At 68.5% G+C, this 230,686-nt stretch carries 192 protein-coding genes and 2 pseudogenes (2 of these 194 only partly in view); 105 read left to right on the top strand and 89 right to left on the bottom strand.

Annotated elements, in window-relative coordinates; all coding sequences use genetic code 11:
* The 16 genes from AVL48_RS11230 to AVL48_RS11155 form a co-directional block, all read left to right on the top strand.
* Positions 1–338, top strand: the 3' end of a protein-coding gene (locus tag AVL48_RS11230) for a carbohydrate ABC transporter permease (RefSeq protein WP_061982543.1). Its footprint begins 502 nt before the window's first position; 338 of the gene's 840 nt are visible here — the last part of the coding sequence; its start codon lies beyond the left edge, outside the window; it ends in the stop codon at positions 336–338.
* A 29-nt stretch (positions 339–367) separates the two neighbouring features.
* A complete protein-coding gene (locus AVL48_RS11225; RefSeq protein WP_061982544.1) occupies positions 368–1,705 on the top strand; it encodes a GH1 family beta-glucosidase in 1,338 nt (445 codons plus the stop codon).
* Between the two features lie 123 nt (positions 1,706–1,828).
* The gene (locus tag AVL48_RS11220) at positions 1,829–3,304 is read left to right on the top strand and encodes an amidohydrolase family protein (RefSeq protein WP_061982545.1); all 1,476 of its coding nucleotides are present in this window, start codon (positions 1,829–1,831) and stop codon (positions 3,302–3,304) included.
* The gene (locus AVL48_RS11215) at positions 3,301–4,443 is read left to right on the top strand and encodes a M20 family metallopeptidase (protein WP_061982546.1); all 1,143 of its coding nucleotides are present in this window, start codon (positions 3,301–3,303) and stop codon (positions 4,441–4,443) included. The genes AVL48_RS11220 and AVL48_RS11215 overlap by 4 nt, the downstream gene beginning before the upstream one ends.
* A gap of 31 nt (positions 4,444–4,474) precedes the next feature.
* Entirely contained in the window at positions 4,475–5,359 is an 885-nt protein-coding gene (locus tag AVL48_RS11210) for a hypothetical protein (protein ID WP_061982547.1), read from the top strand.
* Entirely contained in the window at positions 5,356–6,462 is a 1,107-nt protein-coding gene (menC, locus tag AVL48_RS11205) for an o-succinylbenzoate synthase (protein ID WP_061982548.1), read from the top strand. The genes AVL48_RS11210 and menC overlap by 4 nt, the downstream gene beginning before the upstream one ends.
* Before the next feature lie 76 nt (positions 6,463–6,538).
* Positions 6,539–8,212, top strand: a complete 1,674-nt coding sequence (locus AVL48_RS11200; protein WP_061982549.1) for a PucR family transcriptional regulator — start codon at positions 6,539–6,541, stop codon at positions 8,210–8,212.
* A gap of 178 nt (positions 8,213–8,390) precedes the next feature.
* Positions 8,391–9,650 carry an MFS transporter gene (locus AVL48_RS11195; protein WP_061982550.1) on the top strand — a complete coding sequence of 420 codons (1,260 nt, stop codon included), beginning with the start codon at positions 8,391–8,393 and terminating at the stop codon, positions 9,648–9,650.
* A gap of 210 nt (positions 9,651–9,860) precedes the next feature.
* On the top strand, positions 9,861–10,772 hold the full coding sequence (locus tag AVL48_RS11190) for a serine hydrolase (RefSeq protein ID WP_061982551.1): 912 nt from the start codon (positions 9,861–9,863) through the stop codon (positions 10,770–10,772).
* Positions 10,773–10,893: 121 nt separating this feature from the next.
* Entirely contained in the window at positions 10,894–12,282 is a 1,389-nt protein-coding gene (locus AVL48_RS11185) for a serine hydrolase domain-containing protein (protein ID WP_061982552.1), read from the top strand.
* Positions 12,279–13,181, top strand: coding sequence for a serine hydrolase (locus AVL48_RS11180; RefSeq protein WP_061982553.1), 903 nt, complete (start codon positions 12,279–12,281; stop codon positions 13,179–13,181). Before AVL48_RS11185 ends, AVL48_RS11180 begins: the two co-directional genes overlap by 4 nt.
* Positions 13,182–13,190: 9 nt before the next feature.
* Entirely contained in the window at positions 13,191–14,789 is a 1,599-nt protein-coding gene (locus tag AVL48_RS11175; RefSeq protein ID WP_061982554.1) for an ABC transporter substrate-binding protein, read from the top strand.
* The gene (locus AVL48_RS11170; protein ID WP_061982555.1) at positions 14,789–15,769 is read left to right on the top strand and encodes an ABC transporter permease; all 981 of its coding nucleotides are present in this window, start codon (positions 14,789–14,791) and stop codon (positions 15,767–15,769) included. Before AVL48_RS11175 ends, AVL48_RS11170 begins: the two co-directional genes overlap by 1 nt.
* 1 nt (position 15,770) lies before the next feature.
* The gene (locus AVL48_RS11165; RefSeq protein ID WP_061982556.1) at positions 15,771–17,678 is read left to right on the top strand and encodes a dipeptide/oligopeptide/nickel ABC transporter permease/ATP-binding protein; all 1,908 of its coding nucleotides are present in this window, start codon (positions 15,771–15,773) and stop codon (positions 17,676–17,678) included.
* Positions 17,675–18,667: an ABC transporter ATP-binding protein gene (locus AVL48_RS11160; RefSeq protein WP_061982557.1), complete on the top strand. Its 993-nt coding sequence runs from the start codon at positions 17,675–17,677 to the stop codon at positions 18,665–18,667. Before AVL48_RS11165 ends, AVL48_RS11160 begins: the two co-directional genes overlap by 4 nt.
* Positions 18,664–21,984: a serine hydrolase gene (locus AVL48_RS11155; RefSeq protein ID WP_061982558.1), complete on the top strand. Its 3,321-nt coding sequence runs from the start codon at positions 18,664–18,666 to the stop codon at positions 21,982–21,984. The genes AVL48_RS11160 and AVL48_RS11155 overlap by 4 nt, the downstream gene beginning before the upstream one ends.
* On the opposite strand, the gene AVL48_RS11150 is transcribed toward AVL48_RS11155, so the two are convergent.
* From AVL48_RS11150 to AVL48_RS11130, 5 genes are all read right to left on the bottom strand, one after another.
* On the bottom strand, positions 21,985–22,179 hold the full coding sequence (locus tag AVL48_RS11150; RefSeq protein WP_061982559.1) for a hypothetical protein: 195 nt from the start codon (positions 22,177–22,179) through the stop codon (positions 21,985–21,987). It lies immediately after the preceding gene.
* Between the two features lie 115 nt (positions 22,180–22,294).
* Positions 22,295–22,942 (bottom strand): response regulator, encoded by a 648-nt coding sequence (locus AVL48_RS11145; protein ID WP_061982560.1) that lies wholly within the window; start codon positions 22,940–22,942, stop codon positions 22,295–22,297.
* The gene (locus tag AVL48_RS11140; protein ID WP_061982561.1) at positions 22,930–24,129 is read right to left on the bottom strand and encodes a sensor histidine kinase; all 1,200 of its coding nucleotides are present in this window, start codon (positions 24,127–24,129) and stop codon (positions 22,930–22,932) included. Before AVL48_RS11140 ends, AVL48_RS11145 begins: the two co-directional genes overlap by 13 nt.
* Before the next feature lie 109 nt (positions 24,130–24,238).
* On the bottom strand, positions 24,239–24,982 hold the full coding sequence (locus tag AVL48_RS11135; RefSeq protein ID WP_061982562.1) for a DJ-1/PfpI family protein: 744 nt from the start codon (positions 24,980–24,982) through the stop codon (positions 24,239–24,241).
* A 19-nt stretch (positions 24,983–25,001) separates the two neighbouring features.
* Complete coding sequence (locus AVL48_RS11130) at positions 25,002–25,964, bottom strand: GlxA family transcriptional regulator (protein WP_061982669.1); 963 nt, start codon at positions 25,962–25,964, stop codon at positions 25,002–25,004.
* 174 nt (positions 25,965–26,138) lie between these two features.
* On the opposite strand from AVL48_RS11130, the gene AVL48_RS11125 reads away from it, so the two are divergent.
* Positions 26,139–26,879 carry an ABC transporter ATP-binding protein gene (locus AVL48_RS11125; protein WP_061982563.1) on the top strand — a complete coding sequence of 247 codons (741 nt, stop codon included), beginning with the start codon at positions 26,139–26,141 and terminating at the stop codon, positions 26,877–26,879.
* 4 nt (positions 26,880–26,883) lie between these two features.
* Positions 26,884–29,454: an ABC transporter permease gene (locus AVL48_RS11120; protein ID WP_082857612.1), complete on the top strand. Its 2,571-nt coding sequence runs from the start codon at positions 26,884–26,886 to the stop codon at positions 29,452–29,454.
* 19 nt (positions 29,455–29,473) lie between these two features.
* On the opposite strand, the gene AVL48_RS11115 is transcribed toward AVL48_RS11120, so the two are convergent.
* On the bottom strand, positions 29,474–30,823 hold the full coding sequence (locus AVL48_RS11115) for a DUF2252 domain-containing protein (protein WP_061982564.1): 1,350 nt from the start codon (positions 30,821–30,823) through the stop codon (positions 29,474–29,476).
* A gap of 50 nt (positions 30,824–30,873) precedes the next feature.
* Positions 30,874–31,641 (bottom strand): DUF1206 domain-containing protein, encoded by a 768-nt coding sequence (locus AVL48_RS11110; protein WP_177242315.1) that lies wholly within the window; start codon positions 31,639–31,641, stop codon positions 30,874–30,876.
* A 164-nt stretch (positions 31,642–31,805) separates the two neighbouring features.
* Here AVL48_RS11110 and AVL48_RS11105 point away from each other — a divergent pair, with 164 nt between their 5' ends.
* Positions 31,806–32,165, top strand: a complete 360-nt coding sequence (locus AVL48_RS11105; RefSeq protein ID WP_061982565.1) for an antibiotic biosynthesis monooxygenase — start codon at positions 31,806–31,808, stop codon at positions 32,163–32,165.
* Here AVL48_RS11105 and AVL48_RS11100 read toward each other — a convergent pair.
* From AVL48_RS11100 to AVL48_RS11080, 5 genes are all read right to left on the bottom strand, one after another.
* On the bottom strand, positions 32,117–33,493 hold the full coding sequence (locus tag AVL48_RS11100; RefSeq protein ID WP_061982566.1) for a DJ-1/PfpI family protein: 1,377 nt from the start codon (positions 33,491–33,493) through the stop codon (positions 32,117–32,119). The two genes, AVL48_RS11105 and AVL48_RS11100, sit on opposite strands and share 49 nt — an antisense overlap.
* Positions 33,494–33,495: 2 nt before the next feature.
* A complete protein-coding gene (locus AVL48_RS11095) occupies positions 33,496–33,894 on the bottom strand; it encodes a hypothetical protein (protein WP_061982567.1) in 399 nt (132 codons plus the stop codon).
* 227 nt (positions 33,895–34,121) lie between these two features.
* On the bottom strand, positions 34,122–34,766 hold the full coding sequence (locus AVL48_RS11090; RefSeq protein WP_061982568.1) for a response regulator: 645 nt from the start codon (positions 34,764–34,766) through the stop codon (positions 34,122–34,124).
* Positions 34,763–35,866, bottom strand: coding sequence for a sensor histidine kinase (locus AVL48_RS11085; RefSeq protein ID WP_177242314.1), 1,104 nt, complete (start codon positions 35,864–35,866; stop codon positions 34,763–34,765). Before AVL48_RS11085 ends, AVL48_RS11090 begins: the two co-directional genes overlap by 4 nt.
* 113 nt (positions 35,867–35,979) lie before the next feature.
* Complete coding sequence (locus AVL48_RS11080; RefSeq protein WP_061982570.1) at positions 35,980–36,978, bottom strand: LacI family DNA-binding transcriptional regulator; 999 nt, start codon at positions 36,976–36,978, stop codon at positions 35,980–35,982.
* A gap of 163 nt (positions 36,979–37,141) precedes the next feature.
* On the opposite strand from AVL48_RS11080, the gene AVL48_RS11075 reads away from it, so the two are divergent.
* The 6 genes from AVL48_RS11075 (at position 37,142) to AVL48_RS11050 (ending at position 45,337) form a co-directional block, all read left to right on the top strand.
* The gene (locus AVL48_RS11075; RefSeq protein ID WP_061982571.1) at positions 37,142–38,209 is read left to right on the top strand and encodes an ABC transporter substrate-binding protein; all 1,068 of its coding nucleotides are present in this window, start codon (positions 37,142–37,144) and stop codon (positions 38,207–38,209) included.
* 2 nt (positions 38,210–38,211) lie between these two features.
* The gene (locus AVL48_RS11070; RefSeq protein ID WP_061982572.1) at positions 38,212–39,687 is read left to right on the top strand and encodes a sugar ABC transporter ATP-binding protein; all 1,476 of its coding nucleotides are present in this window, start codon (positions 38,212–38,214) and stop codon (positions 39,685–39,687) included.
* A gap of 34 nt (positions 39,688–39,721) precedes the next feature.
* Positions 39,722–40,678, top strand: a complete 957-nt coding sequence (locus AVL48_RS11065; RefSeq protein WP_061982573.1) for an ABC transporter permease — start codon at positions 39,722–39,724, stop codon at positions 40,676–40,678.
* Positions 40,675–41,667: an ABC transporter permease gene (locus AVL48_RS11060; protein WP_061982574.1), complete on the top strand. Its 993-nt coding sequence runs from the start codon at positions 40,675–40,677 to the stop codon at positions 41,665–41,667. The genes AVL48_RS11065 and AVL48_RS11060 overlap by 4 nt, the downstream gene beginning before the upstream one ends.
* 9 nt (positions 41,668–41,676) lie before the next feature.
* Positions 41,677–44,400 carry an AbfB domain-containing protein gene (locus AVL48_RS11055; protein ID WP_061982575.1) on the top strand — a complete coding sequence of 908 codons (2,724 nt, stop codon included), beginning with the start codon at positions 41,677–41,679 and terminating at the stop codon, positions 44,398–44,400.
* A gap of 187 nt (positions 44,401–44,587) precedes the next feature.
* Complete coding sequence (locus tag AVL48_RS11050) at positions 44,588–45,337, top strand: LysR family substrate-binding domain-containing protein (RefSeq protein WP_061982576.1); 750 nt, start codon at positions 44,588–44,590, stop codon at positions 45,335–45,337.
* Here the strand turns inward: AVL48_RS11050 and AVL48_RS11045 are convergent.
* Together AVL48_RS11045 and AVL48_RS11040 are read right to left on the bottom strand one after the other, a co-directional pair.
* Complete coding sequence (locus AVL48_RS11045) at positions 45,334–45,684, bottom strand: DUF5997 family protein (RefSeq protein ID WP_208616268.1); 351 nt, start codon at positions 45,682–45,684, stop codon at positions 45,334–45,336. The genes AVL48_RS11050 and AVL48_RS11045 overlap by 4 nt on opposite strands.
* A gap of 88 nt (positions 45,685–45,772) precedes the next feature.
* Entirely contained in the window at positions 45,773–46,267 is a 495-nt protein-coding gene (locus tag AVL48_RS11040) for a hypothetical protein (RefSeq protein WP_061982578.1), read from the bottom strand.
* 230 nt (positions 46,268–46,497) lie between these two features.
* Here AVL48_RS11040 and AVL48_RS11035 point away from each other — a divergent pair, with 230 nt between their 5' ends.
* Entirely contained in the window at positions 46,498–47,646 is a 1,149-nt protein-coding gene (locus AVL48_RS11035) for a serine hydrolase domain-containing protein (RefSeq protein ID WP_061982579.1), read from the top strand.
* A gap of 61 nt (positions 47,647–47,707) precedes the next feature.
* On the opposite strand, the gene AVL48_RS11030 is transcribed toward AVL48_RS11035, so the two are convergent.
* From AVL48_RS11030 to pdhA, 9 genes are all read right to left on the bottom strand, one after another.
* Positions 47,708–48,457: an isocitrate lyase/PEP mutase family protein gene (locus AVL48_RS11030; RefSeq protein WP_061982580.1), complete on the bottom strand. Its 750-nt coding sequence runs from the start codon at positions 48,455–48,457 to the stop codon at positions 47,708–47,710.
* Positions 48,454–49,869 carry an MFS transporter gene (locus AVL48_RS11025; RefSeq protein WP_061982581.1) on the bottom strand — a complete coding sequence of 472 codons (1,416 nt, stop codon included), beginning with the start codon at positions 49,867–49,869 and terminating at the stop codon, positions 48,454–48,456. The genes AVL48_RS11030 and AVL48_RS11025 overlap by 4 nt, the downstream gene beginning before the upstream one ends.
* A gap of 71 nt (positions 49,870–49,940) precedes the next feature.
* Positions 49,941–50,960 (bottom strand): sigma-70 family RNA polymerase sigma factor, encoded by a 1,020-nt coding sequence (locus AVL48_RS11020; protein ID WP_061982582.1) that lies wholly within the window; start codon positions 50,958–50,960, stop codon positions 49,941–49,943.
* 563 nt (positions 50,961–51,523) lie between these two features.
* Complete coding sequence (locus AVL48_RS11015) at positions 51,524–52,291, bottom strand: PE-PPE domain-containing protein (protein ID WP_061982583.1); 768 nt, start codon at positions 52,289–52,291, stop codon at positions 51,524–51,526.
* A 75-nt stretch (positions 52,292–52,366) separates the two neighbouring features.
* Positions 52,367–52,717, bottom strand: a complete 351-nt coding sequence (locus AVL48_RS39515; RefSeq protein ID WP_061982584.1) for a VOC family protein — start codon at positions 52,715–52,717, stop codon at positions 52,367–52,369.
* Positions 52,650–53,939: an MFS transporter gene (locus tag AVL48_RS11005; protein WP_082857611.1), complete on the bottom strand. Its 1,290-nt coding sequence runs from the start codon at positions 53,937–53,939 to the stop codon at positions 52,650–52,652. Before AVL48_RS11005 ends, AVL48_RS39515 begins: the two co-directional genes overlap by 68 nt.
* A gap of 80 nt (positions 53,940–54,019) precedes the next feature.
* Positions 54,020–55,207: a dihydrolipoamide acetyltransferase family protein gene (locus AVL48_RS11000; RefSeq protein WP_061982585.1), complete on the bottom strand. Its 1,188-nt coding sequence runs from the start codon at positions 55,205–55,207 to the stop codon at positions 54,020–54,022.
* The gene (locus tag AVL48_RS10995; RefSeq protein WP_061982586.1) at positions 55,200–56,198 is read right to left on the bottom strand and encodes an alpha-ketoacid dehydrogenase subunit beta; all 999 of its coding nucleotides are present in this window, start codon (positions 56,196–56,198) and stop codon (positions 55,200–55,202) included. Before AVL48_RS10995 ends, AVL48_RS11000 begins: the two co-directional genes overlap by 8 nt.
* Positions 56,198–57,295 (bottom strand): pyruvate dehydrogenase (acetyl-transferring) E1 component subunit alpha, encoded by a 1,098-nt coding sequence (pdhA, locus tag AVL48_RS10990; RefSeq protein ID WP_061982587.1) that lies wholly within the window; start codon positions 57,293–57,295, stop codon positions 56,198–56,200. The genes AVL48_RS10995 and pdhA overlap by 1 nt, the downstream gene beginning before the upstream one ends.
* A 135-nt stretch (positions 57,296–57,430) precedes the next feature.
* On the opposite strand from pdhA, the gene AVL48_RS10985 reads away from it, so the two are divergent.
* On the top strand, positions 57,431–57,910 hold the full coding sequence (locus AVL48_RS10985; RefSeq protein ID WP_061982588.1) for an Lrp/AsnC family transcriptional regulator: 480 nt from the start codon (positions 57,431–57,433) through the stop codon (positions 57,908–57,910).
* Positions 57,911–58,049: 139 nt separating this feature from the next.
* Positions 58,050–58,508: a hypothetical protein gene (locus tag AVL48_RS10980; protein WP_061982589.1), complete on the top strand. Its 459-nt coding sequence runs from the start codon at positions 58,050–58,052 to the stop codon at positions 58,506–58,508.
* On the opposite strand, the gene AVL48_RS10975 is transcribed toward AVL48_RS10980, so the two are convergent.
* Entirely contained in the window at positions 58,465–59,646 is a 1,182-nt protein-coding gene (locus tag AVL48_RS10975; RefSeq protein WP_061982590.1) for an ROK family transcriptional regulator, read from the bottom strand. The genes AVL48_RS10980 and AVL48_RS10975 overlap by 44 nt on opposite strands.
* Before the next feature lie 96 nt (positions 59,647–59,742).
* Here AVL48_RS10975 and xylA point away from each other — a divergent pair, with 96 nt between their 5' ends.
* Positions 59,743–60,912: a xylose isomerase gene (gene xylA, locus AVL48_RS10970; protein ID WP_061982591.1), complete on the top strand. Its 1,170-nt coding sequence runs from the start codon at positions 59,743–59,745 to the stop codon at positions 60,910–60,912.
* A gap of 84 nt (positions 60,913–60,996) precedes the next feature.
* Here xylA and AVL48_RS10965 read toward each other — a convergent pair whose 3' ends face one another.
* Complete coding sequence (locus AVL48_RS10965) at positions 60,997–61,752, bottom strand: thioesterase II family protein (RefSeq protein ID WP_061982592.1); 756 nt, start codon at positions 61,750–61,752, stop codon at positions 60,997–60,999.
* A 167-nt stretch (positions 61,753–61,919) separates the two neighbouring features.
* Here AVL48_RS10965 and AVL48_RS10960 point away from each other — a divergent pair, with 167 nt between their 5' ends.
* Positions 61,920–62,309 carry a hypothetical protein gene (locus AVL48_RS10960; protein ID WP_061982593.1) on the top strand — a complete coding sequence of 130 codons (390 nt, stop codon included), beginning with the start codon at positions 61,920–61,922 and terminating at the stop codon, positions 62,307–62,309.
* A gap of 5 nt (positions 62,310–62,314) precedes the next feature.
* Here AVL48_RS10960 and AVL48_RS10955 read toward each other — a convergent pair whose 3' ends face one another.
* On the bottom strand, positions 62,315–63,181 hold the full coding sequence (locus tag AVL48_RS10955; protein WP_061982594.1) for an alpha/beta fold hydrolase: 867 nt from the start codon (positions 63,179–63,181) through the stop codon (positions 62,315–62,317).
* A 58-nt stretch (positions 63,182–63,239) separates the two neighbouring features.
* Between AVL48_RS10955 and AVL48_RS10950 the strand changes: the two genes are divergently transcribed.
* Positions 63,240–64,079 (top strand): helix-turn-helix domain-containing protein, encoded by an 840-nt coding sequence (locus tag AVL48_RS10950; RefSeq protein ID WP_061982595.1) that lies wholly within the window; start codon positions 63,240–63,242, stop codon positions 64,077–64,079.
* Positions 64,076–64,933 (top strand): fructosamine kinase family protein, encoded by an 858-nt coding sequence (locus AVL48_RS10945; RefSeq protein WP_061982596.1) that lies wholly within the window; start codon positions 64,076–64,078, stop codon positions 64,931–64,933. Before AVL48_RS10950 ends, AVL48_RS10945 begins: the two co-directional genes overlap by 4 nt.
* A 1-nt stretch (position 64,934) precedes the next feature.
* Here the strand turns inward: AVL48_RS10945 and AVL48_RS10940 are convergent, their stop codons facing one another.
* On the bottom strand, positions 64,935–65,612 hold the full coding sequence (locus AVL48_RS10940) for a TetR/AcrR family transcriptional regulator (protein WP_061982597.1): 678 nt from the start codon (positions 65,610–65,612) through the stop codon (positions 64,935–64,937).
* Between the two features lie 92 nt (positions 65,613–65,704).
* On the opposite strand from AVL48_RS10940, the gene AVL48_RS10935 reads away from it, so the two are divergent.
* Complete coding sequence (locus tag AVL48_RS10935; RefSeq protein ID WP_061982598.1) at positions 65,705–66,430, top strand: SDR family oxidoreductase; 726 nt, start codon at positions 65,705–65,707, stop codon at positions 66,428–66,430.
* A 2-nt stretch (positions 66,431–66,432) separates the two neighbouring features.
* Here AVL48_RS10935 and AVL48_RS10930 read toward each other — a convergent pair whose 3' ends face one another.
* Positions 66,433–67,170: an RDD family protein gene (locus AVL48_RS10930; protein ID WP_061982599.1), complete on the bottom strand. Its 738-nt coding sequence runs from the start codon at positions 67,168–67,170 to the stop codon at positions 66,433–66,435.
* On the opposite strand from AVL48_RS10930, the gene AVL48_RS10925 reads away from it, so the two are divergent.
* Entirely contained in the window at positions 67,164–67,697 is a 534-nt protein-coding gene (locus AVL48_RS10925; protein ID WP_244162561.1) for a hypothetical protein, read from the top strand. The two genes, AVL48_RS10930 and AVL48_RS10925, sit on opposite strands and share 7 nt — an antisense overlap.
* A gap of 51 nt (positions 67,698–67,748) precedes the next feature.
* Here AVL48_RS10925 and AVL48_RS10920 read toward each other — a convergent pair whose 3' ends face one another.
* Positions 67,749–68,006, bottom strand: a complete 258-nt coding sequence (locus tag AVL48_RS10920) for an amphi-Trp domain-containing protein (protein ID WP_061982600.1) — start codon at positions 68,004–68,006, stop codon at positions 67,749–67,751.
* 81 nt (positions 68,007–68,087) lie between these two features.
* Positions 68,088–68,699: a formylglycine-generating enzyme family protein gene (locus AVL48_RS10915; RefSeq protein WP_061982672.1), complete on the bottom strand. Its 612-nt coding sequence runs from the start codon at positions 68,697–68,699 to the stop codon at positions 68,088–68,090.
* A 53-nt stretch (positions 68,700–68,752) separates the two neighbouring features.
* Here AVL48_RS10915 and AVL48_RS10910 point away from each other — a divergent pair, with 53 nt between their 5' ends.
* Complete coding sequence (locus tag AVL48_RS10910; RefSeq protein WP_061982601.1) at positions 68,753–69,334, top strand: GNAT family N-acetyltransferase; 582 nt, start codon at positions 68,753–68,755, stop codon at positions 69,332–69,334.
* A gap of 276 nt (positions 69,335–69,610) precedes the next feature.
* Complete coding sequence (locus tag AVL48_RS10905) at positions 69,611–70,099, top strand: DUF1062 domain-containing protein (protein ID WP_244162560.1); 489 nt, start codon at positions 69,611–69,613, stop codon at positions 70,097–70,099.
* 44 nt (positions 70,100–70,143) lie between these two features.
* On the opposite strand, the gene AVL48_RS10900 is transcribed toward AVL48_RS10905, so the two are convergent.
* A complete protein-coding gene (locus tag AVL48_RS10900) occupies positions 70,144–71,292 on the bottom strand; it encodes a Cmx/CmrA family chloramphenicol efflux MFS transporter (protein ID WP_061982602.1) in 1,149 nt (382 codons plus the stop codon).
* 351 nt (positions 71,293–71,643) lie between these two features.
* Between AVL48_RS10900 and AVL48_RS10895 the strand changes: the two genes are divergently transcribed.
* Together AVL48_RS10895 and AVL48_RS10890 are read left to right on the top strand one after the other, a co-directional pair.
* Entirely contained in the window at positions 71,644–72,723 is a 1,080-nt protein-coding gene (locus AVL48_RS10895; protein WP_061982674.1) for an NAD(P)H-dependent amine dehydrogenase family protein, read from the top strand.
* Positions 72,720–73,199 (top strand): carboxymuconolactone decarboxylase family protein, encoded by a 480-nt coding sequence (locus AVL48_RS10890; RefSeq protein WP_061982603.1) that lies wholly within the window; start codon positions 72,720–72,722, stop codon positions 73,197–73,199. The genes AVL48_RS10895 and AVL48_RS10890 overlap by 4 nt, the downstream gene beginning before the upstream one ends.
* A 56-nt stretch (positions 73,200–73,255) precedes the next feature.
* On the opposite strand, the gene AVL48_RS10885 is transcribed toward AVL48_RS10890, so the two are convergent.
* Positions 73,256–74,821, bottom strand: coding sequence for a GMC oxidoreductase (locus AVL48_RS10885; RefSeq protein ID WP_061982604.1), 1,566 nt, complete (start codon positions 74,819–74,821; stop codon positions 73,256–73,258).
* A gap of 219 nt (positions 74,822–75,040) precedes the next feature.
* On the opposite strand from AVL48_RS10885, the gene AVL48_RS10880 reads away from it, so the two are divergent.
* The 3 genes from AVL48_RS10880 (at position 75,041) to AVL48_RS10870 (ending at position 79,347) form a co-directional block, all read left to right on the top strand.
* Positions 75,041–75,406 carry an RNA-binding S4 domain-containing protein gene (locus AVL48_RS10880; protein ID WP_061982605.1) on the top strand — a complete coding sequence of 122 codons (366 nt, stop codon included), beginning with the start codon at positions 75,041–75,043 and terminating at the stop codon, positions 75,404–75,406.
* Between the two features lie 135 nt (positions 75,407–75,541).
* Positions 75,542–77,887 carry a cellulose binding domain-containing protein gene (locus AVL48_RS10875; protein ID WP_244162559.1) on the top strand — a complete coding sequence of 782 codons (2,346 nt, stop codon included), beginning with the start codon at positions 75,542–75,544 and terminating at the stop codon, positions 77,885–77,887.
* Positions 77,884–79,347 (top strand): cellulose binding domain-containing protein, encoded by a 1,464-nt coding sequence (locus tag AVL48_RS10870; RefSeq protein ID WP_082857610.1) that lies wholly within the window; start codon positions 77,884–77,886, stop codon positions 79,345–79,347. Before AVL48_RS10875 ends, AVL48_RS10870 begins: the two co-directional genes overlap by 4 nt.
* A 43-nt stretch (positions 79,348–79,390) precedes the next feature.
* On the opposite strand, the gene AVL48_RS10865 is transcribed toward AVL48_RS10870, so the two are convergent.
* Positions 79,391–80,194: a class I SAM-dependent methyltransferase gene (locus tag AVL48_RS10865; protein ID WP_074038251.1), complete on the bottom strand. Its 804-nt coding sequence runs from the start codon at positions 80,192–80,194 to the stop codon at positions 79,391–79,393.
* Positions 80,195–80,244: 50 nt separating this feature from the next.
* Between AVL48_RS10865 and AVL48_RS10860 the strand changes: the two genes are divergently transcribed.
* Positions 80,245–80,829: a TetR/AcrR family transcriptional regulator gene (locus AVL48_RS10860; RefSeq protein WP_061982608.1), complete on the top strand. Its 585-nt coding sequence runs from the start codon at positions 80,245–80,247 to the stop codon at positions 80,827–80,829.
* A 46-nt stretch (positions 80,830–80,875) separates the two neighbouring features.
* Here the strand turns inward: AVL48_RS10860 and AVL48_RS10855 are convergent, their stop codons facing one another.
* The 4 genes from AVL48_RS10855 to AVL48_RS10840 form a co-directional block, all read right to left on the bottom strand.
* Positions 80,876–81,709 carry a bifunctional 5,10-methylenetetrahydrofolate dehydrogenase/5,10-methenyltetrahydrofolate cyclohydrolase gene (locus AVL48_RS10855; protein ID WP_061982609.1) on the bottom strand — a complete coding sequence of 278 codons (834 nt, stop codon included), beginning with the start codon at positions 81,707–81,709 and terminating at the stop codon, positions 80,876–80,878.
* Complete coding sequence (locus AVL48_RS10850) at positions 81,706–82,329, bottom strand: cyclodeaminase/cyclohydrolase family protein (protein ID WP_061982610.1); 624 nt, start codon at positions 82,327–82,329, stop codon at positions 81,706–81,708. Before AVL48_RS10850 ends, AVL48_RS10855 begins: the two co-directional genes overlap by 4 nt.
* A gap of 123 nt (positions 82,330–82,452) precedes the next feature.
* Entirely contained in the window at positions 82,453–83,283 is an 831-nt protein-coding gene (locus tag AVL48_RS10845) for a peptidoglycan-binding domain-containing protein (RefSeq protein WP_061982611.1), read from the bottom strand.
* Positions 83,284–83,363: 80 nt separating this feature from the next.
* The gene (locus AVL48_RS10840) at positions 83,364–84,338 is read right to left on the bottom strand and encodes a tetratricopeptide repeat protein (RefSeq protein WP_143104805.1); all 975 of its coding nucleotides are present in this window, start codon (positions 84,336–84,338) and stop codon (positions 83,364–83,366) included.
* A gap of 279 nt (positions 84,339–84,617) precedes the next feature.
* Here AVL48_RS10840 and AVL48_RS10835 point away from each other — a divergent pair, with 279 nt between their 5' ends.
* The 4 genes from AVL48_RS10835 (at position 84,618) to AVL48_RS10820 (ending at position 91,058) form a co-directional block, all read left to right on the top strand.
* On the top strand, positions 84,618–85,004 hold the full coding sequence (locus AVL48_RS10835; protein WP_244162558.1) for a hypothetical protein: 387 nt from the start codon (positions 84,618–84,620) through the stop codon (positions 85,002–85,004).
* Between the two features lie 629 nt (positions 85,005–85,633).
* On the top strand, positions 85,634–87,982 hold the full coding sequence (locus AVL48_RS10830; protein ID WP_061982614.1) for an ATP-binding protein: 2,349 nt from the start codon (positions 85,634–85,636) through the stop codon (positions 87,980–87,982).
* Between the two features lie 139 nt (positions 87,983–88,121).
* Positions 88,122–90,458 carry a chitobiase/beta-hexosaminidase C-terminal domain-containing protein gene (locus AVL48_RS10825; protein WP_061982615.1) on the top strand — a complete coding sequence of 779 codons (2,337 nt, stop codon included), beginning with the start codon at positions 88,122–88,124 and terminating at the stop codon, positions 90,456–90,458.
* Between the two features lie 159 nt (positions 90,459–90,617).
* Positions 90,618–91,058, top strand: coding sequence for a DUF4383 domain-containing protein (locus AVL48_RS10820; protein ID WP_061982616.1), 441 nt, complete (start codon positions 90,618–90,620; stop codon positions 91,056–91,058).
* A 9-nt stretch (positions 91,059–91,067) separates the two neighbouring features.
* Here AVL48_RS10820 and AVL48_RS10815 read toward each other — a convergent pair whose 3' ends face one another.
* The 6 genes from AVL48_RS10815 to AVL48_RS10790 all read right to left on the bottom strand — a co-directional run bounded on the left by AVL48_RS10815 (position 91,068) and on the right by AVL48_RS10790 (position 98,701).
* Positions 91,068–92,087, bottom strand: a complete 1,020-nt coding sequence (locus AVL48_RS10815; RefSeq protein ID WP_061982617.1) for a YihY/virulence factor BrkB family protein — start codon at positions 92,085–92,087, stop codon at positions 91,068–91,070.
* Between the two features lie 107 nt (positions 92,088–92,194).
* Positions 92,195–92,398: a putative acetyltransferase gene (locus tag AVL48_RS10810; protein ID WP_061982618.1), complete on the bottom strand. Its 204-nt coding sequence runs from the start codon at positions 92,396–92,398 to the stop codon at positions 92,195–92,197.
* On the bottom strand, positions 92,395–92,634 hold the full coding sequence (locus AVL48_RS10805; RefSeq protein ID WP_061982619.1) for a glutaredoxin family protein: 240 nt from the start codon (positions 92,632–92,634) through the stop codon (positions 92,395–92,397). The genes AVL48_RS10810 and AVL48_RS10805 overlap by 4 nt, the downstream gene beginning before the upstream one ends.
* Positions 92,635–92,637: 3 nt before the next feature.
* Positions 92,638–95,526, bottom strand: coding sequence for a helix-turn-helix transcriptional regulator (locus AVL48_RS10800; protein WP_061982620.1), 2,889 nt, complete (start codon positions 95,524–95,526; stop codon positions 92,638–92,640).
* Between the two features lie 88 nt (positions 95,527–95,614).
* Entirely contained in the window at positions 95,615–95,809 is a 195-nt protein-coding gene (locus tag AVL48_RS10795; protein WP_061982621.1) for a hypothetical protein, read from the bottom strand.
* 12 nt (positions 95,810–95,821) lie between these two features.
* The gene (locus AVL48_RS10790; RefSeq protein WP_244162557.1) at positions 95,822–98,701 is read right to left on the bottom strand and encodes a type 2 lanthipeptide synthetase LanM family protein; all 2,880 of its coding nucleotides are present in this window, start codon (positions 98,699–98,701) and stop codon (positions 95,822–95,824) included.
* A gap of 97 nt (positions 98,702–98,798) precedes the next feature.
* On the opposite strand from AVL48_RS10790, the gene AVL48_RS10785 reads away from it, so the two are divergent.
* From AVL48_RS10785 to AVL48_RS10770, 4 genes are all read left to right on the top strand, one after another.
* The gene (locus tag AVL48_RS10785; RefSeq protein WP_061982622.1) at positions 98,799–100,817 is read left to right on the top strand and encodes a pentapeptide repeat-containing protein; all 2,019 of its coding nucleotides are present in this window, start codon (positions 98,799–98,801) and stop codon (positions 100,815–100,817) included.
* A 452-nt stretch (positions 100,818–101,269) separates the two neighbouring features.
* The gene (locus AVL48_RS10780) at positions 101,270–102,661 is read left to right on the top strand and encodes an NAD(P)/FAD-dependent oxidoreductase (protein WP_063816531.1); all 1,392 of its coding nucleotides are present in this window, start codon (positions 101,270–101,272) and stop codon (positions 102,659–102,661) included.
* A gap of 27 nt (positions 102,662–102,688) precedes the next feature.
* On the top strand, positions 102,689–103,555 hold the full coding sequence (locus tag AVL48_RS10775) for an alpha/beta fold hydrolase (protein WP_061982624.1): 867 nt from the start codon (positions 102,689–102,691) through the stop codon (positions 103,553–103,555).
* Between the two features lie 40 nt (positions 103,556–103,595).
* Entirely contained in the window at positions 103,596–104,162 is a 567-nt protein-coding gene (locus AVL48_RS10770; RefSeq protein ID WP_061982625.1) for a PadR family transcriptional regulator, read from the top strand.
* Positions 104,163–104,348: 186 nt separating this feature from the next.
* On the opposite strand, the gene AVL48_RS10765 is transcribed toward AVL48_RS10770, so the two are convergent.
* Complete coding sequence (locus tag AVL48_RS10765) at positions 104,349–104,807, bottom strand: ricin-type beta-trefoil lectin domain protein (protein WP_061982626.1); 459 nt, start codon at positions 104,805–104,807, stop codon at positions 104,349–104,351.
* A gap of 434 nt (positions 104,808–105,241) precedes the next feature.
* Between AVL48_RS10765 and AVL48_RS10760 the strand changes: the two genes are divergently transcribed.
* Positions 105,242–106,276 (top strand): LacI family DNA-binding transcriptional regulator, encoded by a 1,035-nt coding sequence (locus AVL48_RS10760; RefSeq protein WP_061982627.1) that lies wholly within the window; start codon positions 105,242–105,244, stop codon positions 106,274–106,276.
* Between the two features lie 39 nt (positions 106,277–106,315).
* Here the strand turns inward: AVL48_RS10760 and AVL48_RS10755 are convergent, their stop codons facing one another.
* Positions 106,316–106,780 (bottom strand): hypothetical protein, encoded by a 465-nt coding sequence (locus AVL48_RS10755; RefSeq protein ID WP_061982628.1) that lies wholly within the window; start codon positions 106,778–106,780, stop codon positions 106,316–106,318.
* 189 nt (positions 106,781–106,969) lie between these two features.
* On the opposite strand from AVL48_RS10755, the gene AVL48_RS10750 reads away from it, so the two are divergent.
* The 6 genes from AVL48_RS10750 to AVL48_RS10725 all read left to right on the top strand — a co-directional run bounded on the left by AVL48_RS10750 (position 106,970) and on the right by AVL48_RS10725 (position 113,455).
* A complete protein-coding gene (locus AVL48_RS10750) occupies positions 106,970–108,514 on the top strand; it encodes an ABC transporter substrate-binding protein (RefSeq protein WP_061982629.1) in 1,545 nt (514 codons plus the stop codon).
* A gap of 16 nt (positions 108,515–108,530) precedes the next feature.
* Positions 108,531–109,511: an ABC transporter permease gene (locus AVL48_RS10745; protein ID WP_061982630.1), complete on the top strand. Its 981-nt coding sequence runs from the start codon at positions 108,531–108,533 to the stop codon at positions 109,509–109,511.
* Positions 109,508–110,350 carry an ABC transporter permease gene (locus AVL48_RS10740; RefSeq protein WP_061982631.1) on the top strand — a complete coding sequence of 281 codons (843 nt, stop codon included), beginning with the start codon at positions 109,508–109,510 and terminating at the stop codon, positions 110,348–110,350. Before AVL48_RS10745 ends, AVL48_RS10740 begins: the two co-directional genes overlap by 4 nt.
* A 1-nt stretch (position 110,351) precedes the next feature.
* A complete protein-coding gene (locus AVL48_RS10735) occupies positions 110,352–112,109 on the top strand; it encodes an ABC transporter ATP-binding protein (protein WP_061982632.1) in 1,758 nt (585 codons plus the stop codon).
* Positions 112,110–112,168: 59 nt separating this feature from the next.
* Complete coding sequence (locus AVL48_RS10730; RefSeq protein ID WP_208616261.1) at positions 112,169–112,345, top strand: hypothetical protein; 177 nt, start codon at positions 112,169–112,171, stop codon at positions 112,343–112,345.
* A gap of 285 nt (positions 112,346–112,630) precedes the next feature.
* Positions 112,631–113,455 carry an SAM-dependent methyltransferase gene (locus tag AVL48_RS10725; RefSeq protein ID WP_061982677.1) on the top strand — a complete coding sequence of 275 codons (825 nt, stop codon included), beginning with the start codon at positions 112,631–112,633 and terminating at the stop codon, positions 113,453–113,455.
* A 91-nt stretch (positions 113,456–113,546) separates the two neighbouring features.
* Here AVL48_RS10725 and AVL48_RS10720 read toward each other — a convergent pair whose 3' ends face one another.
* On the bottom strand, positions 113,547–120,134 hold the full coding sequence (locus AVL48_RS10720; RefSeq protein ID WP_061982633.1) for a LamG domain-containing protein: 6,588 nt from the start codon (positions 120,132–120,134) through the stop codon (positions 113,547–113,549).
* 1,374 nt (positions 120,135–121,508) lie between these two features.
* Here AVL48_RS10720 and AVL48_RS10715 point away from each other — a divergent pair.
* The 5 genes from AVL48_RS10715 to AVL48_RS10695 all read left to right on the top strand — a co-directional run bounded on the left by AVL48_RS10715 (position 121,509) and on the right by AVL48_RS10695 (position 126,112).
* Positions 121,509–122,294 carry a hypothetical protein gene (locus tag AVL48_RS10715; RefSeq protein WP_061982635.1) on the top strand — a complete coding sequence of 262 codons (786 nt, stop codon included), beginning with the start codon at positions 121,509–121,511 and terminating at the stop codon, positions 122,292–122,294.
* A gap of 72 nt (positions 122,295–122,366) precedes the next feature.
* Positions 122,367–123,161, top strand: coding sequence for a hypothetical protein (locus tag AVL48_RS10710; RefSeq protein WP_061982636.1), 795 nt, complete (start codon positions 122,367–122,369; stop codon positions 123,159–123,161).
* 77 nt (positions 123,162–123,238) lie between these two features.
* Entirely contained in the window at positions 123,239–124,963 is a 1,725-nt protein-coding gene (locus AVL48_RS10705; RefSeq protein ID WP_061982637.1) for a fatty acyl-AMP ligase, read from the top strand.
* Between the two features lie 32 nt (positions 124,964–124,995).
* Entirely contained in the window at positions 124,996–125,280 is a 285-nt protein-coding gene (locus AVL48_RS10700) for an acyl carrier protein (protein WP_061982638.1), read from the top strand.
* 16 nt (positions 125,281–125,296) lie between these two features.
* A complete protein-coding gene (locus AVL48_RS10695) occupies positions 125,297–126,112 on the top strand; it encodes a hypothetical protein (protein ID WP_061982639.1) in 816 nt (271 codons plus the stop codon).
* Between the two features lie 388 nt (positions 126,113–126,500).
* On the opposite strand, the gene AVL48_RS40520 is transcribed toward AVL48_RS10695, so the two are convergent.
* The 4 genes from AVL48_RS40520 to AVL48_RS10680 all read right to left on the bottom strand — a co-directional run bounded on the left by AVL48_RS40520 (position 126,501) and on the right by AVL48_RS10680 (position 129,669).
* Entirely contained in the window at positions 126,501–126,632 is a 132-nt protein-coding gene (locus AVL48_RS40520; RefSeq protein WP_279626654.1) for a hypothetical protein, read from the bottom strand.
* 386 nt (positions 126,633–127,018) lie between these two features.
* Positions 127,019–128,173 carry a pentapeptide repeat-containing protein gene (locus AVL48_RS10690; protein WP_143104803.1) on the bottom strand — a complete coding sequence of 385 codons (1,155 nt, stop codon included), beginning with the start codon at positions 128,171–128,173 and terminating at the stop codon, positions 127,019–127,021.
* 622 nt (positions 128,174–128,795) lie between these two features.
* Positions 128,796–129,209, bottom strand: a complete 414-nt coding sequence (locus AVL48_RS10685; RefSeq protein ID WP_143104802.1) for a hypothetical protein — start codon at positions 129,207–129,209, stop codon at positions 128,796–128,798.
* A gap of 148 nt (positions 129,210–129,357) precedes the next feature.
* The gene (locus AVL48_RS10680; protein WP_061982678.1) at positions 129,358–129,669 is read right to left on the bottom strand and encodes a hypothetical protein; all 312 of its coding nucleotides are present in this window, start codon (positions 129,667–129,669) and stop codon (positions 129,358–129,360) included.
* A gap of 324 nt (positions 129,670–129,993) precedes the next feature.
* On the opposite strand from AVL48_RS10680, the gene AVL48_RS10675 reads away from it, so the two are divergent.
* Together AVL48_RS10675 and AVL48_RS10670 are read left to right on the top strand one after the other, a co-directional pair.
* Positions 129,994–130,608 (top strand): hypothetical protein, encoded by a 615-nt coding sequence (locus tag AVL48_RS10675; RefSeq protein WP_143104801.1) that lies wholly within the window; start codon positions 129,994–129,996, stop codon positions 130,606–130,608.
* A gap of 526 nt (positions 130,609–131,134) precedes the next feature.
* Positions 131,135–132,634: a SulP family inorganic anion transporter gene (locus AVL48_RS10670; protein ID WP_061982643.1), complete on the top strand. Its 1,500-nt coding sequence runs from the start codon at positions 131,135–131,137 to the stop codon at positions 132,632–132,634.
* A 23-nt stretch (positions 132,635–132,657) separates the two neighbouring features.
* Here AVL48_RS10670 and AVL48_RS10665 read toward each other — a convergent pair whose 3' ends face one another.
* Complete coding sequence (locus AVL48_RS10665; RefSeq protein ID WP_061982644.1) at positions 132,658–133,056, bottom strand: TetR/AcrR family transcriptional regulator; 399 nt, start codon at positions 133,054–133,056, stop codon at positions 132,658–132,660.
* Between the two features lie 42 nt (positions 133,057–133,098).
* Between AVL48_RS10665 and AVL48_RS38205 the strand changes: the two are divergent.
* Positions 133,099–133,292 (top strand): annotated as a pseudogene (locus tag AVL48_RS38205) (MFS transporter); the annotation flags it as partial.
* Positions 133,293–133,776: 484 nt separating this feature from the next.
* Here AVL48_RS38205 and AVL48_RS10655 read toward each other — a convergent pair.
* Positions 133,777–136,389, bottom strand: a complete 2,613-nt coding sequence (locus AVL48_RS10655) for an ATP-binding protein (RefSeq protein WP_061982646.1) — start codon at positions 136,387–136,389, stop codon at positions 133,777–133,779.
* A gap of 84 nt (positions 136,390–136,473) precedes the next feature.
* Here AVL48_RS10655 and AVL48_RS10650 point away from each other — a divergent pair, with 84 nt between their 5' ends.
* A complete protein-coding gene (locus AVL48_RS10650) occupies positions 136,474–137,601 on the top strand; it encodes an MFS transporter (RefSeq protein WP_061982647.1) in 1,128 nt (375 codons plus the stop codon).
* The gene (locus AVL48_RS10645; protein WP_061982648.1) at positions 137,598–138,008 is read left to right on the top strand and encodes a Dabb family protein; all 411 of its coding nucleotides are present in this window, start codon (positions 137,598–137,600) and stop codon (positions 138,006–138,008) included. Before AVL48_RS10650 ends, AVL48_RS10645 begins: the two co-directional genes overlap by 4 nt.
* A gap of 290 nt (positions 138,009–138,298) precedes the next feature.
* Here the strand turns inward: AVL48_RS10645 and AVL48_RS10640 are convergent, their stop codons facing one another.
* From AVL48_RS10640 to AVL48_RS10620, 5 genes are all read right to left on the bottom strand, one after another.
* Positions 138,299–139,669 (bottom strand): hypothetical protein, encoded by a 1,371-nt coding sequence (locus AVL48_RS10640; RefSeq protein WP_061982649.1) that lies wholly within the window; start codon positions 139,667–139,669, stop codon positions 138,299–138,301.
* A 92-nt stretch (positions 139,670–139,761) separates the two neighbouring features.
* A complete protein-coding gene (locus AVL48_RS37985) occupies positions 139,762–140,334 on the bottom strand; it encodes a TFIIB-type zinc ribbon-containing protein (RefSeq protein WP_244162556.1) in 573 nt (190 codons plus the stop codon).
* A 355-nt stretch (positions 140,335–140,689) separates the two neighbouring features.
* Positions 140,690–142,039, bottom strand: coding sequence for a glycoside hydrolase family 10 protein (locus tag AVL48_RS10630; RefSeq protein ID WP_061982650.1), 1,350 nt, complete (start codon positions 142,037–142,039; stop codon positions 140,690–140,692).
* A gap of 953 nt (positions 142,040–142,992) precedes the next feature.
* Complete coding sequence (locus AVL48_RS10625) at positions 142,993–144,753, bottom strand: alpha/beta fold hydrolase (RefSeq protein WP_158070226.1); 1,761 nt, start codon at positions 144,751–144,753, stop codon at positions 142,993–142,995.
* A 20-nt stretch (positions 144,754–144,773) separates the two neighbouring features.
* The gene (locus tag AVL48_RS10620) at positions 144,774–145,316 is read right to left on the bottom strand and encodes a DUF2867 domain-containing protein (RefSeq protein ID WP_061982651.1); all 543 of its coding nucleotides are present in this window, start codon (positions 145,314–145,316) and stop codon (positions 144,774–144,776) included.
* Positions 145,317–145,447: 131 nt separating this feature from the next.
* Here AVL48_RS10620 and AVL48_RS40810 point away from each other — a divergent pair, with 131 nt between their 5' ends.
* Entirely contained in the window at positions 145,448–145,573 is a 126-nt protein-coding gene (locus tag AVL48_RS40810; protein ID WP_425266127.1) for a DUF3037 domain-containing protein, read from the top strand.
* 109 nt (positions 145,574–145,682) lie between these two features.
* Here AVL48_RS40810 and AVL48_RS40715 read toward each other — a convergent pair whose 3' ends face one another.
* From AVL48_RS40715 to AVL48_RS10610, 3 genes are read right to left on the bottom strand one after another with little or no spacing between them, the layout of a single operon-like run.
* Entirely contained in the window at positions 145,683–145,751 is a 69-nt protein-coding gene (locus tag AVL48_RS40715) for a hypothetical protein (protein ID WP_341865679.1), read from the bottom strand.
* Positions 145,748–147,151, bottom strand: coding sequence for a trypsin-like serine protease (locus AVL48_RS10615; protein WP_244162555.1), 1,404 nt, complete (start codon positions 147,149–147,151; stop codon positions 145,748–145,750). The genes AVL48_RS40715 and AVL48_RS10615 overlap by 4 nt, the downstream gene beginning before the upstream one ends.
* Before the next feature lie 44 nt (positions 147,152–147,195).
* Positions 147,196–148,746 (bottom strand): S8 family peptidase, encoded by a 1,551-nt coding sequence (locus AVL48_RS10610; protein ID WP_061987556.1) that lies wholly within the window; start codon positions 148,744–148,746, stop codon positions 147,196–147,198.
* A gap of 347 nt (positions 148,747–149,093) precedes the next feature.
* On the opposite strand from AVL48_RS10610, the gene AVL48_RS10605 reads away from it, so the two are divergent.
* A complete protein-coding gene (locus AVL48_RS10605) occupies positions 149,094–151,823 on the top strand; it encodes an ATP-binding protein (RefSeq protein WP_244162554.1) in 2,730 nt (909 codons plus the stop codon).
* Between the two features lie 400 nt (positions 151,824–152,223).
* Here the strand turns inward: AVL48_RS10605 and AVL48_RS10600 are convergent, their stop codons facing one another.
* Positions 152,224–152,637, bottom strand: a complete 414-nt coding sequence (locus tag AVL48_RS10600; protein WP_061987394.1) for a hypothetical protein — start codon at positions 152,635–152,637, stop codon at positions 152,224–152,226.
* A 436-nt stretch (positions 152,638–153,073) separates the two neighbouring features.
* On the opposite strand from AVL48_RS10600, the gene AVL48_RS10595 reads away from it, so the two are divergent.
* Entirely contained in the window at positions 153,074–153,793 is a 720-nt protein-coding gene (locus AVL48_RS10595; RefSeq protein ID WP_143104800.1) for a DUF8017 domain-containing protein, read from the top strand.
* A 152-nt stretch (positions 153,794–153,945) separates the two neighbouring features.
* Here AVL48_RS10595 and AVL48_RS38195 read toward each other — a convergent pair whose 3' ends face one another.
* The 3 genes from AVL48_RS38195 to AVL48_RS10585 all read right to left on the bottom strand — a co-directional run bounded on the left by AVL48_RS38195 (position 153,946) and on the right by AVL48_RS10585 (position 155,608).
* Positions 153,946–154,356 carry a CHC2 zinc finger domain-containing protein gene (locus tag AVL48_RS38195; RefSeq protein WP_074038248.1) on the bottom strand — a complete coding sequence of 137 codons (411 nt, stop codon included), beginning with the start codon at positions 154,354–154,356 and terminating at the stop codon, positions 153,946–153,948.
* Positions 154,357–154,636: 280 nt separating this feature from the next.
* Positions 154,637–155,155: an HAD domain-containing protein gene (locus tag AVL48_RS10590; protein WP_061987398.1), complete on the bottom strand. Its 519-nt coding sequence runs from the start codon at positions 155,153–155,155 to the stop codon at positions 154,637–154,639.
* Between the two features lie 60 nt (positions 155,156–155,215).
* Positions 155,216–155,608: a hypothetical protein gene (locus AVL48_RS10585; RefSeq protein WP_061987400.1), complete on the bottom strand. Its 393-nt coding sequence runs from the start codon at positions 155,606–155,608 to the stop codon at positions 155,216–155,218.
* A 318-nt stretch (positions 155,609–155,926) separates the two neighbouring features.
* Here AVL48_RS10585 and AVL48_RS10580 point away from each other — a divergent pair, with 318 nt between their 5' ends.
* On the top strand, positions 155,927–156,340 hold the full coding sequence (locus AVL48_RS10580; RefSeq protein WP_061987402.1) for a hypothetical protein: 414 nt from the start codon (positions 155,927–155,929) through the stop codon (positions 156,338–156,340).
* A gap of 189 nt (positions 156,341–156,529) precedes the next feature.
* Here the strand turns inward: AVL48_RS10580 and AVL48_RS39765 are convergent, their stop codons facing one another.
* From AVL48_RS39765 to AVL48_RS10560, 4 genes are all read right to left on the bottom strand, one after another.
* On the bottom strand, positions 156,530–156,793 hold the full coding sequence (locus AVL48_RS39765; protein ID WP_208616259.1) for a hypothetical protein: 264 nt from the start codon (positions 156,791–156,793) through the stop codon (positions 156,530–156,532).
* Positions 156,794–157,507: 714 nt separating this feature from the next.
* The gene (locus AVL48_RS10570) at positions 157,508–158,296 is read right to left on the bottom strand and encodes an SDR family oxidoreductase (protein ID WP_061987404.1); all 789 of its coding nucleotides are present in this window, start codon (positions 158,294–158,296) and stop codon (positions 157,508–157,510) included.
* Positions 158,293–159,852: a PHA/PHB synthase family protein gene (locus AVL48_RS10565; protein ID WP_244162576.1), complete on the bottom strand. Its 1,560-nt coding sequence runs from the start codon at positions 159,850–159,852 to the stop codon at positions 158,293–158,295. The genes AVL48_RS10570 and AVL48_RS10565 overlap by 4 nt, the downstream gene beginning before the upstream one ends.
* Positions 159,853–160,587: 735 nt before the next feature.
* Positions 160,588–160,944 (bottom strand): transposase, encoded by a 357-nt coding sequence (locus AVL48_RS10560; RefSeq protein WP_061987557.1) that lies wholly within the window; start codon positions 160,942–160,944, stop codon positions 160,588–160,590.
* 161 nt (positions 160,945–161,105) lie between these two features.
* On the opposite strand from AVL48_RS10560, the gene AVL48_RS10555 reads away from it, so the two are divergent.
* A complete protein-coding gene (locus tag AVL48_RS10555; protein WP_063816575.1) occupies positions 161,106–162,860 on the top strand; it encodes an alpha-keto acid decarboxylase family protein in 1,755 nt (584 codons plus the stop codon).
* Positions 162,861–162,925: 65 nt separating this feature from the next.
* Here AVL48_RS10555 and AVL48_RS10550 read toward each other — a convergent pair whose 3' ends face one another.
* The gene (locus tag AVL48_RS10550; RefSeq protein ID WP_482746684.1) at positions 162,926–164,287 is read right to left on the bottom strand and encodes an NsdA family TPR-like regulatory protein; all 1,362 of its coding nucleotides are present in this window, start codon (positions 164,285–164,287) and stop codon (positions 162,926–162,928) included.
* A 1,250-nt stretch (positions 164,288–165,537) separates the two neighbouring features.
* On the opposite strand from AVL48_RS10550, the gene AVL48_RS10545 reads away from it, so the two are divergent.
* From AVL48_RS10545 to leuD, 9 genes are all read left to right on the top strand, one after another.
* Positions 165,538–166,437, top strand: coding sequence for an alpha/beta fold hydrolase (locus tag AVL48_RS10545; RefSeq protein ID WP_158070225.1), 900 nt, complete (start codon positions 165,538–165,540; stop codon positions 166,435–166,437).
* Positions 166,434–168,095 carry an FAD-binding dehydrogenase gene (locus tag AVL48_RS10540; RefSeq protein WP_061987415.1) on the top strand — a complete coding sequence of 554 codons (1,662 nt, stop codon included), beginning with the start codon at positions 166,434–166,436 and terminating at the stop codon, positions 168,093–168,095. Before AVL48_RS10545 ends, AVL48_RS10540 begins: the two co-directional genes overlap by 4 nt.
* An 80-nt stretch (positions 168,096–168,175) precedes the next feature.
* Entirely contained in the window at positions 168,176–168,784 is a 609-nt protein-coding gene (locus tag AVL48_RS10535; RefSeq protein WP_061987417.1) for a DUF6230 family protein, read from the top strand.
* A 27-nt stretch (positions 168,785–168,811) separates the two neighbouring features.
* On the top strand, positions 168,812–169,753 hold the full coding sequence (locus AVL48_RS10530; protein ID WP_061987419.1) for a DUF6114 domain-containing protein: 942 nt from the start codon (positions 168,812–168,814) through the stop codon (positions 169,751–169,753).
* 751 nt (positions 169,754–170,504) lie between these two features.
* On the top strand, positions 170,505–172,211 hold the full coding sequence (locus tag AVL48_RS10525; protein WP_061987423.1) for a long-chain fatty acid--CoA ligase: 1,707 nt from the start codon (positions 170,505–170,507) through the stop codon (positions 172,209–172,211).
* Between the two features lie 179 nt (positions 172,212–172,390).
* Entirely contained in the window at positions 172,391–174,115 is a 1,725-nt protein-coding gene (locus AVL48_RS10520; RefSeq protein ID WP_208616258.1) for a 2-isopropylmalate synthase, read from the top strand.
* A 128-nt stretch (positions 174,116–174,243) separates the two neighbouring features.
* Positions 174,244–175,263: a 3-isopropylmalate dehydrogenase gene (locus tag AVL48_RS10515; RefSeq protein ID WP_208616265.1), complete on the top strand. Its 1,020-nt coding sequence runs from the start codon at positions 174,244–174,246 to the stop codon at positions 175,261–175,263.
* Positions 175,264–175,376: 113 nt separating this feature from the next.
* Positions 175,377–176,798 (top strand): 3-isopropylmalate dehydratase large subunit, encoded by a 1,422-nt coding sequence (leuC, locus tag AVL48_RS10510; protein WP_061987427.1) that lies wholly within the window; start codon positions 175,377–175,379, stop codon positions 176,796–176,798.
* Positions 176,799–176,803: 5 nt separating this feature from the next.
* Complete coding sequence (gene leuD / locus AVL48_RS10505; RefSeq protein WP_061987429.1) at positions 176,804–177,397, top strand: 3-isopropylmalate dehydratase small subunit; 594 nt, start codon at positions 176,804–176,806, stop codon at positions 177,395–177,397.
* Positions 177,398–177,821: 424 nt separating this feature from the next.
* Here the strand turns inward: leuD and AVL48_RS10500 are convergent, their stop codons facing one another.
* A complete protein-coding gene (locus AVL48_RS10500; RefSeq protein WP_061987432.1) occupies positions 177,822–178,064 on the bottom strand; it encodes a hypothetical protein in 243 nt (80 codons plus the stop codon).
* A 377-nt stretch (positions 178,065–178,441) separates the two neighbouring features.
* On the opposite strand from AVL48_RS10500, the gene AVL48_RS10495 reads away from it, so the two are divergent.
* Positions 178,442–178,969: a GNAT family N-acetyltransferase gene (locus AVL48_RS10495; RefSeq protein WP_061987434.1), complete on the top strand. Its 528-nt coding sequence runs from the start codon at positions 178,442–178,444 to the stop codon at positions 178,967–178,969.
* Between the two features lie 179 nt (positions 178,970–179,148).
* Here the strand turns inward: AVL48_RS10495 and AVL48_RS40515 are convergent, their stop codons facing one another.
* Positions 179,149–179,658 (bottom strand): TetR/AcrR family transcriptional regulator C-terminal domain-containing protein, encoded by a 510-nt coding sequence (locus tag AVL48_RS40515; protein WP_279626653.1) that lies wholly within the window; start codon positions 179,656–179,658, stop codon positions 179,149–179,151.
* 60 nt (positions 179,659–179,718) lie between these two features.
* On the opposite strand from AVL48_RS40515, the gene AVL48_RS10485 reads away from it, so the two are divergent.
* The 4 genes from AVL48_RS10485 to AVL48_RS10470 are packed head-to-tail and all read left to right on the top strand — an operon-like array spanning position 179,719 to position 183,300.
* Positions 179,719–181,041, top strand: a complete 1,323-nt coding sequence (locus AVL48_RS10485; RefSeq protein WP_061987436.1) for a M20/M25/M40 family metallo-hydrolase — start codon at positions 179,719–179,721, stop codon at positions 181,039–181,041.
* Positions 181,041–181,919, top strand: coding sequence for an alpha/beta fold hydrolase (locus tag AVL48_RS10480; protein ID WP_061987438.1), 879 nt, complete (start codon positions 181,041–181,043; stop codon positions 181,917–181,919). The genes AVL48_RS10485 and AVL48_RS10480 overlap by 1 nt, the downstream gene beginning before the upstream one ends.
* Before the next feature lie 40 nt (positions 181,920–181,959).
* Positions 181,960–182,556 carry a winged helix-turn-helix domain-containing protein gene (locus tag AVL48_RS10475; protein ID WP_061987439.1) on the top strand — a complete coding sequence of 199 codons (597 nt, stop codon included), beginning with the start codon at positions 181,960–181,962 and terminating at the stop codon, positions 182,554–182,556.
* Positions 182,557–183,300, top strand: coding sequence for an SRPBCC family protein (locus AVL48_RS10470; RefSeq protein ID WP_061987441.1), 744 nt, complete (start codon positions 182,557–182,559; stop codon positions 183,298–183,300).
* Here the strand turns inward: AVL48_RS10470 and AVL48_RS10465 are convergent.
* From AVL48_RS10465 to AVL48_RS10455, 3 genes are all read right to left on the bottom strand, one after another.
* Positions 183,293–183,514: a DUF5703 family protein gene (locus tag AVL48_RS10465; RefSeq protein ID WP_037311913.1), complete on the bottom strand. Its 222-nt coding sequence runs from the start codon at positions 183,512–183,514 to the stop codon at positions 183,293–183,295. The two genes, AVL48_RS10470 and AVL48_RS10465, sit on opposite strands and share 8 nt — an antisense overlap.
* Positions 183,511–184,524 (bottom strand): YncE family protein, encoded by a 1,014-nt coding sequence (locus AVL48_RS10460; RefSeq protein WP_061987443.1) that lies wholly within the window; start codon positions 184,522–184,524, stop codon positions 183,511–183,513. Before AVL48_RS10460 ends, AVL48_RS10465 begins: the two co-directional genes overlap by 4 nt.
* A gap of 113 nt (positions 184,525–184,637) precedes the next feature.
* Positions 184,638–185,603: an aldo/keto reductase gene (locus AVL48_RS10455; protein ID WP_061987445.1), complete on the bottom strand. Its 966-nt coding sequence runs from the start codon at positions 185,601–185,603 to the stop codon at positions 184,638–184,640.
* A gap of 136 nt (positions 185,604–185,739) precedes the next feature.
* Here AVL48_RS10455 and AVL48_RS10450 point away from each other — a divergent pair, with 136 nt between their 5' ends.
* The 4 genes from AVL48_RS10450 to AVL48_RS10435 all read left to right on the top strand — a co-directional run bounded on the left by AVL48_RS10450 (position 185,740) and on the right by AVL48_RS10435 (position 190,582).
* On the top strand, positions 185,740–186,786 hold the full coding sequence (locus tag AVL48_RS10450) for an LLM class F420-dependent oxidoreductase (protein WP_061987447.1): 1,047 nt from the start codon (positions 185,740–185,742) through the stop codon (positions 186,784–186,786).
* On the top strand, positions 186,786–187,625 hold the full coding sequence (locus tag AVL48_RS10445) for an undecaprenyl-diphosphate phosphatase (RefSeq protein WP_061987449.1): 840 nt from the start codon (positions 186,786–186,788) through the stop codon (positions 187,623–187,625). Before AVL48_RS10450 ends, AVL48_RS10445 begins: the two co-directional genes overlap by 1 nt.
* Positions 187,626–187,725: 100 nt before the next feature.
* Entirely contained in the window at positions 187,726–188,436 is a 711-nt protein-coding gene (locus AVL48_RS10440; protein ID WP_061987452.1) for a histidine phosphatase family protein, read from the top strand.
* Between the two features lie 103 nt (positions 188,437–188,539).
* The gene (locus AVL48_RS10435) at positions 188,540–190,582 is read left to right on the top strand and encodes a M3 family metallopeptidase (RefSeq protein WP_061987453.1); all 2,043 of its coding nucleotides are present in this window, start codon (positions 188,540–188,542) and stop codon (positions 190,580–190,582) included.
* Between the two features lie 56 nt (positions 190,583–190,638).
* Here AVL48_RS10435 and AVL48_RS10430 read toward each other — a convergent pair whose 3' ends face one another.
* The gene (locus AVL48_RS10430; RefSeq protein WP_061987455.1) at positions 190,639–191,871 is read right to left on the bottom strand and encodes an aminotransferase class V-fold PLP-dependent enzyme; all 1,233 of its coding nucleotides are present in this window, start codon (positions 191,869–191,871) and stop codon (positions 190,639–190,641) included.
* Between AVL48_RS10430 and AVL48_RS10425 the strand changes: the two genes are divergently transcribed.
* Positions 191,870–193,261, top strand: a complete 1,392-nt coding sequence (locus tag AVL48_RS10425; RefSeq protein ID WP_061987457.1) for an aminotransferase-like domain-containing protein — start codon at positions 191,870–191,872, stop codon at positions 193,259–193,261. The two genes, AVL48_RS10430 and AVL48_RS10425, sit on opposite strands and share 2 nt — an antisense overlap.
* A 74-nt stretch (positions 193,262–193,335) precedes the next feature.
* Here the strand turns inward: AVL48_RS10425 and AVL48_RS10420 are convergent, their stop codons facing one another.
* A complete protein-coding gene (locus AVL48_RS10420; protein ID WP_061987459.1) occupies positions 193,336–195,123 on the bottom strand; it encodes a right-handed parallel beta-helix repeat-containing protein in 1,788 nt (595 codons plus the stop codon).
* A gap of 66 nt (positions 195,124–195,189) precedes the next feature.
* Between AVL48_RS10420 and AVL48_RS10415 the strand changes: the two genes are divergently transcribed.
* Positions 195,190–196,080 carry a TetR/AcrR family transcriptional regulator gene (locus tag AVL48_RS10415; RefSeq protein WP_244162553.1) on the top strand — a complete coding sequence of 297 codons (891 nt, stop codon included), beginning with the start codon at positions 195,190–195,192 and terminating at the stop codon, positions 196,078–196,080.
* 203 nt (positions 196,081–196,283) lie between these two features.
* Here AVL48_RS10415 and AVL48_RS10410 read toward each other — a convergent pair whose 3' ends face one another.
* A complete protein-coding gene (locus AVL48_RS10410) occupies positions 196,284–197,120 on the bottom strand; it encodes an NAD(P)-dependent oxidoreductase (RefSeq protein ID WP_082857602.1) in 837 nt (278 codons plus the stop codon).
* Between the two features lie 52 nt (positions 197,121–197,172).
* Between AVL48_RS10410 and AVL48_RS10405 the strand changes: the two genes are divergently transcribed.
* Entirely contained in the window at positions 197,173–197,520 is a 348-nt protein-coding gene (locus tag AVL48_RS10405; protein WP_061987463.1) for a MerR family transcriptional regulator, read from the top strand.
* A 64-nt stretch (positions 197,521–197,584) separates the two neighbouring features.
* Here the strand turns inward: AVL48_RS10405 and AVL48_RS10400 are convergent, their stop codons facing one another.
* Positions 197,585–198,574, bottom strand: coding sequence for a malate dehydrogenase (locus tag AVL48_RS10400; RefSeq protein WP_061987465.1), 990 nt, complete (start codon positions 198,572–198,574; stop codon positions 197,585–197,587).
* Positions 198,575–199,080: 506 nt separating this feature from the next.
* On the opposite strand from AVL48_RS10400, the gene AVL48_RS10395 reads away from it, so the two are divergent.
* Both AVL48_RS10395 and AVL48_RS10390 read left to right on the top strand, forming a co-directional pair.
* Positions 199,081–199,722 (top strand): DUF4360 domain-containing protein, encoded by a 642-nt coding sequence (locus tag AVL48_RS10395; RefSeq protein WP_061987467.1) that lies wholly within the window; start codon positions 199,081–199,083, stop codon positions 199,720–199,722.
* A 138-nt stretch (positions 199,723–199,860) separates the two neighbouring features.
* Positions 199,861–200,505: a DUF4360 domain-containing protein gene (locus AVL48_RS10390; RefSeq protein ID WP_061987469.1), complete on the top strand. Its 645-nt coding sequence runs from the start codon at positions 199,861–199,863 to the stop codon at positions 200,503–200,505.
* A 45-nt stretch (positions 200,506–200,550) separates the two neighbouring features.
* Here AVL48_RS10390 and AVL48_RS10385 read toward each other — a convergent pair whose 3' ends face one another.
* Together AVL48_RS10385 and AVL48_RS10380 are read right to left on the bottom strand one after the other, a co-directional pair.
* Positions 200,551–202,638: an FUSC family protein gene (locus AVL48_RS10385; protein ID WP_143104797.1), complete on the bottom strand. Its 2,088-nt coding sequence runs from the start codon at positions 202,636–202,638 to the stop codon at positions 200,551–200,553.
* On the bottom strand, positions 202,635–205,724 hold the full coding sequence (locus tag AVL48_RS10380; protein ID WP_061987471.1) for a GH92 family glycosyl hydrolase: 3,090 nt from the start codon (positions 205,722–205,724) through the stop codon (positions 202,635–202,637). The genes AVL48_RS10385 and AVL48_RS10380 overlap by 4 nt, the downstream gene beginning before the upstream one ends.
* 116 nt (positions 205,725–205,840) lie before the next feature.
* On the opposite strand from AVL48_RS10380, the pseudogene AVL48_RS10375 reads away from it, so the two are divergent.
* Together AVL48_RS10375 and AVL48_RS10370 are read left to right on the top strand one after the other, a co-directional pair.
* Positions 205,841–206,353: pseudogene (locus AVL48_RS10375) on the top strand (NAD(P)H-dependent oxidoreductase); the annotation flags it as partial.
* A 91-nt stretch (positions 206,354–206,444) separates the two neighbouring features.
* Complete coding sequence (locus AVL48_RS10370; protein ID WP_061987475.1) at positions 206,445–207,722, top strand: MFS transporter; 1,278 nt, start codon at positions 206,445–206,447, stop codon at positions 207,720–207,722.
* 205 nt (positions 207,723–207,927) lie between these two features.
* On the opposite strand, the gene AVL48_RS10365 is transcribed toward AVL48_RS10370, so the two are convergent.
* Positions 207,928–212,220, bottom strand: a complete 4,293-nt coding sequence (locus AVL48_RS10365) for a GH92 family glycosyl hydrolase (RefSeq protein WP_061987477.1) — start codon at positions 212,218–212,220, stop codon at positions 207,928–207,930.
* Between the two features lie 228 nt (positions 212,221–212,448).
* Between AVL48_RS10365 and AVL48_RS10360 the strand changes: the two genes are divergently transcribed.
* Positions 212,449–214,092 (top strand): tannase/feruloyl esterase family alpha/beta hydrolase, encoded by a 1,644-nt coding sequence (locus AVL48_RS10360; RefSeq protein ID WP_061987479.1) that lies wholly within the window; start codon positions 212,449–212,451, stop codon positions 214,090–214,092.
* An 87-nt stretch (positions 214,093–214,179) separates the two neighbouring features.
* On the opposite strand, the gene AVL48_RS10355 is transcribed toward AVL48_RS10360, so the two are convergent.
* The 4 genes from AVL48_RS10355 to AVL48_RS10340 all read right to left on the bottom strand — a co-directional run bounded on the left by AVL48_RS10355 (position 214,180) and on the right by AVL48_RS10340 (position 221,437).
* The gene (locus AVL48_RS10355) at positions 214,180–214,845 is read right to left on the bottom strand and encodes an ABC transporter ATP-binding protein (RefSeq protein WP_167386373.1); all 666 of its coding nucleotides are present in this window, start codon (positions 214,843–214,845) and stop codon (positions 214,180–214,182) included.
* Entirely contained in the window at positions 214,842–215,534 is a 693-nt protein-coding gene (locus AVL48_RS10350) for an ABC transporter ATP-binding protein (protein ID WP_061987481.1), read from the bottom strand. Before AVL48_RS10350 ends, AVL48_RS10355 begins: the two co-directional genes overlap by 4 nt.
* Positions 215,527–218,100, bottom strand: a complete 2,574-nt coding sequence (locus tag AVL48_RS10345; RefSeq protein WP_082857600.1) for an FtsX-like permease family protein — start codon at positions 218,098–218,100, stop codon at positions 215,527–215,529. Before AVL48_RS10345 ends, AVL48_RS10350 begins: the two co-directional genes overlap by 8 nt.
* Positions 218,101–218,248: 148 nt before the next feature.
* The gene (locus AVL48_RS10340; protein ID WP_061987564.1) at positions 218,249–221,437 is read right to left on the bottom strand and encodes an ATP-binding protein; all 3,189 of its coding nucleotides are present in this window, start codon (positions 221,435–221,437) and stop codon (positions 218,249–218,251) included.
* Positions 221,438–221,531: 94 nt separating this feature from the next.
* Here AVL48_RS10340 and AVL48_RS10335 point away from each other — a divergent pair, with 94 nt between their 5' ends.
* Both AVL48_RS10335 and AVL48_RS10330 read left to right on the top strand, forming a co-directional pair.
* Positions 221,532–222,407, top strand: coding sequence for an NAD(P)-dependent oxidoreductase (locus AVL48_RS10335; RefSeq protein WP_061987485.1), 876 nt, complete (start codon positions 221,532–221,534; stop codon positions 222,405–222,407).
* A gap of 11 nt (positions 222,408–222,418) precedes the next feature.
* A complete protein-coding gene (locus tag AVL48_RS10330) occupies positions 222,419–223,273 on the top strand; it encodes an NAD(P)-dependent oxidoreductase (RefSeq protein WP_061987487.1) in 855 nt (284 codons plus the stop codon).
* A 126-nt stretch (positions 223,274–223,399) separates the two neighbouring features.
* Here the strand turns inward: AVL48_RS10330 and AVL48_RS10325 are convergent, their stop codons facing one another.
* The gene (locus AVL48_RS10325) at positions 223,400–224,284 is read right to left on the bottom strand and encodes a LysR family transcriptional regulator (protein ID WP_061987489.1); all 885 of its coding nucleotides are present in this window, start codon (positions 224,282–224,284) and stop codon (positions 223,400–223,402) included.
* Between the two features lie 79 nt (positions 224,285–224,363).
* On the opposite strand from AVL48_RS10325, the gene AVL48_RS10320 reads away from it, so the two are divergent.
* From AVL48_RS10320 to AVL48_RS10310, 3 genes are all read left to right on the top strand, one after another.
* Positions 224,364–225,266 (top strand): EamA family transporter, encoded by a 903-nt coding sequence (locus AVL48_RS10320; RefSeq protein WP_177242313.1) that lies wholly within the window; start codon positions 224,364–224,366, stop codon positions 225,264–225,266.
* A complete protein-coding gene (locus AVL48_RS10315; protein ID WP_061987491.1) occupies positions 225,263–225,907 on the top strand; it encodes an NAD(P)-dependent oxidoreductase in 645 nt (214 codons plus the stop codon). The genes AVL48_RS10320 and AVL48_RS10315 overlap by 4 nt, the downstream gene beginning before the upstream one ends.
* Before the next feature lie 96 nt (positions 225,908–226,003).
* Positions 226,004–226,540, top strand: coding sequence for a hypothetical protein (locus AVL48_RS10310; protein WP_061987493.1), 537 nt, complete (start codon positions 226,004–226,006; stop codon positions 226,538–226,540).
* Position 226,541: 1 nt separating this feature from the next.
* Here the strand turns inward: AVL48_RS10310 and AVL48_RS10305 are convergent, their stop codons facing one another.
* Positions 226,542–226,790, bottom strand: a complete 249-nt coding sequence (locus AVL48_RS10305; protein WP_244162552.1) for a hypothetical protein — start codon at positions 226,788–226,790, stop codon at positions 226,542–226,544.
* Between the two features lie 61 nt (positions 226,791–226,851).
* Here AVL48_RS10305 and AVL48_RS10300 point away from each other — a divergent pair, with 61 nt between their 5' ends.
* Together AVL48_RS10300 and rraA are read left to right on the top strand one after the other, a co-directional pair.
* A complete protein-coding gene (locus tag AVL48_RS10300; RefSeq protein WP_061987495.1) occupies positions 226,852–227,457 on the top strand; it encodes a TetR/AcrR family transcriptional regulator in 606 nt (201 codons plus the stop codon).
* Positions 227,454–227,939, top strand: a complete 486-nt coding sequence (rraA, locus tag AVL48_RS10295; protein WP_061987497.1) for a ribonuclease E activity regulator RraA — start codon at positions 227,454–227,456, stop codon at positions 227,937–227,939. Before AVL48_RS10300 ends, rraA begins: the two co-directional genes overlap by 4 nt.
* Here the strand turns inward: rraA and AVL48_RS40805 are convergent.
* On the bottom strand, positions 227,929–228,561 hold the full coding sequence (locus AVL48_RS40805) for a GDSL-type esterase/lipase family protein (RefSeq protein ID WP_074038247.1): 633 nt from the start codon (positions 228,559–228,561) through the stop codon (positions 227,929–227,931). The two genes, rraA and AVL48_RS40805, sit on opposite strands and share 11 nt — an antisense overlap.
* Positions 228,558–230,686, bottom strand: the 3' portion of a protein-coding gene (locus AVL48_RS10280; RefSeq protein WP_061987503.1) for a beta-xylosidase/alpha-l-arabinosidase. It continues 166 nt past the right edge of the window; 2,129 of the gene's 2,295 nt are visible here — the last part of the coding sequence; its start codon lies off the right edge, out of view — the gene reads right to left on this strand; its stop codon occupies positions 228,558–228,560. The genes AVL48_RS40805 and AVL48_RS10280 overlap by 4 nt, the downstream gene beginning before the upstream one ends.

Genomic DNA, 230,686 nt, shown 5'->3' with positions numbered 1-230,686 from the left:
CGATCCCCAAGGAACTCGACGAGGCGGCGATGGTCGACGGCACCGGGCCGCTCGGCGCGCTGATCCGGGTGGTCATCCCGGCCGCCATGCCGGGCATCGTCGCGGTGGGGATCTACTCGTTCATGACGGCCTGGGGCGAGGTCCTGTTCGCGTCGGTGATGACCGACTCCGGCACGCGAACCCTCGCTGTCGGCCTCCAGGAGTACTCCACCCAGGTCCAGGTCTACTGGAACCAGGTGATGGCCGCCTCGCTCATCGTCTCCGTCCCGGTCGTCGCCGGATTCCTTCTGCTCCAGCGCTATCTCGTCGCCGGGCTCACCGCGGGCGCCGTCAAATGACGCGCCGTTCCCGTACAGAGAGGTCTGCCTTGAACCTGCACCTTCCCGCCGATTTCCTGTGGGGTGCGGCCACCGCCGCGTACCAGGTCGAAGGCGCCGTCGACGTCGACGGCCGCCTCCCGTCCATCTGGGACGACTTCGTCCGGGTCCCGGGTGCCGTCCTGAACGGTGACACCGCCGACGTGGCGTGCGACCACTACCGGCGCTGGCCGGAGGATCTCGAGATCATGAAGCGGCTCGGGCTGGACGCCTACCGGTTCTCGGTCGCGTGGCCGCGGGTGATCCCCACCGGTCGCGGCGAGGTCAACGCGCTCGGCCTCGACCACTACGACCGGCTCGTCGACGCGCTGCTCGAAGCGGAGATCCGGCCGTTCGCCACGCTGTTCCACTGGGACCTGCCCTCGGCGCTGCAGGCGAACGGCGGCTGGCCCGAGCGCGACACCGCCAACGCCTATGCCGAGTACGCGGCCGTCGTCGCGGCTCGGCTGGGTGACCGGGTGAAAGACTGGAACACCGTGAACGAGCCGCTGTGCTCGGCCTGGCTCGGCTACCTCGAAGGCCGGTTCGCCCCCGGGATCAAGAATCTCAAGCAGGCGATCCACGCGTCGCACCATCTCCTGCTCGCGCACGGTCTCGGCGTACAGGCGATCACCGCGAACGCGGCCGAGCCGGCCAACGTCGGTCTGGTGCTCAACCTCAGCGGAATCGAACCCGCGTCCGACTCCCCCGAAGACGTCGAGGCGGCCGCCCGGATGGACGGCCACGTCAACCGCTGGTGGCTCGACCCGGCGAACGGGCGCGGCTACCCGGCGGACATGATCGAGGCGTACGGGGTCGAGCCGCCCGTGGTCGGCGACGACCTCGAGGTGATCTCGACCCCGGTCGGCTACCACGGGTTGAACTACTACTTCCGGCAGATCGTCGAGGACGACCCGCACGGCCCCGCGCCGCGTGCCCGGCAGGTGCCGGTCGAGGGGGCCGCCACCACCGCGATGGGCTGGGAGATCCACGGGCAGGGCCTCGCGGACCTGATCCACCGCCTCGCCAACGAGTACGGCGCGCGCGCCATCTACGTCACCGAGAGCGGAGCCGCCTTCGACGACAAGGTCGCCGAGGACGGTTCGATCCACGACGCCGACCGCATCGCCTACCTGGAAGAACACCTGGGAGCGGTGGCGGGAGCGGCCGAGGCGGGTGCGCCGGTCAAAGGCTATTTCGCCTGGTCGCTGCTCGACAACTTCGAATGGGACAGCGGGCTGAGCAAACGGTTCGGGCTCGTGCGGGTCGACTACGACACCCAGGTCCGCACGGTGAAGGCGAGCGGTTACCGCTACGCGGAGATCATCGCCGAGCACCGGGCTCGCTGAACGTCGAGCGGGGTTCGTGCGGGCGGATGGATCCGGTGTCCCGGATTCGTCGCCCGCTACGAACGGACGTCCTCCGAAACCTCCTAGGGTCGCCTTCAACGAGGCGATCCTAGGAGGCGAAGCATGCGGACACTCTTGCGTGGCGGTCGTGTCATCGACCCGGCGACGGGGTTCGACGGCACGGCCGACGTGCTGGTGACGGACGGGGTGGTCACCGCCGTGGGGGAGGGTCTGCCGTCGGAAGCGGGGGACACGGAGATCGACGTCTCCGGCCTCGTCGTCGGCCCCGGTTTCATCGACCTGCACAGTCACGTGCACACCATCGCGGGCCAGCGGCTGCAGGCGATGGACGGGGTCACGACCGCGCTCGACCTCGAAGCCGGGCTTATGCCGATCGAGCGAGCCTACGCCGAGGCCGCCGCGGCGGGACGTCCGCTGCACTACGGTTTCTCCGCGTCGTGGGGCTCCGCGAGGGCCCAGGTGCTGGCCGGGATCGAGCCCGACGCCAACATCGACAGCGGGCTCGCGGTGCTCGGGAACCCGTCCTGGCAAAGGTCTTCCTCGCCGAAGGAGCTGGCGGCCTGGCTGTCCCTCGTGGAGGGTGAGCTGGCCGCGGGCGCGCTCGGTGTCGGCGTGTTGCTCGGCTACGCGCCCCTGACGGACCCGGGTGAGTTCCTGGCGCTCGCCCGGCTCGCCAAGGAGGCCGGGGCGCCGACCTACACCCACGTCCGCGAACTGGTCGAAGTGGACCCGGCGACCCCTGTCGACGGCTCGGAGGAGATCGCGATCGTCGCGGCCGAGACCGGCGCGGCCATGCATCACTGCCATGTCAACAGCACGTCCGGCCATCAGATCGACCGCGTGCTCACCGCGCTGGAGGCGAGCCGTTCGGCCGGGTCACGGGTGACCGTCGAGGCGTATCCGTACGGCGCGGGCAGCACGGGGATCGGCGCGGCCTTCCTGTCGCCGGAGCGGCTGAAGATGAAGGGGCTCTCGCCGTCCAGTGTGATCATGCTGGAGTCGGGGGAGCGGATCGCCGACGAGGGCCGTCTGCTGCAGGTCCGCGAGGAGGAGCCGGGAGCGCCGTGCATCCTGGAGTTCCTCGACGAAAGCAATCCCCGCGACCTCGAACTGCTGCGCCAGGCGCTCGTCTTCCCGGACGCCATCGTCGCCAGCGACGCGCTGCCGGTGTACTGGAAGAACGGCACCAGCGAAAGTACCGAATGGCCGTTGCCGCCCGGTGGTGCGACACATCCGCGGACAGCCGGGACGTATGCCAAGACCTTGCGGCTGATGGTGCGCGAGAGCAAGGCGTGGACCTGGCTCGAGGCGTTCCGGCGCTGCTCCTATCTGCCGGCGCGCGTCCTCGACGAGGTCGCCCCCGCCGCGCGGGCCAAGGGCAGGCTCGACGTCGGAGCGGACGCCGACATCGTCGTCCTCGACCCGAACACCATCACCGACGCGGCCACCTACTTCGATTCGACGAGGCCTTCGGTCGGTGTCCGTCATTTGTTCGTTTCGGGCGTTCCTGTCGTCACCGACGGCAACCTGCGCACCGACGCGTTCCCCGGCAAGCCGCTGCGCGGTGAACCGCGATGAGCGAATTGCTCGCCGACATCGAGACGCTCGTCCGCTGCGAGTCCCCGTCGTCGGATCACGACGCCGTGGCCCGCAGTGCCGAAGTCGTCGCGGGGCTGGGCCGGAGGGTGCTGGGAGCCGACCCGGAACGGATCGTCATCGACGGGGTCACCCATCTGCGATGGCGCTTCGGTGACGGGCCGACGCGCGTGCTGCTCCTCGGTCACCACGACACGGTGTGGCCGCACGGTTCACTGGAGACCCATCCGTTTTCCGTGCGGGACGGCGTGTTGCGCGGTCCCGGCTGCTTCGACATGAAGGCCGGGGTGGTGATGGCGCTGCACGCCGCCGCGGTCGTCCCCGATCGCGCCGGACTGTCCATTTTGGTCACCGGAGACGAGGAGCTCGGCTCGCCGTCGTCGCGCGCCCTGATCGAGGAAACGGCGGCGGGCTGTGACGCGGCGTTCGTACTGGAGGCTTCGGCCGACGGCGGTGCGCTGAAATGCCGTCGCAAAGGCGTTTCGCACTACCAGGTCGAGGTGACCGGTCGCGCGGCGCACGCCGGGCTCGAACCGGAGAAGGGGGTCAACGCGGGGATCGAGATAGCGCACCAGATCCTCGCGGTGGCCGCGCTCGCCGACCCGGAAAGCGGGACCAGCGTGACCCCCACCGTCGTCTCGGCGGGAACGACGGTCAACACCGTCCCCGCCGCCGCGAAGGTCGAGGTCGACGTCCGCGTCTGGAACGAGGCCGAGCAACTCCGGGTCGACCGGGCGATGCGAGACCTCCGCCCGGTTCTGGAGGACGCCGTCGTCCGGGTCACCGGCGGGATCAACCGGCCGCCGCTGGAAGAAGGCTCCTCGTCGGAGTTGTTCGCGCTGGCCCGGCAACTGTCGGACGAACTCGGTCTCGGTGAACTGACCGCCGCGTCCGTCGGCGGCGCCTCGGACGGCAATTACACCGCGGGGATGGGGGTGCCCACCCTCGACGGTCTCGGCGCCGTCGGCGGCGGAGCTCACGCGGATCACGAACACGTCGTCGTCGCGGAGCTGCCGCGGCGCACCGCCTTGCTGGCCGCACTCGTGGAAAACGTCCTCGCGAAGCGGGGTCCGTCCGGCGCGACGAATCCCGCGGGCGAATCTGGTACGGCACGACGGTGACTCGGCCACCGGGCCGGGAAAGGATTGTCCCGTGACGAATCTTGCGACGAATACGGAAAGCCTGGCCTCGGCCGAGGTGCGCGACGAAGCCGTCGCCGCCGCTCGGGCCGCGGCCGTGGCTTCGGGCGTCGAAATCCGCGAACTCACCGAAATCGCCGATCTGGCCGCCGTCGTGGACCTGTTCGAATCGATCTGGAAGTCCGCGCCCGGTGCCCGCCCGGTGAGCACGGAGCTGCTCCGGGCGATGTCCACGGCCGGGAACTACGTCGCGGGCGCGTTCGAACACGGCGAACTCCTGGGCGCCTGCTTCGGTTTCTTCGGAAACCCAGGGAAAGCGAGCCTGCACAGTCACATCGCCGGGGTCGCCAAAGCGGGCGTGGGCCGGGGGATCGGCCACGCCCTCAAGCTGCACCAGCGCGGTTGGGCACTGCTTCAGGACGTCTCGGTGATCACCTGGACCTTCGATCCGCTGGTGCGGCGCAACGCCTATTTCAACCTGGGGAAGCTCGGCGCGCGCCCCATCGGCTACCTGCCCGACTTCTACGGTCCGATGGAGGACAGCATCAACGGTTCGGGCGACACCGACCGGCTGATGGTCGGCTGGGACCTGGCGAGTCCGGAGGTCCGCGCCGCCGCCCTCGGTGAACCCGTCCTGATCGACGCGGGCGCACTGGGCGCGGCCAAGGCGCTCTCGATCGACGCCGACGGCGGTCCGCTCGTCGGTCCCACCGACACACCGACCGTGCTCGTCGCCGTCCCGTCCGACGTCGAACGGTTACGCCGCACCGATCCCGGTCGCGGCAACGCGTGGCGTGTCGCCCTGCGCGAAGTCCTCGGCGGACTGATGGCGGACAACGCCAAGGTCGCCGGTTTCGATCGTGCCGGCTGGTACGTGATCTCGAAGGAGCAGTCGTGAAACTCAGCGGTGTGGAACTGCGCCGGGTCCGGATGCCGCTCGTGGCCCCGTTCCGGACGTCGTTCGGGACGCAGGCCGAGCGGGAGCTGCTGCTCGTCCGCGCGGTGACCCCGGCAGGCGAGGGCTGGGGCGAATGCGTGGCGATGGAGGCGCCGCTCTACTCGTCGGAGTACAACGACGCCGCCGAACACGTGCTGCGGAACCATCTGATCCCGGCATTGCTGGCCGCCGATGACCTCACCGCGCACAAGGTGACGCCGCTGCTGGCGAAGTTCAAGGGGCACCGGATGGCGAAGGCCGCGCTGGAGATGGCGGTGCTCGACGCCGAACTCCGGGCGCACGACCGGTCCTTCGCCGCCGAGCTGGGCTCCACTCGCGACTTCGTCGCCTGCGGGGTGTCGGTCGGCATCATGGACTCCCTTCCGCAGCTGCTCGACGTCGTCGGCGGATACCTCGACGAGGGCTACGTGCGCATCAAGCTGAAGATCGAACCCGGCTGGGACGTCGAGCCCGTCCGCCAGGTGCGGGAGCGCTTCGGTGACGACGTGTTGCTGCAGGTGGACGCGAACACCGCGTACACCCTCGGTGACGCGCCACTGCTGGCCAGGCTGGACCCGTTCGACCTCCTCTTGATCGAGCAGCCGCTCGAGGAGGAGGACGTCCTCGGGCACGCCGAACTGGCCAAGCGCATCCGGACGCCGATCTGCCTCGACGAGTCGATCGTTTCGGCGAGGGCCGCCGCCGACGCGATCACGCTGGGCGCTTGCCAGATCGTCAACATCAAACCGGGCCGGGTCGGCGGCTACCTGGAAGCCCGCCGGGTGCACGACGTCTGCGCGGCGCACGGGGTCGCGGTCTGGTGCGGCGGGATGATCGAGACCGGCCTCGGGCGGGCGGCCAACGTCGCACTCGCCTCACTGCCGGGCTTCACGCTCCCCGGCGACACCTCGGCGTCCGGCCGGTTCTACCGCACGGACATCACCGAGCCGTTCGTGCTCGAATCCGGTCACCTGCCGGTGCCGACCGGCCCGGGCCTCGGGGTGACTCCGATTCCAGACCTGCTGGATGAGGTCACGAGAACGAAAACGTGGATAGATTCGTAGCGTGCTACGAATTCCGGGGCTAGATTTGGTCGGATCGAACCAGTCGGTTCGGGGAGGCCGGGTTTAACTTCGGGGGGTGCTGACACCGGTGCCCAGTAAGCCGCATACGAGTTTGGGACGCGTCCTCGAAGACCTCGGGGACGTGCTCCTGGAGCCGGTCGCGGTCGGCAGGACCACCCGCAAGCAGCTCGGCGGGGTGGTCATCCACGATCCGCACGACGAGTCGGAATTTCCCGCCTCCGCCGTCGTGCTCGGCGTCGGGGTGCGGGAGCACGACGAGGTCGTCCGCCTTCTGCACGACGTGGGTGCGAGGGGTGCGGCGGCGCTCGTCGTCCGGTCTCCCGTCACCCCGACGCCGGAACTCCGGCGCGTCGCTGACTCGACCGGGGTCGCCCTGCTCGGCCTCGCCAGCGGCGCTTCGTGGGCCCAGCTCGCCGCGATGCTGAGGACCTTGCTCGCGGAGGGCGACGTCGGCGAGGTCTCACCACAGACGCTCGGCGGAATGCCCTCGGGTGATCTTTTCGCCCTCGCCAACGCCATCGCCGCGCTGCTCGACGCGCCGGTGACCATCGAGGACCGCAACTCACGGGTCCTCGCCTTCTCCGGGCGCCAGGACGAAGCGGACCCATCGCGGGTCGAGACCATCCTCGGCAGGCAGGTACCGGAGCGGTTCACCCGCAACCTCGAACGGGACGGCATCTTCGAGAAGCTGTACCGCGAGCACACGCCCGTGTACGTCGACCCGCAACGCTACGACGCGCACGAGATCGTGATCCCGCGCGTGGCGCTCGCCGTCCGCGCCGGCGACGAGGTCCTGGGGTCGATCTGGGCGGCGATCCGGGAACCGCTCAGCGAGGAACGGACCCAGGCACTGATCGACGCCGCCAAACTCGTCGCGTTGCACATGCTCCGGCTGCGTGCGGGCGCCGACGTCGAACGACGGCTGCGCGCGGACCTGGTGAGCACCGCGCTCGAAGGCGGTGCCGCCGCACCGGAGGCCATCGCCCGGCTCGGTCTGCTCGGCCAGCCGTCGATCGTGCTCGCGATGGGCCTGCTCGGGGCGCCGAGCCCGGACGACGATCTCCGGCTGGTCGCGGACCGCCAGCGGGTCGCCGACGCGCTCGCCATGCACCTCAGCGCCGTCCAGCCACGCTCCGCCGTCGCCCTCGTCGGCGACGTCGCCTACGGCATCGTCCCGATGCCGGGCAGCCAAGCCGACTGTCAGGAGCGCTCGATCCGGGTCGCGTCGACCTTCCTGGAGCGCACCGGACGCCGGGCGGCGGCCGCGATCGGCATCGGACCGCTCGCGCTCGACGGCTCCGGCCTGCGTGCCTCGCGGGACGGCGCCGACCGCGCGTTGCGGGTGCTGCTCACCAACGGCGGCGCCAAACGCGTCGCGACCGTGGAGGACGTCCACGTCGACGCGCTCATGCTGGAGCTGGCCGACCTGGCCGCGGCGAGGGGAGACGTCGCGACCGGGCCCGTCGCGCGGCTGCTCGCCTACGACGCCCAGCATCAGTCGCAGCTGGTGCACACCCTCAGGTGCTGGCTGGACGCGTTCGGGGACATCGGTGCCGCGTCGGCCGCGGCCTACGTCCACCCCAACACTTTCCGCTACCGGTTGCGACGGCTGGCCGAGGTCGGCGAGATCGACCTCGACGACGCGGGGGAGCGGTTCGCCGCCATGCTGCAACTGCGGCTGCTGCCTCGCGACGCGCGGACGGGGCCGCCCGCCATCGAAGGGTCTTGACCTCCGGCCGAGGTTGGTCATCCCGGCCGGAAAGCCCGCCGGATGTTCGTGGGATCGAACCAACTCTCCCGCTCACCCGCTGTTCAAAATAAGTGATCGGCGCGACACCGGAGACGGCATCCGGTCCCGACAGCGTGCGTCGTTCTCCTTCTCTCCCAACGGTTTCGGCGGAGGCGTGATGGCGACAGTGGTCAACGAGGACACCTGGACGGCGCGGCGGATCAACCGGACGGCGGTCATCACCATGGTGGTGATGGTGTTCGCCTGGTCGGTCGACTACATCGATCGGTTCTCCATCGGGATGGCGCTGCCGATGATCGGCGCCGAGTTCGACCTCAGCAAGACCCAGCAGGGCTGGCTCGTGACCGTGTTCGCCCTGGTCTACATGATCTGCCAGATCCCGGCCGGCTTCCTCGCCGACCGCTACGGCTCCCGTGGTCCGATGCTGGTCACGTTGCTGCTCTGGTCGGTGTTCACCGCGATGACCGGGATGGCGGGCACCTTCGGGATGCTGCTCGTGGTCCGCGGGCTTTTCGGGGTGTGCCAAGGACTTTTCCCGGCAGCGTCGTTCAAGGCGATCGCGGAGCGGACGACTCCCGCCAACCGGGCGACCGTCACCGGCGTGATGCTTTCAGCGGGCGGCATCGGCGCGGGGCTGGCGCCGTTGATCGTCGGGCCGTTGCTGATGGCCATCGGCTGGCGGCACACCTTCTTCTGGATGGCGGGGATCGGCGCGCTGATCGGCGTCGTGGTCTGGGCGATCCTGCCCAAGGCTCTGCCGAAGTCGCTCAGCAGTCTCCCCCTCGACGAGGCGAAGACGCCTGAGGTGTCCCGCAAGCAGGTGCTGAAATCCCCGGTGATCTGGAAGTTCACCCTGCTGTTCTGCGTCACCAACATGCTCAACTACGGGATGATCACCTGGGTGCCCAGCTACCTGCTGGAGTCGCGGGGGCTGTCGTTGAGCCAGACCGGGGTACTCGCCGCGATCCCGATGCTGGTGAGCATCGGCACGACCATCCTCGGCGGCTGGCTGTTCGACCGATACTTCCACGACCACGGCCGCTGGTACCTCGGGTCCATCGCGATGGTGACCGTGGTGCTGCTGACGCTCATGGTGAACGCGGACAGCACAGCCGAATTCACCCTCTACGAGACGCTCGCCCTCGCGGTCTTCGGCATGGCGACGATGGCCGTCTTCGGCCTTCCGCTGCGGGTGCTTCCCACGGCGGTCACCGGGATCGGCATGGGGGTGATGAACTTCGGCGGCCAGGTGGCCGGCGCGGTCGCCCCGGTCGCGATGGGCTGGCTCGCGGACACCTTCTCCTACACCGCCGCGTTCGGTTTCCTCATCGGCACCACCCTGATCACCGCCGTGATGGCGTTCTGGGTACCGCAGACGCCCGAGCAGTTCACCTTCTCCACGGAAAGTCCTAAGTAGACGGACCTTCGGTACAGGTGGCCGTGAGTGGCGATTCGGGTGAGACCGCCGCCCGTTTCACACCTTGATCAAGCTCGTGCCGACCGGCAACCCGCACCCGCCCCCACACCAGTGGGTAACCAACCCTTGGTTAGCACCCGAATCGCCACTCACGACCAACCCAGCCCGTCCGTCACCTGCGCCCTCCCCCCACCCTCAGACAGGAGCGCCATGCCCACCGCGTCCGAAGTCGTCGAAACGATCAACGACCGTGCCGAGGAGGTGGGGGTTCGCGTCCGGTTGCACGCGGCCGAGATCGACGGCACGCGGCGGATCGGCATCGACGCGGACACCCCGGTCGTCACGGCGTCGGTGTTCAAGGTGCCGGTCGCGCTGGAGCTGGCCAGGCAGGCCGCCGAAGGCGAACTCGACCTCGGCGAGCGGATCACTGTCGTCCCGGGGCATCCCACGCCGAGCCCGTACGGACTGGCGACGTTCCGGCACGAGGTGACGATGTCCTGGCACGATCTCGCGATCCTGATGATCGGGATCAGTGACAACGTCGCCACGGATCTGATTCTCGACCGCGTCGGGCCGGAAGCGACCGGGGAAACCTTGCGGCGACTCGGTTTCGAGCACACCATCGTGTCGCAGGACTGCGGTGAGATCCTCGGCGGCATCGGCGAGGACCTCGGGATTTCCTACGAAGACGACGAAAGGTTGCTGGCGGAGCTTCCGATGGAGAAGCTCACCGCGTTGCGCGCGCTGCAACCGGCGCACACCTGCGCCACGACCGCCGAGGAGATCACCCGGCTGCTCACGCTGATCTGGCGTGACGAGGCGGCGTCGCCCGCCGCGTGCGCGGACGTCCGGCGCTGGCTGGAACTCCAGGTGTGGCCGCACCGGCTGCGATCCGGGTTCCCGGACGACGGGATCCGCGTGAGCGGCAAGACCGGGACGCTGCCGTCGGTGCGTAACGAAGTCGGTGTTGTCGAGTACCCGGATGGGGGCCGTTACGCGGTAGGGATTTTCACCGACGCCGTCGACGGGCGGTCGCGAGTGCCGGAGCGGGACGCGTTCATCGGTTTCGCCGCGGCGCGGGCGGTCGAATGGCTCAGGCTTCCGGGGACCGGAAGCGAATGATTCGTCGGCGCGGATGAATTTTCCCGCCGCTCTCGTCGTCCCGCACGAACCGGTGACGCCCGTCACCGTCCTAGCATTCCGGGAACCGCCGGACCACACCTTTCCACGGACGAGGACGCCCATGTCGAAACTTTCCGAAATCGATGTCTGGCTCGAACAGAACCTTCCGGCCCTGCTGGCCGAACACCAGGTACCCGGTGCGGCGATCGCGGTCTTCGCCAACGGTGAGGTCGTCGACCACGCGGCCGGCGTGCTGAACAAGAGCACCGGCGTCGAGTCCACTGTGGACTCCGTCTTCCAGATCGGCTCGATCACCAAGGTGTGGACGACCACCCTCGCGATGCAGCTCGTCGACGAGGGGCGACTGGACCTCGACGAGCCGGTGCGCTCCTACCTTCCCGAGTTCGTCCTCTCCGACGAAGACGCCGCGTCGCGGATCACTGTGCGGCAGCTGACCTGTCACACCTCCGGCTTCGAAGGGGACATCTTCACCGACACCGGTCAGGGAGACGACTGCGTCGCGAAGCTCGTGGCTACGTTGTCCGACGTTCCCCAGCTGTTCGGCCCCGGAGAGATGTTCTCCTACAACAACGCCGGATACTGCGTGCTCGGCAGGATCATCGAGGTCCTGCGCGGCAAGTCCTACGACGAGTGCCTGCGTGACCACCTGTTCACCCCGCTGGGCCTGACTCACGCGGCGGCCGGGCCCTATGACGCGATCCGCTACCGCGCCGCGATCGGCCACCTCCAGGCGACGCCGGACGACGAGCCGGTCGCGGCGCCCGTCTGGGCGCTCACCCGGTCGAACAGCCCCGCCGGCTCGCACCTCGCGATGCGCCCGCGCGACCTGCTGACCTTCGCGCGGATGCACCTGAACGAGGGCCGGGCCGACGACGGCACCCAGGTGCTGGAGCCCGAGACCGTCCGCGCCATGTGGGCACGCCAGGTCGAACTGCCCTATCTCGGCCTGATGGGCGGGGCGTGGGGACTCGGCTGGATGATCTTCGACTGGGCGGGCGGCCCGGTGATCGGCCACGACGGTGGCACCATCGGCCAGTCGGCGTTCCTGCGGGTGGTGCCGGGCAGCAACGTCGCGGTGGCCCTGCTGACCAACGGCGGTAAACCACTGCACCTCTATCTGGACATCTTCCGGAAGGTGCTGGGCGAGCTGGCCGGCGTCGAGGTCCCGTCGCTGCCCGAACCGAACGCCGCCGAGACCCCGGCCGACCCGTCGCGGTTCGTCGGCGAGTACTCCTCGCAGGTCTCGGACATCGTCGTGAGCCAGGACGAAGACGGCGACCTGTGGCTGGAACGCACGCCGAAGGGGGCGTTCGCCGACCTCGGCGGCGCGCCGGAGAAGAGCAGGCTCCACGGCTACAAGGGCGACACCCTGGTGGCCGAACACGACGGGCTGGGCCTGCACCTGCCACACGCGTTCGTCGGCGACGACGGCAGCGGGCGGGCGCTGTTCGTCCACACGGGACGCGCCGACCGGCGGGTGAGCCGATGACCGGAATCGGCGGCGAGATCGAGGCTGTCTTCGCGAACGCGGGTGCCCGCGGTTTCGTGCACGCGCGGGAGGTCGGCGTCGCGGGCGGGCCCGAAGTCGCCGTCGGCGCGGACGATCCGGTCGTGCTGGCCTCGGTGTTCAAGATCCCGGTGGCGGTCGCCTTCGCGCGCGAGGTGGCCGCGGGCAGGCTCGACGAGACCGAGCGGACCCGCGTCACCGCGCGGTACCGGATCGGCGGGGTCGGCACCGCCGGTTGCGCCGACGACGTCGAGATGAGCTGGCGCGACCTGGCGCATTTCATGCTGACGATGAGCGACAACGCCGCGACCGACCTGATCTATCACCGGATCGGGCAGGCCGCGATCGATCAGGTGCTCACCGACCTGGACCTCACCAGGACGCGGTTGATCGGCTGCTGCGAGGACCTGTTCGCCTCGGTGATCGCCGACCTCGGCGCGAAGCCGGACGACGATCTGGAAGCCCTCTTCGCCGCGGCCACCGAGGAACAGCAGTGGAAGCTCGCGGTGGTCGACCCGGAACGCACGACGTCGTCGACCCCGCGCGAAATCACCACGTTGCTCGACGCCATCTGGACCGACCGAGCGGGTGACCCGGCCGCCTGCGAACGGGTGCGGACGATCATGGCCCAGCAGATCTGGCCGCACCGGATCTCGTCCGGCTTCCCCGCGGAAGTCGCGATCGCGGCGAAGACCGGCACGCTGCCCTCGGTCCGTAACGAAGCGGGGGTGGTGACCCATGTGGACGGTCGCCGCTTCGCCGTCGCGGTGTTCACCCGTGCCGATTCCCTCGACGACCGCTTGCCCGCGGTCGATTCCGCCATCGGAGAGGCCGCCCGCCTCGCCGTCGAACACCTTCGCGCGCAGTCCGTGACCCAGTAGGAGAACCCCATGAAGAATGCCCGGCTCACCGCCGCGATCGCGACCGTGGTGGCCATGACCGTGAGCGCGTGCGGGGGGACGTCGCAATCCGGACAGGACCGGACCGCGAACCAGAAACCGGTGGAAGGCAAGACCTTCATCATGGGGATACCCACCGATCCCGGAGCGCTGGACCCGGCGATGACCGTGCTGGCGACCGCGCTGGAAATCGGCCGCTACCTCTACGACAGCCTGATCAACCTCGACGAGACCGGCAAACCGATCGCGGGGCTCGCCGAAAAGTGGGAGGCCACCACGACCACGGCGTCCTTCACCTTGCGGAACGGGATCACCTGCGACGACGGTACGCCGCTGACCGCGAGCGACGTGGCGGCGAACATCGGGTTCATCGGCGATCCCGCGAACAAGTCGCCGATGGCCGGGCTCGCGATCGCGCCGGGTACCAAGGCGACCGCGGACGACGCGGCCAGGAAGGTCACCATCGCCAGCGGGGCGCCGGACGCGTTCCTGTTGCGCAACGCGGGCGGCCTGCCGATCGTCTGCGGCAAGGGTGTCACCGACCGGCAGGCGCTGGCCAAGGGGAAGTACGGCACCGGCATGTACACCATGACCGAGATCGTGCCGAACGACCACTACACGCTCACCCGCCGGAAGGACTACGCGTGGGGACCGGGGGAGTGGCAGCGTGAGCAGCCCGGACTGCCGGAGAAGGTGGTCTTCCGGGTCATCCAGAACACCACGACCGCCGCGAACCTGCTGCTGTCCGGTGAACTGAACGGCGCCAGGATCACGGGTCAGGACCAGCAGCGCCTGCGCGCCCAGAAGCTGTACCACGGCGAACAGGTCGTGCCGATGGGCGAAATGTTCTTCAACCAGGCGCCCGGTCGCGCCGGCGCCGATCAGGCCGTCCGCCGCGCGCTGGTGCAGGCACTCGACCTGGCCCAGATCGGCAAGGTGCTCACCGGTGGCGCCGGGGCGCCCAGCCAGGGAATGATCACCACCGAACCCAGGGCGTGCACCGGTGACGCGGTGGGCGGAAAACTTCCCGCGTTCGACGTCGCCGCCGCCAAGGCGGGTTTCGACGCGGCGGGCTGGAAACCGGGAGCGGACGGTGTCCGGGTCAAGGACGGAAAGCGGCTCGCGCTGACTGCCGTCTACGGCACCCAGGTGGGGCCGACGATGGCGCCCGCCGCCGAGCTGATGCAGCAGTCCTGGAAGGCCGCCGGCGCGGAGGTCACGCTCAAGGGCCTCGACAGTCCGGGCATCAGCCAGGTGCTCTTCAACACCGGGGAGTGGGACATCTCGCTCGCGCCGGTGACGCTGTTGCTGCCGAGCCAGGCCGTTCCGTTCGTCTCGGGGCCGAAACCGCCCGCCGGCACGAACTTCGCGCATATCGAGAACGAGCGGTACACGGCGCAGGCCGCGCAGGCGGCGCAGATGCCGGGTGACACCGGCTGCGCGACGTGGCTCGCGGCGGAAACGGCGCTCATCGAGCGGCTGGACGTCGTGCCCTACGTCAACTCGGTCATCCCGACCTTCGGCAGCAACGCGCGGTTCAAGGTCAGTTTCGGTTCGGTCGAGCCGTCGTCGATCCGGATGTACGGCTGATGGCGGTCGCGGTCGCCCCGGCGGGATTGCGCGGCAATCCCTGGCTCTCGTTCGCGGTCCGCCGCCTCGGCAGGTTCGCTGTCTCGCTGTGGGTCCTGGTCACCACGGCGTTCCTGATGCTCCAGCTGGTCCCCGGCGACCCGGTGCGGGCGGCGCTCGGCCTGACCGCTCCGGTGGAGCTGGTGAACGCGCGGCGGGAGGCCCTGGGCCTGAACGATCCGCTGTGGCTGCAATACGTCCACTACGTCGGCGGGTTGTTCTCCGGTGATTTCGGGACGTCGATGACGAGTGGGCAGCCGGTCTCCGAGGTGATCGGGGACCGGCTGCCCGCCACCCTTCAGCTGGCACTGCCCGCGTTCGCGGTGGTCATCGGCGTGGCGATCCCGCTCGGTGTGCTGTTCGCCGTGCTGACCCGCGGCGGCAGGCGGCGTGGTGGTGAACTGGCCTTCACCACCACGACCGTCCTGCTCGCGGCCGTTCCGGAGTTCCTGCTCGCGGTCGCGCTGGTCGCGTTCTTCGCGGTTCAGCTCGGCTGGTTCCCGGTGGCGGGGAGCGAGGGCGCGGGTTCGCTCGTGCTCCCGGTGATCGCGCTGGCGCTCGGCCCGGCGTCGGTGCTCTCCCGCATCGTACGAGTGGAGACCCTTTCGGTGCTGGGCAACGACTTCATCCGCACCGCGCGGGCGAAACGATTGCCTGCCCGGCTGGTCTACCTCCGGCACGCGCTGCCGAACGCGCTGACCGCGACGCTGACCATGGGCGGGCTGATGCTGACCGGGATGGTCGCCGGGACGGTGCTGGTGGAGAACGTGTTCGCCTGGCCCGGCCTCGGTTCGACCATCGCGCAGTCGATCCTGCAGAAGGACTACCCATTGGTGCAGGGAATCGTGCTGGTCTACGGCATCGGTGTCCTGCTGGTGAATCTGACGGTGGACGTGCTGCTGGCCGTCCTCGACCCGCGTTCGACGATCCGGGAGAGCTGAAATGGTGAATCGGCGCGCGAAATGGGTCGCGGCCCTGCGTACCCCGGTCGGCGCGTTCGCGGCGGCCCTGCTGGTCCTGGTGGTCGCGCTCGCGGTGCTGGCCCCGATCCTGTGGCACGACAACGCCTTCGAGATCGACACCGAAGCGATCGGCCAAGGACCGTCGGCGGCGCACTGGCTGGGGACCGACGACCTCGGTCGCGACATCCTGTTCCGGGCGCTGGTGGCCACCCGGCTGTCGGTGCTGCTGGCGGTACTCGCGACCGTGATCGGGGTGGTGTCGGGGATCGTCCTCGGCACGCTGCCGTCACTGCTGCCGCGTCCGGCCGCGCGGCTGGTCACCTCCGCGGTGAACATCGCGGTCGCGTTCCCCGGACTGCTGCTGGTGTTGTTCTTCTCCGTCATCTTCGGGGTCGGGACCCATGGTGCGGTGCTGGCCGTCGGCTTCGCGCTGGCGCCGTCGTTCGCCCGGCTGGCCCAGACACTGTCGGCTTCCGTGGCGGGCCAGGACTTCGTGTCCGCCGCGCGGATCTCCGGCGTCGGCCGGATCCGCCTGCTGGTGCGGCACATCCTGCCCAACATCGGCGAACCGCTGGTGGTGAACGCGACCATCGGCGCCGGTTCCGCACTGCTGGCGTTCTCGGGGCTGTCGTTCCTCGGCATCGGTGTACAGGCGCCGGATTACGACTGGGGACGGCTGCTCGGCGAAGGGCTCAACGGGATCTACATCAATCCGGCGGCCGCGCTCGCGCCGGGGGTCGCGGTGGTCCTGGCCGGCCTCGCCTTCAACCTGGTGGGGGAGACGGTCGCCGGGGTGATCGGCGTCCGCACCGGACTGCGGAAGCTCGCGCCGCGGCCGGTTCCCCCGGCGCGGGAGGACCTCGTGCGGGAAGGCGACGACGACGCCGTGCTGGTGGTGGAGAACCTCCAGGTCGCCTTCCCCCGCCCCGCGGGCTGGACCGTCCCGGTGCGCGGGGTGAGTTTCACCGTCCGCGCCGGCGAGGCGATCGGTGTCGTCGGCGAGTCGGGCTCGGGGAAGAGCCTGACCGGGCTCGCGGTGTCACGGCTGGTCGAAGCGCCGGCCGTGGTCACCGCGGACCGGCTCGAATTCGCCGGGAAGCCGGTGCTGACGACGCCGGAGCGGGAACTGCGCGGTCTGCTCGGCACCTCGCTGGCGATGGTGTTCCAGGACCCGATGACGTCGTTCAACCCGACCAAGCGGATCGGGCGGCAGCTGGCGGAGGTGTCCGAACAACACCAGGGCCTGCCGCGCGCCAAGGCGTTCGCCCGGGCCGTGGACCGGCTGCGCGCGGTGCGGATCCCGGCCGCCGAACGGCGTGCCCGGCAGTATCCGCACGAGTTCTCCGGCGGGATGCGGCAGCGCGCGATGATCGGTATGGGTCTGATGGGCGATCCCCGGCTGATCATCGCCGACGAACCGACCACGGCGCTCGACGTCACCGTGCAGCGGCAGCTGCTGCGGCTGCTGGCGCGGACCAGGGCCGAGCGGAACACGGCGATCATCCTGATCAGCCACGACATCGCGGTCGTTTCGCAGACGTGTGAGCGGATGCTGGTCATGTACGCGGGCCGGGTGGTGGAGGACCTGCCGTCGGCAGGCACGCCAAGGCATCCGTACACGCGGGCCCTGCTGGCGGCGACACTCGACCTCGAGACCGATCGAGACGCGCCGCTGGCGGTGATCCCCGGCCGTCCGCCGGAACCGGATCGCGTCCCCACCGGATGCGCCTTCGCCGACCGATGTCCCGCGGTGACCGATCGGTGCCGCCTCGAAGACCCGGTACTGGAGCCGATGACACCCGAGCACCGCGTCGCCTGCTGGAATCCGCACGAGACGTCGCTTTCCCAGCCCGCCAAGGAAACCGTGACCGCCGGAGGTGCGGAATGAGCGACCTCGTCTTCGACGCGGTGAGCGTCCGGTACGGCGGGAGACGCGGTCTCACCGCGGTCGACCACGTCGGACTGACCGTCCCTTCCGGACAGGTCGTCGGGCTCGTTGGCGAATCGGGTTCGGGGAAGTCGACACTGGCCCGTGCCGCCGTCGGACTCTCACCGATCAGCTCCGGACGGGTCCTGCTCGGCGGAATCGACGTCCGGAAACTGCCCCGGCGCCGCCCGCTGCAGATGGTGTTCCAGGACCCGTATTCCTCTTTGGACCCTCGGATGAGCATCGGGGAGTCCATTACCGAAGCGATTCCGCCCGGCGTTCTTTCCGGCCGCGCCGCCCGCCGGGACGAGGTCGCGCGGCTGCTGGAACTGGTCAACCTCGACCCGGATCGCGCCGCCCACCTGCCGGGGCAGCTCTCCGGCGGCCAACGGCAACGAGTGGCGCTCGCCCGCGCGCTGGCCGGGCGGCCGGAGGTGCTGATCGCGGACGAGATCACCTCCGCGCTCGACGTCTCGGTGCAGGGCGCGGTGCTCAACCTCGTCCGGGACGTGCAACGACGGCTCGGCCTGTCGATGCTGTTCATCTCCCACAACCTCGCCGTCGTGCGCTATCTCAGCGACATCGTCGCCGTGATGTACCTCGGCCGGATCGTCGAAGCAGGCCCGGCGGAACAGGTGCTCGGCGATCCGCGGCATCCCTACACCCGCGACCTGCTCGCGGCGGCGCCTTCCGCCCACACCTCGCTGTTCGACACCGGCACGGACGAGGCGACCGCCGACGTCGAACCGGCCGACCCGCACCACCCGCCGAGCGGCTGCCGCTACCACACGCGCTGTCCGGTCGGGCCGCTCGTGCGCGCCGACCGCGACCTCTGCCTGCAGCGGGATCCCACCGACGACGCGGCACACCGACGTCACTCGGCGGCCTGCCACTTCAGTGAAACCGAGAGCCACCAGCCCGCGATCTCCCGAGGAGCCAGCGCATCATGACCCGACGTCTCGAACTCGACGACCTGTACGAAATCGCCGTCCCGAGCCAACCTTCGCTGTCCCCGGACGGCGATCGGATCGTGTACGTCGTACGCACCGCGGACCGCGACGAGGACCGGAACGTGGACACGCTCTGGGAGGTCGGCGCCACCACCGGGGAAGCCCGGCAGCTCACGCGCGGAACCACCGACGTCGCGCCGGCCTGGGCGCCGGACGGCTCGCGGATCGCGTTCCTGCGGGCACAGGACGGTCCGCCGCAGGTGTGGTTCCTGCCGTCGTCGGGCGGGGAGGCCGAGCGGATCACCGAACTCCCGCTCGGCGCAGGCGCTCCGGTGTGGAGCCCGGACGGCGGCAAGATCGCGTTCTCGGCCGCGGTCGACCTCGCGGGCGAGGAAGCCGCGTCGAACGCCCCGGTGGTGGCGGAGCGGCTGGACTTCAAGGCCGACGGCGCCGGGCTGATCAAGACCGTCCGCAAACATCTGCACCTCCTCGACGTCGCCACGAAGGAAGTCCGGCAGGTCACCTTCGGCGATTGGCACGCCGGTGATCCGACCTGGTCGCCCGATGGCACCCACCTGGCGTTCTCCGCCGGACGCGACTCCGACGCCGACTTGACCTTCCGATCCGGCGCCTACGTCCTCGACGTCACCCTGAAGTCTTCCGAACCGCGGTTGATCGGCTCCGGTGACGGCATGGCCGGTCCGGTCAGCTGGGTCGCCGACGGCAGCGCGCTCCTGGTGGTCGGCAGGCGGGACACCGAGGTCGGCCACCTCGGCCTGCTGCGGATCCCGCTCGACGGCGGGGACACGGTCGAGTTGACGGCGTCCCTCGACCGCAACGTGATGGCCGGCGGCGCCGGCTATCCGGGCGCGCTCCCGAAGCTGGCCGCGGACGGCGGTTCGGTGCTGTTCGGGCTCCGCGATCGCGGTTGCACCCACCTGTACAAAGTGGACACCGGCGGTGGAGATCCGCAAGCCGTCCTCGCGGGCGCCGATCGTGTCGTGTCCGGAATGGACAGTGCGGGTGGCCGGGTGGTGGTCGTCCTCGCCACGAACACCTCGTTCGGCGAGATCGCGGTCGTCGACCCGGCCACCGGTGCCGTCGACGTGCGCACCCGGCACGGCGCCTCGGTCGACGACGTCGAGTTCTTCCGCCACGAGGAACGGGAATTCACCATCGGCGACGGCACCGTCGTCCACGGCTGGCTGCTGCGCGATCCGGCGAGGACCGGCGCCGCACCGTTGCTGCTCGACATCCACGGCGGACCGCACAACGCCTGGAACGGCGCGGCCGACGCGATCCACCTCTACCATCAGGCACTCGCCGCCCGAGGCTGGGCGGTGCTGCTGCTCAACCCGCGAGGCAGCGACGGCTACGGCGAGGACTTCTACACGGGCGCCGTCGGGGAGTGGGGTCTCGCCGACGCACGTGATTTCCTCGAACCGCTGGATCAGCTGGTCGCCGAGGGGATCGCCGACGCGGACCGGCTGGCCGTGGCGGGTTACAGCTACGGCGGGTTCATGACCTGCTACCTGACCAGCCGCGACCATCGCTTCGTCGCCGCCGTCGCCGGTGGCGTGGTCAGCGACCTGACCAGCATGGAGGGAACGTCCGACGCCGGGCACTATCTGGCCGTCCGTGAGCTCGGTGGCCGCTCCCCGGAAAAGAACTACGCACAGCTCTCGCCTTTCGCGCAGGTCACGGCGGTCCGGACGCCGACGCTGCTCATCCAGGGCGCGGAGGACGAGCGGTGCCCGGTCGGTCAGGCCGAGCAGTGGTTCAGCGCCCTGCGTGCGCGCGGTGTCCCGTCCCGGCTGGTGCTGTACCCGGGTGGCTCGCACCTGTTCATCCTCGACGGTCCGCCCTCGCACCGCCTCGACTTCAACCGCCGTGTCTTCGAGTGGGTCGAGCAGTACGCGGCGCCGGCGGACGGGGTGTCGCGGGTACCGATCGACGCGGCGCACTGGCGTCGGCGTCTTGCCGAACTGGCGCGCAAGTACCGCGTCCCAGGTGCGGCGCTGGGCATCACGCGGATCGGCGATGACGCGGAGGCACACGTCACCTACGGTGTGCTGAGCACGGCGACCGGGGTCGAGGTCACCGAGGAGTCGGTGTTCCAGATCGGCTCGGTGTCGAAGGTGTGGACCTCGACCGTGGTGATGCAACTGGTCGACGACGGGCTCCTCGACCTGGACTCGCCGATCTCCGACGTCGTTCCCGAACTGCGGCTGGCCGATCCGGACGTCGCGAAGCAGGTGACCATGCGGCATCTGCTGACGCACACCAGCGGGATCGACGGCGACGTCTTCACCGACACCGGCCGCGGGGACGACTGCCTCGAACGCTACGTCGAAATCCTCGACCAGGCCGGGCAGAACCACCCGCTCGGAGCGACCTTTTCCTATTGCAACTCGGGTTTCGTGCTCATGGGCAGGGTGATCGAGAAACTCACCGGGCTGACCTGGGACGCGGCGATGCGAGAAAAGCTGTTCGCGCCACTCGGCCTCACCCACACCGTGACCCTGCCCGAGGAAGCACTGATGTTCCGCGCGGCCGTCGGTCACGTCACCGAGGGCGACGAAGAGCCCAAGCCCGCACCCATCTGGGGCCTGCCCCGGAACATGGGCCCCGCCGGGCTGATCACCGCAACGACCAAGGACGTGCTCCGGTTCGCCCGGTTGCACCTGACCGGCGGTCTCACCCCGTCGGGGGAGCGCATCCTGACGACGGCGTCCGCCACCGCCATGGCCGAGAAGCAGACCGATATCCCCGACAAGCACTCACTCGGGGACTCCTGGGGCCTCGGCTGGATCCGGGACGAATGGAGCGGACGGCGGGTCATCGGCCACGACGGCAACACGATCGGGCAGTCGGCGTTCCTGCGGCTGCTGCCCGATCAAGGACTCGCCGTCACCCTGCTCACCAATGGCGGCAACACCCGCGACCTGTATGTGGAGCTGTACCGGGAGATCTTCGCCGAGCTGGCGGACGTGGCGATGCCGAAGCCGATCGAGCCGCCCGCGACCCCGGTCACGGTCGACGCTTCGAGGCACGTCGGTGTCTACGAGCGGGCCGGGGTGCTGATGGAGGTTTTGGCCGAGGAAGACGGAATCCGGTTGCGACAGACCGCCACGGGACCGCTGGCCGAACTCCTGCCGGAGAAGACGATGGAGTTCGACCTGGTCCCGGTGACGGACTCGCTCTTCGTCTGCCGCGAGCCGGGGGCACGGACGTGGATGCCGGTCACCTTCTACACGTTGCCGACCGGTGAGCCGTACCTGCACTTCGGGGTACGCGCGACGCCGAAAATTTCTTAGTCACGCCTTGCGGCGCGAGACGGCGCGGCCGATCAAGAGCACGATACAGATGATCGCGACGGCGCCCGCGATCATCCGGAGGGTGTAATCCATCCCCGCGAACTGGCCGATCCCGTTCGCGGCCGCACTGACGAGGAGGACTAGCCAGAGGGAGGTGGTGACCAGTACGCCGCTTGCCTTTTTGGTGTCGTTCATGGGAAAGACGTTAGAGATCGGCGTGGTGGCAGGACAGGGGAGTGACCCCCGTCCGCGGGGTGGTGCTGGCGCTACCTCCGCCAGCAACAAACCGCATTCAGAGGACTGAACGCGATCAGTTCTTCCCGCTCAAGTAGGCCAGTACAGCCAGAACCCGCCGATGCCCGCTGTCCTCCGGCAACCCGAGCTTCGCGAAGATGTTCCGGATGTGCTTGTGCACCGCCCCATCGCTCACCACGAGAAGCTCGGCGATGGTCGTGTTGTTGTACCCCTCGGCCATCAGTCCGAGCACCTCGCGCTCCCGCGCGGTCAGCGCTTCGAGCGGGTCGGTCGCCCGGCGGTGCGCCATCAGCTGGGTGATCACCTCGGGGTCCATGGCCGTGCCGCCCTTGACGACCCGGTCCAGCGCGTCGAGGAACTTCTCGACCTTCCCGACCCGCTCCTTCAGCAGGTACCCGACGGCGCCCTTGCCGTCGGCGAGAAGTTCGGCCGCGTAACCGGTTTCGACGTGGGCGGACAGCACCAGCACGGGCAGCCCCGGGTGCATCTTCCGCGCCTTGACGGCGGCACGGAGGCCTTCGTCGGTATGCGTCGGTGGTAGCCGGACATCGGTGATCACCGCATCGGGCCGGTCCTTGGTGACCAGTTCGAGGAATTCGTCCACATCGTCCACCGCGGCGACGACGTCGATGCCCGAGGTGTTCAGCAGCAGCACCAGGCCTTCGCGCAGCAGCGCGTCGTCCTCGACGATCACGACCCGCATGGCAACTCCACTTTCACTACGGTCGGCCCACCGGCCGGGCTGGACAACTTCACGGTGCCGTCGAAGGCTTCGGCGCGTTTGCGGATCCCGGACAGGCCGCTGCCGCCGTCTTCGTCGGCGCCGCCGTGGCCGTCGTCGCGGATCTCGATGAGCAAGGTGTCGGCCGTACCGGCGAGTGTGATCCAGGCGTGCTCGGCGCCGGAATGCTTGGTGATGTTGGTCAGCATTTCGGCGACGACGAAGTAGGCGGCGGCCTCGACGGCGGCGGGACGACGGCCGGCGCCGCGGACGTCCACAGTGCACGGAACGGGGCAGCGGTCGGCGAGCGCGGTGACGGCGCCGTCGAGCCCTCGGTCGGTCAGCAGGGGCGGATAGATGCTCCGCACGACGGTCCGTAGTTCGGCCAGCGCGCCGGTCGCCGTGTCCTGCGCCTTGCCCAGCAGCTCCCGGGCCTTTTCCGGGTTCTTCTCGAAGATCGACTCGGCGATCCCCAGTTGCAGCACCACCGCGGCGATCCTCGCCTGCGTCCCGTCGTGCAGGTCGCGCTCGAGACGGCGGAGTTCGGCACCGTGCGCCTCCAGCGCGGCGGCACGGGACGCGGCCAGTTCGACGACGCGGTCGGTCAGCACGACCCCGGGCGCGGGCGCGAGCAGCTTCCGAGCGATGACGGCTTGCCACCGCGCCAGCCTGGGGTACAGGAAGATCAGCGCGATCATGCCGACGCCGGTCACCGCGCTGAGCGCGGCCATCGGCCAGGACGTCACCATGAAGCCGAGCGAGCTTTCCACCCCACCGGGCACGGTCGGCCAGATGAACGCCGTGATGACCTGCCGGAGCCCGCCGAGCGGGAAAGCGATGGCGAAGATCCCGATGATGAAACCGGTGGCGGCGTGGAAGACGAGCCACGTCAGGTCCCGCCGCGACGCCGGATCGGTCACCGGGTTCCCGGAGCGGTACGGCTCCGGGATCGGCTCGTCCAGCAGGCGGGCGGCGCGACGGCGTTCGAAGTTGACCGGATACCTGATCAGCTTGAGCGCGTGCGGTACCGCCGGGATCCCGACCCCGAACGGGCACATCAGCAGCACGAACAGCATGCCGACGAGGACGAACCAGGAGACCATCGAGGTGGCCGCGCCGATGGCCAGGAACCGGATCGCGGACCAACAGGACCGCAGCCGGGTGATCACCCCATGAGTGTCCCATCCGGACTCCCGCTGCCCCCATGGTGGTGCCCTGACGACCGGCTCTTCCGCCGTCCGACCCGGTTCGTGCCTGAATCCCTGCTGCGACCGAGTCCTACTTCTGTGAATCGGCGAGCAGTTTCAGCGCGAGCGCCTTGAGTTCCGGACTGGCCGTCGCGGCATCGCCGGAGTCGAAGGGCGGCCGCGGGTCGTATTCGACGGCGAGCTGGATACCGCGGGCGGTCTCCTCGCCCGCGAGCAGGGACGCGAGGTAAAGCGCGAGGTCGATGCCCGCGGAGACGCCTGCGGCGGTGACGACCTTGCCGACCTGAACGTACCGTTCGGGCACGTAGCGCACGCCGAAGGCCTTCTCAAGATAGGCCGCCGAGGCCCAGTACGTGGTGGCCCGATCGCGGAGCAGCCCGGCCGCGCCGAGGATCAGAGACCCGGTGCATACCGACGTGGTCCAGGTCGTGTGCCGGTGAACACGGCGGATCCAGTCGAGCAGCACCTGGTTCTCCATGGCGGCGCCCGTGCCGCGGTTCCCGGCGCCGGGAACCAGCAGCACGTCCAGGCGGTTCACTTCGGCCACCGAACGCTCCGCCAGCACCGCGACGTCCCGGGTGTCCGTGCGCACCGGGCCGCGGTGCTCGGCGATCATCGTCACCGTCGCGCCGGGCAGCCGGGACAGCACCTCGGCCGGACCGGTCGGATCCAGCAGGCTGAAGCCGTCGTAGAGCAGGATGCCGATCTTCGGGCCGTTGGTCTCCGCCTGAGCCGTCCCGGTGGCGAAGCCGAACGCGGCGGCCGCCGCGACGCCGGTCAGTACTGTCCTGCGGGTGGTCTTCGCACTGTTCATGCCACGGATTCTGGGGCGCTCACGCGCCGATCGGGCGTGGCATGTCCGTCATCTTGCGAAGCGTGTCCCCGGTGAGCCCGTAATGCCGGAGGAAAGCCGTTCGCAGGGTTTCCGCCGAGGCGAACCCGCATCGCCGCGCGACCGCCGAGAGCGGTAACGCGGTGGACCGCGCCAGATGGGCGGCGGCTTCGGTCCTCGCCGTCCGCACGGTACGAGCCGGTGTGCTGCCCAGGTGCGCGGTGAACAACCGGTTGAGGTGCCGGGTGGTGACCCCGGCCCGCATCGCCAGTGCCGACGGGCTCAGGTCTTCGGCGAGGTGCGCGGCGATGTACCCCAGCAGATCCCGCACGACGCGGTTGCCGGGCGGCGGGGCGGCCAGGAACGTACTGATCTGGGCCTGGTCACCCGGACGGTGCAGATACGTCACCAGCTCACGGGCGACCTCGCGGGCCAGCGTCGGACCGTGGTCGTCCTCGATCAGCGCGAGCGTGAGATCCAGCGCGCTGATCACCCCGGCCGAGGTGAAGACGTTGCCGTCACGAAGGTAGAGCGGGGCTGGATCCACTGTCACCGCGGGAAAAGACACGGCGAGCAGCTCGCTGTAACCCCAATGTGTGGTGACCCGCCGGTCGTCGAGCAGACCGGCGGCCGCCAGCACGAACGCACCCGTGCACACCGAGGCGACCCGCCTGCTGCGTTCGGCCAGCCGCCGCACCTGTGTCAGCAACCGTTCGTCCGTCGCGGCCGCCTCCGTTCCCGCGCCGCCGACGACGAGCACCGTGTCCATTCGCCCGGACACCTCGGCCAGCCGCCGGGCACCGGCGAGCATGATCCCCGACGAACTCCGCGTCGTCCGCCCGTCGATCGTGGCCAGCTCGACGACATAGGGCGGGGCGGCGCCGTGCGAGTTCGCGATCTCCAACGCCCCGCTGGGACAGGCCACATCGAGGATCTGCGCGTCGTCGAACGCGACGATCACCATCCGGCGGACCGGTTTCACTCCAGCTACCACAAGGAAAACCTACCCACCGGGGCGCACCCGAGCGGTCATGGTGGTGCCAGCGCTACCACGAGTCCTCCCTCACGCGGGATCGATCGGGACCCTCCGCGACCGTAGGTTCTGTGGAGAGAGATCACCACCGCTTAAGGGGAAACGATGAATGCAGGGGGCGCGTGCGCCTTGGAACTGGAATCCGTGAGCAAGGTCTACGGTTCCGGTGACGGCGCGGTCACGGCTTTGCACGGAGTGACCGTCGGGGTGCGCAGAGGTACCTTCACCGCGGTGATGGGCCCGTCGGGATCGGGCAAGAGCACCTTCCTGCACTGCGCGGCCGGACTGGACCGGCCGACTTCGGGACGGGTGCTGCTGGGGGACACGGAACTGAGCAAGCTGCGGGAGAAAGCGCTCACCGAGCTGCGGAGGACCCGGATCGGGTTCATCTTCCAGGCCTACAACCTGTTGCCGTCGTTGAACGTGCTGCAGAACATCACGCTTCCGATGCGGCTGGCCGGGCGGAAGCCCGACCCGCAGTGGCTGCGACAGATCGTGGAGAGTGTCGGAATCGCGAAGCGGCTCGAACACCGCCCGTCGGAACTGTCCGGTGGCCAGCAGCAGCGGGTCGCGATCGCCCGCGCACTGATCACCCGGCCGGAGGTCGTCCTCGCCGACGAACCGACCGGGGCGCTGGACACCCGCACCGCGCGCCAGGTCCTCGACCTGCTTCGCTCCATTGTGGACGGCATGGGACAGACCGTGCTGATGGTCACACACGACCCGGTGGCCGCGTCGGCCGCGCACGGCGTGCTCTTCCTGGCGGACGGGAAGCTCGCGGGTCACCTCCAGCAGCCCACGCCGGAGCGCGTCGCCGAGCGCATGACCCACCTCGGGGAGTGGTGACGTCGTGTGGGATTTGGCATGGCAGACGATGAAAACCCGGTTGAGCGGTTTCGTCGGCGCGTTCGTCGCGATCCTCTGCGGGACCGCGCTGGTCGCCGGATGCGGCATCCTGATGGAATCCGGCCTGCGGGCGGGTGTCCCGACGCAGCGCTACGCCGACGCGGCGGTCGTCGTCGGCGGTCAGCAGACGGTCGACCCACCGGGCGTGGGTGCGCTCGAAACCCAGCAGGTCGCCGAGCAGGCTTCGGTGCCGGTCTCGCTGGCCGGGGCGATCACCGGGGTGCCCGGGGTCCGCGGCGTGGTCACGGAGCAGAGCTTCCCGGCCAACGTCGTCACGGCCGACGGCCGGGCGCTGACCGGGCCGGAAGGCGGCCAGTCACTGGGACACAACTGGGAAGCCGCCGCGCTGGCGCCGTTCTCGCTGCGTGACGGCAAGGCGCCCGCCGGTCCCGACGAGGTCGTCCTCGACGCGGACCTGGCGTCCCGGGGCGGGGTGGCCGTCGGTCAGCGGGTGAAGATCGCGGTCCGCTCGGCTCCGGCGGAATTCCGGGTCTCCGGAATCGCCGCCCCGAAATCGGGGAACGGACTCACCCGGCAGTCCGCGCTGTTCTTCTCGCCGGAGAAAGCCGCCGAACTCGCCGATACCCCCGGCCAAGCGCACGCGATCGGCGTGCTCGCGGATCCGGGTGTCTCGCCGGGCGACCTCGCCGACCGGATCCGCGACGCGGTGGGCACCGACAAGGTGGCGGTGACGACCGGGGTCGAACGCAGCACGGTCGAATTCCTCGACGTCAGCCAGACCCGGATGCTGCTGATGGCGCTGGCGGGCTCGTTCGGTGGCTTCGCGCTCCTCATCGCGGTGTTCGTCGTCGCCAGCACGCTGGCACTGGTCATCAACCAGCGCCGCCGGGAATTCGCGCTGCTGCGGGCGATCGCGGCGACCCCGCAGCAGATCCGCAAGCTCATCGGCGCCGAGACGATGCTGGTCGCGGTGATCGCGGGAGTGCTGGGCAGCGCTCTGGGCGTCGCGGTGGGTTACGGACTGCGGAACGCCTTCGGTGCCATCGGGGTGATCCCGCCGGACTTCGAACTGGCGATCAGCCCGCTCCCGCTCATCGCCGCGCTGGCGCTCGGGCTGGGCACGGCGCGGCTGGCCGCGTGGTCGGCGTCGCGGCGCCCCTCGTCGATCCGCCCGGTGGAGGCCCTCGGCGAGGCGGCGGTGGAGCGGCGTGAACTCGGTCGCGTCCGCGTCATCATCGGCGTCGCGCTGGTGGTGGCCGGCCTCGCCGGTTCCCTGATCCCGATCTTCCTGCGTGGTGAAGCGGGTCTCGCGGCTTCCTCGTCGTCGGCGCTGATCATCGTGATCGGCCTGGCCGTGGTCAGCCCGAAGGTGGTCGCGGCCATCACGAGACTGATCGCCCCGGTACTGGTGCGGACGTCCCGGATCAGCGGCTACCTGGCCGCCGCCAACAACCAGGCCAACTCACGGCGGCTGGCCGCCGCGGTGACCCCGGTGATGCTGGCGGTCTCGTTCGCGCTGACGATGTTCTACAGCCAGACCACCGCCGCGGCCGCCCGGCAGGAGCAGACGGTGGAGTCGACCACCGCCGACCACGTCCTCTCCAGCGGCACCGGCGGCCTCTCCCCGGAGGTCGCCGAAGCGGTGCGACGGATTCCCGGCGTCGCCGCGGCGACCCCGGTCGTGCGGACCGAGGTGCTGAACACCGTCCAGGAGCAGGACAGCCTGCGCGTCGAGCGGTACGCGGCACAGGGACTGGACGGCGGCCAGGTGCGGGGCAACCTCGACCCGGGCCTCGTGGCGGGGAAGCTCACCGACCTCACGGGGAACACCGTCGCGATGAGCGAGTCGGAGGCCGACTGGTACGAGAAGAAGATCGGCGACGAGGTCGAGTTCTACTTCGGTGACGGCTCTCCGGCGAAGCTGCGGCTGGTCGCCACCTACACCCGTGACCAGGCGTTCGGCCGCTACCTGCTGCCCGCCGACCTGGCCAGGGCCCACACCGGTGACCGCATGGACGACTCGGTACTGGTGCGGGACGAACCCGGCGCCGACCCCGCGACGGTCGCCACCGCCCTGCGCGACCTCGCCGTCCGCTATCCGGGGCTGGCCGTGGCGCCGGGATCGGCGGTCGCCGCGCCCGGCGGGGGCCAGGAGCAGGCCCAGTTCTACGTGAACCTGGTCGCGGTCGGCGTGATCCTCGGCTACGTCGTGATCTCGGTGGCCAACACGCTGGTGATGAGCACGGCACAGCGCTCACGGGAGTTCGCGCTGTTGCGGCTCATCGGTACCACGAAGCGCCAGGTGGTGCGGATGATGCGCTTCGAAGCGCTGGCGACGGTCGGTGTCGCCGCCGCGCTCGGCACGGTGGTGGCGGGGGTGCCCCTCGTCGTGCTGAACCTCGGCCTGCGCGGGACCCCGTTGCCGTCCGGACCGATCGCCGTCTTCGGCGGGGTCATCGCCGGGGCGATCCTGCTCGGCCTGGTCTCGCTCGGCCTGTCCACCCGGGTGGCGCTGCGGTCCAAACCGATCGAGGCGATCGGGCTCCGCGAGTAGCGCTTTCCCCGTCGTCCGGTCAGCCCTTCGCGGCGGGCCGGACGGCGGGGATCTCGCCGCCACGGAAGGCGTCCACGAACAACCGGTGGTCCTCCCGGGACTGCTCGGCGTAGGCCATCCCGAACTCGGTCAGTTCGCGGACGAACTCGTCCTCGCGATCTCCGATCACCTCGGCGATGGCCGCTTCGCTTTGGAAATCGACCAGGGTCTGCTCGGAGTCCGAGTCGGACACACAGTGCATCTTCGCCGTGGCCCGGCCGAGGTAGTCGAGCACCGGCCGCATTTCGGCGGGTTCGGTCAGCTCCGACCAGTCGAGGTCGTCGACGTACGGCGACAGCTCCGAGACGACGAACCCGGTCCCGTCGATCTCCGTGTGCCCGAGCCACGGATCCGCGTGCGCTTGCAGGGCACGCTGCGAGACGGCGGTGCGATGCCCTTCGTCGGTGAAGTAGTCACGGATGCGCTGCTCGGGCACGATCCGGCTCGGCGCGGCGACGTTGCCCTGCTTCATCGACAGGACGACGTCGTTCTCCAGCGCCTGTGTCCGTCCCTCGACGAGGATGTTGTAAGCGGGAAGCCCGGCCGAGCCGATGCCGAACCCGGTCCGGCCGACGATGTCCTTGACCCGGTAGGTGATGCTACCGAACCGCTTGCTCTGCGGAATGGTGTCCAAATAGGACTCGAAGGCGCTGACCGCGGTCTCGCGTTCGGCGTCTTCGAGCACCCGGACTCCCGGACCGTGCCGGAACCGGCGGTCGTAATCCTCCACAACGGTCAGTTCGTCCAGCAGGTCGATCCGGGTCTTCAGCCGGGCCCGCAGCAGCACGTCGTGCAGGATGCCCTCGGTGCTGTCCAGCTGGAGCCGGACGAGTTCGTCACCGGGGCGCTCGGCGTACTGGCGTACCTGTTTCACATAGGCGCGCAGGTAGGTGCCGATCAGGGTCGCGATGTCGTCGTCGGAGATCGCCTTGCTCCAGGCCAGCAACGCGACGCTGGCGGCCAGCCGTTTGAGATCCCAGGTGAAACAGCCGAGGTACGCCTCGTCGAAGTCGTTGACGTCGAACACGAGCGTCCCGGACGAATCCATGTAGCTGCCGAAGTTTTCGGCGTGGAGGTCACCCTGGATCCAGACCCGGCTGGTCTCGTCGTTCGCCCACGGGTCGTCCTCGTCCGCCATGTCCGCGTAGAACAGGCACGCGGAGCCGCGGTAGAAGGCGAACGGTGCGGCGGCCATCTTGCGGAACTTCCGGCGGAACGCGTCCGCGTCGGCGCGCATGAGATCGTCGAAAGCCTCCACCAGCACCTCGACGATGCGCGCGCGTCGGCCGTTCCCTCCCTGCTCGCGGATCCGTTCGACCACACCTGCCATCACGACCTCCTGAGGAGTTCACCGTGCCACAGGTCGTCAGGCCGGGCAGATCAGATCTTGCGGAACCGCGCGTCCAGCAGCGCGAACGCGCCGAACGCGGCGATACCGGCCGCGAGCGCGAGGAGCAGGGGAGCGCCGTAGGGCTGGACGACCAACGTCTTCAACGCGACGTCGAGACCGCTGGCCTTCGCGGGGTCGAAGGTGACCGCGGAGACGACCGTCAGGACGCCGATGGTTCCGTACGCGGCGGAGAGGGCGATCCAGCCGACCTGGCCGAGCCGGATCGTCGTGGTCCGTGTCGTCGCGGGAGCGTCACCGAAATCGAGTTCCCGGACGAAGGTCTTCCGGAGCCCGCGCTGCGCGAGGAACACCGCCACCGCGACAACGACGATCCCGACGCCGGTCACCAGCGCCGGGCCGTAGGGCTCCGCCAGGATCCGGGCGACGAGCGACGCCTGCCCGTCGTCGGCCCCCGCGATGGCGACCTTCACCGCACTGTAGGAAACCAAGCCGTACAGCACGACCTCGATCCCGCTGACGATCCGGCGTACGGTGCGCCGCCGTGCCTTCACGTGCCGGTGGCCCGTGATCGCTTCGCTCAACTGCCACAGCGCCAGTACGGCGAGGCCCACCGCGATCACCCAGAGCAGCCACGCGCCGCCGTTCGCGACCACCACCTGCAACGCGCCCGCCTTGTCGGCCTTGGCCCGGTCGCCGAGCGCGACCTGCGCCGCGAGCCAGGCGACGAGCAGATGCACGACGGAGTAACAGACAAGCCCGCCACGGGCGATCAGGTCGAACAACTTGCCTTCGCGCATCGGGTGATCCTTGTCGACGCGGCACCGGCCCACCAGGGCCAGTGGGAGCAATTTGTCCGTTCGGCGAAGTTCGGTGTGCACCGGCATGAGGCGGATCACTCTTGATCTCCACCGTGGTGGAGGGTGAATCCTGAACTCCTGAACAGTCGCTTTCAGGAGTGCACATGAACGAGGACAAGGGCTTCTACTCGATCATCGAGTACGCCGTCGACGGACCCGAGACCCAGGCGGCGCTGGTCGACGCCTTCGCCGAGATACAAGAACGCTGGGTGCGGTTCTACCCGGGTTACGTTTCGGCGCGTTTCCACGCGAGTATCGACGGAACCCGGGTTTTCAACCTCGTGAGCTGGGCCAGTGAGGTCGACTACCGGCATTTCGAGGAGACCTCGGACCTCGCCGGCCGCCTCGAGGCCATCCAGGCGGCGCTCGACGGCCTGCCCGGCGAGGTGGAGTCACGGGTGAGCGCGAACCCGCGTTACCGCGTCGTCCGGGAGATCGGCCCGGGCCCGCGAGCGGAGGACTGACCACGGCGCCGGACGAGCGCGCGGATCCCGAAGGCCGCGAGCAGGCCGAGGGCCGCGAGCCCGAACGGCCGGAGGGAGATCGCCCACGGCCAGGCCGGACCGCTGAGCGTCAGATGACCGGTCGGATACTCAAGTATCCTCGCCGTCCAGCGTGTCGTCGCGGTGTCCGTGACGCGCACGAGGTCGTCGAGTACCGCGTCGAACGGGAAGCCCGGTTTTCCGTGCAGGTACACCGGGGAGAGTGCGGAGTACCGATCGGCGACGTGCCCGGCGGCGGCGTCGGCACCGGGCACGATCAGCCGATCGAGATCGTCCGCGACCGTGGCGGGCGTGCCCCGCGGAGCGAAAGTCAGCCCATGCCGTGACTGGATCGGCGCGCCGTCCAGCCCGACGGCCATCGTGCGCACGGCCAGCGACTCCCCGTAGGTGTCGAACACCGCGGCCAGTTCCAGCTCACGGGTCCCGGCGGTCAGCAGGACGCCCAGAACCGGTTTGTCCCAGCGGAACGCGGTGTTGAACCCGACGACGGTGTCCGCCGCCTCGAAGGTGTTCTGCGTCATCGGGGCGGCGGCGCCGGGGGAGTAGTGGGCCCAGCCCGCCTCGTCGGCGGTCCGGCGGGCGACGTCGATGCCTGCGATCCGCTCCGTGACATGGAGTGCGCCGTCGATCCCCGACAGGATTCCGGCCGTGGTCACGATGCTGCCGTCGTCGACGTACCGTGTGCCGCGGATCCAGTCCACAGCGGGGAATTCGTCATCGAAGCCGTCGATGCCGGTCCAATGCGCGGTGGCACGGCGGCCGTCGAGCAACCCGGCCGAGGCGAGGACGCCCGAACCGTTGCAGACGCTCATCAGCAGCACACCCTTCGAGGACTGCCGCCGCAGCCATTCGGTCACCGGCCGGGTGGTCGGCTCGCCGAGATCGGGCAGCGCCGGCACGACGACGACGTCCGGGGCGGCGGAGGAGAGCAGCCGGTCGAGATCGGCGAAACTCAGGTCCGGGACGAGGTCCAGCCCGCCGGTGAGGGTCACCGGCCGGGCTTCCGGAGCGACCGCGTAGACGTTGAACGCACCGCTCGTCGCCAGGACCTCGTACGGGGCGAGCACGTCCGAGACGACGGCGCCCTCGTTCCCCACGACGACGACCGCGGTGGGTTTGGCGGGATCGTGCGCCCGGCGGAGCGGTCGTGGCGAGTTCCCGTCGGTCCTGGGGGTGTAGTGGTCTTCGAAACTGGCGCTCAGCGTGACACCGCCGAGAGTGAGCGGCAGGGCCGACGCGGCGAGAACGAACGCGAGCACGGTCAGCGTGCCGCGGAGGAAGACGCGCATGGTCAGGCTCCGTACTCGGCGCGACGGCGGAGCATGGCCAGCAGCATCGCGGGCACCATCAGCACGTGCCCGGCCGTCATCAGGGTCGATCCGGAAACCAGACCGGTCCAGAAGAACGGCAGGAAAATCACGTAGGGCACATACATCGCGGCCGACATCTCCGCGATCGATGCCCAGCCATGGCGCCGGACCCGCATCCACAGCGACATGCCGAGCGACATGTTCGTCGCCATCACCAACGCGCTCGCGGTCACGTTCTTCGCGAGATCGGGCCAGGCGAACGACCAGACGGGTTCGAGGACGATCATTCCGGCGATCATCGCCACGAGCATTTCGACGGCGTGCCGGACGAAGTGCAGGACGGCTCGGTTACGGGTCTTCGGTTCTGTCGTGTGGTTCATCGTGGACTCCCTCGCGGTTCGGTGCGACGGGAGCAATGTTCGGTGGGCCGGGGGCACTTCGGCAGGTGCCGGAAGTCATGTGCGAGGTCATGTGACTCGGGAGAGCCGGGTTGAGGCGTTGCTCGTCACGGGCGAGGGGCTGAGCCGCTTGGACGTGCTCGCTGTGAAGGCCTGCTTCCCTGCGGTGAGGGCTAGGCCCGGCGAAGTCGAACGCCACCCGCCGCCGTTCAGAACAGGCCGAGTTCCCTCGCCCGCAAGGCGGCCTGCGTCCGATCCCGCACCTGAAGCTTGGACAGCACGCTCGTCACCAGGTTCTTCACCGTTCCCTCGGCGAGGAACAGCTTCTTCGCGATTTCCCGGTTGCTGTGGCCGTCCGCGAGCAGCCGGGCCACTTCCAGTTCCCGCTCGGAAAGCGGGGTGACCAGCGGCTGAGGACGCGGTTCGGCGGGCAGCCGCGCGACCCTGGCCACGAGTTTGGCCGCCACCGACGGCTGCAGCACCGACTCGCCGCGTCGGGCCGCGACAAGGGCTTCGACCAGCCGCGTCGACGAGACGTCCTTGAGCAGATAGCCGACGGCGCCCGCCCGGAGCGCGGCGAAGACGTCTTCGTCGTCGTCGAACGTGGTCAGCGCGAGTACCTGGACGTCCGGGTGCTCGGCGCGCAACCGGGTGGTCGCCGCGATGCCGTCCAGTACCGGCATCCGCAGGTCCATCAGCGCGACGTCGGGGCGGAGTTCGGCGCAGAGCCGGATGGCCTGTTCCCCGTCGGCCGCCTCGCCGACGACCTCGATCTCGGGCTGGACCTCCAGCAGAGTCGCCAGAGCTTCGCGGAAGAGGGCCTGATCGTCCACGATCAGCACGCGAACGCTCATCCCGGCACCTCCACGGTCAGCGTCAGGCCGTGGCCTTCGGCGGAGTCCACCGCGACCCGCCCGCCGAGCCCGGCCACGCGTTCCCGGAGACCGACGAGGCCGAAACCGTTGCCGTTCAGGGGATTCCCGGCCAGACCGAGGCCGTCGTCGCGGACTTCGAGCCGGACCAGATCCGTGGCGGCGTAGTCGAGCACCACGGTCGCGGTCTTGGCGCGCGCGTGCTTGCGCACGTTGGTCAATCCTTCCTGGGCCGCCCGGAACAGCGACTCCTCCACCTCGGCACGGGCGTCCCGTGCCGTGCCGTTGACCTCGAACCCGGTCGGCACTCCGGCCGCGGACGCCTCGTCGGCCAAGGCCCGCAACACGTCCGTGAGCGGCTCGGAGCGCGGTTCCCGCAACGCCGACACCGAACGGCGGACCTCTGCCAGGGCCTCCCGGGCTTGGTCCTGTGCCTTGGCGAGCATCGTGTCGACGCGGTGGGTGTCCGCGGTGCCGATCACCGCCCGGGCGGCCTGCAGCATCATCTGCACGACGGTCAGATGGTGACCGAGCCCGTCGTGGATGTCGCGGGCGAGCCGGTTGCGCTCCTGGGTGGTGGCCAGCTGTTCGGCCTGCGCCGCGTAGTCGCGCAGCCGTTCGTGCGCTGCGGCCAATTCCTCTCGCGCCCGCTTCTCCCGCTGGACCAACTCGGTCACCACGGCGGCGAAGACCATGACCGCCAGCGTCCCCAACCCTTCCCGTAGTCCGTCCATCGGCTCCATGCCCAGATGGATCAGCGGGATCACCACCGCGACCCCGAACGCCACAGGCAGGGGCAACAGGAGGACGGTCTGGGAGATCAGGACGACGAGCAGCAGGATCGCGCCGACGGCGGCGCCCGAAAGCGAGAACAGCGTGAAGCCGAGCGGCAACTGCACGCAGACGTAGGTGATGGCGAACGCGCGGCCGCGTTTCTGGACCCAGGGGAAGCCGGCGATCGCGATCCCGGCGTAGACGAGCCCGACGAGGAGTGTGGGGAGCACGAGCGTCTCGTACTTGGCCGAGCCGAGGGGCAACGTCACGTACGCGACGACGGTCAGCACGGCCAGGGCCCGGTTCACGGACACACAATGCTCGACCCCGAGACCCCCGCGCAAGCGACCCCCGCGCCAACAACTCCGCGTTTGGTCCTCTGGATGCGGTCCTTGCACGCGCAACTACCGCATCCAGAGGACTAAACGCGGGTGCTGTTCCGGATCTCCAGCGAGAACGGCGTCTGGACGTCCTCGGGCGCGAGGTCGCTCCCGCCCGCGATGCGGCGGCGCAGGAGATCGACCGCGGCCCGCGCGATCGCCGCCTTGTCCGGGGCGATCGTCGTCAGCGAGGGAAGGCTGTAGGCGCTCTCCTCGTTGTTGTCGAAACCCACGATCGCCATGTCCGACGGCACCTGGACACCGCGCTCGGCCGCGGCGCGAAGGGCGCCGATGGCGAGGAGGTCGTTGAAGCAGAACACCGCGTCGGGCGGCTCCGGCAGCGCGAGCAGATGCGCCATCGCCTCGGCACCGTTGGCGCGGTGGTAGCGCAACGCGGGCAGGACCAGTTCCGGAACGGGCGCCAGCCCGGCCTCTTCGAGCGCGAAGTGGTAACCCTCCAGCCGTTGCGCGGCGGTGTGCCGCTGCGGGTGGGCTCCGATCGCGGCGATCCGGCGGCGTCCCAAGGAGATCAGGTGCCGGACCGCGATCCGGGCGGCCTGGACGTTGTCGATCCCGACGTGGTCGATCGGGACGTCGACGACGTGCTCGCCGAGCATCACCAGCGGGACACCTGGCGCCAGATTCTCGAAATCGTCGGTGTGCAGCGCTTCCGGGCTGATGATCGCGCCGTCGATGAGATGCGGTCCCAGCGTGGACAGCGCGTCGCGCTCCCGCTCACGGGTGCCGAGGGTCTGTTCGATGAGGACGTTCCACTCGTGCTCCTGCGCCGCCTGGAGCACCAGGCCCGCGAGCTCACCGAAGTACGGGATGCTCAGTTCGGGCAGCATCAGCCCGAGGAACCCGGTACGGCCGCGGCGGAGGTTGCGGGCACCGAGATTGGGCCGGTAGCCCGTCGACGCCAGCGCCTCCTCGACGCGGCGGCGGTTCTCCGGTTTCACGAAGTCGTAGCCGTTGACCACGTTCGACACGGTTTTGACCGAGACGCCCGCAAGCCTGGCGACGTCCTTGAGCGTGGCCACCCTCGCTCCCCTCTCCACGGATCCCTGGCACAGATCCGGCACAGCCTAGCCGCGCGAACGGCGGATTTACAACGTTGTACCAACGATGTAAATCTGGCATCGTCCTCATGAGTGACATGGGTCACCGCAGACCCGTGAGCTCGACTTCCCCGAGGAGCGATCGATGTCCCTGCCCATCCACCGCACCCTGCTCCTGGTGACCGGCCTCGCGCTCGCGCTGACGGCCTGCACCAGCCGCGAGAACCAGCAAACCGCCCCGTCGGGGGCGGGGCCGGCCGCTTCGGCGGCGCCGGGTCAGGCCGCAGGGCCGGGCTGCGCCCGCGACAAGATCGGCTATCCGCAGGTGGACGTGAAGAACGCGGTCATCGGCTTCTCCCAGTCGGAGAAGGAGGCGAACCCGTTCCGGATCGCCGAAACGCAGTCCATCAGGGACGAAGCGGCGAAACTCGGTGTCCCGGCGGACAAACTCCTGGTCACCAACGCGCAGAGTGATCTCAACAAGCAGGTCAGCGACATCAAGTCGTTGCTGGACCGGGGCGCGCAGCTGCTCATCGTGGCGCCGCTGAACTCCGACGGCCTGCAGCCCGCCCTCGACGCGGCGAAGGCCAAGAAGGTCCCGGTCATCACGATCGACCGCAAGGTGACCTCGCAGCCGTGCTCCGACTACCTGACCTTCATCGGCTCGAACTTCGTCGAACAGGGCAAGCGCGCGGCGCAGGAGATGGTGAAGGCGACCGGTGGCACCGGCAAGGTCGCGATCCTGCTCGGCGCCTCCGGCAACAACGTGACCACCGACCGCACCAAGGGGTTCAAGGACGAGATCGCCTCGACACCGGGAATCTCGATCGTCGCCGAGCAGACCGGTGAATTCGACCGCTCCAAGGGCCAAGCGGTCATGGAGCAGCTCATCCAGAGCAACCCGGAGATCACCGCCGTCTACGCCGAGAACGACGAGATGGGCATCGGCGCGGTCACCGCGCTCAAGGCCGCGGGCAAGACGCCGGGCAAGGACGTCAAGATCGTTTCGATCGACGGCACCCGCAACGCCGTCCAGCTGATCGCCGACGGCAGCTACAACGCGGTGATCGAGTCCAACCCGCGCTTCGGCCCGCTCGCCTTCTCCACGCTGCAGGACTTCGCCGCGGGCAAGGAGATCCCGCCGACCGTGGTGATCTCCGACGACCAGTACGACTCGGCGAACGCGGCCCAGAAGCTCGGGAACGCGTACTGACGATGGAACCGGTTCTCGAGGTCGAAGGCGTGACGAAGACGTTCGCCGGGGTGCGCGCGCTCGACGACGTGTCGTTCGCGCTCCGGCCGGGCGAGGTGCACGCGCTGGTGGGGGAGAACGGCGCCGGCAAGTCGACGCTGATCAAGGTGCTCACCGGCGTGCACCGGCCGGACTCCGGCACGATCCACGCGCGTGGATCGATCTCCACGATCTACCAGGAGGTCAACCTCATCCCGCTGATGAGCGTGGCGAGCAACGTGTACCTCGGCCGCGAGACGAGGAAGCGGTTCGGACTGGTGGACTGGACACGGATGAACGCCGACGCGGCCGCCCTGCTGAAGGACTACGGCATCGACACCGACGTCCGCCGTCCACTCGGGACACTCGGGGTGGGCGCGCAGCAGATGGTCGCGCTGGCGCGCGCGGTGTCGGTCGACGCCGACGTCGTGATCATGGACGAGCCGACGTCTTCCTTGGAGCCGCGTGAGGTCGAGACGCTGTTCGAGGTCATCGGCAGGCTGCACGAGCGCGGGATCGCGATCGTGTACGTCAGTCACCGGATGGACGAGCTGTACCGGATCTGCGACCGCGTCACGGTGCTGCGGGACGGCAAGCGGGTCCACACCGGGCCACTCGCGGAGCTGCCGCGGCTGGAACTGGTGTCGATGATGCTCGGCCGCAGTGTCGGCGACATCCGCTCGCACGGCGCGACGGCCTTCGAGGGCGACCACGAGGCGGGCCGGGAGCCGGTGCTACGCGCGGAGAACCTCACCAGCGGCAACCGGCTGGCGGACGTTTCGGTGTCGATCAGGCCCGGCGAGATAGTCGGGCTGGCCGGATTGCTCGGCTCCGGCCGGACCGAGACCGCGCGGGCCATCGTCGGCGACCTTCCGTTGTCCGGCGGCACCGTCCTCGTCGGCGGAAAACCGGTGGCGCGAGGGAATGTGGCGGCGGCGATGCGGGCGGGCGTGAGCATGCTCGCCGAAGACCGCAAGACCGAAGGCATCATCCCGCATCTTTCGGTGCGGGAGAACATCGTCCTCGCCGCGTTGCCGAAGCTGTCCCGCTTCGGCGTGGTCAGCCGGGCGAGGCAGGACCGGATCGTGGACACGTTCGTGGAACGCCTGCGGATCAAGGTGTCCAGTCCGGACCAGAAGGTCGCGGAGCTTTCCGGCGGCAATCAGCAGAAGGTGCTGCTGGCCAGGTGGCTGTGCACCGAACCCAAGGTGCTGCTGCTCGACGAGCCGACGCGGGGTATCGACGTCGGCGCCAAGGCGGAGGTGCAGGCGCTGATCGACGAACTGGCCCGCGAGGGACTGGCCGTCCTGCTGATCTCCTCGGAGATGGAGGAACTCCTCGACGGCGCCGACCGCCTGATCGTGCTGAAAGACGGCGCGGTGGTCGGGGAACTCGCGGGAGAACAGCTGACCCAGGACCACGTGCTGGCCGCGATCGCTTCGGGAGGCGCGGATGACTAGCACCCAGCGAAGAACAGAGGAGCCGAAAATCGCCATGACGGACACGGGGAAGGCGGTGGACCGGACCCGGGTGGCGCGCTGGCTGCAGGAATACGGCGTGTACGTCGCCGTCGTCGCGCTGGTGCTGTTCAACATCGCGTTCACGGCGAACTTCCTGACCGTCGGCAATTTCCGCACCCAGCTCGTCCAGGCCGCGCCGGTGCTGGTGGTCGCGCTCGGGATGGCGCTGGTTATCGGCACCGAGGGCGTCGACCTGTCGGTGGGCGCGGTGATGGCGCTCTCAGCCGCGCTCGTCCCGCTCTACCTCGGGTACGGGACGCTGCCCGCGGTCGCGATCGCGCTCGCGGCGGGGTTGGCGGCGGGAGCGTTCAACGGTGTTCTCGTGGCCAAAGTCGGCATCCAGCCGATCGTGGCGACCCTCGCCTTACTGGTCGGTGGGCGCGGTCTCGCGCTCGTGCTCGCGGATGGTCAGCTCATCCAGTTGCACGACGAGGCATTCCTCGCGCTCGGCACCGGCGAGGTGCTCAGGATCCCGGTCAGCGTGCTGATCGCGGCGGTCCTCGCCGTGCTCGTGGCGGCGCTGGTCGGCAAAACGGCGTTCGGCAGGCGGCTGGTCGCGATCGGCGGCAACCGGCGGGCCAGTGTGCTCGCCGGACTGCCGGTGAACCGCGTCCTCATCGGCGTCTACGCGATCTGCGGCCTGCTCGCCGCACTGGCCGGGGTGCTCTCGACCGCCCGGCTCGGCGCCGGCGATCCCGCGGACGCCGGACTGCTGATGGAACTGTCCGCGATCACCGCGGTCGTCGTCGGCGGCACCCCGCTGACCGGCGGCCGCGTCCGCATCCTCGGGACGGTGATGGGCGTACTGCTCATGCAGCTCGTCCGCGCCACGCTCATCAAGCACAACCTGCCGGATTCGACCGCGCAGATGGTCCAGGCCGCGATCATCGTCGGCGCGGTCTACGTCGCACGGGAACGGAGCAGCCGATGACCGCGGCGCCCACGATGGCCGCTCAGGACTCCACCCGGCGCGAGTTGATGGCCGGAGTGCTGCAGAAACAAGGCGCGGCGATCGCGCTGGTGCTCATGGTCGCCGTCGCGTGGCTGCTGTTCCCGCGGTTCGGCAGCCTCGACAATTTGCGTGACATCGCGTTGCAGAGCTCGTTCCTGGCGATCATCGCGCTCGGGATGACGTTCGTGATCATCACCGGTGGGATCGACCTGTCGGTGGGCTCGGTCTACGCGCTCGGCGGGGTCCTCGCCGCCTATGGATCACAATGGGGCTTCCTCGTGGCGCTGCTGCTGCCGTTGGCGGTGTGCGGGCTCATCGGGTTGATCAACGGCCTGCTGGTGGCGAAGACCGGGATGGCGCCGTTCATCGTCACGCTCGCGTCCCTGCTGTTCGCCCGGGGACTACTGCTCGCGATCACCAGCGAGGGCGCGACGACCTACAAGATCCCGGAGGGCGAAGCGTTCGTCGAACTCGGCCGCGGCACGCTCTTCGGCTTCGGCTACCCGGTGTTCATCGCGGCGGCACTCTGCCTGGTCGGCGGCCTGGTGCTGCGGCGGACGCGGTTCGGTCAGTCGGTGTTCGCCACCGGCGGCTCCGAGCAGTCCGCGAAGCTGATGGGGCTGCCGGTGGCGCGCACCAAGGTCACCGTCTACGTGATGAGTGGTGTCCTTTCCGGGCTCGCGGGCGCGCTCACCGCGGCCTACCTGCAATCCGGCGTCACGGTGATCGGGGTCGGCCTCGAACTGGACGCCATCTCCGTCGTCGTCATCGGGGGCACCCTGCTGACCGGCGGGATGGGCACGATTCTCGGCACGGTCATCGGCGTGGGCATCCGAACGGTCATCCAGAACGTCATCAACCAGATAGGAACTCTCGACAGCAACTACCAATCGGTGGTCAGCGGTGCGTTCCTGCTGGTGGTCGTGGTCCTGCAGCGGTCGCTGGCGCGCACGACCGCCCGGAGATAGGGAGATCGCATGCACCGAAGAACGGCGCGCGTCCTGAGTGTCGTGGCCGGCCTGCTCGCCGCCGCCACGACACTCGTTCCCGTCGCCCAAGCCGCTCCCGTCCCGCTCCCCACCCCGTGGACGGATCAGGTCTCGCCGTCGAACGCGCTGCCGGAGTACCCGCGCCCGCAGCTGGTGCGTTCGGAATGGCTCAACCTCAACGGAACCTGGGGGTTCACCGGAGCGCCGGACCTGAACTCGCCGCCGATCGGCAGACCGCTGAGCGAGAACGTCCTCGTGCCCTACCCCATCGAGTCGATGCTGTCGGGGATCAAACGGCATGAGGACAACATGTTCTACCGCCGTACCTTCACCATTCCGTCCACATGGGACGGACGCCGGGTGAAGCTCAACTTCGGCGCGGTCACCTGGGAGACCAGGGTCTGGGTCAACGGGACGTCGATCGGGAGCCACACCGGCGGCTTCGACGCCTTCTCGTTCGACATCACCCCGGCGCTGAAGGCGGGGGAGAACGAGATCGTCGTCGGCGTCGCGTCGCCGGTCGACGGCAGCCGGTACCCGGTCGGGAAGCAGCGGAAGACCCCCGAAAGCATCTTCTACACGGCGGCGTCGGGGATCTGGCAGACCGTCTGGCTGGAACCGGTCCGCGTCGAGCACGTCACCCGGCTCGACACCACACCCGACGTCCCCGGTGGCGCGCTCGACCTCGTCGTCCAGGGCACTCCCGGGCAGCAGGCGACCGCGGAAGTCCTTTCGGGTGGTCAATTGGTCGGCACCGCGAGCGGGGCGGTGGGCTCGCACATCCGGGTCCCCGTACCGAACGCGCGGCTGTGGTCGCCGGACGACCCGTTCCTCTACGACCTGCGGGTACGGCTGCCGGGCGGCGACGTCGTCACGGGTTACTTCGGGATGCGGTCGCTGGGCAAGGCGATGGTGGGCGGCGTGATGCGCCCGCTGCTCAACGGCAAGTTCGTCTTCCAGCTGGGCACGTTGGACCAGGGCTACTGGCCGGACGGCATCTACACCGCGCCGACCGACGAGGCGCTGCGGTTCGACCTCGAACGGCAGAAGGCACTGGGCTTCAACATGGTCCGCAAGCACATCAAAGTGGAGCCCGCGCGGTGGTTCTACCACGCCGATCGGCTCGGGCTGATGGTCTGGCAGGACATGCCCGCACTGAACTCGGTCGACGAAGTCCCGAACGGACACGCGAACTACGAAGCCGAACTGCGGCGGATGATCGAACAGCACAAGGGCATCACGTCGATCGTGCAGTGGGTGCCGTTCAACGAAGGCTGGGGAGAATACGACGCCGGGCGCATCGTGGACCTGGTCCGCTCGATCGACGACACGCGGCTGATCAACCACAATTCCGGATCGAACTGCTGCGTGTCCGATCCGGATCCGGGCAACGGTGACGTGATCGACGACCACGCCTACCAGGTCTCCACCGGGACGAGACCGCCGGACGCGCGGCGGATCGCGGTACTGGGCGAGTACGGCGGCCTCGGCAGACGCGTGACCGGACACGAATGGGAGCCCGGCAAGGGCTTCGCGTACGGCGCGCTGTACCCGGACGAGACGTCGCTGACGAACCGGTACGTGGAGATCACCGCACAGGTCGGGCGGTTCGTGCACGGGCGCGGGCTTTCCGCATCGGTCTACACCGAGCCCTACGACGTCGAGAACGAGGTCAACGGTTTCTACACCTACGACCGCCGCGTACTGAAGATGACCGAGGCGCGGGTGCGCGAGATCAACCAGAGGGTGCTCGCCATCGCCAAGGGCACGGAGGTGGGCCGGGGCGAACTCGTGTCGCTGCGGGTCACCACCGCCGGGTACACCGACCGCTACCTGCGGCACCGGGACGACTTCGTCAGGACCGATGTTCTGAGTGAGGGCAGCGCGGACGTCGGCAAGAAGGACGCGACGTTCTGGGCCCGGCCGGGTCTCGCGGACGCGTCGTGCCTGTCGTTCGAATCGCGGAACTATCCCGGGCACTTCCTGCGGCACGCGTCGTCACGGATCCGCAAGGACCCGAACGACGGTTCGGCCTTGTTCGCCGCGGACGCCACGTTCTGCGCGCGGGAGGGTGTGGGCGGTACGGCGCTGGAGTCGTTCAACCAGCGCGGCGCGTACATCCGTCACTACGCCGAGACCGTTTATCTCGCGCGCAGCGGCGGGGCGAACCCATGGGACACCCCGGTGAGCTTCGCGACGGACACGACGTGGGCGGCCTCGGTCCCGCAGTGGCGCAGCGGCGCCGACCTGCCGCTGGACCAGGCGCGCTCGTTCCGGGTGACCACGCCGGGCTTCACCGACCGCTACCTGCGGCACCGTGACGGCCTCGCGCGGACGGACGTGGTGAACGCGTCGAGCGCGGCGCTGCTGAAGGCGGACGCTACCTTCGTCGTGCGGCGCGGCCTCGCGGATCCGTCGTGCTACTCGCTGGAGGCGCGGAACTATCCGGGCCAGTTCCTGCGGCACGCGGACTTCCGGGTCCGTCTCGGCGGGAACGACAACACCGACCTGTTCCGGAAGGACGCGACATTCTGCGCCCAGCCGGGGGCCGGTGGAGTGCGGCTGGCGTCGGTCAACGAACTGGGCACGAACATGCGGCACTACGCCGAGGAGGTCTTCGTCGCGACCAGCGGCGGTGGCCACCCGTTCGACAACCCGGTGTCGTACGACCAGGACGTGACCTGGGCGGTCTCGGCGGCCTGGGCTCCGTAACTCCGCTCGTGAGGGGTAATGGCGGTTAGCAAGCAAAGCCGCAGGTCCCGTGAAGGCCTCCTTGCCTACCCTGAAGGTAGGGAAGGGGCCCTTCACCACCGGCCGCTGGCCGCCAGACCCGATTGCCGCTAAGACCGTCACCACCGGCCCCGGAGGGCTCCTTCGATACTCCCGGTAACCTTGCCCCATGACCGGCCCGGACGTACCTCTCTCCTTCAAGCTCGCGTACGTCCCCGGCGTGACGCCCTCGAAGTGGGTCCGGATCTGGAACGAGCGGTCGCCCGGCGTCCCGCTCGACCTCGTCCAGACGACCACCGCCGAAGCCGCCGCGCTGGTCCGCGACCGCGAGGTGGACGCCGTCCTGCTGCGGCTCCCGATCGATCGCACCGGCCTGCACGCGATCCCGCTCTACACCGAGACCACGGTCGTCGTCGTCCCCAAGGATCATCTGGTCGCGGCCGCGGACGAGGTCTCCGTCGACGACATCTGCGACGAGGTCGTGCTGCACCCGCTCGACGACACCCTGGACTGGGAGCGGCCGCCGGGGAAACCCGCGCTGGACCGCCCGGCGACGACGGCGGACGCCATCGAGCTGGTCGCCGCCGGGGTCGGCCTCCTCGTCGTCCCGCAGTCCCTCGCGCGGCTGCATCACCGCCGCGACCTGACCTATCGCCCGATTTCCGGCACGCCCGAATCCGGCGTCGCGTTGTCGTGGCCGGAGGACGGGACCACCGATCTGATGGAACAGTTCATCGGGATCGTCCGGGGCCGGACGGTCAACAGCACCCGGGGGCGGCAGCAGACCCCGGAAAAGCAGTCGCAGGAGAAGCAGAAGCAGGCCCCGGCGAAGAGCAAGCGCCCCCAGACCGCCGGCCGGAAGCCGCAGCCTGGGAAGCGCGGAGCTCCCAAAGGCGGGAAGCGTCGCCGGCGCGGCTAGCTCTCGCTACGAGCGGCCTTGACGCGTGCCTCTTCCTTGCGGACCTCGGCGTGGGTCTCGCGCTCCCGCTTCAGCCAATCCGGGGCGGCGGTCTTGATCTCTTCGATCTGCTCGGTGGTGAGGGCCTCGGTGATCCCGCCTCGCGCCAGGCCACTGATGGAAATGCCCAGCTTCGCCGCGATGACCGGACGCGGATGCGGCCCGTTGCGGCGCAGCTCGCGCAGCCACTCGGGCGGCTCGGCCTGCAACGCGTTCAGTTCGTCGCGGGAGACGACACCCTCCTGGAACTCCGCCGGGGTGGCCTCCAGGTAAACACCCAGCTTCTTCGCCGCTGTCGCGGGCTTCATCGTTTGGGGGGTCTTGTGCGACGTCATTGCCTCAGGGTAACGCCCTGTGATCAGGCGCCCTTCGCGGGCAGCGTGACGACGCCGGCGCTTAGAGGTAGTCGAAGAACCGATCCCACCACGACGGTGGCCGGTCCGGGGGATAGAGAGTGTCGAAACCACTGATCCCGGTGTACTTGGTCCAGAGCGGATGCTCGGAGACGGGCAGGTAGCCGAGTGCTTCCAGCTCCTCTTCGATCCGTATTCGGTCCACCGCGGGGAAGAACTGTCGTTCTTCGTCCTCGTCGTAACTGCCCGGATTTCCCAGCGTCACCGCGACGAGGCCGCCGAAGTTGCTGACCGTGACGGTCAGATGGTCCGGTGCCGAGGTCGCGCTCGTCGGGATCACGATCCTGCCGAGGTGACTGGCGTCCTGAACGTGGCGGTCGACGTCGCAGACGCAGTCGAAACGTCTACCGAGCCGTTCGGCGAGTTGCTCGAACCGGGCCCGTTCGGCGGGTCGGTCGAAGTCGTGCGGCACCTCCCAATGGCCGGGTTCGTCGAGCTCGCGCAGCATCGCCCAGGTCTGCTGCTCGTCGAGGGGCATCGTCGCCTCCCGGCCTCAGGTGGTCTAGTCCACTTACCGAACTGAACCTTAACCAGCCGGATCCCGCGCGGACAATGGTGGGACGAATTCTGGACCGAAAAAGTTTTCCCGGGACCCGTGAAGGAGGGGTAGCGCCAGCGCTACCCGGAATCCGGTAGCCCGCACTCCTGATCTTCGCGCCTGAATCGACCATCGTCGTTCGTGTTGATCCGGTCGAGGAAGGAGCGCGAATGACGGGCAAGACCAAGGTAGGCAAGGGCGTTGTCGTCCTGACGGTGGCGGGGCTGCTGGGTACGGCGTGGACCACCGCGGCGGAGGCGGCCCCGCCCCGGGGATCCGAGCTGCGGAAGAGTCTCGACGCATTGGTGAGCAAGGAGAAGTTCCCCGCGGCGCTGGCGTCGGTGACCGATCGGGGCCGTACGACGTCGCTGGTCGCGGGGTCCTCGCGGATCGACCGTCAGGTCCCCGTCCCGCGCGACGGTTCGGTCCGGGCGGGCAGCAACACCAAGACGTTCACCGCGGTCGCCGTCCTGCAGCTGGTGGCGGAGGGCAAGGTGGAACTGGACGCGCCGATCGAGAAATACCTGCCGGGACTCGTGCGCGGCGAGGGCATCGACGCCACCAAGATCACCGTCCGGCAGCTGCTGCAGCACACCAGCGGGCTCCCGGACTACACCGAGCACCTCGGGGTCGAGGAGTTCGAGAAGATCCGGCACAGGTTCTTCCAGCCACACGATCTGCTCGCCGCGGCACTGGCCCATCCGGCGAAATTCGCCCCCGGCACCAAATGGGCGTACAGCAACACGGGATATCTGCTGGCGGGCATGGTGATCGAGAAGGTGACCGGACGGCCCGTGCAGGAACAGATCACCGAACGCGTCATCAGGAAGGCGGGCCTGGAACACACCTATTGGCCGCAGGTCGGCGACCAGACCATCCAAGGGCGGCACCCGCAGGGCTACGCGATCGGCAGTGCCATCACCGGCAAGGTGGTCGACGCGACCGAACTCGACCCATCCTGGGGCGGTGCCGCCGGGCAGCTGATCTCGACGCCGAGCGACCTCGCCGAGTTCTTCCGCATCCTGCTCGACGGCAAGTTGCTCGCACCCCGGCAGCTGGCCGAGATGCGGAAGACGGTGGACGCCCCGCTGTTCCCGGGGTCGCGCTACGGTCTCGGCCTGATGAGCAATCCGTTGAGCTGCGGCGGCGTGTACTGGGGCCACGGCGGGGACATCCACGGGTTCGAGACGCGCGGCGGGGCCACCGAGGACGGCCGGACAGTAGGACTCGCGGTGACCGCGATGCCGGGAACCTTCGGTGACGCCGAGCGTGGCTCCGCGGCCGTGATGGCCACGGTGGACACCGCGTTCTGCAAGTGACCGTCAGGGTCGTGGGTGCCAATGAGCGTGCTGACCCTCATCGGCACTCACGACCACTCACTCAGCCCTCCAGCTTCTCGATGGCTGCCTTGAACCCCGCCAGAGCCGCGCGATAGAAGCGTGGGCCGTAGGAAACCCGTGCCACGCCGACTTCCCGAAGCGCGACCAGGTTCAGTTCTTCGCCGACATTGCCGTTGACCGGACACGCGAGTTCGGTGACCAGCGCCGCGATATCGTCCCGACGTCGCACGCCGATCGGGTACACGCAGTCGGCACCGGCCTCGCGGTAGAGCCTGCCCCGACGGACGGCCTCGGCGAGCCTGTCCGGCTCCGGGACCCCTCGGTCACCCAGGAACACGTCGACCCGGGCGTTGACGACGATCGGGACGCCCGCGTCGGTCGCCGCGGCGCGGATGTCCGCGAGCCGCTGGGCGTGCTCGTCCGCGTCGGCCAATCCGCCCGACCGGTGATCGGTGTCCTCGAGGTTGCAGCCGACGGCACCGGTCTCCAGCAACCGGTCCACGAATTCCCTCGGTGCCAGGCCGTAACCCGCCTCCGCGTCCACGGTGACCGGCAGGGAGACCGCGGCGGCGACCCGGCCCGCCGCCGCGAACATCTCCCGCCACGGCGCGCCTTCGCCGTCGGGGTAGCCGAGCATCGCCGAGACGGCGGCACTGGCGGTGGCGATCGCGGGGAAGCCCGCCTCCGCCACGACCTCGGCGCTCGCCGCGTCCCAGACGTTGGGCAGCACGAGCATTTCCCCGCTGTGCAAGGCGCGGAGCGTTTCGGCTCGGGCGTTCAGGTCGGTCATCGGTTTCCTCCTCGATCGGTACCGGACAGGGCGGGTGCCCGCGGTGCTTCGGCCGGTCGCCTGCCCGGTATGCCCAGGGCGACCAGCATGCCGGTGAAGGCGAAGGCGACGACAGTGCCCATCGCCGCGGTGAAACCGCCACCGAATTCCTCTGGTGACACGTGGCTCCCGGCGCCGGTGAAGACGGCGACCGCCACCGCCACGCCGAACACCCCGCCGAAGATCCGCAACATCATGAACGCGCCGGACGCCTGCCCGATTTCGGGCGGCCGCACGGCACCGACGACCGAGCGCTGCGCGGCGGGCATGGCCGAGGTGATGCCGACACCGCTGACGATCAGCCCGGGCAGCAGGGTCGCGTAGCTCGTGCCCGGTCCGGCGACCAGGACGATCCAGCCCATGCCGATGGTCTGAAGCAGCAGCCCGGCGGCCACGAACGTGCGCGCGCTGTACTTGTCGGCCAGTTTGCCCGCGATGGGAGCACAGATCATCAGGGTCGCGGTCCACGGCATGAGCCGCAGCCCCGCCTCGAACGGCCCGAACCCCTGCGCGGTCTGGAAGTACTGCGGCAGGAAGAACAACGTGCCGTACAGCGAAGCGAAGACACAGAAGTTCGCCGCGTTGGCCGTGGAAAAGGCCCTCAGCCGGAAGAACCGCATCGGCAGCATCGGCGCTTCGCTGTGGCGTTCCCAGAACACGAAGGCGATCACCAGTACGACGCCGAGCGTCAGTGCGCCGAGGACCTCGGCACTGCCCCAGCCGGCGAGGTTCCCCCGGACCAGACCCCACACGATGCCGAGCGAGCCCAGCGTCATCAGGACGACGCCGCCCTGGTCCAACCGGCTGTTCGGGCCGGCGCTCTCGTCGACGCGCCGAAGCGTCAGCAGGACGGCGGCCACGCCGATCGGCAGATTGAGCCAGAAGATCCACTGCCAGGCCAATCCCTCGGCGATCACCCCGCCGATGAACGGACCGCTGAACGTCGCCAGCCCAGTGAGCCCCAGGTAGAGCCCCATCGCCTTGCCTCGCCGTTCGGGCGGGAAGATCGCGCTGATCAGGGTGAGTGACAACGGAAGCACCATCGCCGCGCCGACGCCCTGCACCGTGCGCGCGACGATGAGGGTGCCGATGTCCGTCGACATCGCGCAACCCACCGAGGCGAGCGTGAACACCGTGAGGCCGGTGACGAACATGCGACGGCGGCCGAACCGGTCACCGAGTGCCGCCCCGGTCAACAGCAGGACCGCGAAACTCAGGTTGTAGGCGTTGACGGTCCATTCGAGTTGTTCGATCGAGGCCGAGAGATCCCGGCGGATCGTGGGCAGCGCCGTCGTCACGACCTGGCTGTCCAGCGCCATCATGAACGACGCCAGTGAGGCGAGCGCCAGCACCCACGCCTGTTTGGGGGTCAAGATTTCTCCTTGGTTTTCGGGCATGACGAGGTACACGCCCGTCGGGGCGTGGCCATGGCGGGTGGGAAAAGTCAGTCGCGCAGCGAGCGGGGAAGCCCGAAGACCGCGAGCAGCGAGTTGTCGAGGAACCGGGTCACCGCGGTGATCCGGTCGCCCGCGAGTTCCAGCACGAGCACGCCGTGCGCGTGGCAGATCGGCGTCCTCGGATCGCGGACGTAGCAGCCGAAGGCGGGCTGGCCATTCGCGCGGGTCGGGATCAGCGAGTACCGGCGATCGTCGCGAAGCGCGACGGTCGCCAGGAAGTGCCCGACCGCCTCCGGGCCTTGGTATTCCAGGGGGAGCGGCGGCATGGTCAGCCAGGCGTCGTCGGTCAGCAGCGCCACGATGGCCTCGACGTCGCCGGTCTCGAAGGCGCGGGCGAACTCGTCGACGATCCGGCGTTCCCGGGGTGAATCCGGCAGGGGAGCGGTCTCCCGCCCGCCGCCCGGTATCTCTTTGGCCAGCGCCGTCCGCGCCCGGTTCAACGCACTGGTCACGGCGTTCTCGGTGGTGTCGAGCATCCTCGCCACCTCGGCGGCGCGGAACCCGAGGACATCCCGCAACACGAGGACGGCCCGCTGTTTGTGCGGCAATTGCTGGAGCGCCGCCAGGAACGCGAGTGAGATCGACTCCCTGGTCTCATAGCGTGCCTCCGGGCCGGGCAGCTGATCGGCGATCTCGTCGAGCAAGAGGTCGGGGTAGGGCTCCAACCAGCTCGGCTCCGGGCGGCGGCGCGACGGCTCTGGCAACGGGACCTCCGGCCGGTAAGCCGCGTGGTCGTGCGGGCGGCGGCCGCCCGCACGCAGCGCGTTGAGGCAGCGGTTGGTCGCGATCCGGTACAGCCAGGTGCGCACGGACGCGCGCTCTTCGTACGCGTCGATCCCGCGCCACGCGGCCAGTAGCGTCTCCTGCAGCAGATCCTCGGCGTCCTGTACGGAGCCCAGGATGCGATAGCAGTGCACCTGCAGCTCACGGCGGTACGGCGCGACGAGGTCGCGGAACGCCGCGCCGTCACCGGTCTTCGCCAGGGTCAGCAGTTCGTCCGCCCGCATGCCCGGCTCCTTCCTCCTGATGGTGTCTCTCGAAGAAGGTGGACACCGCCGCCGCCGGAAACTGGTCGGTCCTCGCCCAGTTTCCTCCGGATCCGCGCAAAACCCGGATGTGCTCCACCTCGCGGTGGCTACATTCGCCACGAATCATCCCGGCGAGGAAGGACAGGACAGCGCGTGCTCCCAACGCCGTCGTCGTCCCCTCGGCTCGGTACGAGGTGTCCTCGTGTCTCCGCGCATCCGGTGCCTGCCGCGCGGCTAGCACCGGCCCTTCCGGCGTTCGCCTGAATCGCGCCGTCGGAGTTTCCGGAGTTCGTCCCGCAAGGCCTGGCTCGGCGGACATCCGGTGACCGGCGTCCGGGGCACGCCGACCGACGGGCCACCCACTCGAACGACTCGTTGGAGACGGCGTTCCGGACGGCCGGACGGTTCGCGCTCCGTGACGCGTTGCGTGCCGGTGCGATGACCGGATCGACACCGGCCCGCCCACGACATTGTGAGCGGGCCGGCGCCCGAACCGCTGTCACCCGGTGATCGGGCACCGGGTGACAGCCGTCTTCACCCGATCACACCGAAGGCCACGGGGGACGGCAGTTCTGCCGCGGCAACGCGTGCGAACCGTTGGTGTACACGCCGTCCGCGATCGTGTCCGCCATGATCGAGCGGTGATCGGTGGGACGGGCCCACTGGTAACACTGGTGCTGGGCGAAATATCCGCCCGGCGCTTCGATGGTGTCGAAGTGGCAGACACCGTCGGTCTCGATGCAGTAGCGGATGAACGGGATACCGCCGAAATCGGTGCGTCCCGGCCCGAACGACACGTAGCCGCCGAACGGTGACGGCGCCCCTGTCCCCGGCGGGAGTACCGCGCTGATCCCGCGCCCCGGCGGACCGACGGGCTGCATCGGGTCGGCGAAGATCTTCGCGCTGAACCGCGACTTGTCCACGCCCAGTTTCCCGTCGGCGATGTCGTTCAGCACCAGGTTCGCGACCAGCGCGCCCTGCGAGTAGCCGACGACGGTGAACTCCGCACCCGGGTTCTCGCCGAAGGAGCTCTGGACCACACGACGGGCTTCTTCATGCCCCCGTGCGACGCTCTGGTCCATCGGCGTCTGGTCGCAGTTGGGCGCGCCGGCGGCCCCGGCCGGGTAGTGGACCACCTTCCGGATCCCGCCCCGCAACCAGGCGTCGTTGTACACGGTAGCGGCGCCGTCGCAGGTGCCGCCGATGAGGATGTAGTAATGCGCCTGGTCGGCCTGGGCCGGCGGCGCGGTGACGCCGATCAGCCCGGCGGCCAGCGCGGCCGCCGCCAGGACCCCCCTGAGTTTCTTCATTCATCATCCCTTTCGTTCGATTACGGTGCGTGTTCGAACGCTAGGGAAGCGTCGTGAAATTCTGATGAAACGGGCTCAGCGATGGGCCAGCACATTGATCACGTGCCCCTCGGGGTCACGCATGAAGAATCGCCGCACCCCCCATGGTTCGTCGGTCAGTTCGTGCACGATCTCGGCGCCTGCCGCCTTCGCTTCCTCGTACGCCGCATCGACGTCGTCGACCTGGATCGACGCGGCCGGGACGACGGGCGCCGTCTCGTCGTGGGTCATCAGGCTCAGCTGGACGTCGGGCCGGTCCGGATCGGCCAGCGTCACGATCCACCCGTGATCCATCACCACTTCGAAGCCGAGCACTCGCTCATAGAACGTTTTCGTCTGTTCGAGCGACTTCGTTTCGAGGTCGGTGACCACTCTCTTGATCGTCATGCGCCGATACTGGCACACCCCTCCGACGGTTTCGGGGGAGCAGGAGCGGCGTCGCGAGCATGAGCGCCCCGGCGATCCCGACCGCGGCGCGCGGGCCGGTGAACGCGGCGAGCAGTCCCCACAGCGCGGTCAACCCCGCGGTGGTGAGCTTGCCGGCGATCGACCAGGCCGACAGTGTGCGCGCCGCGCGGTCGAGGGGCACCTGTTCGAGCCTGGTGGTGGCGAGCACCGGGTTGAACACACCGATACAGGTGATCAGACAGAGTTCGACGACGATGACAAGGATCATCCCCGGCACACCGGGCTGGATGAGGACCAGTCCGACCGGCCAGCAGACCCGCAGCCAACCGGCGACGAAGAGGACACGGCTCCGGCCGTACCGGGCGACCACGCTCCGAGAGAGTCGTGCCCCGATCAACCCGCCGAGACAGGGCACGGCGAAGGCGACCGCGTACTCCCACGGCGCGAAGCCGAGTTGCCCGAGCATCAGGACGGCCATCAGCGGAGCGGTCGCCATGATGAGGCCGTTGACCACGATCGTGTTGACGAACAAGGGCCGTAGCAACGGATGGGTGAGGATGAACCGCCACCCTTCCCGCAGATCGCGACCGGTCAACCGGTGGCCTTCCGGCCGCGCGGGTGGCGGTTCCGAGCCGCCGACCGCACGGATCCCGAGCGCCGAGAGCAGGTAGCTGACCGCGTCGGCGGCGATCGTGATCACCGGCCCGAACAGGCCGACGGCGAACCCGCCGAGCGGCGGGCCGAGCACGGTCGCCGTCCAGGTCGTCGATTCGAACCGGGCGTTCGCGACCAGCAGATCCTCGGGCGCCAGCAGCGTTTTCAGGAAAGCGCCGCCGGCGGCCAGGAACGTGATGTCGGCCGCCGCGACGACGACCGAAACGGCGAGAAGCTGGCCGAAGCCGAGCAGCCCCAGCGTGTACGCCGCCGGGACGGTCAGCAGCGCCACGCAGCGGAGGAGGTCCATCGCGATCATGACCGGCCGTTTGCGACGGAACTCGACCCAGGGGCCGAGCGGCAGCGCGACCAAGGCGCCCACGACGAGACCGGCTGCCGCCAGCAGCGAGACCTCGGTGGTGCCCGCGCCCAGTGCCACGATGGCGATCAGGCTGAACGCGTCGAACGCGAACCTGGTGCCGAAAGCGCTCGCCGCGTACGCCGCCCAAAGCCATCCGAATCGTCGCCCCAGCGACCTGCCGCCCATTCGCGTGATCAAAGCAAGCCGCGGCCCGGAAGTCGAACAACGACTCGTGGGTGGCCCACAACCGGGAGTTGTGAAAGTCGCTACAGATCTCCGAGGGCGGTGACCGGTGACTCGACGCAGTCGGCGACGAACCGCAGGAAGCCGCCGGCCGTGCCGCCATCGCACACCCGATGATCGAACGCCAGTGTCAGTTCGCAGATCTTCCTGGGAACGAGTGCGCCGTCGACCACCCAGGCGCGGTCGATGATCCGGCCGATGCCGAGGATCGCCGCCTCCGGGTGATTGATGATCGCGGCGGAGCCGTCCACCCCGAACACGCCGTAGTTGTTGACCGTGAACGTGCCGCCCGCCGGGCTGGGTTTGCCTTCCCGTGCCTGGGTGGTCCGTTCGCGGATCGCCGCCGAAAGCTCCCTTGTGGACAGCGAACCGGCATCGCGCACGACCGGCACGACGAGACCGCGCTCGGTTTGCGCCGCGAAACCGAGGTTGATTTCGCGTAACTGCACGATTTCGTCGCCCTCGACGCGCGAGTTCAGCTCGGGGTACTTCCGCAGCCCCGCGACGGCGAACCGGGCGATGAGGCCGAGAAGACTCACGGGACGATCCGGCGCCGAGGCGTTGAGCGACTTCCGTGCCGCGACGAGTCCGGTCGCGTCGACGTCGACCCAGACCGTTGCCTCGGGGATCTGCCGCCGCGAGGCCGTCAGCTTGTCGGCGACCGCCTTGCGGACCCCGGTCAGCGGGATCCGTTTCTCGCCGTCCCTCTGCTCGGGGACGGCGGTGAGCGCGGCCTCGACGTCGGCGCGCCGGATGATGCCACCCGGCCCGCTGCCGGTCAGCTTCGTCAGGTCGATTTTGTGGTCCGCGGCCATCTTGCGGACGAACGGCGAGATCACACCCGGCGTCTTCGACGGCTTCTCGGGAGTGGCGCCGACGGTGCGCGTCCGGCGGCGTCTCGTCGTCGTGGTCGTGCCGTAGCCGATGAGGACGTTGCCGCTGCCTTCGCTCGCGGTCGTGACGCCGGGTTCGGTGAAGCCAGGGCCGATGCTGAGCAGGGGAGCGCCGACCGGCAGCGATTGGCCCGGTTCGCCGTGGAGACGGGTGACCACGCCGGCGAACGGTACCGGCACCTCGACGGCGGCCTTCGCGGTCTCGACCTCGACGACGGGCTGGTCGACGCCGACGGTGTCGCCCTCCGCGACCAGCCAGTTCACGATCGACGCCTCGGTCAGCCCTTCGCCGAGGTCCGGGAGCAGGAAGTCAGGCACCGGCCACCACCGGTTCGTCGTGCCATTGCAGCCGGGCGATGGTGTCCAGGATCCGGTCGACGTCCGGAAGCTGATGACGTTCCAGTTTCGGTGGCGGATAGGGGATGTCGAGCCCGGTGACGCGCAGGACGGGCGCGTGCAACCGGTGGAAGCACTGTTCGGTGACGCGGGCGACCACCTCGGCGCCGTAGCCGCCGAACCCGGCGGCCTCGTGGACCACGACCGCGCGCCCGGTGCGGCGCACCGAAGCGCTGACGGTCTCGTCGTCGAACGGGTTCAGGGACCTGAGATCGACCACCTCGACGTCCCAGCCCTCGGCGGTCGCCGCCTCCGCGGTCTCCAGCGCGGTGGCGACCATCGGGCCGTACGCGAGCAGCGTGACGTCTTTGCCGGCACGGCGGACGACCGCGCGGTCCATCGGGGCCTTGCCGCGGGTGAAGGACACGGCTTCCTTCGCCCAGTAGCGGCATTTGGGTTCGAGGAAGATCACCGGGTCCGGTGAGTCGATCGCGTCGCGAAGGAGGTCGTAGGCGTCCTGCGGCGTGCCCGGCGTGACGACCCGCAGGCCGGGCGTGTGGGTGTAGTAGGCCTCGCTCGAATCGCAGTGGTGCTCGACGCCGCCAATCCCGCCCGCGTAGGGGATCCGGATGACCATCGGCAGGGAAAGCGCGCCGCGAGTACGGTTCCGCAGCTTCGCCACATGTGAGGTGATCTGCTCGAAAGCGGGGTAGGCGAAGGCGTCGAACTGCATTTCGACGACCGGGCGGAAGCCGCCCATCGCCATCCCGACCGCGAAGCCGACGATGCCGGCTTCGGCCAGGGGCGTGTCGAAGCAGCGTTCCTCGCCGAAGTCGGCGGTGATGCCGTCGGTCACGCGGAAGACGCCGCCGAGCGGGCCGACGTCCTCACCGAAGATGAGCACGCGGTCGTCGTCTTTGACGGCGTCGCGCAGGGCGGCGTTGAGCGCCTGGGCCATCGAGATCTCGTTCATCAGGCCTCCACTGCTTCGAGTTCGGCGGCGACCTGGGCGCGCTGGGCGATCAGGTGGCGGGTCGGCTCGGCGTAAACGTGCTCGAACAACGAAAGCGGGTCCGGTTCGACGTCGGCGTTGAGCGTGTCGCGCACTCCCGCGGCGAAGGTCTCGGCTTCGGCGCGGAACCGGTCGATGTCCTCTTCGGACAGCAGGTTCTCGTTCGTCAGGTAGGTCTCCAGGCGGCGGACCGGGTCGGCGGCGCGCCACTTCTCGACCTCGGCCGCGTCGCGGTAGCGGGTGGCGTCGTCGGCGTTGGTGTGCGCGTCGATCCGATAGGTGTGCGCCTCGACCAGGACCGGCCCACGACCGGAACGCGCGTGCGCGACGGCGTCGTCCAGCACCGACAGCACCGCGAGGGCGTCGTTGCCGTCGACCTGTTCGGACCGGACGCCGTAGCCGACGCCCTTGTAGGCCAGCGCGGGCGCGGCGCTCTGCTTCTCGAACGGCACCGAGATCGCGAAGCCGTTGTTCTGCACGAAGAAGACGACCGGGGCCTTGAACACGGCCGCGAAGTTGAGTGCCTCGTGGAAGTCACCCTCGCTCGTGGCGCCGTCGCCGATCAGCGCGAACGCGACGGCGTCCTCACCACGGCGCCGCATGGCGTGCGCGAGCCCGGCCGCGTGCAGGGTCTGGGTGGCCAATGGCGTGCACTGCGGCGCGACCCGGGTCGCGGTGGGGTCGTAGCCGCAGTGCGCGTCACCGCGAAGCAGCGTCAGGACCTCGCCCGGGTCGAGCCCGCGGGCGACCAACGCGACCGAATCGCGGTAGGTGGGGAAGAGCCAGTCGGCGTCGGAGAGGGCGAGCGCGCTCGCGACCTGGCAGGCCTCCTGACCGGCGCTGGACGGGTAGACCGCGAGACGGCCCTGCTTGGTCAGCGCGGTCGCCTGTACGTCGAACCGGCGCCCGAGCACCATCAGCCGATAGGCCTCGACAAGCCGATCGGCGGGCGGCTCCGAGTAGCCACTGTGCTCGTCGACGCGTGTGCCGTCCTCGGCGAGGAAACGTACCGGGACTTCGGACGGCAGCAACGCGGGGGCAGGGGCCTCCCGCGACATGGCGCAACACCACCTTTCACAGACATATGATGCTGAGATCGTGGTTTCTGGTGTCCCCGTGTTCAAGAGGCAGGCGAAATGAGCGACAAACTGTCCACAGGATCGGTTCAGTCGAGCCAAGCGTCCACGAGTGGCGTGGCTCACGGGCCGGATCCGGGACGAACGGTCCTTGCCCTCGATGACATCGACCGCGCCATCCTCGCCGTACTGTCCGCCGACGGCAGGCTCGCCGTCCGCGCCCTGGCGGAACGGCTGCACATCTCGCGCACCAACGCCTACGCGAGACTCGAGCGGCTGATGTCCGAAGGCGTGATCACCGGCTTCGGCGCGAAGATCGACCCGCGGCGGGCCGGGCTCGGGACGAGCGCGTACATCCTGATCACCGTCGAGCAGACGTCGTGGCGCACGATGTCGGCGGAGTTGCGGGAGATCCCGTACGTCGAGCACGTGTCGCTGGTCGGAGGCGACTTCGACATCCTGCTGCTGGTGCGGACGCCGGACAACGCGTCACTGCGGGACGTCGTCCTGGAACGGCTTCAGGCACTGGACGGCGTCCGGTCCACCCGAACCTGGCTGATCTTCGAAGAGCAGCCCGGCTTGGCGCCGCGCATTTAGTCCTCTAAATGCGTTCTGCGGGGCACCGGCGCTCGCCGCTTCGGGCCCATTCGGGTGATAACGGTTCGGCATTCGATGTATCCGGCGCCAACCCCATTGACACCTCCCTACGATCGCGGCGACCGGGTGGAGGGATGCGATGACGGTGGAGAGCGCGGGGCAGGACTACCTGACGCGGCAGGTCGGGGCGTTGCTCCAGGCGATTCGCGAGGAGGGGCCCGTCGGCGAGGGCAGACGCAGTTTCCGGCTCGCCGGACATCTCGCCGCGGAGGGCGGGTTCCACCTCGGCGACATCCTCGCGGCGACGGCGCAGCTGCTGGCGGTCCACGCGTGGAACAACGGCTACCTCGCCGCGGCGGAACTGCTGACGCGCCGGATGCGGGACTTCGGTGAGTCTGCCGAGCTGGTGCAGCACCTCGTGCGACTGGAAACGGGCTGCGAGCAAGGCTGGCTTCCGCGCGAGGACCGCGAAGCCCTCATCGCCTACGCGCGTCGAGCTGAGCGTCCCGACATCGAGCAGCGGGCGCGGGCGATCGAGCCGTTGCTGCCCGGGCTCACCGGGCCCGAGCGTCCTGATCAGATGGCCAATGAGTCGTGAGATAGTGCTCGGGATCCGCGAGGATGCCGCGGATGACCGAGCCGGCCGCGCCGCGTACGGCGGCTCCCGTGCCGAGCGCCGAACGGATGACGCGCACCGGCGACCAAGCCGTGCTGGGCACGCGGCGTTTCAATTCGGCGAGGAGTGGCTCACGCAGCCAAGGCTCGAGTCGCGCGTAGGTTCCGCCTAGCACCACCGCCGGGACGTCCATCAGGTTGACCACGGTGGACAGTCCGATGCCGAGATGTCCCGCGGCGGTGGTGACGGCGGCGCCGGCCGCGTCGTCTCCGGACTCCAGCGCGGAGATCAGGTCGTCGACCGTCTCCGCGCCCGCGAGCCGCAGGATCTCCTCCTGTCCGGCCATCCGTTCCAGGCAACCGTTCGCGCCGCAGGAGCACGGCGGACCGTCGGGAGCCACCGGGAGATGGCCGATCTCGCCACCCGCGCCGCGCACCCCCTCGAACAGGGCACGATCGAGCACGATGCCCGCGCCGATCCCGATCTCGCCGGACACGTGGACGAAATCCGGCAACGCCGTGCCGTGCCAGAGTTCGGCGAGTGCGGCGAAGTTGGCTTCGTTGGCGACGGTGAAGGTCTCGCCGAGCCGATCCGCGAGGTCGACGTCGCGCCAGCCCAGGTTGGGGGCGAGACGCACGAGCCCGCCGGCGGACTCGACCACTCCCGGCACCGCGATGCCGACGCCTCCGACAGGTACGCCGAGCACCTCCGCCTGCTCGCGTGCCTTACGCAGAAACGCCGACACACGTTGGAAAACCCGCGGAGTCCGGTTGTCGGCGTACCGGACCTCCTCCGCCCGGACGGTGCCGGTCAAGTCGACCAGGCAGGACGCCAGGTAGTCGACGCCGATCTCGATTCCGAGCCCGTGCGGCCCGGTGGGGGACAGGGAGACGACGGTGCCGCGCCGCCCTGGGCCGACGCGTCGCTCCGGTTCGCCTTCGGCCACGAGATCCGCGGCGATCAGGCGGTCGACCACGCTCGACACCGTGGCCTTCGTGAGTCCGGTGGTGGCGGAGAGGCCCGCCCGTGAGGCCCCCGGGCCGTCGGCGATCGCGCCGAGGACGAGGGCGGCGTTGTGCTGCCGCACAGTGTGCTGTCCCGCGGGGCGCGTGCCGATCATCGCGCGATTGTATTCGTTCGATGCCTGAACGAAAGCCTTGACCCGCCGGGGTGCGCGTCGATAAGTTCAGGCATCAAACTAATTGGTGGAGGCGAGATGACCCAGGCTCCGACGCGTGAGGACAAGTTCAGCTTCGGGCTGTGGACCGTGGGCTGGCAGGCGAACGACATGTTCGGTTCGGCCACGCGCGGCCCACTCGACCCGGTCGAGGCCGTGCACCGGCTGTCCGACCTGGGTGCCTGGGGGATCACTTTCCACGACGACGACCTCATCCCGTTCGGCTCGGGCGACGCGGAGCGCTCCCGGCACCTGAAGCGGTTCCAGGCCGCGCTCGCCGAAACCGGCCTCGTCGTCCCGATGGTGACCACGAACCTGTTCAGCCACCCCGTCTTCAAGGACGGCGGCCTGACCAGCAACGATCGTGACGTCCGCCGCTACGCCCTGCGGAAGGTGCTGCGGAACCTCGACCTCGCCGCCGAACTCGGCGCGTCGACGTTCGTGCTCTGGGGCGGTCGCGAAGGCAGCGAGACCGACGCCGCGAAGGACGTCCGCGCGGCGATGGACCGCTACCGCGAAGGCATCGACTTCCTCGCGCAGTACGTCATCGACCAGGGTTACGGGCTCAGGCTCGCGCTGGAGCCGAAGCCGAACGAGCCGCGCGGCGACATCCTGCTGCCGACCGTCGGCCACGCGCTGGCGTTCATCTCGACACTGCAGAATCACGAGATCGTCGGCGTGAATCCGGAGGTCGGGCACGAGCAGATGGCCGGGCTCAACATTGTCCACGGCATCGGCCAGGCGCTGTGGCAGGGCAAACTGTTCCACATCGACCTCAACGGCCAGCGCGGCCCGCGGTTCGATCAGGACCTCGTCTTCGGCCACGGTGACGTCCTGTCGTCGTTCTTCCTCGTCGACCTGCTGGAGCACGGCGGCTACGACGGGCCGCGTCACTTCGACTACAAGCCGCTGCGCACGGAGAACATGGACGGGGTCTGGGCGAGCGCCGAGGCCAACATGGCCAGCTATCTGCTGTTCGCCGAACGCGCCCGCGCCTTCCGCGCCGACCCCGAGGTGCAGGCCGCGCTGGCGGACGCCCTCGTCCCGGAACTGGCGACGCCGACGCTCAACGAGGGCGAAACGGCCGCGGACCTGCTGGCCGACCGGTCGGCGTTCGAGGACTTCGATCCGGACAAGGCCGCGGAACGCGGTTACGGCTTCGTCCGCCTGTCCCAGCTGGCGCTCGAACACCTCACCGGGGCGCGCTGAGACGCGGCGGGTGACAAGTCCGTGAAGGCCTCCTTTCCTACCGTCAGAGTAGGAAAGGAGGCCTTCACGGCGTGGTGGACCGGATCAGGCGACTTCCGGCTCGACGTCGAGGAAGGCCGCTTCCAGTCGATGGATCCGAGCCCAGAACTCGGCCTCCCTGCCGGTTTCGAGCACCCCGAGATGCCCGCCGGGGACGACGCGGCCCACGAACGGACCGGACGTCCACACCCGCCAGCCGCCCGTGGCGTCGTCACCCGAAGCGAACGCGGGATCGTCGATGCCTCGCATCGCCGCGATCGGGCACGAAAGCCGGGTCCGCGCCGGCCCGCGGTAGGCGTTGAGCAACTGGAGGTCGCCGAGCAGCAGGTCCAGCGCGTATTCCCAGCGTTCCGGCGCATCGCGGTAGCCCGCGACCGGGGTGAGCCCGGTGCGGCCGAACACCCGCCCCATGGCCGAAGCGGCCGTCTTGGCGTGCATGTCCGGCGAGCGACGTTGCGGGGCACACGCGTCCGCGACGATGAACGCGCCGGGGGCGACGCCGAGACGCTGAGCCGTTTCCAAGGCGACGAAGGCGCCCATTCCGAAACCGATCACGACGGTGCGGGAGAACCAGTCGCGCGTCACCTCCTGCGCCAACTGCGCGCCGAGGTCTTCGAGGGACGTTGCGGGAGCCTCTGCGAGTTGATCCCCATGCCCGGGATATTCCACGCCCCAAACATCCGCCCGGGCCTGCCCGGCGAGCGGGCCGAACGCGCGGAGCGTGCCGCCCGCGGGCGGGAGCAGCAGGTAGCGCGCGCCGCGACTGTCTGCTGTGGACAGTGGGATGAGTGCGGTCGGCATGATCCGAAAGATACGCGTCATTCCCGGACGGGGTAACAGTTTGCGGTCGACCAAGATCAATTCACCCGGCCGGGGGAGGTATACGCGTCTTCGAGAACGGTCGCCCGGCCGTGTCGTATCTGGCGCCCCTCGTTCGACGTCTTGATAAGAGCCGGAAGGAGAAAGCGATGAACACCACGACACTGGCCTTGAACCCGCGGCCGAACCCGGTGAGCCGCGCCCTGCCGGTTCTGCTGGCGATGGAGGACGACGCGGAAGACGTCGGCCGCCTGGCTCCGGACGATCGCCTGACCTGCCACGTGCACGGCCGCTGGATCCACCAGTGCGTCGCCTCCCCACTGCACGTCAACCCGGTCACCCGGCACCGCTGGTGCCGCTCCTGCGCGACCGCGCTGACCGTTTCCGTCGACGAGCTGTCCGGTGCGGTCACGATGTCCTGCCCCCGCTGTGGCCGGGGCGAGAGCGCCGCGTCGACCCGGCTGATCGCCGCTTGCCGGGCCAGCCTGGCGGCGGCGCGCGGGCGCTCGGTGACCGCTTCGCGTCAAAGCGCGGCCTGAAGAAGCTACTCGGGGGCCGACCGGAGGATTCGTTCGACGATCAGGGCACGATCCTCCGGCCGTAGATAGAGGTAGTGCCCGGCGTCGGGCAGGACCTCGACGTCGGCGTGGGGGACCAGGTCCTTGAGTCGTCCGGCCGCCACGATGGAGTCGTGCACGACGCTGCGTGCGCCGAACAAGGCGAACACCGGCAGCTTGACCGACCGGAGTGCCTCCTCGGCCGGGCAGGTTTGAAAGGGCACTCGCGCCCGGTAGGACCTGATCCCGGCGAGGACGAGCTGAGCCGCGGGTTGATCGAGGACGTCCGCCCCCGCCGACCACTTCAGGAAGCCGCGCCACAGCCGATCGTTGTCGAGGATCGCGGCGACCGCGCCGTACCAGAACACCTTCCGGGTGAAGGGGGCCGAGACAGTGGTCGCGTCGAGCAGCCCGAGGGACGCGAGCCGTCCGGGGGCGTGGATCGCCTGGTTCACCGCGTGCCAGCCACCGGTCGAACCGCCGACGAGGTGCACCGAGGTCAGCCCCAGGCTTGCGAAGACGTCGTCGAGAGCGATCGCGCGGTCCCGGATGTCCTTGAACGGCCGGACCTGCACGCTTCGGCCCGCCTCGCCGAGCGTGTCGATCGCGTAGATCCGATGCCGTTCGGCCAGCGAGGGAATCAACGCCGCATAGCAGGCCGACGTCGCCATGAGACCAGGCAGGAGGGCGATCGGCGGGCCGTCACCGCCGTAGCGATAGACCCGGGTGGTGCCGTGCGGCGTCTCGACGTCGAGCACCGCGTCCGGTTCCGGGCACTCGGCGATGGCCCGGTCATAGGCGGCGTAATAGCGTTTTTCGACGGCCGGATTTCTGAATCCCCCGATTTTCGTCATGAGAAGAACGCTAGGTGGGAGCCCCGTTGCCGGTCTTGAACGAAAGTAAGATGGCGTGATGGGTGGCTGGAGCCTCGTGGTGCCGCGGCGGGAGATCCATCGCGCGCCGGGGGAGCGCCTTCTCCACCTGCCTCACCCCGCCATCGCCGCCCATGTCTCCAGTTATGTCGCGCACGACCTACCCGGCACTGGGCCGAATTCCTGGCAGGTCACCCCGTTGTCCGTGCTCACCTGGGTGATCGACTTCGAAGCCCCCGTCCGCCGTTCGGAGGCGGGCGGCGAGATCCCGGATTCGCCCGTGCTGGGATTGCGGGACCGGCCGCTGGTCGTGGAGCAGGCCGGGGTCTCGCGTGGCATCTCCGTCGCGCTGAGCCCGCTCGGCGCGGCCGCGTTGTTCGGGATTCCGTTGCGGGAGTTGACGAATTCGGTGGTCGCCGCGGCCGAGGTGATGCCGCCCGGATCGCTGACCGAACGGCTCGCGGAGACGGCGGACTGGCCGGAGCGGTTCCGGCTGCTGGACGAGTACCTGGTGGCGAGGCTGGCTCGTGGCCCGGCGTTGTCCGCGCCCGTCCGGTACGCCTGGGAGCGGCTGTCGGCGGGGCAGGTGCGCGTCGACGCGCTCGCGGACGAGATCGGCTGGAGCCGCCAGCACCTCAACGCCCGGTTCCGCGAGCAGATCGGGCTGAATCCCAAGACGGTCGGGCGGATCGCCCGGCTCAACCGGACGATGGCGCTGCTGAACCGGGAGCCGTCCCTGTCGTGGGCGGAGATCGCGTACCTGGGCGGCTACAGCGATCAAGCGCATCTGACCCGGGAGTTCCGGGCGTTGAGCGGATGCACGCCGACCGAGATCGGGAAACCGACCGGGTTGTTCGTCGCCGGTAGATTGCGGGCATGACCCGGGTTTCGACACCTGCCCAGGCGGCGACAAGAATCACCGGACGAGCCGTTGCCGAGCAGCACCGACTGGCGGGCGCGGTGACCGCGGTCGTACTGGACAGTGGTGACACCGTCGTCGTCAAACGTGGCCATGCCCCCGGCGCGGCGCTCGCGGAGGCCGCGGGACTGCGGTGGCTGGGTGAGGCGGGCGCGGTCCGGGTGCCCGAGGTCCGCGGCCACGACGACGAATGGCTGGTGACCGAACTGGTCGGTGGAGGACGTCCGACGCATCGCGCGGCGGAGCGGCTGGGGCGGGGACTGGCGGCGTTGCACGCGTCCGGCGCTCCCCGGTTCGGTTCGCCGCCGCCTGGTGGGCCGGTCGACGCGTGGATCGGACTGGCCAGGATGGAGAACGCGCCGGGGGAGGACTGGCCGCGGTGGTACGCCGAGTACCGGGTCCTGCCGTATGTCCGCCGAGCGGTCGACGAGGGCACGTTGGACGGCGACGAGGCCGCGGTGATCGAGCGGGCTTGTGCGCGGCTTCCGGCGGTGGCCGGACCGGCGGAACCGCCCGCCCGCCTGCACGGCGATCTGTGGAACGGCAATGTGCTGTGGGGCGCCGTCGAGGCTTCGCTCATCGACCCCGCCGCGCACGGCGGTCATCGCGAGACCGATCTGGCCATGCTGCGGCTGTTCGGGTGCCCGCTGCTGGACCGCGTGCTCGCCGCCTATCAGGAGATCGCGCCGCTCGCCGATGGCTGGACCGAGCGGACCGAGGCCCACCAGCTGTTCCCGCTGCTCGTGCACACCGTCCTCTTCGGACGGTCCTATGCCGGGCAGGCGGTCGCGGCCGCGAGGACGGTCGGCCGGTAGTTCACCGCGCGACGCGGTCGAGCCATTCGGCGAGCAACGCGCGCTCGGCCGGGGTCAGCGCGTCGCCGGGGTCCTTTTCCAGCGCGGCCTTGAGCGCGATCGCGCGGGAGGGGACGTCGGAATCGTCAGCGGCGGCGGTGTCGGTGGTGATGGTCGCGATGACGTGTTCTCGGGCGGCGGTGATCAGCCCGAGGTCGCGTCGCTCGGCCGGGCTCGCGATGAGCGAGAGGATCACCCCCATCCCGGTCGCGTGCACCAGTTGGGCGGCCCGCTCGACCGGCACGCGTAAGCGGCCGGCCTCGGCGATGCGTCCGACGATGCGGCGAAGGATCGCGTCCGCTTCCTTGCGTGCTTCACGGACCCGGGGCTCGCCGTACATGAGTAGGTAGAACGCGGGCTGGGAGAGGCCGAACTCGACGTGCAGGTCCCAGCCGCGCCGCAGGTCATCGATCGGATCCTCGGTCTCACCGAGGGCGTGCTTCCCGGCGAGGTAGCTCTCGAAGCCGTACGTGGCGACCGCGTCGAGCAGCCCGTCCTTGTCACCGAAGAGCCGGTAGAGCGTCGGGGCCTGCACTCCGGCGGCGGCGCTGACGGCGCGCGTCGACAGCGCGTCGCGCCCGCCTTCCAGCAGAAGCTCGGCCGCCGCGCGGACCAAGCGGTCTCTCGTCGTCAAAGTCACGAATCAACGATAACACCTGCATGGTAGCACTGGTTCGATATCAGTGATACTGTGAAAGTGTTATCAAAGGAAATAGCTGATAGGAGCACCACATGGCACGCGTAGCGATCGTCACCGGCGGGTCGCGGGGCATCGGCCGGGAGGCCGCCGAGCGGCTCGCGTCCGATGGATTCGCGGTCGTCGTCGGCTACGGCGGCAACAAGTACGAGGCGGGAGCGGCGGTCGCCGCGATCACCGCCGAAGGCGGCCAGGCGATCGCGGCGCAGGCCGACGTCGCCGACGAGAACGCCGTCGCGGCGATGTTCGACGCCGCGGAGAAGACCTTCGGCGGCATCGACGTCGTGGTCCACGCGGCCGGAGCCATGTACCTCGCGCCGGTGGCCGAACTGGACCTCGACCGGTTGGACCGGCTGCACCGCACCAACATCCGAGGCACTTTCGTGGTCGACCAGCAGGCCGCCCGCCGCGTCCGCGACGGCGGCGCGATCATCAACTTCTCCACTTCGGTACTCGGCCTGGCCCTGCCGGGATATGCCGCCTACGCGGCCACCAAGGGTGCGGTCGAGGCGATCACCCTGGTCCTCGCCCGTGAACTGCGTGGCCGCGACATCACCGTGAACGCGGTCGCCCCCGGCCCGACGGCCACGGCGCTCTTCCTCGACGGCAAGGACGAGGAGACCATCGCGCGCATGGCTGCCCAGCCGCCGCTCGAACGCCTCGGCGAGCCGTCCGACATCGCCGAGGTCGTCTCGTTCCTCGCCGGCCCGGCCCGCTGGGTGAACGGTCAGGTCCTCCGGGCCAACGGCGGCATCGTCTGACCTCACGGCCCCCGGTTCTGCTCGTCGTCGCGCCGTATCGCCTGGCGTCCGCGCTCGCGCATCTGCTGGAAGGTCGCCTGAGCCTGCTGGGAGAGCTGCTGGACCTGTGGTGCCTCCCAGGCTTGCCGGGCGAAGGTCATCCCGCCGTCCAAGGCCCGCTGCTGGAACTCCCGCGCCTGTCGTAGTTGTTCCGTCCAGGTCTTGGACACCACGACCGAACCGGTCTTCCGGTCGTGCCAACTGGTCTTGCCGTCCGGTGACATCCGCAGGAGACCGCATTCCACGGCCGAGAAGATCAGGAGCGCCGTCCCGGCGAGTCCGAGCAGCACACTGAACTGGAGGATAGCGGCGATCAGCAGTACCCAGCCGATTCCCGGCACGAGGACGGTGAGCGCGGAGCGGGCGCAGATCTGGCCGAGCGTGAGCCGTCCGCCGTCGGCGCGGCGCACCGTCAGCGTGAAGGCCGCCTTGCCCAGCGTGCGTCCCCAGGCGCGCACGAGGAGCACTTCGTACACCAGGATCAGCAGGACCTGAACGGTCAAGGTCAGGGCGATCAGCAGGACGACGTCGCTCCAGAGATCGGCGGCCTCGTCACCGGCGGCGTCCCCGAGGCCGCCCCATTCGCCGAACACGGCCTTGAAGAGTCCCTTGCCCGCCAAGGTGAAGCCGTGCTTGGTCGCCTCGGTCTGGATCTGTTGGGCCGTCAGGAACCACAGTGGCGAGGTGACCAGCCATGGCACCAGCCAGTCGATCCACCGCGCGCCCCAGCGGCGGGCCGATGTCGGCGACGGAACTCGCTTTCGGTGATCCCGTCCGGGAGCCCACGGCGGTGTCGCGTCGTTCGGCCTTCGGGCACCGGATTCTCCTGCTCCTGATCGGCGCGGTCACGGGTGTGCTGGTCGCGACCGCCGTCGCCGGAGTGTGGCCGTGGACGATCCTCACCTACGAGCCCGACCTGCGGGTCAACGTCGGACGGCCGAACCCCGCCGACGCGCTCGGGCCCTGCCCGCAGCGCAGCACCGACGTCCGTGACCACCGCGACGACACCGCCGGGTCGATCTGGTACCGCGAATGCGGCGACTACCTGGAGATCTGGGTGACCGACCATATGAAGGACGGCCGGTGCGTATGGGCGATCGTGCACTGGAGCAACGGCGTCGTCGACACATCGGAACGGGCCTGCCCCGCCGGCAAGATGGAGTTCTCGAAGATCGCCAAGTACGCGCCCGACTTCTGGATGGAACTCGTCGCCGTGAACACCGACTAGCCTTCACGGCCCTCCACCCACGAGTAGCAGCGATGCCCCCTCAGACCTCGCTCACACGACGGTACCTTCAGCGTCCTCGTCACCTTCGGCGTCTTCGATCTTCCACTTCAGCTGAAACTCGACCTCTTCCTCGCCGTCGCCACGCTCGTGCTCGACCGAGAACTGGGCGCGGGCGGGGACGCGGAACCGTTCGCCGGCGATCTGGATGCGGAACGAGGTCTCGGACTCCAGCGCGTCGGCGAGCCGGCGCAGTTTGGCGACGACGTCGGCGGTGGAATAGACACGTTCGACGTCTCGGGGTGCGGTCACGGCTGCCTCCAGGGTCCGACACCCCGGCCGGGTGTCCGTGGCGTCATTCAATCGTGTGATCGCCGTGTGTCGCCGCCGGGGTCACCGTGTCCGGGCGAGGCGGAAACCGACGTCGTCGACGCGGAATGTCGGGTGGCTGCGGCGCCGCACCGACGCGCGGCAGCTCCATTGTTCGTCGAACCAGCCGCCGCCCCGGAGAACCCGGTACTCGCCGTACACCTCGGCGTCGTAGATGTCCCAGCACCATTCCCAGACGTTGCCGAGCATGTCGTACAGGCCCCACGCGTTGGGCGCCTTCCCGCCGACGTCGTGCATCGACTCCGCCGAGTTCCCGCGATACCAGGCGATTTCGTCGAGCGGGCCGTAGCGCGCCCCGGTCGTGCCGGCGCGGCAGGCGTGCTCCCATTCCGCCTCCGACGGCAGCCGATAACCGTCCGCGGACGGGTCCCAGGACAGGGAATCCAGGTCGTACGCCGGGGTGAGGCCCTCGCGTTCGGACAGGTTGTTGCAGAACCGGACGGCGTCCAGCCACGAGACACCGGTGGCGGGGAGTTTGCCTGCCTCGCCCGTGTACGACTCCTGGGTGACCGGTACCGGCGCGAGCCGGAAGGACGCGACGTCGACCGTCCACTTGCGCTGCGTCCGCCGGTCCGAAAGGGTCACTTCGCCGGCCGGAACGATGATCATCTCCATGGTCCGGCCGATGGTACTCAGGCGGACGGGCACCGGTGCGCGATGATGGTCGCGTGCCTCTGCTCATCGAGCCCGTCCTGCCGGCCGGTACCTTCCGGACCGCCAAGCAGCCGTGTCTGATCGTCGACGACAGGTTCGTGCTGCGACCCTGGTGCGTTGACGACGCGGAGGCCGTCGAAGCCGCCTTCGCCTGCCCCGCCATCCAGCGCTGGCATGTCCGCCGTGTCGATGGAGCGGACGAGGCGCGCACCTGGATCGCGGGCTGGGCACAGCGCTGGGCAGAGGAGACGGATGCGAGCTGGGCGGTGGTCGACGCCCGCGAAGACCGGGCAGTCGGGCAAGTCGGCCTCCGCACTGTCTCGCTCTTCGAGGCCTCGGCGCAGTTGTCCTATTGGGTTCTCCCGTCGGCACGCGGCGCCGGGATCGCGGGCGGCGCGGTCGCGGCGTTGACAGGGTGGGCGTTCGGAACCGTTCGCCTGAACCGGTTGTTCCTCCTGCATTCCACCGAGAACCTCGCCTCGTGCCGCGTCGCGGGCAAGGCCGGATACGGCCTCGAAGGGACTTTGCGCTCCTCGATGTTGCACGCCGACGGCTGGCACGATGTCCATCTGCACGCGCGGCTCCGGAGCGACTAGACCGGCCCGCACGCTCGAAAATCGCTGGAGCGGCGAGGCTGTGCGCCGTTACTGTCCGCGCAACCAAGTCGTCCAGGCGAAGGACGTGCCGTTGTACACCCTGTGAGACCTCCCGAGCGCTGGTTCGTCGCGCGTCGCGTCTCCGCGCCGCGCTCCTTTTCGCTGCGGACTTCTCACTGAAACCGGGTGTACTTGCCATGCTCGAAAACTGGGCTGTCGTGCCCACCTGCCTTCCTCTCGTCCACCGCCGTTCCTCTCGTCCACCGCCGTTGCCACGTGTGCGCCTCCGAGCGTTTCCGGGCGAGCGGCAAATTCCGGGTCAACGCGAATCGCAAGCTCATCGACGTCTGGCTTCTGGTGCTCTGCACCGCTTGCGGGGACACCGCGAAGCTCACGGTCCTGGAGCGGGCGAACGTGCGCACCGTACGACCTGAGCTGCTGGACCGCCTGCATGACAACGACGCCGGCCTGACGGCGGAACTGCTTCAGGATCCGGTCGTGCGGCGGCGCAACCGCATCGCCCTAGATTGGGACAACGCCTGGCGTCTCGACACCGGCGGATCGAATCACCTGGACCGCGAGGTGATCGACGTGTCGGTGCGCTTCGGGGCGCGGATCCCGGTCCGGCCGGTGCGGTTGATCGCCGAAGGGTGCGCTCTTTCGCGAGCGGAGGTCGAGAGGCTGATCGTCGAAGGGAACCTTGTTTCGTCGGCCCGGTTGAGCGGCAGACTCTCCGGCGACTTCACCTTCACACTCAAGCGCTGAACGAAGGGCCTGTCCGACGCCGGCCGCCGGACAGGCCCTTGGCGCTAGTCAGGCAGCTTCACCCGCCGAGCCGACAGAGCCGGAACGATCGCCACGGTGGCGATCGCCGCACTGATCCAGATGGCGTGGCGGTACTCCTCTGTCGCTTCGGTGACGAAACCGGCGAGCACCGGTCCCAGGAACGCGCCCACGTTGAGCGCGACCGTGGCGAAGGAGCCGCCGAGGGTCGGTGCGCCGGGTGCCACGTGCATGACCCTGGCCACGAGTGCCGACCCGCAGCCGAACGACAGTCCACCTTGGACGGTCGTCAGCACGAACAGGACGACCGGGTGGGCACTGGTCACCGCCAGCACCGCCCACCCGACCGGCAATCCGCACAACGCCCACAGCAGACCGCGCCGCAGCTCACCGTCACCCGTGCGGCCCGCCACGGAGACCCCGATGAACGCGCCGACACCGAACGCGGCCAGCAACCCGGAAACCGCTCCGGCGGGCAGGTGCGCGACGTCCGTCGCGATCACCGCGAGGAACGCGAACGTCGCAAAGGTCGCGCCGTTGACCAAGGCCGCGAGCGTCATCGCCCGCCGCACCGGCCGTGCTTTCAGCTCGCGTGCTTCGCGCCTGATCGAGATCTCGGGGGGACCAGCCGCGTCGGCGGGCGCCGAACGGAACACCAGCACCAGCGCGGGCAGGCACAACCCGGCGACCGCCCAGAACGCCGAGCGCCAGCCCGCGAGCTCACCCAGCACGGATCCGGCAGGCACACCGGCGACACACGACAGGGTCACACCCGCGAGCAGGACCGCGGTCGCCCGCGCTTGCTTTCCCTTCGGTGCCAAGGCGGCCGCGACGGGCATGGCGACGGCGAGAAATCCGGCGTTGACGACGGCCGCGACGACCCTGGTGCCGAACAGCACCGGAAAACTTGTCGTGAGCGCGCCGACGACGTGCACCACCACGAAGGCGGTCAGGAAACCGGCCAGCGCCCGCCGTCGAGGCCAGCGTGCGCTGAGTACGGCCATGGCGGGCGCGCCGACGATCATTCCGACGGCGTAAGCCGACGTCAGGGCGGCGGCCGCGCCCACCGGGACCGACAGGTCACCGGCGATCCCCGGAACGAGACCGGAAACCATGAATTCGGAGGTGCCTTGCGCGAAGACGGCAAGGCCGAGGACATAGACGAACAGGGGCAACGGACCACTCCCGAGACGAAGGTGAGCAGGAGAAGCCGTGCGCGGGACAGGAAAACCAGGCCGGGCGCACGGAACAGCGCTCCGGTCACCGGGAAGCGAGGAGCCGGCGCCTAACGGCCGGACACGACGACTCGCCGCCGGATGACCGGCGGCGAGGTTCTGTCCGACTCGGGGCTCGTCACGAGAGCGCACACTACACATCGCCGCCGACGGCCCTCAACCCGATTGTCGCCCGGCGAGCGGGCAAACGGCCGAACGCCCATCCCGATGACCGAAGGAAACGACGTCCGTTCCGCGTACCGGAACGCTTTCGTTGCCCTGGGGAATGAGGCCGAGGCTAACCTCGACCTCATGATTCCCACGGTTGTCTGGGGTACAGGCAACATCGGCCGCGCCGCCATCCGGGCCGTCGACGCGCATCCGGCGTTGGAACTCGCGGGGGTGCTCGTGCACGATCCCGCGAAGGTCGGCCGCGACGCGGCCGCGCTCGCCGGTGTCGACGGTGACCTGGGTGTGGCGGCGACCGATGACGTCGAAGCGATTTTGGCGGCGGGCCCGCGAGCGGTGGTGTACGCGGCGTCCGGTGACATCCGGCCCGCCGACGCGCTCGCCGACATCGTCCGCGCTGTCCGCGTGGGGGCCGTGGTGGTGACGCCCGCGCTCTACGCGTTGTACGACCACCGCAACGCACCCGAAGAACTGCGTGAACCCGTGCTCGCGGCGATCGCGGACGGCGGTGGTTCGCTGTTCGTCTCCGGCGTCGATCCCGGCTGGGGCAACGACATCCTGCCGCTGCTGATCAGCGGGCTCGGCACCACCGTGGACGCCGTCCGCTGCCAGGAGATCTTCGACTACTCCACCTACGACCAGCCGGATTCGGTCCGCTACCTGGTCGGCATGGGGCAGCCGATGGACTACCAGCCGCCGATGCTGGCGCCGTCGGTCCCGACGATGGTGTGGGGTGGGCAGGTGCGGCTGATCGCCCGCGGACTCGGCGTCGACCTCGACGAGATCCGCGAGACGCTGGACCGGCGTCCGCTCGAGGAGACCGTGACCACGCGGGCGATGGGCGAGTTCGAGGCGGGCACGCAGGGCGCGGTCCGGTTCGAGGTACAGGGCATCGTGGACGGCGAGCCTCGGATCGTCATCGAGCACGTGACCCGGATCCACGCGTCATGCGCGCCGGACTGGCCGAAGCCGCCCAGCGGCGACGGGGCGCACCGGGTGATCATCGAAGGCCGCCCGAGGATCGAGGTCTCGGTCGAGGCCACCGACGAGGGGGAGAACCGGTCCGCCGGCGGCAACGCGACCGCGGTCGGCAGGCTGGTCGGCGCCATCGACTGGCTCGTGGACGCCGAACCGGGGCTCTACGACGCCCTCGACGTCCCATTGCGACCGGCCATCGGCAAGCTCGGAAGGAGCGCGCGTTGAACATCGACATTCCCGAGGGCAAGGACCCGATCGGCTACGTCTGGGGTGAGCTGGTGCCCGGTATCGGTGCCGCGGCGTCGAACTTCTCGCTCGCGGTCTATGCGCACACCACGCTGGGGCTCAGGGAGTTCGAGGCCGCCCGGCTGCGGATCGCGCAGATCAACGGCTGTGTCTTCTGCCTGGACTGGCGGACTGAACGGGACGGGGTGAAGGTCGAGGAGGAGTTCGCCGACGCGGTCACCGAGTGGCGCACCACCGAGGCGTTCGACGAGCGCACCCGGCTGGCCGCCGAGTACGCCGAACGGTACGCGCTCGACCACCACGGCATCGACGACGAGTTCTGGCAGCGGATGGGCGAGCATTACAGCCAGCGGGAAATCGTGGAACTGAGTATGAGCATCGGTTCCTGGCTGGCGTTCGGGCGGCTGAACCACGTTCTGGGGATCGACACCGTCTGCGTGCTGCCGAAGATCTGAAGAACGGGCCGGGGTGGCGGCCCCGGCTCATTCTCGGAAATCTTGTTCGATCGTCGTCACAAGTCGGTGGCGACGATCTTTTCGATGTTCCGTTCCGCCAGTGCGGTAATGGTGACGAACGGGTTGACGGTGGTATTACCTGGAATCAGCGCGCCGTCGATCACGTAAAGCCCCGGATACCCGTGCAGCCTGCCGTAATTGTCGGTCGCCCTGCCCAGCACCGCGCCGCCGAGCGGGTGATAGGTGAGGTGATCGCCCCAGATCTTGTACGTGCCGAACAGATCGGTCCGGTAGATCGTCCCCTCCTTGGAATTGATCTTGTCGAAGATCGTCTTGGCCATGGAGATCGAGGGCTGTTTCCAAGCGGTCTGCCAGTCGAGGTCGACCTTGTTCGCGCCCGCGTTCCAGGAGAACGTCGCCCGGTGGGGGTTCTTGGTGATGGACAGGTAGAACGACGCGTAGGTCTCGATACCGGTCGGCAGCGGCGCGACCTCGGCGAACGCCCCGCCCGCCGCCCAGTTGTCGATGCCCGCGGTCGGGATCGACGACTGCAGCGCGCCCGTGGCGTCCCACATGTGGTTGGCCCGGCCGCACATGACGTTCCCGTTGTCACCCCAGCCCTTCCCGACCTCGGGGCTGAGGTTCGGCAGCGCGCCGGTCGCCTTGAGCCTGACCAGCAGCTTGCTCGTGCCGACACTGCCCGCGGCGAAGAAGACCTTGCCCGCTGTCACGGATTTCGTCGCGGTCACCGCGCCGGTGGTGTCGAGTTGTTCCATCACCACGGTGTATCCGCCGCCGGCCGCGGGGGATACCGAGGTGACGCGGTGCAGCGAGGAGATCGTCACCCGGCCGGTCGCCTTGATCCGCGGAAGATAGGTCTGCCGCAACGATTTCTTGCCCGCGTTGTTGCCGTAGAGGATCTCCCCGGCCAGCGCGGATCTCGGCACCGTGCCCGCCTGCTCCTTCTTCATGTAGTCCCAGTCGTACACGTCCGGGACGAACAGGAAGGGGAAACCCGAGCGCTGGGCGTGCTTCCGCCCGACTCGCGCGTACTGGTAGCACTCGGCGGTCTCGAACCAGTTCTGGTCGATCGTGGCGACGCCGAGGCCCGCGTTGGCGCGTGGGTAGTAGACGCCGTACATCTCGTCGGCGTTCACCGTCGGCAGGACCGAGCCGAAGTTCTCCCGTTTCGGAGTGACGGCCATCCCGCCGTTGACCAGTGAGCCGCCGCCGACGCCGCGGCCCTGATAGACGGTGATGCCGCTGAACTCCTCGGCGTCGAGGATCCCGGTGTGGCGCGGGACGTCCTTGTCCAGCGGGAAACCGAGGAAGTTGCTCAACGGCTGCTTGGTCCTCGTCCGCAGCCAGAAGGAGCGGTAGTCCGGGGTGGTGGTGTTGGCGAAGATCTTGCCGTCCGTGCCCGGGGTGTCCCACGCCTTGCCGAGTTCGACGAGATGGACGTCGACGCCCGCTTCGGCGAGCCGGAGCGCGGCGACGCAGCCGCCGTATCCGGAACCGATGACGAGTGCCGGGATGTGCGCGGCGTCGGTGATCGAGCTTTGCGTCGCCGGTCTGTTCCAGGAAGAGGCGAAAGCGGTCCCGCTGAAGGCCGCGGCCCCCACGATAGAACCAGTTCCTGTAATGAATACGCGGCGGGATAACTGGCCAGAAGCGCTACTCCACATGGATTCGTCGCTCACGTGATCTTCCTCACCGTTGAGGTATTTAGAACAAGTTATACCTTTGGCTCAGTCGGGTGGCAATAATGGTTCGGGTTCTTTTCGCCTGCCAGGGCCGGGCGGGCGGGCATCGCGGCGGCGGATGGGCCACTATGTACGGCTGTGGAGTCCACTCGAGTTGATCGCTGGCTGTGGGCCGTCCGGCTGACCAAGACGCGTCCGGACGCCGCCGCCGCGTGCCGTGGCGGCCATGTCCGCGTGAACGGCAAACCCGCCAAGCCCGCCACCACGGTCGTCGCGGGTGACGAGGTGCGCGCCCGGGTCAACGACACCACGCGGATCTTGGAAGTGACGCGCGTGATCCAGAAACGCGTCGGTGCCGCCGACGCGGCGACCTGCTTCATCGATCGGACGCCTTCGCCGCCACCCGAGTCCGCCGTGCCCGTGGCGCGGCGAGAGCGAGGTGCGGGCCGTCCGACGAAACGGGAGCGCCGGGTGCTCGACCGCTTCCGGTCGGGCGAGGGCTGAGGGTCCTGCCAGCACTGTTCACATACGTGGATGATGTTCACATCCGTTGACGGGCGACAGGGACGTGAACTATAAAGGCGAGGTCCGGGTGTACACGCCGCAACACCTTCCGTCAGTCCGTCACGGAGGTTTCGGGTGTCCCGAAAAAGTCGTCTTCGCCGTGCCGTTCTACCGGCGGTCGCCGCCGTGGTCGCCACCGCCGCACTCCTGCAGGTTCCGCCCGAGGTGGCCGACGCGGCACCCGGCCCCGGTGCGCTGACCGGTCTCGACGTCGGCGCGGCCAATCGCCGCGCACCGGTCGCGGGGCTCTACGACTGGTCCAAAGCGGGATACCGGGGCGGCGCCGCGCTGCCCGGCTCCGCCGAGGTGAATCCGAACGCCACCTGCCAGGTCACCGCGGCGGAGCTGGCGAGCCAGTACAACGTGAAGCCCAACGACGGCGCCGATGACACGAACGGCATCCAGGCGGCGATCGACGGGATCAAGAGCGCGTGCTCGCCGTCCGGGAGCTACACCAAGCTGAGCACGATCACCTTCCCCGCCGGGCGGTTCGACGTGACGCACGAGATCCACGTCGACGCCGACTACCTGATCCTGCGCGGGGCGGGCAAGGACGCGACGAAGTTCGTGTACCGGCCCGACGCGAACACGCTGTACGACACCCTCACCCCGGACGGTTCGGACTGGGACGAGGACGGGATGACCTCGGGCGCGGGCAAGGGCGGCTGGCTGTGGCCCGGCCGCGGGCTGTTCCGTGTCCAGTCCAGGGGCGTGCACACGGCCTACGCGAGTGACTACGCCTCGGCACCCGCCGACCGCAAGGACATCTTCGAGGGCACGGTCAACGTCCATTGGAAGGCCGGGGTGAAGCTGCGCGGCAAGGCCGGTGACACCGCGTTCGCCGCACGGATGGGGGACCGGGTCGTCCACTTGGCGAGCAGTGGTGCCTTGACCTCGCTCGCCGCCGGGAACCTGGTCAACATCCGGGCGGCCAACTCGCGGAAGTTCTACGAACAACAGCAGGCGACGCCGACCACGTTCCCCCTGCTGAACATGCACATGCGCCAGCAGATCTTCACGATCACGGCGCTCGACACCACCGCGCGCACCATCACTCTCGACAAACCGCTCGAGTACGACGTGCCGGTGAACTCCACTTCGGACGGTTCGGTCCCGATCGACGGCGCCACGTACGACTCGAAGGCGGCTCCGCTGGTCGACCCGGTGCTCGGCGTCGGCTTCGAGAACCTCGGGTTCACGCAGGACATGCCGGGCCTGAACCCCGCGGAGGCGAACAACAACTACGGGAACATGGCGCCCGCGGCGGAGATGCACGGGATCGTGTTCAAGTGGGCGGCGAACTCCTGGGTGCGGGGAATCCGCGCCGACCTGACCGGTTCGCATCCGATCGTCACCGAGGAGGCGAAGAACCTCCAGATCGTCGACAACGAACTCAACGGCTCCTGGAACAAAGGCAAGGGCGGAAACGGGTACTTCCGCGGTTCGCGGGTGTGGGACTCGCTCTATGCCGGAAACACCTCGACCCTGTTGCGGCACTTCACCTTCCAGTGGTCCGCCTCGGGCAACGTCGTGATCGGCAACTCGTTCGACTCCGACCTGAACCTGCACGGCGGCTGGGAACGCAACAACCTCTTCGAACTCAACACCGTCAAGGTCCCCTACGCGCACCGCTCAGGCAACTGCCGGGCCAACTGCGGTGAGGAGGGCGGCGGCGGGCCCGACGACTCGAACTGGTTCCCGATCTGGTGGGGTGCCGGCAAGAAGGCCGTCAAATGGTCGGGCGGTTCCGGCTACCGCAACGTCTTCTTCAACAACGCCATGACCAAACAACTCGCGGACGGCGGCCCGTATAACGACTTCTACGGCGACCGGCATCGTGTCTACGTCTTCGGCTGGGACGGCACCGCGTACAAGCACCTCGACGTCGGCGGTACCCCGATCGCGGACTGGGCGAAGAACGAGCAGCGGGACTACACCGGCGGGCACGGAGTCGACGCGACCAAGACCGACGCCGCCACGTCGCTGTTCCTGAAGTCCGTCGACGGGACACCACAGTCGTCGTCGACGGGCCAGACCTCCACGCCGACCTCCACCACGACCACATCGACCAGCACGCCGACGACCAGCACCACGCCCGGCCCCGGCGCGTGCCTGACGGCGGCGTTCGCCCGTAAATCGGTGTGGGACAGCGGTTACGGCGGCGGCTTCACCATCAGCAACGGCTGTCCGGCGGCGGTGGGCTCCTGGACGGTCGAATTCGACCTGCCCGCCGGGACCACCGTGAGCAGTTCGTGGAGTTCGGTGCTGACCAAGTCCGGTCAGCACTACCGGTTCGGGAACGCTGCCCACAACGGCAACGTCAAACCCGGCGGCACGGCGACGTTCGGGTTCAACGCCGCAGGCCAGGGGCTCCCGGTCGCGTGCACGATCGCCGGAACGAAATGCGGAGGCACCGAATGACGAGGAAACGACTGCTCGCCGCGCTCGCGGCCACGGTGTCGGCGGCCGGTCTGTTCGGCGCCGTCGTCACTGCGGAGGCGGCCGCGCCCAGTCTGTCCGCCACGTTCACCCAGAGTTCGGTCTGGGACAGCGGTTACGGCGGCAAGTACACGCTGACCAACTCCGGTGACGCACCCAGTACACAGTGGACGGTCGAGTTCGACCTGCCGGCCGGGACGACCGTCACCTCCTCGTGGAGTTCGGTGCTCACCAGGAGCGGACGGCACTACAAGGTCACCAACGCCGACTTCAACGCCACGATCAAACCGGGCGGTACGGCGAACTTCGGCTTCACCACCAGTGGCCTCGGCCTGCCGACCGGCTGCACGGTCAACGGCAGCCCGTGCGGGGGAGGCGCGCCGACCTCGACGCCCGGCACGACCACAGCGCCGACCAGCACGAGCACGACGAGCGAACCGCCCACCACGACGACCAGCGTCCCGGCGGGAGACGTCGTCGATGTCGCGACCGCGGTGGAACTCCAGGCGGCGCTGGCGGCCGCGAGCCCCGGACAGACCATCCGGCTGGCCGCCGGGACCTACCGCGGTTCCTTCGTGGCCATGAGGCAGGGAACGGCGGGCGCGCCCATCACGATGACCGGACCCGCCACGGCCGTCCTGATCAACGACGGCCCGTCGGGGGAGGCGCCCTCATGTCCGGTGCCGACGGCGGGCTGGGACTCCGGATACGGGTTCTGGCTGTACGGGGCACCTTATTGGCACCTCAAGGGCTTCACCGTGCAGGAGTCGAAGAAGGGCATCGTCGCCGACAACTCCCACCACACGGTGATCGACGGCGTCCGGGTGCACCGGATCGACGAGGAAGGCGTCCACTTCCGCCGTTCCTCGGCCGACAGCGTCCTCCGCGACTCGATGATCAGCCACACCGGTCTCGCGCAGCCCGGTTACGGTGAGGGCGTCTACCTCGGTTCGGCGAACTCGAACTGGGCATGCCACGGGAACTCCGGCGGGGTCGACCGCGGCGACCGGATCCAGGTGCTGAACAACCACATCGGACCGTACGTCGCCGCGGAATCCATCGACGTCAAGGAAGGGACCGCCGACGGCGTCATCCGGGGCAACACCTTCGACGGACAAGGGATCTCCGGACAGAACTCGGCCGATTCGTGGATCGACGTCAAGGGAACCGGTTACGTCATCGAGGACAACACCGGCACGTTCGCTTCGCCGGGGACGTTCGCGAACGGCTACGAGACGCACAACCCCGCGACCACTCCGTCGTTCCCGAACGGTTGCGGGAACGTGTGGCGGGGTAACAAGTCCGATCTCGGCGGCATCGGCCAGTACGCCATCAAGATCACGTCGACGTCGAAATGCCCGGAACGGCCCAACGTCGTCTACGCGTCCAACACCGTGTCGAGGGCGGTGACCGGCCTGACCAACATCCCGGTCACTCCCTGATCGACGCCGGTGGCGGGAGCGGCGCGGCTCCCGCCACCGGCGGTCACGTCCGTACGGCGATGATCGCCATCGTGGTGTAGCGCGTGGTGAACCGGCCGCCCATCCCGTCGATCACCGCACCGACCTCCGCGAGGATCTCGTTCCGCGGCGCGGGTTCGACCCAGGTGAGTGAGCCGAAGGTCGGAAGTTGGTCCAGCCATTCGTCCCGGGTGTACTCCTTTTCCCAGTCGTACCGCCGTTGCTCCGGCTCGCCGAACGCGCCCGCCTCGCGCAGGCCGTCGGTGATCTTGGTGATGAGCCGCCCGTACACCTCGGACGACTGTTTCGGTACGTTCTTGAGCGCGTCGGGAGCGTCGGGGACGTGCCGCCGGTACGCGTCCATCAAGGCGTCCCCGACCTGCGACGGCGGTTCGGGAACGTGCCAGAACACGGCCCAAAGGCCACCGGGCCGCAGGACTTCCGCGGCCTTCACCGCGCCCGCGACCGGATCCACCCAATGCCAGGCCTGCCCCGAGACGAGCAGGTCGAAGCGACGTCCTGCAGGCTCCCAAGCCTCGAAGGTGCCCACTTCGACGTCGATCCCGCTCAGTCGCGCGAACTCGGCCATGCGCGGATCCGGTTCGACGCCCAGCACCCGGCAGCCGGCGGCCTGGAACTGACGTGCGTCGATCCCGGTGCCGATACCGATGTCGAGGGTTTCGCGGCCCGGGGCCGCCGCGACGAGGTGGTCGATGAGTTCCGGGGGATAGGCGGGCCGGGTCCGGTCGTAGCGTTCGACATCGACGCCGAAGGATTCGGCGGCCTGTCGATGGCGGTGAGGCTGGCGTTCCGACGGTAGAGTGGGCATGCGCCCACCATAAGTGGGCAGTTGCCCACTCGTCAACGCAAGGGAGCCGTATGCCGACCGGAGTAGCCCTCCGCGCCGTGCGCGCGCAACTGTTCGACGCCGCCGAGCGGGTCCTTCTCCGTGACGGGCCGAGCGGGCTCACCAGCCGCGCGGTGACCACGGAGGCGGACTGCGCCAAAGGCGTGCTGCACCGGCATTTCGACGACTTCGACGCGTTCCTCGCCGAGTTCGTGCTGGACAGGGTGGAAAAGCTCGACGAGAAGACGATCGCGCTGAAGGACATCGCCGGGACCGGCACCGTCGTCGAGAACCTGACCGAAGCGCTGACAGCCGTGTTCGAATCGGTCGCGGTGGCGATCGTCCCGCTGGTGATCTTCCGGGACGAGCTGCGTGCGCGGTTGCGCCGCGAATGGCCGGCCGGGGTGCCGGTGCTGACGCAGGCGGCGGTGATGATCGCCGCCTACCTCGAAACGGAACGCGGGCTGGGCAGGCTGGCCGCGGACGCCGACGTCGACACGCTCGCGGCCACCCTGATCGGCGCCACCCACCTGCTGTTCGCCGACCGTACGGGTGCCGCGCCCGAGCCGGACGCGGTGCGGAAGACGGTGACGGCCGTCGTCGGCTCCGGGACATGAAAAAGGCGGCGAGCCCCGGGTGGGGGACTCGCCGCCTCTCGGTGGATCAGGACTGTGCGGCGGTGACGGTGTGCCGCAGCAGCAGCGAGGTCGTGACCGGTCCGACGCCGCCGGGGACCGGCGTGATCGAGCCCGCGAGCTCCTCGACCGCGGCCTGGTCGACATCGCCGACGAGTCCGCCTTCGGGCGTCGGGTTGGTGCCGACGTCGATCACCACGGCGCCGGGCTTGACGTGGTCCGCGCCGATGAAGTGCGCGCGGCCGACCGCGACGACGAGGACGTCCGCGGTCTTGGTGACCGCGGCGAGGTCCTTGGTACGCGAGTGGCAGACGGTCACCGTCGCGTTCTCGCCGAGCAGCAGCAGCGCGGCGGGCTTGCCGACCACGGTCGAGCGGCCCACGACGGCGACCTGGGCGCCGGACAGGGCGACCTGCTCGCGCTTCAGGATCTCCAGCACCGCGGCGGCGGTGGCGGGGGCGTAGGTCGGCAGGCCGGCGGTGAGGCGGCCGAGGCTGACCGGGTTGGCGCCGTCCACGTCCTTGCGCGGGTCGATATGCGCGCCCACGTCGTCGAGCGTGACACCTTCCGGCAACGGGGTCTGGCAGATGATGCCGTGCACCGACGGGTCCGCGGACAGTTCGTCGAGTTCGCGGGTGACGTCCTCGCCGGTCGGCTTCTCCAGCTGGACCACGCGGCAGTCCACGCCGACCTTCTTCGCGGCACGTTCGATCGAGCGCACGTACCAGGCGGTGGCGTCGTCGTCGGTCGGCACGAGCACGGCCAGCGTCGGCGCGGTGCCCGACTCGCGCAGCTTGGCGGCGGTCTCGGTGACCTCGGCGGTGATGGCGGCGGCGATCGCGCGCCCGTCGATCAGCGTCATCGGGCGATCCTCTCGCGGACCTCGGCGACGAGCGCGTCGGCGCGCCCGGCGGCGGAGGTGTACTCGCCGAGGCGGGCCTCGGTCTCCTTGCGCAGCTGCTCGTCGGACATCGACGCGAGGTTGACCTCGACGTTGACCACGGCCGACTCGAGCGCGGACTTGGCGGAGGAGGCCGCGACCGCGATGTCGGAGATGACGTTGGTGTTGGCGCCTTCGAGGATGGAGGCGGCGAGGTCGATGACCTCGGCGGCGAGCGCGGCCGTCCGCAGGGGGACGTCGGCCGCGCCGACCAGGGCGGCCTGGATCGCTGCGCTGCGGGCCTGCTTCTCCTCGTCGGTGGCCTTCGGGAGCTTGTACGCGGAGACGACCGCGTCGAACGCGGCGGCGTCGTCGGCGGCGAGGCCGAGCGCGCGGCCGCGGAGGTCTTCGGCCTTGCCGAGAGCCTCGGTCATGCTCTGCTCGAACTGGGCGTATTTCGGCTTGCCGATGGTCAGGTTGCACACCATGGAGACCAGGGCGGCACCCACCGCGGCGTTCATCGCGGCCCCCGCGCCGCCGCCGGGTGTCGAGGCCTTCGAAGCCAGCTCGTCGAGCCACTGACCGACCGGTTGAGCCTCCACGCGATGTTCCCTTCCCGCTGGTTTTGCCGTCGCGCCGAAGCCTACCCGGGGGTTGTCGGACAGCCCGAAGGCCACCTTTCACCGTTGATCGACTTCGGGGAAAGGTGGCCTTCGGGAACCAGCTCACGCGCGCTGGTACTCCTCCCAGGTGAGCTTCGGCGTGACGGCGGGGCCGTCGTCGGAACCTCGGCCGGCGAGGCCGTTGTAGCCGAGGTAGTAGTCACCGGCCTGGTGCTGCGCGCCGGACGACAGGTCCGGATCGGACAGCGCGATGGCGTGGATGTGGTAGGCGAAGCCCTGGTCCGGTGTCCGGACCCACGCCGCGAAGCCGACCTGACGCAGCTTCCGCGCGACGTCGGTCCGCGTGGCCGAGGACATCCCCTCGACGCCGATGTCGAGCGCGCCGCCACCGTCGTGCGTACCGGCCGAAGCGCCGACGCCCCCGGGGTTGTACGAGCCCTGCGTGATGGTGAGCTGCCTGCCGAGCAGACCCTCGGCTTTCACCAGCATCTCCTTGGTGCGGGTGTTCATCGTCTTGCCGTGGTAGGTCAGGCGGCTACCCGCCGAAACCACCGCGGTGACGGTGTACCGGCCTTCGCCCAGCTTCTCGAGCGAGGTTTTGCCCGGCAGGCCGGAGGCGTCGAGACCGGTGTAGCCCAGCGACTTCTGGTAGCTGGAGTACGCGGTGATCGTCGACGTGCCGAAGTGGCCGTCGACGTACTGCTGGTCGAGCAGTCCCTTGGCCGACAGCGCCTGCTCGACGAGCAGCACGCTGTCCTTGGCACCCGGCGTCAAGGCGCTGTCCGCCCGGCGCGGGTCGATCTGGGCGGCCTTGAGCACCGCTTCCATGTTGGCCGCGGGCAACAGATCCGCGGTCACTTCGGCGCTGGCCGGGGCGGCCACGCCGAAGGAGAACGCGGCCGCTGTCGCGAGCACGGCTACCTTGGTCAACAATTCCTGCCTCCTGAACTAACCGAAGTTTGTCCGGGCAGCATGATCAGCGTGAATACAAGGTCCGTACAAACGAACTGTTCTCAGGTCTGGTCCCGGCCGGTGACGAAGAGAGTCACCGCTTCGGACAAGGCCCGGCAATCGGCGTCGTCGGGGTGTTTGGCCGCCTCCTGTTCGAGCGGGCGCAGCCGATCTCTGGTGCGCACCGATTTCAGCGTCTCGGCGCTTTCGATCGCCTGGATGCCGACGGACAGCGCCTCGTCGCCGTCCCCGCCGAGAACGTGGTCCGTGGCCAGCATACTGAGGCACAGTGACCGGCTGCGTGCCATTTCCGGACCGTAGCCGCGGACGGCGTCGGCGAGTGCGGAGATGGCCATTCCGATATGACGGCCGCCCTTGCGCAAGGCCAGATCGGTATGGACCGAGCCCGCCATCGCGGATACGTCGATTTCGGTGAAGAACCTCGCCCAGTCGGGTGGTTCCCTGTCGTCCTTTTCGGCGAATTCCTCGCCCGCTCGCTCCATCAACCCGACGGCGAGGTTCGCGTCGCCCTTCTTGGCGTACGCCCAGCCTTGGTTCGCGCTCAGGATGCTCGCGGCGAGCTTGGAACCGGCACGTCGTGCGGCGAGCCTGCCCAGCTCGAACTGGGTGAGGGCTTCGTCCGTCGCCCCGTAATGGAGATGGATCCGGCCTCGCCGGTAATGGATGTTCGCGGCCAATTCGGCGTCTCCGGCGTCGGCGGCGAGCTCCAGCGCGACGTCGAGATGGTGGTGCGCGGCGCCGACTTGACCGCTGTCGAAACAGGTCCATCCGGCGAGGTTGTGCAGATCCGCGACGGCCGAGAAAAGCCTGGCCCGCACCGGTTCGGAGATCGACATCGCGAGCATCCGATGTCCACGATGGATCCGCACCACGACGGCGTCGCGGCACATCCCGCCCCCGCATTGGTAGTCGACGGCACGGAGCGCCTTCGTCTGTGTTTCCAGCGCTTCGACATCATGTTTCCCCACCTGGTCCGGAGCGAGGTGGCGGCGAGCGGTGGCTTCAGGATCTGTCATGGTCATTAACCCCTGACGTAACCCCAGCGCGACATTCGTGGTCTCAAAGCGTAACCCGGGCCGAGTGTCGCCGCGAGCTTTGCGCCCTCTCCATCAACGTGCGCTGAGGTATGAAGACAGGTAGTTGTACGGGTGTCATCCAGGCGGAAACAGGTGCAACCTGATATGACTTCCAGTGGATGCCGAAAGGTCGAGACCCACATGGTGCTAGGTGCTTCACCGCCTTCGCGAGCCCGTCTCCGGCTGGTTTCCCGAGAGGATGCGAGTGCGACTCCCCGGGTGGGCGGCCGTCTGGATCGGTACGGTGAGCTCGCCGACCGTCGGCTGGCGGCCATCCTCGCCGCCGAAGACGTGGCGGAGGAACACGGGCTGAGCGCGCACGTGCGCACCACCTGTTACGTACACCGATGCTGGGTGCACCAGTGCATCTCCGATCCGTTGCACGTACTCGTGGTCACCGGCCACCGCTGGTGCCGCCGCTGCGACCGCACGATCGACGTCGAGGTCGACGAGAGCTTCCCGGGATCGGTCGAACTCTATTGCGACGGCTGTGGTGTCCCGCCGGACACGGTCGCGAACCGCGAAGTGCTCTTCGCCTGCCGGACCAGCCTCGTCGCCATGCACGGGGGCGACGCGTCGACGTTGTACGTGGTGCCGGACAGCTGAACGCCCGGGGATTTCGGTCACCGCATTTAGTCGACTAATTGCGGTGGTACTTGAAAAGTGGTCGGCTGGCGACGGGTCCCTTGGCATGCCCACAGACCGCCAGCGGATGCTCAGGGGTCGTGAGTGGCGCTTCGGATCATCGAGGGGCGGGCGCCGCGTGACCGTGTTGCTTCGATTGCATTAGATAAAGCAGTATCCGCACAGTCTTAGGTCGCCGGGACCAGATCACGGTCGAGGTGACCGAACGGGATCGGTGTGTGGTAATAGGGACACCCAACGTCTCTATTCCCACACACCTCCACCGGCGCACCTCAAGTGGCTCCTATGACTCGCCCGTGCAGCCAGGCGATACGAGACAAGCCGCCTTCGCCTTACCTCTCGATAAACTTGAATGGTGCCTCCGCGCCCGCTCGCGGGTGGATGGGAATCCTAGAGGTGCCTACCCGTTGGTGCGAGGACCAGACCTGAGGGTCGCAAAGCGCCCACGCTTGAGACGGTGACCGGTTCCGGCGAGGCGCGGAGGCCATCAAGCGCCACTCACCGATACCTCGGCAGCCGATTGGGCTGACCGAGCGAACAAGCCCCCGTCTTCGTTGACCCCCGGGCGAACGCGTCCGTACGGTTCACGGGTGGGCACCTCGGCCTCGGCAAGCCGGCCGGGCAACATCCCCGCCGGGACCACGAGTTTCGTGGGCCGGAAGAACGACGTCGCCGAAGTCAAAAGACTTCTGTCCAAAGCCAGGCTGGTGACCCTGACCGGGGTCGGCGGAGTGGGCAAGACGAGGCTGGCCCTCCATACCGCCACCGAATTGCGCCGGGCTTTCCCCGACGGCGCCTGGCTCGTCGAACTCGCGGATCTGTCCGACCCGGCCCTGCTGGTTCACACCGTGCTGGAGGCGCTGGGCGTCCGCGACGACACGGGTCGCGACCAGGTGGACGTGCTCGCGGATCATCTGCGGGAGCGCCGGATCCTGGTGATCCTGGACAACTGTGAGCACCTGATCGAAGCCTGCGCCGCCGCGGTGGATCGGCTGCTGCGGGCGGCGCCGGGGCTCCGCGTCCTCGCCACCAGCAGGGAACGGCTCGGGATCCCGGGCGAGCATCTGTGGCAGGTCGCGCCGTTGCCGCTGCCCGATCCGCCGCGCCCGCTTCCCCCGGGTGGTTGGCATGGCTACGCGGCGATGGCGTTGCTCGCCGAACGGGCTGCCGCTGTCGAGCCGGGTTTCGCCGTCACCGACGAGAACCAGGATCTGATCGCGAGGATGTGCCGGATGCTCGCGGGCATACCACTGGCGATCGAACTTGCCGCGGTCCGTGTCCGGGCGCTGTCGCTCGACGAGTTGACGACACGGCTGGAGGACAGTTTTCACTTGCTGGCCAAGGGAGAACGCGGCGGGCTGCCTCGGCATCAAACCTTGCTGGCGGCGGTCGAATGGAGTCACGACCTGTGCGGATCGGCCGAGCGGCTCCTCTGGGCGCGGGCGTCGGTGTTCGGTGGTGGCTTCAGCCTGTCCGCGGCCGAAGTCGTTTGCGCGGGGGATGGGCTGCCCGCCGGATCGGTGCTCGGGCACCTGACCGGGCTGGTGGACAAGTCGGTCCTGCTCGTCGAACGTGACGGCGATCGGACGCGGTATCGGCTGCTGGAGCCGCTTCGTCAGTTCGGCAGGTCGAGGCTCCACTCGATGGGTGACGAGGACGTCGTCCTGCGCCGTCATCGGGATTACTATTTGGCGCAGGCGGAGCAGTGCGAGCGGGAATGGTTCGGGCCGAAGCAGGCGGAGATCTTCGTGCGGACCAAACTCGAACACGCGAATCTGCGCGCCGCGCTCGAGTATTGCCTTGCCACGCCGTCCGAGTTGAGGACCGGTCTGAAGCTTGCGGCCACGTTGTGGTTCTACTGGGCGGGTTGCGGTGTGCTGGGGGAGGGGCGGCACTGGCTCGACCGCGCGCTCGAAGCGGTCCCCGACGGCGGCGAAGATCGCTTGAAAGCGCTGTGGGTCAACGGATACGTCTCGACGCTGCAGGGTGACGTCGCACGTGCGGTGACGTTGCTGGGGGAGTGCCGGACGGAAGCGGGCCGGGCGGGGGACGAGGCGGCGCTCGCCTACGCGATCCACCGCCTGGGGTGCAACGCGCTGGTCGGCGATGACGTCGGTTATGCGAAGGACCTCTTCGAAGACGCCCGGATCCGTTATCGGCGGCTTGGTGAGTTGAACGGCAATGTGATGCTGGCCGGGATCGAGATGGCGATCGCGTCGATCTTCCTCGGTGAATTGGAGGAGGCCGCGGCGCTGTGCGAAGAGGCTCGCGCGATCGGCGCGGCGCACGGCGAGGAATGGGCCTACGCCTACGCGATCTACGTACTGGCGCTCGTGGCGCTGAACCGGGGCGAGTTCGACCTGGCGGCCGGCTACGCGCGCAACTGCCTGCGGCTCAAGCGCACGTTCAACGACCTGCTCGGCATGGTGCTGTCGTTCGAGGTGCTCGCGTGGATCGAGGCCTCGCTCCGTCACTGGGAGCGAGCGGCGACTCTCCTTGGCTGCGCACGGAGGATCTGGCAGTCCGTCGGTTACCCGATGTTCGGCTCGAAGTACTTCGGCGCCCCGCACGGCGATTGCGAAGCGCGGACGCGTGAGGCGCTCGGTGACCGCCGGTACGCGGTGCTGTCGCAGCACGGCAGCGAGTTCACCTTGGAAGAGGCTGTCGCCTTCGCGCTCGACGAGGTCGAGAAGGCGGAGAGCGGTCCCGTCGCCGAGGTCGAGACGGTCCTCACCGAACGGGAGCACGAGGTCGCGGTCCTGATCACCGAGGGCCTGTCCAACCGGGAGATCGCCGATCGGCTGGTGATCTCGCGCCGGACCGCCGAGGGACACGTCCAGCGCATCTTGCGGAAGCTCGACTTCGATTCCCGGGCCCAGATCGCGGCCTGGGTGACCCAGACGGCGGTGCGTGGCGAGCGGAACGGCGGCGCCGGATAGGTCCGTCCGGAGCAGTCCGCGATTTGGACCATCGCTGTTACCGAAGCGTGATCTGGGCAGATCGCCCGGCCAGCTACTTTGTTGTGGCGCGCAACGAATTGCTTCGCCCGTGGATTTCCAACGCCGGAGGTGTCACGACGTGAATCGGATCCTTGTGCAGCCCCAACGCCGGAAAAGGGTACGTGGCCCGCTCGCCCTCGCCCTTTCCGCACTCCTGATCACCGCCGGTCTCGGCGGCGCCACCGCCTCCGCGGCCGAGGACTACAGCCAGAGCGCGGCGTCCGTGAACGCGACGCAGGCGCAGATCTCCTTCACCCCGGCGACGCCCGCGCGCTACGTCGACATCCACTACACCGGCGTGCCCGGAGTGGGCCAGCAGAACGTCCGCATGACCGACAACGGCGGAACCTGGCGGCACATCGTCGGCTCGCTCAGCGCCGGTACGGTGCTCGACTACTGGTTCACCTACGAAAAGAACGGGCCACAGTACGACACCCCGCACTTCGGCTACACCCACGGTGGCAGCGGCACGACGGTCGCCGCGCCCACGTTCGATCCACCCGGCGGGAGCTACCCGAGCGCTCGCACGGTGACGCTGTCGACCGCGACCGCCGGTGCGACCATCCGCTACACAGTGGACGGATCCACGCCGACCGCGTCGTCCACTGTGTACTCCGGACCGATCACCGTCTCGGCGTCCTCCACGGTTTCCGCGATCGCGCTGAAGTCCGGCTCGGCGAACTCGCCGGTCTCCTCCGCGAGCTACAACATCGGGTCCACGCAGGCGACCTGCCCGGTCCAATCCGAGGTCCCGGACTTCGGGCCCAACGTGCGGATCTTCGACCCCGGTATGTCGGCGCAGTCGATCCAGACCCGGTTGGACGCGGATTTCAACGCCCAGAAGGACACCCTGACCGCGCAGTTCACCGAACGGCGGTACGCGCACCTGTTCAAGCCCGGTGTGTACAGCGGGATTCACGACGACGTGGGCTACTACACCTCCGTCGCCGGTCTGGGGCAGAACCCGGGCGACGTGGTGATCAACGGCGACGTGACCGTCGACGCGTTCAACGAGTCGGACAAGGGTGTGGCGCTGCAGAACTTCTGGCGCTCGGCGGAGAACCTCGCCGTCGTCCCGAGCAGCGGTGCGACCCGCTGGGCCGTCGCACAGGCGGCGCCGTTCCGCCGGATGGACATCCGCGGCGGGCTGAACCTCTTCCCGGCCAGCTACGGCTTCGCGAGCGGCGGCTACACGGCCGACACCAAGGTCTCCGGTAAGACCGCGTCGATCTCGCAGCAGCAGTGGTACACCCGCGACAGCAGTTACGGCAGCTGGGAAGGCGGCGTCTGGAACATGGTCTTCTCCGGGACGAACGGTGCCCCGGCGAACACGTTCCCGAACCCGCCGGAGACGACGCTCGGCACCACGCCGGTGTCACGCGACGTGCCGTACCTGTACCTCGACGGCTCCGGCAAGTACCGGGTGTTCCTGCCTTCGCTGCGCACCAACGCTTCCGGGCCCAGCTGGGCCAACGGCGGCACCCCGGGCAGTTCGCTGCCGATGAGCCGGTTCTACGTCGTGAAGGCGGGGGACACGGCGTCGTCGATCAACAACGCGCTCTCCCAAGGTTGCAACCTGTTCTTCACCCCCGGCGTCTACCACCTCAACCAGACGCTGAACGTGAGCAAGGCCGGGACGGTCGTCCTCGGCATCGGCTACCCGACGCTGGTGCCGGACAACGGCGTCGAGGCGATGCGGGTCGCGGACGTGGACGGCGTCCGGCTCAAGGGCCTGCTGTTCGACGCCGGCACGACCAACTCGCAGTCGTTGCTCACGGTCGGCCCGGCCGGTTCGACGGCGAACCACTCGGCCGACCCGACGACGCTGCAGGACGTGTTCTTCCGGATCGGCGGTCAGATCGCGGGGAAGGCGACGAACAGCCTGATCGTCAACAGCCGTGACACGATCATCGACCACATCTGGGCGTGGCGGGCCGATCACGGCAACGCGGGCACCTACGGCTGGAGGGTCAACACCGGGGACACCGGGTTGGTGGTCAACGGGGACAACGTGCTGGCGACCGGCCTGTTCGTCGAGCACTACCAGAAATACCAGGTGATCTGGAACGGTCAGAACGGCAGGACGGTCTTCTTCCAGAACGAGATCCCCTACGACGTCCCGGATCAGGCGGGCTGGAAGAGCCCGAACGGGCTCAACGGGTACGCCGCCTACAAGGTGGGGGACAACGTGACCACGCACGAGGCGTGGGGCCTTGGCAGCTACTGCTTCTTCAATGACAACCCGTCGGTGAACCTGTATCACGCGTTCGAGGTACCGAACCGTTCCGGCGTCCGGTTCCACAACATGGTGACGGTATCGCTGAACTACAAGGGGACCATCACCCACGTGATCAACGACGCCGGCGCGGTGACGCCGCCGGGAACGACGCCCAGCAACCTGGTCGGCTACCCGTAAGCCGACCGGCCGTGAGTGGCGATTCGGGTGGCGGCCCGAGTCGCCACTCGCCGGGCAGTTTCAACCACGTGAAAACAGCACAGAACCACGGTGTGACAGGCGGGCGCCTGGGTACCCGAGGACGGTTCACCGTCCCAACGGATACTCGGAGGCAACACCATGACGGCATCACCGACCAGGGTCGCGCGTTCGCCGCGGCAACTCTTCGCGGCGGCGGTAGGCGTGGTCTTCCTGCTCGTGGGCGTGCTCGGGTTCATCCCCGGCGTCACCACGAACTACGACCAGCTGGGCGGCGCGGGCCACGATTCGGGCGCGCTGCTGCTCAACCTCTTCCAGGTTTCGATCCTCCACAACCTCGTCCATCTGGCGTTCGGGATCGCGGGCATCCTGATGGCCAGGACGGCGGGGGCGGCGCGGTCGTTCCTCATCGGCGGCGGCGTGATCTACCTGGTCCTTTGGCTGTACGGCCTGCTCATCGACCACGGTTCGGCGGCCAACTTCGTGCCGGTGAACGGTGCTGACAACTGGCTGCATCTCGTGCTCGGCATCGGCATGATCATCCTGGGTGTCGTTCCCGTCGCGAGCGCCCGGACGCGCTAGAAACCGGGCTCAGTCGTTCTGCCGCGTACGAGCCTCGGTGACCTCTTCCGTCTCTTCGTCGTCCATCGCCCGGGTGTCGCGAGGAGGAAGGAAGGGCTCGTCCGCAGCGGGACGGCCATCCGCGAGTTCCTTCCCTCGGGTGAGTTCGGCGTCGAGTTCGGCGCCGAACAGGACGGCGATGTTCGAGATCCACAGCCAGATCAGGAACACGATCACCCCGGCCAGCGAGCCGTAGATCTTGTTGTACGAGCCGAAGTTGCTCACATAGAAGGCGAATCCGGCCGTCGCCGCCGCCCAGAGCAGTACCGCGACGAAGCCGCCCGGGGTCATCCAGCGGAATCGCGGCTGCCTGACGTTGGGACTCGCCCAGTAGAGCACCGCGAACGCCAGACCGGCCAGCAACGCGATCACCGGCCATTTCGCGATGTCCCAGACGAGGACGCCGGTCGAGCCCAGTCCCACCAGATCGCCGAGGTACCGGGCCACGTCGCCGGTCGTGACGATCCCGATGGCGCAGAGCGCGAGGATGACCAACAGCGCGATGGTGAGGCCGAGCCGCAACGGCCAGAGTTTCCAGATGGGACGGCCCTCGGGCATCGAATAGATGACGTTGGAAGCCCGGATGAACGCGCCGAGGTAGCCGGACGCCGACCAGAGCGCGCCCAGCACACCCATGATCGCTGCCGGACCGGCCAGCCCGCTCGACCCGGACAGCTCCCGGGTCGCGCCGAGCAACAGGTCACGGCCCAGGCCGGGGGTGATCTGTCCCGCGCTGTCGATCAGGGTCTGCGTGGCGGAAGGTCCCAGCAGCCCCAGAAGCGCGGTCAGCACGAGCAGGCCGGGAAAGAGCGAGAGCACGCCGTAGTAGGTCAGTGCTGCCGCGTAGTCCAAGAGCTCGTCACGGTTGAACTGGACGACCGTTCGCTTGAGCACACCCCACCACGATCGCTTCGGCAGATCGGTGGGGCCTTCCGGTCCTTTGTTCTTCTTGCTTGCCAAGGGGACCTCCTGGTGGGGACCCCTTGGCATACCCGGGTTCCCGAAGGTGAAACGACCTCAGGTGGCGTAGTCGCGGTACGACGTCCAGGCGCGGTTCTCCGCCCAGCACTCGTATCCGTCGGCGTCCCACGCTCCGTTCAGGGAGACCGCGTCGGTGGTGGCGGGACGGTCTTCGCCAGGACGATGTCCGCCAGCCGGATCGTCGCGAGACCGCGTTTGGTCTCCACTGTGCATTCGGCGTCGTCACGCGACCGCAGATAGCCGAGGGCGTCGGTGAAGCCGCCTTCGATCCGGTACCGCACGACCACCCTCGTGCCGACCGGGACGTCCGGGAGGGTCATCGGTTCAGGTGCGCGGTGAGCTCGTCGTCGCTGGGTTCGACCAGATGGGTTCCGTCCGGCCAGACGATGGTCGGGATCCGCCGCTCGCCGTTCTGCAGCGCCCGCACGGTCTCCTCGGCACCGGCGTCCGCTTCGACGTCGACGTAGTCGTACTCGACACCCTTGGCGTCCAGCAGGGCACGGCTGCGTTTGACGTCGGGGCACCAGCCGGCGCCGTACACGGTGAGGTCGCTCATGGCTCACAGCATGCCAGGTCGCCGTCCGGCGGCTTGTTCGGCAAGGGCGGAACGGTCGGCGAGCCCGGTCTTGGCGAGCAGGCTCGCGACGTGTTTCTCGACCGTCCTGGGCGAGATGTGCAGGCGAGCGCCGATGTCCTTGTTGCCCATCCGCTCGGCGAGCAGGACCAGCACCTCGTACTCGCGCACGGTGACACCGGCCGCGCGCAGGTCGCCGGGGACGCGGTCGACACCGGCGCGACGCTGCCGGACGGGTGCGCCGATCTTGCGGAGCAGGCTCCGGCAGGCGCCCGCGACCGCCTGAATGCCTCTGCCGTGGAAATACTCTTCGGCCTCCTTGAGCCAGCCGGCCGGATCGCCCCAGCCGTCGGCGGCCGCCGGTTCGGCGATCAGGCGGAGTCCGAGGTGCCGGGCCAGGGGATAGGGCGCCGAAGTCTCCTTCGCGGCGGCCACCGCACGGGCCGCTTCCGCCGCGTCACCTCGCCTGCCGTGCTCGACGGCCTGCGCGAGTTCCACGAACTGCCGGTTCCAGCGCATCCCGCTCACCGCGGAGCCTGTCTCGGGACAGGCAGCACCGCCCAGGGTGTCGATGAGGGTCCTGAGCCCGTGCTGGCCCGCCAGGTGGAACCGGCTCGGCCGCCGTTCCTCCAGCTCGATCACCTGCCCGAGTTCCCGGCGCGCCCGGTCGAGGTCCTCCTCGAGCAGTGAACAGAAGACGCGTGCCAGGCCGATGCTCAGCACCATCTCCTGCGCGTTCTCGCCGCCGCTTTCCCGGAAGTCTTCGAGTGCCCGTTCCATCTCCGGGCGGTCCGCCCGGTGCCCGGCCGACATCGCCCTGGTCATATGCGCGTACTGCAGCAACGCCGTCAGGCGGAGCCTGCCGAGGACGGCCAGGTTCTCCTCAAGCAAAGCGTGCGCGGTCTCGAACTCGCACCGCAGGATCGCGTGCATCGTGCGCACGGAGTCGACCGCGCAGTGCAGGGTGATCGCGCCGGTCCGCTGGGCGTCGGCGCGGGCGAGCGACAAGGTCTGCTCGTCGCCGTTCATCAGCACGCGATGGCCGCCGAGCCGGACGAGCGCCTGGGTCCGGAGGTGGTGCAGCTGGTTGTCCTCGGCGGTGCGCCGCGCGAGCTGCATGTAGTGCTCGGACTCGGTGAGGTCTCTCGAAAGCGCCAGCATCCCGAGCACCTGCAGCGCTTGGCAGACGACGAAGGGCTGCTCGGTCTCCTCGGCCACTTTCCACGCCTGGCGCGCGAGCCGCTCCGCCGTACCGCTCCGGCCGGGGACGTCGAGCCAGAGATTCGCCTCGACGGCGTCGAGCGCGGCCTGCTGCGCCGGTGAGATCGCCGAACCGAGTGGAGCGCGGGCGCGTTCGATCTGGCCAAGACACTCGTCGTGCCGTCCGGCGATGTAGGCGGCCCAAGCCAGCTGGGTGTGCAGTTTGGCCGCGCGTTCGAGGGTGCCGATCTCGCCGAACCCGGCGGAGAGCTCGACGGCGCGGTCGAACTGACCGGTCTGCCCAAGCGCGTACAGCAGGGTCTCCAGTACCTCGGCCCGATCACCCGGGTCGGCCCCGGCGAGCAGATCGACGGCTTTGGTGAGCATGGTGACCGCCGAGTCCGCGGCTCCGGCGGCGAGGGCACGGCGACCGGTTTCGGCGAACTGCCGTCCCGCCGCCCGCTCGTCGTGCGCGGTCAGCCGGAGGGACGCCACGAGCGCGCAGAGGTCACCAGGAAGGTCGGGATAGAGCTTTTCGACCGCGTCGGCGGCTTGGCGCGCGAGTGCCGCCTTCCGTGCCGGGGACTGGCGCTCCAGCAACGCTTCGCCGGTCAGCGGATGGCGGAAGGCGTACCAACCGGGCGTCGTGTCGTCGGTGGTGACCAGGTTCGCCGAGACGGCGGCGCTCAGATGGTTGTGCAAGGTCCGGTCGTTCATCCCGGTGACCGTCTGCACCACCGCCAGCGGGAAGCGGCGGCCGATGACGGCGGCGACCGACAGCAGTTCACCCGCCTGCGCGCCGAGTTGCTCCATTCGGACGCCGATACTCGTGATCAGCGCGGCGGGTACGCGGGCGCGGAGTTCGCCGATCACGCGCCAGCCGTCGCGGTTCTCGACCAGCAAGCCGTCGTTCACCATGCCGTGGAGCAGTTCCTCGACGATGAACGGCAGGCCGGCGCTGTTGCGCCACAACAACTCCGCCGCGGCCGACGGCAGGTGGTCCGGTGCGGTCTCCAGGCAGGCGGCGGCGAGCGCGTGGGTGTCGTGGAGGCCGAGCCTGCCGAGTTCGAGGACGGTGCAGCTCATCCGCTGCGCTCCGGAGGTCGCGAGACGGAGCGCGTCGGAGGGCTCGTTGCGGAGCGTGCCGACGAACAGGGTCTTCGCCGCGGACAGGTTGTCGACGAGGTATTCGAGGATGAACAGCGTTTCGGCGTCGGCGTCCTGGAGATCGTCGAGGACCAGGAGCGCGCCTCGATCCCGGCTGGTGACCGCCAGCAGCCGGTACACCGCTTCGGCGAGCACCATCAGGGAACCCGACTCCCGCGGGCGGTCGCCTTGACTCCAGTCGGGGACGAGCTGGGCGAGCACGGGGACGAACGGGTCGAGTTCGGCCGCTTCGGGCGGGCCACCGCCGCGGAAGTGTGACAACAGCGCCTGGGACAGCGGCCGGAACGGGACGAGCGGACCGATCGAACTCGCCCTGCCCTGCAGGACCGGGATGTCCGCGGCGACCGCTCGTGACGCGGCTTCGATGGCGAGCCGGGACTTCCCGACTCCGCCTTCACCGACGAGAAAGATCGCGCCGCCGCGACCGGCGATGGCGCGATCGAGAGCTCCGGAGAGCTCGGCCAGTTCGGCGTCACGGCCGATCACCCGCGACGAACGGATCCCCACCGCCGTGACTATAGCGAGCCGATTCCCCTGCTACGGCGAAGAGTCGATCACGAAGGCGGGCGTCGAAGCCCGCCTTCGTGAACCTGTCTCAGATCCAGCCGCCCGCGAAGACGCTGACGACGGACGGCGAACCGGGGTCGCCGGACAGGGTGGCGAGCGGGTTGGCGCTCAACCGCGGCTTGCTGCCCGCCAGCGCGTGATTGCGCGAGCCGACCTCGAGCGCGCGCGGCAGGTTGACAGCGCCGAGGGCGTCTTCGGTGGCGGGCAGATCTCTTTCGTACATCGGTACTTCTCCTCATACTCGGGTTACCGGCGGGACGATGGTGGCCGCCGGATGCGGCCGGTCGGGGCGGAGCAGCAGCGCGGACGGGACCCGGTCGCCGAATCCCAGCCGCAGCAGGCCGTAGCCGATACCCGCCAGGCCGCTCAGCAGCCCGGGCGAGGGGACCGCGCCAGGGGTCCCGCAGCGCGCACCGCGCTGGTCGATGGCGGCGAGCAGATGACCGGTCCGGCGACGTACCGCGGCGGCGGCGCCAGTGTGCCCGTTCTCCGCCAGCACGCACAACACCTCGGTCACCCCGGTTTCGCCGTGGCACAGGCTGAGATCCTTCAACGGTGCCCCGTCGGACAGGCGTTTGACGGCCCGATCCAGTTCCAGGGCGTTCGCGGGGTCGGGCAGGTGGGCGGCCAGGCCGAGGGCGGCGCCGGCGAGGCCGTCGCACCAGCCGCCGGTGCCTTCCGCCCGATCGTCGTCCCGTTCGGGCGATTCTTCGCCGGTCCGGTCGTGCGCCCGCAGCACCCAGTCGACCCCGGCGGAACCGTGCGCGAAACCCGTCCCTTGTGGACGGTCACGGTCGAGCAGCTGTCCGGTGTAGCGGTCGGCCCGGGTCAGCGCCGCTTCCAGTCCTGTTTGGACATACACCGAGCGCATCGACGCGACCCCGCCCGCGAGTCCTGTCGTGAACCCGGACGGTGTCTCGGGGGTGCCCTCGGGCATCAGGTCGACGGCCTGCTCGATGAGATCCCCGGCGGGAAGCCCGACCAGGGTGCTGAGCCGGGCGATCGTGTACGCGACGCCGCCGAGCCCGAGCAGTCCGCCGCAGCCGGCGGTGGCGGCCAGGTCAGGGTCGGCCCGGAGGGTGGCGAAAAGACCTGGAAGCGGGGCGATCGCGTACGCGGCCAGGTCACGGTAGCGCGCGATCCCGGTGAGTTCGGCGAGCTGGGCGAGGAACAGCGCCACACCGCAGTAGCCCTCGCCGAGGCCCGCGCCCATCGGGAGCACGGTCCAGTAGCGGTCGTCGACGAGTTCGATCCCGAGCCAGTTGGAGCGGCGCTCGTCGGAGAAGGCGTTGGCGACGATGTGATCGGCGATCCCGCAGGCGGTGACCAGCAACCGTTCCGCGTCGGGCGCCTGGTTCGGCACCGCGGTCTCCGCGGTCTCGACACCGCCGTGATGGCCGGCGGCCGCCGTGCTGATGGCGAGGGTGGCCGAGATCAGCCATTCCTGGTCGCGCTGGTCGAGCGGATCCATTTCCGCGACCTTCGCGAGCACGGTGTCCAGCGACGGCCGTTCCACCACGCCTTCGACGCTGTCGCCGCGCGAGTCCAGCAGCGACGTCGAACCGGGGCTCGAGGTGAACATCGGGACGTCGCCCGCCCACAGATCCGCCCGCTCGTGCGGCACGAGCCGGAGCAGCTTCTCCTCCCCGGCCGAGTCCTCTTCGAGCAGGTCGAACGCGCGGTCGCGGTCGGCGGCGTCGCGCAGGAGGTCCGGATGGGTGGTCTCGTCCAGCAGGCGGAAGTAGAAATTCGTCGGCCGGATGAGGACCCGGATGGGGTCCTCGGCGCAGCGCTTGAGGTGTTCGGCGAGTTCGTCCCGTGCGGTGGAGACGGCGTCGTAGCCGAGCCGGAAACCGGCGAGCAGTGCCGCGCTGTGCTCGGCGGGGGCGACGTCGCGGCCGTCGAGCCGCGGGAGATTGTTCCCGCCCGCGAGTTCGCCGGGTACGCGGACGAGCCGCATCCGGTCGGTGCCGGGATCGGCCCACTCGACCCGGTCGGTGGGCAGCCTGCCGCCGCGCCCGGCGAGCCCGGAGATGTCGACGGCGCCGTGTTCCCCGGCGAAGAGCTGGGGGAGCAGTAGCGTGCGCTGGACGGATCGCGCCAGCATCGCGGCCGCGGGGTCGCCGTCGGGCGGATCGGCAGGCGACGGCTGGAACAGCGTCTCGATGTCGATCAGCACCGGCTGGTCGCCGCTGGCGATGATGTTCTCGTAGTGGACGTCGGTGGCGTCGAGCGCGTGCAGCAGCGCCAGCAGGATGCCCTGGCGGCGGTAGAAGCGGTCGACGTCGGCGATGTCGGCGCAGGGCCGGTGCTCGACGAACCGGAGCCAGCCGTACCCGTCGCGCGGCACCGCGTCGGCCGTCCGCAGTTCGAGGCCGGGCAGCCGCTTGTTGAGCCGCTCGACAAGCTCGGTAAAGCGTTCGTGCAGGATCAGCGGGCGGGGTTTGTAGATCACCTTGGTACCGCTGGAGAACCGGAGCAGCTTGACCGAACGCCCCCGAGCGTGCGAGTCGCCGACCCCACCGGCCACCGCCACCAGCGTGCCGAGTTCGCCGTCCGCGACCGAGCCTGGCAGAGCGTCGGCGTCAGCGGAGAAGCGGTTCAGCATTTCGGCGTGGGCCTCGGCGGCGTGCCGGCAGGCTTGGGCGAGAAGCCGGGCCAGTACCGGATATTCGCTGAACAACCGGACGAGGCCGGCCGGGGTGGACTGCTGCCGCACGAAGTCCGCGAAGCGCTCTTCAGGCGTCTCGCCCTGAAGAGTTCCGGCCTTGCGGGCTCGATGGAGTTCGAGGACCAGCGTGCGGACCGACAGCTTGAGCAGATGCTGGTCGAGTTGAGTGGCGAAGTCGGCACGGAGTTCGTCGACGTCCGCGTCGGCGAGGTCGCCGGGGACCGCTTCACGGCACGCGGCGTCGACGAAGGACCTGAAGACCCCGGCGAAGGCGACACGCCAGTCACCGACTGGGGGGCGCCTCGGCAGTGGCGCGGTGACAGCGTGTTCGGCGAAGTCGGCCCAAGCGGGCTTGTCCGTTTTCCGTTCGCGCGGGGTCTGGCCGTGCACCCACCACCGTGGCGGCAGGGACGTCGCCGTTGGCTGGGGCGTCACGTCGTCCATGCTTTCAGCCGGGCCGGGTACGCACATGGGGGCGCAACCCCCACATTCAGCGCACGCACGAAGATGCCCGGAGAGTGACGACCTGCATGATGGGCGGGTGACCACGCCGCCCGCCCCGGACCCGCTCGATCCGGCCCTTCCGTCGACCTCGCCGCCGATGTCGGTGCTGGTGTACCGGAAGCCGGTGGAGCCGCCGGCCGAACTACCGGTGCTGTCGAACCGGACGATCGTCTGGGCGGCCGTCACCTTGATCGTGCTCGGTGTCGGAGTCGCTGCCGGGCTGCTGGTGGCCTTCGGCGACGGCGGGCACGCCGGTCGGCTGGACGCGATCAAGACGGCGGGCACGATCGTGCTCGGTACCGGCGGAGCGGCCGCGTTGTGGCTGACCGCGCGCAGGCAACGTACCTCGGAGCTGAGCCTGAACCAGGCGCGTGCGGCGCACGCCGCGACCGTCGCGGACGCCGAAGCCCGTCGGATCACCGACTTGTACGGCAAGGCGGCTGACCAGCTGGGGGCGGCACAGGCACCGGTCCGGCTGGCCGGTCTCTACGCGCTCGAACGGCTCGCCCAGGACAACCCGGCGCAGCGGCAGACGATCGTCGATCTGCTGTGCGCGTACCTGCGGATGCCTTACGAGCCACCATCCGGCGGACCTGCGCGGCGACCGGCGGCGCGGCCTTCCGGGGTGCCGCGCCCGCTGTTGGGCAGTTCGGCCCGGCGGCGGGCCTCGGTGCGGTTGGCGCCGCCTTCACCGCCCGCCGACGTCGCGACAGGCGGGTCGACGGAAGCGGAGCAGGAGCGTCAGGTGCGGCGGACCGCGCAGACGATCCTGTTCCGCCATCTCAAGATCGGTGCCGAGGAGAATCCGGTCCACACGTTCTGGTCCTCCATCAGCCTGGACCTCACCGGCGCCCTGCTCGGTCCGGCGAACCTCCTCGGGTGCCGGGTGGCCGCGGCCGACTTCACCGGCGCCACCTTCACCGGCGACGTGTGGTTCGGTAGCGCGCACTTCGGGTTGAACGCCGTGTTCACCGGGGTGCGGTTCGCCGGCGAAGTCAGCTTCAGCGACGCGCGGTTCGACTACGACGCCCGGTTCGACGGGGCGACGTTCGACAGGTTCGCCCGCTTCGGCGGCGTCGAGTTCAGGGGAAGCACGACCTTCGCGCGGGCGCGTTTCCGCTCGCCCACGGTCTTCACCGGCACGAAGTTCGACAGTGACGCCTATTTCGCCTCGGCGCGTTTCGATGACCGGGCGGAGTTCGGCAAAACGCGGTTCGCCGCTCGAGGAGTGTTCGCCGACGCGAGCTTTGCCGGCAACACCTACTTCCACGACGCCGAGTTCACTTTTGAAGCCGGCTTCAGTGGTGCGCGATTCGAAGGAGCGTTCACCCAGTTCGGTGGCTCGACGCTTGCCGAGGCCGGTTTTCACTCGACCCGATTCGGCGGGGAGACCGGCTTCACCGCCACCCGGTTCACCGGTGAAGCCACGTTCGGCATGGCGAAGTTCGGCAGAAGTGTGGAGTTCACCCGCGCCTGGTTCGACGGCCAGGTCAACTTCGGCGGCACATGGTTCACGAGGTCGGTCGTGTTCGACGAGGCGATGTTCGCCGGTGACACCCGATTCCACGAATGCCACTTCGAGCGGACGGCCGAGTTTCACCGGACCAGATTCGCCGCGGACGTGTGGTTCGACAGTACGGAGTTCGTCGAAGGAGCAGGTTTCGCCGAAGCGGTGTTCTGTGGGCGAGCACTGCTGGTCGGGGCGAGGTTCGGTGGCGTCTCCGGTTTCCGCCGCGCACGCTTCGAACGGGACGTCATCTTCAAGTACATACGCTTCGGCGACCGGGTTTCGTTCACCGACACGCACTTCGCGCACCCGCCGCAGATCAGGACGGTGTGGGTCAGAGTGGACGGGCGGAAGCCCGGCATGGACAGCACCTGGCCGCCCGGAACCGAAGTCCGGGACGCCTACGAGCGACCCTATGTCGCCTCGGAGGGCCAGTGGGGGGTACTTGTTCCGGTGCCGTCCGACGATGCGGCGGGATCACCGGATCGGCCGGCGGGTGAAGAACGTCGCCCGGACGGCGGCGAACACCGACGGACCGGCGACGTGTGACTGCCTCCCGATGAGCCGACGCTCGGCGTTGGGCAGAGCCGCAGCGATGGCATCCGCCCGGTTATCACCACTCCTGGCCGTTGGACGTGGGCCGGGCCGGGCCGCGCTCATTGGTACGTGGCGGTCCAAGGCACCCGGCTGGGTCAAGCGGGTCCCGGGGTCGCCGGAGCGACCCCATCCGTGCCCTATCTGTCGGTCCGCCAGTAGCGGACGCACCGCTCTCCACTCGAGGCCCGGGTTGCCGGCAGGAGCTGCGATCGTCCGGCTTCGGGTGATACACGGTCGGCGTCGGTACGCGTGGTTCCCCCGTTGCCCCGGAGTTCGGACTCGGCTTGTCGCGGTGCCCGACCCAGCAGGGTGATGCGAGCCGCTCGACGGTTTTGGCCCACATTTCGTGATCGAGTCGACGGTCGGCAATTGACTCTCCTTATTCAACAAGTTATATATGAACGATGTCGCATTGGCGCTTTGACCGAGCAGCGGTGCTCGGCGCGGGGATCGCCGGTCTCGTGACCGCAAGGGTCCTGTCCGAGCACTACGACGAGGTGGTCGTGGCCGAGCGTGATGTGCTCCCGGACCGGCCGGGGCATCGGCGCTTCGTCCCTCAGTCGCATCACGCGCACGGCCTGCTGAGCTCCGGCCGCCGGGTGCTGCTCGGGCTGTTCCCCGGCCTGTCCGCGGAGTTGGCCGCCGCCGGTGCGCTCACCCCGGGTTCCGGCGACCCCGCGATGGGAGATCGGTCGCTGTTCCTGGTCCGCGGTGAGACGACCATCCGGATACCCGCCTGGTGGAGCGGGGGCTTCGGGGCGAGCCGGATCCTGATCGAGCACGTGATCCGCGCCCGCGTGCGGGCGCTGCCGAACGTCACGGTCCTGGAGAGGACGCCCGTCACCGGGCTACTGACCGACCGGTCCCGCCGCCGGATCACCGGTGTCCGGGCAGCCGGCGAGGACCTGGGCGCCGATCTGGTAGTCGACGCGTCAGGCCGAAACTCACCACTGCCGGAGTGGCTCGAGCGGATCGGGTACCGGCCGCCACCACAATCGGTCGTCCACTCCGACGTCCGCTACGTCAGCGTGGTCACCGAGCCCGATTCGTCCTTCGATCCCGAGTGGCTGGCCATCCTCGGCGGCCAGGCCGAATCCGGCTCCTCCGTCGGCGGCGTCGTGCTACGCGTCGAGCACGGCCTGCTGCACATCTCGTTCGGCTCAATCGCCCGGAGCGAACCGGTTCCGGCAGACCTGGCCGGGTTGCGCGACTTCGCCGATCGGCTGACGGCACCGGTGGTGGCCGAGGCCCTCCGGCGATCGACGCCGACCGGCCCCATCCGGACTTTCCGCGTCCGCAGCAACACCCGGCGCCATTACGACCGGGCTCGCGAGATGCCCGATGGCATCCTCGCGCTCGGAGACGCCGCCAGCGCGGCCAATCCCATCTACGGCCAGGGAATGAGTGTGGCCGCGTTGTCCGCGGCCGCGCTCGGCCGGGTACTCGCCGTCGGCGACGACGCGGGGTTCGGACGCCGGGCGGCACGCGCCATCGCCGCCACCTCCGCCGAGGCCTGGCGCCTCGCGCTCGGCGAGGACCTCCGCTACCGATGCCGCACCGAAGGAGTCCGGTCGCCGTGGACGACCAGGTTCGGCGAGGACTACCGCAACCGTCTGGAACGAGCGGCCGCGCTGGATCCCGAGGTGGCAGCCGCCTTCAACGACGTGCTCAATCTCCACCGACCGCTGTCATCACTCGCTTCCCCGCGGATCATACGGCGGGTGCTGCGGCCGTTGCGCGACCGCGATCCCGGTCCTTTGTCCGCGACCGTCGCCGCCGTGCTCGGCGCTACCTGAACCCCGTCCGAGCGAGCGAGGAGCCCCATGTTCCAGCCACAATTCGTCGACGTCGACGATGTCCTGCTTCACGTCGAGACCGACGGCCCCGAGGACGGTCCGCCCGCGCTGTTCCTCCACGGCTGGCCCGATCTCTGGTTCACGTTCGAGCCGCAGATGACCGCGCTCGCCGAGCGGGGCTACCGGATACTCGCGCCGGATCAGCGCGGCTACGGCCTGTCTTCCAAACCGGCCACCGTCGCCGACTACGAGATGCCCCGGCTGGTCAACGACATGGTGCTGCTCATCGAGCGGCAGAACGCGGCGCCGGTGCACCTGGTCGGGCACGACTGGGGCGGGGCTGTCGCCTGGGCGGTGACGATCGAACGGCCCGATCTGGTGCGATCACTGACCATCGTCAACTGCCCGCATCCGAATGTCTTCGCCGAAGCGCTGACCCGCAAACCCACCCAGCTTCTGCGGAGCTGGTACATGATGGCGTTCCAAATCCCCGGCCTCGCCGAGACGATCCTCGGCGCACGCGGCGGCGCGGTCCTCGCGACGATGCTCGAACACGGTGCCCGCCTGAGTGAGGCCGACCTCGACCGGCACCGCGCCGTCTGGCGTCATCCCGGCACGATCCAACGGCCACTTTTCTGGTACCGCGCGCTGTTCCGCACGATGCTGCGATCATCCCGCGCCACCCCCGACCCGACGGTGCGCGTGCCGACCCAGATCATCTGGGGACGCCGCGACGGCGCGCTCGGCAAGCATCTCGCCAAGCCGAGCGCCGCCCTGTGCGATCGGTCCGAGCTGCACTGGCTCGACACACGACACTGGCCGCACCGTGAACAACCCAAGCACGTCACCGAACTCCTCGCCGCCTGGTTCGCACAGCACGCGGATCGGACCTGATCGATTGCTATCCTCCGGGTTTCCCGTCGGAAGGAGCCCGATGCTCAGATTCGCCCTGCTGGGTTTCCTGCTCCGGCAGCCGATGACGGGTTACGACCTGGCCATTGCGATCCGCTCCAGCATCCACTTCGTCTGGCCTGCCCAGCTCAGCCAGATCTACCGCACGTTGAGCCAACTCGAGGACAACGGTCTGGTGATGTCCGAAGTGGAGCCACAGCAGAGCAGGCCGGACCGCCGCGTTTACACGGTCACCGACGCCGGACGAGCGGCTTTCGGGTCCTGGATAGGCGAACTGGTCACCGAACTCGACCCGGTCCGGGTGCCCTTCATGGTCCGCTTCTTCTTCGCTGGATCCCGTCCGCTGGAAGACACTGTGACCCAGCTGCGGGTCATGCGCGAACTCCACGTCAAGGACCATGACCGGCTCGCCGTCGAACTGCCCGAACAGATCGCCGCCGCCACGGCTCTCACCGACGGCAACGAACTCGACTCCCTCATCTGGGACTCGGTCCGCCGAGCCGGCGAAATGATGGCGCAAACCTGGGTCGACTGGATCGACGAAACCATCGAACGACTCCAGCACGCCGCACGCACCGACCACGATTAACGCGGCCGCACTGTCCAATCGGGGGCGGGGCTCGTGCGGCTGGCGGGTGAGCCGAATGGCTTCGGTGGTGAGTTCCACGACCGCCGGGCCGTGGCCGGGGCGCTGACCATGCAGCGCCCCGGCCGCCCTGAAAGTGTCAACCCGGACTGTTCGATGATGGAGTTGAGAACGAAGGCCTCAAGCTGCTCAGATGTTGAGGTACCAACGCTGGTTGAGACGGCCGCCGTCGCAGGTGTGCAGGCTCAACTGGTCGTCACGGCCCTCATAGGTCGCGCAGAGGCCGGTTTCGTCGTTCCGAAGCTGTTTCTGGTTGTGCTCTCCGAGGACGCGCCACCGCTGCCCTGGGTCGTCGCCGTTGCAGTCCGCGCCGATGATCCGGCCGTAGTGAGCATTGGCGCACAGGTCGGTTCCCGTGTTCTGGATCGTCCGGTTGTCCCAGAAAATCCAGTGCTGGTTGTCGCTGCCACGGAAATCGCTGGTGATGGTGGGCTCGCCGTCCCACCACGTCTGCTGCCACACTCGCTCCGTACCGTTCGCCGACTCGATCACGTAATCGGGCGGTTCGTCCGCGGCGGCGGATGGCACGATCAGTGCTCCGGCAGCGGCGGCGGCCAGCAGGGCGGTGAACGCGGTACGCACCAACATGAGCTCTCCTTGTTCTCGAGGTTTTCGGCGCATGCCAGTACAACTCGCCCGGCTTCATCCCGGCGCGCGATCAACACCATCGAGAAGCCGAACCACCCACCGTTTGAGCGAATCCCGGGCGCGAGCACTCTCCGTAACCCATGCCTTGGCCGGTGACGGCGGATTCGGGCCACGACGGCAGGATGATCGATTGTCCCAGCGCCGGCATCGAAACCTTGAGCTGATGAGGGGGTGGCCACCCGCACCGGCGAGAGCGGGGGCCAACGATCACCTACTCCTCGGCTTCGTGCGCACGCGAGTTCGAGCCGGTCCGACGCTCGCTTACACTTCCGGGGCCGAATCGCGGGCATGCCGGCGGCGAACGCCACCCGCCCACGTGTTCTAGGCTGGCGGTGACAACCGGGTTTCCCGGCGTGACACCAGGGAGCAGGAGCGTGGGAGGAAAAAGAACGCGCAAGCCGACCCTGCTGGATGTCAGCCGCCTCGCGGGGACTTCGACGGCGGTCGTGAGCTACGTGCTCAACGGTGGGCCTCGTCCGGTCGCGGAGAAGACTCGGATCAAGGTCGAAGAGGCCATGCGGATGCTCGGCTACCGGCGCAACCCGCTCGCCGGGGCGTTGAGCGGTGGCCGGTCCAATCTCGTCGGCCTGTTGGTGCCCGACACCGCGAACGCGTTCTTCGGCGAGCTTTCGCGGTGCGTCGAGGCGGAAGGGCGTCGCCGTGGCCTGCTCACGTTGCTGGGCAACACCGGCTATCACCCATCCCGCGCGGACGAATACGGCGTGGCGTTCTCGGAGCTGCGACCTCGCGGGATCTTCGTGACGACCGGCGAGGAACCACAGCAGGACGACGAAACGCCCTGGGTGTACGTGCAATGGGCTGCCCCTGGGGCCGCTTCGCCGAGCGTGGTCTTCAACGACTTCGATGGTGCCAAGCTCGTCGTCGAGCACCTGCTCTGGCACGGCCACCGGGACATCGTCTGCGTCGCGGGCGAGATCGCCGTGGGCCCGGCGCACGGCCGTGAGGGCGGTTGGCGCAAGGCCATGGACGACGCGGGCCTGCCCACCGAGGGCAGGCTCATCCGGACTTCCTTCGACCGGGTCGAAGTGGGCCGGACGGTGCGACAGGTGCTTCAGAGCGACAACCGGCCCGAAGCGATCTACGCCACGACCGACGAGCAGGCGCTCGTGGCGATCCGCACGGCGACGAGCCTGGGACTGCGGGTACCGGGGGATCTGGCGGTCGTGGGCTTCGACGGGATCCGCGAGGCCCGGCTCGGGAGTTTTCCGCTCACCACGGTCAGTCTCCCGCTCGAAGAACTCGCGGCCCGCGCGTTCGACGCGCTGGACGAACCGGATTCAGGGGCGTTCGTGGTCTTGGACGGCGCGCTCAGCATCGGCGTGACCTGCGGATGCGAGCCCGGCGTGGCCGCCGGCACTTCGCAGGTGGACGCGGCTTCGGGCGTGTGACCACGCCGGTCCCGCCGCGGTGACGGCGGGACCGGCCACTCACCGCGCGGGCTCGTGCTCGTCCGACGCGTAGTTCGGGCTCAACGACAGCGCGCTGAACCGGAACGGGCGGTCGACGCGGTTGAAGCCGAGCGGGCAGTGGCGGATGCCCGCCGGGAGGTAGACCGAACCGCTCGTGGTGATCGTGTGCCGGACGCCTTCGATGTCGAGGTAGATCTCCGCACCGAGGTCGTCGACGTCGTTCGGGTCGTTGCCGTGCCAGATCAGGACTTCGTCGTAGTCGTGCTCGTGCTCCTTGACCCAGTGCACGGGAGTGTCGCACTCGGTGATCCACGTGTAGGTCAGGTGGATCTTGCTCTCCGGGACCTGCTCCGAGCGCATCAGCGCGAGCGCCGGGCCAACGTTGTCCGGTTCGACGACACCGGCGGCGGCACCTTCGTTCACGAGGTCGTCGATGCAGCTCTGCATCTTCCTCACGAACAGGCGCTCGTACGGACTTTTCATGGGTGTGCCTCCCTGTGGTTTCCCCGACGGTCGCCAGCGAGGCTAACAACTATCTAATCGCTTAGATAGACCTCTTCCCCTTGCTCGATACACGTCGTACGCTGTGCGGAACTTGGCCGAAACCCGGCCGGTGATGGAGATGTCTAATCGCTTAGAAAAGTCCGTTCGCCCCGGAACTGGAGTTGCCCAGTGTCGCGCAGTCCTCTTCACTCCGAGCCCGCTGCCGGGCCGAGACGTCGCTCGCTCGCTCTGCCGGCCGCCGTGCTCCTCGCCGCGGCCCTCGCGAGCTGTGCTCCGCCACCGCAGGCCGCGGACGGAACGGGCGGGACGCTGCGCATCGCCGCCGCGACGGACCCGGGCGAGACCCTCAACCCGTATGCGAGCAAGCAGAGTCCCACCCAGGAGCTGCGGAGCGCTCTCCTCTACGAGGGCCTCACCCACCTCGACCCCGCGGGCAAGGTGGAATGGCGGCTGGCCACGGACATGACCCCGAACGCCGATCGCACCGAGTGGACGATCAAGCTCCGGCCCGGGGTCAAGTTCACCGACGGGAGCGAGTTCACCTCGGCCGACGTCGTGGCCAGCATCAAGTACCTGCGCGACCCGGCGCACGCCGCACAGGGGCTGGCGTTCATCGAACGGGTCGACCCGGACGCCGTCACGGCGGTCGACAAGACGACTGTCCGGGTAGGACTGAGCAAACCCTTCGCACCGTTCAAGGACATCTGGGCGAACGTCCTGCTCCCGATGACCAAGGCGGGCTCGGCACCGGCGAAACCGATCGGGACCGGGCCGTTCGCCGTCAAGTCCTTCACCGCCGGCCGACAGTCCACACTGGAGCGATTCGGCGCATATTGGGGTGAGAGGCCCAAGCTCGACGTCGTGGACATCATCGAGTTCCCGAGCCAGCAGGCACAGGCGAACGCGCTGCTGTCCGACCAGGTCGACGTGGCATCGGGCGCGACCCCGGCTATCGCGAAGTCTCTCGCGGGCAAGAACGACATCCAGGTGCTCGAAAGCAAGGGCGATTTCACGCTGCGGATCGGCTTCAACACCAAGGTCGCACCGTTCGACGACGTCCGAGTACGCCAGGCGCTGCGCTTGCTGATCGACCGCGACCAGGTCGTGTCCAACGCGCTGGGCGGGTACGGCCGCGTGGCCAACGACCACGAAGGCGGCACTCCCCAGTGCGGTGACCCGGGTATCGCGCAACGCAAGCAGGACATCGAACAGGCCAAGAAGCTGCTCGCCGACGCGGGCAGGCCGAATCTGTCGTTCGCCATCACGACCGACGGTCTGCTGCCCGGCATGCAGGAATTGGCTCAGGTGTTCGCCGAGAACGCGGCCAAGGCCGGGGTGAAGGTCACCGTCGACGTCCCGACGGTGCCGGAGTTCCTGTCCAAATGGACTGACTGGCCGGTGTTCATCGACTTCAACCCGATTCCCTACCTGCCGACCGTGATCGGGTCACTGCTGCCGGGGCGCGTCGGGAACGCCACGCACTGGGACGACGGCGAGTTCATCCGGCTGGCCGACGAGCTCTTCGTGGCGCCCGAACAGCAACAGTGTTCGATCATGAACCGGATGCACAGGATCGAGCACGAACAGGGCGCGATGATCACCCCCGCGTTCGTCAACGTGCTCCTGCCGCACCGCGGCACCGTCCGCGGGCTGGTGCCGGACGTCAACGGCCGCTCGCTCACCTTCCTGACGAACGTGACCGTCGCAGGCTGACCCGGAGGGGGATGGCATGTCTCATCTGACAACACGGTCGTCGACCGATTCGAACACCGCGACGGTCGCGTGGCTGGTGCGCAGAGTCCTCCTCGGGATGCTGATTCTCGTGCTGGTCTCGGTGCTGCTTTTCCTCGTGACGCAAGCGCTGCCAGGAGACGTGGCGCGGATCGTCCTCGGCAAGGACGCGACGGCCGGGCAGGTGGCGGAACTCCGCCTCCGGCTCGGCCTCGATCAGCCACTCGTCACCCAGTACTGGGACTGGCTCACCGGCGTGCTCACCGGCGAAATGGGCACCTCCCTGCAGAACGGTGAGCCCGTCGCGGGCATCATCGGCCCGAGGGTGCTCAACTCGTTCACCCTCGGTCTCCTCTCGATGGTGCTGATCCTCCCGCTCGCGGTGGTCATCGGTGTCTTCAGCGCGCACAAGCGGGACAGTCCGCTGGACAGGGTTTTCGTAGCGGCGTCCTCGCTGTTCACGGCACTGCCCGCGTTCGTCGTGGGAATGCTGCTGATCGCGTTCTTCGCCACCTCGGTGCTGGGCGTGCTCCCAGGGGTATCCGACATCCCGCCAGGAGACATGCCGTGGTGGTATCCGGCACGGCTGGTACTTCCGGTCGCCACGCTCACGCTCATGGGTGTGATGTACCTCGGCCGCCTGGTCCGGGCTTCGTTCATCGACGCGATGAACAGCGAGTACGTCCAGATGGCGGTCCTCAAGGGACTCAGCGACCGCCGGATCCTGTTCCGCCACGCGCTTCCCAACGCGATCGCGGCGAGCCTCCCCGCTGCCAGCCTCGTCACCGCGGTGACGATCACGGGCGTCGTCGTGGTCGAGTACGTCTATTCGTACCCCGGCCTCGGCACAGCGGTGGTCAGCGCCGTCAATTCCCATGACCTGCCGGTGATGCAGGCGGGCACCCTCATCCTCGCGGCCGCGTACTACGTCTTCAACCTGCTCGCGGACCTCCTCGCGGTGATGGGGAGGCAGCGATGAGAACCCGGGAAGTCACGGTGCTCGGGCGCGCTCTGCGCACCGGGCAGGCCCGGCTCGGCCTCACGCTTCTCGCGATGGTCGCGCTCGTGGTCGCGTTCGGACCCTTCTTCGCCCCCTACGCCCCGGACGCCATCGTCGGGCCGCCGTTGGAGACGCCGAGCACGAGGTTGTTGCTGGGCACCGACATTCTCGGTCGTGACGTCTTGAGCCGCCTGTTGAACGGGGGATTCGCCCTTTCCTGGATGGCGGTTCTCGCCGCGGCACTCGGCGTCGTCCTCGGTTGCGTCGTCGGCCTCACCGCCGCCTACCGCGGTGGGGGTGTGGACGCGGTGCTCATGCGGTCCATGGACGTTCTGCTCAGTTTTCCGGAGATCATCTTCGTCCTGCTGTTCGTGTCCATGCTCGGTCGGAGCACCCTGTTGACCGCCGTGCTCGTCGGCGTGGCGTTCGTGCCCGGTGTGTCCCGGGTGATGCGCGGCGCGGCGCTCCCGGTGGTCGGCAGTGAATACGTGCTCTGGGCGAAAGCCAACGGGTTGCCACTGCGGCGGCTTCTGCTCCGGGAGGTGCTTCCCGGCGTGACCTCGCCGCTCATGGTGGAGACCGGGATGAGGCTGGTCTGGGCGGTGTCGGCGATCGCGTCGCTGAGCTATCTCGGGTTCGGTATCGCGCCACCCGCGGCCGACTGGGGCCGGATGGTCGGGGAGAACCAGGACGGCCTGCCGGTCGCTCCGCTGGCGGTCCTGGCGCCGATCGCGCTGATCCTCATGATGGCGCTGGGCGGCAACCTTGTCGCCGAGTCCGTGGCCAGAGCGGTCGGCCGTACGGAGGGAAAGGTCTGAAATGCGCAAAGAAGTGGTCATCTCCGGCGTCACGGTCTCCCTGGACGCCACTGGCGACGACATCGTCAGAGATATCGGCTTCGAACTGGGCCGCGGTGAGGTCATGGGCGTGGTCGGGGAGTCGGGCTCCGGCAAGAGCACGCTCGCGCTGGCTCTGCTCGGGTTCGCCAGGAATGGCGCGACGATCACCGGCGGACGGGTGATCATCGACGGCGTCGACCTGCTCACGCTGCCGGAAAAGGTGCTGCGCCGCACGCGGGGAGCCAAGGTCGCCTACGTCCCGCAAGATCCGGCGACGGCGCTGAACCCGAGTCTGAGCCTCGCGACCCAGCTGACCGAAGGACTGCGTTTACCCAAGCGTGAGGCGCTCTCGCGCGTCCGCGGGTTGCTCGACACCGTTCGATTGCCCAGTGACGACGCGTTCCTCGGTCGCCGTCCTCGCCAGCTCTCCGGTGGACAGCAGCAGCGCGCGGCCATCGCCATGGCGGTCGCGGCCGGACCGCGGCTGATCGTGTTGGACGAGCCGACCACCGGCCTCGACGTCTCCACTCAGGCGCGCGTACTCGAACTGGTCCGGGATCTCTGCCGTGACAACGACATGGCGGCGATCTACGTGTCACACGACCTCGCCGTGGTGGCCGATGTCGCCGACCAGGTGACCGTCATGTACGGCGGCGAGGTCGTCGAAAGCGGTGGCACCCGCGACGTGCTCACGCGTGCCACCCATCCGTACACCCGCGCCCTCCTTGCCGCCGTGCCGTCCGCGAGCCGCCGTCACCACCTCGTCCCGATCCCCGGACGCGCCCCCAGCCCCGGCGAAAGCCGGCCCGGCTGCGTCTTCGCGCCTCGATGCGGCCACGCCGCGGCGGAATGCACGTCTACCCGTCCTCATCTCGAGCCCGCGCCATCGGGCACGCTGGTGCGTTGCCTGCGGACGCACGAGGCGGTGCGGGCACCCCGGAACCCGCCGCGAGCGGCCGGGCCGCGTGCGGTTTCCGACCATGCCGTGTTCTCGGCAGCCGGGCTGAACGCGGGCTACGGCGGCAGGCAGGTTCTCTTCGACGCGTCCTTCAGTCTGGCGCGGGGCGAATGCCTGGCCGTCGTCGGCGAGTCGGGCAGCGGCAAGACCACGATGTCGCGTTGCCTGGTCGGCCTGCACGAGGAGCAACGCGGCACGCTGACGTTCGAAGGGCGCCCGATCCCTCCTACGGCGGGCGAACGAACGAAGGAAACCCGCCGCGAGGTCCAGTACGTCTTCCAGAACCCCTATGGCTCGCTCAACCCCCGTCGCAGCGTGGAAAACAGCCTTGCCGTGCCGCTCCGGCACTATTTCGGCGCGACCAAGCGCGAGGCGGGACAGCGGGTGCGTGAAGCGCTCGAACGAGTCGAGATACCGGCGCGGTTCGCCGGGCACTCTCCGGCCGAACTGTCCGGAGGGCAACGCCAGCGTGTCGCGATCGCGCGTGCCCTGGTATGCGAGCCGAAACTGCTCATCTGCGACGAGGTGACATCGGCACTCGACGTGTCGGTACAGGCATCCGTCGTGGAACTGCTGCGCTCCCTGCTGAGCGACGGCCTGTCCGTGATTTTCGTGACCCACGACCTGGCGGTGGTCCGAAGCATCACCGACCAGGTCGTGGTGCTCAGCCAGGGCCGGGTCGTGGAGTCTGGCACGACCGAGTCCGTACTCACGGAACCCGCGCATCCCTACACCCGGAGCCTGATGGCAGCCACCCTCGAAGTCCCCCTCATGACGTGATCCGGCCCGGATGTGCAAGCGAGGCCCGGTCACCCCGGGAACGATGCGGTTCGCGCGGCATGGAAGCCGTGATCACCACGAAAGGTCTCACCGCACTCGAGCAAGCTGCGCCCAGTCACGCCCAGGAGGTCCGGCGCCTCGTCGTCGACCGCCTCACGCCTGAAGAACTCGACCAGTTCGCCGGCACCGCCACCACGATCCTCGAGAATCTGCAAGCAGACCAGCCGCCCGGCTAGCGGCGGCCAGGGCTCAACTCGGTCGCACTGCCGGACGAACGTTGCCGCTACTCCGGCGGTGTGCGACGCCTGCGGGGTCGGACCGCCTTTCCCGGTGGAGGCGGCCCGGTCGAAGACTGCGTGATCTCAGTGCTCGGCGCCAGTGCGCAGCGCGGCGCGGCGGACCCGCCAGGTAGCTCCAGCAGTCCTCGCGGCGGCGATTCGGACATCAAGCCGGTGCCGGACCGGTAGTGTGCCGGTACTCGATGCTCCACCTGCGAAAAGATATTGGGGTACCCGATGAGCATGGATGAGGCCGCGCGTGTGGCTGCGTCAGTGGACAAGGTCTCGGTGGGGCGAGTGTATGACTATCTGCTCGGCGGGACGCACAATTACGCCGTCGACCAGGCCTTCGCCGAGAAGCAGCTCGCTGTGCTGCCGGAGATCCGGGACTTCGCCCGCGCGAACCGGGCGTTCCTCGGCCGTGCCGTGCGGTACATGGTCGGACAGGGGATCCGGCAGTTCGTGGACATCGGCTCCGGTCTGCCGACACAGGGCAACGTTCACGAGGTCGCCGACGAGGTGGCCCCGGGTGAATGCCGGGTGGTGTACATCGACAACGAGCCGATCGCCCGGGCGCACGCGCAGATCTTGCTCGAGGAGACCGCGGACCCGAACCGGCATGCCGCGCTGGACGCTGACTTCTTCGACCAGGGTGCGCTGTGGGAACGCGTGATGGATACCGGGTTGATCGACCGGAGACAGCCGATCGGGTTGCTGCTGGTGGCTCTGTTGCATTTCATGCCCGACGAGCAGAACCCGCACGCCGCGCTCGGTTTCCACCGCGCCATGCTTCCTCCCGGGAGTTTCCTGGCCGTGTCCCACATTCACGTCGCGCCCGAGGACGTGGAGACGCAGAACGCGGGCAAACGGGTGGCGCAGGAGTACGGCCGGCGGACCAACCACACCGCGATCATGCGCTCACGCGAGCAGATCGCCGGGTTCTTCGGCGACCTCGAACTTGTGGAGCCGGGTCTGGTGTGGCTGCCCCAATGGCGACCCGATACCGCAAGCGCTGGCAAAGACGCCGCACGGTCGCGCGGCTTGGCCGGTGTGGCAAGCACCTCCTGAACGCGGATTCGAGTACCCGGATGGCCCGCTCTCGTAGTCACGATGAAGGACCAGCGGACGGCCACGCAACCGCGCGGCTTCGCGGGCGTTGTCAGGCTTTGACAGGCACAGATGTGCTCTGACTCTCCGAAGTCCGTGGCGCCGGCACGAGATGCCCGCCGCGCGCGGTTTCCGGCCGCGGCAGCAAACCGGAGGCGTATCCGGCTTGGAAGTACGCCACCGTGTCGGTCAGGATACGGTTCAACAGCGCGACTTTCGCAGGGTCCGGCTTCGCGAGGCGGGTCGCGGAGAGGAACGCCGCCCACCACGGCACGAGATCGCCGAGTTTCGATGCCGTGTGGCCGTCCAGCGGTGCCAGAACGTTCGCCACCCCGTTCCCGATGTCGGCGGGGGAGGGATGCGCGGCGGGTAGCTCGTCCTCGACCAGTTCGATCAGCAGCGGGTTGTCGGCCAGGTCGATCACCTGCGCGGGCTCGTGGGCGACCGTCTGGTCCGGGTTGGTGTCGAACCGCGGCGGTACCCGGCTGACGTAGGTGACCCGGTGCAGCAGCCGCCACGCGCCCTGCCCGGTCAGCTGGACGTTGCGCAGGGCCACCGCGTCCGGGTCGCTACTCGAGGTCAGCCATTCCTTGTCGATCACCTGATTGTGGAACGTCTCGCCATTGTCCGCCGAAGGCGGCAAGTAGATCGACATGAACCGGTAGGCGTCGACCTTGCCGGGGCAGTAATCCGGGGTGTAGCCGGTCTCCGCGTGGTAGCCCTGCAGCATCGGATCGCCAGGGCAGGTCACCGCCAGTGACAAGTCTCGCGACTCGTTCTCCGACTTGCCGACCTGGACTTTGACGTGTCCGCCGAACAACGCGTCGATCGCGCCGTACAGACCGTATTGGGCGGTGAAGGTGACCTCTCCGGTGAGGCCGGTCAGGTGCGTGTAGTCGCTGAATCCGGTGTAGACGCGTTCGTGGGCGGCGGAGAACTGCTCGGTTTCGGTGTGCAGGCCGCCGGACGCCGTCCAGACGTACCGGTTGGCGATACCGCGGGTCGGGACATTCCTGCCGAAGTCGTAGAACTGCTTGTCCTTGATCCCGTCCAGGTCGGCGCTGCCCTTCTCGCCGAGGCTCGCCGCCTTGAACTGGTTGTACCTGCTTCGCATGGCCGCGTCGGACTTCGCTATCTTCGCGGCCAGCCGGTAGGCCTCGTCCGGTTTGAAGTAGCTGCCTCTGGCGACGTCGGCGCGCGGGTAGTCGGGGTCGTTGACCAGGCCGACCTTCCCGTCCAGCGTCCCGTTCTTCACGTACCGCGGGTCGATCTGGAAGGTGATGATGTTGCGGTCGGGCGGGATGTCCGGATCGGGCAGCACCATCTTGCCGACCATCGCCCCGGTGGAGTGCAGCCGCATCGCGTACAGGTCGGCCGTCATCGACTCGACGAGGGCGTACCCGAAGTTCAGCGGCTGGTAGCGGCGGCCGACCACCGGGTTGAGGTAATCCGACCGGTCCGGCCGCGCCTGTTCCCACATCCCCCGCAGTCCCAAGGTGTCCGTCGTGGTGCGGGTCCACGCGGAGAGGTACGTTTCGTCCCGCTGGCGGGCGATTTCCAGGTTCGACTTGTGCCGGGCGCCGATCTTCCCGGTACCGGCGGTGAGCAGATGGGTCCACGCCAGCACGGACGCGCTGTCCGCCCATTTCGCGGCGACCCCGGCTTTCGTGTCGATCTCCATTTCCACCGCGGTTTTGTAGTCCGACGACGTGAACTTGACCGACGTGCTCTCCTCGGACCGGACGGTGATCGTGGACGCGTCCTGATAGGAGTTGTAGCCGAACGGGCTGTCGTAGAGCGGGCGGGACAGGTTCTCGCTGGGCACCGGCGGCGCGCCCTCGATGTACCCGATCAGCGTGGGCCGGGTCTGGATCTGGCCCAGGTACACCAGATCCGTCTCGCCCATGCCGTAGCCGGTGGACAACGTGAGCGCGGTGTCTTCGAAGAAATAGGCACGACGCATCACCGCGTAGGGCGTGCCGTCCCCGTGGGTCTCCATCTCCGGGTATTCGACGACCGCGGCCTTGCCGGAAAGCGGGCGCTGGAACCGGGTCCGCGGACCTTGGTAGACGTTGGTGAGCTGAGGACCCTCGTTCGCGACAGGAGCGGTGGAGGCGACATAGCCGGGCGAGCCGACGAGACGCCCGTTCGCGCCCCGGCCGGTCAGGTCCGCGCTGGTGTCGTCCAGGGACCAGTAGCCTGCCAGGTCGGTCTCGTCGCCCTTCAGGTTCCGGAACAGGGTGGACGTGATCTGGGAGCGGGTGCGCACGGAGCGCCAGATCCGTACCTCGGCCAGCGATCCGGTGAGGGTGTCCTGGAACTGTCCCGTGCTCTGTCGGTAGGCGCCGAAGGTGCACTGGTGGTACCCGAGATAGCCGTCGACTTCGCCGGCGGGCAGCACCGCCCCGATCGGCAGGCCGTCGTGGTAGCACCGGTACCGGCCGACGTTCTGCAGCACACCCCACAGATCCGTGTCGGTGAGCAGGAAGTCGTTGTCGTTCACCGAATCCGCGGCGACATTGCCGGAACCTTCGGTGAACCACCACGCCGAAACCACGCCGTGGTCGGTGTCGGCGGCTTGATTGCGCCGCAGTACCGATCGCACCTGGGCCGCGGACAGGCCTACCGACCAGAATCGCAGCCCGCCCAAGGCGCCGGTGAAGCGCGCTTGCGCTTCCCAGGCCACCGGGCCCGCCTTCGACGGCGGAGTGCCGATGCCAAGGGTCAGTGGTGCCGAGGAATCGACGGACGTCACGGTTTTCGCGCCACTCAGTGTCGTCTGTGCCGTTCCGTTCTCGAAACCGTTGACGTAGATCGTGAGCGTGCACCGCAGGCCCGCCTTGACTTGAGCCGAAGTCAGCGTCACGGCGATGTGGACGGCTGGGCCGGTCAGGACGGATGCGCTGCTCCGCACGGTCAGGCGGGTCCGGTCACCACTCGCCGGGTCGGCGAATCCAGCCGTGCAGAACGGATTCCCGTCGGCGTCCAGCGCGAGCCGGAACGACTGGTCCTTCCCGGATCTTCCCCACTGCGCGAGGATCGTCTGCTGCAGACCGGTGGAGCCCGCCCCCTGCACCCAGCAGTCGATGCTGAACTGGCCGTCGAACGTGAGGTCGCCCGGTTCGGGGCAGACGCCGTAGGCCGGCGGAGCCGCGCCCGCGCCCGCGAGGTTGAGTCTCAGGGCACCGGCCGCCTGATAGCTGACAGCCACATGGTTCCACTCGCCGGGACGCAGGCGCGCGCGGGCTCGCACTGGCGCCGTCCCGCCGACGCCGGCGACGATGCCGAGGAACGGGTCGTCGTCGCTGGAGCCGACCGCTTGGGATTTGGCGAGCTTCAGTTGGGCGTCGAGCGCGGACCCGGTCGCGGTCGCGTGGTTGGCGAAGACCGACTTGGCGGTGGTGTGCCCCTCGGCCAAGGACCAGGCGCCCTCCAGTCCCGGTTCGCTTCCGGTCAGCGCGGCGGTGTTCGTCTGGCGCAGTTCCGCGGCCGTCCTGGCGAAGGACCAGAGCCGCACATCCGACAGCGCGCCGAACATGCTGACATGCGGGCCGATCGCCGCGCCGATCGCCAGCGACGGCGAGGTCGACCTCGACGGTGGTTGCAGCTTGACGTTCCGCACGGTGTTGACCAGCACGGCGCCGACGTAGATCTTCAGCGTCCAGGTCCCGTTCTGCCATGCGCCCGTCGCCGCGACATGCGACCAGACACCGGCGGGCAGGGGATTCCCCGCGGTGAGGTAACTCGACTTCGGCTCGTGGCTTTGCGGCCGGTAGCCCAGCGAGAGGTGGCGCCCGACGTCGAGACCGAGATTGAGCAGCGGGGTGCTTTTGCTCTTCGCGTCGCAGACCTGCAGGACGCTGCCGAGCCGGTTCGCCTTGGGACACGGCTTCGAGTCCGGTTTGATCCACGCCTCCCAGGTGAAGCCGGTGGGGCCGGGCGTGAACGCGGGGTTCGACGGCACCGCGAGGTAGGAGCTTGGGGTGTTCTTCTTCTGGGTGAAGGCGTCGAAGCGCACTGTGGGCAGGCCGGCGACGCCGAGATAGTAGGTCGGCGTAAGTTCGCCCAGCCCCTTCGCCGGCCCGTTGTCGTAGGTGATCACCGTGGCCGGGTCGCTGCCTTCCGGCCGGATCCAGGACTCCATGGTCCAAGCCGGTCGCGGCGCCAGCTGGGTGTTGGTGAGTGCGACGCTCATCGCCTGGCGGCCGTTCAGCGTGAGCGCTTTCGCCTGATGCGCGGCCAGCCACTTGCCGTTGTCGCCGGTCACCGTCCGGGTACTCGTGCCGTCCACCGCCCGCGGTGCCCGGCCGAACAGGGGACTTTCCGGCGGGAGCGCGGTCATCGCGATCATCGCCCGGCCGACGGTGCCGTCCGGCGGTGCCGGGGTCAGCGACCGTCCCTGCCAGCTCGCCGCGTCGACCTGCCCGGCGGCGAGATCTCCCACGTCGGCCGGTTGGAGCACGTCGAACAGCACCGAGCCACCGCGCAGATCCAGGGGAGTGGTGAAGGTCTGGTCGGCGACAGGCCCGGGTTTCGGATCGGCTGAGATGTGGCCGAACACCGCGTCGGCCGCGCTCCAGGCACGCAACCGGGCGACGAAACCCGCCTGCTCACGGGGTACGTTCTCGAGTTTCACGGCGGGCCGTCCGCCAGTGACGAGGGAAACGGTGCAGTGCGCCGGATCGCCGTCCGCCGGTGAGACCGTCAGCGACGGGTTCCCGGTCGTCTTGCCGAAGAGCAAGATGCTGCCACCGCCGGTGCTCAACGCGTAGACGGGTGTGTCGGCGTCGGCCTGGTGATAGGGGTAGGTCGCCGGATCCGCGTCACCGTTGAGGACCGGCACCGCGTTGACGGTGCCTGCCGGCACCGCTCGCCAGGTCTGCACCGCGGTGACACCGGTGTCGGAGGTGTAGCGCATGATCAGATCCACCGTCCCGTTCGCCGCGGCGGTGACCTCGACCCGCGAGAGCGGCATGTCGGGACGGTGGGAGATCAGCACGAGCCTGCCGGCCGATGCCAGGGGCAACCGTACCGACGGCTGGTGGCCCAGGAAGTCGTAGTACGGCCGGGTGCCGGACAGGACCGCTTTGTCGGCGGGGTCGTCGGAGAACGCACCGTTGAGGACCGAGACCATGGTCCGGACGTCTCGCGGGACACCGCCCCAGTTCTCGTGCGGCAGGCCGGCGGCGGTGCCGTAGTCGATCGTCACGTCGCAGAGGTCGGACGCGGTGACGCCGTCACGGACGCAGGGCGCCACGGTCGCCGCGACGTCGTCGAACGTGCTGCCACTGCGCCGGGCGATCAACGTGAACGTGCCGGTCTGGTCGTCGGCGTTCCAGGGCATCGTGAGCCGGGTCCTGGTCACCGTGGGGTCGTACTGGGCGACCGCGAAAGCTTCGGTCCCCGCCGGGCTGGACGGCTGGGGGAAGTAGCAGTGCACCAGCCCGTCGGCACTGTCGAGGACGGCGGGTGCGGCGGCCGGTCTCGGTGTGCCCAGCAGGACCGCGCTCACCGTGCCGGCACCGGCCGAGCGCACCGCCTTGGCGGGGACGGGGTGGTCGCCGGTGCCCGGGGTGAAACCGCCGCCGTTCAGCGTGCCGTCGATCAGCACACAGCCGATCCCCGCCGGGAACATCGGGATGGTCCCGTCCGGCAGCACGCCGAAATCGTAGACCGCCAGTGCTCCTGGCAGCCTGGCCCCGGCGTTGGCGACCGGGACGGTGACGCACAGGCGGACGGCCCTGCGCAGGCTAGACGGCAGACTCGGCTCCGCGCCCGTCCTTTCCAGCTCGGCGTACAGGCTCGCGCCGACACCGGCGGCCGGGGTCAACGGGGTGCTCTTTCCCGAATTCCAGAGCGTCGGGGTGATCGTGAAAGTACGTGCCAGCGCCGGATCGACCTCGATGCCGCCCGTGCCGTCCTGCGGATACGAGACGAAGGTGAGGATTTCGCCGGTGACGGCGATGATGTGCCAGCGGCGGACATCGGCGTCCGAAGTGGGCGCGAGGACGACGTCGAACCGGCCGCCGGTGATACCGGACAGCGCCGACAGTTCGATGGTGGGCTCCGGGAACGGCTCGTCGATCATGTTGCGGAAGCCGAGTTCGTCGCCAGGGCCCGCCGGCGCGTCGCGGCGCTCACTGCGCCGGTACCGCACCTCCCACACCCGCTCCATCCGCCATTCGCCTTGGATCTCACCGTCACGCGAGCCGCTGGTCTGCTGTGGCGGAGTCCGCACGAGCGCGAAGCGATCCACGTAGAGAGTGCCGGAGGCGGACTGGCGGAAGCACGAGATGTACCTGCCGTCGGTGACCGCCCGGAAAGGCGCATCCGCGGGCTTCGGAGCAGCGGCGGCCGAATCGACGGTGATCAGGTCCATGCCGGCGATCCGCAACAGTGGACGGTCATCCGCCGACCCGGCGGTTTTCCCGGTGAGCCGCAGCTCGTTCCAGCCCGCCCATTCCTGGGGAACGCCAGGATCCGCCCCGGAGACACGCACGTTGTAGTACAGCGAATCGACCGCCGTGCCGGCTTTCCGGGCGAGTAGCACCACTGTTCCGGCGAGGGTGAGACCGACGGGATCGACCAGCGTAATACCGTTGCAGTCGGTCGAGGGCCAGTTTTGTTCCGAGATCGTCATAGCTGTCCCTCACTCGGGGAAACGTTGGCGACCTTTCATGTTATTGAGGCAGGAGCATTCGGGCATCCCCCTGGAATAGTGAAAGAAGGTGACGCACCGTTTTTCCGGACGGCGGTTGGTGAGCCTGTTCGGGACGATGGCTTTCCGACAGTGTGTTCCTCCGGAATTCAGCGCGGAGGTCGGTTCTCCTGAAGCCGGTAGACCGTGCCGCCGTGAACGACCAGGACGGCGCCGATGGTCGAGCCGGGTTCGGCGTGGCTGCGCTTGGCCGGCGTGGCACGCATCCAGTGACCGGATGCCGTGGGCCGGTTGGGCCGCCGGTGAGGTTGGGGTGCTGCTCTTTACCGGGGGAGAGCAGTCGTGTCGGTGATTCTGGTCGCGTTGTGCCGGTCATGCAGGAGGCGGCGGCCGATTTCACTTCGTTGGCGAGCAGGGGCGCGCTCCGTGCACGGGGCGGTTCGGCGCCGAAGACAAGTCTGGTCGGTCCGGTCGACCAGGCCGTGGTCGCACTGGCTTGCGCTTGGAACCGGTTGCACCCACGCCTGGCCCGGAAACTCCTCATCATCGAGGGAACCGTGAGCCGCCCCGAGAGGTTGATCGGCCGCCATCCGGAGCCATCCCGCACGGGTCTGGCTCTGTCATTCAGGTATCAATCTCGATACAGCTGAGTCAGACCTTCTCTGCCAAGCGTTCCTGCGACGATTCGACGTCGAGTACACCTTCCGCTGGTTCGGCGCGCTCGTTGATGACCGGAAAGCGGATTCCCACCCGGACCCGTGCCACGAGTGCGTACTTCCACGGCAAGTATCCGCGCCTGTGCCGCGTCAAAGGTCTCGATTCCGGCTTCGCGTTGCGGCGTTGGTGCGACGGCGACCAATACCAGGTGAGTGAGGTCACCACGTAATGGACAGAGGGTGATCTCCGACCCCTCGGTTGTGGCCTTGACGGTCACCCCGGCCGATTCGGGACAGTAGAGGCAGCACGCACGACACACGAAGCGGACGGAGACTTTTGTGCTGTACAACCCCTTGACGGCGAGGCCCAGAGCAAGAAAGCGGCAGTCGCCCGGAATCACCGTTGACGCTGCCGGGCGGAACCGGTGCAGCGAATACGGCTTCTCTGCCGGGGAACGGCTTCGACCCAGTGAACGTGTCACAGTTCCGGTGTGATTCCGCCGTCCCAGGGTCCGGACAATTCGATGCGCGAAGCTCTCGACGCCAAAATCTACGACGATCGTATGCGCGCTGACGGGCTGTCACGGTCTTTGCCTTCATCGAAGTCGCGACAGCTCATCGGCTCGTGCGATGACCTGATCGGGCAGTGACTTCGTCTCAGCTCGCGGTATGGCACCTCACCTGAATGCAAGGAGTAGTCATGTCCGGCATCAGCCAGCCCCAATCGCACCGAGAGGTCGTGGAAATCGCGTTGTGGCAGACGCTTTTTTCGGAACCGGACACCGCCGCGATGTCCATGCTCTCGCAGTTGAACTCCCAGAGTCAGGAGCAGGTGGTCGGCAACGTTGCCCTGCAACACGGCAGCGAACTGCCCGACCTGGGACCGCTGTCGAGCTTCGGCTCGTGGGAGAACGTGGCCAGCACGCTGCTGTTCAAGACGGCGGTCATGAGCGGCTTCGACCCGGGGAGCCTGACCTTCGACCCGGTCGCCTGGGACAACTACCTCAAAAAGGCGGCCACGATTCCGTTCTTTCTGTCGTACACGTACGACAACCGCAATGTTTCCCTTTCCGCACCTTCCCTTGACATCATCATCGACGCGGTGTCGGACCTGGTGCAGAATTTCCTGAATCCGCAGAACTTCGATGACGTCAAGACGACCATCCAGAAGATGGCCGCGACGACGGTCCGGAACAAAACCGAGCCGGAGAAAGTCAGCAATCAGCAGCTCGGCATCCTGTCGCGCCATGACGGCGGGCTCTACCTCGGATTCGTCCGGACCGCCTCGGTGATGCAGTACAACCAGGACAAAGGAGGATACGATCCGCCGCCGCAGACCCTCACCATCTACCGCGGCTACGGCGCGCTCGACTTCGAAAGATGCCTTCGTAACGCCAACACGCTGCTCACGTGGGGCACCCACGTGAATGCCTGGGTCAGGGACACGAGCAGCTACGCCGTGAAACCCGACGGCAGTCCGGCTTGACCAGCCGGGTCTTCTCGCCACACCTCGTTCTCTTTCCCTGTGCAGCATTTCACCCGTAGACAAGGAGTATTCATGTCCGCCATCAGTCAGTCCCAGGTTGACCGCGAAGCCCTGGAAGTCGCGCTGTGGCAAACACCTTTTCCTGAGTTGGAGGCCGTCGCGGCGGACGTGCGCTCACGGTTCGACTCCGACAGCAACGACCAGGCGGTGGGCAACAAGGCAGGAGGAGACGGCAGCTCTCTGCCGGATCTCGGGCCCCTGTCGAAATTCGGGTCGTGGGAGTCCGTCGCCAGCACCATCGTGCACAAGTCCGTGACTCTCAGCAAGTTCAACCCGGGAAGCGCGAACTTCGATCCGGTCGCTTGGAACAACTTCCTCTACAAGTTCTCCACGATTCCGTTCTTTCTGACCTACACCTATGACAACCGCAATGCGTCGATCAGCAAGATATCCCTGGAGAAGGGGGTCAACGCGGTGTCGGACCTGGTCGAGAACATCATGACGCCGGAAAACTTCCAAGGCATCGTGACGACCATCAAAAAGATCGCCACGCTGGCGCTCGAGAACGAAGGGCAGAAGCAGAAGAACTCCAACCAGCAGGTCGGGGTCCTGTCGCGCCACAACCAGAATCTCTACCTCGGAGCCGTCCGGACCGAGGTGGAGATGGAGTACAAGTCCGGCAAGGGATACGAGCAGCTCCAGCAGACTCTCAAGGTCTACCGGGGTTACGGCGTACTCGACTTCGAAAAGTGCAAGCGCAACGCCGAGACGCTGCTCAAGTGGGATGGCAAGGACGTGGAAGAGTGGGAGAACGAGACGGCGAGCGCCCCGAAGCCGCCGAACCAAAGTCCCGCCTGGAACAACTGAGGCGGTTCGGCGTCTTTTCCCATTCACCTGGCTCCCGGGGGCGGTGGCCCCCGGGACCCCCTACTCCGGCAGGTCTCATGTTCTCCGAAGAATTGCTGTCCGCCAAGGGAGCGACGGGCTTGACCTTCACCCAGGTCCTTACCGAAAACCTCCGTCACTCGGACAGCGGCTACACGTTCATAAACCAGGACGGGCGAGAGCACTTCGTGAGCTGGGCGGAGTTGTCACGCGAGGCGCTGCACCGGGGACGTCGGCTGCTCGGAAGCGGCTTGCGCAAGGGAGAGCGCATCGCGCTCATCATCCCCGAGGAGCGGGAGTTCGTTTTCACCTTCCTGGGCGCGGTCTCGGTGGGCGTCGTCCCGGTACCTCTGTACCCGCCCTTGGGCTTCGGCAAGTTCGAGGCGTACTGCGAGGACGCCGCCCACATCCTCCGCGCGGCGGGAGCCCGCGCGGTCTTGGCGCCCTCCAGCCTGGCGGACCTGCTCGCCCCAGTCCTCCAGTCGGTCGAGGGTCTGCGGCTCCTCGTCCCGGAGGAGTTCTTCGCCGAGCCCCTCGTGGGGAGTGTGCCCCGGCCCGAGGCGATCCTCGCGGAGGATGTGATGTTCTTGCAGTTCACCTCGGGGAGCACCGCGGCCCCCAAGGGAGTACGGGTCACGCACGCCGGCGTGCTCGCCAACTGCGCGGCCATCATCAGCGCCCTGCGCCTCGATCGCGCGCGAGACCGGGGTGTGAGCTGGTTGCCCCTGTATCACGACATGGGGCTGGTCGGTTTCGTGCTGGCGCCGCTGATCGCGCGCTGCCCGGTGACCTTCCTCCCGACGCTGCGTTTCGCACTTTCACCGAGGACCTGGCTGGAAACGGTGAGCCGCCACCGTGCGACCGTGACCTTCGCGCCCAACTTCGGCTTGGCGCTGGCCGTCAAGCACACCCCGGTGGAGGAGCTCCAGCGGCTGGACCTGTCCTGCTTGCGGATCGTGGGCTGCGGTGCCGAGCCCAACCATCCGGAGACATTGCGTTCCTTCGGGGCACACTTCGCGAGGGCGGGGCTGCGGCCAGGAGCGGTGTCGCCGTGTTACGGCATGGCGGAGGCGACGCTCGCGATCTCGCTGGGGGAGAGCGGAGTTCCGTTCGCCCTGGATGTGATCCAGAAAGAGCCCTACCACGCGAGCGGTCTCGCTTGGCCCGCTTCGAAGGCGGAGGCCCCCGGGTCCCAGGTGGCGTTTGTTTCCTGCGGACGCCCCATCGCGGGGCACCGAATCCTCATCGTGGATGAGGAGGGGAACCCGCTCCCGGATCGGCACATCGGCGAGGTGGTCTTCCAGGGGCCGAGCGTAGCCGCGGGCTACCACGGTGACGTGGAGGCGACCCGGCGGAGCTTCACCGCGCAGGGCCTGCGCACGGGGGACTGCGGATACCTGGCGGAAGGCCTCCTCTACGTGACGAGCCGCAAGAAGGATGTGCTGATCATCAATGGGCGCAAGCACGATCCTCAGACGGTGGAGTGGGCGGCGGCCGAGGTCCCCGGCCTGCGCAAGGGCAACGTCGTGGCCTTCACCCGGCCAGGCCCGGCCACCGAAGAGGTGGTGATCGTCGCCGAGTTCCGGGAAGGGGACGCCGCCGCGGTGGCGCGGCAGGTCCGCGGTCACATCCAGGCGAAGCTGTCGCTGTCCGTGGCGGAGATCCTCCTGCTGATGCCGGGAGAGCTGCCCAAGACCTCCAGCGGCAAGGTGAAGCGGCACAAGACACGGCAGCAGTACCTCGACGGAACTCTCCACGATGGGGCGTTCCCTCAGGCGAGCTGAACACCATCCCTACAGGGCAACGAGGAGTAGCCATGAACACCTGTCTGACCGGCCGAGAACGAGCGCGGCTGCACTCGCTGATCCGCGAGACGCTGGACCTCGGCGGCGCGGAGTGTCCCGAGGAGATCGAAGACACCACCATGGTGAGAGAGCTGCCGGGGGTCGACTCCCTGAAGCTCCTCCGCCTGTTGGGCCAGGTCGAGCTGGGCTTCCGGGTCAATCTGGGCTTCGAGGCGATCCCTCAGGTGCAGACGGTGCGGGACATCGAGCGATTGATCTGCGCTTCGCGCGAGCAGTACGCCGCGAGTACGTCCTGAGTACCGGAGGGCGACCGTGAAGACCCTGCTTCAAGAGCAGTCGCGGCGGGAAGCCGTGGAGATCGCCATGTGGGCGGAGGGCAGGCAGGCGCCCCCGCGGGAAGTGCTGGCGCAGTTCGAGCTGTTGGGCACCGACGGCCGCGAACGCGGCGACAGCGACCAGGAGACAGAGGTCGGCAATACCTGCAAGGGGGACGGCAGTGAGCTGCCCGGCCTGGGTCCGTTGGTGTCCTTCGGCTCATGGCAGTCCGTGGCCGCCACCATCCTGCGCAAGACCGAAGAGTCGGCCGCCTTCGATCAGTCGTCCACGTTGTTCGGCCTCATCTCGTGGATCCTCTTCGAAAACCAGTTCAAGACGATGCCGTTCCTCGCCAATGTCATCAGCGACAGCCGCAGTGTGTCCATCTCGTCGCTTTCCCTGTCGCCTGCCATCTCGGCGGTGACCGACCTGGTCGGAGGGCTGGTGACGACGGACGCGCTCACGGGCATCATCAACTCCCTCAAGAAGATCGGCCAGCTCGCGGTCGAGAACAAGGGACGGGAGGAGAAGAACAGCAACGTGCAGCAGGGAGTCCTCACCGTGGTGAACGGGGATCTGCGACTCGGGCTGCTCCGGACCACGGTGCGGATGAAGTACGAGACAGGCAAGGGGTACCAGCAGCTCAATCAGCAGATCACCGTCAGCCGCCTTTTCGGGAGCCTCGACTACGCCAAGTGTGTCCGTAACGCCGGGACACTGCTGGAATGGGACGGTCAGGACGTGAACGACTGGGTGCACAGGGCATCCAGCTCAGCCTACCCACCCAACACCAGTCCAGCCTGGGGTAGCTGAATCGCTCTGCTGCCGGGTGACGCGAAGAGCTGGTGTGTCCTCGGTGGTGGACGTGCCAGTCAGCGCCATGGCGGAGACAGCCGGAGCTCATCGCGAGTTCAGCCGGCGATCAGGTTGACAGCGTCCGCGCGAGCGTCGGCATGTGCGCGGCCCAAGTAGTCCGCAGGCGCGACTGGACAAGATGGCGAATCAATACCCGGCCGGGCTTCGACACTGCCGACCCCAGCAGGACGCTGTCGTGTTGTGTGACGAGAGTCGCCATCTCGGCCCAGCGAGTCGCATCCGCCGCACGCTTTTCGTACGGTCCGTCGCGTCCGGGGCATGCCGACCCTGGACCCGGCGAACCGGCCGGTCCGGTGTGGAGAGGCCACACCGGACCGCACCCGGGTCAGCGGTCTTCGGGCTTCGCCGACTCAGCTTCGGGATTTACCGGAGGCGCGCTGCGGCGGAAGTCCGCTTCGGTCCGCACCTGTGTGCGGTTCGGGTTCGCGACGAGGCGGGGAGTGGTGTTCTCGTTCACGGGCGGTCCTTTCGACTGTTTCCAGTCTCCGGATACCCCGGGCGGCCTTCGTTGAACAGTGGTTGAGACCACTCGTGATGCTCACCTCATCGACTGGCGTTGCCGACCCCGGACTGCTTCCCGCAGGGAGCGGCGAACTTCAGTGAGAACCGGTCCCCGACGCGACGACGGTGCCCCCAGCTGAAGCCGAAGCCCCGGCGGTGCTCGGTCTCGCGACGAGATCGATCGGCTTCGACGCCATACCTGCCTCCCGCGAGCGCTGCTAGTACTCGACGTCGAAGAGCAAACAGGCTGGCTGCGACCGTAGTTCAGGCAGCCGCAGGTTGCGGGCGGCCACGCTGGAGATACGCGGCTGGGCGTGGTAGCGCGCTTCAGGCGTCGCCGCGTCATGCGGGTAAGACGGCAGGCTCGGGAATCAACGGGACCCGCTTGTTCTTCCTGTCCGTCGCGGCGTCTTTGAGGGCCCATCCCGGCGGCCATTTCGCCGATGACGGGTCCGCCGTCGCGCCCACCATCGACGCGAACTGGCTGAACCACGCACCGTTCCACGATCCAGCGCCGAAAGTCGCGGCCTTGAACCCGGCGTCGCCGCCGAAAGTCGCCTCCTCGAAGCCGGCGTACTCGGTGAAGGTAGCCCCGCCGAACCAGGCGTTCTCAATGAAGGTAGCCCCGCTGAACCAGGCGTATCCGGCGAAGGTAGCGCCGCTGAACCAGGCGTTCCCGGTGAAGGTCGCGTCGCTGAACCCGGCCTTCGCCGTGAAGGTCGCTTTGCTGAACCCAGCCCATCCGATGAAGGTCGCCCCGGTGAATGTGGCGGTGCGGACATGGCACCGGCGGAGGTCGAGGTTGATCAGGGTGGCGGCGCTGAGGTCGAGGTCGATGCCGGGCCAGAAGGTGTGGAGGGGGCGACGTGGGCGGTCACCGGGGTCGAGGTGGCGGGTGAGGATGCGTTGGGCGGTCAGCCGCACTTCGCGTTCCTGCCTGCGTTCGTCCCCGTCGGCGGTGGGGGATGGGATGGGGTTGCGGCGGGGGAGGGCGCCGCGGGTGCGAGGCTTGCGCGGCGATGCCGCCAGGCCGCCCAGCCTCCGGGCGCCGGGCTTGTCGGCGGGTGGGATGTAGGGGGCGCGCAGGTAGGCGCAGATGACGTCGACGACGGTTTGGCGGTGGTCGGGGTTGTCCTGGGCGACGCGTTCGAGTGCGTAGAGCGCGCCGTGCCGGACCGGAGCCTGGTCTGAGCCGAGTTGTTCGACGGCTTTGACATAGAGCTCGGTGAGGCGGCGTTCGGCGGCGTCGTGCTCGGCGGACCATTGCCGCCGCCAGGCCAGTACCAACGTCATGATCGCCCCGGTCCCGGCGCCGACGGCCAGCGCGGTGCGGATCAGCTCCAAACGGCCGGATGAACTGCTGTGTTCCAGGACGCGCAGGAACACGAAGACAGCGATCGCGATGACGACCACGACCGGCACCACGAGCACCAGGACGGGGTGCCACCAGGACACCGCCGACGGGGAATGGCGACGAAAGCGTGCGCGTGTAAGCATGCCACCACCATCCCGCTGCGGTGGCACAGCGTTACCCGCGGAGGAGACTCCGTCCGCGGCCGAGACCGACGGCGAAAAGTCGACGTACTTCACCTTCGCGCCGACCGCACCGACCTGCACTTCGAAACGATGTCCTGATAGCGGCCATCGTGCGGACACAGCCGGACACCCAGGGATTCTGTCCGCGGCCTGCTGCGCACTTCTGGGTGACCCGGAGCGGGTTGGGCCGAATTCCGGCCGGTACGAGGTCAACGACCGTTACCTGCAGTTGGAGTTCGATTCGAACACCGGATGGCCAAACTACGGTGAGGCATGGATGCGCCTCGGTCAACGTTCCGCGGTACGACGTCGGGTAGTCGGCTCTCGACCAGTCTGAAATGGGTGCGGCCCGGCGACCTTGGGCTACGTCGTCGAGGCGAGTCCATCAGGGCAGCAGCTCGCGCAGCCGCCTCAATCCATCCACCGGATCCAGTACCGGTTCGTACTCCAAACCGATCGGTCCCCGTTAGCCCGAATGTGCCAGGGCTCGAAAGGTGGAGCGCCACGATCCCGCCGGTGCCGGGTTCGTGGCGGTCCGGGACGTCGGCGATCTGAACGCGGCCGACGAGGTGCATGTTGCCTGCTAGAACGCTTTCCGGCCGTTCCCCATAGTGATCGAGTGGTAGAGGTCGTAGAGGACGAGGACGTTCTCCCGATCCACCGCCCCGAGGATTTCGAAGGCCTGCGCGGTGCTGGACAGGAATTGACCGGGTGGTCGACGACCGTGTTGAGCGGCTCCAGCAGCAGGGTGATCCCGAAGGGCCGAACGAGTTGAGCGCCGGTGGGCAACGCGTCGATGAGGTTCGAAGCCTACCGTTTCACGCTGATGCCGGGGTCGAGATCGCCGGAGTTTGTCGTAGCGGCAGACAATCCCGAAAAGCGCCCTGGGCGCGTAGACGCTGAGCGCCAGATAGCCGAACGACCCGACCTCAGCGACCGGCCAAAGGGCAAAGCCGTCAGTCGCGTAGACCTCCACGACGGGCTGCATCGTGATCACCTGGGTGAGTATCGCGCAGCCCTCACCCGTCCTGCCTCCAATGAGCAGCTCGGTGCACACCGACAACATCGCAATGGTTCAGAGTTATCGTGTGGCAACTCGGGACGACGTGCGTCGGATCGAGATGAAGTATTCGACGATTGTGGTGCTATGTGCTCACGGGTTCGCGCCGAATTGCCATGGTGGCGCACACGGTGGCCAGTAACCAGATGACCGGTCCGGCGGTCCCGCCGATGAGGTCGACATGGCCGGGAACCACGAGCAGGACGAGGAACGCCACGTCGACCACACCGAGCACGACGCCGTTGAGCCAGTACCCGAGACGGCTGTTGGCGCGGTTCATAACCACCGCGACGAAGATGGCCTGCGTCCCCAGGACGGTGACGCAGATGAAGAACAGGAGGCTTTCAGCTGCCAGCTCGGTATCAGGCGCACCGTCAGCGAGATCACCGATCACCATCGAGACACCGAGACTCATGTGCAGCAGGCCCCACAACGTATACAACGCGGCAGAACTCGCTGCCCATCGACGAGCACCCGTCATTTCGCCCCCCATGTTCACACGAACTCGCCGGTCCCGTCGGCGTGGTCCGGCCATGGGCGGAGCCTATTACCTACCGAATCGTGGCACATCGGGGTGATCCCCGTCTTCAGCCCGGATATCTGGTGGGTCTGCCGGTCGCGGTCCGCGGCGTGCTGGGTCGTCACGCTGTGGGTTCGGCGTCCCTTCTCTGGGCGGCTGAAGGGGTGTTTCGCCGTCCCGCGCCTGGGTAGCCGGGCTGATATGACGTCCCTCGTCCGGTCTCCGTTCCGCGTCCTTGCCTGGCTTCGTCGCTCACGTGCCGTGCACCCGGCCGGGCGAACGTTCACCGCCACCGTCCGGCGGGCACCTGCCTGTCCGTCCTGGGTACCGATCGAGGACGGGATCGCGACCGTACGGTTCTCCCGGGGCGCGGGCCTCCCGACGCGATGGCCGGACGTGCTCGGTATCGCGATCCGGCTGCCCGGCGAGTGGGACGTGCTGGTGGCCAGCACGGCGCGGGGCCTGCTGCCGTGGCCCGCGCGGTCGTGGCGCTCGGCACGGTTCGGCACCATCACGCCGTACACACGCGGTGGCAGGCGGTTTCGGTTCGGTGTCGAGGTCACCGACGCCCGGCTCGGGCATGGCGACCCGGAGCGGCTGACTGGTCAGCTCCCGACCAGCGCCACCCTGATCCTCGGTGACGGCACGCCGGTCGCTGTCATCGCCGTGGACCGGCCCGCGGAGGATGTCACGTTCGACCCGATGCTTCACCACCCCCGCGACATGCGGATGGCCCCGAGGTGGCTGGCGCGGCTGCGCGAACTGGCTTACGCGGGCAGTCGATGGGGCCGACGCGAGTTCCCGCGCGGCCACTGATGGTCCGCACTGCCGGACAGGTCGACGTTCGGGCGCGGACGAGTTGGCGGAGTTCGCCACCCCAGGTCCGCGATCCCCGCGGTCAGCGCGTTGGCGGTGCCTCCAAGCCTTGTTCAGCGTCTCCGGTGACACCGCGCCGGAGCAGCCCGCGCAGGTGACCTGCCCGACCCGGGCGTGCAGCGCCGCTCACACCGGGTTTCGACATGTTCTTACTTTGCCCAGTCCTGAGCGAGCCGGTCGACCAACGCTCTGACGCTCGCCGAAGAGTTCGCCGCCCTCTGGGCGCCTCGACCCTGCTCGGACGCCTCCGGCGTGTTCCCGCCCTCATTCCGGCCGAAGGGGCTCACGGATCAGTGATCTCTGATCTAACGTAAGGTGAGGGTTGTTCCGCCGCCGGTTTCGCCGGGCATCGACGCCTGGACCGTAGACAGTGCGTGTACGCATCCAGCAGGGTCTTCAAGCGCGTCGTGGTGGGGTGAGGTCGTTCGCGTCCGCGTGGCGCCAGAGAAAGTCAGGTTGCCTGTCTGTGTCGAGTCTGGTGTCCCAGGTGTCCGCGCGCCTGCGCACGCGCCCTTCGTGGTTGTCGCCGAAGGTGGCCCGCACGGAGATCCTCGCCGGCTTGGTGGTCGCGCTCGCGCTGATCCCGGAGGCCATCTCCTTCTCCATCATCGCCGGCGTGGACCCGAGTGTCGGGCTGTTCGCGTCGTTCACCATGGCGGTGGTGATCTCGATCGTGGGCGGCCGGTCGGCGATGATCTCCGCCGCGACCGGCGCGATCGCGCTCGTGGTCGCGCCCTTGGTGCGAGAGCACGGGCTGAATCACCTGATCGCCACGGTGATCCTGGGCGGCTTGTTCCAGATCGTGCTCGGCTCCCTCGGCGTCGCCAAGCTGATGCGGTTCGTGCCGCGCAGTGTCATGGTCGGGTTCGTCAACGCGCTGGCGATCCTGATCTTCCTGGCGCAGGTCCCGGAGTTGATCGACGTGCCGTGGCCGGTCTATCCGCTGTTCGCGGGCGGACTCGTGCTCATGGTGCTGTTCCCGAGGCTGACCAAGGTGATTCCCGCGCCGCTGGTGTCCATTGTGGCCTTGACCGTGCTGACGATCGCCGCCGGGATCGCGGTCCCGACCGTGGGGGACAAGGGCGCTCTGCCGTCGTCGCTGCCTGTGCCCGGCCTTCCGAGCGTGCCGTTCACCGTCGGAACCCTCGCCTTGCTCGCGCCGTACGCGCTCGCGTTCGCGCTGGTCGGACTGATGGAGTCGCTGATGACGGCGAAGCTGGTCGACGACATCACCGATACGCGCTCCAACAAGACCCGGGAGGCAATCGGGCAGGGCATCGCCAACATCGTCACGGGCTTCTTCGGTGGCATGGGCGGGTGCGCGATGATCGGTCAGAGCATGATCAACGTCAAGACCGCCGGCGCGCGGACGCGGCTTTCGACGTTTCTGTCCGGTGTTTTCCTGATGGTGCTGTGCATCGCCTTCGGCCCGCTGGTCTCGCAGATCCCGATGGCCGCGCTGGTGGCGGTGATGGTGCTGGTCGCGTTCGGCACCTTCGATTGGCACAGTGTCGCCCCAGCCACGCTCAAGCGGATGCCGTCGGGAGAGGTCGTCGTCATGGTCGTCACCGTGGGCGTCGTGGTGGCCACCGACAACCTGGCCATCGGCGTGGTCGTCGGTTCGATCACCGCGATGGTGATCTTCGCGCGCCGTGTCGCGCGGCTGGTCGAGGTCACCGCCGTGGTGGACCCGGACGGCACGCAGGTCGTCTACACGGTCACCGGTGAGCTGTTCTTCGCCTCCAGCAACGACTTGGTCTATCAGTTCGACTACGCGAACGATCCGGAGAAGGTCGTCGTCGATCTCACCGACGCCCACATCTGGGACGCCTCGACCGTCGCCGCGCTCGACGCGATCACCACCAGGTACGCGTCGCGCGGCAAGACCGTCGAGATCATCGGGCTCAACAAGCACAGTGCTCGCATGCACGGGAAGCTCTCCGGCGAACTTGCCTCGAACCACTGACGCGGTCCGTGATGGCTTACCGCTCACCCGCCGGAACAGGCTGTCCACGCAATATCCCAGCATGGCCTCGGCGCTGTCCACATCTTGTGTCCGATGAGGACACTGGTGCCGACACCGTGGCTGAGTGACACCAATCGTGCCGCCTCCATCGCCACGTCCGCGCGCGGCGCCAGCTGACCGTCATCCCGTGCCTCGTTGAGGAACGCCTCGACGAACGCTCGCGGCGGCACCGGCTTCGGCAGCCCGACCAGGCGAGCTCCCCAGCGATCGTGACTGCGCTTCTCCAGATGTCGCAGCGCGCCGCGCAGCAACTGCTCCTTGGAATCGAAGTAGTACTGCACCAGGCGCAGTGACACCCCCGATTCGGCCGCCACCGAGCGCATCGTGACCGCGTGCAACCCCTCCCGGGCGGCGACCCGCACCAGTGCTTCGGCGATGTGGGCGCGGCGTGCGCGGCCCAGTTCATGGTGGTGCTCGACATCTCGGTGGTGAACGTCGCCTTGCCGTCGATCCGGAGATCGCTCGGTTCGGCGACGCGAGTCAGCAGTGGGTGGTCAACGCCTACGCGCTGACCTTCGCCGGGCTCTTGCTGCTCGGTGGGAAGCTGGCGGCTCTCTACGGTCGTAAACGAGTCTTCGTCGTCGGGCTGGTGCTGTTCATCGATTCTGCTGGTCAACGTTTCCCGTCGGTGCGGCCGCCATCGTGGCGGCCCTGCGCACGCTCTTCGGATCCCGTCGTCCGGTGACACGGCCGTCGCTGGATGTCGCGGGCGCGGTCCTGGCCACGCCTTCAAACTGCCGCCCGTCGCGGCGCGCTTCGGGACCTTCGTCTCGCCCATCTCCCTCCCGGCTTGGCTCAACTCTTTGCTCACCATCGGCGCCGCTCTGGCCAGCATCGAACGAGCACTCCGCCTGCGCCACAACCGATTCCTCGACACCGTTGGCTAGCACTCACGTCCTCATGGCCGTTTGCGACGACTGACCGGGCGGCCGACGCAATCACCCGGCCGGGCCGCAGACGAGCACGCAGGCCTGCGTGATTCGCCTACTCTGCAGCACTTTTCGCTGCGCGGGCGTCGGTGCTGCGACGCGATCGCCAAAGCTCAAGCCGGGCTGCGCCGCGAGCGTGCCTCCGCCACGCGGTCAGGCGACCGGGATGCGCTCCGACTCCCTGAGCTGGCGTCGGGAGGAGATGCCGAGCTTGCGGAAGATATTGCGCAGGTGCGCGTCGACCGTGCGGGGGCTGAGGAACAGCCGTGCCGCTACTTCCTTCGAGGTCGCTCCGGTCGCGACGAGCCGGGCGATGAGTGTTTCTTGAGCGGTGAGCGGCTCGGACGTGCCGGCGGTCTTTTTCCGTGCCACCTCACCGGTCGCCCGCAACTCGTTGGCGGCGCGCAGTGCGAATGCCTCCATGCCCATGTCCGCCAACGATTCGTGCGCGGTGCGTAGCTGTTCGCGGGCGTCCTTGCGGCGGCTCTCGCGGCGCAGCCACTCGCCGTAAAGCAGGCGCGCCCGCGCTCGATACGGAGCCGGCAGACCGGTCAGCTCCACCGCGTGGCGGTAGTCGTCCTCCGCACCGGTCACCAGCGCTCTCGACAAGGCGGTGACGCCCAGCGCCCATGGGGTACCGCTCGCGTCGGCGCGAGCAGTGAGGTCTTCCAGGGCATCGGCGGCTGCGTCGAGTTCGCCGCAGCGGACGGCGGCTTCGATCAGTTCCGGCAACGCGATACCCGCGAGATAGAGATCGCCCGGTGCGGTCGCTTGCCGGGCCGCGCCGAGAGCGGCCGGATAGTCCGCGCAGGCGTTGTACACCACTGCGGCGGCCCAGTGCGCGTTCGCGACCAGGTGGCCGTTTCCGCGGGCGTCGGCGTCACGCAAGGTGGTGCTGATCAGCCGAAGTGTTTCGACGCGCCTGCCGCGCAACGCGGTGGCGTGCACTCTCGCGTAGACCATCGGCGGATCATCGAACGCGTCCGCGATCGCTTCCTCCTCGGCCACCGCGGTCATCGCGGTGCCGAGATCACCCGCGTGGGTGGCGGCGATGGCCTGCTGCGCGAGGGCGAGACGCAAGACCCACGGTGAACCGGTGTCGCGTCCGGTACTCAGCAGCCAGTTGGTGATCTCGAGGTGCGCTTCGATGTCCCAGAGCTCGCCGGCGATCATCAGGGCGAGGGCGGGCCTGCGCGTCCACAACGCGTTCTCCGTGAGCACGCGGCGTAGCATCGGGCCGGCGGCCCGATGACCCTTGGTATTCAACAGGATCAAGGCGTCCAGAACGTCCGGGGCCATAGCCGGCGGAGCGTGTCGCGCCTCGGCGATCACGGTGTCCATCACCCCGTTCGCCCGGCCGACGACGAGGCTCATCTCGAGAGCGTCCAGGAAGCTGTCGCGTGACCACGCCGGGTCCACGGCCGACAGCCGGTGAGCGGCGCGCAGCATCAAGGACGGGCCGTCGCCGTCATTGCGGATGACCGCGATCCGGCCGCGCAAGATCTCCGTGCGGGCGAGTCGCGCATCGTCTGCCACGTCGACGGTCGTGAGCAGTTCCGCCGCCGCGTCGGCCGCGCCCGCGTCTAGTTTCGCCTGGACGGCGGCGAGCGTACGTTCGGAGCGCAGGCTCGGGTCCGACGAGAGCGCGGCGGCTCGTTCCAGGAAAGCCGCGCAAGCCGCGACACCACCCCTGGCGCGGGCGCGCGTCGCGGCGGCCTCCAGCTCGGCGGCGATGTTGTCGTCCAGCCCGATCGCGGCCTCGGCTCGGTGCCAGGCCCTGCGGTCGGGGTCGGTCACCGGATCGGTCACCGCCGCCAGAGCCCGGTGTGCGGTGCGGCGCTCATCGGCGGACGCCGCCCGGTAGACGGCGGACCTGGCCAAGGGATGGCAGAACCGCACGCGCGTGGAGAAGGTCACCAGGTCGGCGGCGTCGGCGTTGGTCTCGATGCCCAGGCGCGCGACCGCCGCCCACAACAGGCGCGGGTCGCCGGTCGGATCGGCGCTCGCGACGGTCAGCAGCTGCCGGGCCTGCGCCGGAAGCCGGTCCAATCTGGCCCGGAAGCTGGCCTCGATCCGTTGCGTCACCGAGGTCACCTCCGGCAGACCGAAGCCACCCGCGTTCGGCAGTTCCAGCAACGCCAGCGGGTTTCCCTGTGCCTCGGCCAGGATTCGTTCCCGCACCTGGTCGTCGATCGCGGTGGTGAGCAACGCACGGGCGTCGGCGTCGGCGAGGCCGGTGAGGGTCAATGCGGGCAGCTCGTCCAGGCCGTGCCGGGCGGCGAAGACGATCGCCACCGGTTCTGCGGCGATGCGTCGCGCCAGGAACGACAACGCCTTCGTCGACGCCGTGTCGAGCCAGTGTGCATCGTCCACGACGCACAGCAGTGGCTGGGCACGTGCCGCTGTGGCGAGCAGCTCCAGCGTCGCCAGACCTACCCGGAACATGTCCGGCTCGCCGTCGGTCATACCGAACCCGACTCGCAACGCCTCGCGGTGACGTGTGTCGAGGTCGTCGAGATGCTCGAGCACCGGGACGCACAGCTGGTGCAGGGCCGCGAACGGCAGTTCGGTCTCGAACTCCGAGCCCGACGCCTCGACCATCCGGAAACCGTTCGCCTCCCGGATGTGGTCGAGCAGCGTGGTCTTGCCGATACCGGCGTCGCCACGCAGCACAAGGACACCGCCGTGGCCATCGGCCGCCGCGTGGAGCAAGCCGTCCAGGCAACGGATCTCGTCGTGCCTGCCGACCAGCGGACCAGTGCGCATGCACCGGACTATAACCACCTAGGCGGACCATCTAGGTGGTTCTCGCCGACGCGACCGCCCGTAGGTCCCGGCCAGTGTTGACGCGTGACCACGACACGAACCGAGCCTCCGCTACTCGCACGGGCGACCGTTCTCGGCGCCGCGACACTCACCATCATGGCCGCCGCGATCATCGCGCCGAGCCTGCCCGCGATGAGCCGGGCGTTCGACGCGGATGTCCTGGTACGCCTGGCGCTGACCATCACGTCGCTGGCCATCGCGGTCAGCGCGCCGCTGGCCGGCGCCTTCGCCGACAGAACCGGCCGCCGTCCGCTCCTGATCACGGCACTGCTGCTCTACGCGGTGAGCGGCACGGCCGGCTTCTTCGTCACTGACCTGGCTGTATTGCTGATCAGCCGCGCGCTGCTCGGGCTCGCCGTCGGCGGCATCATGACGGCGGTCAGCGCGTTGATCACGGACTGGTTCGACGGTCCGCGCCGGGCGGCGTTCCTCGGGCTGCAGCAGGCGTTCGCGAGCCTTGGCGGTGTGGTGTTCCTGCCACTCGCGGGCGTGCTGGCCGGGATCGACTGGCGAGCACCGTTCTGGCTCTACTCGGTCGCCGTGGTCGTCGCGCTGGCCGCCTTGGCAGGCTTGCGCGACGAGCCGCGCGTGAAGATCCAGGGTGGTGTGTTCCGGCCGGCCGCGAAGGCACTGGGTATCTACGCCGTGGCACTCGTCGCGACCCTCGTGTTCTTCATGGCGCCGACACAGCTGCCGTTCCTGCTCTCCGAACTGAGCGTCGGTCCTGGCGTCATCGGCGTCGTGATCGCGGGCAGCACCCTGACCAGTGTCATCGGCGCGCTCGTCTTTCCCCGGCTGCGATGGGGACCGCGCACCATCACGGCGTCGAGCATCGCGTTGCTCGGCGTCGGCTGGCTGCTCGCCGGCACCGGCACGGTCGCCGGGATCGTGGCGGGGCTGCTGGTCGGCGGTATCGGCGTCGGCATCGTCGTGCCCCACCTCAACGTCCAGCTCTCCGGGATGGCCGCCCCGCAGCACCGCGGCCGGATCCTCAGCGGCCTCGTGGCGGGGATCTTCCTCGGCCAGTTCCTCTCGCCGCTCGTCGTCGCCCCGCTCGTCCAGGCTGCCGGAATCGCCGGTGCTTTCGTCTGGACCGGGGTGTTCACCACCGTGGGCGCACTCGGCGCCCTCGTCACGAAGGAGAAGAAATGATCTACCACGGCAATCGGTTCACCCTCCGCGCGGACGCCTCGCCCGAACAGGTCGAGGAGGCGTTGGAGAGCCTGCGCAACCAGGGGCGCGTGATCCCGTCGGTCAAGTCGTTCGTCGTCGGCCGGGACTTCGGCGGCGAGTACGAGTGGGGCGCGGTTTTCGTCATCGAGGATCTCGAAGGCTACTGGCAGTACCTCATCCACCCGGCTCACCGCAACACCGACCGGGTGGGCCTGCCGGTCGTCGACAGGTTCATGTCGTACGACATCACCGACGATGCGGACCCCGAGATGGGTGCCAAGATCACGGCACTGCACCAGAAGCGCTACGACAGCGACCCCGAGTTGACCCAGCTCGTGTCCGGCCTCGGTGAGTACAGCGGCAGCGCTGCGCCCGAAAAGCACTGACAACCCGATAAGCGCTTCACCGTGCACGCGGCACCGATGTGGGGTCGCGAGCGGAATAACGGTCAGAGCCGGGTGGATTCACGCGGTCGTCGCTAGGTGATCCTGTTAGGACAGTTACTTGTCGGGTCGTTCGGCCGGGGTTTCCCAGTCGAGGGTTCGCGGTGCCGGATCCCGTCCGAGGCTGTTGAGGCGTATCACCCGAACAGCTTGCCCATGTCGTCGGCGACCGTCCCTGGACGGATTTCTGGTACCTGGCCAGGGGCGGGTCGCACCGTGAGGTCGGCTAGGTGTCAGGATGCGATGGCAATGGCTGTGGCTGCTTGGTCGAGCCATCCGGCCGGGCCGATGGTGTCCTTCGCGTAGACCTGGTTGAACGGATTTCGCAGGATCAGTCTGCCTTGGTCGCTGATGGCGATCTGGACGGCGGTGGCTCCCTGGTCGATCCAGCCCCCGGCGCCGAGGTGGTCTTTGGCGTAGACATGACTGTCCGGTGTCAGGATGAGGAGCCGGTTCGCGCCGAGCTTCAGCTGGGTGGCGGACGCGTTCTGATTGAGCCATCCGCCACGTCCGGTGATGTCGTCCTTGGCGAACACGGCACCGTCGGTCCTGATGAACGCGACACGTCCTGTTGAGCTCACTTCGACGTCGGTGGCGGTGTAGCAGTCGCTTTGCTGGATCCAGCCACCGTTGTGGAGAGTGTTCTTGGCGTAGATCGCGCCGCAGGGCGTGATGATGGCGACCCGGTCGAGGCCGATGGCGACGTCGACGGCTTGTGCGCCTTGGTTGAGCCAGCCTCCGACGCTGGTAATGTCGTCTTTGCCGTAGACCCAGCCGTCTGGGGTGATGAGGTACATGCGGCCACCGAAGCCCACGACCACTTTGTCGGCTGCCGCACCTTGGTCGAGCCAGCCACCTGCCCCGAGGTGGTCCTTGGCGTAGACGCGGCCTGCTGGGTTGATGAGCGCGCTACGGCGGCCGCCGACGTCGATCGAGGGGGCCGCGGTGTTCTGGTCGAGCCAGTTGCCGGCGGCCAGATCGTCTTTGGCGAAGATCTGGCTGTCCGGGGTGAGCAGAGCGATCCGGTTCGGTACGGGTCCACTGTGTACAGTGCCGAATCGCCAGACTCGCGAGACCCACCCTGCCGCGGGTGTGGGGATCATGTTGTCGGCGCGGGTCACGAGTCCCGAGCCTGCCGGCGAGTTCGATTGGACGATGTCGAAGCGTCCGTTGCCGTGATTGGTGATCACGACCATGGTGTGGGCGTGCGACCAGTCCTGGTCGTTGCCGTTGGCGTTGGTGTACTGGATGACATCACCCTTGACCGCGGAACCCAAAGACACTTCCTGAGCGCCGGAGTTGTCGTACCCACTGATGACTCCACCGCCTCCGAAGTAGCCCCCGGCCGCCGCTACCCAACGCTGCACGCTCTTGACGCACTCGCCCGGCTGGTTCCAGCCCGTCGGGCGGGACGTCCCCAGCTCGGCGAGGCCCGCACCCGCGACGTCAGCGTTGCTGAACGCCTGCACCGCGTGTGCGGTGCTGGTGGTGAGGACACTGCTCAAGACGAGCAGGAAGACGCCGGAGAAGATGGCACCGAATCTCCTTCGCGCGGTAGTCACGATCTGCCCCCTCAGCGCTGCAACGCGGAACCGCATCGTCATCCCTCGGGTGGCAGTCGCGATCGCCTTCCGCGTCGTTACAGACCGGGTACGCGTTCAGCGGGCTGCCGGGAGTGGTGGGCGGCTTCTCGGTGTCACGGTGAGAGGGATGCCCGCAGCCGGCCGATGACCCGCAGGATCTCGCTGCGGTGCTTGGCGGACTTGAGCCACGCCGGAAGCCGGGCAAGCATGGTCAGCCCGGGAAACTTGCCGCGTTCGCGGTGCCGCGCGCCGAGGTAACCTTCCAGGATGTCGAGGTGGCGTTCGTTGAGCGCCCACAGAGTCTGGTTTCCGCAGCAATTCGCTTGCAACCACAGTGGTTGACCGAAGTACGGATCAACGGGGCCGCTCCACCACGACATCGTCTTTCGGGTTGCATCAGGCCAGTTTCTGACGTGGCCACAGGCGCGACAAACCAGCCGGCGAGGCCACCATGCCGAGCAGATGTCAGGTGGTTCGCCATCAAGCCATGGTGCGACCTGAGCGCGCCCTTGGCATGCCGGACACACCACCTGGACGGCGTCCTCCGCCAAGGCATACAGCGACACATCGGGATCGGTAAAACGGCCGTGTGCCGTCGATGGCTTGGCGTTCACGCCGCCATTGTGCCCATCGGCTTTGTTCCGGCGCATCTTCTTTTCCGCCGCCTGATCAACAGCATTCGACATGACCGGCATGGTCAGTTGTGACCGTCCTGTGTCTTCTGGTTGCAGATCAGCTACCTGACGCGACCGTGCCAGCGATGTGAATCGGGACAATCCTCGACGCGGGCATTTCACGTGCCGGCTCGGCCTCTCGCTGAAAAGGGTCCCGCACGGTTCGTGCGGGGCCATTTTCACCGGTCTGCATCACCCGCAGCTCCAGGAACCATGGTCCTCGTCAGCACGCGGAGAAACTGATCCCCCTATTCCTGCGCAAACTCCTCACCGGCGAACCGGTCACTTTGCGACCGCGGGGGCCGCGCGCGGGGGATCGCGCTCAACTCGGACGCGGAGTTGACCGACTTGCCTTCGCTCAGTGGGGTCAGGATGCGCTGCAGCTGACGCTGGGCCAATTCCAGTTTCCGTTGTGCTGGATGGTGACACCCCAGTTGGAGCCGTTGCCGTTGGGTTTGGCGACGAGGACCTGACTGCTGGGCCAGGTGCCGTTGATGTTCCAGGCGGCACTGATCCTCGCGGGGCTCGGAACGGTCATGGTGACCGTCCAGGCCGAGGAGCCGCTGACCGAAACGTTCAGGTTGTACCGGTCGCTCCAGGTCTGCCCCGCCGAAAGCGTGGCGGTGCAACCGCCCCCGCCCGGAGTCGTGGGTGTGGTCGGGGTGGTGGGTGTCGTGGTCGGGCTTCCGGCGTTGAGGGCGTTCAATACCGAGTTGTAGGCGGCTTTCTTGTTGCCGTTGCCGTCGAACAGGAGGGGACTCTCGCTGGAACGCCAGGAGTCGCTGTCACGCACGCCCCACACGGTGATGCCGACGCAGCGCGCGACGTTCAGGCAGGCCTGAGTCAGCGCCGTGTACTGCGCGGTGGAAGCGTTCGTGACGTCGACCTCGGTGAGCGCCACGTCGACGCCGAGCGCCGCGAAGCTGGAGATCGTCGTCTGGAAGTTGCTCGGAACCGAACTGCCGCCGGTGAAGTGGGCCTGCAGGCCCACACAGTCGATCGGCACGCCGCGGGCCTTGAAGTCCCGCACCATGTTGTACACGCCCTGCGTCTTGCCGTAGTTCCAGTTGTCTATGTTGTAGTCGTTGTAGCAGAGCTTGACCGACGGGTCGGCCGCGCGCGCCGTCCGGAACGCGACCTCGATCCAGTCGTTGCCCGTGCCCTGCAGATTCGACGAACGGCGGCTGCCGTCTTCGTTGAAGGCTTCGTTGACCACGTCCCAGTGCGCGAGTTTGCCCTGGTAATGCGCCATGACCTTCTGGATGTGGTTGATCATCGCGCTGCGGAGGGCGCTGCCGTTCATGTTCTGCATCCACCCCGGCTGCTGCGCGTGCCAGGCGAGAGTGTGACCGCGGACCCGCAGCCCATGGCTGACCGCCCAGTTGTAGATCTGGTCGCCCGCCGAGAAGTTGAACTGGTTCTGGTTGGGCTCGGTCGCGTCGGGCTTCATCTCGTTCTCGGCCGTCACCATGTCGAACTCGCGTGCCGCGATCGTGGTGTAGGCCGAGTTGCCGAGCCTTCCGCCGGCGATCGCGGTGCCGAAATACCGGCCGGACTGCGCGGCCGCCGCTCCCAGCGTACTGGCCGCGGCGTCAGCGCCCGGAGCCGTCACCAGCACGGCGGCCGTGACGATCACGCTGGCCACTCCCAGCAGTATCCGCGCGGTCGATGACCGCCACCACCGCCTGCCGTGCAGGTCCGACGAACTTCTTGCCATCCGTGGTCTCCTCCCGGGCGCCGCCCAGGGGATGCCCATCTCGGGACATGTCCCCCCGCCGGCGAGCCGGCACCGGGAACCAAGTCTCCGGTGGCCTGGACGAAATCGATGATGTTCACCTACCGCGAGCAGCAGAACACGGCGCGGCGTCACCGGGCAAAGAGTTTCGAGGAACTTTCGGTGCTCGTCCGCGCGGGGCGGGAACCGCCTTCATGATCCACAATGGACGCATCTCGTGCCACGTGCGGCAAAGCCGGGTTCACCGTCAGGCCAAGCACGCTGTCTCGGGTTCGTTCGTCCCCTCCACACTCTCCGGTCCGGTCGCCGCGGTCGCGGGCCAGCCTGGCGCGGTCAGGCCAGACTACGACCGATGTCGTATGGCGCAAACGGAGCTGCGTATGGAGGGCTCAGCGCGTAGGTAACGCGCGCGAGATGCACTTGGGCTGGGTGGGTGACCCGGCCGGGCGGCGCCGTCTGCCAAGCGGGCGCTGGCACCCGGCCACTAGTCCTCGGTTAAGCCCGCGTCAGCGTCCCGGGCGGCCCAAGGCAGAACGGCTAGGTGTCACCGAACAGCGCTTGAGCGGTCGCGACGACGACGTCCGGGCACCGGTCTGGGAGCGGCCACGGCCCCGCAGTTGTGCCGAGTGGGCAGACCGCTGGGCCGAATCCATCGAGTAGGACTAACGCTCGCGTCGGCGAATATTCATCCAAATCAAGCTCAGGATGGTGCATAGATCACCGAGCTTTGGGCAACCTGTGTCCAGGTTGCCGGTCTGCTGCGGACGATCGGCAACTCAGGTCCCGCCGGTTGACCTACCAGCCGGCGGGACCGACCCGGTCGACCCGGCGCGGCGACGTCAGTCTGTGCCCACGCCATGGCTTGACGATGCGCGACGGGCACGGCGTCGTTGTCGCCACGTCGGCGCCGGTCGTACGGGTCAGGGATGTACTGGTTATTGGGGGTGCGGTGGCCGTCGGATGGCGCGAAAGAATGCCCGGATGTCATCGACGAGCAGGTCCGGTTGTTCCATGGCCGCGAAATGGCCGCCGCGGTCGAACTCGGTCCAGCTCACGATGTTGGAGTACTCGCGCTCGGCGAGTCGCCGTACTGCCCGGGCATCATGGGGAAACTGCGCCACCCCCATGGGGACGGTCGATGGGTCCAGTGCGGTGAGCACGCGTTCCTCGCGGTACACGCGGGCCGATGATCCCGCCGTGTTCGTCAGCCAGTAGAGCATCGTGGTGGTGAGCAGGTAATCCCAGTCGACCGTGTCCTCATGCAGTGCCTGTGCTTCATTGACACCGCGGTACAAGTCGACGATCCAGGCAAGCTGGCCGACCGGTGAGTCGGCCAGGGCGTACGCCAGTGTCTGCGGTCGCGTTGCCTGCATCGTCCGGTACCCGGCGAAGCGGGAGCCGAAGTCGGCCAGCGCCTGTAGCCGCTCCTGGTCCTCGTCATCGAGCTCGGCCAATGCCGCCGGATCCGGTGGCGCTACCGTCAGCAAAGTGTTGACGTGCACGCCGAGCACATGGTCGGGGTCGAGCACGCCCAGGTAGTGCGAAATGCCGAACCCCAGGTCCCCGCCCTGCGCCCCATACTGGTCATAACCTAGCCGGGCCATCAATTCGGCGAACGCGTGTGCCATGCGATGCATCGACCACCCGGCGTCCGGGGGTGGCCCGGAGAACCCGAAACCCGGCAGGGACGGGATCACCAGATGGAAGGCGTCGGCTGGATCGCCACCGTGTTCCCGCGGGTTCGTCAACGGCCCGATGATCTTCGTGAATTCCGCGATCGAGCCCGGCCAGCCGTGCGAGAGGATCAGTGGCAACGCGTTCGGTTCGGTCGAGCGGACGTGGAGGAAGTGCACGTTCGCGCCGTCGATGGCGGTGGTGAATTGGGGGAACCCATTGAGTTCGGCCTCGTGGGCCCGCCAGTCGTAACGGGTGCGCCAATATTCGGACAGTTCCCTCAGATAGACGGGTGACACGCCTGAGTTCCAGTCGTCTTCACTGGGCCCGGCAGGCCAGCGGACCCGGCCCAGCCGCTCCCGCAAATCGTCCAGATCTGCCTGGGGGATGGCGATGCTGAACGGACGGATCTCGGATGACATAGGCATTCCCCGATCGACTTCGTCCGGTATTCGCGCCGGACCGATGACGGCCAGGAGAATCGCCTTGACCGCCCGTCGCAGCGTGGCTCGGTCCGGAGCCGTCGATGGCTGATGCACGATGGTGTCGTAGGTGATGCCGTCGATCATCGACAGGATCAGATTCGCTTGTTCCTCGACCTGAGCGGCTGTTTTCCCTCGCGGGGCGAGCAGGGTGCGAGTGTGTGCCAGGAACCTGTCGCGCACCGGCGCCAGCGCCGTGCGCAGCTCCGGCTGCTCGGCTGCTTGGAGCCAGATCTCCAACCTGGCCTTCGTCCGCTTCCGGTCCGGTCCGAGCCACTGCAGCAGTGCCCCCGCTATGGTGTCAGCGGTTTGGTCGATGGTCGACGGCGTGACCATCGCCGGAGAAGCCAGCATGGTTTCGGCGCCGGCCAGTTCGTGCTCGGCGATGCGTTCGGCAACGCCTTGCAGAAGTTCCTTGCGGGTGCGGAAGTAGAAGCTCGTCGAGCCTGTCGCGACGCCCGCTTCGTCATCGATGGCCTTGTAGGTCAAGCCGCGCAATCCTTCGGAAGCGACCACTGAAATCGCCGCGTCCAGCAGCATCGCGGTTCGCTGGGTTCGGCTCATCGCGTCGCCCGCTTTCGCAACGTCCGCAGCAGCGCCATCCTCAGCACGCCGCTGAACGGCCGGATGAGCAGCCAGTAGCGGGCCATGGCTCGACGTGCGCCCGCGTCCATGCAGACGACCCTGGTCTCGGTGACCACGTGGGTCCGCCCTGCGCCGGTCTCGGTGAAACTGAAGCTCACCGTGGCCTTCGCGTATCCGGGCTCGGCAAAGGCCAAGAATCCCGCCGGGCCGGTGATCTCCTCTCGGTTCCGGTGCTTGCCGAACTCCCACCACCGCCCGACCAAACCCTCCACGACCTCCCGCGGCCGCTCCGCGGCAAGGGGGATGAACATCTTCGGCAGGTCGCTGTGCGCATGGCCATGGCGAAGCCGGGCGATGCAGCTGCGGACCGCGATCAAGGCACGAGCGATCGGAGGCGGATCGGTGATGGTCATGGCCTGCCACGCGCTCCACACGGCTTCCGGAGACGCGGAAATGTCAATCTCGTGTCGCTCGGCGAAATCCGGTCGCGGAGTGAACTGCTCAGCGAGTGCGGTCATCACGCATCCTCTCTATGTACACAGAGACCACTCTATGACCATAGAGAGGATGCGTGCAATGGGCCCGTGCTGTCGGAACAGGTGCGTGCCAGGAACACGTCGCTGCTGCACGCCGTTCCTGGGCCGAGGTCATGGGCAGCCTCTACGAGTACGCGGCGCTGCGAGTGGTGCCTCGCGTGGATCGTGAGGAATCGATGAACGGCGGCGTGCTGTGTACCGCAGGAGCAGCGGTTCCTCGCGCCAGGAATAGAGCTTGACGAGCGTGGCGGCGAGGGAATGTACAGCGTCAGCCAGTTTCGCAGTGCCGCCCGGCTCCGCGGTTCCGGCGAGCGATGATCCCGGGATCATCGCTCGCCGGTACGGGTCTCAGCGGACGGTGAGGGTGTAGTCCGTTGTTCCGGTGTTGCCGGTGCTGTCCGTCGCGGTGATGGTCACCTTGTAGGTACCGCGCTGGTACGGCCCATGACGGTCATCCGCGAAGTGCCGCCGGGGTTGACGGTCGGCGGGGAGAAGGTCGGCGGGTGGGGGAGGCCGGTGCCACTGAGCCGGATGGGACCCGTGCCGCCGGTGACCGTGATCGTCGCGTTGGCGTAGCCCCCGGGCGGGACGATGCCGGAATTCGACGAGAGGGACGGTTTCGGGCCGGTGGCGTTACCACCGTCGCCGACCGTGAGCGTGAACTCGGCGGTCTTGGCTCCGGAGGTGCCCTTGGCCGTGATGGCGATCTTGTACGTGCCCGCCGGGGTGCTCGTCGACGGCTGCAAGGTCAGCTTGGCCACGTCACCGGAGTCGATGCTCGCCGAGGGCTGGAAAGTGGCGGTCGTGCCGGCGGGCAGGGCCGACGCGCTCAGGTCCAGCTTTTCCGGTCCTTGGTCGCCTGCCTTGGTGGTGACGCTGGTGGAGACGTGGCTGCCCGGCGCGGCCTTGCCGGAGGCCGGAGACAGTGCCATCGTGAACTTGCCGTCGCCGGGCTGGGTCCCGCCGATCTCGGCGCGGGCCCAGTCGCCCATCGCGTTGGTCAGGCGGGCCATGATGCTGTAGCGGTCGCAAGCGCTGGAGCCCCACGACGAGACGCCGACGACCACACCATCGACGATGAACGGTCCACCGCTGTCACCCGAGCAGTCGGCGGTGCGCCCGTCGTTGTAGCCAGTGCATACCATGAGGTCAGCGTTGACCCGGATGTCGAAAACCTGGCAGCCGGAGGGGTCGTTGACCGGCATGGTGGTCTTGCGGAGTTCGCCGGAGCCGCCGCCCGACGACGTCTTGCCGTAGCCGAGGGAGGTGCCTGACTTGCCCGGCTGGGTGAGCGCGCTGTCGCCGGAACCCGCCACCTTGGCCCACTGGCTCTCTGGCACCGGGATGTCGTCGACGGTGGTGACCACCGCGACGTCGTAGCCGGTTCGCCAGCCACCGGAGCCGGTGTAGCCGGGGTGGGTCTTGAACGAGGCAACGGCCGTGCGGAACGTCTCGTCACCCGGAGTGTTCAAGTCGTCGTCACCGTAGAAGTAGCTCTTGGCGCCGCTGGTGTCGACCATGCAGTGTGCCGCGGTGAGTATCTTGCGCTTGCCGACGACGGAGGCGGTGCAGGACTGTCCCTGCGGACCGCCGCCCCCGACCCGCATGCCCGCGATGACGAACGGGTACTCCTTGACGGTGGTGCGTTCCCCGTTGACGATCCGGGTTCCCCAGTCGCCCGTGCGGAGCTGGTCGGTCGGGGTCGCGGCGACACTGACCTTGTCGGGCGGCGCGGCGACAGCGGTGGTGCTCACGACCAGCAGGGCCGCCGTGGCCAGTGGCGCGGTGAGTGCTACTGCGAAGCGTGATGTTCTCATCATTCTCCTTCGAGGGAAAAGGAACGGGTGTCCGTCCACTTCGGTCAGAACGTGATGGACCAGCCCGTGAGCGTGCCGGCGTCGAAGCCGTAGGTGTCGTGAACCGAAAGCCGCCACGTACCGTTCGCGTCCTCGCGTGACGCGTCCACGGTGAAGCTCTGGTGCACACCGCCGGACTCAGCGACGCCACCCGCGCGTTTGAGCGGGTAGGACGCCCCACTCGGCCCGATAAGGTCGATGTCGAGGTCCGCGGTGTAGGCGTGGTCGATGTCGACCCGGACTGCCAACGATGCCGAAGCCTTGCCCTGACAGGAGTCCTGGTTCACGGAGGTGTCCACCGCCGCACCTGCGTCGGGGATGGCCACGTCCTGGTCGTTGCTCTTCACCCCGCATTTGGACGGCGTGCCACCGCCGATGTCGCCGACGTAGAGCACCTTGTTGGGCGAGTCCGTCCCGGGATTGGTGATCAGATCCGGGCTGGCGCTTCGCACCAGCGCGTCGCTGACCTGCCGCGGGGTCGCGCCCGGGTTCGCGGCCAGATACAGCGCCGCCGCGCCCGCGACATGCGGGGAGGCCATGGACGTACCGCTGCCGGTGCGGAACTTTCCGGTGTGGTCACTGGAATAGATGTTGCCGCCCGGAGCGAAGAGGTCGACACAGCGACCGTAGTTCCCGCCGCGGGTGCGGTCTTTGTTGAACCAGCCAACGGTGATCGCCTCGGGAACACGCGCAGGGCTGACGCCGCACGCGTCCTGACCGTTGTTCCCCGCGGAGACCGCCACCACGATCCCCTTGGCCACCATGGCCTTGACCTGCTCGTCGCCGACGCCGAGGACGTCCATGCCCAGGCTCATGTTCACCACCGCGGGCCCTACGGCGTTCTTGGCCACCCACTCCATGGCGCCGACCGTGGCCGAGTCCGGCCCGGAGCCCTTGCAGTCCAGCGAGCGCACGGCCACGACCTTGGCCTTCTTCGCCACCCCGACCGTCGCACCCGCGATCGTTCCCGCCACATGCGAGCCGTGCCAGTAACAATCGCTCGCATCTGTGTCGTTGTCGAGCATGTCGTAGCCGTGACTCGCCCTGCCCTCGAACTCGGGGTGCTGGGTATTGACCCCGGAATCGATGACATAGGCGGTCACCCGTTCACCCGAGTTCGGGAAGGTGTACTTCTTGTCCAGGGTGGCGGCCCGCTGGTCGATCTGGTCCAAGCCCCACGAAGGTGGGTTCGGCTGCTCGCCCGCCGCCCTGGTCGTGCCGTCCTGGTGTACCGATTTGACCGACGGATCGGCGGCCAGGCGTCGCGCTTGCCGCTCGGTCAGGTTACGGACCGCGAACCCGTTCAGGGTGACCGAGTATGTGTCGGTCACCTCGCCGCCGTAGCGCTGGCTGAGTGCTGCGGCCTGGCCCTCGGTCGCGGCGCGGGCGCCGCTGTCGAGGATCACGATGTACTGTCCGGGGTAAGGATGGGCGGCCTGCGCGACGGCCGCTTCCGCCTGCCGCGCCACAGCTTCGCCCGCAGTGGTCGCCACCGAGGCTGCGGCGACCGCGACGGTGAACAAGCTGGAAAATAATCGTTTCCTGCGTTCTTGCATCGATTCCTCCATCATGCGTTCGAGCGGCCATCGGCACGGACTGGCGACAGCAGACCGCTCGGGAATCCACTTTTCGGTGTGGGCGACAGGGAAACAAGCGTGGTTGAGACCCGTATGAGTACGGAATCGTGCGTGCGCGCCGAATGCGCGTGCTCACGGGGTTACGCCGCCCCCGGCGGCCGACCTACCCTGTAGGACAGTCCTTTTCGCATGATCACCGGCAGGAGCGAGCATGGGTCATGGTGGCGCGAAACCGCTTCTCCTCCGGTCCGGCTCGGTGCCGATGATCGGCCGGGACAAGGAACTGGCCGCCTTGCTCGGCGCGGTGGAACACGCACCGTCGATTTGTGTTCGTGGAGGGACAGGCCGGAGTGGGCAAGACCAGATTGGTCGCCGAGTTCGCCGCGACCGCCCGCACCCGGGGGATGCGCGTGCTCGTGGGCGCGTGCCAGCCACTGCCCGAGCCGTTTCCGTACGGGGTGCTTTTCGACTGTCTCAGCCAGTGCGGTGACCGCCTTGATGACCCCGGCCCGGTGACCGGCGCCCTGCGTGACTACCTGCCGGAGCTCGCCGGGTTCCTGCCACCCGCGCCACGTGCTCTGGGCGACGCCGAGGCCGAACGGCACCGCATCTTCCGCGCCGTGCGCGAACTGCTTCGCTCCCTGGGAACCACCGTGCTCGTGCTCGAGGACCTGCACTGGGCGGACGAGGAGACCCGCTGGGTACTGCGGTTCGTGCTGGCGAGCCCTCCGCCGGGCCTGTCGATCGTGGCGACCTACCGCCGCGAAGACCTGCCCACCGTGGCCCCGCTCGGCTACCCCTCGCACATGCCGCACGGGGTCACCGGCATCAACCTGGTCCTGCGGCCCCTCGGCGTGGTGGAGGTGCGCGCCATGATCGACGCACTCGTGGCGGAGGAGGTGACCTCGGACCGGTTCGCCGAGGCCGTCCTGCGCGAGACGGCCGGGATCCCGTTCGTGATCGAGGAAACCGTCCGTGCGCTGCGCGACCCGATGGCGGACGTACGCGCGGAAGGTGATCTCGCCCAGCGGGTCGTGGAGGGGATCGATGTGCCGGTCCTGGTGTCGGACGCGATCAGGGAGCGGATGGGGCGCCTGCCCGACGCCGCGCGGTCCATCGCCGAGGCCGCCGCGGTGCTGGGCGTTCCGGAGACGACCGATGTCCTGAGCGCCGTGGCGGGTGAATCGAAGGTAGAGCACCTCATCGAGCTGACGAAATCCGGTGTGCTCGTGGAGGAGACGGCGAATAGGTTCGGTTTCCGGGAAAACGTCACCCGGCGCGCGGTCTGTGCGTCACTGCCCGGCCCTCGGCGACGAGAGTTGCACGAACGCGCCCTAGCGGCACTCTCGGCCCTTGGCCGTGTACGTGCCGGTCGTCTATCCGTGCACTCCAAAGCGGCAGGCAGGAAAAGTGAATGGGTGCGCTACAGCGAACTGGCCGCCGAGGCAGCGGAGGAAGTCAAGGACGTGACCACCGCAGTCGACCTGCTGTCCGAGGTGTTGGCCGATCCGGAGATCAGCGTCGAGGACACGAACCGGCTGGCCGTCAAGCTGTGCGGGTACGCCTTGATGGGGCTGCCCGGCGGGGCGGTGACGGCGCGGGTCGAGAGTCTGCTGTCGGACCCGAGGCTCTCCCCGGACGTCCGGGGCGAAGTGCACCTGTGGTTCGGGCTGCTGCTGCAGCGCGAGACCGGCGAGGTGGACCGCGGTGCCGACCAGCTCGCCCGCGCCGTCGACCTGCTCGCCGACCAGCCGGAACGCACCGTGCGCGGGCTGGCGGCCATGGCAGGCCCGTACCTGGGGACCGTCTCGATCGCCGAGCACCAGATCGCACTGGACCGGGTGGAAATGATCGCCGACCACCTGCCCACTCAAGCCCTGCGGACCGTCCTGCTGGCCACGACGCTCGGCGGGCGGCTCATCGTCGGCGACTCCAGCACCTGGAAGCGCGTCGCCCAGCTGCCGTCTCCTTCCGACGTACACGACCCCGACGAGATCCACCACCTGGCCCGGGCGCACTGCAACCTCGCAGACGCATGCTCGTGGATCGGGCACTATGCGCGAGCGCGGGAGTTCTTGCACAGCGGGATCACCTTGGCCGAGCAGGTCGCCGCCTCCTACGTGGTCGGTACCGCCGAAGCCACCGCCGTCCGGCTGGACTGGCTCGACGGCCAGTGGTCGGGGCTGGAGAAACGGATCGACCACCTGGTCGGAACCTACGCGAACCTGCTGCTGACCACCGACCTGAACCTCACGCGAGGCTGGTTGGCGGCCGCACGCGGCGAATGGGTGCGAGCCGAGCGAGCCTTCGCGGCGGCTGGCTCGTACCCACTCGCTCAGGTTTTTCCGGTAGGCGTATCGGCTGCCGGGGGCATGGCGGGCATGCTGCTCAGCCAGGGCAAAGTCGCCGCGGCGGAGGAACATGTGGAACGCGGCGTGGCGATGCTGCGGAGCAAGGGCGCGTGGGTGTGGTCAGGCGACCTGTTGCCACAGGCTGTCGACTTCTACCTGACTGTCGACCGCGCCGACGCCGCGCGTCAGCTCGTCGCCGAGACAACCGTCGGGCTGGGAGGTGTCGACGCCCCGCTGGCCCACGCAGCGCTGTCCGGCTGCCGCGCAAGGCTGGCTGCGGTGACGGACGACCGCGACGAGGCAGACCGGCTCTACCGGGAAGCGATCGGCCTGCATCACGACCTGGGCCTGCCCTACCGGGCCACCCAACTCGCCGAGCAAGCCGAAGGCGGAGCCCTCGCCGACGTCACGGTGCTCGACGTCCTCGCCCAGTCCTATGAATCACTCGGGGCGACGGTCGACGCCGCCCGATGCCGCCACCGCATCCGCAGCACCGGCGTAGCCACGCCTTCCCGGCGCGGGAGGCGTGGCTACGGCAACGAATTGTCCCCACGTGAACAGGATGTCGCCCGTCTCCTCGCGGGCGGCCACACCAACCGCGAGATCGCCCAAGCCCTGTTCCTGTCCCGCCGCACCGTCGAGGACTACGTCGTCAAGGTCCGCCGCAAGCTGAACGCGCCGTCCCGCCACGACGTCCGGCTCTGAACGCTCGCGCCCTGCCTGCGACTGCTTCCTGCTTGGCGACACCGCAAGCGGCCCCGAGGCCCGCCCAGACACCGGCTCATTCGATGCATGAAACGACACCGGATGCGATCGTGTCGGGGTCAGCGCTCCTCGGTCACGGACACGGGCGCCCGTACCTCTCGCACCCATTCGTCGCCTGATGCCTCTTCGGCCTGGGGGAGAACGCCGAACGCGGAGAGCCACACGTCATCATCGGCAACCACGAATTCCGCCCGGCTAATCACTTCCCGGGTGTCACTCTGATCGCGGCACGACCGGACCTTTGCCGAGAAGCACGGTCAGCGGCATGAGCGGATGTTTGCCCGGTACCGATGGTGCGGTGTCCGCAGATGCCCGTGGTATGTGCCGGTGAAGTGGCTGTTCAGGCGAGGTCTTCGAAGGAGTCCTCACCTGGGCGCCAGCACATCCATTGGCCGTCGGTGAAGCCGGTCAGGTTCGCGATCTCGGGTCCGGCGAGTTCGGCCGGCGTCGGGTGCAGGGCGAGAGTGCCCGTGTCGAACTCGAGGCTCAGTCCCGTGCCGGTGGCTTCCTCGGTGGAGACCACGGTTGCGGTGACCAGGGACCGTAGCGCGTCGGCGTAGCCGGGTCGGCCGTCGGTGTACGTGCCATTGACGACGGTGACAGTCGGCATGACGTCGCAGGTCAGGATGGGCAAGTCGCCACCGGGTCGGTCGAAATGCAGTTGGACGTAGTCGTACACGAAGTTCACCGAGTACAGCCGCGACCCGACCAGCCTGCCCAGCAACTCGTTCGGCTGGTACCCGTGTTCTGACATGGCGCCATCCTGCCGAAGCGACCTCGTGCCATCGGCATGAGCGGTCCACGTGTGCCCGAAAACCCGTCCGCAGTACACGACAACTGGCGCAGCCTGGCCTGTTCCGCATCAGGCGAACCCGCGACCTCATCGGGTCCGCGGAACAGCTCGCGCTCGCCCCGCCGGACGCCGCGCACACCGCGTTCACCGGCACCGTCGTCGACGTGCTGACCCGCGCGGGCCGCGGCAGCTGACCCTGGGCGCGCTGTACCACTCGGTGTTCCGGGCGATGCGGGACGCGCAGCAGCCGCTTCTCGCACGAGAAGACGCGTGACATGGGCTTCGGCGACTCCGCACTCCTTCGATAGTCCAGCTACACCCTCGTCGGCATGACAAGACGTTGGCAGGATGCGGACAGCGGCGCCGGAACCGCGTGCCAGAGGGCTAGCCTGCGCTCGTGGAGCGACAGGGGCAGCAGCAGTGGTTTCCGGAATTCCCGTACCAGCCCGGTTACCCGGCGCCTTCGCCGAAACGGCGTCGAACGGGGATGATCGCCGGGATCACCGTCGGCGTGCTGGTGGTGATCGCCGGTCTGATGGCCGGGCTGCTGGTGTTCCTGAACAGCAAGGACGACAGCGCTGCCTCATCCTGGCCTATCAGCGAGAGCAGTACCTCCCGAACCCCGCCGGCGCCCGGCTGGAAGACGCTGGAGCTCGGGCTGGGCGTGTTCGTCGAGGTGCCACCCACCTGGCAGCCGGTCGATGGAACCTACATTCCGGAGGTGCGAACTCGAGGGGCGCGGTACAAACCGGGCTACTGCGCAACGAATTCGAAAGCCATCCTCGGCCAGCTGTACCTCGACCGGGCGCGTACCACCGATCCGATGGCGGCCGCGGCGGACGCGTTGATGTATCGGGGAACGCGGGCTTTCCGCAGCGGCGGTCAGGTGTCTTCCGGCCCTGTCGGACGCCGCCCGGACGGCGGGGCGCAGGTGCAGGGCACGGTCACCCCGCACGGCAGGGACGACTGCGACCCGCCCTCGACCACCTATCGGGTGGTCGCCTTGCCTACAGCGCAGGGAACGCTGCTGGTCGTGGTGTGGGGGGACCTGCAGATGCCGGACTCGCCTGCCGAAGAGGACCTCACCAGGATCGCGGACAGCGCGCGCCTCGGATGACCGGGCTCCGCCTTTCCCGTCAAGAGAACGACTCAAACGCTCACGCACATCCTGATGACCATCCACAAGGGACAATATCTCGGGATCGATCCGTTGCCCCCGACACGGTCATGGACTCGACGACGTTGATGCCACCGAGTTCTAGGTGCGGCTCAGTTCGGGGTGCCGCGCAGTCCCAGCCCGAACAGGACATTCGCTGCGGGGGCTCGGCGCGAGGCGGCCCACCGATCATTCGGTTCGTTGGCTGACCGAATCTCGATCAACCCGCGACGGCGCAGATCGTCTGGCGCGACAACCGATGGATCACCGATCCCGCCCCCACACACGACGACACCCCTCGACGGCGCGACAGCGGACATCCGGGCGTCTCCGCCAACCCCACATCCGAAGCAGTGGAAGGTGTTGTAGGCAGGGCGGACTCTGACCGCCCGGGAGCCGCAAAACGGGCAGGCTCCCTGCAGTTGCGCGTCCCCAAGCGGGCTCAGCTTCACGTGCGGCGCGACGACCTCGACGATGCCGTGCGGGCCGGGCGGCTCCGCGGCCGAGATCGAGGTGACGGCCATGGGCCCGGACTGTACTGGCGACGTCGACGCCAAGACTCGGTCACGGCGAGCCGGGGCTTGAAGTGATGCGAGACCGGTGCGTCATGTCCTGTCTGTCCGCTCGAAGGTGGCTTTTCCGGACTAGGCACTGTCGTCGCTGATGGCTGGGCTCCCGAGGTTGACCGGACCGGCTGGTGGGCGCTCGCGGATCTTGTCGAGGTTCACGAGCCTGCGAGCCGCGGCGGGACGATCGGTCTTCTGGACCCGCGACCTCCCCGAGCCATCCGTTGGCCTACGTCGTCTATGCCTTCCGCAGCCACTCGGCAAGGGCGGTGTAGTCGGCGTCCGCGAGGCCATGCCGGGGGTCGACGCGGTGTAGGAGCGCCGGCACCGGGTGGTGCGCGCGCACCCACGCCTGATCGGTGGCGGTGATCTCGTCGTCAACCCAGGCGAATGGACGTTCTGCCGCCCAGCCGACGAGAGCGCGGGTCTTCCAGTGCAGTCCGTGCCGCTCGTCCCGTTCCTCGAACTCGGAAGTCTCCGGCCAGTCGACCACTGGCAACTGTGGGAGTCCCAGTCGCGGCGATAGGCACTCGTTCGCTTCAGCAGCCCAGGTTGTGGCCCAGACCAGATCACAGGGCAACGTCGCGAGACGGGGCCCATGCCTGGGATTGAGCCTGGCCAGGAGGGGGTTCGAGCTGGAGGTAAGGGAATTCAGATCAAAGAGATATGTCGGGTACTGCCCTGACGGAGCGCCGAACGGGATGAGCGGCCCGTCGACGTCAAGAAAGAGCAGCGGCCGTTGTCGGGAGCCTGTCACGACAGCACGATAGCCGCCGATTTGGGGCGGTGTTGTCCCTGTGCGTGTTGAGTATGTGGACTAGCCACGGTGGCCACTGACGATCGGGATCCCGAGGTTCACCAGTCCTGCGGGCGGACGTTCGCGGAGCTTGTCGAGGTTCAAGAGCTTGCGAGCTGCGGCGTCGCGGCTGGTCTTCAGGCCGGCGACCTCCCGAGCCTCGGCGGCGCTGAAGGGTGCCGCGTTGGGGAAGTCGATGAGCCAGGTTCCGTGGCGGCGGCAGGTGGGCTGGTCGACGCGGCGCAGGATTGAGACCGGCGTGGTGATTCCGTGTTTCGCGGCGCAGCGGCGGCATGGCCGGATGATCCGGGATTCGGTGGTGCGGACCGGTTTGGCGTAGATAGCGCTCCAGTGCAGCGTCGGGTGTCCGCCGGCGGTGGATGCCGAAGATCCCCAGGGCGCGGGCGAGAGCATTCGGCGAGCGGCCGGTCATCGCGGCGAGCCGGTCGATCGCGAGGTCGTTGAGGATGAGTTCGCCGGTTCGCCAGCTGTCCGGGCGGAGTGAGTAGCTGCGGACGGTGGAGTCGGCCTCTCCGAGGTTCGTCGTGATGGCTTGGAGGTCCCACTGGTTGTTCTCGGCGAGCAGGGAAAGGCAGAGGCCAGCCCAACGAGCGCATGTTCGATCAGAACGTGAAGCCAAGGAGAGAGCCACCGACACCCCCCAACGAAACACCTGCCTATCGGCATGAGCGGATGTTCAACGAACCGGTGTGACCGAAGTACCCTCATAGCATGTCCCATCCCGTAACCCGAGCCTCGTTCAAGCACGCCTTGCTTCCCATCGCCAACCCCCGCGAGCTGCCCGCTCCGCAACGGTTGTGGACCGACTCGGAATGGGAGCGGATCAAGCTGGGACTGCAGGAGAAGGACATGGACGACAAATGGGTGGCGCTGGTCGAAGGCGACCATCTGTCCATCTATCGTGCTGGGGTCGGGCAATGCGTCTACGACGCCGTCTTCACTCCTTGCGAAGGTGGCTACCGAATCACCACGGCCCGGACGGGACGCGGCCGCGACGACCGGTCAGAACTGCACAGCGCCTTCCTCGAACTGCTGATCACCGGCCACATCCTGCACTCTCCCGACAGTGACCTATGGGCCAGATTCGCCAATCTGGGCGGAATACGCGCCCTCTTCGGTTCCTGACCGAGCGCTGCACACGGCCGCTCAGCTGGGGAGTAGACCCGCTGAAGACCAACCCATGTCGACATTCGCTTCGAACGCGACCCGCTGGATGCTGATCATGCCCGCTCCGGCCGCGGGACCGCCCTCTCATCGGCATGAGCGGACGTACAACGGGAGCGCGCGCCCTGCGGCAGGAGCATATGTGCGACTTCAGAACTGCCGGTGCCAGGGACTTGCGACGCCGGTTCGTGTCGTGCTGCCGCCGGGTGGCAGGCCGAGGGTGCCGATAAGGGTGTGGTCGCTGTCGATGGCGTGGTGCGGGTGCCCGATCTTGCCGGTGCCGCCGTCCGCGTCGGAAGCACCGATGAGCTGCCATATGCCGTTGTCGTGCTGGACAAGCAGAATCGGCTCGCTGTGCTCGCAGATTTCCAGGGTTTGGATACAGGTGGTGGATGAAGCCAGTGCTTCATCCACCAAGCCCGGCGGTCGCGCTGCATGATCTGGTCGGCGACCCACCAGATGAACGGCAGGTCCTCATGGGCGCGTGCTTCGTCCGCGGTGAGGTCCGGGCCGCCCTGCGGCCCGCGCTCCAAGGGGTCGTCAGTCAGCGTCGTCCGCGCCGATCCCGACCGACAAGTGAGCGACATGTGGGTCCCGCCGGTCCATTCCTGCTCACAGTGTCGGTCGGCACCTCGACCAGAGCACCCTCTAGCACCTGGATATCCACCACTGCACGGTAGCCGATCAAGAATCCGAACAGCCCCGTTCGTACTGGCGAATGGCCGCAGGAGGAGCGAGGGCAGGTGCGGTTCACGCGGATCCAGTTTTGACTACCGTCCGGTCTTGACGACGGTAGCGCCCTGCTGCTGGTGGGTTTGCCAGTAATTCGCGCTACTTCTTCGTGGGTGCGGACCGCTTTCGTGCGCATCCGGACCGCGCGGTGTGCTCACCCGTAGAGGTGATCGATCGTGATCGTTCCCGACTCCATGACGTGCCGGCGATCGGGCGGTCCGGCAGCGTGCAGCCTGGCGGTGGCCACGGCGTTGTCGATGGATGGCGTTTGCCCGGCCTGGCCCTGTCCGGAACTGTCAGGCGGGTGTCAGTACTTCCAGGTGGTGCCGGTGCCGCGGTATTGCTCGCCACGGTCAGCCACATCTTCGTGGGTTCGATTCGAACAGCGCCGGGCGCTCAGAGGTCGGGGAGGTCCAGATCGATGTTGAGTGCGTGCAAGCCGCCGTCGACTTCGATCACCTTGCCGGTCAGGTATGCGCTCGCATCTGTAGCGAGGTACAGGACGGCGGCTGCGACGTCCTGCGGATCACCGATGCGCCGTAGCGGCGTTGACGCCTCGGCGCGCTCGCGCGCCGGTCCCTCGCCAACGAGCTTCTGTAACGCCACCGTGAGCACGATGCCCGGAGCCACGGCGTTGACCCGGACCCGGGGCGACAGGTCGGCGGCGGAGAGGCGGGTGTAGTGCGTCAGCGCCGCCTTGGCCGTCCCGTAGGCGAGAAACCCGCGGCCGGCGACACGTCCGACCACGGACGAGATGTTGACGATCGCGCCGCCGTCGCCGCGCAGCATCACGTCGGCCGCGGCACGCGTCAGCGCGTCCGCGGTGGAGACGTTGAAACGAAAGGCTTTTTCGAGCGCTTCCGTTGAGCTGTGCCCCAGCGGGCCGGGACGGCCCCCGCCCAGGTTGTTGATTACCACGTCGATCCGGCCGAATTCGGCTTCGGCGTCCCCGGCCAGTGCCGCTCCGGCGTCCGGATCGGACAGGTCGCCGCACACCAGGTGGGCCCGGCGACCTTTTCGCCGCACTTCCTCCGCCACCACGAGCAGTTGGGCCTGCGTACGCGCGGCGAGCACGACATCCGCGCCTACTTCGGCGAGCGCGATGGCGCACGCCGCACCGATGCCGCGGCCGGCGCCGGTCACCACCGCCACCTTGCCGTCCAGACGAAACCGGTCAAGAATCATGAGTCGCCGCCTTGGTGTCGTCGTGCGCGTGACCGCACGTGCCGACCTGGCGCGAAGTCGCCCGCGGGATGACGGGTGCTCCCCGGGACACGGGCGGGGACGGCCGGTCCCGACAGGGGCGCGAGCCACCGAGTCCACGCCTGCCACCAGGATTCCTGATGTGGCACCGAACCGGTCCACCACACCGAAGGGTCGCCGGGCAGCGGAGTCGGTCCCGTCCGGTAGGCGGCTTTGGGGCGCGGCGGGCTGATGATGCTGCCCACGTGCCCGGAGGGCACCAGGTGGAAGGCCACGTCACCGCCGAGCAACCGTGCGCTGTGATACACCGTCTGCCACGGGATGATGTGGTCCCGGACACCGGCGACCACGAAGGCGTTCTGCGGGGCGGTGGAAAGGTCGACCGGCCGTCCCGCTAGTCGCAGCCGGCCGCGGGCCAGCGTGTTGTCGATCGACGACCGCAGCGTCTGCTCGAACAGGACTCGGGGCACGCCCACCCCGTCCTCGCTCCACGCCCAGATGTCAAAGGGCTCCGGCCGCTCACCGAGGAACCAGCCCGAGATCGACGGCTGCCACAGCGTGTCCCGCGAGCGCAACAGGTCGAACAGGAGGCTGATGCGGCCGGCGTCGACCAGGCCGTCGCGGTCGGCCAGGATACGGGTCAACAGCTTGATCTCCAGGTCCGACCACCGGTTCACGCCGTTGTCGGGTGAGGGGTGATCGAGGGCGGACACCAGCAGCGTCAGCGACGCCGCACCTGGCTCACCGGCCGCGCTGAGCCAGGCGGCGAGGGACGCCGCGAGCATCCCGCCCGCGCACACCCCGGTCAAGTGGACTTCCGAGGAGCCGGTGATCTCGCGCGCGACGTCGAGGGCACGTAGCGGAACCCGCTGGAAATACTCGTCCAACCCCGTTTTTTCGTGGTGGGGCAGGGGACTGCGCTGGCTGATCGCGAACACCGTGAATCCTTCCCGGACCGCCCATTCCACAAGGCTCCGCCCCGGGGCCAGATCGAAGATATAGAATTTGTTCACCCAGGCGGGGATGAGCAGGAGGGGAACCTGATGCACTTCGGTGGTCTGCGGCTCGTACTGGAGCACTTCCATCAAGTCGTCGCGATACACGACCCGGCCGGGTGTGGTGGCCAGGTTCGTGCCCAGGCGGTAGGCCCCGGTGGGCATCTTGGCCGGGCGGCCCCCGCGGTGCACCACGTCGTCGAGGAGGTTGCTCATGCCGCGGGCCAGGCTCGCGCCGCGGGTGGTCACGACTCGGCGGAGCGCGGTGGGGTTGCCGATGAAGGTGTTCGCGGGCGCCGACGCTTCGGCGACGAGTTCCGCCAGGAGCCGCGCCTGCGGCCGTCGCCACGCAGGGACGAATGGGACCTCGGCGCTCGCCAGCACGAGTCGGCGCCACACAAGATATCCCCGGAGCAGGAACCGGTAACCGGGAGAGTTCCATACGACGTCGCGAAACCGTGCGTCCCCGGGATCGGGCCTGGCCTCGACCGCCTTCCGCGGCTCGCGATACCACCGCCGTGCTCCGGAATTCGGTGGTGACACGGAAGGTTTGAACCGATCGTAGATGTGCTGCTCGGGGTCATGCGCTTCCACTGTTCGTGCTCCTCACCGGGACCGGCGGTCGACCGAATCTCGCTGTAGTGGGGGCGGATGCCCGGCAGGCGAGGGCGGTGCGCGGGGGTCACGAGCCGCTGGCATCCACTTCTCTGCAAGACCGTAGAACCGTGCGGTGCGCGTCGGCAGGCACGTTGGCGGGGTCGCGGCTTCGTTGGAGGCCACAGAGGTGTGAAAGGCGCAGCGAGGTGGCTCGCCGGGGGAACCGCGCCCCGACCACGACGCCGTGTGCGCCAACAGCGCGCTGTCTCACGTGGACGATAGGGTCGTGCCGAAACCCGCTGTGGCACCGTTCCGCCGCTTCGGTGCCCCAAGGCCGCACGCGCGGTACCCAGGACGGCAAGTCGTCCGGATAGGGCGGTGGCGAACGTGTGCGCGCCGCGTGGCGATGGTCCACCACACGAGACGGCCGCGACGGGCGACGCACGTCGCGGCACCGCATACGGTCGGTGGCACGGATCGTGGATCCGAGATCCGTATTCCGGAAGTGACATCGGCCTGGAGGATTTCCCATGCACAGCAGCATGCCCGCCGAGCCGCTCACCATCGCACGTATCGCGAGGTACGGGCCCACCGCCCGATATGGCAAGGCCGACAGGGCGTGGGCGACGGGAGAAGGTGACGGCGGGGAGCGCACACGACGAGCGGGCGCGACGGTGCGGATCAACCGCGGGACTCCGCCCGGGTGAGCGCGATGTGGACGATCGCCACCGCCCACTCTTGGTCGTCGCCGAGCTCGGAATGCTCTTCCAGCGTCCGTCGCAGGCACTCCCACACCCCCGCCTCGGTCCAAGCGAGAAAGCGACGGTGCGCCGTCGCGGGGGATACGCGGAACACGTCCGGCAACCGCCGCCAGGCGCAGTCGCTCACGAGCACGAACACGATCGCCGTGAAGACGTCCCTGCCCGCCAGCGGGGTGGTCCCACCTCCTTGCGGTCGTGGGTCGAATTCCGGTACCAGCGGCCCGATCACCGTCCACAGCCGGTCGGGCACCAAACGCCGGGACAGCTCCTCTCCCATGCCGGAAAGCATGGGCAGCGGAAGTGGGTCCCACAAGGCGCAGCCGGGGCGCGCACGCTCGACCATCGCGCCCCGGCGCGCGGTCCGCACGAACCGGGCGCACCACGTCCCGGCGGAACACCGGTGCGACGCCGGATTCCCACGCCCAGAGAGGAAAGCAGATGACAACCAGGCCACCGGAAACGAGCGCCACGGTGATCGACCAGATCCTGGATCGCTTGTGCGCCTTGGGAGTAAGGCACCTGTTCGGTATGCCGGGAGACTACAACCTGCAGGTACTCGATCGCGTGGTCGCCCATCCGCGCATGAAGTGGGTCGGGACGACGAACGAGTTGGGAGCCGCCTACGCCGCCGATGGTTACGGACGGGTCAACGGCTTCGGCGCGCTGTTGACCACTTTCGGTGTGGGTGAGCTGAACGCGATCAACGGCGTGGCGGGCAGCTATGCCGAGCGTGTCCCGGTGCTCCACATCGTGATCGGACCGACCACTGACACCGAGGGGGCGGACAGCCCAGTCCACCACACGATGGGGGATGGTGACTTCGACCGGTTCGCCCGAGCGCACCGTGAGGTGGTGTGCGCGGACGCGGTGTTGCGCGCCGAGGACGCCCTGTTCGAGGTCGATCGCGTGGTGACAGCCTGCTTGCGGGAGAGCCGGCCTGGGTATCTGCGCGTACCGCGCGACGTCGCCCTTGGTCCAGCGCCGCCGCTTCCGTCGCTGAATCGGCCGGATCCGAAGGCCGCCCACCCGGGCAGTCTGGACAATTTCCGCGCGGCTGCCCGGGTGCGGCTCGCCGAGTCGGACGACGTCGCGGTTCTGGCGGACTTCTTGGTGGACCGGTTCGACGCCCGCGCGGAGCTGGCCGAGCTGTTGGCGGCCGGGCCGCTCCCGCACGCGACGGTGATGGCCGGCAAGACGGTGGTGGACGAGCAAGCCCCCGACTTCCTCGGGCTGTACGCCGGTGCCATGAGCGAGGCGCACGTTCGCGCCGCCATCGACGGCGCGGACCCGCTGATCATGGCGGGTGTGCTGCTCACCGATCACGCCACCGGCAAGTTCACGCACGAATTCGATCCCGAGAAGGCCATCCGACTCGGGCCGACGTCCGCACGGGTGAACGGCGTCGAATTCCCTGGCGTGCCGCTGGCCGCCGCCCTGACAGTGCTCACGGCGCTGATCAAGGAGCGCCCGCCGGCCCGTGCGTCCGTCACGGCACCGCGACGGCAGGCTTCTTCGACGGCGAACCCCCCGGTGGGGAACTTCCCGGCGGCGGTGAAGAAGTCCGCCGCGGCCCTCTTCCGCACTTTCTGCGGACGCTGGACGCCGCTGACCCAGTCCTACCTCTGGAAAGCCGTGGGCGAGGCCGTGCGGCCCGAGTACATCGTCTGCGCCGACAGCGGCACGGCGCTCATCGGCGCGGCGGAGCAGCGGTTTCCCGACGGCGCCCGCTTCGTTTCCCAGCCGCTGTGGTCGTCCATCGGGTTCACCGTCCCCGCGCTGCTCGGCGCGCAACTCGCCGATCCGACCCGGCGCGGACTGCTGCTCATCGGCGACGGCGCGGCTCAGCTCACCGCACCGGAACTGGGCGTCCTCGGCCGCCACCGGCTCAATCCCATGGTGGTCCTGGTGAACAACGACGGCTACACGGTCGAGCGGATCACCCATGGGATGAGTGCCGTCTACAACGAGGTGGCCCGCTGGGACTGGTCCGATGTCCCGGCCGCACTCGGCGTACCGAACCCTCTTGTGCTGTCCGCCCGCACCCCCGCCGAGCTGGACAGGGCGCTCATCCGGGCCGCCGCCACCACGGACCGGCTCGTCCTCATCGAAGCGTTCCTGCAGAAGGTCGACGTGCCACCGGCCTTCCACCGCATGACCGCCAACCGGCCCGACAAGGCCAAGTGGGTACCGTGAGCAACCCCGCGCGCGAGCCGGTCCGGCGCGGTCCCATCGCCGGGCCGGCTCGCATACCGGGCAGGTCAGTTCGCCGCCGGTGCGGCCGCGAACTCGCGCGCTTCCTCCGGGTGGCCCAGTGCCCCCAGCCGCCCACTGAAGTCGACGAGGTCGACGGCGCATTGTGCGGAGTGCACACCTTTGAGTGCCTCCACCGCCTGTTTGGCGGTGCGACAGGCGTACTCGACGTCCCCCACCTGGAGCTGTGCCGTGGCCAGGAGCATCAGCCTGAGCGCGCGGCGCCGTGACCAGCCCGGAGGACATCCTTGAACGGCTTCGCGAGACCAGCGCACGACGGTGGCGAGCTGGTCGAGGTCCCGGGCGCACCGGGCAAGCTCCTCGGCCAGGTAGGCCTGATCGACGTGCGCGACCCAGGCCGGCTGCCTGCCCCGGCCGCCCCGCTCCAGCGCATTGATCGCCTTGCCTGCGGCTCGCTTGCAGGCTTTCGCGTCGCTCAGCATGGCGTGGCCGCGCGCCTCGGCGGCATGGCAGACCGCTTCGACCTCGGGGGTGGCCCCGCCTCGCGTCCCTTCCTGTGCCACCCGGGCGAGTTGGACGGCCTCGTGGGGACTGCCGAGCGCGAGCGCCATCCGGCTCATGCCCGATGCCAGCAGATACGCGCCCATGCTCCGGTCGTCCGCGGCTTGGGCGAGCCGCAGAGCCTGGATGTAATAGCGCTGCGCGAGACCTGGCTGACCGGTGTCGACCGCCATGTACCCGGCCAGTTCGGTGAGCCGGGCGGCGGTACCGAGCAGTTGCCGACCGGCCGAGACGCGGTGGGAGTCCACGAGCGGCCGGGCGACGACGCTGTCGAGGTAGTGGACGACGACGGGCCGGATACCGGCGCTGCCATAGCGGTGGTCGAGATCGGCGAACGCGGCTGTCGTCGCGCGCACCGCCTCGACATCGTCCGCGGCAGGTCCGTCGTCGGTGCCGACGTCGTCCGGGACACCGATCAGCCAGTCGCGACTGGGCTGCACGAGCACGGAGGCCGGCAGCACCTCGCCCGTCAGCGGGCCACCGCGCTGAGCGTCGCTGTGCCACAGGGCGCGCACGTGGCGGAGTGCGTCTGTCAGGACGGGCTCGAACCGCAACCCCGCGGCTGGTGCCGTGCTCGAGTCCGGCGTCATGCCGATCTCGTCCACGGTGACCGGGCGGCCCAGCTTGTCACCGAGCGCCTCGGCGATGACCGCGGGCGCCGGGCCGCGCGGTTGCTGTCCCCGTAGCCAGCGGGCCACCGATGTCTTGTCGTAGCGCAGATCCAGCCCTCGCCCGGCGCCGCACATGTTCACCCGGCGGGCGAGCCCGGTATTGGAGCACCCCGCCTCCTCCATCACGGCTCGTAGTCGCTCGTTCGCCTTCCGACTCGCTGGCGGTCGGCTACTCATGACCTTTGTCTCCTTCGTGTCCTGGACGAGTGAAACCGTGAACTCGGTGTCGACGGCGGCTGCGTTGCTGGGCAGGCTGACTTCACGGGGCGCCGACCGGCGACGTCAGGGCAGGCAGGGGTCGCGCGATGCGGGTGAGCACGCCGGACAGGGGCGCGTCCGCTGGTCACGACGCAGAGTCAGCGGAAAAACCCCTGTCCGCCAACGACATCTGCTTGTCGCGGAAAAGATTCCGCTACTGGCCGAGCAGGGTGGCCCGCGCCTCGCGGCGCGTTGCGCAAGGCACTGGGGCGACATCGGTGATCCACAGCTCGACGAACCACGCGTGGCGACCCGCTTCCGGCACGATGATGGCCTTGCGCCGCAACGGTTGTGCGATCCCGCGTCGCTGGTTCCGGCGTCCCTCACGCCATAACGCTTCAGTGCCGGCGCCACGGCGGTCATCCTCTTCACTGCTCGCACAGCAGCCCCTCATAGAACCACCTGGAAGATGCCCTCGCCGGACGGCCGCGGCGAAATCAGCCGGTCCGATGGCCGTCGGGTGGCTCCGACGTCGAATCCGCATTCACGCCGAGAGACGGCCGGTCCGGATTTATTTACCGACTACGTTACGAAGGTCGTAGAAGAAAGCCGCCACGCATCCGAACCGCGTAATCGAACGTCGCGAACCGGCATGATCGAGATGCCTACTCGGAAAATCCGGTTTCGCCACTGCGAAGGCCAGGAGAACTGCCAGGGAATATAATTGAGAGCGAGGTCACAGTTCTCGTCGCACATTGCGCCAAGCGTGGGATCGGACGCCGCACCGTTCGCGAGCCCTGCTCTGGCACTGTTGCATCCCGGTAGGCATAGGTTGAAGGCATGGAAAGTGATGTTAGGCGCAGCTTCGAGTCGCTTAGATAAGCCGTTGGAGTGAAAGTCTCCACTTTTCTCTAAACGTGCGGAAATCAACCCATTCGGACTCATATTCGGCGTGACCCCGGCTTATGGCGACCGCGATCTCCGCGCATTGGCAAGAATCCCGCACCGTCGTCGACGGCGGAGATGGCCGATTGATTCTGTGTGAACGGCGCGCGGCCGTGCGGTATCTGCGCCCTCGAGCGCCTCAAGTGCGCCTGCCCGCACTGCGCGTCGCGTATTACGGTCTGATCGTCGGCTTTTCCCTGGTTGTCGCGGGAGAGCCCGTGCATGTGTCGAGCCTCCGCACCATGTGGTCCGGAGTGGCCGCACTCCGACGCAAGGAGAACTCCATGACCACTTCCGTCGTCGAGCAAGCGCGAGAGATCGAGGAGCATTGGACCGACGTGGACGGTACGGCCACCCGCTATTTGGCAGCCGGCACCGGTCCGGTCGTCCTGCTGCTTCCGGGGCAAGGGGCTGTGTCCGAGGAGTGGTACGACGTCATTCAGGGCCTGGCGAGCCATTATCGGGTCATCGCGGTCGATTTCCCGGGGTACGGCTACACCGAACCGATCGCCGAGGCCTCGGTCCCGGCGCTGGCGGCGTTCGTGTGGCGCTTCGCCCGTGTCATCGGCTTGCAGCGGCTCGTGCTCGTCGGGCATTCACTGGGAGGAGCGGTGGCGGTGCACGTGGCTCTGGAACAGCCGAGTCGCGTGTCGGCTCTGGTGCTGGTCGACTCCGCCGGCCTCGGACGCACCGTCAACCCGTACACCATCCTGCAATCAGTCACCCCCCTGGGAGATCTGACCCCGCTGCTGGTCCCAGTGCTGCCGTTGGGCCCACGGCTGCTCGTCACGGCGGTGGCGCTGGTCGGATCGTGCCGGCCCTGGCGCATCCACGCGGCCTGGTGGGCGAGCCAGACCCGGGTGACCTCCACCCCGGTGGCACTGGAGACGAGCCTGCGCTTGCAACGCTCCACGATCGGGCTCTTCGGGCAGCGTGGCCCCTTGCTGCGCCGGTTGCGGGAGTTGCCGATGCCGACCTTGGTCGTCTGGGGCGTGCAAGACCGGCAAGTGCCGTTCTGGCATGGAATCGCGGCGCGGCGGAAACTGCGTCACGGGCGGCTGACACTGGTCACGTGCGCCAGCCACCTGCTGCCGTCGGAGGCGCCGGGGAAACTGGTCCGCGCGGTTCGCCGATTCCTCGCCGACGCCGGCGGCGACCAGGCACCCGGGGAGATGCTGTCATGAGCGATGCGGCGGACGTCATCGTCGTGGGTGCAGGGCTGGCCGGACTCGTCGCGACGTTCGAGCTGTCCCGGGCCGGACGGCGGGTGCTCGTGGTCGAGCAGGAGAACGAAGCCAACCTCGGCGGGCAGGCGCACTGGTCACAGGGTGGCCTGCTGCTGGTGAACACTCCGGAACAGCGGCGAATGGGCATCAAGGACTCCCTGGAATCGGCGTTGTCCGATTGGCTTGGCTCAGCGGGGTTCGACCGCGACCGGGAAGACCACTGGGCTCGCGCCTGGGCCGAGGCGTACTTGGGCTTCGCCGCCGGTGTCAAGCGGGACTACCTGCGCATGCTGGGGCTGACCTTGATGCCCAACGTCGGCTGGGTCGAGCGCGGGGCGGGCACCGCGACCGGGGCGGGCAACTCCGTGCCCCGGCTCCACATCACGTGGGGCGCCGGACCCGAGGTCGTACGGGCCTTCCGTGACCCGGTGCTCGACGCCGTCGCACGCGGGGCGGTGAATTTCAGGCACCGGCACCGGGTCGACGAGATCGTCGTCGAAGGCGGAGCCGCGGTCGGCGTGCGCGGCGCGCTGCTGGCACCTTCGGACGCGCCGCGCGGCGCGGCCTCCACGCGGCAACAGATCGGCACGTTCGACCTGCGAGCGCAAGCGGTGGTCGTCACCTCGGGTGGTCTCGGTGGCAACCTCGACCTGGTACGCGCCAACTGGCCGACCGACCGCTTCGGTACTTTCCCGGAATCGATGCTCGTCGGCGTCCCGGCGCACGTCGACGGGCGGATGCTGGAGATCACCGCACGTGCCGGCGGTTCGGTGGTCAACCTGGACCGGATGTGGCACTACCCCGAGGGGCTCAAGCATCACAGCCCGACCTGGTCGCGCCACGCGGTGCACTTCCTGGCTGCCCCCTCGGCCCTGTGGCTGGATCCCGCGGGACGGCGACTGCCGCCACCACTGTTCCCGGGCCACACCGCCGGAAACACGCTGCGGCACCTGACCATGAACGGCCACTCCCATTCGTGGCTGATCATGACCCAGACGATGGTGGACAAAGAGTTCGACCTGCTGGGATCGGCGGAGAACCCCGACATCACCGGTAAGAACTGCGCCCTGTTGCTGTTGCGGGCGAAGAAGAGCCTGATGAAGCCGGTGCATGACTTCCTCGAACGCGGCGAGGACGTCGTGGTCGGCCGGACGCTGCCCGCGCTCGTGGCGGCGATGAACGCGCTCACCCCCGCAACACCGCTGGATCCCGCGCGGGTGGAGCACGAGGCCGCGACGCGCGACCTGCAGCTGCGCAACGACTACTTCAAGGACCTGCAGCTGATGTCCTTGCGCAACCTGCGCGAGTACAAGGTCGAGCGGCTGATGCGTACCGCACGCCCGCACCGGCTGCTCGACCCGGCGCACGGTCCCCTGTACGGGATCCGACTGAACATGTTCACTCGCAAGACCTTGGGCGGAGTGCAGACCACCCTCGACGCGCAGGTGGTACGCCCGGAAGGGTCCGTCGTCGACGGTTTGTACGCCGCCGGTGAGGCGGCCGGATTCGGCGGCGGGGGAATGCACGGATACCACGCCCTGGAAGGCGCGTTCCTCGGCGGTTGCATCTTCTCCGGCCGGGTCGCCGGGCGTGCGCTCGGCAGGAGACTGGCCTGAGTCGTCGCGCGATCGCTCCATGCCAAAGCAAGGCGTCGCCCGGTCGCCCGACGACCGGGCGACCGAGGAAAGGACGGGACATGAAGTGCTCGGAATCGCGGGGGAGAACGCGGTGGGCCCGGTTCGCCGGGATCCTCGGACTGGCGCTGGTCGGGGTGGCGCTGTTGCTCACCGGGCTTTCACAGGGAGCGCTCGCGGCGTCGTTCGCGGTGTCCGGCGGCTCGTTCAAGATCAGCGCGGACAAGCTGGTTGGCGAAGGTTTCGTCCAATACGGGGATGTCGACCAGGGTAGCGGTCAAGCCCACGCCGTCGCGGTGGGCGCTTTCCGCAAGGCCACGCTGGACAACTTCTGCCAGTCGGTGTTCTTGCCGAAGGTGCCCATGGTCGGGGACGTCACCCTGGTACTCCTCTCGGGAGGGCCTGGCGGGATGGAGTCGACGGACATCATCATCGGCATCGCCTCGCTCACCGGCGATCTCCGCCTGACCGACACCCAGATCGGCATCGACGCCGCCCAGCTGACCAAGGGGCCGGAAGCGGCGAAGGGCAGGCCGGGAGCGTTCGGGCTGCAGGCCGCCGGCGCGACCATCGGCCAGCTCCGGCAAACGGCGTGGAGCACCAACGCGCAGACGTTGCGGTTGAAGAATCTCGCGTTGTCGCTGAGGAGTGGCAAGAATGAATGCTTCTGAGCCGGCCGACGGCCGCGGGCCGGACCAATGATCGCCCGCGCGCCCGGGCGGATCAGGGCCGGATGGCGGGCATTCCGTGGCTGGCGACGGCACCGGCCCTTCGGTGCCGGCATGTTCCTGCTGCCGGCCTCCGTCGTGATAGGACTACCGCCGTACGCCTCCTTCCGGCTGGGTGACCTGGTGCTCTCGCTCAGGACCCTCGGCGGGGTGTCGGCGCTGCTGATCGGCGCCCTCCTCCTGATCTGCGCGGTGTCACTGTGGTTCAGGCCGCAGTACCGGGTCGCCGCCGGCGTGACCGCGCTCCTCGTCTCGCTGGCCGCGCTGGTCACCAGCAACCTCGGCGGATTTCTGGTTGGCACCGTGCTGGGACTCATAGGAGGGGCCCTGGCTCTCGCCTGGGCGCCTCCGGCCACCGGCGAGCGGGATCGCGACCGGGAAGACGGGCCGGGCTCGGCACAAACCAGGGCCGCGGGGATCACAATCCTTCTGGTCCTCGCGCTGGCCGTCGGCTCGGCAGTTGCCTCCTCGGCCGGCACCACCGCTGCTCCGGCCGGCCGGGTGTGGGTGTTGACGGCCTCCGTCCTGCAGTTGACCGGTCTGCGGTACCACGGCGTCAGCACCACCAGGGTGGGCGGTGTGCCGGTCGAGGTGCTGAGATTCACCGCCAGCCGCATCGACATCACCAGCCTGGTCCAGACGAGCGAACTGGTCGACGGCCACCTCGGCAGGATCACCGCCCCACCTGGAAGCGTCTCGACGGCGACCGGCCATCCCGTCGAGCTGCTCACCCTGCGGCTGAAGGGAACCCTGAGCGTGCTCGGGCTCATCGGCCTCCCGGTCGATTTCACCCCGGACCGTCCTCCGCCGCTGGTGTTGCCCAGTCTCACCTTCACCGACGTGACCGTGGTCAACACCGAGCTCAACCACGCACGCCTGACCATTCCCGCCGCGAAGATCACCATCACCTGATCCGGCTTCCCGGGACCGACGCGTCGGCCGGGCGGTTTCCGTCACGGTGCCACGGGGGCTCCGAGGGATCGGCCCCTGACGTCAACGGGGTCGCGGTGATCACCGCGTCGGGGGTCGTGTGTGGCGATTCGGCTACGCCACCTTTCCTGGCCCCTCACAGAGAACCGTCATCGCCACCCACGAGGTCGGCGGACATGCTCGGTGGAGGTACATGATGGTCCCCTTCCTTGCGCCTGGCGCAAGGAAGGGGACCATCATGTACTGGCACGCGACCTTTGATCACCTCGGACAAATGTAGGCGTATGTCTCGCTCACCGGTAGGCGCATTCGTTGCCAGGGTGCCCTTTTGGCGCGCGCGAGGTACCAGGCACACAGCGAGTGCGAGCTGTCGCTTCGCGTCACCCCTGCGCGCCTCCAATGCGACAAGCGAACCTCGTCTCATGTGGAAACGGGGACAAAGACGGGCCCACCGGGTGGGACCCGGTCCCCGGTTCGCCTTAGCCGTGCTTTTCCGTGTGCTGACAACGATCGCGGAATGCTTGGCGTAGCCGCCGGGGACGGCTGCTGAACTGCTGGGGAGAGCAACGGAACGCCTGCCGGAAGCCGGTTCGGGGACCTCCGGCGAGTGGCCACACGAGACAACCGCGCACGGTTGCCGGTAGCGAGAACACCGGAATATGTTCCCTGTCAACGGATCGCGCCGCTCGGCGAACCGCCACCCGATGCAGGCACCCAATTCCGGAGGCACGCTATGCACAGCACGATGCCGGACACACCACTGACCATTGCCCGCATCCTGCGGTACGGCACTACGGTCCACGCTTCCTCCCGTGTGTCCACTTGGAACGGAACGGGGTTCGACAGTAGGAGTTACGCGGAAGTCGGTGAGCGGGCCGCCCGGCTTGCGCATGCGCTCCGTGACCGGCTGGGGGTGCGCCCCGGTACCCGGGTGGGGAGTGAGCAGGGCGTCGTGGGCACCCTCATGTGGAACAACACCCGTCATCTCGAACTCTTCGTCGCGGTTCCCGCGATGGGGGCCGTGCTGCACACGCTGAACTGGCGGATGCCCGCGGACCAGCTGCTCTACACCATCGGCCACGCCGGGGACGAGGTCATCATCGTGGACGCGGGGCTGACGGAATCGCTCGCCCCCGTGCTCGCGCGATTGCCGGAAACCGTGCGGCACATCATCGTCGCCGGTCATGGCGGCCGCGAGGCGCTGTCCGGATTCACCGGTGAAGTCCATGACTACGAGGAGCTGATCAGCGACCATCCCGGCGATTACCCCTGGGAGGAGCGGTTGGACGAGCGTGCCGCCGCGACGATCTGCTACACCACCGGAACCACCGGCAAGCCCAAGGGAGTGGTCTACAGCCACCGTTCGATATTCCTGCATTGCCTCCAGGTGCTGTCGCCGAGTCATTACGACATGAGCCCACACGACACCCTTTTCCCGATAGCGTCCATGTTCCACGTGATCGGATGGGGCATCCCGCACACAGCCTTCTTCACCGGCGCCGATTTGCTGCTGCCTGACAGGTTCACCAAGGCCGAATCGCTCGCCCGCATGATCGACAAGGGGCGGCCCACCTTCAGCGCTGCCGTCCCCACCGTCTGGTCTTCTCTCTTGGAGGAACTGGACACCCGCACCTACGACACCGAAAGCCTGAGACGGGCGTATGTAGGCGGTTCCGCGTGCCCGCCGGCATTGATGGCCGCATACCGGGACCGGCATTCCATCGAGCTTCTGCACGGCTGGGGGATGACCGAGACCATGGGGCTGGTGAGCGCGGCGGTTCCGCCCCGGGGAGCGGACGCCGACGAGGAATGGGCCTACCGCGTCAGCCAGGGACGGTTCCCGCCGTCGGTGGAGTTCCGGCTCGTCGGCCCGGACGGCGCACTGGTGCCCTGTGACGGTGTGGCCACGGGGGAACTTCAGCTGCGCGGCCCCGAGGTGACGTGTGCCTATCATGGCGGTGACGAGGCTGCGTGGGTTCGGCCGGCGGAGAACTTCACCGCGGACGGCTGGCTGAGGACCGGTGACGTCGGTGCGATCACCGCGAACGGCTATCTGAGGTTGACCGACCGAGTGAAGGACGTCATCAAGTCCGGCGGCGAGTTCATTTCCAGCGTGGGACTGGAGAACACGCTGATGGAACACTCCGCGGTGATCGAGGCGGCCGTCATAGCGGTGCCCGACGACCGGTGGGGCGAACGTCCGCTGGCCACCGTGTCACTGCGCCACAACGGCATCGACCCGGCGGAATTGCGTGACTTCCTGGCCGAACGTCTCGACGCGTGGATGGTGCCCGAACGTTGGGCGGTCCTGCCGGCCGTGCCCAAGACGTCGGTGGGCAAGTACGACAAGCGAGCCATCCGCGACCAGTACGTGCAGGGTCTGCTCCCGATCGTGCGGCTCGGCAGGCACCGCGGCGGCCACCCCGCCCTGAAGCAGTAAGAACTCGTCGGCAGGTGACGCCCGCGTTCCTGCCTTCACGGCGAAGCCTCGACGGCGGCGGGTCTTCCGGCAGGGTCGCCGACCGCGCTCAGGCCGGAGCCATTTCGCGCTCTCCCGCCGGAACCTCGCCCACCCCGGCGGGGGTCATGGCGCCACGGAAATCCAGGAAAGAGGAAGAGATGAGCCCTTCACCACATCGGCACCGCGCCTTCCGCGCCCAGGACATGGGCGCGCAGACAGCAAGCGGAATGCCCGTGCACAAGTACGCTCCCTATCAGCCGATCGGGCTGGAAGACCGCACCTGGCCCAGCCGCCAGCTCACCCGAGCGCCTCTGTGGGGCAGCGTGGATCTGCGTGACGGCAACCAGGCTCTGCTGGAGCCGATGGACGTCGCCCGCAAGCGCGTCATGTTCGATCTTCTGGTGTCCATGGGGTTCAAGGAGATCGAAGTCGGCTACCCGGCCTCGTCCCAGGACGATTACGACTTCGTGCGGCACCTGATCGACACGGACTCCATTCCTGACGACGTCGTCATCCAGGTTCTCTGTTCCATGCGGACCGACGCCATAGACCGGAGTGTGGACGCGGTACGCGGCGCCCGCAGGGCGGTCCTGCAGTACATCAACCCGACTTCCGTCGCGCAGCGGCGGGTGGTCTTCCATGCCAGTCGCGAGGAGACCGTGGCGCTGGCCCTCGAAGGCACTCGGCACGCCGTCCGGCTCCAGGAAACGTTGGCGGAGACCGAGCTCTACCTGTCCTACGTGCCGGAGTCCTGGAGCCAGACCGAGCCCGACTTCGGCGTGGAGATCTGCAACGCGGTGCAGGAGTACTGCGCCTCCCGCACCGACCGCACCCTCCGCATCGCCCTGCCCGTGACCGTGGAGTGCTTCCCGCCGCATGAGCTGGCGGACCGCATCGAGTACACGTGCCGGAATCTGGCGTATCGCGACCGCACCATCCTGACCCTGCACCCGCACAACGACCGCGGCAGCGCCGTCGCGGCGACCGAGCTGGCCCTCCTCGCCGGCGTCGACCGGGTGGAGGGATGCCTGTTCGGAAACGGTGAGCGCACCGGCAATGTCTGCCTGCCCACCCTGGCGATGAACCTGTTCTCCCAGGGGATCGACCCCATGCTCGACCTGAGCGATCTGGACGGCATCCGTGCCGTGGTCGAGGAGTGCAATCAGCTCCCGGTCTCCGCTCGCCATCCCTGGGTGGGCGAATTCGTCTACACCTCCTTCGCAGGCACGCACCAGGACGCCATCGCCAAGGGGCTCAAAGCCCGTGAGGAGGCGGGGGATCCCGGTGCCGTCTGGGAAGTGCCCTACCTCGCCGTCGACCCCCGCGACATCGGGCGCAGTTATCAGGCGCTGATCCGCATCAACACCCAGTCCGGCAAGGGCGGCATCGCCCACCTGCTGCACAGCACGCAGGGGCTGACTCTGCCCCGGCCGTTGCAGATCGACTTCGCCCACGTCATGCAGAAGTTCTGCGAGCAGCGTGGCGGCGAAGTGGGCGCGGACGAGCTCTGGGAGCTTTTCACGGAGCGGTATGTGGCACCGGGCACGGAGTCCGACGAGGGGACGGCGGACGCCGTGGAGATTTCCGCCGCCGACTGGACGCCCGCCGACTGGAAGATCTCGGTGTGCCGGGCGTTCTCCGCCATGGAAACCCCCGGCGCGGTCCAAGGCGTCACCGTGGAGCGGCTCCAGGGGCGGCCCGGATACGCCGCCTTCTGCGAGACCGCCCTGAACGGGCATTCCCTGTGGGGCGTGGGTATTCACGAGGAGGAGACGGAAGCGGTCCGGAGAGCCGCGCTGGCCACTGCCAGGCGAGCCTGGGACGAGAAGCAGTCCGCACCGTATGCCACCTCGACCGCAACCGCGACGGAGCCGGCCATCTGAGTGCCCCGGGAGTCCGCGGCCACGCGCGGACCAAGGGAAGGCGGCAGCGGTCTGCCGCCGATCCGACCCCGCGAACAGCTGTCACCACCCGAATGAAGGAGAGAGATGCCATGCCGACCAGTCGTAGCATTCGCCTCGCGGTGATCCCCGGTGACGGTATCGGTCCGGAAGTGGTGGCAGAGGGACTGAAGGTCCTGGCCGCCGTGCTCCCGCCGGACGTGAAACTGGAGACCAGTCCGTACGATCTCGGCGCGCGGCGGTGGCACGCCGGCGGGGAGATCCTGCCGGACGCCGAACTGCAGTCGCTCAGGCACCATGACGCGATCCTGCTGGGCGCGATCGGCGATCCCACCGTCCCTTCCGGCGTGCTGGAACGAGGCCTGCTGCTCAAGCTGCGTTTCGCCTTCGACCACTACGTGAATCTGCGCCCCGGCAAACGACCCCCGAACACCGGCGACCGCCCATCCGTCGACTTCGTCGTGGTCCGGGAGGGCACCGAAGGCCCGTACACGGGCAACGGCGGCGCGCTGCGCGTCGGCACTCCCGCCGAAGTGGCCACCGAGGTGAGCGTCAACACCGCCTACGGGGTGGAACGGGTGATCCGCTACGCCTTCGAACTCGCCGACGCCCGGTCACGCCGGAAGCTGACGCTGGTGCACAAGAACAACGTGCTCGTGCACGCCGGCAACCTATGGCAGCACACCTTCGACACGGTCGCCGCCGAGTACCCCGGTGTCACCACCGATTATCTGCACGTCGACGCCGCCACGATCTTCTTCGTCACCCGGCCCGAGCGGTTCGACGTGATCGTCACCGACAACCTTTTCGGTGACATCCTGACCGACCTGGCCGCGGCCGTCACCGGCGGCATCGGCCTTGCCTCCAGCGGCAACATCAACCCCACCGGCGCCCATCCCTCGATGTTCGAGCCGGTCCACGGCTCCGCCCCGGATATCGCGGGCACCGGCAAGGCCGACCCGACCGCGACCGTCCTGTCGGTCGCGTTGCTCCTGCGCCACCTGGGCTACGAACAGGAGGCACGGCGGATCGAGGCCGCCGTCACCGCCGACCTCGCCGAACGCGACGCGGCCGCACCCCGCAGCACCGAGCAGATCGGCGACGCGCTCACCGCTCGCCTCGCGGGCTGAGCCGCTCAAGGAATTCCTTGACGTCTCGTGAACGAGGCATTCCGCACGGGCACAGCGTGAAACCCGGTGCCGGCCCGGCTCCGGTTCCAGCCAACTCGCTCGAAGGGAAATCCATGGCCAAGACATTGGCGGAGAAGGTCTGGGACGACCATGTCGTCCGGCGCGCCGAGGGCGAACCGGATCTGCTCTACATCGATCTGCACCTGCTGCACGAGGTGACCTGCCCGCAGGCGTTCGACGGACTCCGTAAGGCCGGGCGGCGCGTGCGGCGCACCGACCTCACCATCGCGACCGAGGACCACAACACCCCCACGATCGACATCGACAAGCCGATCGCCGACCCGGTCGCCCGCGCGATGCTGGAGACGCTGCGAAAGAACTGCGCGGAGTTCGGCGTCCGCCTGCACCCGCTGGGCGACGTCGAGCAGGGCGTCGTCCACGTGGTGGGGCCGCAGCTGGGCTTGACCCAGCCCGGAATGACCATCGTCTGCGGCGACAGCCACACCTCCACCCACGGCGCCTTCGGCGCCCTCGCCTTCGGGATCGGCACCAGCCAGGTCGAACACGTGCTGGCCAGCCAGACGCTGCCGATGGCGCCGTTCCGGACCATGGCCGTCACGGTCGAGGGCGAGCTGCCCGCCGGTGTCACGGCCAAGGACCTGATCCTGGCCGTGATCGCCGAGATCGGCACCAGCGGCGGTCAAGGCCACGTCATCGAATACCGCGGCCCGGCTATCGAGAAACTTTCGATGGAGGCCCGGATGACCGTGTGCAACATGTCGATCGAGGCGGGAGCCCGGGCCGGCATGATCGCCCCGGACGAAACCACCTTCGCTTATCTCAAGGACCGCCCGCACGCGCCCAAGGGCGCCGCCTGGGACGCCGCTGTCGCCGACTGGCGTGCCCTGCGCTCCGGCGAAGCAACCTTCGATCGCGAGGTCGTCATCGACGCCTCCGCTCTCTCTCCCTTCGTCACTTGGGGCACCAACCCGGGGCAGGGTGCTCCGCTGTCGGGCTCGGTCCCCGACCCGGCGGAGTTCGCCGACCCCAGCGAGCGGATGGCGGCCGAGAAGGCGCTGGAGTACATGGGCCTGAGGGCGGGGCAGCCACTGCGGGAGATCGCGGTGGACACCGTCTTCCTCGGCTCCTGCACCAATGGGCGGATCGAGGACCTGCGCGCCGCGGCCGCCGTGCTCCGGGGCCGCTCGGTGGCCGACGAGCTACGGATGCTGGTCGTGCCCGGATCGGTGCGCGTCGCGCTGCAGGCCGTCGAGGAGGGGCTGGACAAGGTGTTCATCGCCGCCGGGGCCGAGTGGCGCCACGCGGGCTGCTCCATGTGCCTGGGCATGAACCCCGACCAGCTGGCCCCCGGCGAGCGGGCGGCGTCCACCTCCAACCGCAATTTCGAGGGCAGACAGGGCAAGGGCGGCCGCACCCACCTGGTCTCTCCGCAGGTGGCAGCCGCCACCGCGGTCCTCGGTCACCTGGCCTCGCCCGCCGACCTGTCCGAACCGCCCCTCACCACCGGAGTCTGAACCCCATGGAAGCTTTCACCACCCACACCGGCCGGGTCGTCCCGCTGCGCCGCAGCAACGTCGACACCGACCAGATCATCCCTGCCCACTGGCTGAAGAAGGTCACCCGGGACGGCTTCGAGGACGGGCTCTTCGATGCCTGGCGCAAGGACCCGCAGTTCGTGCTCAACCAGCCCGCCCGCCAGGGCGCCACCGTGCTGGTTGCCGGGCCGGACTTCGGGACCGGTTCCTCGCGCGAGCACGCCGTCTGGGCACTGCAGAACTACGGTTTCAAGGCCGTCATCTCCCCCCGCTTCGCCGACATCTTCCGCGGCAACTCCCTCAAGAACGGCCTGCTGACCGTGGTGCTGCCGCAGGAGACCGTGGACCGGCTCTGGGAGCTGACTGAAGCCGACCCCTCGACCGAGGTCACCGTGGACCTGCTCGACCGTCAGGTTCGTGCCGAGGGGATCGCGGCCGATTTCGAGCTGGACGACAATGCCCGGTGGCGTCTGCTGGAGGGCCTGGACGACATCAGCCTGACCTTGGAACACGAATCCAGCATCGCGGAGTACGAAGCGCGGCGCCCTTGGTACAAGCCTCGCACCCTCCGGCAGTGACGGATGTCAAGCCGCCACCGCAGGCGGTCAGGTGGTCGGCGAAGGAGCGCTGAGCTTCTCGCGTTCGAGTTGACAGTGGACTGTCTTGTCGCGTGAGTCGGACTGTCGTCTCATGATTTTCATGGTGGCGCAGCACTTCCGGCGCAAAGCCTCCACCGCTGATCCTGCGCTATGCGGTCGCGCGACGTCCTGGCCTGGTCTGTTGCGTCAGCGGCCGTGGAGGACGCGTGGACGGCAGGTCGCAACGCCTCGTCGATCCGCATGAAGGGTCTGCGCGGACGCACGCGGATCTGTTGGCAGGGAACGTATTATCCCGCGCGGGACTGCGCGATGGCGCTCCCAATGGGAAGTCGGTGCATGACGCGGGATATGGCGGTGAGGCCCTGAGCGTGTCCCGTTTTCGACGCGCTCAGGGCCGGAGCCGTTACGAAACGGCGGGTCCAGAGGCCGAGGTGCCGGAAAGGTCCTTCAAGAATTCGTGGCACTGCTTGGCGCGTGCCGAGTCTTCTTCCATGACCTTGCGGAAGAAGTCGGCTATGTCCTGGCGTCCCGCGTTGTCGGCGTCCCTGACGTACTGGCCGTAATCGTGTCCTGCCTTCAACGCGTGGTACTGGACGCTGACGAGATCGAAACTGACATCGTCGAAACCGGTCTCACCGGTGGCCATGGATGCCTCCTGAACTAGAGCTTTTCGATCGACACACGGCGGATACCCCTAAATCTGAGACCGACACGTTTGTGCCGTGGCGTGCTCGTTGATCACGCACCGCGCACCGAGCGCGCACGAGCACTGCAACTACAGCTCCGGGCCGCCCTTACTGGCGCCGAAGTTCCGGTAGTCGAAGATCAGAACCGCCGTCCCGCGAGCGGTGCATGTTCGAGACGAACGCTTCATCAGGGTTAGGGCACCCCCTTGGTAAGTGAATATTCGTTCGACCACCTGGGCGTATCGGGATATGTTCGGTTCAGTGCCGAGGCTGCCTCGTCGCCCACGAGACCATGCGTGCCGCTGCCGTTGAGCCTGGACCACGAGGAGTACCTTCCATGACACTGCCGCGTCCCGACTCGGTGGAACTCGTCGCGGTGGACGAGTTCGTGCTTGAGGCTCTGGTGAGGGCCGCGGTCGAGGATGCCTCCGCCGACGACGTGACGCCGCCGCTGACTGCGGGCGGCGCGTGGAACGACGAGCGGATCGCCTGGCTGCGCGACTATCATCGGGATCGTCGAGCCGGTCTGGCCGGACCCTGCGGGGAGTGTACGTGGGCGGTTCGCGCTGAAGGGATGATCGTGGGAGCGGTGCGCCTCGCCCTCGGCCCGAGCGGAGATGCGGCCGCGGAACTGGGGATCTGGCTTACACGATCGACCCGGGGTCGGGGCATCGGCGCCGCGGCGGTGCGACTGCTGATCGATGAGGCGGCGGCGGCCGGTGTGGTGACGCTTAGTGCGTCGACTCGCGCGTCCAACCACGCCGCCCTGCGGATCCTCCGGTCCGCGGGCTTCACCACCGACCAGCCCAGCCCGGATGGGGCGGTCGAGGCGCGGCGAGCGCCCTCACCGAACGCTTCCGCCTGACAAGTTGATCAGGCGGCGAGCGCCGAACGCGGTCCGGTGGCTGCCGTCAAGGACGCCCAGGGGGAACGTCAGCATCGGATCCCCGCCGAACTCAGGGACGTGGCGCTTCGGGTGAGATGCGGCTGATCGCCGCCCTTCTCGACCCGCTTGACCAACGTTCAAGCACGGCACCTGCCGCTTCAGTCGGTGGTGTTTGCGAGGCCGTATCTGGCTTCCATCATCAGTACGGCCTCGTCCACGACGTGTGCCATCGATGCGTCGTCGGGAGACCAGTTCATGAGCAGCATCCGGGGCCAGAAGACGTAGTTGGAGATCATCCCGAGGAACTGGGTCGCTGCCAGCTCCGTGTCGTCCAGCTTCGCCGTTCCCAGGGCGTTCTCGGTGTCGAGATAGCGGCGCACCGAGTCGAAGTAGGGCATCTTGCCGCGCTCGAAGTGGGCCTCGCCCAACTCGGGGAAGCGCGGCAGTTCGGCGATGACGATGCGGAACAGAGCGGCCATGCCGGGCCGGGTGAGGAGGGCGACGTACCGGCGGCCGCGGGGACAAACCCGCCGCAAGAGCGTCGCGTTCGAACAAGCAGACTGCAGGGTCGGCTTGCTCCGAGATCGGCATGCTTCATGCGCGGACCGGCCCCGGCCCGGCGCCGCGGGCGCGGTCCCGTACCCGGCACGCGGAGAGTGGGCGGTCACACGCCGTCCACCAGACGGTGGCGACGGGTCGGCCGGCTCCGCCAATGGTAGGAATGCCTGGTGACCGAACCGAATCTGATCGAAGCAGCCGCCGAAGAGGCAGTCACGCTCACCAGTGAACTGATCCGCATCGACACCACCAACACCGGTGATCCCGACACGCTCGTCGGTGAACGCGCCGCCGCGGAGTACGTCGCGGAGAAGCTGACCGACGCGGGCTACGAGATCACCTACGTGGAGTCCGGCGGCAAGGACCGGCACAACGTGATCGTCAGGCTGCCGGGCGCGGACCCCTCGCGTGGCGGGCTGCTGATCCACGGTCATCTCGACGCCGTCCCCGCCGACGCCTCGGAGTGGTCGGTGCACCCGCTCTCCGGCGCGATCCAGGACGATTACGTCTGGGGCCGCGGTGCCGTTGACATGAAGGACATGTGCGGAATGGCGCTCGCGCTGGCCCGCCACTACAAGATCAACGGCATCGTGCCGCCGCGCGACCTCGTCTTCGCCTTCCTCGCCGACGAGGAAGCGGGCGGCAAGTACGGGGCGCAGTGGCTGGTCGAGAATCGTCCGGAGCTGTTCGAGGGCGTCACCGAGGCGATCAGCGAGGTCGGCGGCTTCTCGATCACGCTGAAGGACAACGTCCGCGCGTATCTCATCGAGACGGCGGAAAAGGGCATCCGCTGGATGAAGCTGCGGGTGCGCGGCACCGCCGGTCACGGCTCGATGATCCATCGCGACAACGCCGTCACCAAGCTGTCCGAGGCCGTCGCCCGGCTCGGCAACCACCGCTTCCCGCTGGTCATGACCGACTCCGTCCGCGAGTTCCTGGACGGCGTCACCGAGATCACCGGCTGGGACTTCCCCGAGGACGACATCGAGGGTTCCGTCGCCAAGCTGGGGAACATCTCCCGGATGATCGGCGCGACCCTGCGTGACACGGCGAATCCGACGATGCTGACCGCCGGGTACAAGTCGAACGTCATCCCGTCGGTCGCGGAAGCCTCGGTCGACTGCCGGATCCTTCCCGGCCGTCTCGAAGCGTTCAACGCCGAGCTGGAGGAGATTCTCGGCCCGGACATCGAGAAGGAGTGGATGGAGCTGCCGCCGGTCGAGACCACCTTCGACGGCGCACTCGTCGACGCGATGACCGCCGCGGTCCTCGCCGAGGACCCGGGTGCCCGCACGCTCCCGTACATGCTTTCCGGCGGCACGGACGCGAAGTCGTTCCAGTCGCTCGGGATCCGGAACTTCGGCTTCGCCCCACTGCAGCTGCCCGCCGACCTCGACTTCTCGGCTTTGTTCCACGGGGTCGACGAGCGCGTGCCGGTCGACGCGCTGAAGTTCGGGGTGCGCGTGCTCGACCGCTTCCTGCGCTCGTCCTGATGCCCGGTCTGCTGGCCGCCGACGGAACACCCCTGCACTTCGAGCGCTGGGGGGTTCCGTCGGCGCCGGTGACCGTCGTGCTCCTTCACGGATACGCCCTCGACAGGCGGAGCTGGCGCGCCATCGCGCCGGTGCTGGCCGAAGCGGGGGAGGAGCCGATCGCGGTACTGGCTTACGACCAGCGCGGACACGGTGAATCCGGTGCCGTCCGGCCCGCGTCGGCGACCATGGGACACCTCGCCGACGACCTGGCGGAGATTCTGGACAAGGTGCTCCCCAAGGGCCGGATCGTCCTCGTCGGCCACGACATGGGCGGTCTCGCGATCCTGTCGCTCGCCCAACGCCACCCGGAGGTCTTCGCGGCCAGGGTGGCGGGCGTCGGCCTGCTCGCCATGTCGGCGGGCGGTGTCACCCCGGACGCGATCTGGCCGAACGCACTCGGGAAACTCGGCCGTGACCTGGAAATCGTCTTCGGGACGAAGGTGATTTCGCTGGTGCGGGAGCATACGAGCAAGGCGGTGATCGCCGGGCTGCGCTGGTGGCTCTTCGGTGACGACCCGGCGCCCGGCGACGTCGAGCTGACGGTGCGGATGATCCGCGGTAACTGGCCGCAGACGGTGTCGGCCTTCCGCCCGGCACTGGACGCCTATACGCGGGAATCGGCGTTGTCGCAGGTCGGCTCGGTACCGGTGACCGCGATCGTCGGCGAGCGCGACAAACTGGTGCCCACGGCCGACGTCGAGGAGCTCGCCGGCGCGGTGGAGAACGGGACGGCGGTGGTGCTGCCCGGGGTCGGGCACGTGGTCCCGCTGGAGGCGGCCCCGCAGGTGGTGCCCCGCCTGCTGGCGCTCGCGAACCAGGCTCGCCGACAAGCCTAGCATCCTTGACAACTTCTCTTTTCGGTGGCACCGTCTTGTCATGTTCTCCGTTGCGGTGATCGAGGACGCGGAAGCGGCCGAAGTGTCGCTGGATCCCGTCCGTGCCCGGCTGCTCGCCGAACTCGCCGAACCGGCGTCGGCCACGATGCTGGCAGGCCGGATCGACCTGCCGAGACAGAAGGTGAACTACCATCTGCGCGCGCTGGAGAAGCACGGGCTGGTCGAGCTCGTCGAAGAACGGCGCAAGGGCAACGTCACCGAACGCATGATGCGCGCGACGGCGTCGTCCTACGTGATCTCGCCGACCGCCTTGTCCGCGGTGCAGCCCGACCCGGCCCAGTCTCCGGACCGGCTCTCCGCACGCTGGCTGCTCGCGGTCGCGGGCAGGCTGGTGCGCGACGTCGGCCTGCTGATCACCGGTTCGGCCAAGGCTCGCAAACGGGTCGCGACCTTCGCGATCGACGGTGAGGTGCGGTTCTCCTCCGCGGCCGACAGGGCCGCGTTCGCCGAGGAGCTCACCGCCGCGGTCACGAACCTGGTGAGCAAATACCACGATGAAGGCGCCGAGCACGGCCGCGACCACCGGATCGTGGTCGCCGTCCACCCGAGCGTCAAAACCGAGCCCGAGGAGCGCTGAGTGGGGCACGAATTCGAGATCACCGAGCGCGCCGAGGTCGACGCGACACCGGAACAGATCTGGGAGGCCATCGCCACCGGGCCAGGGATCACGTCGTGGTTCATGGGGCGAAACGAAGTCGATGGCGGCGTCGGAGGCACGGTGAAGACCGCGTTCGGCAGCTTCGAACCCGCTTCCGTGATCACCTCGTGGGATCCGCTGGAGCGGCTCGTCTACGGCACGGAGCCGGCGCCTGACGGGCGATTCGTGGCCTACGAGTTCCTGATCGAAGGCCGTGCCGGTGGCAGCACGGTGCTGCGGACCGTCACCAGCGGCTTCCTTCCCGGCGACGACTGGGAGGACGAGTTCGAGGCGATGACCGCCGGTGGCGAGCTCTTCTTCCGCACCCTGGTCGAATACCTCACCAACTTCGCCGGGCGGAAGGCCGTGCCGGTGACGGTGTTCGGGCCGATGATCGCGGACTGGGACAGCGCGTGGCTGACCCTCGGCCGGGAACTCGGCCTGGCGGGCCGGCCGGAGACGGGGGACCGGATCCGGCTGTCGACCGGGTCGATGTCCGCTGTGGACGGCGAGGTCTACCTGGCGAACGCGCAGACCGTCGGGATCCGGACCGCGGACGCGTTCCTGCGGTTCGTACGCGGCTTTCCGGGCCCGATGGTCGCGATGCATCACCTGTTCGGCGATGTCGACCCCGCGAAGCAGGAAAAGATCTGGGCGGACTGGCTCGCCCGCGTGTTCAGGTGATCAGGCCGGGCAGGGGATTGGCGGTGCGCTTGCGGCGCAACCACACCCTTCGCGTCCCATCGGAGTAGAGCCGGACGGTCGAGAGTTCCCAACCGGCGAACTCGGCGTGGATCGACAGCTGCGTCGCCGCCGCCCGCCGGGACACACCGGGCGGCAACTGCAGCCGCCGGTACTCCCAATCCCCTTCGACCACCGCCTCGTCCACAACTGTCATGGCGTGATCACCTGGATCCCTTCTCCGATGGCCGAGCCGACGACCACCCGGCCGCCGTGGGCGTCGACGGTGACCGAATCTGGCTGCCGCAAGGTCGGGAACCGGTGCTTCTCGATCGGTTCGCCGCCGCGGACGTCGAAGCCGACGACCTCGTTGCGTTCGGTGAGGGTGACCCAGACGAGGCCTCGCGCGCGGTCGTAGGCGATGCCGTACACCCCCCCGGGGACGGGATAGCGCTGGCGCAGCAACAACGGCGTCGTGGAAAACGCCAGCAACGCGCCCGCTCGCGCGTCGGTGACGAAGACGCGCCCGAAGTCGTCGGTGACCGCGTTGGCCGCGCCGTCGCCCGCCCGCAGGCCCTCGCCGATCTTGCCCTCGGTGAGATCCACGGAGAACAGCGCGGTGCGCAGCTTGTCCAGCACGACCACACCGTCACCGGTGTTCAGTACGTCGTCGGCGCTGTAGATCTGGCCCGTGATGGTCTTGGGGCCGGAGTTCTCGGACAGCACTTCGAGGACCTTGCGATCACGGACCGCGACCAGCGTCGCGTCGCCGTCGGCGAGACCGGCGGACGGCTGACCCGCGACGGGGATCGTCTCGAGCGCGCCACCGGGAAGGGTGACCTTCGCCAGCACGCTCTTGTCCGGGACGCCGGCGAGCACCTGCGAATTCGAGACGGTGAGCCGCTCGGCCGGACCGGGCAGGGCCACGGTCGTCTTCGGCGCGTCCAGGGCCGCGAGGTCGTAGATGCGCAGCGACGGCGGATCCGAGACGGCGACGACCAGCGTCTTGCTCGTCTCGTCGGTGACCAGCGCCTTCACCCCCGGTGCGGCGAACACCGAGCCCGCCGGCTTGATCGCCACGGCAGGGGAGACGGCCGCGGTCGCCGCGACCGGGTTCTGCACGATCTGCAGGGTGTCGTTCGGAGTGTCGTCGGTACCGCACGACGAGAGCACCAGGGCACCGACGAGCGGGATCGCGATCCGGGAAATGGCGGACAGCCGACCCACGTTGGTGCCTCCACCTGCTACTTGTCGAACGGACCTGTCCAGCATCCCCCAGGAACCCGACCGCGTCACGTCCGCGTCACTCAACAGTCACCTAAACCACTCACTGAGACGGCTCACAGGCCGCGTTCCGGATAGCCGACCTCGATCGCGCTGACGTCGTCGAGCGCGGAGCGGATGGCGGGCGGGAGCGTGATGTCCTCGGCGGTGAGCGACCCGGTCAGCTGACCGGTGTCACGGGCCCCGACCACGGGCGCGACCACTCCCGGCCGGTCGCGGACCCAGGCCAGCGCGACGGCCAGCGGCGAGGTGCCGAGGCCGTCGGCGGCGGTCGCGACCGCCTGCACGATCCTGGCCGCGCGATCGGTCAGGTGATGTTCGACATAGCCCGCGTAAACGCTCGAAGCGCCGCGCGAATCGGCGGGTGTGCCGGTGCGGTACTTGCCGGTGAGCACCCCCCGGCCGAGCGGCGCCCAGGGCAGGATCCCGATGCCGTGATGCTCGGCCGCCGGGACCACCTCGCGGTCGACCCCGCGTTCCAGCAGCGAGTACTCGACCTGCGTCGACACCAGCGGGGCGACGGCGGAACCGCGGGCCGCGGCGGTCGCCAGCTGCCAGCCGCAGTAGTTGGAGACGCCGACGTAGCGGACCTTGCCGCTGGAAACGGCGTACTCGAGAGCGGCGAGTGTCTCGTCGACCGGCACGGTGGTGTCCCAGGCGTGCAACTGCCAGAGATCGATGTGGTCGGTGCCGAGGCGGCGCAGCGAGCCTTCGAGCGCGCTCAGCAGCGCGCCGCGCGAGGCGCCGCCGCCGAACGGGCCGTCGGTGCGGCGGGCGACGGCCTTGGTGGCGAGAACGATGTCGTCCCGGGGGACCAGGTCGCCGAGCAGGGCGCCGAGGACGCGTTCGCTCTCGCCCTCGGTGTAGATGTCGGCGGTGTCGACCAGGGTGCCCCCGGCGTCGACGAACGCGACCAGCTGGCTGGCCGCCTCCTCGGAGTCGGTGTCGCCACCCCACGTCATGGTCCCGAGGGCCATCCGCGAGACCCGCAGTCCCGACCGGCCGAGCTGTCGCTTTTCCACGACGGGCGAGCCTAGCCGGAAGGCAAGTGCGGGACACGGAGCAGGTGAGCGTGTCGTGATCGAGTACCACCGGCGGGTCACCGCGGTGCCAACACCCTGAACGGAGGAGTGACACCCAGCTGGATACATTCACGCCGTGCGACTCGGACTGAATTTGGGCTATTGGGGCGCGGGCAACGACGCGGCCAACCTGGCATTGGCGAAGAAGGCGGACGAACTGGACTACGCGGTCGTGTGGGCCGCGGAGGCCTACGGTTCGGACGCGCCGACGGTGCTGGCGTGGGTGGCGGCGCAGACCTCACGGATCGACGTGGGCAGCGCGGTGCTGCAGGTCCCGGCGCGGACGCCGGCGATGACCGCGATGACCGCCGCGACCCTGGACACGCTGTCGGGCGGCCGGTTCCGCCTCGGCCTCGGTGTCTCCGGCCCGCAGGTGTCCGAAGGCTGGCACGGCGTGAAGTTCGTGTCGCCGCTCGGCCGCACGCGCGAATACGTCGAGATCGTCCGCAAGGCACTGGCCCGGGAGCGGGTCAAGTACGACGGCGACCATTTCCAGCTGCCGCTGCCCGGCGGGCCCGGCAAGGCACTGACGCTGACCGTGCACCCGGTGCGCGAAGAGATCCCGGTGTACCTGGCCGCGATCGGCCCGAAGAACCTCGAACTGACCGGTGAGATCGCCAACGGCTGGCTGCCGGTGTTCTTCTCGCCCGAGCACGCCGGTGAGCAGCTGAAGCTGATCCAGGCGGGTGCGGACAAGGCCGGGCGTTCCCTCGACGGCTTCGACGTCGTCCCCACCGTCCCGCTCGTGGTCGGTGACGACTGGAAGGCCTGTGCCGACGCGGTCCGCAGGTACGCGGCGCTGTACATCGGCGGGATGGGCAGCCGCGAAAAGAACTTCTACAACCAGCTCGCCTGCCGGATGGGCTTCGAGCGCGAAGCTGCCGACGTCCAGCAGAAGTACCTCGGCAAGGACTACGCGGGCGCCATGGCCGCCGTCCCGCTCGAGTTCATCGACGCGACGTCGCTGCTGGGGCCGAAGGAACGGATCGCGGACCGGATGCGGGCCTTCGCCGGAGCGGGGGTCACCACGCTGACCGTCGCGCCCTCCATGCCGGACCCGGAGAGCTCCGCACACGCTCTCGAGACCGCCGCCGAGGCGATCGAACTGGCCGGTGTCGCCTGATGGGCTGGTTCGAAGCACTGGTCCTCGGCCTCGTCCAGGGCCTGACCGAGTTCCTGCCGATCTCCTCCAGCGCGCACCTGCGGATCACCGCGGCGCTGGCGGGCTGGGACGATCCGGGCGCGGCGTTCACCGCGGTGACCCAGATCGGCACCGAACTCGCGGTCATCCTGTACTTCTCGGCCAAGATCGGGAAGATCCTCCGAGCCTGGTTCTTCTCGATCTACAAGAAGGACTGGCGACAGGACCCGGACGCGAGGCTCGGCTGGCTGATCATCGTCGGTTCGCTGCCGATCGTCGTGCTGGGCCTGCTGCTGCAGGACGCGATCGACGAGACCTTCCGTGATCTGCGGATCACCGCGACCACGCTGATCGTCTTCGGCCTCATCCTTCTCGTGGCCGACCGCATCGGGAAGCAGGAGCGGACGCTCGATCACCTGACCGTGCCGCACGGCCTCGGATTCGGTTTCGCGCAGGCGCTGGCGCTGATCCCGGGTGTCTCCCGCTCCGGCGGCACCACCAGCGCGGGGCTGTTGCTCGGTTACACCCGCGCGGAGGCCGCCGAGTACTCGTTCCTGCTGGCGCTGCCGGCGGTGTTCGGCTCGGGGCTGTACAAGCTCACCGACATCGGCAAGGACGGCGCCCCGGCGCAATGGGGCCCGACGATCCTGGCGACGCTGGTCGCGTTCGGCGTCGGCTACGCCGTCATCGCGTGGCTGATGTCCTACATCAAGACCAAGAGCTTCGTGCCGTTCGTCATCTACCGGCTCGTGCTCGGCGCCCTGCTGTTCGTACTGATCGTCACCGGCGTCCTGGACCCGCAGGAGGGCCCGCACCTGTAGCTCCTACGCGTTTCGTCCTCTGAACGCGGTCCTTGCGCGTGCAAGTACCGCATCCAGAGGACGAAACGCGGGGCAAAGCACGACCCGTAGGGTGGGCCACGTGAGTACTGTGATCCTTCTGCGCCACGGCAAGTCCACGGCGAACGGTTCGGGCGTCCTCGCCGGACGCACGCCCAAGGTCGGCCTGGACGACACCGGCCGGGCGCAGGCGGCCGCGCTGGTCGAGCGGCTTGCGCCGGTACCGCTGGCCGAACTGGTGGTCTCGCCGATGCTCCGTTGCCGGCAGACCGTCGCGAAGCTGGCCGAGGCACGCGGCCTGAAGAAGATCAAAGAGCCCGGTTTGTCCGAAGTGGACTACGGCGAATGGACCGGCCGCGCGCTCAAGGATCTGTTCAAAGAACCTCTGTGGAAGGTCGTTCAGGCGCATCCGTCGGCCGCGGTCTTCCCCGGCGGCGAAGGATTGGCCGAGATGCAGGCCCGCTCGGTCGCGGCCGTCCGTGCGCACGACGCGCGAATCACCGCGAAGCACGGCGAAAACGCGGTATGGCTCTTATGCAGCCACGGCGATGTGATCAAGTCGATCCTCGCCGACGCGCTCGGCCAGCATCTCGATTCCTTCCAGCGGATCGTGGTCGACCCGGCCTCGGTTTCGGTCGTCCGCTACACCGAGACTCGGCCGTTCGTGTTGCGCGTCAACGACAACGGCGGCGACCTGGCCGGGATCGCCCCACCGGAACCCAAAGCCGAAGCCAACGGCGGCAGGGGGAAGCAGAGTTCGGACGCGGTGGTGGGCGGTACCACCGGAGCGTGACCATCGCCGACGTCGGCGTCACCGCCACGGACGGCATCCACCGGCCCCTCGCTGCCCGTAAGGTGGCCAGACCAGCAGATTCGACGACCCGGGAGCAACACCGATGATTTCGCAGGACAACCCGTTCGCCGCGCCGAGTGAGCTGCCCTACGCCCTTCCTCCCTTCGACCGGATCGCCGACGAGCACTTCCTGCCCGCCTTCGAAGCCGGACTGGCCGAGCATGCCGCGGAGATCGAGGAGATCGCCGGTTCGCCCGAGCCGCCGACCTTCGAGAACACCATCGTCGCGCTGGAGAAGTCCGGCAGGCTCCTGTCCCGCGTCTCCAGCGTGTTCTTCAACCTCGCCGGATCCAACGCGAACGACGAGATCCAGCGCGTGCAGGCCGAGATGGCGCCGCGGCTGGCCGCGCACGCCGACGCCATCAACCTGAACCCGGCGTTGTTCGCCCGGATCAACACCCTGTTCGAGCGCCGGGACGAACTCGGGCTCGACCCCGAGTCCCTGCGGCTGCTGGAGCGTCGCCACACCGACGTCCGCCGCGCCGGCGCCGGGCTGCCCGAGCCCGACCAGAAGCGGCTGCGCGAGCTGAACGAACAGCTTTCGACGCTGTCGACCAGGTTCCAGCAGAACCTGCTGAAGGACACCAACGAACTCGCTGTGGTCGTCGACGACGTCAAGGAACTCGCCGGGCTCACCGACGACGCCATCGCCACCGCCGCCGAAACCGCGGGCGAGGAGGGCAAGTACGTCCTCAAGCTGACTCTGCCGACGGCGCAGGCGGCACTGGCGTCGCTGGAGGACCGCGCGCTGCGTGAGCGGATTTTCACCGCGTCGGTGTCCCGCGGCAACCGGGGCAACGAGTTCGACAACAACCGGATCGTGGCCGAGCTGGTCCGGTTGCGCGCCGAACGGGCCGCCGTGCTCGGTTTCCCCGACCACGCCTCGTATGTCATCGAGGACGAGACGGCGAAGACCGCGGAAGCCGCCGTCGGTCTGCTGGAACGCCTCGCGCCGGTCGCGGTCGCCAACGCCAAGGCGGAGGCCGAAGAGCTGCAGCGCTACCTCGAAGCCGACATCCCCGGCGCGATCTTGCGGCCCTGGGACTGGGCCTTCTACGCCGAACGCGTCCGCAAGGACCGGTTCGAGGTCGACACGGCCGCACTGCGCCCGTACTTCGAGCTGAACCGCGTGCTGACCGACGGCGTCTTCTTCGCCGCGTCCAAGCTCTACGGCCTGAGCTTCACCGAGCGCGACGACCTGCCGAAGTACCACCCCGAGGTGCGGATCTTCGAGGTCTTCGACGCCGACGGCGCCGGACTCGGCCTTTTCCTGATGGACTACTACGCCCGCGACTCGAAGCGCGGCGGCGCCTGGATGAACAACTTCGTCGACCAGACGAAGCTGCTGGGCACCAAGACGGTCGTGGTGAACGTCCTCAACGTCGCCAAGCCGCCGGCGGGGGACCCGACCCTGCTGACCTTCGACGAGGTCGTCACCGCCTTCCACGAGTTCGGGCACGCACTGCACTCGCTGCTTTCCGACGTCGAGTACCCGACGTTCTCCGGCACCAACGTCCCTCGCGACTTCGTCGAGTACCCCTCGCAGGTCAACGAGATGTGGATGCTGTGGCCCGAGGTGCTGGCCAACTACGCCAAGCACCACGTGACCGGTGAGCCGCTGCCGCAGGAGCAGATCGACAAGCTCCTGGCGTCGCAGCAGTACGGCGAAGGGTTCTCCACCACCGAGTACCTCGCCGCGTCCCTTTTGGACCAGGCGTGGCACGGGCTCGGCACCGAGGACACCATCGACGACGTCCAGCGGTTCGAGACCGAGGCGCTGACCAAGGCCGGTGTCGCGTTGGAGGCCGTGCCGCCGCGTTACCGCACCACCTACTTCGCGCACGTCTTCAGCGGTGGCTACAGCGCCGGGTACTACTCCTACATCTGGAGCGAGGTCCTCGACGCGGACACCGTCCAGTGGTTCCGCGAGAACGGTGGGCTCACCAGGGAGAACGGTGACCACTTCCGCCGTGAACTGCTCGGGCGGGGCGGCAGCGTCGACCCGATGGCCGCGTTCCGCGCGTTCCGTGGCCGCGACCCGGAGATCGAGCCGCTGCTCAAGCGCCGCGGTCTCGCCGGGGCCTGACCCGCTGACGGTCCCCCTGCCTGGACACCCCCAGTGCCCAGGCAGGGAAACCACGCTCAGGCGTGGCGTCCGGCGAGTTCGGCGACCGCCGCGGCCACGTCGTCCACCTCTCTTTCGGTGTTGTAGTAGTGCGGGCTCAGCCGCAAGCACCAGTCGACGTCCTTGTCCCCGAAGTCGAACTGCGCGAACTCCCGGTAGCTCAGCGCCGAGTTGATTTGCCGGGCGTCCATCGCCTCTTTGAACGGGACAGCCTCCCAACCCTTGATCGAGAACGTCACCAGCGCGCCCAGACGCGGGCCCCGGTCGAGGATCTCGACACCGGGAAGAGCACTCAGCCCGTCGCGCAGCCTCGCGGCCAGCGCGGGGGTGCGCCGTGAGATCGCCTCCAGGCCGACCTCACGGGCATAACGCGCCGCTCGCGCGCAGGCGAGCACCGTGGCGTAAGGGAATTCCCATTCTTCGAACCTGCTCGCCGACTCCGCGGGTTCGTACCTTCCCGGTGCGGACCACCGGGCGCCGTGCATGTCGATGAACAGCGGTTCGTGACCGGCCGCGAGGAAGCGGTCGGAGATGAACAAGAACCCCGAACCGCGAGGGCCGCGCAGGAATTTACGGCAGGTGGAGGTGAGCAGGTCGGCGCCGATCTCCTCGACGTCGACGGGGTACTGCCCGACCGACTGGCAGGCGTCGACCAGATACAGCAGGCCGAGGTCCCGGCAGTGCCGCCCGATCTCGGCGACCGGCTGGACGAGTCCGGAATTGGTGGGGATATGGGTGACCGCGACCAATTTCGGTCGCCGGGCGCGCATCAGCGCGGCCATGGCCTCGACGTCGACGCCGCCTTCGGGCGAGTCGGGCGCGTGCACGATCTCCACGCCGAACCGCTTCCGCAGCGACAGGAACGCGATCTGATTGGAGATGAAGTCGTTGCGGGTGGTGAGGACGACGTCTCCGGATTCGAACCGGATCGAGGACAGTGCCGTGGAGTACGCGTGCGTGGCGCTGGCCGCGAACGCGATGTTGCGCGGCCGCGCGTTGATGAGCGCGGCGATCTCCCGGTAGAAGTCCGCGACCTCGTCGGCTCGGGCGGCGGCGGCCTCGTAGCCACCGACTTCGGCTTCGAGATTCAGATGGTCGAGCATCGTGGCGAGGACTGGTCTCGCCAGGAGCCCGCAACCGGCGTTGTTGAAGTGGACGACTCTTTCGCTGCCCGGCGTATCAGCCCGCAGCGCCGGGATGTCCAGTAGTGATTCCCGCTGATCTTCAGTAGCACTATCATGTTCTTTCATGTCGGATAGTAGCACTTCCGCCCTTGCAGCCCAGCTGCGTTCCCTGATCCGGGCGGCGGCTCCGGGAGACCGGTTGCCCAGCAGCCGGGAGCTGATCGAGCGCTACCGGGTCGGCCCGGTGACGGTCTCGCGCGCGATCGCCTTGCTGGCCGCGGAGGGAGCTGTCGTGACCCGGCCGGGGAGCGGGACGTACGTGGCGACGGTGCCGAGGACGGCAGGCGAGCCGGTCGACACCGCCTGGCAGACCGTCGCGCTGACCGATCGCAGCGTCGACACCCGATCCCTCAGCGGATCCCTGGGGCCGCCGCCGGACGGCGCGATCCTCCTCGACGGCGGCTATCCGCACCGATCACTGCAGGCGACCCGGTTCTTGAGCGTGGCACTCGCGCGGGCTGGCCGCCGTCCGGACGCGTGGGATCGCGCACCCGCCACCGGCCTGGCCGCGCTGCGGTCGGTGTTCGCCGGTCCGGCCGGCGCGTCACCGGACGACGTCCTGATCACCGCGGGCGGACAGAGCGGGCTGTCGATCGCGTTCCGGGCCATCGCGGCGCCCGGCAGTCCGGTACTGGTCGAATCACCCACCTATCCGGGAGCGCTCGCCGCCGCCCGGGCGGCCGGGCTCCGTCCGGTGCCGGTACCGATCGACGACGACGGCGTCCGCCCGGACCTGCTGGCCGAGGCCTTCGCGATGACCGGAGCCCGGCTCTTCTACTGCCAGCCCACGTTCCACAATCCGACCGGAACGGTGCTGGCGGCCGAGCGCCGCGCGCAGGTGCTCGACGTGGCACGGGCGGCGGGTGCGTTCGTGCTGGAGGACGATTTCGCCCGCTACCTGTCGCACGGCGCCGGCGCACCGCGTCCGCTGATCGCCGACGACCGCGACGGAACCGTCGTCCACCTGACCTCGCTGACCAAAGCGGCCGCGCCGAGCCTGCGGATCGGCGCGCTGATCGCTCGGGGGCCGGTTTTCGACCGGCTGAAGGCGGTCCGGCGGGTCGACGACTTCTTCGTCTCCCGTCCGTTGCAGGAGGCGGCGCTCGAACTGCTCAGCGCGCCGTCCTGGGAACGCCATGTGCGGAAACTGGGCGGGGAGCTGAGGGAACGGTGCGCTGGGGCGGCGGTCGCCCTGGCGCGAGAGTGTCCTGATTGGACACTCTCGCGCCTGCCCGCCGGTGGCTTGCATCTGTGGGTGCGGCTGACGGCGGGGAGTGACGTGAACGCACTGGCCCGCGCCGCGAGAGAGCGGGGAGTGATGACCGGGACAGGGGAGCGGTTCTTCGCCGCGGAACCGGCAGGCCCCTTCCTGCGATTGAGCTTCGCGGCCACCGCCGATCTGCCCGATCTCGACGAAGGTATCCGCCGGCTCGGCGAAGTCACGAAAGGTGTATAACGACCTATACGCCCGGGCGAAGTTGAATTTTCATCCGAAGAGGAAAAATCCCAGCTCGGACATGGGCAGCGTCGTCAGCCGCGCCGTCCCGCTCGCGCGAGGATGTCGGCGCCGGCCGGATCGGCGTCGAGTGCCTCCTCGAACGTTTCCTTGGGCAGCACGGTGTTCCCGGCGACGGTCACCGTCTTGGGCGCGTTGTCGTAGCCATCGGGCAGGGCGTCCCAGAAGTTGCCGATGAAGGCGACGTTCTCCATCGGCGGCCCTACGTGGAGCACGATCGGGGTGTCGGCGCGGTGGACGATGTTGCCGATCACAGTGATCCACGCGGCGCCGTAGTCGGCGTAGAGCCCGAAGTTGTATGAGGTGAGCACGTCCCGGATGACGTTGCCGCGGACCACCGCGCCACTGGCGAACGACGAGCCCTGTGGTGCGGACAGGTAGATCCCGCCGCCGTCCATGAGCTTCCCCATGCTGCGTTCGATGAGGTTTCCGATCACCCGCGTGTCCTTGGCCTGTTCGCCTCCGGTGATCACGATGCCGTTGTGCGGGACGTCGTGGATCTCGTTGTGCGCCACGGTCGTCTCCGCGGACCCGACCACGAGGACGGCGGACGAGCCGCGGTATTCGGTACCGATGTGGTGGACGAGGTTGTCTTCGACCGACACCCGCGTGCCGGCGTGGATGGCGATCCCGCTGCCGGAGATCTCGTCGAAGACGTTCCCGCTGATATCGACGTCGGCGCTGTCCTCGACCAGCAGACCGCCCGCACCGAGGCGGGTGAAGTGGTTGTTCTCCAGCGTGATCCGGCCGGCCGAGGAGAAGCTGACGTTGGCGGGCAGCTGGACCGGGGTGGCCGGGACATGGACGTAGCCGACCTCCGCGCCCAGGTCGATCTTCTGGAACTCCCCGTGTTCGTAGCGGGCGTTTCCGTGATAGTGCAGGTAGCCGCCGGTACGGGTGGGACCTGACCAGCCCGCGTCGGCGAAGGTGAAGCCGCGTAGCGCGATGTCGTGCACGCCCCGTCCGCTGACGAGTGTTTCGAGCACAGGGGCGATGACGGTCGTCTTGCCGATCTCTTCCCCGGCTCGCGGGCGGTAATGCAGGACGTGGGCGCCCGGCTGGGTGCGGTCGACGGCGAAGCTGCCCGGCTCGGTCAGGAAGGCGATGTTGTTCTCGACTACGGAAGGCGCGGCGAGACCGTCCCAGGTACCGTCTCCGCCGACGCCGTACCACTTCGAGTCATAGAGGGACCCGGCATGGCTGAAGGCGGGTTGGGCCATGGTGACGGTGGTCGAGGTGTCATCGCCGGTGATCGAAGCGACCGCGAGGCGGGCCTCCGACCACGGATAGACACCGGGGTAGACGAACTCCAGGCCTGAGGGGTCCGGCCAGGACTGAGGCTCCAAGCTGTCCGTGACGTAACCGGTGCCTGTTTTCGTCACGGTGCCGGGGAGTCCGGCCCGTGCCGCTCGTGTCGCCGGGAGATCGCCGACGGAGAGCCTTCGTGGTTCGAGGTCTCCGATCGGCGCGGTCCAGATGCCGTCGTCACGCGCTGACCAGCCGGTGATCACCCGGCCGCCGTTCAGTTCGACCTTCGCCTGCTCCGGAGTTCCGTAGTCGTGGGCTTGGTAGAGCACACGGAAGCCGTTCCTGCCGGAGTCGGATCTCGCATCGTCGAAGTCGAGGGGTTCTTCGAGGTGGTAGACACCTGCCGAGAAGGTGACGATGATGTCCCCCGTCATCTCGGCGGTGACGGAGCGGACGGCAGCTTGGGCCGCTTTCGGTGTGGCGAAAGGTCGGTCGACGGTGCCGGGCCAGTCGTCCCGGCCGTCGGGGGACACGTGGAACCTGATTTCAGGCATGCTGAAGCGCTCCGAGGTGATGTTTATGGGATATACTGAGGTTTATCAGCTAAACACGCACGAGCGATGAGCGTCAAGGGGAACAGGGTGGCGGAAGAGGACGCGCAAGCGGACCCGGAGCGCGCGATCGAACTGCTCTGGGGCGCGCCCGAGCCGGATCGGCCGGGATTGAGTCTCGGGAGGATCGTCGCCGCGGCGATCGAGGTCGCCGACGAGGAAGGACTCACCGCGCTGTCGATGCGCAAGGTCGCGGAACGGTTCGGCACCACCACGATGTCGCTCTACCGGTACGTTCCCGGCAAGGCGGAACTGGTGGAACTCATGCGCGACGCCGTGTACGGCGAACTTCCACTGGAGTCCGCGGCCGGACTCGGCTGGCGAGCCGGTCTCGAACGCTGGGCGCGGCGGGCGCGGGAACTGCATCGACGGCATCCCTGGCTGGTTCACAGCGCCGGAACGCGCCGCCTTCCCGGACCGAACATCATGGCCGGCTACGACCACGCCCTCGACGTCGCGTCGCGCAGCGGTTTGCCCCCCGCGCAGGTGATCGCCGTGGTGAACCTGGTGGGCGGTTTCGTCGAGTCCGTCGCGCGCCAGGTGGGGGAGACCGCGGAACTTCAGCGGAGCACAGGTGTCTCCCATGAACGCTGGTGGAGCGAACGCGAGTCCCTGTTCGAGCGTCTCGACGCCTGCCCGGCCTTGGGAAAGCTGTGGCGGAGCGGGGGAATGGACGCACCGCTCGACCCCTTCGAATTCGGGCTGCAACGCACGCTGGACGGTGTGCAGATGCTCGTAGACAACCGGGGGAGTGAGGTAATCCGTGATGAAATTGGGGGAGGGGAGTGTGTCATGTGCGGCAAACCTCTGGACGGGGGAGGGCGCGGCAGGCCACGCGACTACTGCTCGAGGGCGTGTCAGCAGCGCGCCTATCGCCAACGCCAGGCCGCTCAGTCCTGAGGCATTAAATGTATAACGACCTATACGACCAAGGAAAATAGAAAATTTATCTCAATAAACATGAAAAGATCCGCACTGAGCGAGAAGGTCGAACTTTTATCCTGGAGATTCTCTTCGCTGGCCTCCTTCCTCAGTACATGATGGCCCCCTTCCGTGCGTTTAGCGCAAGCAAGGGGGCCATCATGTAGTGCACGCGAGCCGGCTCAAAGCGCGGCGAGCCTGCCGAACCCGTCGGAGCCGTGCCCGGCGTCGATCGCTCGTTGTACTTGGGCTCGGGCGGCGCTGAGGACACCGTTGTCGAGGCCTTGGGTCCGGATGGCGTCCAGGATGTGGTCCATCGTCGCCGCCGTGGACGTGAGAGTGCCTGCGTCGCCGGGGTAGTGCCCCGAGCCGACCTGGTCGGCGAGGAAATCGATCATGTCCGGGAAGAAGCCGAGCATCGCCTTCGCGTGCCCCGCGATGTCGGTGGCGTCGATGTTCTCGGCTTTGGCGAGGGCGAACATGTGGATCACGCCGCTCATCGAGGTCCAGAGCATATCCTGCAGGGACGCGTCGAACGCGGCGGCGCGGCCGGGGTCTTCACCGAGGTGGTGTGCGTTCTCGCCGAGCGCGGCCAACGTGTCCCGGTGCCTGTGGTAGATCTCGGCGGGTCCGCTGAAGAACAGGGTCGCGTCCGGGCCGCCGATCGCGTCGGTGGTCGCCACGATGACGCCGTCGAGGTAGTCGATGCCGTGGTCGGCCGCCCAGGCGGCCAGCTCGCGGGCCTGCTGTGGGGAGCCGCCGGTGACGTTGACGAGGGTGCGGCCTTTGAGCGCGTCGGTGTCGAGGATGGACCGCACCGCGCGGTAGTCCCGTACGCAGACGACGACGAGCGGGCTGGCCGCGATCGCGTCCTCCGCGGTCGTGGCGCTGGTGGCGTCGAGGCCGTTTTCCTTGCCAGGGGTGCGATTCCACACGGTGGTGGGATGGTGGGCGGCGGTGAACGCGGCGGCGAGGGCGTGGCCCATGGGGCCGAGTCCGAGGACGGTCACGGTGGTCATGGCGGCTAAGCTAAACCTTGACATTGACGTGAGAGTCAAGTCGGGAGTGCGGATGCGGATCGGGGAACTCGCGCGGCGGACAGGGGTCAGCGAGCGCGCGTTGCGGTACTACGAGGAGCAGGGTCTGCTGACACCGGAGCGGCGGCCGAGTGGCTATCGCGTGTACGGCGACGCCGATGTGGCGGCGGTGCGGCGGATCAGGATTCTGCTCGGGGCCGGGTTGAACACCGCCCAGATCATGGAGATTCTGCCGTGCATCGTCGACGAGGACGGCTGGCTGACCCCGGATTGTCCCGAGTTGGTCGATGCCTTGCGGCAGCAGCGTGACCGGATCGACGAAGCGATCGGTGAGCTGGAGACCACTCGCGCGAACCTCGACACGATCATCAAGGCCGGCTGACCACGGGAAAGGCGGCCNNGGCCGCGCCCGAGGGACGCGGCCGCCTTCGAGGAGTGATTCAGGCTCAGATGAGGCCGAGCTTCTTCACCGCGTCGCGCTCTTCGGCCAGTTCGTTGACCGATGCGTCGATGCGGGCGCGCGAGAAGTCGTCGATCTCCAGGCCCTGGACGATCTTGTACTCGCCGTTCGCGGCGGTGACCGGGAACGAGGAGATCAGGCCTTCCGGGACACCGTAGGAGCCGTCGGAGACGACCGCCGCGGAGGTCCAGTCGCCTTCGGGGGTGCCGTTGACCCAGGTGTAGACGTGGTCGATCGCGGCGGAGGCGGCCGAAGCGGCGGAGGACAGGCCGCGGGCCTCGATGATCGCCGCGCCGCGCTTGGCGACGGTGGGGATGAAGTCGTCGGCCAGCCACTTCTGGTCGGTCAGGACCTCGGTCGCGGGCTTGCCGGACACCTCGGCGTGCGCGATCGACGGGTACTGGGTCGCGGAGTGGTTGCCCCAGATCGCGACCTTCTTCAGTTCGGTCACCGGTACGCCGAGCTTCTTCGACAGCTGCGCGAGGGCGCGGTTGTGGTCGAGGCGGGTCATGGCGGTGAAACGCTCGGCCGGGACGTCCGGGGCGTGCGCCTGCGCGATGAGGGCGTTGGTGTTGGCCGGGTTGCCGACCACGAGGACCTTGATGTCGTCGGCCGCGCCGGCGTTGATGGCCTCACCCTGCGGCTTGAAGATGCCACCGTTGGCCTCGAGCAGGTCGCCGCGCTCCATGCCCTTGGCACGGGGGCGGGCGCCGACGAGGAGGGCGACGTTCGCGCCCGAGAAGGCCTGCTTCGGGTCGTCGAAGATGTCGATGCCCGCGAGCAGCGGGAACGCGCCGTCTTCGAGTTCCATCGCGGTGCCCTCAGCCGCCTTGACCGCCTGCGGGATCTCCAGGAGCCGCAGCTTCACCGGGGTGTCCTGGCCGAGTAGCTGACCGGACGCGATGCGGAAGAGCAGCGCGTAGCCGATCTGGCCGGCCGCACCGGTGACGGTGACGTTGACAGGGGCTTGGGTCATTGCGGTTCTCCAGCTTGAGGCGACATCGACTTTGTACCGCGATGCTAGTCCTGTCCCGAGTCGTCGTTCGGGTGCGTCCAGTCACTGTTTTCTTGATCGATGCCGCCACCGGTCGTGTTGGCGGCGAGCCGGGACTGCACTGGCGGTTGTCCGGATCACGCTCTCGGGTGGTCGGCCCGCGGCGTTGAGGTGATGGGTGAGGGTGGCCGCCCTGGAGGAAGCGGAGGCCGCGAGGTCCGTCCGGCGCGTGGTCGCGGTTGTCTCTTCGGAATCGTCAACGCCCGAGACGTGGAGGAATTTTCATATCGTGCGAACGGAGTGGTGTTTTCCGGGAGTTTCGCTGTTCTCGTCGACTTCGGAAAACGGTTACAGTCCATAAACGTATTTCATGAACCGATTGCCGCGACGTTTTCGTCCGATCGGCGGGCGGCACTGTGAAGATCGTTTCGCTAACCTGAGTCCGCCCAGTTCCCCGCCCCCCGTGTGGAAGTTTTGGGAAGGACCCCATGCTCACTACAGTGGTCGCCGCCGTGTCGCTTTTCTCGTCGATAATAACACCCGATAGCTGGTCACCGCCGCCGGGACCGCCGCCGGACCGGGTCGTCATCGACGTGGTCACCGTCAATGGTTCCGGCTGCCCGCCGGGTTCTTCGGCCATCGCCGTCGCGAAAGACAACAGTGCCTTCACGGTGACCTACAGCGAATACACCGCGCAGGTCGGTATCGGTGCGAAGCCGACCGATCTGCGGAAGAACTGTCAGCTCAATCTCAACATCCATGTGCCGCAGGGATTCACCTACGGTATCGCCAGTGCCGATTATCGCGGGTTCGCTTCGCTCGAATCCGGTGCCAAGGGGTTGCAGCGGGCGAATTACTACTTCCAGGGTAATTCGCCGACCGCGCACGTGAGTCATCCGCTCAACGGGCCCTGGTCGGACAACTGGCAATTCCGTGACGAGGCCGAAGGCGGTGTCATCGTCTACAAGCCGTGCGGTGAAGACCGGAATCTCAACGTGAACACCGAACTGAGGGTCGCCGCGGGGTCCTCGGACCCGAAGAAGACGACCAGTTTCATCACGATGGATTCGACCGACGGAGCGGTCAAGACCACCTATCACTTCTCGTGGAAGACCTGCCCGGCCTCCTGACAACACCAGGGTGACGGCCTGCTTCCCCGCCCGGAAGAAGGCCGTCCCACCCATGCTCTGGCCGGGGTGGTGGTGAGCCCCCGCTGATATCGAACCCGTCCAGTTCCCCGCCGTGTGGAAGTTTTGGGAAGGAATCCCATGCTCAATGCGCTGGTTGCTGCCGTGACGCTTTTCTCGTCGGTCGTCACACCGAATGGCTGGGTGCCGCCTCCCGCGCCTGCCGACAAGATAATCATCGATGTGGTGACCGTCAACGGAACCGGTTGCAGACCGGGTTCCGCGGCGGTTTCCGTTTCGCCGGACAACACCGCGTTCACCGTCACCTACAGTGAATACACCGCGCAGGTCGGCGTCGGTGCGAAACCGACCGATCTCCGGAAGAACTGCCAGCTCAACCTTTACGTCCACGTGCCGCAGGGATTCACCTACGGTATCGCGAGCGCCGATTATCGCGGATTCGCCTCCCTGGCGGCGGGGGCCACCGGGCTGGAACGGGCGAACTATTATTTCCAGGGTAATTCGCCGACGTCCTACGTGAACCACAACCTGAAAGGCCCGCTCGAGGACAACTGGCAGTTCACCGACGAAATCGAAGTCGGCGCCATCGTCTACAAGCCCTGCGGTGAGGACCGGAACTTCAACATCAACACGGAATTGCGGGCCGCGGTCGGCACTTCCGATCCGAAGAAGACCACCAGTTTCATCACCATGGACTCGACCGACGGCGCCATCAAGACCACCTATCACTTCTCGTGGAAACCCTGCCCCAAGCCGAAGAACTGATCCGGTGAGGCGGCGGCCTTCTTCGAGTTCCGGCGAAGGAGGCCGTCACCCTTTCGCGGAAGGTGCCGGATCGGTGGCCTCGACCCCGAAGGCGCGGCCCAGCGCGATCACCGTCTCGTCGAGATGCCCGAGGCTGGTGAGCACCGAACGCGCCTGCGGGTCGTCGATCCGGTCCGCGACCGGCGTTCCGTCGTCGCGGACGAGCGTCCCGTGCCCGGAACCACCGGGAGCACTCGTCGCCTTCCTCAGCACGGCGATGTTCTCCCGGATCCGCCCGGTGTACAGCATCAGCCGGTCCGCCTCGTTCACCAGCAGCCCGGCCTGTGAGCGCGCCGCGACGTGCCGGGCGCGGAAGGCGATCGTCTCCACCGTCGTCAGCACATGCCAGCCGTAGTCGCGGCGGCTGCTGAGATTCACCGGGTGGGTGAGCGGCTCGATCGTCGTGCGGACCTTGTCCACCGCCCGGTCCAGATCGCGCGACTTCTCGATGACACTCACGTTTTCCGCGCCGGAGAGCAGGCCAGCGGCCTTCTCGACGAACTCGTCCAGTTCGTCCAGCAACGTCGAGACGTCGTCGAGCATCACCGCGCGGGTGCGCACCGGGACGATCACCACCGCGGCCAGTACCCCGGCGGCCGCGCCCACCGCGGTCTCCGCGACGCGGATCCACAGCACCTCGAGACTGAAGGTGCCCAGCAGGCTGTAGAGCAGCCCGAGCATGCTGGTGATGAAGAACGCCATGATCACCTGCGATACACGCGCCATGTAGACCATGCCGAAGACGCACACCAGGATCAGCGCGAGCGTCGCCGGCACGCTGCCCGACACCAGCAGCGTCAGCACCAGCCCGCCCACGATGCCGATCAGCGTGCCGCCGAGCCGTCGGACGCCCTTCACGAAGGTCGCCCCCGCCGTGGACGAGCCGATGAACACCACGAATACGGTCAGGACGGCCCAGTACCACCGCTGGCTCGACACCAGTTCCCCGCCGAGGACGGCGAGTCCGCCGCCCACGACGGCCTGGATGGCGCTGCGTGTCTGGTTGTCGTAGGCGAACGCGGACGACTTCTCCTCTTCGGGATCTTCTGGGTCGTCGGCGGTATCGGAGACGTCGTGTTCGGCGACCCGCTGAGCCCGTACGTCGGCCAGCGCGAGTTCGGCGATGGCCCGGCGGATTCCGTCGCCGGCCGCGGCGTGCTCGTCGATGCGGCTGCCTTCCACCAGCATCTTGCTGAACTCTTCGGTCTCGCTGATCAGCGGCAGTTCGCGCGGGTCGCGTTCGATGAGCGACCGGAACCGCCGCAGGCGGGCGACCAGGTCGTCCCGGACGTCTTCGCCGAGTTCCTCGGCGCAGGTGCGCTGCACGGTGATCGTCAGCCACTGCACGGCCAGTTCGACCTCGATCGCGCGGCGGCGCAGCCGGTTCACCGAATCCGCGCCGGTCACCTCGGGTGCGGTGTCCTCGATGAGCAGCACGGTCTCGTGCAGACGGGCGTTGGTGGTGCGGAGCCGTTTGCGGGTGCGCTCGCTGCCGCCGACCGCGAGGTAGTCCTCGGCCGCCCGGACGACCGCCGCGAGCCTCGCGCGGAACGCCCTCCGAATCCGGAGGAATTCCGCGTCGGTGTGCCTGCGGAGCAGGACGAACCGGACGACCGCGTTCGCCGCGATCCCGATGGTCAGCGCCAGGAGCAGGACCGGGACCTGTTTCAGATGTGTCTGCAGGAACATCGCGAAGAAGAACAGGAAGAACGAGATCGAGCCCAGTGCGATCCCGCGCGAACCGAACCGTTGTGCGTAGACCGCGACGAAGATCAGCAGCACGAACACGACGCTGTCCAGCGGCGGGAACGCTGAACCCACACTGGCCGCGGTGAGTGACGCGGCCCCGAGTACCAGCGCCAGGACGAGCGTCACCGCCTGCCGGCCGGGCGTGGTGTCGTTGACGGTGAAGGCGGAGGTCATCGCGGCGATGGCGGCGACGAGGGTGATGGTGAGCGGCTGGTGGAACGGCAGGATGGCCAGTACGGCGACGATGATGCTGAGCACGGCCGAGAAACCGAGCCGGAGCCGGACCAGGCCGGGGTCGGAGGCGACCAGACGATCGGTCGTGGCCTGGGTGATGCGGGAGATCATCGGGCGAGCAGCTCTCCTTGGGCGAGGGTTACCCGCCGGGTGGTGGACGAGGTGATGCGGAGACGGTATCTGGCGTGTTTGGCGGACTTGGAGAGGGCGAAGGGCCGGGTCTGACGGCGCCAGCGGAACGTTTCGCCTTCACGCTGGTCCAGTGACACCCAGTGTTCTCCGTCGTCGGATCCCTCCAGTACCCAGGAACGCGGATCACCGCGGCGGCTTCCCGATGTCAGCGTGTACATCACGACGTCACGGTGGGCGTCGTCGACGGGGAATTCGAGGACGGGCTCGCCGCAGGGGAAGGTGACCTCGGTCTTGGTGGTGTCGTCGAACAGGGGGCCGTCGCCCACGGTGATGTCCGTGAGGGGGTGCGGGGCGGCGGGTTCGACGGGGGAGCGGCCCCAGTCCGATGGCCGCTCGCCCATCGTGAACTCCAGTACCGCGCCTTCGGCCAGCAGTGAATGCGGGAGCGTGCTGCTCTCGTGCGGATGCCCGTCGATCGTCAGCCCGTGGACGTACACGGTGCGGTCGGTGTTGCCGGGTGCGGTGATGACGAGGTCTTTCCCGTTCTCCAGATGGACGGTCGCCTTCGTGAACAGCGGCGCGCCGATCGCGTACTCGGGGCTGCCCATGGCCAGTGGGTAGAAGCCGAGGGCGGCGAAGACGTACCAGGCGGACATTTCGCCGTTGTCCTCGTCGCCCGGATAGCCCTGGCCAAGGTCACCGCCGACGTAGAGGCGACGCAGGACCTCGCGCACGATCCGCTGCGTTTTCGACGGCGCGCCCGCGTAGTGGTAGATCCAGGGGATGTGGTGCGAGGGCTGGTTGGAGTGCCCGTACTGTCCCATCCGGACGTCGCGGGCTTCGGTCATCTCGTGGATCAGGCCACCATAGGAACCCGGTTTGCGGCCGGTCTCCGGTGTCGCGAAGAAGGTGTCCAGTTTGGACTCCAGCGCTTCGGTGCCGCCGTGCAGCGCGGCGAGCCCGGCGCCGTCGTGGGGGACGGAGAAGGCGGTGTTCCAGGAGTTCGTCTCGGTGAAGTCGCCGCCCCACGCCTCCGGGTCGTAGCCCTCGGCGGCGAAGTGGCGGATGCCGTCGCGGTTGCGGCCCTGGAAGAACCCGATCCGGTGGTCGAAGTGGTTCGCGTACTGCTGCGAGCGTTGCCGGAAGTACGCGGCGTCGTCGTGGTGGCCGAGCGCTTCGGCGAGCTTGGCCAGGCCGAAGTCGTTGACGCACCCTTCGAGCGCCCACGACAGGCCCTCGTGGACAGAGGTGGGCGTGAATCCGAGGAAGATCGACTCGTGCAGGCCCTTCCGGCCGACACTCTGCCCACGCGGAGTCACCGTCGCGTTCTTCAGCGCCGCCTCGTAGGCGGCCTCGACGTCGAAGCCCCGTACGCCCTTGAGGTATGCGTCGGCGAAGGCGACGTCGGAGCTGGTGCCGGTCATCAGGTTGGCGTAACCGGGGGAGGACCAGCGTGAGATCCAGCCGCCCTCGCGGTACTGCTGGACGAACCCGTCGATCATCCGCCCGCAGCGGCCGGGGGTGAGCAGGGCGTAGGCGGGCCAGGTGGTGCGGTAGGTGTCCCAGAAGCCGTTGTTGACGTACATCTCGCCGTCGACGATCTTCGCGCCGGTCCGCGTGCGGGTGCTCGGGAGGAACCGGCGGACGACCGGGCTCGCGTGACGGATGCCGTTCGGGGTGTCCTCGTGCGCGGAGTTCGGATACAGGAACAGGCGGTAGAGGTTGGAGTAGAAGGTGTCGCGCTGGTCTTCGGTCGCGCCCTCGATCTCGACCCGGCCCAGTACCTCCGACCACGCGGCACGAGCCTGGTCGCGGACCTGTTCGAAGCTCGTCCCGGCGGGGATCTCCAGGTCGAGGTTCCGTTTCGCCTGGGCGAGACTGATCAGTGACGTCGCGATCCGCATCGTCACCTCGCCGGCCGCGAACTCCAGGAACCCGGTGACCGTGCGCCACACCGGCCGCCGGATCTTCCCGCCCCCTGCGGCGGGGACGTCGAACTCGGCGTGCACGAACATCCGCCGTGCTCCGGCCGACAGCCTGCTGCGGACCCACGTGTGCCCGGTGACCACGCCGGTCGCCGCGTTCAGTCGCAGCCCGCCGCGGTTGCGGGCGTTGTCGAACAGCAGCCAGCCGCGATCGCCCGGGAAGGTGAACCGCATCAGTGCCGCGTGCTCCGCCGGGGCGATGTCGGCGGTGACGCCGTTGTCGAACCGGACACCGTAGTGATGCGGCCGGTCGATCTCGTCGTCGTGGGAGAAGGTGAGCGCCCGGCGGGCCCGGTCCGGTTCGACCGGCCCGACGCCGGGCATCACCTGGAAGGTGTGCCGGTCACCCATCCATGGGCTCGGCTGGTGCGACAGCGCGAACGCCTGCAGTGCCGGACGGTTCGCGGCGGTGTTGTGCCGGTGATAGCTGTAAAGCCAGTTGGTGACGCCCGCGTCGGTGACCGGGGTCCAGAAGTTGAAGCCGTGTGGGACGGCGGTGGCGGGGAAGTTGTTGCCCCGGGAGAACTTTTCGCTGGAATGCGTGCCGCGCGTGGTGCGGACGTGATCGACCGGTTCACGGACCTCGACCACGCGCTCGGCGATCCGGACGTCGTCCAGCCAGCCTTCGGGCACGCCTTCCCCGGGCGGCGGTTCGCAGATCAGGATGATCCTGGTGATCCGTCGTCCGGCGAACTCGCCGAGCCGTCGGCGTACCCGGTTCCATTGATCGACGTACAGCGTCTTGTCCAGGCCCTGTCCGGTGGCGCTGAACCCGGCGGACATGCCGTCGGCGAACTCGACGTCGAGTGCCACGAACGTGCTGCGGTAACTGGGGACGGCGTCGGCCTCGGCTTCGGGGAAGACCACATAGGACAGTTCGGTGTGGCCGGTGACCTCGACGTCCACCTCGAACAGCGGCACGCGGAGCGTGCCCTCGAAGCGGAGGGCGTGGGCGCCGGTGAACCCCACGCCCGGCTTCGCCGTCGGCGACGAGCGTGGCCCGGTGCCGACACGCAACGCCGGATCCACCGGCTGTGGATCACCCGTTTCGAAGGAGGAGAAGAACCCGGTGATCGTCACCAGGTCACCGTAACTCGCACACGTCGGCACGGCCTGCCGGGCGGCACCGCATTCAGAGGACCAAATGCGCGAGGGGTGCCTAGCCGGGATCGCAGACGACGCGCGCGCACGCGAGGCTCGTGGCGGCCCGGTTCGCGGTGGACTTCCTCGACCTGTACGCCGAGGACTTCGACCCGCGGATGCGGCCCGCCGACGAGCCGGACTGGGCGGACCCCGGCAAGGAGTATCCGCCCGAAGTGCGGCGGCACATGCGTCGCATCGAGGAAGCCGATCACCTCGTCGTGGTCTTTCCGGTGTGGTGGTCAGCCCCGCCCGCGATCCTCAAGGGCTGGATCGAGCGGACCTGGACGCACGGCTTCGCCTACACCCGATCCGGCTCCGACCTGACCGTTCGCACCATGACGTGGCTGGGCTTGGCAGGTACGTCGCAGGTGGCCTTCGTCAAGGCGGGTCTGGACCAGCACCTCGACCGTCAGTTGCGCGTGGAGATCTCCGAGTTCTGCCGGATCCCCGAAGCACGCACTCGGTTCGTCTACGACAGCGTCGACGCCGCGGACCCGCATGTGCGCGCCGTCATCTGGCGCACCGTGGACGGGGTGATCGACGAGGTCATCGCGGGTGCGAGTTGACCATCCACCGTGGACTCGTCGCGCGGTACCGGCTGCCTTGGGTCCACCGCCCCGGCACGGTGTCGTAAGATCGCGATATCGGGGTAGAAACGTGCTCTCCGTGTTCCTGGTCGAGATGCTCGACAACTCGATCCTCAAGCTCGCGTTGCCGACCATCGGCCGCGAGTTGTCCGCCTCCACGGCCACCCTGCAATGGGTGACCGGGGCGTACTCGGTCGTGTTCGGCGGGCTGATGCTGGTGTTCGGCGCGCTGGCCGACCGGGCGGGCAGGCGGAAGGTCATGCTCATCGGCCTCGTCCTGCTCGGCGTGGCGAGCCTGGCGACGGTGATCGTCACCGCCGCGTGGCAGCTCATCGCCGTCCGGGCCGTCATGGGCATCGCCGCGGCGATGACGACGCCTGGCTCACTCGCCCTCGCGTTCCGCCTGTTCGACGACGACGTCCTACGCGTGCGCGCGACCACGCTGATCTCGACGGTGGGGCTCATCGGTCTCGCCGTCGGCCCCATCCTCGGCGGGCTCGTGCTCGCCGTCGCGCCGTGGCAGGCATTGCTGCTGGTGAACGTGCTGGTCGCCGCGGTCGCGTTCGTGGGCATCCGCGCCGGTATCCCCGCCGACGATCCCGCCGGCCTGCACCGCGATCCGATCGACGTCGCGGGCGCCGTCCTGGGAACCGGGACGATCGTCCTCGCGCTCGTCGCTCCCACGCTCTTCGTCGAAGCAGGCGCCGCCTCCGTCCTGCCGTGGATCGCCGCCGCGGCCGCGCTGCTCGCCGGAACCGGCTTCGTGCTCCGCGAGAAGACCGCCCGGCATCCGCTGCTCGACCTGGTACTCCTCGCCCGGCCCCTGGTGTCGAGCGGGTTGGCGCTCAAGGCCGCGTCGGGACTGGCGACCGCGGGCCTCGGCTACCTCGTGACACTGCACCTTCAATTCGGGCTGGGCTGGGGGCCCGCTCAAGCGGCCATCGGGATGTTGCCCCAGGTCGTCGTCCTGATCGCCGGCGGTGCGCTCATCGGCCCCTTGATCACCCGTGTCGGCCTCACCAAGGCCGCCTGGCTCAGTGCCGCCGCGGTCGTGTGCGGACTCGCCGTCTACACCGCGTTCGGCGGATTCGGCTATGGGTGGATCGCCGTCGCGCTCGCCTTGGTCGCGGCGGGTATGCGCGTGGTCGGGGTCGTGGCGGGCACCAACGTGATGCGCGGTCTCCCGCCGAACCGGACCACGATCGGCGCCGCGCTCGTCGATACCTCCAGTGAGGTCGCCACCGGAATCGGCATCGCGCTGAGCGGCACCATCCTGGCGCTGGCCTTCCCCGGCGCGCTGACCGCGGCCCTCGTCGGCTTCGGGATCGTGCGCGGCCGCCGTCCCTGATTGGCCATCGACTGGGTGGATTTCGGGACGTTGGATGACCAGAAATCCACCCAGTCCCGCGTGACCGGTCCAGTCACACCGACCAGACTCGTGAAGAGATGAGGGGTGTGTGGAATAAGGCACTGAACGTCCCTATTCCACACACCCCTCACCGCGAGTGACCACTCACGCTCTCGTCAATCCGATTAGCGACTTTGCCGGAGGACTACAACCTCGCGCACTGCCCGGCGGCCGGGCCGCGGACGGTGTTCTGCAGGTCGTAGTCCGTCGGAGCGGGGGAGTTGGCCGCGCACGCCAGAGGTCCGCCGATCGTGCTCGAGGTCAGCACCGGCCCTTTGTTGCCTGTCAACGCCACCGGCCCGCCGATCTCGGTCAATTCGATCGACACCGGCCCGGTCGCCCCGGTGATCGTCACCGGGCCGGTCACCTTCGTCCGGTCGAGCACGATCTGCGCCGCACCGTTCGCGGTCAGCGGCCCGGAGATCGTCCCGCCACGGACGATCAGGCTCGCACCCGGCGCCACCGACACCGGCCCCGACACCGTCGCACCGTCCACACAGGTCACCCCGTTCCGCACGGTCAGCGGGCCTTTGCGCTCTCCCGTGATCGTCTGCGTGCACGCCGCGTCAGGCTTGCCCAGCACCTCGAACTCCGACAGCGACGCCTCCCCGCCCGTGGTCGCGGTGACCTCGAGCCGGTAGTAGGCGAAATGCGCCGGATTCGCGATCTTGAACGCCTTCGTCTGCTGCCGCCACGCGAACTTCTGGTCGGTTCGCTGATCCGCGACCGCCCACGTCTTCCCGTCGTAGGAACCCTTCAGCACCCAGCTCTTCGCGTCGCCGGCACCCTTCCCGGAAGTCAGCGTGTAGTACGAACCCGCCTCCTTCGCCGAAGGCACCTGGTACTGGATCGGCGCCGTGACCTTCGCCTCGGTCCGCGAAGTGTTGTCGAAGAACGCCGCGTCCGCGCCGGAGACCGGCTTGGTCAGGTCGTGCACCGGCGTCGGCACCGCGTCACCCTTGGTGATCGACTTCGGCGCGTCGTCCGGGCCGGTACCCCACGACGACGGGTTCGGGCCCATGTCGAAGTCGAGCGTTCCGCCATTGGCGATCGCCGCATGCGCCAGCGACGTCGAGGACTGCGCCTTGCCGTTGACCTTCAGGCCCTGCACGTAGACGTTCTTCGCGCTGTTCTTCGGCGCGTTGACCACGATCTTCTTGCCACCCGGCAGGTTCACGGTCGCCTTGGTGAACAGCGGCGAACCGATCGCGTAGTCCGCACTGCCGACCTGCAGCGGGTAGAAGCCCAGCATGCCGAACAGCCACCACGCCGACTGCTCACCGTTGTCCTCGTCACCGCCGTAGCCCTGGCCCAGCTCACTGCCGACGTACAACCGGGACAGCGCCTCGCGGACCTTCGCCTGCGTCTTCGACGGCTGGCCCGCGTAGTCGTACATGTAGAGCGTGTGGTGCGCGGCCTGGTTCGAATGCGCGTACATGCCCATCCGCACGTCCCGCGCCTCGGTCATCTCATGGATGACCCCGGGGTAGGTACCGAACTTGAGCCCCTGCTCGGGTTTGGCGAAGAACTCGTCCAATTTGGACGCCAGCCCCGCCTTGCCGCCGTAGAGGTTCGCCAGGCCCTGACCGTCCTGCGGAACGGAGAACCGCATGCCGTACGCGTTGGTCTCGGTGTAGTCGATACCCCAGACCTCGGGGTCGAACTGCTCCTTGCTCCGGGTGAACTTGCCCGCCGCGTCCCGGCCCTGGAAGAAGCCGACACTCGGGTCGAACACGTTCACGTACTGTGTCGCCCGCTCGGTGAAGTACCCGTAGTTGTCCAGGTATTCCTGCTTGCGCGGGTCGTTCGCCGGTGCCTCGTCGTAGAGCTTCTTCGACATGTTCGCGATGGCGTTGTCGTTGACGTAGCCCTCGATCGCCCACGAGAACCCGTGGTCCGCGGTGTTCGGCGCGTACCCGAGGAAGGTGCCCTCGTCGATGCCCTTGCGGCCGACCGCGCCGTTGGGCGGGGTCACCGTGGCGTTCTTGATCGCCGAGTCGTAGGCCGATTGGACGTCGAAACCCTTGATCCCCTTGAGATAGGCGTCGGCGAACGCGGCGTCCGAGCTGGTGCCGGTCATCAGATCCGCGTAACCGGGGGAGGACCAGCGTGAGATCCAGCCGCCGTCGCGGTACTGCTGCACGAAACCGTCGACCAGCTTCCCGGCGGTGTGCGGGCTGAGCAGCGAGTACGCCGACCACACCGTCCGATAGGTGTCCCAGAACCCGTTGTTGACGAAGAACTCGCCGTCGACCAGTTTCGCCCCGGTCTGCGTCGGGGTGTCCTGGCCGGTCTTCGGGGACACCGGGCTCGCGTACTTCTTCACCGGCTTCTCGACCGTGCCGACGTTCTCGAAGCCCGAGTTCGGGTACAGGAAGAGCCGGTACAGGTTGGAGTACAGCGTGATCAGCTGATCCTTCGACGCACCTTCGACCTCGATGACCTTGAGCTTTTCGTCCCACGCCTTCTGCGCGGTGTCGGCGACCGATTCGAGCGTCGCGTTCGGGGCGAGCTCCTGCTCCATGTTCTTCTTCGCCTGATCGACGCTGATCAGCGAGGTCGCGATCCGCATCTGCACCGTCTTGTCGGCACCGGCGTCGAACTTCAGGTAGCCGAGGACGTTGTCCCGCTTCTGGTCACCGGAACCGGTCGACAGCTTCGAACCGGCGGTCACCGGCTTGTCGAAGGTGGCGTAGACGAACATCCGGGTGGCACCGGCGGACAGCCCGCTCTTCACGTCGCTGTACCCGGTGATGGCCCGGCCCGCGGGGTCGAGGGTGAGCCCGCCGTTGTTGTTGACGTTGTCGAAGATCAGGTTCGAGTCCGCTCCGGGGAACTTGAACCGGTACAGCGCCGCGTGATCGGTCGGCGCGACCTCTGTCTTGATCCCGTTCTCGAAGTCGACACCGTAGTAGTGCGCCCGCGCCGTCTCGTTCGAGTGCTTGAACGGCAGTTTCCGCGCCTCACGGTCCGGGTTCGGCACGCCCGCCGCGGTCGAGGGCAGGAACTGGAAGGTCTGCCGGTCGGCCATCCACGGGCTCGGCGCGTGGCTCGCGGAGAACGCCTGCAGCGCCGGGAGGTTCTGCTCGTTGTTGCGCGAGTGGTAGGAGTACATCCAGCTCAACGTGCCCGCGTCGGTCGTCGGGATCCAGAAGTTGAATCCGTGCGGCACCGCGGTCGCGGGCATGTTGTTGCCCCGCGAGAACGACCCGTTCGACAGCGAACCACGCGTGGTCAGCACGTTGTCGGACGGTCGCAGGCTCGCCGGCGGCGTCGGGGTCGCCGAGACCTTGATGTCGTCCAGCCAGCCCTGCAGCGAACCCGGCCCGTCGGCGTTGTCGTAGCCGACCAGGATCCGGTCGATCGTCTTGCCCTTCGCGACCACGCCGATCTGCGAGCGCACCAGGTTCCACTGGTTGGTGTAGAGCACCTTGCTCGCGCCCTGGCCCTGCGGCGAGAGCCCGAAACCGTACTGGTCGACCGCGCCGAGCTGGCTCAGGTAGGTGCCGTCGGTGAACGCCAGGTCCACCGCGACGTTCGTGCTCGGGTACTTCAGGTCACCGCGGATGAACTCCGGCTGCACCTTGTACGACAGTTCCGAGGTCGCGGCCACCGGGATGTCGACGTCGAAGATCTTGTTGTACGACCAGCCGTGCCCCTGCGCCTTGTGGCTACCGGAATAACGGAACGCGCGAAGGCCGGTGAACCCGACTCGGTTCTTGCTGGTGTAGCCACTGCCCGGACCGCTGTCGGCGAAGCTGCGCATGTTCGGCAGCGCGGGCGGCGCCGGATCCTCGTTGGCCAGCAGCAGCTCCGAGAGCTGCATGATCGGGCCGCCGTTGTTCTTGGTGACGTCGAGCCGGAAGTACTTGTACGCGGCACTCGCGGCCGCGAGGCGGTACTCCTTCGTCTGGAACGGCTCGCTGAACTTCTGCCCGGCCTGCTTGTCCAGTTCCGTCCAGGCCTGGCCGTCGTTCGAGCCCTTGAGTGTCCAGTCCTGCGGGTTGCGGTTGTCGAAGTCGTTCGCCGAGGACAGCGCGTACCGTGTGATCGACGTCGGCTCGGACAGCGTGACCTGCGCCCAACCGGTCGGCGTCCAGGCCAGCCACTTGGTGTCGGTCGAGCCGTCCACCAGGTTGGACACGCCCTCGTTCGGAGTGTTTTCGCTGTTCGCGGCGGTCTCGGTGACCTTGCCGCGGACGTCACCGGGGATGGTGGTGGCGTTCGCGCCGTCGACACCGAACGCCTTCGGCTTGCCGGACGGATCCGTGTCGACGGTGTCGCTCCACGTCGGCTGCGGTTCGCCCGGTTCGAACGAGGAGTAGAAGTCCGATGGGAGATCTTCGGCCGAGGCGGTGGCGGGCAGGGCTACCAGCCCGGACGCCAAGACCGTGGCACTCAGAAGGCTGCAGACCCAAGGTCTGACGCTTCGGGGCATCGTTGCACCAATGCTTTCTCGCGGGGGCATGCGGGGCGTCGCACAGGAGGGGGACCGGTGGCGCCAAGAGAGAAAAGCTCGCGTGTGACATCGATGTCAAGACACCCGGACAAACCTGACCCGAACTGGACAAGCCGGATGTCGGCGAAACGCGGTGGACAACCCGCGGGGGCGGGGCCAGGGTGAAGAACGCGACTGAAGCCGATCCGGGAAACTTGGGGTGGGGACATGCGGCGGTTGTCCATGCTCGGCGTGGCAGCGCTCATCACGACAGGCTCGATACTCACGGCTCCGGCGGCCACCGCCGGTGAAACGACCTTCCGCCCGGTGCGCACCTGCGCCGATCTGGTGCGGACCTACGACGTTCCCGGCGCGGTCACGCACGTCAAGACCGCGACCGTCGTGCCCGCGACGGCGACCGAACCGGAGAACTGCGACGTCCGCGGCTTCGTCGAACCGGCGGTGCAGTTTCAGCTACGGTTGCCGACCAAGACCTACGCGGGACGCTACCTGCAGTTCGGCTGCGGCGGATTCTGCGGCGTGATCAGCACCCCGCCGTTCGCCGACTGCGGCCTCCCGCACGGTGGCGACGTCGCGGTCGCCGCCACCGACGACGGTCACGTCGGCAAGAGCCCTTCGGTGGTCGATGACGGCAAATGGGCCGAGAACGACCAGGCCGCCCGCGACGACTTCGCCTTCCGGGCGCCGCACGTGGTGTCGAAGGCGTCCAAACGGCTCATCGCGGCGTTCTACGGCGCCCCGCCGAAGAAGTCCTACTTCAGCGGCTGCTCCGACGGCGGCCGGGAAGCGCTCCTTTTGGCTCAGCGCTATCCGCACGACTTCGACGGCATCATCGCCGGCGCGCCCGCCGGATACTGGGGTCCGCTGCTCGGCGTCTACCAGACGTGGCTGGCCAAGGTGAACACCGGCGCGGACGGCAAGCCGATCCTGACCGCCGACAAACTCCCGGCTCTGCACGCGGCCGCCGTGTCCACTTGCGACAAGTCCGACGGCCTTGGCGACGGCGCCATCGACGACCCGCGCACCTGCCGCTTCGACCCGGCCACGATCGCCTGCCCGCCGGGCACCGACAACGCCGGCTGCCTCACCCTCGCCCAGGTCGAGGCCACCAAGAAGATCTACGCGCCACCGACCGACGAACGCGGCCGCAAGCTGTACCCGGGTGGCCAGACCGTCGGCTCCGAACTGTCTTGGTACGGCTGGATCATCCCGTCGCCGGAAACCGGCGGCGTCTCCTTCGCGCACACACTCGCCGACAACTACCTGAAGTACATGGCCTACCCGATCGGGACACCGCATTCGTCGGTCGAGAAGTTCGCCTTCACCGCCCGTGAATTCGACCGGCTGACCCCGGAAGGCGTCCGCTCCAACGCGCTGTCGACCGACCTGGGCGAGTTCCGGCGCTCCGGCGGGAAACTCGTGATCTGGCACGGCTGGGCGGACCAGGCGATCCCCGCGGCCGGAAGCATCGACTACTACCAACGGCTCGCCCGCGCCAACGGCGGTCTCGCCGCGACGCGGAACTGGGCGCGGCTGTTCATGGTGCCCGGCCTCTACCACTGCGCGACGGGTGACAAGCTGACCGAGTACGACCCGCTGAAGGAACTGGTCTCCTGGGTCGAACGCGGCACCGCGCCGGACCGGACGATCGCCACCGGCCGCGACGCCGACGGCAAGGTCTTCCGCACGCGGCCGGTGTTCCCGTATCCGCTGCAGGCCAGGTACGACGGCACCGGAAGCGTCGACGACGCCGCGAACTTCGTACCGGTTCCGCCTTCGCGACCTTCGCAGGACATCGTGAACTGGGCGGGGAACGGTCTCTACGGGAAAGCGGGTCCAGTCGCTCCTTGACGCGGTTCTGAACCGCAATGAAGGGGCCTTTCATCGCAAATTTTGCGATGAAAGGCCCCTTCATTGCGCGCGCGACCGGAGCGCCCGCTACGAGAGAACGCCGTCCAGCAGGCGGACCCGCCGGTCCGCGATCCGGTGCACTTCGTCGTCGTGCGTCGCCACGATCACCGCGGCGCCCTCCGCGGCACAGCGTCGCAGCAACCGCAGCACCCGCGGCGTGCTCCCGGCGTCCAGGTGCGCCGTCGGCTCGTCGGTCAGCAGCACCCGCGGCCGCCCGCTGACCGCCCTGGCGAGCGCGACCCGCTGCTGCTGACCGAACGAGACTTCCAGCGGATAACGGTCGCCGAGTTCACCGATCCCGAGTTCCTCGAGCAGTTCCGAAACCCGCGCGTGGATGTCCTTCGCGCTGGGCTTGGGGATGTCGGACCGGAGCCGCAGGGGCAGTGCCACGTTCTCCGCGATCGTGAGTTCGTTCGCGAGGCCGAGTGCCTGCGGCAGAACGGCGCAGGTGTGCCATGGCGGCGCGCCCGCTATCGGGACGCCGTCCAGCGAGACGCTGCCCGAATCGGGCGAGTCGAAGCCGCACAACAGGGCCAGCAGCGCGCTCTTGCCCGAACCGGACCGGCCGGAGACGGTGACCAGCTCGCCGGCCGCCACGCTCAGTTCGAGCCCGCGCAGGACCTCGACGTCCCCGCTGGGATGGGGGAACCGGCGGCGCAACCCGACGGCCTCGAGGGCGGGTTCCACCGTCACGGCATGACCTCCCGTTCTTCGACGCCCTCAAGGGTGCCCTTGTGCATCCGCGCGACGCGGCTGCCGAGTGCGATGAGCCGGTCGTCGTGCGAGGCGACGATGACGGCGAAATCCTGGTCCGCCAGGTACTTCAGCGTGTCGAGCACCAGATCCGCCGACCCCTCGTCCAGCTGGGAAGTCGGTTCGTCGGCGAGGACGACGGTCGAGCGCCTGGCCAGTGTGCAGCCGAACGCGAGCCGCTGCTGCTGCCCACCTGAGAGCGCCGAGATCCGCCAGCCGCCGGTACCGCCCAGCCCCAGCTGTTCGAGGATGTCGTCGGGCAGGCATTCCGTTCCGGCCGACTCCGCCGCCGCGCGGAGATTGTCGGCGACGCTCAGATACGCGAGCAGGTTGTCGGTCGGGCTCTGGAACACCAGGCCGAGGTGATCTCGGCGCAGGGCGCGCCGGTCGCGGTGCCGCAGCTTGCCGGTTTCGGTGCCCTGGAAGGAGATCGTGCCCCGCGCGGGCTGTTCGAACAGGCCGAGCGTCCGCAGCAGGGTGGACTTGCCGGAACCGGACGGGCCGGCCAGCACGGTGATCCCGCGGGCAGGGATGTCGATGGTGACGTCGTCGACACCGGTGACGGTGCCTGCCGGGGTCTGGTAGTCGACGCCGATGCCGCTCAGCCGGAAGATCGGTTTCTCAGGCACGGATCAACTCCGCGGTCCGGGCGGTGCGCACCGAGCGCATCGCGATCCAGCCTGCCAGCGCCACGACGAGCACACCGACGGCCAGCACGGTCAGGGCGAACGGGGTCGGGTTGGGCAGTGCCGACCTCGGCGCGAGGAACGTCGCCGGATCGAAGCGCGGCACGGAAAGGCCCGCGACCGAGATCCCGCAGGCGACACCGATGACCACGGCGAGCCCGCTCAGCGTGCCCAGTTCCATCAGATGACTCGCCAGCAGGGCGCGCGGCCGCATTCCCATCCGCAGGACCAGCGCCCCGGCGAGGGCGTTCTGGCGTCTGCGGACCTCGACGGCGACCAGCAGCGACAGCACGGCCACCACTCCGAGCACGGCGCCGAGCAACGCCATGAACGAGAACGTCCAGGACACGACGTAGAACGGGAGCGCGTCGAGTGCCGATTCGCGGGTGATGCGGTTGGGCTGCGTGATCCCGGCCGCGGTCAGCGCCTCGGTCAGCTGCGCCACCGGTGAGGCGGACAGCAGGCTCCACTTCGGTACCGTGGTCAGTTGCGCGGCGCTGAGCGATTCCCGCGAGATCACGTATCCGGCCTTGGTGCCGATGATCGGGAACATCGGCAGCTCGCCGACCGTCCTGGCGTCGCCGAGCCCGGCGGGTAATCCCGGCTTCTGGGCGGCGTCGTCCCCGATCCGGATGGCCGGGACGCCGGCGCCCGGCGTCGACAACCGTCCCAGGAGCGTGTCGACCTCGTCGGCGGAGAGCGGGCCGAGCGCCGCCCCGCGCCGGAAGGTCTGCGGATCCACGACCAGGACGACACTGCCTGTGCCGGTCAGTTCGCCGACCACCGTGCTGCTGCCGCTGATCTGGGAGGGCAGTGGGGTCTTGCCGGTGCCGATGACGCTTTCGGTGTCCACCCGGGTTTCGGCGCCGACGAAGATCGCCGACTTGGTGTGCAGCGCCTCCTCCTGGCCGCGGGCGATTCCGATCCCGGTCGCCAGCGTGCCGATGGCCAGCGTGCCGATCACGAGCACACCGGTGACCGGTGCGCGGGCACTGGCGAGCCGCCGGATCGCCAATTGCAGTGCCGGGCGCGACCACAGCCGCGCGCGATGAGAAGCGTGCAGTGCGAGCCAGGCCATCCGGGCGGCGAGCAGACCGACGGTGAGCACGACGAACACCGGGTAGGTGAGCGCGAGCGGGTCGACCTGGGGGAGCGGGTTGCCGATCCGGGACGCCTTGCCGTAGTCGACGAGCCGGTTCCAGCCCAGCAGCGCCACCCCGGCCGTGAGCAGTTCCCACGGGAAGATCACCAGTAGCTTCACGCCCTTGCGGCGTCCGGACCGGATCCGGCCCAGTTCGAACTCCCGATGCGTGCGGACGCCGATCACGCCCGCCAGCAGCGCGAGCGACGCGAGCAGGATCGCGCCCGCGACGAGGAAGCCCACCAGTTGCGCTCCACCGTCCGGTTCACCCGGTGGCCCGTAGACGCCGAGGAGCAGCCGCGCGAGTACCGCCCCCGCCACCCCGCCGACGAGGATCGGGAGCCCGAGTTCGGCGACCGCGAGCAGGCCAAGAGCCACCGGTCCGCTGCCACGGGCCGAGAGGAGCCGGAGCTGCGCGTGCCGCCGCTGGTGCCATTGCAGGGCGACCGTGCCGATCCCGGCGCAACCGACCAGGACGCTGATCGCCGCCAGCGGCAGGATCGAGACGAGGACGTTCGACTCGGCCTGAGTGCTGATCACCACCGACCGCTCGAACGGCAGCGACCCGACGATCGCGTCACCCAGGCCGCGCGCGCCCAGATCCTCCTGCACGTCCGCGATCAGCGCCTTCGACCGTTCGAGCAGATCTTCGGCCTCGCTGACCGTTTTCGGCGGCATCTCGTAGAACGACAGGTACAGGGTCTTGATCACCGGCAGACCCACCGCGCGGACCGCGTCGTCGAAGGTCTTGGCGTCGGTGGCGAACATGACCGAGTCGACCGGGTCGTTGGCCAGCCGGTCCACCACGGCGTTCCGTTGCTGGGAACACCACCAGCGGGGTGCCGGGTCGAGCAGGTCGCGGTACAGCCCGGTCACCGGCGGCAGTGCGGCGCCTTGGTATTTCGGTGTGGTGCCGACGCCGATCTTCTCCGCACCGGCGACGACGGTGCCGAGCCACAGTCCCGCGTCACGCGACCCGCCTGCCAGCTCCAGGTGGTCCAAACCGGTCTGATCCCGATAACCCAGTGTGACCTTGTAGTTCGAATCACCATTGAATTCCGTGCCGCGGACCACATGCGTATAGCGCGAAGTGACCGGAGCCCCGAAACCGTGAGCGGAAGCATGACGCTGGACGGCGGCGATCACCTCAGGCGCGGCGCCGACGGGGACGTTTCCCTTGCTGAAGACCGGGCCGTAGCTGTCCGGACAGGCGATCCCCGACTGGTACGCCACGGCCGCGCCGCCTGCGGCGGACGCCTGCAAAACCGCGGCGGTACCCAGGAAACACGCGAGCAGGGCCGTCACCGCCGCGATGATCAACGTCAGGGGACTGGTCAGTGCCGCCCGTGGAGCCGCTCGCCATGGCATCGTCACTCTGGGCCCGCCGGGAGCCCCCCACCTCACCCGCATGGTTAGGCACGCTACCGGTCAGGACGGCCCCGGAACAGAAAGAAATCACCCTTTGTTGCGAGCGTGAAGTAAATCCTTGGTCCATTGTGGTGATGCGGGCGGATGACTATTGACTGTCTGTCACCAATCGGTCGACGGGAGTCGCCTTGCCGAGCGCGACTTCGGCGGAGAACGCGTTCTCTCCCAGCGCCGCGACGAGAGCTCCGGTGATCCGGTCCACGTCTCCGCGTTCGCCCTTCGGCAGGGGAGCACCCGCCGATTCCCGGGAAGCTGCGGCGGCGCCCAGGAGCCGCGCCGCCCGGTGATACTCACCCGCGGCAGCCTCCGCCCCGGCCAGCCCTTCCAGACCGAGCGCGATCGCGCGGGGATCCTCGCTGTGCCGGGCGATCGCCAGCCCGTCCAGTTGGAGCCGCTTCGCCCGCGCCGCGTCACCGCGCTGCTCGGCGATAAACCCGAGTTCGGCCAGTACCAGCGTGCTGCCCGCTTCGGACTCCACCCGGCGATGCCAGTCCAGAATGGACAGCAGCCGCTGCTCGGCCTCGTCGAGCAGCCCCTGCCTTCGCGCGCCGAGCGCGAGCCCTGTCTCGGCGTAGACCTCCGCGGGTTTGAAGCTGTGCTCGACGGCCAAGGCCCTGGCCCGCTCGTGGAACTCCTTTCCGCCCTCGAAATCGCCGGTGAGCAGCGCAGTCCGGCCGAGCCACGACAGTTTGTAGGCGACCTCCGGCCATAACTCCAGTTCCTCCGCGCGGCGCAGGCTTTCCCGGTGGACACGGGCCGAGTGCTCGTAGTCCCCGGCGATCGCGGCGAGCATGCCGAGGACGAACGACGCCTGCAGCCAGCCCCAGCGCTCGCCCAGGTCGTCGAAGATCCCGGCGCTTTGTGCGGCCATCCGGCCTCCGCCGGTGAGGTCCCCTCCGGCGATCAGGTGGCCGGCCCTGTCGCTCAGCGCGGCCGCGGCGCTCCAGTCGTCACCGACCTCTCTGGCCGTTTCCAGCGCGCCGAGCGTGAGCTTCTCCGCCCGGCACAGATCGCCGACCGTGGACCAGGCATAGCCGAGGAACCACAGTGCCCGGGCCCGCGCGACGGGATCGACGATGCCCCACACGGCTTCCTCCGCCGTGCCCTCGGTGCAGGTGCCGTCGAGAATCGCGATGCCGGCGCACCAGCCCAGAGCCTGCGCGCGTTCGTCTTCGGTCTCGGAATTCGTGTCGAGCACGAGGTTCAGGGAGCGCCGGGCCTCCGTCAGCCGTCCCCGGAGGAACCAGAACCACGTCATCGCGTTCACCAGCCGCAGCGCGAGCCGGTGTTCACCTTGCCGCAGCAGGGTTTCCAGCGCGCGCCGGGTATTGGCGCCCTCGGCGTCGAGCCTGTCGAGCCAGCGCCGCTGCTCCTTGCCGCGCAATCCCGCGTCGCCGCGCTCGGCCAGCTCGACGTGGAAACGGGCGTGCCGCAAGGACAGCTCGTCGAGTTCGCCCGCCTCCTCGGCGTGTGCCAAGGCGTATGCCGACACCGACTCCAGCAGCCGGTACCGCGGTTCGCCGTGTCTGCCGGGCCTGCTGACCACCAACGATCGGTCGACGAGCCGGGACAGCAGGTCCAGCACGTCACCGGAGGCGATCTCACCACCGGCGCAGACCGACTCGGCGGAATCGAGACCGCAGCCTTCGGCGTGGACGGCGAGCCTGCGCAGCACGGTCTGTTCGGGCTCGCTCAGCAGGCTCCAGCTCCAGTCGATCATCGCGCGCAGCGTCTGCTGACGGCGCGGCCCGCCCCGCCTGCCCGAGGACAGCAGGCCGAACCGGTCGTCGAGGCGGGCGAGGAGTTCGTGTACGCCGAGCGTCCGGACCCGGGTGGCGGCGAGTTCCAGTGCCAGCGGGATCCCGTCCAGCGTGCGGCAGATGCGGGCGACCACCGAGGCGTTCTCCGCGTCGAGCGCGAACCCCGGGGCGGCCGCCGCGGCACGGGCGGCGAACAGCCGGACGGCGCTGGATTCCCTAACGGCGGCGAAGTCGCCTTGCTCGGGCAGATCGAGCGGTGGAACCGCCCACACGGTTTCGCCCGGGAGTCCCAGTGGTTCCTGACTGGTGGCGAGTACGCGCAGCCGGGGTACCGCCGCGAGCAGTCGCTCCACCAGCGCGGCGACGGGCTCGACGACCTGCTCGCAGTTGTCGAGGACCAGCAGGATCTCCTTCTCGCGCAGAGCATCGGCCAGCGACTGCGTGAGGGTGTTCGCCGAAGTGGCCTCCTCGTGGAGGTCCAGTACGGCCGTCAGCACGACGGCGACGAGGTCTTCCGGCGGGCACGTCGGGCACTCGACGTTGTCCAGACCGGCCAGTTCGACCAGCCAGACGCCGTCGGCCATCGTGAGCGTCGACGCGGCCTCGACGGCTAGCCGGGTCTTCCCGACCCCTCCCGGTCCGGTGAGGGTGACCAGCCGGGTGTCGGTGACCAGCGCGCCGACCTCCTTGACCGCCGTCGTCCGGCCGATCAGCTCGGTCAGCGGCTCCGGCAGGTTCCCGCGTACCGGCTCGGCGGCGCGGACGCCTTCCAGCTCCGGACTCCGGGTGAGGATCGCCTGGTGCAGAGCCGCCAGCTCCGGCCCTGGTTCGAGACCGGACTCATCGCGTAGACGGGTGCGCAGTTCGGCGTAGGTTTCGAGCGCGTCGCTGTGCCGCCCGGCGGCGTACAGGGCGCGCATCAGCAGGCCGCGCAGACGCTCGCGAAGCGGATGCCGGGCGACAAGGCCGGTCAGTTCCCCGGTGAGGACGCCGTGTTCGCCGAGCGCGAGCCTGGCTTCGGCCCGGTCCTCTTCGGCGAGCAGCCGTTCCTCCTCCAGCCGCTGTGCCGCGGCCACCGCGAACGGTTCGTCCTCGAACCCGGCGTACGCGGGCCCTCGCCACAAGGCCAGCGCGTCCGCCAGCAACGCGGCACGAGCGCGAGGATCGACGGCGTCACGAGCGCGAGAGGTGAGGGCACGGAACCGGTGGACGTCCAGGTCGCCCTTTTCGACGGCGAGGACGTATCCGGCGGGTTGATGGGTGACGAGTTCCCGAGCGCCCGGCTCGGCTCGTTCGAGGCTGCGGCGCAACTGAGAGACCTTGGTCTGCAAGGTGTTGCCCGGATTGCCCGGCGGATGCTCACCCCACAGATCATCGGTCAGCGACGACACCGACGCCGCCCGGCCGTCGCGGCTCAGCAGCGCGGCGAGCAGCAGGCGGACCTTGGCCTCGGGCACGACGACGGGCTCGCCCGCGGTCGTCCACACGGCGAGTGGTCCCAGCACTCCGAAACGCACGGAACCGACGTTAGCGCGGACCACCGACATTCCTCCGATGGCGCCGTGCGTGAACCCGCAGCGATCCGTGCGCGGGCGGCGGCACGGTGGTCCCATGACCGAACACGGCAAGACCCCGGTCACGGTACTGGGGCTGGGCGCGATGGGAACCGCGCTCGTAGAGGCACTGCTGGCCGCGGGACATCCCGTCACCGCGTGGAACCGGACCGCGAGCCGCGCCGAGGGCGTGGCGGCGAAGGGAGCTTCGGTCGCTTCGACTGTGTCCGAGGCTCTCGCGGCGAACAAGACCGTGATCGCCTGCCTGCTCGACTACGACTCGGTGCACGAGGTCCTCGACCCCGTCGCGTCCGGGCTCGAAGGACGGCAGCTGATCAACCTGACCAACGGCACCCCCGGCCAGGCACGCGAGATGAGCGCGTGGGCCGAAGAACTGGGCGCGGAGTACCTGGACGGCGGAATCATGGCCGTCCCGCCGATGATCGGCACGCCCGGCGCGTTCATCTTCTACAGCGGCTCGGGCACCGTCTTCGGCCAGGCCCGTACCGCGCTCGACACCTTCGGCGGCGTCAACTACCTCGGCGCAGACCCCGGATTGGCGCCCCTGCACGACATCGCGCTCCTCAGCGGGATGTACGGCAACTTCATCGGCGTCATCCAGGCCTTCGCGCTGGTCGGTTCCGCCGGAGTGAAAGCGAGGGAGTTCGCTCCACTGCTTCGCGGCTGGATGGACGCGATGAGCGGCTTCCTGGAGCGCACGGCCGAACTGATCGACGACGGCGACTATGAGCGCGGAGTCGTCTCGAACATCGGAATGCAGGCCGCGGCCTTCCCGAACCTGGCGAAGGCCGCCGAGGAACAGGGCATCAGCGCCGAGCTGCTCGCCCCGCTCCAGCCGCTGATGGACAAGCGGGTCGCGGCCGGGCACGGCGCCGAGGACCTGGTCGGCGTCATCGAACTACTTAAGAAGTAAAGGAAAGAACAATGATCACATTGATCGGGCTCGGCCCGATGGGACAGGCCATGGTCCGGGTTCTTCTGGAGAACGGGCACGGCGTGACCGTCTGGAACCGTACCGCCGGCCGAGCGGACGGCGTCGTCGCGGCGGGTGCCGTGCGCGCCGAGACACCGGCTGACGCGGTGGCGGCGTCAGAGTTGGTGCTGCTCAGCCTCACGGACTACGCGGCGATGTACGACATCCTCGGCAGGGCCGAAGAAGCGTTGGCGGGCAAGGTGATCGTCAACCTCAGCTCGGACACCCCGGAGAAGACCCGCGAGGCCGCCGACTGGGTCAAGGCCCGCGGCGGGCAGTTCATCGCCGGTGGCGTGATGGTGCCCGCTCCGTTGGTGGGCAAGGAGGAGGCGTACGTCTTCTACAGCGGACCAGAGGACGTGTTCGAAAAGCACCGCGACACCCTCGCGCTGATCGGGCGGGCGGACTTCCTCGGCGAGGACGTCCGGCTGGCACAGCTGTTCTACCAGGCGCAGCTGGACATTTTCCTGACCTCGCTTTCGGTGTTCCTGCACGCGAGCGCGCTGATCCGCTCGGCCGGGGTGACCGTCCAGAAGTTCGTCCCCTACGCCAAGGACAACTTCGCGATGATGGCCTACTACCTGGAGGACGCCGCCAAGCAGGTCGAGGCGGGCGAGCACCCCGGCGACGAGGCCAACGTGACGATGATGGGCGCGACCGCCGACCACATCGCCCAGGCGAGCCGGGACGCCGGGATCGACGTCGCCCTGCCGGAAGCGATCAAATCGCACTACGACCGAGCGATCGCCGCGGGGCACGGGCGTAGCTCGTGGACCAGCCTTTACGAGGTCATCAAGGAAGGCTGAGCCCGGTTGCGGCCGCGCCGTGAAGGCTTCCCCAGTACATGATGGTCCCCTTCCTTGCGCTAGACGCAAGGAAGGGGACCATCATGTACTTCGCCCCAGCAAGTATGTGAGAGAGAGGGCTCGGGTCTAGTCGCCCTCACCACTCACGACACCCAGTACCTCCAGAAACGCCTTCGCCGCGGGAGTGACGGTGAACCGGTTCCAGACGAGATGCTCGATCCGCGCGGGCGCGTCCGTCACCGGGACGACCACCACACCGGTCAAGTTCGGCACGTACTTCGACGGCAGCAGCGCGACACCGAGCCCCTGGTGGATGAGCCGCGCCATGAAATCGGCGGCGGTCACCTCGAAAGCCACTTCCCGGGTCACTCTCGCGGCGGCGAACGCTTGATCCGTTTGCGCTCGCCCGGCCGACCCGGTCGGGAAGTCCACGAACACCTCCGACGAGAGCCGGTTCAAGTCCACTTCGGACTCATCGGCGAGAGGGTGACCGGGCGCCACCACGGCGACCAGTTCGTCATGGGCCAGTTCGCAGGTCGCGACGCCTTCCGGCCGATCCGACACCGGGAGGCCAAGGAAAGCGACCTCGATCGAGTTGTCCTTGACCTGTTCCACCAGGTGCCCGCTCGCGCCGACCCGCAGGCCGATCCGGACATGCGGGTACCGCCGGTGGAACGTCTGCAGCGCGGCCGGGACGTCGACCGCCGCGACGGTCGGGATGACGCCGACGGTCAGTCGTCCCCGGACCTCGCCGATGGCCGCGGCGACCTCCGCTCCCGCTCGCTCGGCGGCGTCGAGGCATTGGCGGGCGGCGGGGAGGAACGCCTCGCCCGCGGCGGTGAGCCGCACCCGGCGGCTCGTGCGCTCGAAGAGCCGCGCGCCCAGTTCCCGTTCCAGCCGGGCGATCTGGTGACTCAACGCCGACTGCACGACGAGGCACCGTTCCGCGGCGCGCGTGAAGCTGTTCGTCTCCGCCACTGCCACGACATATCGCATCTGCTGAAGCTCCATGGACCTATCTTGAATCACGATGAATCAAGTGACAAACATGTGTTGGACTCATTGATCCTCGGCGGTGAAGCTGGGAAGCGTGAAAACGCTGACGACCACACCGCTCGCCGCCGGACTCGCCGGCACCGCGATGACCGCCTTCGCTCCCGTGGTCTGGGGAACGACCTACGTGGTCACCACCGAACTTCTCCCGCCGGGGCACCCGCTGTTCGCGGGTCTCATGCGCGCCCTGCCCGCGGGGTTGATCGCACTGGCCATCACCCGCACCCTCCCGCGCGGCACCTGGTGGCTGAAGGCCACCGCACTCGGCGTTCTCAACATCGGCATGTTCTTCCCCTTGCTGTTCCTCGCCGCCGAGCGGCTGCCCGGCGGAGTCGCCGCGACCCTCGGCGCGGCTCAGCCGCTCCTCGTTGCCGCCCTCGCCGTCGCCGTCCTCCGGCAAAGCCCGTCCGCGTGGCGGTTCGCCTGGGGAATCGTCGGGATCGTGGGCGTCGGACTGGTCGTGATCGGCCCCGCGGCGGGCTTCGACAGCGTCGGGGTCCTCGCCGGATTGGGTGGCGCCGCGACCATGGCGCTCGGCGTCACGCTCACCAAGAAATGGGGGCGTCCGGCGGAGGTCGGCCCGACGGCGTTCGCCGCGTGGCAACTCACCGCGGGCGGAGTGTTCCTGGTGCCGGTGACCTTCCTGCTCGAAGGCGCCCCGCCCGCCATCGACCTGAACGCGGCTCTCGGTTACCTCTGGCTCGGTCTGATCGGCGGCCTGCTCGCCTACGTCCTGTGGTTCCGCGGCATCACGTCGTTGCCGGTCACCTCGGTCGCCGTCCTCGGCCTGCTCTCGCCGATGGTCGCCGCGGTACTCGGTGCCGCCCTGCTCGGCCAGGCGCTCGGCCCGGTCCAGCTCGTCGGCTTCGCCCTCGCGCTGGCCTCGATCGTCGCCGGGCAGATCACCCCGAAGGCCAAGCGGGAAGGTGCTGTCCGATGAAGATCGTCGTCGTCGGCGCGTCGGGCATGGTGGGTTCCCGTGTCGTCAGCGAGGCCGTCGCTCGCGGTCACCACGTCAAGGCCGTGTTCCGCGGTGTCCTGCCCGGAACTCTCCACCCGGGCGTCGAGGCCGTACGCGGCGACGCCACCGACATCGACCACATGAGCGGCGTCCTCGCCGGTGCGGATGCCATCGTGAGCGCGACAAGGCCCGCTCCAGGTGCGGAAGACACCGTCGCCGGCACCATTACAGCCCTGCTCGATGCCGCGGCGGGCACGCGCGTGCTGGTCGTCGGCGGCGCCGGGCCACTGCGCTCGCCCTCCGGCGGACTCGTCATCGACGACCCGGCCTTCGTGCCGCCGGAATGGCGGACCATCGCCTCGGCCAGCACGACACAGCTGCGGGCATGCGAGGCGCACGCGGGCGACTGGGTGTACCTCAGTCCGCCCGCCGTCCTCGCTCCCGGAACCCGGACCGGTGCCTATCGCCGTGGGACGACCACCCTCCTCACCGCGGCCGACGGCTCCTCCCGGATCTCCGCCGAAGACCTCGCGATCGCCGTCGTGGACGAACTGGAGCAGCCGGGAAACGAAAAGCGCTTCACAGTCGGTTACGGGCATCCAGCCCCTTCCCGCATTTAGTCCTCTAAATGCGGACTTGCGCGACTTCTTCGCCCTTACTGAGACAACCTGACCGCGTCATCGAGCGTGCTCTCGATGACGACTTGCGGAGGTTCGATGCAGAAGTATCCGTTGAATGAAGGCGAAGTCCTGCTGTGGAGCGGTTCGCCCCAGCGGCGGCAGAAGTGGTTTCCGGAGCACACGGCGCTGGTGTTGTCGGTCGTGGTTTTCCCTGCGATCGTCGCCCTGCAATTGATCGTCTTCGACGACAGCACGGCGGCGCCGATGTTGGGCGGGCTCCTGATCGCCTTCTTCTGCGTGGCGTACCAGCGACTGCTCGACCGGCGTTCCCGGGCAGGGGTCACGACGTACCTGGTCACGAATCAGCGGATCGTCTTCGCCGCGAACTGGCTGAACGGCTCGGAGTTCCGGTGGGTCTGGCTCACCTGGCTCCCCTCGGAACCTCGGGTGCGTGCCGACGACACGGGCGTCGGCACGATCGTGTTCGGCAGCCGCTGGAGCCGGGCGCGAGTTCGTGAGAACGAACTCCGTGGCGCATGGGCGCCGCCGGCGCTGGAGTTGCACCAGGTCGCCGACGCCCAGCGAGTCGCCGACCTGATCCTGAACGCACGGGCGCAGCTGGTCGCCGCGTGACTCAGGCGCCGCGACCGTCTCGCCACCGGAATACGGGCGGGTCGCCGGGTGACGGCGTCTCGGGACTTCGCTCGGCCTCGATCTGGATCTCGATGTTGGTCTTGTGCGAGATCGGATCCCAGATCTCCTCGATCGGCGCCAGCAAGGACTGACTGACGCCGCAACGCCGGGCACGCGCGGCGTACCACGCGAACCCGGCCAGGAAGAGCGGCAGGCTGAGAAACGCGGCCAAGGGGGCCAAGAACTCCATGGCATCCACGCTACAGTAACATCGTGTTTCCAGAAACGTAGTGTTACTGAATTGGCGGACGATGACCAGGCTGACCCGGGCCGAGCAGCAGCGACGCACCCACGAGCACCTCTTGGACGCCGGACGGCAGGTGTTCCTGCGGCGTGGCTTCCTGGCGGCGACGGTCGAGGAGATCGCGGCCGACGCCGGCTACACCCGCGGCGCCGTCTACAAACATTTCGGCGGCAAGGAAGGGCTGTGGCTGGCGATCATCGAAGCCAGTGCCGAGACCCATCTCCAAGGACTGCGGGAAGCTCTCACCAAGGCCGCCACCCGTGACGACGTGATCGCGGCACTGGCGCCGGTCGACGTGGCGGACAAGGACGCGGCCAAATGGAGCGCGACGGCCGCCGAAGTGCTCGCCGCGACGGCGCAGCAACCCGAGAACGCCGCGATGATCGCCGCCATCCAGCGGCGTCACGACGACGAGGTCGTCGCCCTGCTCGACGAGCATGCGAAGCGTCTGGGTCTCGAATCGGCGATGCCGCTGCACCAGGCTGTCGTCATGCTGGGCGCTTTGGGTATCGGCCTCGCACTGCGTCAGACGGTGGCCCCGGCCGCCGATCCCGCCGCGATCCTCACCCACGTGCTGGACTCGGTGTTCCCCACCTACACTCAGACGCCGTGATCGATTCCTTCACCACCGCCGACCTCGTCGACGAGCACGGCGACCGGCTGCGCGTCTGCGACACCCAATTCCGCCAGTTCGGCGGGCACCGGAAGTTCTCCGGCCCGATCCGGACGGTCTCCTGTCACGAGGACAACGGCCTGGTCAAGAAGCTGCTCGCCACTCCGGGCGAGGGCCGCGTCCTGGTGGTCGACGGCGGCGGTTCCCTGCACAGCGCGCTCACCGGCGACATGATCGCGAAATCCGCCGTCGAGAACGGCTGGGCGGGTGTGGTCGTCAACGGCGCGGTCCGCGACAGCGCCGAACTGGCCGAACTCCCGCTCGGAGTGAAGGCTCTCGGTACCAACCCGCGCAAGAGTTCCAAGGCGGGCGCCGGAGCCGTCGACGTGCCGGTCGGCTTCGGGGGAGTGACCTTCACTCCCGGCGACACGCTCTACTCCGACGACGACGGCGTCGTGATCCTCCCCGCGATCACCGCCTGAACACGCTCGCCGGGACGCTGTCTGCCAGCGCCCGGTATCCGGCCGGGCTGAGATGCAGATGGTCGCCGACGTCGTAAGCGGGCAGCAGCCGTGACGGGACCTGCGGATCGCGCGCGACCCGGTCGAAATCCAGCACGGCGTCGAACCGGCCGCTCGTGCGGATCCAGGTGTTGACCGTCTGCCGGGTGGCTTCGCGAGCCGGGGCGTCGTAGCCGGTGTTGCCACCGAACGGGGTCAACGTCGCGCCGTGGACGCGGATCCCGTGCGCTTGAGCCCGGACCACGATCTGGTCGTAGACGTCGATCAGGTCGGCAGCCACCTGCCGTCGCGCTTCCGGTGTCGCGGCCGCGGTGCCGATGTCGTTGACGCGGCCTGGTTCAGCACGGCGACCCCGGACAGCCCAGCCGATCCGGCCATCGGTCGTTCCCGTTGGTGGTCGACTCTCGACCCTCGGCCGTCGGTCAGCGAGTCGCCGACGACGACCACCGCCTCCGTCCTCTTCGGACCGAACACCTCGGCGCCGCTGCCGCGCGGCCGCCGGGGACTGCTGACCGGACGCCGGAGCGCCGGCGGTCACCACCGCCAGTACCGCGAGCAGGCTGACGAGCCAGTTACGTCTCATCCGAAATCCGGTGCCAGAACCCGGTCGAAGCCGACCTCGCGGCGCGGACCGGTCAACGTGCAGGGGAGGGTCGCGACGATCCGCGCACTCGACGTCCCGACCCGCAGTTCGACGTCACCGGGTTCGACGATCCGCTTGCCCGCCCGTCCGGTGTAGGAGGTCAGATCGGCGTGCAGCCCGATCTCGACGACCTCGGTCGCGCCGGGGGCCAAATCGACCCGCTTCGCCGCGATCAGCTGCTGGACCGGCCGGGCGACCTCCGCCACCGGGTCGTGCAGGTAGACCTGGACGACCTCGGTCGTGGCCCGGTCGGTTCCGTTGCTCAGCGTCACCCGGAGCCGGCACTGGCCATCGGTCGGCCACGCCGGATCCGACACCGCGACGTCGTCCCAGTCGACGGCGGCGTAAGAAAGCCCGTGCCCGAACGAAAAAAGCGGGGTCGGGTCGACCGTGCTGACCTCACTGCGCAGGCCGAGCGGCGCGGTGAGGTAGGTCGACGGCTGGGACGCCTCCTCGCCGGGAAATCCGACCGGGAGCCTGCCGGACGGATTGATCCGTCCACTGAGGACACTCGCCAGCGCGACCGCGCCCTCTTCGCCGGGATAGAACCCGCAGACGATCGCGGCGAGGCGGTCGGCCTGCCGCGAAAGCTCGTACGGCCGTCCGCAAAGGAGCACCAAGACCACCGGCGTCCCGGTCCCGAGCAGGGCTTCGAGCAACTCTTCCTGACGTCCGGGAAGCTTGAGGTCCGAAGCGTCACACCCCTCACCCGAGGTGCCGCCGCCGAACAGGCCCGCGTGATCGCCCAGCACCGCGACGCAGAGCTCAGCCTCCTTGGCCGCGGCGACGGCGGCGGCGATGTCCTCGTCCTCGCCGCCGAGCACCGGGCAGCCGAGAGCGTAGGTGACTTCGTGGTCCTCACCGAGCGCGTCCAGCACGGTCGGAACCGATACCCCGAACGGCACCTCCGGATGGTGCACGCCGACGTGCATCGGGAACGAGTAGCAACCGAGCATCGCGCCCGGTTCGTGCGCCCGTGGGCCGACCACCGCGATCCGGCGGCCGGGGGAGAGCGGGAGGATGCCGTCGTTGCGCAGCAGCACGATCGAACGTTCGGCGATTTCCCTCGCCAGCGCGCGGGATTCCGGATCATCGAGCTCGACCTCGTCCGGAACCTCCGGTGCCCAGTCCTCGTCCAGCAGGCCGAGTTCGCACTTCTGCCGCAACACCCGCTCCAGGGCGCGATCGACGACGGCGGCATCGACCGCGCCCTGCTCCACCGCGGCGAGCAACGGCTCGCCGTAACAGTCCACAGTGGGCAGTTCCACGTCGATCCCGGCGGTCAGCGCCTGCCCGGCGGCCTCACCGCGACCGGCCGCGACACCGTGCAGCTTGTACAGGAACGACACGGAGAAGTAGTCCGCGACCACGGTTCCCTCGAAACCGTAGGTGTCGCGCAACAGATCCGTGAGCAAAGCGGTGTCCGCGGCGGAAGGGACGCCGTCGTTGTCGATGTAGGCGTTCATCACCGACCGGGCGCCCGCGCGCAGCGCCATCTCGAACGGCGGCAGCAGGACGTCGGCCAGTTCCCTCGGCCCGACCGACACCGGCGCGAGGTTGCGACCGGCGCGTGAAGCCGAGTAGCCGACGAAATGCTTCAGTGTCGCGATCACGCCGGCGGATTCGAGCCCGGCGGCATAAGCGGCGCCGATCGTGCCGACCAGATGCGGATCCTCGCCGATGGTCTCCTCGACCCGTCCCCAGCGCAGGTCACGGGCGACGTCGAGGACCGGGGCGAGTCCTTGGTGGACGCCCAGACGGCGCATCGTTTCGCCGATCCGTGCCCCCATGCGATACACGAGATCGGGGTCGAAACTCGCTCCCCAGCACAGCGGTGAGGGGTAGACCGTGGCCTGCCAGGCGGCGAGACCGGTGAGCGTCTCCTCGTGTACCAGCGCCGGGATGCCGAACCGGCCGCGCGCGACGATCTCCCGCTGGGTGCGGGCCAGGCTGCGCGCGCCGATCACCGGATCGACCGGCCGGGTGCCGTACACCCTGGTCAGCTGACCGATCCCGTGCCGCACGAGATCGTCCCAGTCCAGGGCCGCCTCGGCGAAGTCGTGCT

The sequence above is a fragment of the Amycolatopsis regifaucium genome, assembly GCF_001613935.1.
Taxonomy (GTDB): Bacteria; Actinomycetota; Actinomycetes; order Mycobacteriales; family Pseudonocardiaceae; genus Amycolatopsis; species Amycolatopsis regifaucium.
This window is presented reverse-complemented; position numbering and strand designations above follow the sequence as displayed.

Bases quoted from the DNA above. Each gene is read 5' to 3' on its own strand.
- AVL48_RS11220 (WP_061982545.1), top strand. From the start codon at position 1,829: ATGCGGACACTCTTGCGTGGCGGTCGTGTCATCGACCCGGCGACGGGG.
- AVL48_RS11215 (WP_061982546.1), top strand. From the start codon at position 3,301: ATGAGCGAATTGCTCGCCGACATCGAGACGCTCGTCCGCTGCGAGTCC.
- AVL48_RS11195 (WP_061982550.1), top strand. From the start codon at position 8,391: ATGGCGACAGTGGTCAACGAGGACACCTGGACGGCGCGGCGGATCAAC.
- AVL48_RS11190 (WP_061982551.1), top strand. From the start codon at position 9,861: ATGCCCACCGCGTCCGAAGTCGTCGAAACGATCAACGACCGTGCCGAG.
- AVL48_RS11185 (WP_061982552.1), top strand. From the start codon at position 10,894: ATGTCGAAACTTTCCGAAATCGATGTCTGGCTCGAACAGAACCTTCCG.
- AVL48_RS11180 (WP_061982553.1), top strand. From the start codon at position 12,279: ATGACCGGAATCGGCGGCGAGATCGAGGCTGTCTTCGCGAACGCGGGT.
- AVL48_RS11175 (WP_061982554.1), top strand. From the start codon at position 13,191: ATGAAGAATGCCCGGCTCACCGCCGCGATCGCGACCGTGGTGGCCATG.
- AVL48_RS11170 (WP_061982555.1), top strand. From the start codon at position 14,789: ATGGCGGTCGCGGTCGCCCCGGCGGGATTGCGCGGCAATCCCTGGCTC.
- AVL48_RS11165 (WP_061982556.1), top strand. From the start codon at position 15,771: ATGGTGAATCGGCGCGCGAAATGGGTCGCGGCCCTGCGTACCCCGGTC.
- AVL48_RS11160 (WP_061982557.1), top strand. From the start codon at position 17,675: ATGAGCGACCTCGTCTTCGACGCGGTGAGCGTCCGGTACGGCGGGAGA.
- AVL48_RS11155 (WP_061982558.1), top strand. From the start codon at position 18,664: ATGACCCGACGTCTCGAACTCGACGACCTGTACGAAATCGCCGTCCCG.
- AVL48_RS11150 (WP_061982559.1), bottom strand. From the start codon at position 22,179: ATGAACGACACCAAAAAGGCAAGCGGCGTACTGGTCACCACCTCCCTC.
- AVL48_RS11145 (WP_061982560.1), bottom strand. From the start codon at position 22,942: ATGCGGGTCGTGATCGTCGAGGACGACGCGCTGCTGCGCGAAGGCCTG.
- AVL48_RS11135 (WP_061982562.1), bottom strand. From the start codon at position 24,982: ATGAACAGTGCGAAGACCACCCGCAGGACAGTACTGACCGGCGTCGCG.
- AVL48_RS11130 (WP_061982669.1), bottom strand. From the start codon at position 25,964: ATGGTGATCGTCGCGTTCGACGACGCGCAGATCCTCGATGTGGCCTGT.
- AVL48_RS11125 (WP_061982563.1), top strand. From the start codon at position 26,139: ATGAATGCAGGGGGCGCGTGCGCCTTGGAACTGGAATCCGTGAGCAAG.
- AVL48_RS11115 (WP_061982564.1), bottom strand. From the start codon at position 30,823: ATGGCAGGTGTGGTCGAACGGATCCGCGAGCAGGGAGGGAACGGCCGA.
- AVL48_RS11110 (WP_177242315.1), bottom strand. From the start codon at position 31,641: ATGCGCGAAGGCAAGTTGTTCGACCTGATCGCCCGTGGCGGGCTTGTC.
- AVL48_RS11105 (WP_061982565.1), top strand. From the start codon at position 31,806: ATGAACGAGGACAAGGGCTTCTACTCGATCATCGAGTACGCCGTCGAC.
- AVL48_RS11100 (WP_061982566.1), bottom strand. From the start codon at position 33,493: ATGCGCGTCTTCCTCCGCGGCACGCTGACCGTGCTCGCGTTCGTTCTC.
- AVL48_RS11095 (WP_061982567.1), bottom strand. From the start codon at position 33,894: ATGAACCACACGACAGAACCGAAGACCCGTAACCGAGCCGTCCTGCAC.
- AVL48_RS11090 (WP_061982568.1), bottom strand. From the start codon at position 34,766: ATGAGCGTTCGCGTGCTGATCGTGGACGATCAGGCCCTCTTCCGCGAA.
- AVL48_RS11075 (WP_061982571.1), top strand. From the start codon at position 37,142: ATGTCCCTGCCCATCCACCGCACCCTGCTCCTGGTGACCGGCCTCGCG.
- AVL48_RS11070 (WP_061982572.1), top strand. From the start codon at position 38,212: ATGGAACCGGTTCTCGAGGTCGAAGGCGTGACGAAGACGTTCGCCGGG.
- AVL48_RS11065 (WP_061982573.1), top strand. From the start codon at position 39,722: ATGACGGACACGGGGAAGGCGGTGGACCGGACCCGGGTGGCGCGCTGG.
- AVL48_RS11060 (WP_061982574.1), top strand. From the start codon at position 40,675: ATGACCGCGGCGCCCACGATGGCCGCTCAGGACTCCACCCGGCGCGAG.
- AVL48_RS11055 (WP_061982575.1), top strand. From the start codon at position 41,677: ATGCACCGAAGAACGGCGCGCGTCCTGAGTGTCGTGGCCGGCCTGCTC.
- AVL48_RS11050 (WP_061982576.1), top strand. From the start codon at position 44,588: ATGACCGGCCCGGACGTACCTCTCTCCTTCAAGCTCGCGTACGTCCCC.
- AVL48_RS11045 (WP_208616268.1), bottom strand. From the start codon at position 45,684: ATGAAGCCCGCGACAGCGGCGAAGAAGCTGGGTGTTTACCTGGAGGCC.
- AVL48_RS11040 (WP_061982578.1), bottom strand. From the start codon at position 46,267: ATGCCCCTCGACGAGCAGCAGACCTGGGCGATGCTGCGCGAGCTCGAC.
- AVL48_RS11035 (WP_061982579.1), top strand. From the start codon at position 46,498: ATGACGGGCAAGACCAAGGTAGGCAAGGGCGTTGTCGTCCTGACGGTG.
- AVL48_RS11030 (WP_061982580.1), bottom strand. From the start codon at position 48,457: ATGACCGACCTGAACGCCCGAGCCGAAACGCTCCGCGCCTTGCACAGC.
- AVL48_RS11020 (WP_061982582.1), bottom strand. From the start codon at position 50,960: ATGCGGGCGGACGAACTGCTGACCCTGGCGAAGACCGGTGACGGCGCG.
- AVL48_RS11015 (WP_061982583.1), bottom strand. From the start codon at position 52,291: ATGAAGAAACTCAGGGGGGTCCTGGCGGCGGCCGCGCTGGCCGCCGGG.
- AVL48_RS39515 (WP_061982584.1), bottom strand. From the start codon at position 52,717: ATGACGATCAAGAGAGTGGTCACCGACCTCGAAACGAAGTCGCTCGAA.
- AVL48_RS11005 (WP_082857611.1), bottom strand. From the start codon at position 53,939: ATGGGCGGCAGGTCGCTGGGGCGACGATTCGGATGGCTTTGGGCGGCG.
- AVL48_RS10995 (WP_061982586.1), bottom strand. From the start codon at position 56,198: ATGAACGAGATCTCGATGGCCCAGGCGCTCAACGCCGCCCTGCGCGAC.
- pdhA (WP_061982587.1), bottom strand. From the start codon at position 57,295: ATGTCGCGGGAGGCCCCTGCCCCCGCGTTGCTGCCGTCCGAAGTCCCG.
- AVL48_RS10980 (WP_061982589.1), top strand. From the start codon at position 58,050: ATGACGGTGGAGAGCGCGGGGCAGGACTACCTGACGCGGCAGGTCGGG.
- AVL48_RS10975 (WP_061982590.1), bottom strand. From the start codon at position 59,646: ATGATCGGCACGCGCCCCGCGGGACAGCACACTGTGCGGCAGCACAAC.
- xylA (WP_061982591.1), top strand. From the start codon at position 59,743: ATGACCCAGGCTCCGACGCGTGAGGACAAGTTCAGCTTCGGGCTGTGG.
- AVL48_RS10965 (WP_061982592.1), bottom strand. From the start codon at position 61,752: ATGCCGACCGCACTCATCCCACTGTCCACAGCAGACAGTCGCGGCGCG.
- AVL48_RS10960 (WP_061982593.1), top strand. From the start codon at position 61,920: ATGAACACCACGACACTGGCCTTGAACCCGCGGCCGAACCCGGTGAGC.
- AVL48_RS10955 (WP_061982594.1), bottom strand. From the start codon at position 63,181: ATGACGAAAATCGGGGGATTCAGAAATCCGGCCGTCGAAAAACGCTAT.
- AVL48_RS10950 (WP_061982595.1), top strand. From the start codon at position 63,240: ATGGGTGGCTGGAGCCTCGTGGTGCCGCGGCGGGAGATCCATCGCGCG.
- AVL48_RS10945 (WP_061982596.1), top strand. From the start codon at position 64,076: ATGACCCGGGTTTCGACACCTGCCCAGGCGGCGACAAGAATCACCGGA.
- AVL48_RS10935 (WP_061982598.1), top strand. From the start codon at position 65,705: ATGGCACGCGTAGCGATCGTCACCGGCGGGTCGCGGGGCATCGGCCGG.
- AVL48_RS10925 (WP_244162561.1), top strand. From the start codon at position 67,164: ATGGCACCAGCCAGTCGATCCACCGCGCGCCCCAGCGGCGGGCCGATG.
- AVL48_RS10915 (WP_061982672.1), bottom strand. From the start codon at position 68,699: ATGGAGATGATCATCGTTCCGGCCGGCGAAGTGACCCTTTCGGACCGG.
- AVL48_RS10895 (WP_061982674.1), top strand. From the start codon at position 71,644: ATGATTCCCACGGTTGTCTGGGGTACAGGCAACATCGGCCGCGCCGCC.
- AVL48_RS10870 (WP_082857610.1), top strand. From the start codon at position 77,884: ATGACGAGGAAACGACTGCTCGCCGCGCTCGCGGCCACGGTGTCGGCG.
- AVL48_RS10865 (WP_074038251.1), bottom strand. From the start codon at position 80,194: ATGCCCACTCTACCGTCGGAACGCCAGCCTCACCGCCATCGACAGGCC.
- AVL48_RS10860 (WP_061982608.1), top strand. From the start codon at position 80,245: ATGCCGACCGGAGTAGCCCTCCGCGCCGTGCGCGCGCAACTGTTCGAC.
- AVL48_RS10855 (WP_061982609.1), bottom strand. From the start codon at position 81,709: ATGACGCTGATCGACGGGCGCGCGATCGCCGCCGCCATCACCGCCGAG.
- AVL48_RS10840 (WP_143104805.1), bottom strand. From the start codon at position 84,338: ATGACAGATCCTGAAGCCACCGCTCGCCGCCACCTCGCTCCGGACCAG.
- AVL48_RS10820 (WP_061982616.1), top strand. From the start codon at position 90,618: ATGACGGCATCACCGACCAGGGTCGCGCGTTCGCCGCGGCAACTCTTC.
- AVL48_RS10815 (WP_061982617.1), bottom strand. From the start codon at position 92,087: ATGCCAAGGGGTCCCCACCAGGAGGTCCCCTTGGCAAGCAAGAAGAAC.
- AVL48_RS10810 (WP_061982618.1), bottom strand. From the start codon at position 92,398: ATGACCCTCCCGGACGTCCCGGTCGGCACGAGGGTGGTCGTGCGGTAC.
- AVL48_RS10805 (WP_061982619.1), bottom strand. From the start codon at position 92,634: ATGAGCGACCTCACCGTGTACGGCGCCGGCTGGTGCCCCGACGTCAAA.
- AVL48_RS10795 (WP_061982621.1), bottom strand. From the start codon at position 95,809: ATGTACGAAAGAGATCTGCCCGCCACCGAAGACGCCCTCGGCGCTGTC.
- AVL48_RS10790 (WP_244162557.1), bottom strand. From the start codon at position 98,701: ATGGACGACGTGACGCCCCAGCCAACGGCGACGTCCCTGCCGCCACGG.
- AVL48_RS10780 (WP_063816531.1), top strand. From the start codon at position 101,270: ATGTCGCATTGGCGCTTTGACCGAGCAGCGGTGCTCGGCGCGGGGATC.
- AVL48_RS10775 (WP_061982624.1), top strand. From the start codon at position 102,689: ATGTTCCAGCCACAATTCGTCGACGTCGACGATGTCCTGCTTCACGTC.
- AVL48_RS10770 (WP_061982625.1), top strand. From the start codon at position 103,596: ATGCTCAGATTCGCCCTGCTGGGTTTCCTGCTCCGGCAGCCGATGACG.
- AVL48_RS10765 (WP_061982626.1), bottom strand. From the start codon at position 104,807: ATGTTGGTGCGTACCGCGTTCACCGCCCTGCTGGCCGCCGCCGCTGCC.
- AVL48_RS10755 (WP_061982628.1), bottom strand. From the start codon at position 106,780: ATGAAAAGTCCGTACGAGCGCCTGTTCGTGAGGAAGATGCAGAGCTGC.
- AVL48_RS10745 (WP_061982630.1), top strand. From the start codon at position 108,531: ATGTCTCATCTGACAACACGGTCGTCGACCGATTCGAACACCGCGACG.
- AVL48_RS10740 (WP_061982631.1), top strand. From the start codon at position 109,508: ATGAGAACCCGGGAAGTCACGGTGCTCGGGCGCGCTCTGCGCACCGGG.
- AVL48_RS10735 (WP_061982632.1), top strand. From the start codon at position 110,352: ATGCGCAAAGAAGTGGTCATCTCCGGCGTCACGGTCTCCCTGGACGCC.
- AVL48_RS10730 (WP_208616261.1), top strand. From the start codon at position 112,169: ATGGAAGCCGTGATCACCACGAAAGGTCTCACCGCACTCGAGCAAGCT.
- AVL48_RS10725 (WP_061982677.1), top strand. From the start codon at position 112,631: ATGGATGAGGCCGCGCGTGTGGCTGCGTCAGTGGACAAGGTCTCGGTG.
- AVL48_RS10720 (WP_061982633.1), bottom strand. From the start codon at position 120,134: ATGACGATCTCGGAACAAAACTGGCCCTCGACCGACTGCAACGGTATT.
- AVL48_RS10715 (WP_061982635.1), top strand. From the start codon at position 121,509: ATGTCCGGCATCAGCCAGCCCCAATCGCACCGAGAGGTCGTGGAAATC.
- AVL48_RS10710 (WP_061982636.1), top strand. From the start codon at position 122,367: ATGTCCGCCATCAGTCAGTCCCAGGTTGACCGCGAAGCCCTGGAAGTC.
- AVL48_RS10705 (WP_061982637.1), top strand. From the start codon at position 123,239: ATGTTCTCCGAAGAATTGCTGTCCGCCAAGGGAGCGACGGGCTTGACC.
- AVL48_RS10700 (WP_061982638.1), top strand. From the start codon at position 124,996: ATGAACACCTGTCTGACCGGCCGAGAACGAGCGCGGCTGCACTCGCTG.
- AVL48_RS10690 (WP_143104803.1), bottom strand. From the start codon at position 128,173: ATGCTTACACGCGCACGCTTTCGTCGCCATTCCCCGTCGGCGGTGTCC.
- AVL48_RS10680 (WP_061982678.1), bottom strand. From the start codon at position 129,669: ATGGTGATCGGTGATCTCGCTGACGGTGCGCCTGATACCGAGCTGGCA.
- AVL48_RS10675 (WP_143104801.1), top strand. From the start codon at position 129,994: ATGACGTCCCTCGTCCGGTCTCCGTTCCGCGTCCTTGCCTGGCTTCGT.
- AVL48_RS10655 (WP_061982646.1), bottom strand. From the start codon at position 136,389: ATGCGCACTGGTCCGCTGGTCGGCAGGCACGACGAGATCCGTTGCCTG.
- AVL48_RS10645 (WP_061982648.1), top strand. From the start codon at position 137,598: ATGATCTACCACGGCAATCGGTTCACCCTCCGCGCGGACGCCTCGCCC.
- AVL48_RS10640 (WP_061982649.1), bottom strand. From the start codon at position 139,669: ATGACGATGCGGTTCCGCGTTGCAGCGCTGAGGGGGCAGATCGTGACT.
- AVL48_RS37985 (WP_244162556.1), bottom strand. From the start codon at position 140,334: ATGTCGAATGCTGTTGATCAGGCGGCGGAAAAGAAGATGCGCCGGAAC.
- AVL48_RS10630 (WP_061982650.1), bottom strand. From the start codon at position 142,039: ATGGCAAGAAGTTCGTCGGACCTGCACGGCAGGCGGTGGTGGCGGTCA.
- AVL48_RS10625 (WP_158070226.1), bottom strand. From the start codon at position 144,753: ATGCTGCTGGACGCGGCGATTTCAGTGGTCGCTTCCGAAGGATTGCGC.
- AVL48_RS10620 (WP_061982651.1), bottom strand. From the start codon at position 145,316: ATGACCGCACTCGCTGAGCAGTTCACTCCGCGACCGGATTTCGCCGAG.
- AVL48_RS40810 (WP_425266127.1), top strand. From the start codon at position 145,448: ATGGGCAGCCTCTACGAGTACGCGGCGCTGCGAGTGGTGCCTCGCGTG.
- AVL48_RS10615 (WP_244162555.1), bottom strand. From the start codon at position 147,151: ATGAGAACATCACGCTTCGCAGTAGCACTCACCGCGCCACTGGCCACG.
- AVL48_RS10610 (WP_061987556.1), bottom strand. From the start codon at position 148,746: ATGCAAGAACGCAGGAAACGATTATTTTCCAGCTTGTTCACCGTCGCG.
- AVL48_RS10600 (WP_061987394.1), bottom strand. From the start codon at position 152,637: ATGTCAGAACACGGGTACCAGCCGAACGAGTTGCTGGGCAGGCTGGTC.
- AVL48_RS38195 (WP_074038248.1), bottom strand. From the start codon at position 154,356: ATGGCCGTCACCTCGATCTCGGCCGCGGAGCCGCCCGGCCCGCACGGC.
- AVL48_RS10585 (WP_061987400.1), bottom strand. From the start codon at position 155,608: ATGCTCTCGCCCGCGCCCTGGGGATCTTCGGCATCCACCGCCGGCGGA.
- AVL48_RS10580 (WP_061987402.1), top strand. From the start codon at position 155,927: ATGTCCCATCCCGTAACCCGAGCCTCGTTCAAGCACGCCTTGCTTCCC.
- AVL48_RS10570 (WP_061987404.1), bottom strand. From the start codon at position 158,296: ATGATTCTTGACCGGTTTCGTCTGGACGGCAAGGTGGCGGTGGTGACC.
- AVL48_RS10560 (WP_061987557.1), bottom strand. From the start codon at position 160,944: ATGGGAGAGGAGCTGTCCCGGCGTTTGGTGCCCGACCGGCTGTGGACG.
- AVL48_RS10555 (WP_063816575.1), top strand. From the start codon at position 161,106: ATGACAACCAGGCCACCGGAAACGAGCGCCACGGTGATCGACCAGATC.
- AVL48_RS10550 (WP_482746684.1), bottom strand. From the start codon at position 164,287: ATGAGTAGCCGACCGCCAGCGAGTCGGAAGGCGAACGAGCGACTACGA.
- AVL48_RS10545 (WP_158070225.1), top strand. From the start codon at position 165,538: ATGACCACTTCCGTCGTCGAGCAAGCGCGAGAGATCGAGGAGCATTGG.
- AVL48_RS10540 (WP_061987415.1), top strand. From the start codon at position 166,434: ATGAGCGATGCGGCGGACGTCATCGTCGTGGGTGCAGGGCTGGCCGGA.
- AVL48_RS10535 (WP_061987417.1), top strand. From the start codon at position 168,176: ATGAAGTGCTCGGAATCGCGGGGGAGAACGCGGTGGGCCCGGTTCGCC.
- AVL48_RS10530 (WP_061987419.1), top strand. From the start codon at position 168,812: ATGATCGCCCGCGCGCCCGGGCGGATCAGGGCCGGATGGCGGGCATTC.
- AVL48_RS10525 (WP_061987423.1), top strand. From the start codon at position 170,505: ATGCACAGCACGATGCCGGACACACCACTGACCATTGCCCGCATCCTG.
- AVL48_RS10520 (WP_208616258.1), top strand. From the start codon at position 172,391: ATGAGCCCTTCACCACATCGGCACCGCGCCTTCCGCGCCCAGGACATG.
- leuC (WP_061987427.1), top strand. From the start codon at position 175,377: ATGGCCAAGACATTGGCGGAGAAGGTCTGGGACGACCATGTCGTCCGG.
- leuD (WP_061987429.1), top strand. From the start codon at position 176,804: ATGGAAGCTTTCACCACCCACACCGGCCGGGTCGTCCCGCTGCGCCGC.
- AVL48_RS10500 (WP_061987432.1), bottom strand. From the start codon at position 178,064: ATGGCCACCGGTGAGACCGGTTTCGACGATGTCAGTTTCGATCTCGTC.
- AVL48_RS10495 (WP_061987434.1), top strand. From the start codon at position 178,442: ATGACACTGCCGCGTCCCGACTCGGTGGAACTCGTCGCGGTGGACGAG.
- AVL48_RS10480 (WP_061987438.1), top strand. From the start codon at position 181,041: ATGCCCGGTCTGCTGGCCGCCGACGGAACACCCCTGCACTTCGAGCGC.
- AVL48_RS10475 (WP_061987439.1), top strand. From the start codon at position 181,960: ATGTTCTCCGTTGCGGTGATCGAGGACGCGGAAGCGGCCGAAGTGTCG.
- AVL48_RS10465 (WP_037311913.1), bottom strand. From the start codon at position 183,514: ATGACAGTTGTGGACGAGGCGGTGGTCGAAGGGGATTGGGAGTACCGG.
- AVL48_RS10445 (WP_061987449.1), top strand. From the start codon at position 186,786: ATGGGCTGGTTCGAAGCACTGGTCCTCGGCCTCGTCCAGGGCCTGACC.
- AVL48_RS10435 (WP_061987453.1), top strand. From the start codon at position 188,540: ATGATTTCGCAGGACAACCCGTTCGCCGCGCCGAGTGAGCTGCCCTAC.
- AVL48_RS10425 (WP_061987457.1), top strand. From the start codon at position 191,870: ATGTCGGATAGTAGCACTTCCGCCCTTGCAGCCCAGCTGCGTTCCCTG.
- AVL48_RS10430 (WP_061987455.1), bottom strand. From the start codon at position 191,871: ATGAAAGAACATGATAGTGCTACTGAAGATCAGCGGGAATCACTACTG.
- AVL48_RS10420 (WP_061987459.1), bottom strand. From the start codon at position 195,123: ATGCCTGAAATCAGGTTCCACGTGTCCCCCGACGGCCGGGACGACTGG.
- AVL48_RS10415 (WP_244162553.1), top strand. From the start codon at position 195,190: ATGAGCGTCAAGGGGAACAGGGTGGCGGAAGAGGACGCGCAAGCGGAC.
- AVL48_RS10410 (WP_082857602.1), bottom strand. From the start codon at position 197,120: ATGACCACCGTGACCGTCCTCGGACTCGGCCCCATGGGCCACGCCCTC.
- AVL48_RS10405 (WP_061987463.1), top strand. From the start codon at position 197,173: ATGCGGATCGGGGAACTCGCGCGGCGGACAGGGGTCAGCGAGCGCGCG.
- AVL48_RS10400 (WP_061987465.1), bottom strand. From the start codon at position 198,574: ATGACCCAAGCCCCTGTCAACGTCACCGTCACCGGTGCGGCCGGCCAG.
- AVL48_RS10395 (WP_061987467.1), top strand. From the start codon at position 199,081: ATGCTCACTACAGTGGTCGCCGCCGTGTCGCTTTTCTCGTCGATAATA.
- AVL48_RS10390 (WP_061987469.1), top strand. From the start codon at position 199,861: ATGCTCAATGCGCTGGTTGCTGCCGTGACGCTTTTCTCGTCGGTCGTC.
- AVL48_RS10385 (WP_143104797.1), bottom strand. From the start codon at position 202,638: ATGATCTCCCGCATCACCCAGGCCACGACCGATCGTCTGGTCGCCTCC.
- AVL48_RS10365 (WP_061987477.1), bottom strand. From the start codon at position 212,220: ATGCCCCGAAGCGTCAGACCTTGGGTCTGCAGCCTTCTGAGTGCCACG.
- AVL48_RS10360 (WP_061987479.1), top strand. From the start codon at position 212,449: ATGCGGCGGTTGTCCATGCTCGGCGTGGCAGCGCTCATCACGACAGGC.
- AVL48_RS10345 (WP_082857600.1), bottom strand. From the start codon at position 218,100: ATGCCATGGCGAGCGGCTCCACGGGCGGCACTGACCAGTCCCCTGACG.
- AVL48_RS10335 (WP_061987485.1), top strand. From the start codon at position 221,532: ATGACCGAACACGGCAAGACCCCGGTCACGGTACTGGGGCTGGGCGCG.
- AVL48_RS10330 (WP_061987487.1), top strand. From the start codon at position 222,419: ATGATCACATTGATCGGGCTCGGCCCGATGGGACAGGCCATGGTCCGG.
- AVL48_RS10325 (WP_061987489.1), bottom strand. From the start codon at position 224,284: ATGGAGCTTCAGCAGATGCGATATGTCGTGGCAGTGGCGGAGACGAAC.
- AVL48_RS10315 (WP_061987491.1), top strand. From the start codon at position 225,263: ATGAAGATCGTCGTCGTCGGCGCGTCGGGCATGGTGGGTTCCCGTGTC.
- AVL48_RS10310 (WP_061987493.1), top strand. From the start codon at position 226,004: ATGCAGAAGTATCCGTTGAATGAAGGCGAAGTCCTGCTGTGGAGCGGT.
- AVL48_RS10305 (WP_244162552.1), bottom strand. From the start codon at position 226,790: ATGGAGTTCTTGGCCCCCTTGGCCGCGTTTCTCAGCCTGCCGCTCTTC.
- AVL48_RS10300 (WP_061987495.1), top strand. From the start codon at position 226,852: ATGACCAGGCTGACCCGGGCCGAGCAGCAGCGACGCACCCACGAGCAC.
- AVL48_RS40805 (WP_074038247.1), bottom strand. From the start codon at position 228,561: ATGAGACGTAACTGGCTCGTCAGCCTGCTCGCGGTACTGGCGGTGGTG.